Source organism: Paenibacillus baimaensis (genome assembly GCF_025567575.1).
Map to the genome: position 1 here is coordinate 403,700 of NZ_JAOQIO010000084.1, position 230,686 is coordinate 634,385.

The 230,686-nt window shown below is 45.4% G+C and carries 221 protein-coding genes, 1 tRNA gene, 1 other RNA gene, 1 pseudogene and 1 riboswitch (1 of these 225 only partly in view); of the genes and pseudogenes, 142 read left to right on the plus strand and 82 right to left on the minus strand.

Annotated elements, in window-relative coordinates; all coding sequences use genetic code 11:
* On the minus strand, positions 1-34 hold the beginning of the coding sequence (locus tag OB236_RS20930) for an alpha/beta-type small acid-soluble spore protein (protein WP_076229044.1). Its footprint begins 191 nt before the window's first position; only the first 34 of its 225 coding nucleotides appear in the window; the start codon lies at positions 32-34; its stop codon lies beyond the left edge, outside the window.
* 123 nt (positions 35-157) lie between these two features.
* Between OB236_RS20930 and nrdR the strand changes: the two genes are divergently transcribed.
* The 5 genes from nrdR to OB236_RS20950 all read left to right on the plus strand — a co-directional run bounded on the left by nrdR (position 158) and on the right by OB236_RS20950 (position 4,654).
* On the plus strand, positions 158-634 hold the full coding sequence (gene nrdR, locus OB236_RS20935) for a transcriptional regulator NrdR (RefSeq protein WP_076229045.1): 477 nt from the start codon (positions 158-160) through the stop codon (positions 632-634).
* Positions 635-812: 178 nt separating this feature from the next.
* Positions 813-888: transfer RNA gene (locus tag OB236_RS20940), tRNA-Ala, on the plus strand.
* Between the two features lie 103 nt (positions 889-991).
* A complete protein-coding gene (locus OB236_RS39835) occupies positions 992-2,047 on the plus strand; it encodes an NACHT domain-containing protein (RefSeq protein WP_317259362.1) in 1,056 nt (351 codons plus the stop codon).
* Between the two features lie 416 nt (positions 2,048-2,463).
* Positions 2,464-3,669, plus strand: a complete 1,206-nt coding sequence (locus OB236_RS39840) for a LuxR C-terminal-related transcriptional regulator (protein ID WP_317259367.1) — start codon at positions 2,464-2,466, stop codon at positions 3,667-3,669.
* Between the two features lie 76 nt (positions 3,670-3,745).
* Positions 3,746-4,654, plus strand: a complete 909-nt coding sequence (locus OB236_RS20950) for an NAD(P)-dependent alcohol dehydrogenase (protein WP_262685740.1) — start codon at positions 3,746-3,748, stop codon at positions 4,652-4,654.
* Between the two features lie 116 nt (positions 4,655-4,770).
* On the opposite strand, the pseudogene OB236_RS40335 reads toward OB236_RS20950, so the two are convergent.
* The 3 genes and pseudogenes from OB236_RS40335 to OB236_RS20965 form a co-directional block, all read right to left on the minus strand.
* Positions 4,771-5,297 (minus strand): annotated as a pseudogene (locus tag OB236_RS40335) (Rpn family recombination-promoting nuclease/putative transposase).
* Between the two features lie 107 nt (positions 5,298-5,404).
* Entirely contained in the window at positions 5,405-6,343 is a 939-nt protein-coding gene (locus OB236_RS20960; RefSeq protein ID WP_262685925.1) for a DsbA family oxidoreductase, read from the minus strand.
* 16 nt (positions 6,344-6,359) lie between these two features.
* Positions 6,360-6,674, minus strand: a complete 315-nt coding sequence (locus OB236_RS20965; protein WP_262685926.1) for a winged helix-turn-helix transcriptional regulator — start codon at positions 6,672-6,674, stop codon at positions 6,360-6,362.
* A 154-nt stretch (positions 6,675-6,828) separates the two neighbouring features.
* Between OB236_RS20965 and OB236_RS20970 the strand changes: the two genes are divergently transcribed.
* The 10 genes from OB236_RS20970 to OB236_RS21015 all read left to right on the plus strand — a co-directional run bounded on the left by OB236_RS20970 (position 6,829) and on the right by OB236_RS21015 (position 14,883).
* Positions 6,829-7,122, plus strand: a complete 294-nt coding sequence (locus OB236_RS20970) for an alpha/beta hydrolase (protein ID WP_262685741.1) — start codon at positions 6,829-6,831, stop codon at positions 7,120-7,122.
* A gap of 84 nt (positions 7,123-7,206) precedes the next feature.
* Positions 7,207-7,686: a VOC family protein gene (locus OB236_RS20975; RefSeq protein WP_262685742.1), complete on the plus strand. Its 480-nt coding sequence runs from the start codon at positions 7,207-7,209 to the stop codon at positions 7,684-7,686.
* 169 nt (positions 7,687-7,855) lie between these two features.
* Positions 7,856-8,440: a TetR/AcrR family transcriptional regulator gene (locus OB236_RS20980; RefSeq protein WP_262685743.1), complete on the plus strand. Its 585-nt coding sequence runs from the start codon at positions 7,856-7,858 to the stop codon at positions 8,438-8,440.
* 162 nt (positions 8,441-8,602) lie between these two features.
* Entirely contained in the window at positions 8,603-10,036 is a 1,434-nt protein-coding gene (locus tag OB236_RS20985; RefSeq protein WP_262685744.1) for an MFS transporter, read from the plus strand.
* A 172-nt stretch (positions 10,037-10,208) separates the two neighbouring features.
* The gene (locus OB236_RS20990; RefSeq protein ID WP_262685745.1) at positions 10,209-11,102 is read left to right on the plus strand and encodes a LysR family transcriptional regulator; all 894 of its coding nucleotides are present in this window, start codon (positions 10,209-10,211) and stop codon (positions 11,100-11,102) included.
* 112 nt (positions 11,103-11,214) lie between these two features.
* Positions 11,215-12,393, plus strand: coding sequence for an MFS transporter (locus OB236_RS20995; protein WP_262685746.1), 1,179 nt, complete (start codon positions 11,215-11,217; stop codon positions 12,391-12,393).
* 166 nt (positions 12,394-12,559) lie between these two features.
* Entirely contained in the window at positions 12,560-12,895 is a 336-nt protein-coding gene (locus OB236_RS21000; protein ID WP_262685747.1) for a hypothetical protein, read from the plus strand.
* Between the two features lie 20 nt (positions 12,896-12,915).
* Positions 12,916-13,116: a hypothetical protein gene (locus OB236_RS21005; protein WP_076229055.1), complete on the plus strand. Its 201-nt coding sequence runs from the start codon at positions 12,916-12,918 to the stop codon at positions 13,114-13,116.
* A 64-nt stretch (positions 13,117-13,180) separates the two neighbouring features.
* Entirely contained in the window at positions 13,181-13,645 is a 465-nt protein-coding gene (locus tag OB236_RS21010; protein WP_262685748.1) for a DUF1801 domain-containing protein, read from the plus strand.
* 497 nt (positions 13,646-14,142) lie between these two features.
* Positions 14,143-14,883, plus strand: coding sequence for a class I SAM-dependent methyltransferase (locus OB236_RS21015; protein ID WP_262685749.1), 741 nt, complete (start codon positions 14,143-14,145; stop codon positions 14,881-14,883).
* Between the two features lie 51 nt (positions 14,884-14,934).
* On the opposite strand, the gene OB236_RS21020 is transcribed toward OB236_RS21015, so the two are convergent.
* Positions 14,935-15,669 carry a WecB/TagA/CpsF family glycosyltransferase gene (locus tag OB236_RS21020; RefSeq protein ID WP_262685750.1) on the minus strand — a complete coding sequence of 245 codons (735 nt, stop codon included), beginning with the start codon at positions 15,667-15,669 and terminating at the stop codon, positions 14,935-14,937.
* 280 nt (positions 15,670-15,949) lie between these two features.
* Between OB236_RS21020 and OB236_RS21025 the strand changes: the two genes are divergently transcribed.
* From OB236_RS21025 to OB236_RS21045, 5 genes are all read left to right on the plus strand, one after another.
* Complete coding sequence (locus OB236_RS21025; RefSeq protein WP_262685751.1) at positions 15,950-17,239, plus strand: Gfo/Idh/MocA family protein; 1,290 nt, start codon at positions 15,950-15,952, stop codon at positions 17,237-17,239.
* Between the two features lie 339 nt (positions 17,240-17,578).
* Positions 17,579-19,435 (plus strand): assimilatory sulfite reductase (NADPH) flavoprotein subunit, encoded by a 1,857-nt coding sequence (locus OB236_RS21030; RefSeq protein WP_262685752.1) that lies wholly within the window; start codon positions 17,579-17,581, stop codon positions 19,433-19,435.
* Positions 19,436-19,471: 36 nt separating this feature from the next.
* Complete coding sequence (cysI, locus tag OB236_RS21035; protein WP_262685753.1) at positions 19,472-21,196, plus strand: assimilatory sulfite reductase (NADPH) hemoprotein subunit; 1,725 nt, start codon at positions 19,472-19,474, stop codon at positions 21,194-21,196.
* Between the two features lie 605 nt (positions 21,197-21,801).
* The gene (gene htpG, locus OB236_RS21040; protein ID WP_262685754.1) at positions 21,802-23,682 is read left to right on the plus strand and encodes a molecular chaperone HtpG; all 1,881 of its coding nucleotides are present in this window, start codon (positions 21,802-21,804) and stop codon (positions 23,680-23,682) included.
* 124 nt (positions 23,683-23,806) lie between these two features.
* Positions 23,807-25,144, plus strand: coding sequence for a cytochrome P450 (locus tag OB236_RS21045; RefSeq protein WP_262685755.1), 1,338 nt, complete (start codon positions 23,807-23,809; stop codon positions 25,142-25,144).
* Position 25,145: 1 nt separating this feature from the next.
* Here the strand turns inward: OB236_RS21045 and OB236_RS21050 are convergent, their stop codons facing one another.
* Positions 25,146-25,973: an SDR family oxidoreductase gene (locus tag OB236_RS21050; protein ID WP_262685756.1), complete on the minus strand. Its 828-nt coding sequence runs from the start codon at positions 25,971-25,973 to the stop codon at positions 25,146-25,148.
* 187 nt (positions 25,974-26,160) lie between these two features.
* On the opposite strand from OB236_RS21050, the gene OB236_RS21055 reads away from it, so the two are divergent.
* Together OB236_RS21055 and OB236_RS21060 are read left to right on the plus strand one after the other, a co-directional pair.
* Complete coding sequence (locus tag OB236_RS21055) at positions 26,161-26,769, plus strand: TetR/AcrR family transcriptional regulator (protein ID WP_262685757.1); 609 nt, start codon at positions 26,161-26,163, stop codon at positions 26,767-26,769.
* Between the two features lie 98 nt (positions 26,770-26,867).
* Positions 26,868-27,827 (plus strand): dihydrodipicolinate synthase family protein, encoded by a 960-nt coding sequence (locus OB236_RS21060; RefSeq protein ID WP_262685758.1) that lies wholly within the window; start codon positions 26,868-26,870, stop codon positions 27,825-27,827.
* Between the two features lie 143 nt (positions 27,828-27,970).
* Here the strand turns inward: OB236_RS21060 and OB236_RS21065 are convergent, their stop codons facing one another.
* A complete protein-coding gene (locus tag OB236_RS21065) occupies positions 27,971-29,005 on the minus strand; it encodes a LacI family DNA-binding transcriptional regulator (protein ID WP_262685759.1) in 1,035 nt (344 codons plus the stop codon).
* A gap of 117 nt (positions 29,006-29,122) precedes the next feature.
* On the opposite strand from OB236_RS21065, the gene OB236_RS21070 reads away from it, so the two are divergent.
* From OB236_RS21070 to OB236_RS21085, 4 genes are all read left to right on the plus strand, one after another.
* Positions 29,123-29,485 (plus strand): DUF2294 domain-containing protein, encoded by a 363-nt coding sequence (locus OB236_RS21070; RefSeq protein WP_076229072.1) that lies wholly within the window; start codon positions 29,123-29,125, stop codon positions 29,483-29,485.
* Positions 29,486-29,672: 187 nt separating this feature from the next.
* Entirely contained in the window at positions 29,673-32,024 is a 2,352-nt protein-coding gene (locus tag OB236_RS21075; protein WP_262685760.1) for an FdhF/YdeP family oxidoreductase, read from the plus strand.
* A 6-nt stretch (positions 32,025-32,030) separates the two neighbouring features.
* Positions 32,031-32,867: a formate dehydrogenase accessory sulfurtransferase FdhD gene (gene fdhD / locus OB236_RS21080; RefSeq protein WP_262685761.1), complete on the plus strand. Its 837-nt coding sequence runs from the start codon at positions 32,031-32,033 to the stop codon at positions 32,865-32,867.
* A 202-nt stretch (positions 32,868-33,069) separates the two neighbouring features.
* Complete coding sequence (locus tag OB236_RS21085) at positions 33,070-33,837, plus strand: sugar phosphate isomerase/epimerase family protein (RefSeq protein ID WP_262685762.1); 768 nt, start codon at positions 33,070-33,072, stop codon at positions 33,835-33,837.
* 85 nt (positions 33,838-33,922) lie between these two features.
* Here the strand turns inward: OB236_RS21085 and OB236_RS21090 are convergent, their stop codons facing one another.
* Positions 33,923-36,685, minus strand: coding sequence for a CHASE3 domain-containing protein (locus OB236_RS21090; protein ID WP_262685763.1), 2,763 nt, complete (start codon positions 36,683-36,685; stop codon positions 33,923-33,925).
* A gap of 139 nt (positions 36,686-36,824) precedes the next feature.
* Positions 36,825-37,043, minus strand: a complete 219-nt coding sequence (locus OB236_RS21095) for a hypothetical protein (RefSeq protein ID WP_076229075.1) — start codon at positions 37,041-37,043, stop codon at positions 36,825-36,827.
* Between the two features lie 180 nt (positions 37,044-37,223).
* Here OB236_RS21095 and OB236_RS21100 point away from each other — a divergent pair, with 180 nt between their 5' ends.
* A complete protein-coding gene (locus tag OB236_RS21100) occupies positions 37,224-37,505 on the plus strand; it encodes a hypothetical protein (RefSeq protein WP_076229076.1) in 282 nt (93 codons plus the stop codon).
* A 106-nt stretch (positions 37,506-37,611) separates the two neighbouring features.
* On the opposite strand, the gene OB236_RS21105 is transcribed toward OB236_RS21100, so the two are convergent.
* The 4 genes from OB236_RS21105 to OB236_RS21120 form a co-directional block, all read right to left on the minus strand.
* Entirely contained in the window at positions 37,612-38,238 is a 627-nt protein-coding gene (locus tag OB236_RS21105) for an FMN-dependent NADH-azoreductase (protein ID WP_262685764.1), read from the minus strand.
* A 270-nt stretch (positions 38,239-38,508) separates the two neighbouring features.
* Positions 38,509-38,790 (minus strand): hypothetical protein, encoded by a 282-nt coding sequence (locus tag OB236_RS21110; protein ID WP_256711184.1) that lies wholly within the window; start codon positions 38,788-38,790, stop codon positions 38,509-38,511.
* A gap of 114 nt (positions 38,791-38,904) precedes the next feature.
* Positions 38,905-40,014, minus strand: coding sequence for a glycine oxidase ThiO (gene thiO, locus OB236_RS21115; RefSeq protein WP_262685765.1), 1,110 nt, complete (start codon positions 40,012-40,014; stop codon positions 38,905-38,907).
* 2 nt (positions 40,015-40,016) lie between these two features.
* Entirely contained in the window at positions 40,017-40,688 is a 672-nt protein-coding gene (locus OB236_RS21120) for a thiamine phosphate synthase (RefSeq protein ID WP_262685766.1), read from the minus strand.
* 192 nt (positions 40,689-40,880) lie between these two features.
* Between OB236_RS21120 and thiD the strand changes: the two genes are divergently transcribed.
* From thiD to OB236_RS21135, 3 genes are all read left to right on the plus strand, one after another.
* Positions 40,881-41,723 (plus strand): bifunctional hydroxymethylpyrimidine kinase/phosphomethylpyrimidine kinase, encoded by an 843-nt coding sequence (gene thiD, locus OB236_RS21125; protein WP_262685767.1) that lies wholly within the window; start codon positions 40,881-40,883, stop codon positions 41,721-41,723.
* Between the two features lie 109 nt (positions 41,724-41,832).
* Positions 41,833-42,270 carry a DUF86 domain-containing protein gene (locus OB236_RS21130; protein WP_262685768.1) on the plus strand — a complete coding sequence of 146 codons (438 nt, stop codon included), beginning with the start codon at positions 41,833-41,835 and terminating at the stop codon, positions 42,268-42,270.
* Between the two features lie 160 nt (positions 42,271-42,430).
* Entirely contained in the window at positions 42,431-43,060 is a 630-nt protein-coding gene (locus OB236_RS21135; RefSeq protein WP_076229082.1) for a helix-turn-helix transcriptional regulator, read from the plus strand.
* Between the two features lie 66 nt (positions 43,061-43,126).
* Here the strand turns inward: OB236_RS21135 and OB236_RS21140 are convergent, their stop codons facing one another.
* Positions 43,127-43,765, minus strand: coding sequence for a bifunctional 4-hydroxy-2-oxoglutarate aldolase/2-dehydro-3-deoxy-phosphogluconate aldolase (locus OB236_RS21140; RefSeq protein WP_076229083.1), 639 nt, complete (start codon positions 43,763-43,765; stop codon positions 43,127-43,129).
* Positions 43,766-43,943: 178 nt separating this feature from the next.
* On the opposite strand from OB236_RS21140, the gene OB236_RS21145 reads away from it, so the two are divergent.
* Positions 43,944-44,405, plus strand: a complete 462-nt coding sequence (locus OB236_RS21145; protein ID WP_262685769.1) for a DUF948 domain-containing protein — start codon at positions 43,944-43,946, stop codon at positions 44,403-44,405.
* A 14-nt stretch (positions 44,406-44,419) separates the two neighbouring features.
* Positions 44,420-44,803: a YtxH domain-containing protein gene (locus OB236_RS21150; protein WP_262685770.1), complete on the plus strand. Its 384-nt coding sequence runs from the start codon at positions 44,420-44,422 to the stop codon at positions 44,801-44,803.
* A gap of 119 nt (positions 44,804-44,922) precedes the next feature.
* Here the strand turns inward: OB236_RS21150 and OB236_RS21155 are convergent, their stop codons facing one another.
* The 10 genes from OB236_RS21155 to OB236_RS21200 form a co-directional block, all read right to left on the minus strand.
* Positions 44,923-46,032, minus strand: coding sequence for a phosphodiester glycosidase family protein (locus OB236_RS21155; RefSeq protein WP_076229086.1), 1,110 nt, complete (start codon positions 46,030-46,032; stop codon positions 44,923-44,925).
* A 101-nt stretch (positions 46,033-46,133) separates the two neighbouring features.
* A complete protein-coding gene (locus OB236_RS21160) occupies positions 46,134-47,942 on the minus strand; it encodes an EAL domain-containing protein (protein WP_262685771.1) in 1,809 nt (602 codons plus the stop codon).
* 84 nt (positions 47,943-48,026) lie between these two features.
* The gene (locus OB236_RS21165) at positions 48,027-48,149 is read right to left on the minus strand and encodes an AgrD family cyclic lactone autoinducer peptide (RefSeq protein ID WP_262685772.1); all 123 of its coding nucleotides are present in this window, start codon (positions 48,147-48,149) and stop codon (positions 48,027-48,029) included.
* Position 48,150: 1 nt separating this feature from the next.
* Complete coding sequence (locus OB236_RS21170; RefSeq protein WP_262685773.1) at positions 48,151-48,705, minus strand: accessory gene regulator B family protein; 555 nt, start codon at positions 48,703-48,705, stop codon at positions 48,151-48,153.
* Positions 48,702-49,241: a hypothetical protein gene (locus OB236_RS21175; protein WP_262685774.1), complete on the minus strand. Its 540-nt coding sequence runs from the start codon at positions 49,239-49,241 to the stop codon at positions 48,702-48,704. Before OB236_RS21175 ends, OB236_RS21170 begins: the two co-directional genes overlap by 4 nt.
* A 398-nt stretch (positions 49,242-49,639) precedes the next feature.
* Positions 49,640-50,419, minus strand: a complete 780-nt coding sequence (locus OB236_RS21180) for a hypothetical protein (RefSeq protein ID WP_262685775.1) — start codon at positions 50,417-50,419, stop codon at positions 49,640-49,642.
* 71 nt (positions 50,420-50,490) lie between these two features.
* Positions 50,491-51,147, minus strand: coding sequence for a hypothetical protein (locus OB236_RS21185; RefSeq protein ID WP_262685776.1), 657 nt, complete (start codon positions 51,145-51,147; stop codon positions 50,491-50,493).
* Between the two features lie 71 nt (positions 51,148-51,218).
* Positions 51,219-51,878 (minus strand): hypothetical protein, encoded by a 660-nt coding sequence (locus OB236_RS21190; RefSeq protein WP_262685777.1) that lies wholly within the window; start codon positions 51,876-51,878, stop codon positions 51,219-51,221.
* 39 nt (positions 51,879-51,917) lie between these two features.
* On the minus strand, positions 51,918-52,565 hold the full coding sequence (locus OB236_RS21195) for a hypothetical protein (protein ID WP_076229094.1): 648 nt from the start codon (positions 52,563-52,565) through the stop codon (positions 51,918-51,920).
* A gap of 5 nt (positions 52,566-52,570) precedes the next feature.
* Positions 52,571-53,239 (minus strand): helix-turn-helix domain-containing protein, encoded by a 669-nt coding sequence (locus tag OB236_RS21200; protein ID WP_076229095.1) that lies wholly within the window; start codon positions 53,237-53,239, stop codon positions 52,571-52,573.
* 191 nt (positions 53,240-53,430) lie between these two features.
* Here OB236_RS21200 and OB236_RS21205 point away from each other — a divergent pair, with 191 nt between their 5' ends.
* On the plus strand, positions 53,431-53,868 hold the full coding sequence (locus OB236_RS21205) for a hypothetical protein (protein ID WP_262685778.1): 438 nt from the start codon (positions 53,431-53,433) through the stop codon (positions 53,866-53,868).
* A gap of 36 nt (positions 53,869-53,904) precedes the next feature.
* Here the strand turns inward: OB236_RS21205 and OB236_RS21210 are convergent, their stop codons facing one another.
* Positions 53,905-54,765, minus strand: coding sequence for an AraC family transcriptional regulator (locus OB236_RS21210; RefSeq protein WP_262685779.1), 861 nt, complete (start codon positions 54,763-54,765; stop codon positions 53,905-53,907).
* Positions 54,766-54,841: 76 nt separating this feature from the next.
* Between OB236_RS21210 and OB236_RS21215 the strand changes: the two genes are divergently transcribed.
* From OB236_RS21215 to OB236_RS21245, 7 genes are all read left to right on the plus strand, one after another.
* Complete coding sequence (locus tag OB236_RS21215; protein ID WP_262685780.1) at positions 54,842-55,273, plus strand: disulfide oxidoreductase; 432 nt, start codon at positions 54,842-54,844, stop codon at positions 55,271-55,273.
* Between the two features lie 121 nt (positions 55,274-55,394).
* The gene (gene melA, locus OB236_RS21220) at positions 55,395-56,693 is read left to right on the plus strand and encodes an alpha-glucosidase/alpha-galactosidase (protein WP_076229099.1); all 1,299 of its coding nucleotides are present in this window, start codon (positions 55,395-55,397) and stop codon (positions 56,691-56,693) included.
* A gap of 794 nt (positions 56,694-57,487) precedes the next feature.
* On the plus strand, positions 57,488-58,576 hold the full coding sequence (locus OB236_RS21225; protein WP_262685781.1) for a delta-lactam-biosynthetic de-N-acetylase: 1,089 nt from the start codon (positions 57,488-57,490) through the stop codon (positions 58,574-58,576).
* A 103-nt stretch (positions 58,577-58,679) separates the two neighbouring features.
* Entirely contained in the window at positions 58,680-59,489 is an 810-nt protein-coding gene (gene racE, locus OB236_RS21230; protein ID WP_317259363.1) for a glutamate racemase, read from the plus strand.
* A gap of 59 nt (positions 59,490-59,548) precedes the next feature.
* Entirely contained in the window at positions 59,549-60,430 is an 882-nt protein-coding gene (locus OB236_RS21235) for a M14 family metallopeptidase (RefSeq protein WP_262685782.1), read from the plus strand.
* Positions 60,431-60,535: 105 nt separating this feature from the next.
* Positions 60,536-60,772 (plus strand): hypothetical protein, encoded by a 237-nt coding sequence (locus tag OB236_RS21240; protein ID WP_076229102.1) that lies wholly within the window; start codon positions 60,536-60,538, stop codon positions 60,770-60,772.
* A 77-nt stretch (positions 60,773-60,849) separates the two neighbouring features.
* Entirely contained in the window at positions 60,850-61,689 is an 840-nt protein-coding gene (locus OB236_RS21245; protein WP_262685783.1) for an MBL fold metallo-hydrolase, read from the plus strand.
* Positions 61,690-61,747: 58 nt separating this feature from the next.
* Here OB236_RS21245 and ytvI read toward each other — a convergent pair whose 3' ends face one another.
* Both ytvI and OB236_RS21255 read right to left on the minus strand, forming a co-directional pair.
* Complete coding sequence (gene ytvI, locus OB236_RS21250) at positions 61,748-62,827, minus strand: sporulation integral membrane protein YtvI (RefSeq protein WP_076229104.1); 1,080 nt, start codon at positions 62,825-62,827, stop codon at positions 61,748-61,750.
* Positions 62,828-62,860: 33 nt separating this feature from the next.
* Positions 62,861-63,232 carry a winged helix-turn-helix transcriptional regulator gene (locus OB236_RS21255; RefSeq protein WP_262685784.1) on the minus strand — a complete coding sequence of 124 codons (372 nt, stop codon included), beginning with the start codon at positions 63,230-63,232 and terminating at the stop codon, positions 62,861-62,863.
* Between the two features lie 174 nt (positions 63,233-63,406).
* Here OB236_RS21255 and OB236_RS21260 point away from each other — a divergent pair, with 174 nt between their 5' ends.
* The 14 genes from OB236_RS21260 (at position 63,407) to OB236_RS40145 (ending at position 81,559) form a co-directional block, all read left to right on the plus strand.
* Entirely contained in the window at positions 63,407-64,279 is an 873-nt protein-coding gene (locus OB236_RS21260) for an NAD-dependent epimerase/dehydratase family protein (protein WP_262685785.1), read from the plus strand.
* A gap of 142 nt (positions 64,280-64,421) precedes the next feature.
* A complete protein-coding gene (locus OB236_RS21265) occupies positions 64,422-65,348 on the plus strand; it encodes an LLM class flavin-dependent oxidoreductase (protein WP_262685928.1) in 927 nt (308 codons plus the stop codon).
* Positions 65,349-65,480: 132 nt separating this feature from the next.
* On the plus strand, positions 65,481-67,298 hold the full coding sequence (locus OB236_RS21270; protein WP_262685786.1) for a sensor histidine kinase: 1,818 nt from the start codon (positions 65,481-65,483) through the stop codon (positions 67,296-67,298).
* Positions 67,291-68,877 carry a response regulator transcription factor gene (locus OB236_RS21275; RefSeq protein WP_262685787.1) on the plus strand — a complete coding sequence of 529 codons (1,587 nt, stop codon included), beginning with the start codon at positions 67,291-67,293 and terminating at the stop codon, positions 68,875-68,877. The genes OB236_RS21270 and OB236_RS21275 overlap by 8 nt, the downstream gene beginning before the upstream one ends.
* A 219-nt stretch (positions 68,878-69,096) precedes the next feature.
* Positions 69,097-70,164 (plus strand): ABC transporter substrate-binding protein, encoded by a 1,068-nt coding sequence (locus OB236_RS21280; RefSeq protein ID WP_076229110.1) that lies wholly within the window; start codon positions 69,097-69,099, stop codon positions 70,162-70,164.
* Between the two features lie 215 nt (positions 70,165-70,379).
* Positions 70,380-71,441: an extracellular solute-binding protein gene (locus OB236_RS21285; protein WP_076229111.1), complete on the plus strand. Its 1,062-nt coding sequence runs from the start codon at positions 70,380-70,382 to the stop codon at positions 71,439-71,441.
* Between the two features lie 75 nt (positions 71,442-71,516).
* A complete protein-coding gene (locus tag OB236_RS21290; protein WP_262685788.1) occupies positions 71,517-72,617 on the plus strand; it encodes an ABC transporter ATP-binding protein in 1,101 nt (366 codons plus the stop codon).
* Positions 72,604-74,271 (plus strand): ABC transporter permease, encoded by a 1,668-nt coding sequence (locus tag OB236_RS21295; RefSeq protein ID WP_262685789.1) that lies wholly within the window; start codon positions 72,604-72,606, stop codon positions 74,269-74,271. The genes OB236_RS21290 and OB236_RS21295 overlap by 14 nt, the downstream gene beginning before the upstream one ends.
* Positions 74,272-74,409: 138 nt before the next feature.
* Positions 74,410-75,660, plus strand: coding sequence for an extracellular solute-binding protein (locus OB236_RS21300; protein ID WP_262685790.1), 1,251 nt, complete (start codon positions 74,410-74,412; stop codon positions 75,658-75,660).
* Positions 75,661-75,715: 55 nt separating this feature from the next.
* Positions 75,716-76,573 carry a protein phosphatase 2C domain-containing protein gene (locus OB236_RS21305; protein WP_262685792.1) on the plus strand — a complete coding sequence of 286 codons (858 nt, stop codon included), beginning with the start codon at positions 75,716-75,718 and terminating at the stop codon, positions 76,571-76,573.
* 282 nt (positions 76,574-76,855) lie between these two features.
* Positions 76,856-77,851 (plus strand): glycoside hydrolase family 130 protein, encoded by a 996-nt coding sequence (locus OB236_RS21310; RefSeq protein ID WP_317259364.1) that lies wholly within the window; start codon positions 76,856-76,858, stop codon positions 77,849-77,851.
* Between the two features lie 125 nt (positions 77,852-77,976).
* Entirely contained in the window at positions 77,977-79,818 is a 1,842-nt protein-coding gene (locus OB236_RS21315; RefSeq protein WP_262685794.1) for a sensor histidine kinase, read from the plus strand.
* Positions 79,796-81,331: a response regulator transcription factor gene (locus OB236_RS21320; RefSeq protein ID WP_262685795.1), complete on the plus strand. Its 1,536-nt coding sequence runs from the start codon at positions 79,796-79,798 to the stop codon at positions 81,329-81,331. Before OB236_RS21315 ends, OB236_RS21320 begins: the two co-directional genes overlap by 23 nt.
* A 102-nt stretch (positions 81,332-81,433) precedes the next feature.
* The gene (locus tag OB236_RS40145; RefSeq protein ID WP_408638501.1) at positions 81,434-81,559 is read left to right on the plus strand and encodes a transposase; all 126 of its coding nucleotides are present in this window, start codon (positions 81,434-81,436) and stop codon (positions 81,557-81,559) included.
* Positions 81,560-81,718: 159 nt separating this feature from the next.
* Here the strand turns inward: OB236_RS40145 and OB236_RS21325 are convergent, their stop codons facing one another.
* From OB236_RS21325 to OB236_RS21340, 4 genes are read right to left on the minus strand one after another with little or no spacing between them, the layout of a single operon-like run.
* Positions 81,719-82,309, minus strand: a complete 591-nt coding sequence (locus tag OB236_RS21325) for a class I SAM-dependent methyltransferase (protein WP_262685796.1) — start codon at positions 82,307-82,309, stop codon at positions 81,719-81,721.
* Positions 82,306-82,980: an ABC-2 transporter permease gene (locus tag OB236_RS21330; RefSeq protein ID WP_262685797.1), complete on the minus strand. Its 675-nt coding sequence runs from the start codon at positions 82,978-82,980 to the stop codon at positions 82,306-82,308. Before OB236_RS21330 ends, OB236_RS21325 begins: the two co-directional genes overlap by 4 nt.
* Complete coding sequence (locus tag OB236_RS21335; RefSeq protein ID WP_262685798.1) at positions 82,967-83,668, minus strand: ABC transporter ATP-binding protein; 702 nt, start codon at positions 83,666-83,668, stop codon at positions 82,967-82,969. Before OB236_RS21335 ends, OB236_RS21330 begins: the two co-directional genes overlap by 14 nt.
* A complete protein-coding gene (locus tag OB236_RS21340; RefSeq protein ID WP_262685799.1) occupies positions 83,665-84,033 on the minus strand; it encodes a GntR family transcriptional regulator in 369 nt (122 codons plus the stop codon). Before OB236_RS21340 ends, OB236_RS21335 begins: the two co-directional genes overlap by 4 nt.
* A 327-nt stretch (positions 84,034-84,360) precedes the next feature.
* Between OB236_RS21340 and OB236_RS21345 the strand changes: the two genes are divergently transcribed.
* The 13 genes from OB236_RS21345 to OB236_RS21405 all read left to right on the plus strand — a co-directional run bounded on the left by OB236_RS21345 (position 84,361) and on the right by OB236_RS21405 (position 102,218).
* On the plus strand, positions 84,361-86,028 hold the full coding sequence (locus OB236_RS21345) for an extracellular solute-binding protein (RefSeq protein WP_262685800.1): 1,668 nt from the start codon (positions 84,361-84,363) through the stop codon (positions 86,026-86,028).
* Positions 86,029-86,065: 37 nt separating this feature from the next.
* A complete protein-coding gene (locus tag OB236_RS21350) occupies positions 86,066-86,995 on the plus strand; it encodes an ABC transporter permease (protein ID WP_262685801.1) in 930 nt (309 codons plus the stop codon).
* Positions 86,996-87,011: 16 nt separating this feature from the next.
* Positions 87,012-87,884 (plus strand): carbohydrate ABC transporter permease, encoded by an 873-nt coding sequence (locus OB236_RS21355; protein WP_262685803.1) that lies wholly within the window; start codon positions 87,012-87,014, stop codon positions 87,882-87,884.
* 87 nt (positions 87,885-87,971) lie between these two features.
* Positions 87,972-89,558, plus strand: coding sequence for an extracellular solute-binding protein (locus tag OB236_RS21360; RefSeq protein WP_262685804.1), 1,587 nt, complete (start codon positions 87,972-87,974; stop codon positions 89,556-89,558).
* Positions 89,559-89,646: 88 nt separating this feature from the next.
* Positions 89,647-93,195 (plus strand): GH36 C-terminal domain-containing protein, encoded by a 3,549-nt coding sequence (locus OB236_RS21365; protein ID WP_262685805.1) that lies wholly within the window; start codon positions 89,647-89,649, stop codon positions 93,193-93,195.
* A 211-nt stretch (positions 93,196-93,406) separates the two neighbouring features.
* Complete coding sequence (locus tag OB236_RS21370) at positions 93,407-94,735, plus strand: ABC transporter substrate-binding protein (protein WP_240419137.1); 1,329 nt, start codon at positions 93,407-93,409, stop codon at positions 94,733-94,735.
* Between the two features lie 72 nt (positions 94,736-94,807).
* The gene (locus tag OB236_RS21375; RefSeq protein WP_262685806.1) at positions 94,808-95,746 is read left to right on the plus strand and encodes a carbohydrate ABC transporter permease; all 939 of its coding nucleotides are present in this window, start codon (positions 94,808-94,810) and stop codon (positions 95,744-95,746) included.
* Entirely contained in the window at positions 95,746-96,588 is an 843-nt protein-coding gene (locus OB236_RS21380) for a carbohydrate ABC transporter permease (RefSeq protein ID WP_262685807.1), read from the plus strand. The genes OB236_RS21375 and OB236_RS21380 overlap by 1 nt, the downstream gene beginning before the upstream one ends.
* Positions 96,589-96,673: 85 nt before the next feature.
* On the plus strand, positions 96,674-98,443 hold the full coding sequence (locus tag OB236_RS21385) for a cache domain-containing sensor histidine kinase (RefSeq protein ID WP_262685808.1): 1,770 nt from the start codon (positions 96,674-96,676) through the stop codon (positions 98,441-98,443).
* A complete protein-coding gene (locus OB236_RS21390; protein ID WP_262685809.1) occupies positions 98,440-99,813 on the plus strand; it encodes an ABC transporter substrate-binding protein in 1,374 nt (457 codons plus the stop codon). Before OB236_RS21385 ends, OB236_RS21390 begins: the two co-directional genes overlap by 4 nt.
* Before the next feature lie 37 nt (positions 99,814-99,850).
* Complete coding sequence (locus OB236_RS21395) at positions 99,851-101,494, plus strand: response regulator (RefSeq protein ID WP_262685810.1); 1,644 nt, start codon at positions 99,851-99,853, stop codon at positions 101,492-101,494.
* A gap of 140 nt (positions 101,495-101,634) precedes the next feature.
* Complete coding sequence (locus OB236_RS21400; protein ID WP_262685811.1) at positions 101,635-101,934, plus strand: helix-turn-helix transcriptional regulator; 300 nt, start codon at positions 101,635-101,637, stop codon at positions 101,932-101,934.
* A gap of 104 nt (positions 101,935-102,038) precedes the next feature.
* Positions 102,039-102,218, plus strand: a complete 180-nt coding sequence (locus tag OB236_RS21405; protein WP_262685812.1) for a WYL domain-containing protein — start codon at positions 102,039-102,041, stop codon at positions 102,216-102,218.
* A gap of 9 nt (positions 102,219-102,227) precedes the next feature.
* Here OB236_RS21405 and OB236_RS21410 read toward each other — a convergent pair whose 3' ends face one another.
* On the minus strand, positions 102,228-102,728 hold the full coding sequence (locus OB236_RS21410) for a GNAT family N-acetyltransferase (RefSeq protein ID WP_076229133.1): 501 nt from the start codon (positions 102,726-102,728) through the stop codon (positions 102,228-102,230).
* Positions 102,729-103,048: 320 nt separating this feature from the next.
* Between OB236_RS21410 and OB236_RS21415 the strand changes: the two genes are divergently transcribed.
* The gene (locus OB236_RS21415) at positions 103,049-103,477 is read left to right on the plus strand and encodes a DinB family protein (protein ID WP_262685813.1); all 429 of its coding nucleotides are present in this window, start codon (positions 103,049-103,051) and stop codon (positions 103,475-103,477) included.
* 19 nt (positions 103,478-103,496) lie between these two features.
* Here OB236_RS21415 and OB236_RS21420 read toward each other — a convergent pair whose 3' ends face one another.
* From OB236_RS21420 to cysK, 3 genes are all read right to left on the minus strand, one after another.
* Complete coding sequence (locus OB236_RS21420) at positions 103,497-104,048, minus strand: GNAT family N-acetyltransferase (RefSeq protein ID WP_262685814.1); 552 nt, start codon at positions 104,046-104,048, stop codon at positions 103,497-103,499.
* A gap of 156 nt (positions 104,049-104,204) precedes the next feature.
* On the minus strand, positions 104,205-104,354 hold the full coding sequence (locus OB236_RS21425) for a hypothetical protein (protein WP_262685815.1): 150 nt from the start codon (positions 104,352-104,354) through the stop codon (positions 104,205-104,207).
* A gap of 98 nt (positions 104,355-104,452) precedes the next feature.
* Entirely contained in the window at positions 104,453-105,388 is a 936-nt protein-coding gene (gene cysK, locus OB236_RS21430; RefSeq protein ID WP_262685816.1) for a cysteine synthase A, read from the minus strand.
* Positions 105,389-105,603: 215 nt separating this feature from the next.
* Between cysK and OB236_RS21435 the strand changes: the two genes are divergently transcribed.
* From OB236_RS21435 to OB236_RS21465, 7 genes are all read left to right on the plus strand, one after another.
* The gene (locus OB236_RS21435; protein WP_262685817.1) at positions 105,604-106,551 is read left to right on the plus strand and encodes an alpha/beta hydrolase; all 948 of its coding nucleotides are present in this window, start codon (positions 105,604-105,606) and stop codon (positions 106,549-106,551) included.
* A gap of 185 nt (positions 106,552-106,736) precedes the next feature.
* Positions 106,737-108,065, plus strand: a complete 1,329-nt coding sequence (locus OB236_RS21440; RefSeq protein WP_262685818.1) for an extracellular solute-binding protein — start codon at positions 106,737-106,739, stop codon at positions 108,063-108,065.
* A gap of 123 nt (positions 108,066-108,188) precedes the next feature.
* Complete coding sequence (locus OB236_RS21445; RefSeq protein ID WP_076229138.1) at positions 108,189-109,067, plus strand: carbohydrate ABC transporter permease; 879 nt, start codon at positions 108,189-108,191, stop codon at positions 109,065-109,067.
* A gap of 17 nt (positions 109,068-109,084) precedes the next feature.
* Positions 109,085-109,963, plus strand: a complete 879-nt coding sequence (locus tag OB236_RS21450) for a carbohydrate ABC transporter permease (protein ID WP_076229139.1) — start codon at positions 109,085-109,087, stop codon at positions 109,961-109,963.
* Between the two features lie 49 nt (positions 109,964-110,012).
* Entirely contained in the window at positions 110,013-111,791 is a 1,779-nt protein-coding gene (locus OB236_RS21455) for a sensor histidine kinase (RefSeq protein ID WP_317259365.1), read from the plus strand.
* On the plus strand, positions 111,769-113,334 hold the full coding sequence (locus tag OB236_RS21460; RefSeq protein WP_262685819.1) for a helix-turn-helix domain-containing protein: 1,566 nt from the start codon (positions 111,769-111,771) through the stop codon (positions 113,332-113,334). The genes OB236_RS21455 and OB236_RS21460 overlap by 23 nt, the downstream gene beginning before the upstream one ends.
* Before the next feature lie 20 nt (positions 113,335-113,354).
* The gene (locus tag OB236_RS21465; protein WP_262685820.1) at positions 113,355-115,862 is read left to right on the plus strand and encodes a beta-mannosidase; all 2,508 of its coding nucleotides are present in this window, start codon (positions 113,355-113,357) and stop codon (positions 115,860-115,862) included.
* A gap of 148 nt (positions 115,863-116,010) precedes the next feature.
* Here OB236_RS21465 and OB236_RS21470 read toward each other — a convergent pair whose 3' ends face one another.
* Positions 116,011-116,829, minus strand: coding sequence for a helix-turn-helix transcriptional regulator (locus OB236_RS21470; protein ID WP_262685821.1), 819 nt, complete (start codon positions 116,827-116,829; stop codon positions 116,011-116,013).
* 136 nt (positions 116,830-116,965) lie between these two features.
* Between OB236_RS21470 and OB236_RS21475 the strand changes: the two genes are divergently transcribed.
* The 7 genes from OB236_RS21475 to OB236_RS21505 all read left to right on the plus strand — a co-directional run bounded on the left by OB236_RS21475 (position 116,966) and on the right by OB236_RS21505 (position 125,807).
* Positions 116,966-118,237, plus strand: coding sequence for an alpha-L-fucosidase (locus OB236_RS21475; protein ID WP_262685822.1), 1,272 nt, complete (start codon positions 116,966-116,968; stop codon positions 118,235-118,237).
* Between the two features lie 95 nt (positions 118,238-118,332).
* On the plus strand, positions 118,333-119,019 hold the full coding sequence (locus OB236_RS21480; protein ID WP_262685823.1) for a PIG-L deacetylase family protein: 687 nt from the start codon (positions 118,333-118,335) through the stop codon (positions 119,017-119,019).
* Positions 119,020-119,143: 124 nt separating this feature from the next.
* On the plus strand, positions 119,144-119,557 hold the full coding sequence (locus OB236_RS21485; RefSeq protein WP_262685824.1) for a hypothetical protein: 414 nt from the start codon (positions 119,144-119,146) through the stop codon (positions 119,555-119,557).
* A 375-nt stretch (positions 119,558-119,932) separates the two neighbouring features.
* The gene (locus OB236_RS21490; protein WP_262685930.1) at positions 119,933-120,787 is read left to right on the plus strand and encodes an ABC transporter permease; all 855 of its coding nucleotides are present in this window, start codon (positions 119,933-119,935) and stop codon (positions 120,785-120,787) included.
* A 12-nt stretch (positions 120,788-120,799) separates the two neighbouring features.
* Entirely contained in the window at positions 120,800-121,675 is an 876-nt protein-coding gene (locus OB236_RS21495; RefSeq protein ID WP_076229146.1) for a carbohydrate ABC transporter permease, read from the plus strand.
* A 36-nt stretch (positions 121,676-121,711) separates the two neighbouring features.
* Entirely contained in the window at positions 121,712-123,349 is a 1,638-nt protein-coding gene (locus tag OB236_RS21500; RefSeq protein WP_262685825.1) for an extracellular solute-binding protein, read from the plus strand.
* Positions 123,350-123,587: 238 nt separating this feature from the next.
* Positions 123,588-125,807, plus strand: coding sequence for a helix-turn-helix domain-containing protein (locus tag OB236_RS21505; protein WP_262685826.1), 2,220 nt, complete (start codon positions 123,588-123,590; stop codon positions 125,805-125,807).
* A gap of 17 nt (positions 125,808-125,824) precedes the next feature.
* Here OB236_RS21505 and OB236_RS21510 read toward each other — a convergent pair whose 3' ends face one another.
* Complete coding sequence (locus OB236_RS21510; RefSeq protein WP_262685827.1) at positions 125,825-126,712, minus strand: LysR family transcriptional regulator; 888 nt, start codon at positions 126,710-126,712, stop codon at positions 125,825-125,827.
* A gap of 166 nt (positions 126,713-126,878) precedes the next feature.
* Here OB236_RS21510 and thrC point away from each other — a divergent pair, with 166 nt between their 5' ends.
* The 5 genes from thrC (at position 126,879) to OB236_RS21535 (ending at position 130,663) form a co-directional block, all read left to right on the plus strand.
* Positions 126,879-128,162 carry a threonine synthase gene (gene thrC / locus OB236_RS21515; protein ID WP_262685828.1) on the plus strand — a complete coding sequence of 428 codons (1,284 nt, stop codon included), beginning with the start codon at positions 126,879-126,881 and terminating at the stop codon, positions 128,160-128,162.
* An 89-nt stretch (positions 128,163-128,251) separates the two neighbouring features.
* Positions 128,252-128,554 (plus strand): heme biosynthesis protein HemY, encoded by a 303-nt coding sequence (locus OB236_RS21520; protein WP_076229151.1) that lies wholly within the window; start codon positions 128,252-128,254, stop codon positions 128,552-128,554.
* Between the two features lie 37 nt (positions 128,555-128,591).
* Positions 128,592-128,813: a DUF1450 domain-containing protein gene (locus OB236_RS21525; protein WP_076229152.1), complete on the plus strand. Its 222-nt coding sequence runs from the start codon at positions 128,592-128,594 to the stop codon at positions 128,811-128,813.
* Between the two features lie 253 nt (positions 128,814-129,066).
* Positions 129,067-129,159: riboswitch (cyclic di-GMP riboswitch) on the plus strand.
* A gap of 85 nt (positions 129,160-129,244) precedes the next feature.
* Entirely contained in the window at positions 129,245-129,541 is a 297-nt protein-coding gene (locus OB236_RS21530) for a hypothetical protein (protein WP_262685830.1), read from the plus strand.
* 207 nt (positions 129,542-129,748) lie between these two features.
* Positions 129,749-130,663 (plus strand): DHH family phosphoesterase, encoded by a 915-nt coding sequence (locus OB236_RS21535; protein ID WP_076229154.1) that lies wholly within the window; start codon positions 129,749-129,751, stop codon positions 130,661-130,663.
* A 98-nt stretch (positions 130,664-130,761) separates the two neighbouring features.
* Here the strand turns inward: OB236_RS21535 and OB236_RS21540 are convergent, their stop codons facing one another.
* Positions 130,762-132,111 (minus strand): TrkH family potassium uptake protein, encoded by a 1,350-nt coding sequence (locus OB236_RS21540; protein ID WP_262685931.1) that lies wholly within the window; start codon positions 132,109-132,111, stop codon positions 130,762-130,764.
* Positions 132,112-132,159: 48 nt separating this feature from the next.
* Entirely contained in the window at positions 132,160-133,311 is a 1,152-nt protein-coding gene (locus OB236_RS21545; RefSeq protein ID WP_262685831.1) for a THUMP domain-containing class I SAM-dependent RNA methyltransferase, read from the minus strand.
* Between the two features lie 244 nt (positions 133,312-133,555).
* Between OB236_RS21545 and OB236_RS21550 the strand changes: the two genes are divergently transcribed.
* From OB236_RS21550 to OB236_RS21595, 10 genes are all read left to right on the plus strand, one after another.
* Positions 133,556-134,191: an O-methyltransferase gene (locus tag OB236_RS21550; protein ID WP_262685832.1), complete on the plus strand. Its 636-nt coding sequence runs from the start codon at positions 133,556-133,558 to the stop codon at positions 134,189-134,191.
* Positions 134,192-134,450: 259 nt separating this feature from the next.
* A complete protein-coding gene (locus tag OB236_RS21555) occupies positions 134,451-135,374 on the plus strand; it encodes a hypothetical protein (protein ID WP_262685833.1) in 924 nt (307 codons plus the stop codon).
* A 234-nt stretch (positions 135,375-135,608) separates the two neighbouring features.
* Positions 135,609-136,124, plus strand: coding sequence for a VanZ family protein (locus OB236_RS21560; RefSeq protein WP_262685834.1), 516 nt, complete (start codon positions 135,609-135,611; stop codon positions 136,122-136,124).
* 12 nt (positions 136,125-136,136) lie between these two features.
* A complete protein-coding gene (locus tag OB236_RS21565) occupies positions 136,137-137,246 on the plus strand; it encodes a sensor histidine kinase (protein WP_262685932.1) in 1,110 nt (369 codons plus the stop codon).
* Between the two features lie 102 nt (positions 137,247-137,348).
* Positions 137,349-138,260 carry a carbohydrate ABC transporter permease gene (locus OB236_RS21570; RefSeq protein WP_262685835.1) on the plus strand — a complete coding sequence of 304 codons (912 nt, stop codon included), beginning with the start codon at positions 137,349-137,351 and terminating at the stop codon, positions 138,258-138,260.
* A gap of 59 nt (positions 138,261-138,319) precedes the next feature.
* Positions 138,320-139,150, plus strand: a complete 831-nt coding sequence (locus tag OB236_RS21575) for a carbohydrate ABC transporter permease (protein WP_408638506.1) — start codon at positions 138,320-138,322, stop codon at positions 139,148-139,150.
* Positions 139,151-139,260: 110 nt separating this feature from the next.
* The gene (locus OB236_RS21580) at positions 139,261-140,427 is read left to right on the plus strand and encodes an efflux RND transporter periplasmic adaptor subunit (RefSeq protein ID WP_262685837.1); all 1,167 of its coding nucleotides are present in this window, start codon (positions 139,261-139,263) and stop codon (positions 140,425-140,427) included.
* Positions 140,428-140,454: 27 nt separating this feature from the next.
* Positions 140,455-141,765 (plus strand): ABC transporter substrate-binding protein, encoded by a 1,311-nt coding sequence (locus OB236_RS21585; protein ID WP_262685838.1) that lies wholly within the window; start codon positions 140,455-140,457, stop codon positions 141,763-141,765.
* Between the two features lie 368 nt (positions 141,766-142,133).
* Positions 142,134-142,685 (plus strand): hypothetical protein, encoded by a 552-nt coding sequence (locus tag OB236_RS21590; protein ID WP_262685839.1) that lies wholly within the window; start codon positions 142,134-142,136, stop codon positions 142,683-142,685.
* Between the two features lie 322 nt (positions 142,686-143,007).
* Positions 143,008-144,252: an MFS transporter gene (locus OB236_RS21595; RefSeq protein WP_262685933.1), complete on the plus strand. Its 1,245-nt coding sequence runs from the start codon at positions 143,008-143,010 to the stop codon at positions 144,250-144,252.
* Between the two features lie 141 nt (positions 144,253-144,393).
* Here the strand turns inward: OB236_RS21595 and OB236_RS21600 are convergent, their stop codons facing one another.
* From OB236_RS21600 to OB236_RS21620, 5 genes are all read right to left on the minus strand, one after another.
* Positions 144,394-144,579, minus strand: coding sequence for a hypothetical protein (locus OB236_RS21600; RefSeq protein WP_076229163.1), 186 nt, complete (start codon positions 144,577-144,579; stop codon positions 144,394-144,396).
* 163 nt (positions 144,580-144,742) lie between these two features.
* Entirely contained in the window at positions 144,743-145,990 is a 1,248-nt protein-coding gene (locus OB236_RS21605; protein WP_076229164.1) for an MFS transporter, read from the minus strand.
* 125 nt (positions 145,991-146,115) lie between these two features.
* Positions 146,116-147,084 carry an ABC transporter ATP-binding protein gene (locus tag OB236_RS21610; RefSeq protein WP_262685840.1) on the minus strand — a complete coding sequence of 323 codons (969 nt, stop codon included), beginning with the start codon at positions 147,082-147,084 and terminating at the stop codon, positions 146,116-146,118.
* A gap of 39 nt (positions 147,085-147,123) precedes the next feature.
* Positions 147,124-147,915 (minus strand): ABC transporter permease, encoded by a 792-nt coding sequence (locus OB236_RS21615; RefSeq protein ID WP_262685841.1) that lies wholly within the window; start codon positions 147,913-147,915, stop codon positions 147,124-147,126.
* Positions 147,912-148,688, minus strand: a complete 777-nt coding sequence (locus OB236_RS21620; protein WP_262685842.1) for an ABC transporter permease — start codon at positions 148,686-148,688, stop codon at positions 147,912-147,914. Before OB236_RS21620 ends, OB236_RS21615 begins: the two co-directional genes overlap by 4 nt.
* Before the next feature lie 416 nt (positions 148,689-149,104).
* Here OB236_RS21620 and OB236_RS21625 point away from each other — a divergent pair, with 416 nt between their 5' ends.
* Positions 149,105-150,502 (plus strand): CapA family protein, encoded by a 1,398-nt coding sequence (locus tag OB236_RS21625; RefSeq protein ID WP_262685843.1) that lies wholly within the window; start codon positions 149,105-149,107, stop codon positions 150,500-150,502.
* 15 nt (positions 150,503-150,517) lie between these two features.
* On the opposite strand, the gene OB236_RS21630 is transcribed toward OB236_RS21625, so the two are convergent.
* The gene (locus OB236_RS21630; RefSeq protein ID WP_262685844.1) at positions 150,518-151,525 is read right to left on the minus strand and encodes an LLM class flavin-dependent oxidoreductase; all 1,008 of its coding nucleotides are present in this window, start codon (positions 151,523-151,525) and stop codon (positions 150,518-150,520) included.
* Between the two features lie 54 nt (positions 151,526-151,579).
* Positions 151,580-153,763: a glycoside hydrolase family 78 protein gene (locus OB236_RS21635; protein WP_262685845.1), complete on the minus strand. Its 2,184-nt coding sequence runs from the start codon at positions 153,761-153,763 to the stop codon at positions 151,580-151,582.
* A gap of 279 nt (positions 153,764-154,042) precedes the next feature.
* On the opposite strand from OB236_RS21635, the gene OB236_RS21640 reads away from it, so the two are divergent.
* Entirely contained in the window at positions 154,043-154,948 is a 906-nt protein-coding gene (locus OB236_RS21640; protein WP_076229170.1) for an AraC family transcriptional regulator, read from the plus strand.
* Here the strand turns inward: OB236_RS21640 and OB236_RS21645 are convergent.
* Positions 154,942-155,865, minus strand: a complete 924-nt coding sequence (locus tag OB236_RS21645; RefSeq protein ID WP_262685846.1) for an AEC family transporter — start codon at positions 155,863-155,865, stop codon at positions 154,942-154,944. The genes OB236_RS21640 and OB236_RS21645 overlap by 7 nt on opposite strands.
* A 202-nt stretch (positions 155,866-156,067) precedes the next feature.
* On the opposite strand from OB236_RS21645, the gene OB236_RS21650 reads away from it, so the two are divergent.
* Positions 156,068-156,694 (plus strand): fumarylacetoacetate hydrolase family protein, encoded by a 627-nt coding sequence (locus OB236_RS21650; protein ID WP_262685847.1) that lies wholly within the window; start codon positions 156,068-156,070, stop codon positions 156,692-156,694.
* Between the two features lie 26 nt (positions 156,695-156,720).
* Here OB236_RS21650 and OB236_RS21655 read toward each other — a convergent pair whose 3' ends face one another.
* A complete protein-coding gene (locus OB236_RS21655) occupies positions 156,721-157,917 on the minus strand; it encodes an HD domain-containing phosphohydrolase (RefSeq protein ID WP_262685848.1) in 1,197 nt (398 codons plus the stop codon).
* 115 nt (positions 157,918-158,032) lie between these two features.
* Here OB236_RS21655 and OB236_RS21660 point away from each other — a divergent pair, with 115 nt between their 5' ends.
* On the plus strand, positions 158,033-158,890 hold the full coding sequence (locus OB236_RS21660; RefSeq protein ID WP_262685849.1) for a DUF92 domain-containing protein: 858 nt from the start codon (positions 158,033-158,035) through the stop codon (positions 158,888-158,890).
* Between the two features lie 91 nt (positions 158,891-158,981).
* On the opposite strand, the gene OB236_RS21665 is transcribed toward OB236_RS21660, so the two are convergent.
* The 6 genes from OB236_RS21665 to OB236_RS21690 all read right to left on the minus strand — a co-directional run bounded on the left by OB236_RS21665 (position 158,982) and on the right by OB236_RS21690 (position 165,789).
* Positions 158,982-161,531, minus strand: a complete 2,550-nt coding sequence (locus tag OB236_RS21665; RefSeq protein ID WP_262685851.1) for a beta-propeller domain-containing protein — start codon at positions 161,529-161,531, stop codon at positions 158,982-158,984.
* A gap of 175 nt (positions 161,532-161,706) precedes the next feature.
* Positions 161,707-162,051, minus strand: a complete 345-nt coding sequence (locus tag OB236_RS21670) for a LapA family protein (protein WP_262685852.1) — start codon at positions 162,049-162,051, stop codon at positions 161,707-161,709.
* A gap of 79 nt (positions 162,052-162,130) precedes the next feature.
* Positions 162,131-163,921, minus strand: coding sequence for an oligoendopeptidase F (gene pepF / locus OB236_RS21675; protein WP_262685853.1), 1,791 nt, complete (start codon positions 163,919-163,921; stop codon positions 162,131-162,133).
* Between the two features lie 338 nt (positions 163,922-164,259).
* Positions 164,260-164,439 carry a hypothetical protein gene (locus tag OB236_RS21680; RefSeq protein WP_076229178.1) on the minus strand — a complete coding sequence of 60 codons (180 nt, stop codon included), beginning with the start codon at positions 164,437-164,439 and terminating at the stop codon, positions 164,260-164,262.
* A gap of 102 nt (positions 164,440-164,541) precedes the next feature.
* Positions 164,542-165,414 (minus strand): TerC family protein, encoded by an 873-nt coding sequence (locus OB236_RS21685; RefSeq protein ID WP_317259366.1) that lies wholly within the window; start codon positions 165,412-165,414, stop codon positions 164,542-164,544.
* A 183-nt stretch (positions 165,415-165,597) separates the two neighbouring features.
* Positions 165,598-165,789 (minus strand): hypothetical protein, encoded by a 192-nt coding sequence (locus tag OB236_RS21690; RefSeq protein ID WP_076229299.1) that lies wholly within the window; start codon positions 165,787-165,789, stop codon positions 165,598-165,600.
* 404 nt (positions 165,790-166,193) lie between these two features.
* On the opposite strand from OB236_RS21690, the gene OB236_RS21695 reads away from it, so the two are divergent.
* The 4 genes from OB236_RS21695 to OB236_RS21710 all read left to right on the plus strand — a co-directional run bounded on the left by OB236_RS21695 (position 166,194) and on the right by OB236_RS21710 (position 168,614).
* A complete protein-coding gene (locus OB236_RS21695) occupies positions 166,194-166,547 on the plus strand; it encodes a YmaF family protein (protein ID WP_076229180.1) in 354 nt (117 codons plus the stop codon).
* 169 nt (positions 166,548-166,716) lie between these two features.
* Positions 166,717-167,418 (plus strand): class I SAM-dependent methyltransferase, encoded by a 702-nt coding sequence (locus OB236_RS21700; RefSeq protein WP_262685854.1) that lies wholly within the window; start codon positions 166,717-166,719, stop codon positions 167,416-167,418.
* A 109-nt stretch (positions 167,419-167,527) separates the two neighbouring features.
* Positions 167,528-167,725 carry a cold shock domain-containing protein gene (locus tag OB236_RS21705; RefSeq protein WP_076229182.1) on the plus strand — a complete coding sequence of 66 codons (198 nt, stop codon included), beginning with the start codon at positions 167,528-167,530 and terminating at the stop codon, positions 167,723-167,725.
* Between the two features lie 148 nt (positions 167,726-167,873).
* Positions 167,874-168,614, plus strand: coding sequence for a YebC/PmpR family DNA-binding transcriptional regulator (locus OB236_RS21710; protein WP_262685855.1), 741 nt, complete (start codon positions 167,874-167,876; stop codon positions 168,612-168,614).
* A 154-nt stretch (positions 168,615-168,768) separates the two neighbouring features.
* Here OB236_RS21710 and OB236_RS21715 read toward each other — a convergent pair whose 3' ends face one another.
* From OB236_RS21715 to OB236_RS21740, 6 genes are all read right to left on the minus strand, one after another.
* Positions 168,769-169,416, minus strand: coding sequence for a nitroreductase family protein (locus OB236_RS21715; RefSeq protein WP_262685856.1), 648 nt, complete (start codon positions 169,414-169,416; stop codon positions 168,769-168,771).
* Positions 169,417-169,543: 127 nt separating this feature from the next.
* Positions 169,544-170,638 (minus strand): efflux RND transporter periplasmic adaptor subunit, encoded by a 1,095-nt coding sequence (locus tag OB236_RS21720; protein ID WP_262685857.1) that lies wholly within the window; start codon positions 170,636-170,638, stop codon positions 169,544-169,546.
* Between the two features lie 12 nt (positions 170,639-170,650).
* Complete coding sequence (locus OB236_RS21725; RefSeq protein ID WP_262685858.1) at positions 170,651-172,048, minus strand: ABC transporter permease; 1,398 nt, start codon at positions 172,046-172,048, stop codon at positions 170,651-170,653.
* Positions 172,045-172,737, minus strand: coding sequence for an ABC transporter ATP-binding protein (locus OB236_RS21730; protein WP_262685859.1), 693 nt, complete (start codon positions 172,735-172,737; stop codon positions 172,045-172,047). The genes OB236_RS21725 and OB236_RS21730 overlap by 4 nt, the downstream gene beginning before the upstream one ends.
* A gap of 162 nt (positions 172,738-172,899) precedes the next feature.
* Positions 172,900-174,069, minus strand: coding sequence for an MFS transporter (locus tag OB236_RS21735; RefSeq protein WP_262685860.1), 1,170 nt, complete (start codon positions 174,067-174,069; stop codon positions 172,900-172,902).
* 5 nt (positions 174,070-174,074) lie between these two features.
* Positions 174,075-175,418: a multi antimicrobial extrusion protein MatE gene (locus tag OB236_RS21740; RefSeq protein WP_262685861.1), complete on the minus strand. Its 1,344-nt coding sequence runs from the start codon at positions 175,416-175,418 to the stop codon at positions 174,075-174,077.
* Between the two features lie 170 nt (positions 175,419-175,588).
* Here OB236_RS21740 and OB236_RS21745 point away from each other — a divergent pair, with 170 nt between their 5' ends.
* The 4 genes from OB236_RS21745 to pfkA all read left to right on the plus strand — a co-directional run bounded on the left by OB236_RS21745 (position 175,589) and on the right by pfkA (position 178,699).
* Positions 175,589-175,906 carry a hypothetical protein gene (locus OB236_RS21745; protein WP_240419058.1) on the plus strand — a complete coding sequence of 106 codons (318 nt, stop codon included), beginning with the start codon at positions 175,589-175,591 and terminating at the stop codon, positions 175,904-175,906.
* A 123-nt stretch (positions 175,907-176,029) separates the two neighbouring features.
* Complete coding sequence (locus OB236_RS21750) at positions 176,030-176,632, plus strand: hypothetical protein (RefSeq protein WP_262685862.1); 603 nt, start codon at positions 176,030-176,032, stop codon at positions 176,630-176,632.
* Positions 176,633-176,675: 43 nt separating this feature from the next.
* Positions 176,676-177,701 (plus strand): tetraprenyl-beta-curcumene synthase family protein, encoded by a 1,026-nt coding sequence (locus tag OB236_RS21755; RefSeq protein WP_262685935.1) that lies wholly within the window; start codon positions 176,676-176,678, stop codon positions 177,699-177,701.
* A 29-nt stretch (positions 177,702-177,730) separates the two neighbouring features.
* A complete protein-coding gene (gene pfkA / locus OB236_RS21760) occupies positions 177,731-178,699 on the plus strand; it encodes a 6-phosphofructokinase (protein WP_076229191.1) in 969 nt (322 codons plus the stop codon).
* Positions 178,700-178,778: 79 nt separating this feature from the next.
* Here the strand turns inward: pfkA and OB236_RS21765 are convergent, their stop codons facing one another.
* Complete coding sequence (locus OB236_RS21765; RefSeq protein ID WP_262685863.1) at positions 178,779-179,222, minus strand: peroxiredoxin; 444 nt, start codon at positions 179,220-179,222, stop codon at positions 178,779-178,781.
* Positions 179,223-179,378: 156 nt separating this feature from the next.
* On the opposite strand from OB236_RS21765, the gene OB236_RS21770 reads away from it, so the two are divergent.
* Both OB236_RS21770 and OB236_RS21775 read left to right on the plus strand, forming a co-directional pair.
* Positions 179,379-179,924, plus strand: coding sequence for an NADPH-dependent FMN reductase (locus tag OB236_RS21770; protein WP_076229193.1), 546 nt, complete (start codon positions 179,379-179,381; stop codon positions 179,922-179,924).
* A 25-nt stretch (positions 179,925-179,949) separates the two neighbouring features.
* Positions 179,950-180,624 carry a uracil-DNA glycosylase gene (locus OB236_RS21775; protein ID WP_262685864.1) on the plus strand — a complete coding sequence of 225 codons (675 nt, stop codon included), beginning with the start codon at positions 179,950-179,952 and terminating at the stop codon, positions 180,622-180,624.
* A 308-nt stretch (positions 180,625-180,932) separates the two neighbouring features.
* Here OB236_RS21775 and OB236_RS21780 read toward each other — a convergent pair whose 3' ends face one another.
* A complete protein-coding gene (locus OB236_RS21780) occupies positions 180,933-182,126 on the minus strand; it encodes a putative glycoside hydrolase (RefSeq protein ID WP_262685865.1) in 1,194 nt (397 codons plus the stop codon).
* 131 nt (positions 182,127-182,257) lie between these two features.
* On the opposite strand from OB236_RS21780, the gene OB236_RS21785 reads away from it, so the two are divergent.
* Positions 182,258-183,415 carry an MFS transporter gene (locus tag OB236_RS21785; RefSeq protein WP_262685866.1) on the plus strand — a complete coding sequence of 386 codons (1,158 nt, stop codon included), beginning with the start codon at positions 182,258-182,260 and terminating at the stop codon, positions 183,413-183,415.
* A gap of 72 nt (positions 183,416-183,487) precedes the next feature.
* Here OB236_RS21785 and tatA read toward each other — a convergent pair whose 3' ends face one another.
* From tatA to OB236_RS21805, 4 genes are all read right to left on the minus strand, one after another.
* On the minus strand, positions 183,488-183,712 hold the full coding sequence (tatA, locus tag OB236_RS21790) for a twin-arginine translocase TatA/TatE family subunit (protein ID WP_076229198.1): 225 nt from the start codon (positions 183,710-183,712) through the stop codon (positions 183,488-183,490).
* A 302-nt stretch (positions 183,713-184,014) separates the two neighbouring features.
* Complete coding sequence (locus OB236_RS21795; RefSeq protein WP_076229199.1) at positions 184,015-184,209, minus strand: hypothetical protein; 195 nt, start codon at positions 184,207-184,209, stop codon at positions 184,015-184,017.
* Positions 184,210-184,333: 124 nt separating this feature from the next.
* Positions 184,334-185,209, minus strand: coding sequence for a DUF4247 domain-containing protein (locus tag OB236_RS21800; protein ID WP_262685867.1), 876 nt, complete (start codon positions 185,207-185,209; stop codon positions 184,334-184,336).
* A 46-nt stretch (positions 185,210-185,255) separates the two neighbouring features.
* Positions 185,256-185,789 carry a DUF4178 domain-containing protein gene (locus tag OB236_RS21805; RefSeq protein ID WP_076229200.1) on the minus strand — a complete coding sequence of 178 codons (534 nt, stop codon included), beginning with the start codon at positions 185,787-185,789 and terminating at the stop codon, positions 185,256-185,258.
* A gap of 293 nt (positions 185,790-186,082) precedes the next feature.
* Here OB236_RS21805 and OB236_RS21810 point away from each other — a divergent pair, with 293 nt between their 5' ends.
* From OB236_RS21810 to ssrS, 3 genes are all read left to right on the plus strand, one after another.
* Positions 186,083-187,708 carry a DEAD/DEAH box helicase gene (locus OB236_RS21810; RefSeq protein WP_076229201.1) on the plus strand — a complete coding sequence of 542 codons (1,626 nt, stop codon included), beginning with the start codon at positions 186,083-186,085 and terminating at the stop codon, positions 187,706-187,708.
* A gap of 127 nt (positions 187,709-187,835) precedes the next feature.
* Positions 187,836-188,699, plus strand: coding sequence for a YesL family protein (locus OB236_RS21815; RefSeq protein WP_262685868.1), 864 nt, complete (start codon positions 187,836-187,838; stop codon positions 188,697-188,699).
* Positions 188,700-188,777: 78 nt separating this feature from the next.
* A non-coding RNA gene (gene ssrS, locus OB236_RS21820) (6S RNA) lies at positions 188,778-188,958 on the plus strand.
* Between the two features lie 209 nt (positions 188,959-189,167).
* Here ssrS and xylB read toward each other — a convergent pair.
* Positions 189,168-190,700: a xylulokinase gene (xylB, locus tag OB236_RS21825; RefSeq protein ID WP_262685869.1), complete on the minus strand. Its 1,533-nt coding sequence runs from the start codon at positions 190,698-190,700 to the stop codon at positions 189,168-189,170.
* Between the two features lie 266 nt (positions 190,701-190,966).
* On the opposite strand from xylB, the gene OB236_RS21830 reads away from it, so the two are divergent.
* Positions 190,967-191,353, plus strand: coding sequence for a DUF1499 domain-containing protein (locus OB236_RS21830; RefSeq protein ID WP_076229203.1), 387 nt, complete (start codon positions 190,967-190,969; stop codon positions 191,351-191,353).
* Positions 191,354-191,486: 133 nt separating this feature from the next.
* Here OB236_RS21830 and tpx read toward each other — a convergent pair whose 3' ends face one another.
* Positions 191,487-192,005: a thiol peroxidase gene (gene tpx, locus OB236_RS21835; RefSeq protein ID WP_262685870.1), complete on the minus strand. Its 519-nt coding sequence runs from the start codon at positions 192,003-192,005 to the stop codon at positions 191,487-191,489.
* A gap of 105 nt (positions 192,006-192,110) precedes the next feature.
* On the opposite strand from tpx, the gene OB236_RS21840 reads away from it, so the two are divergent.
* Positions 192,111-193,001, plus strand: coding sequence for a LysR family transcriptional regulator (locus OB236_RS21840; protein WP_076229205.1), 891 nt, complete (start codon positions 192,111-192,113; stop codon positions 192,999-193,001).
* A gap of 55 nt (positions 193,002-193,056) precedes the next feature.
* On the opposite strand, the gene OB236_RS21845 is transcribed toward OB236_RS21840, so the two are convergent.
* Both OB236_RS21845 and OB236_RS21850 read right to left on the minus strand, forming a co-directional pair.
* Positions 193,057-193,740, minus strand: coding sequence for a zinc metallopeptidase (locus OB236_RS21845; protein WP_076229206.1), 684 nt, complete (start codon positions 193,738-193,740; stop codon positions 193,057-193,059).
* 21 nt (positions 193,741-193,761) lie between these two features.
* Positions 193,762-194,193, minus strand: a complete 432-nt coding sequence (locus OB236_RS21850; protein WP_076229302.1) for a MerR family transcriptional regulator — start codon at positions 194,191-194,193, stop codon at positions 193,762-193,764.
* A gap of 438 nt (positions 194,194-194,631) precedes the next feature.
* On the opposite strand from OB236_RS21850, the gene OB236_RS21855 reads away from it, so the two are divergent.
* Genes OB236_RS21855 through OB236_RS21865 form a run of 3 tightly spaced genes read left to right on the plus strand, consistent with a single transcriptional unit; the run spans position 194,632 to position 197,899 of the window.
* Positions 194,632-196,020 (plus strand): ammonium transporter, encoded by a 1,389-nt coding sequence (locus OB236_RS21855; RefSeq protein ID WP_076229207.1) that lies wholly within the window; start codon positions 194,632-194,634, stop codon positions 196,018-196,020.
* 55 nt (positions 196,021-196,075) lie between these two features.
* Entirely contained in the window at positions 196,076-197,152 is a 1,077-nt protein-coding gene (locus OB236_RS21860) for a DUF294 nucleotidyltransferase-like domain-containing protein (protein WP_262685871.1), read from the plus strand.
* A gap of 12 nt (positions 197,153-197,164) precedes the next feature.
* Positions 197,165-197,899, plus strand: a complete 735-nt coding sequence (locus OB236_RS21865; protein WP_262685873.1) for an exonuclease domain-containing protein — start codon at positions 197,165-197,167, stop codon at positions 197,897-197,899.
* 63 nt (positions 197,900-197,962) lie between these two features.
* On the opposite strand, the gene OB236_RS21870 is transcribed toward OB236_RS21865, so the two are convergent.
* Both OB236_RS21870 and OB236_RS21875 read right to left on the minus strand, forming a co-directional pair.
* Entirely contained in the window at positions 197,963-198,442 is a 480-nt protein-coding gene (locus OB236_RS21870; RefSeq protein WP_262685874.1) for a M67 family metallopeptidase, read from the minus strand.
* Positions 198,443-198,516: 74 nt separating this feature from the next.
* Complete coding sequence (locus OB236_RS21875; RefSeq protein ID WP_076229211.1) at positions 198,517-199,782, minus strand: MFS transporter; 1,266 nt, start codon at positions 199,780-199,782, stop codon at positions 198,517-198,519.
* Between the two features lie 121 nt (positions 199,783-199,903).
* Here OB236_RS21875 and OB236_RS21880 point away from each other — a divergent pair, with 121 nt between their 5' ends.
* Positions 199,904-200,458, plus strand: coding sequence for a TlpA disulfide reductase family protein (locus OB236_RS21880; RefSeq protein WP_262685875.1), 555 nt, complete (start codon positions 199,904-199,906; stop codon positions 200,456-200,458).
* Positions 200,459-200,508: 50 nt separating this feature from the next.
* Here the strand turns inward: OB236_RS21880 and cimA are convergent, their stop codons facing one another.
* The gene (gene cimA, locus OB236_RS21885; RefSeq protein WP_262685876.1) at positions 200,509-202,128 is read right to left on the minus strand and encodes a citramalate synthase; all 1,620 of its coding nucleotides are present in this window, start codon (positions 202,126-202,128) and stop codon (positions 200,509-200,511) included.
* Between the two features lie 288 nt (positions 202,129-202,416).
* Here cimA and OB236_RS21890 point away from each other — a divergent pair, with 288 nt between their 5' ends.
* From OB236_RS21890 to OB236_RS21940, 11 genes are all read left to right on the plus strand, one after another.
* The gene (locus OB236_RS21890) at positions 202,417-203,712 is read left to right on the plus strand and encodes a DNA polymerase IV (protein WP_262685877.1); all 1,296 of its coding nucleotides are present in this window, start codon (positions 202,417-202,419) and stop codon (positions 203,710-203,712) included.
* Positions 203,713-203,714: 2 nt separating this feature from the next.
* Positions 203,715-204,209 (plus strand): molybdopterin-guanine dinucleotide biosynthesis protein B, encoded by a 495-nt coding sequence (gene mobB, locus OB236_RS21895; RefSeq protein WP_262685878.1) that lies wholly within the window; start codon positions 203,715-203,717, stop codon positions 204,207-204,209.
* Between the two features lie 84 nt (positions 204,210-204,293).
* A complete protein-coding gene (locus OB236_RS21900; RefSeq protein WP_076229215.1) occupies positions 204,294-204,527 on the plus strand; it encodes a ferredoxin in 234 nt (77 codons plus the stop codon).
* Between the two features lie 180 nt (positions 204,528-204,707).
* Entirely contained in the window at positions 204,708-206,540 is a 1,833-nt protein-coding gene (locus OB236_RS21905) for a CHASE2 domain-containing protein (RefSeq protein WP_262685879.1), read from the plus strand.
* 128 nt (positions 206,541-206,668) lie between these two features.
* Positions 206,669-208,828: a FecR family protein gene (locus OB236_RS21910; protein WP_262685880.1), complete on the plus strand. Its 2,160-nt coding sequence runs from the start codon at positions 206,669-206,671 to the stop codon at positions 208,826-208,828.
* A 25-nt stretch (positions 208,829-208,853) separates the two neighbouring features.
* A complete protein-coding gene (locus tag OB236_RS21915) occupies positions 208,854-210,473 on the plus strand; it encodes a stalk domain-containing protein (protein ID WP_262685881.1) in 1,620 nt (539 codons plus the stop codon).
* Between the two features lie 109 nt (positions 210,474-210,582).
* The gene (locus OB236_RS21920) at positions 210,583-211,314 is read left to right on the plus strand and encodes an HD-GYP domain-containing protein (RefSeq protein WP_262685883.1); all 732 of its coding nucleotides are present in this window, start codon (positions 210,583-210,585) and stop codon (positions 211,312-211,314) included.
* A 218-nt stretch (positions 211,315-211,532) separates the two neighbouring features.
* Positions 211,533-212,996, plus strand: coding sequence for a L,D-transpeptidase (locus OB236_RS21925; protein ID WP_262685884.1), 1,464 nt, complete (start codon positions 211,533-211,535; stop codon positions 212,994-212,996).
* Positions 212,997-213,323: 327 nt separating this feature from the next.
* Entirely contained in the window at positions 213,324-214,427 is a 1,104-nt protein-coding gene (locus tag OB236_RS21930; protein WP_262685885.1) for a quinone-dependent dihydroorotate dehydrogenase, read from the plus strand.
* 15 nt (positions 214,428-214,442) lie between these two features.
* Positions 214,443-215,237, plus strand: a complete 795-nt coding sequence (locus OB236_RS21935; protein ID WP_076229221.1) for a GTP pyrophosphokinase — start codon at positions 214,443-214,445, stop codon at positions 215,235-215,237.
* A gap of 29 nt (positions 215,238-215,266) precedes the next feature.
* Positions 215,267-215,704: a DUF309 domain-containing protein gene (locus tag OB236_RS21940; RefSeq protein WP_256711198.1), complete on the plus strand. Its 438-nt coding sequence runs from the start codon at positions 215,267-215,269 to the stop codon at positions 215,702-215,704.
* Between the two features lie 68 nt (positions 215,705-215,772).
* Here the strand turns inward: OB236_RS21940 and OB236_RS21945 are convergent, their stop codons facing one another.
* Positions 215,773-216,282, minus strand: a complete 510-nt coding sequence (locus tag OB236_RS21945) for a thioredoxin family protein (RefSeq protein WP_262685886.1) — start codon at positions 216,280-216,282, stop codon at positions 215,773-215,775.
* Positions 216,283-216,501: 219 nt separating this feature from the next.
* Between OB236_RS21945 and OB236_RS21950 the strand changes: the two genes are divergently transcribed.
* Both OB236_RS21950 and OB236_RS21955 read left to right on the plus strand, forming a co-directional pair.
* Positions 216,502-218,043: an RsmF rRNA methyltransferase first C-terminal domain-containing protein gene (locus OB236_RS21950; protein WP_262685887.1), complete on the plus strand. Its 1,542-nt coding sequence runs from the start codon at positions 216,502-216,504 to the stop codon at positions 218,041-218,043.
* A complete protein-coding gene (locus OB236_RS21955) occupies positions 218,044-218,787 on the plus strand; it encodes a pseudouridine synthase (protein ID WP_262685888.1) in 744 nt (247 codons plus the stop codon). It begins immediately after the preceding gene.
* A 58-nt stretch (positions 218,788-218,845) separates the two neighbouring features.
* Here OB236_RS21955 and OB236_RS21960 read toward each other — a convergent pair whose 3' ends face one another.
* A complete protein-coding gene (locus OB236_RS21960) occupies positions 218,846-218,938 on the minus strand; it encodes a sporulation protein YjcZ (RefSeq protein WP_083689114.1) in 93 nt (30 codons plus the stop codon).
* 258 nt (positions 218,939-219,196) lie between these two features.
* On the opposite strand from OB236_RS21960, the gene OB236_RS21965 reads away from it, so the two are divergent.
* A complete protein-coding gene (locus OB236_RS21965) occupies positions 219,197-219,982 on the plus strand; it encodes a hypothetical protein (protein WP_262685890.1) in 786 nt (261 codons plus the stop codon).
* Positions 219,983-220,089: 107 nt separating this feature from the next.
* Here OB236_RS21965 and OB236_RS21970 read toward each other — a convergent pair whose 3' ends face one another.
* Complete coding sequence (locus tag OB236_RS21970) at positions 220,090-220,488, minus strand: helix-turn-helix domain-containing protein (protein WP_076229226.1); 399 nt, start codon at positions 220,486-220,488, stop codon at positions 220,090-220,092.
* 177 nt (positions 220,489-220,665) lie between these two features.
* Here OB236_RS21970 and OB236_RS21975 point away from each other — a divergent pair, with 177 nt between their 5' ends.
* Positions 220,666-220,878, plus strand: a complete 213-nt coding sequence (locus OB236_RS21975) for a helix-turn-helix domain-containing protein (RefSeq protein ID WP_076229227.1) — start codon at positions 220,666-220,668, stop codon at positions 220,876-220,878.
* 140 nt (positions 220,879-221,018) lie between these two features.
* The gene (locus tag OB236_RS21980) at positions 221,019-221,501 is read left to right on the plus strand and encodes a hypothetical protein (protein WP_262685892.1); all 483 of its coding nucleotides are present in this window, start codon (positions 221,019-221,021) and stop codon (positions 221,499-221,501) included.
* Positions 221,502-221,561: 60 nt separating this feature from the next.
* Here the strand turns inward: OB236_RS21980 and OB236_RS21985 are convergent, their stop codons facing one another.
* Positions 221,562-222,731, minus strand: a complete 1,170-nt coding sequence (locus tag OB236_RS21985; protein ID WP_076229229.1) for a GGDEF domain-containing protein — start codon at positions 222,729-222,731, stop codon at positions 221,562-221,564.
* Positions 222,732-222,891: 160 nt separating this feature from the next.
* Between OB236_RS21985 and OB236_RS21990 the strand changes: the two genes are divergently transcribed.
* Positions 222,892-224,022, plus strand: a complete 1,131-nt coding sequence (locus OB236_RS21990; RefSeq protein ID WP_262685894.1) for a glycosyltransferase family 4 protein — start codon at positions 222,892-222,894, stop codon at positions 224,020-224,022.
* A gap of 107 nt (positions 224,023-224,129) precedes the next feature.
* Here the strand turns inward: OB236_RS21990 and OB236_RS21995 are convergent, their stop codons facing one another.
* The gene (locus tag OB236_RS21995; RefSeq protein ID WP_262685896.1) at positions 224,130-225,080 is read right to left on the minus strand and encodes a DMT family transporter; all 951 of its coding nucleotides are present in this window, start codon (positions 225,078-225,080) and stop codon (positions 224,130-224,132) included.
* A gap of 743 nt (positions 225,081-225,823) precedes the next feature.
* Positions 225,824-226,870, minus strand: coding sequence for a YkvI family membrane protein (locus OB236_RS22000; protein WP_262685897.1), 1,047 nt, complete (start codon positions 226,868-226,870; stop codon positions 225,824-225,826).
* A 77-nt stretch (positions 226,871-226,947) separates the two neighbouring features.
* Here OB236_RS22000 and OB236_RS22005 point away from each other — a divergent pair, with 77 nt between their 5' ends.
* Positions 226,948-227,664, plus strand: coding sequence for a DedA family protein (locus OB236_RS22005; RefSeq protein ID WP_305954284.1), 717 nt, complete (start codon positions 226,948-226,950; stop codon positions 227,662-227,664).
* 52 nt (positions 227,665-227,716) lie between these two features.
* On the opposite strand, the gene OB236_RS22010 is transcribed toward OB236_RS22005, so the two are convergent.
* Positions 227,717-228,445, minus strand: coding sequence for a DUF4309 domain-containing protein (locus OB236_RS22010; protein ID WP_262685899.1), 729 nt, complete (start codon positions 228,443-228,445; stop codon positions 227,717-227,719).
* Between the two features lie 257 nt (positions 228,446-228,702).
* Between OB236_RS22010 and OB236_RS22015 the strand changes: the two genes are divergently transcribed.
* Positions 228,703-229,275: a xanthine phosphoribosyltransferase gene (locus tag OB236_RS22015; protein WP_262685900.1), complete on the plus strand. Its 573-nt coding sequence runs from the start codon at positions 228,703-228,705 to the stop codon at positions 229,273-229,275.
* Positions 229,276-229,375: 100 nt separating this feature from the next.
* Positions 229,376-229,699 carry a hypothetical protein gene (locus OB236_RS22020; RefSeq protein WP_076229236.1) on the plus strand — a complete coding sequence of 108 codons (324 nt, stop codon included), beginning with the start codon at positions 229,376-229,378 and terminating at the stop codon, positions 229,697-229,699.
* Positions 229,700-229,778: 79 nt separating this feature from the next.
* Here OB236_RS22020 and OB236_RS22025 read toward each other — a convergent pair whose 3' ends face one another.
* The gene (locus tag OB236_RS22025) at positions 229,779-230,096 is read right to left on the minus strand and encodes a hypothetical protein (protein ID WP_262685901.1); all 318 of its coding nucleotides are present in this window, start codon (positions 230,094-230,096) and stop codon (positions 229,779-229,781) included.
* Positions 230,097-230,201: 105 nt separating this feature from the next.
* Between OB236_RS22025 and OB236_RS22030 the strand changes: the two genes are divergently transcribed.
* Positions 230,202-230,417: a hypothetical protein gene (locus OB236_RS22030; RefSeq protein ID WP_262685902.1), complete on the plus strand. Its 216-nt coding sequence runs from the start codon at positions 230,202-230,204 to the stop codon at positions 230,415-230,417.
* Positions 230,418-230,454: 37 nt separating this feature from the next.
* On the opposite strand, the gene OB236_RS22035 is transcribed toward OB236_RS22030, so the two are convergent.
* Entirely contained in the window at positions 230,455-230,676 is a 222-nt protein-coding gene (locus tag OB236_RS22035; protein WP_262685903.1) for a hypothetical protein, read from the minus strand.
* Between the last annotated feature and the right edge of the window lie 10 nt (positions 230,677-230,686).

Sequence of the window (230,686 nt, forward strand, 5' to 3'; positions counted from 1 at the left end):
GAACGTTGCTGCTACGAGATTGTCCTGCGCCCATGTGTGTTTCACCTCCTTGTAGTTGGTAAACCTATTATGTGCGTTTCTGCGAACTTCATTACAGGTATTCGTTGCCAATTACATCCTAGCTTTTAATTCCGTTTAACAAGAGGAGCGTTACCCGATGAAATGTCCTTATTGTGACTACCATGGTACCAAAGTGCTCGACTCCCGAGCCGCCAATGAAAATAAATCGATACGACGTCGCAGAGAATGCGAAAAATGCACAAAGCGCTTTACAACCTTCGAAATGATCGAGGAAACGCCGCTTATTGTGATCAAAAAGGATGGCAGTCGCGAAGAGTTCAGCCGTGAAAAGCTGTTGAGAGGATTGATTCGGGCCTGTGAAAAGCGACCTGTATCGATTGAGCAGCTCGATATGATTGTATCCGAGGTGGAGAAGCAAATCCGCAATACCGCCCACGCGGAGGTCAATAGCCGCGATATCGGAGAGATCATGATGGAACAGCTCTATCCAGTCGATGAGGTCGCTTATATTCGATTTGCGTCAGTGTACCGCCAATTTAAAGATATCAATATGTTTATGAGAGAGCTCACCGAAATTTTGTCTAAAAATCATGTCGGTGATGATACTAAATAGATACTACCATAAGTTGAGAAAAGACTGTTGACAAGCGGAAAGTACCTATGGTATGATCATTTTTGTCGCCAAACGTACTGGGGTTTTAGATCATCCAGAAAGCAAAAGCAGCTCGTGGATTCTAACCCAAGAACAGACAAATGCAAATGACTTATCTTTTCCGAAGTATTATCAACTTGGGGTCATAGCTCAGCTGGGAGAGCGCTTCGCTGGCAGCGAAGAGGTCAGGGGTTCGATCCCCCTTGATTCCACCAAAACATGTAAACTCAAACGACAGAGATGTCGTTTTTTTGTTTTGATCCCACGTATGTCGACTCTTTGTTGACTGAGCAGGACTGAGATCATTATAATTTAGGTATGACTATTCCAATCCTATCAACTAAACTATATATGCCTCCAATTCGGTCGAAAGTTGTTATCCGTCCTCGTCTGATCGAGCGGTTGAACGAGGGCCTTTATCGTAGACTGACCGTTATATCTGCCTCTGCAGGCTTTGGTAAAACGACGCTGGTCAGCGCGTGGCTAGCCAATTGCGATCGACCTGTAGCCTGGTTATCGATAGACGAAGCGGATAACGACCCTACATGTTTTCTTATGTACCTCTTCACGGCTTTGCAGACGATTGCAAAGAATATTGGAGAAGGTTTGTTTGGTTTGCTACATTCCCCTCAGCTGCAACCAATCGATTTCATTCTTACGACGCTGCTTAATGAAATCACGGCTATCCCGCACCCTTTTGTTCTCGTCCTTGATGATTACCACGTTATTAAGTCTGGCCCCATTGACAATGTTATCTCGTTATTGCTTGAGCGCATGCCACCACAGATGCATTTGGTCATAGCCACCCGTGAGGATCCACGTCTACCTCTGGCCCGGTTACGTGCACGGGACCAATTAACTGAAGTGCGCACCACGGATTTGCGTTTCAACCACTCTGAAGCGGCGGAATTTTTAGATCAGGTGATGAGTTTAGACCTTTCATCTGAAGATATCTCTCTGCTTGAAACCCGCACGGAAGGCTGGATTGCTGGTTTGCAATTAGCTGCTCTTTCCATGAAGGGAAATAATGACCCCTCCAGCTTCATCCAATCTTTCAAAGGCAGCCACCATTTTATAGTTGATTATTTGGTTGAAGAAGTTTTGCAACAGCAATCCGTGAGCATTCAAGCCTTCTTGCTGCGCACATCAATCCTCGACCGATTGTGTGGGCCTCTTTGCGATGCCATTCTTCGCAGGGGGGGGCGGAGAACCAAAGTCCCATTTTTTCCGGGCAAGAAACCTTGGAATATCTCGAACGAGCCAACCTATTCCTCGTCCCGCTGGACAACGAGCGGCGTTGGTATCGTTATCACCATCTCTTTGCTGATTTGCTGCGCAAAAAGCTGCACCAGAGTATCACCACGAATCATCTAGGGGAAGATAAGACGGATGTAGCTGAATTACATATACGCGCCAGCATATGGTATGAGGTCGATGGACTTGTGATTGAAGCTTTTCACCATGCCGCTGCTGCCAACGATACTGAGCGTGCAGCTCGTCTGATGGAGGGTGAGGGTATGCCTTTGCTTTTTCTTGGAGTGGTGGCCCCTGTAATGAATTGGTTGGGCTCATTACCAAATGAGGAACTGGATGCAAAGCCCTCATTGTGGGTAATGTATGCCTCTGCCTTGTTGATGGTTGGCCAAATGGCCAGCGTTGAACAGAAGCTGCAAGCTGCTGAAAAAGCCCTGCAAGGTGCTGAGCAGGACGGTAAGAACCAAGATCTTATCGGACATATTGCCTCCATACGTGCCACTGTGGCTGTCAGCAAGCACGATGCAGAAACCATCATGACCGAGTCGCATCGTGCTTTGAAATATTTGAAACCAGACAACCTGCCTGTTCGCACAGCTACTACCTGGGCGTTGGGGTATGCTTACCAGCTACAGGGGAATCGTGCCGCGGCCAGCAAGGCTTATTCCGAAGCTTTATCGATCAGTCAGAGGATCGGACATATGATGATCACTATTATGGCTACGCTCGGCCTTGGGAACATACATGAGGTAGAAAACAAGCTTCATGTGGCGGCTGAGACCTATCAGCGTGTACTGGACATGACAGGCGATCCACCGCTGCCGATTGCTTGTGAAGCGCACCTTGGCCTAGCTCGAATATATTATGAATGGAACGACTTGGATACCGCTATGGTGCATGGTCAACAGACAGTCCAACTCGCTAAGCAGTTTGAACAAACGGACAGAGTCGTTGCAGGTTGGGTGTTTCTTTCACGACTGAAGCTTGCGCGTGGTGAGGTGAACGAAGCGGCCACTATTATAGCTAAGGCTGATTATGACGCTCTTCAGCATCATTTCGTAAATCAGATAACCGATATTGTTACCGCACATGTGCTTGTGCAGCTTCATCAAGGTAATCTGACGGCAGCTTCACAGCTGGCGCAGAAACACGAGCATCACATTAGCCAGGCTCGGGTATACATGGCACAGGGAGACACGTCCGCAGCACTGATGATACTTGAACCCTTACGAGGGCAGGGAGAGGCGAAGGGGCTGAAGGATGATCAGCTCAAGGTAATGGTATTACTGGCGGTTGCTCTACACGAGCATGGTGAAAAGCTCAAGGCTAAGCAGCTACTTTTAGACGCTCTGACGATGGCCGAAACCGGGGGTTTTATCCGGATATTTGTCGACGAAGGTATGCCGATGTATAAATTATTATGTGAAGCAGCTTCTCATGAAATAATGCCGATCTATGTCGGTAAGCTGCTGGCTGAATTTGAAGCTGTGGAACTGAAAAGTGAAGTCCAAGCTGATCAACGATTAATCCAGTCTATGAAGTCCCTTATCGAGCCACTGAGTGAACGTGAGCTAGAGGTTCTGCGTCTCATTGCTCAAGGATTATCGAATCGACAGATTAGCGAGCGGCTTTTTCTCGCACTCAGTACGATCAAAGGACATAACCGGATTATTTTTGATAAACTGCAGGTGACACGGCGTACCGAAGCTGTTGCACAAGCGCGCAAGTTGGGTTTGTTATAAAACAATACTTTAGTATCTATATATCCATACCGTGTTGCAGATATACTAATTGCATATTGTGGTTAGGAGGAAGCCCATGAAAGCAATAGTATGCACAAAATACGGATCACCGGATGTTTTGGAGCTCACTGAGGCAGAAAAACCTATTCCCAAGAACAATGAAGTACGAATAAAAATTCATGCGACAACCGTATCATCGGGGGACTGTAGAGTTCGAGGTTTCAAAAGCCCTTTCTTGTATTGGCTCCCGATGCGACTATTTTTAGGCCTCAGAAAACCAAGAAAACCGATACTCGGGACGGAGTTAGCCGGAAAAATTGAAGCCATAGGCAAAGATGTGAAACGATTTAAAAAAGGTGATCAGGTTTATGCATTTACCGGTATGGGATTTGGTGCCTATGCCGAGTACACCTGTCTGCCTGAAGACGGCTTGGTGGTAATAAAACCTACCAATATGACCTATGAGGAAGCCGCTGCCGTTCTTTTTGGAGGAACTACAGCACTGCATTTTCTAAGAAAAGCCAATATCCAGAAAGGTCGTAAAATTCTTATCTATGGAGCTTCTGGAGCAACAGGAACTTCCGCGGTGCAGCTTGCCAAATACTTTGGTGCAGAAGTTACGGGGGTATGCAGCTCCACAAATATAGATTTGGTGAGATCTCTGGGAGCCGATACTATCATTGATTACACGAAAGAGGATTTTACGAAAAGAGAAGAGCTCTATGATATCATCTTTGACGCAGTTGGGAAAAACACGAAATCAAATTGCAAGAAAGCATTGACGCCGAACGGGACATACGTGACAGTTGAAGGGCAGGGGGTTGCAAAGGTGCGTACGGAAGATTTAAGATTCCTCAAAGAGCTTATAGAGATAGGGAAGATTAAATCCGTCATAGATAGATGCTATCCGCTGGAACAAATTCCTGAAGCTCATCGATATGTAGAAAAAGGACACAAAAAGGGAAATGTAGTCATAAGGGTCTAATGAAGCATTGATTCTATCACTAAAATAAAAAATGATCGTCTTACCCTTATTCATGGGGCAGGACGAACATTTTTACTTTGGTGCAATACTAAGTTGAAAGGAAGTCAGTTGATTAATCATAGAATAGGCTTTAGCGAATCAACTTCGGCTTCGGATAGTCCACTTGCTTTGACAATGACTGAAACTGCGATTCCCATCGAGAGCATATTTTTAGCAATCTCAATGGCTTTCTTTTGTTCTCCTTGAGCCATGCCCTGAGCCATACCTTTTTCGGTAGCCCATTCAATCATGGAAGCTTCGTCATGCAAATACTTCTGCCGTTCCTCATACAAGCGGCGAGCTTCCCGATCCTGGCTTAGAAACTCCAGCGTATCCATCGCTTTCTTCAAAGTCGGCTCATTCATCCTCAGCACCTCCCAATTCGATTTGTCAGCACCTTTCAATAACAATGTTGAAAATGGGCTGCTTATCTAGGGGCATCTTTATCGGTGTATGGGTTCAGAAGAACGATCTCTGTCAGTGGCGGCTCACCCGACTCGGCAAACGTTCGATTCAAGAAAGCGAGCAGCACATCTTTATTGTCTTCACTGCCAAAAATTCGTTTGAACACGAAATCATTCTTGGGGTCAAGCAAATCCGGCATCTGACAATCAACTCCATTTCTTTTTATTATACCATGGTTTGGCTTGGGGATAACATTTTGGTTGTTATGGACTTGAAAAACTCCATATAAACAAACAACCGATCCTGCTAGGGTCGGCTGTTTGCTCTGGAGCTACCTTCAATATATTGTTCACCCAGAATTTCGTGGATTGTGTACGCTTCGGGTGGAAGGTGTTCTTGTATAAAGGAGTCAAATTGATTGCGCTCAAGATCATACATAACCTCAACCTCTTTTGCGAACAAACGAGTTTCTTTTTCAAGAAGTTGGGCAAGCTCCGGCAACGGTTTGGCTTGAAGTGATTCTGACGGTAGAATTTGTTCCAGTCCTTTTACATAGTATTCCAGTTGGCGTGCACCGACGATTTTGACGCCTTGATTACCCTCGTTGGTCATAATGATCGTAGGGAACCCGCGTACGCCGAGCGATCTGGCAAGGTCAAAGTCCTGTTCTAACAATTGCTGAGCGGCCGGAAGCTCTGCATGATCCACGATTGCTTCCCCATCAAGACCCATTTGATTTACAATATCAATCAGCACCAGGCTTTCCCCGATATTCTGATTATGTGCAAAAACAGCTTCTTTCGCCCGGCGCAGAAAAACAGTAGCCAGATGCTCATTTTGTTGTTGGATCACTTTAAACACTCGGGAAGGAGGATATGAAGAAAGAATTGGATTATGAAGCCATAATGAGCCGTCAATCGGCATACGGGAATGTGAGCCAACTTCTTTCCAGTGACCAGCTACATCGGCTGGACTGCCAATGCCATTCTTGACGTCAGCAAATCCGTCCCAACCTTCCAATAAACCACCCATCACTGTATGGAAATTGACATAATGTCCGTACTGCTCCCCAAAACGCCGTAATACGGGCTCAAGCGCCCAACAATGGGAACAGATCGGGTCAGTGATATAGTAAAGGTCAGCCTTTTTCTTGGACGGCTTAAGATCAATAAATTGTATGGACTCTTCATCTGCAGTACCGCATACGCCTGTTTCTAAATCGCAAATCATCTTATTGTTAGGGATTCGAATCGCCTCTTCCTTACAGATTCTTAAATTCTTGCGCCCATTTCTGGACGGATTGGAGTGCAGTTGTGAGAGATCGTCCTTTTTCCGTTAATTCATACGAAATGATCACATTGGAGCCATTCGTTACTTTTTTCTCGATTAAGGCATGCTCGACAAGTTCAGTCAGTTTCAATGAAAGTGCTCTTGGAGTAATATCCGCAAGATCCCTTTTAATTTCAGAAAAATGTGCCGCTCCATTCGGACAAAGGGAAAGGTAATGTATGATTAGGCCGTTCCATCTCTTACCCAATATCTGAAACGAATATTCTAAATACGGACAAATGTCGATAACAATCACCACCTTGATATATATAGTATACTAGATATAATAAATATATCAAGATCGATAATTTAGTTGGGCGTATACGTACATATTGACATATAGTTAAGTTAGATTATGCTAATTAGCATCAAGAAAAGGAAACGGAACTCCAGCTTAAAGTTTGTACCACCATACGGCTTATCTAGGCAACGTATCGGAGGAAGTCTCCTTGTTATCGCCATTGAGGATGGATTTGAGCGGGTTACCTGATATATTCATCCAAGTTGGTGATCATGAAGTTTTGTTAAGTGATTCTATACGGTTTGCGGATCGTGCCCGAGCTGCAGGTGTCATTGTACATCTGGAGATATGGGATCATATGTGGAGTGTATTTCATTTTTTGGCCTACATGCTGCCAGAGGCACAGCAGGCTATTGCTCAGATTGGTCAATATGTTCAAACGAGGTTGAAGTAAGCAATCCATAAGAAATCGCCGCTCGATTTTATGTTACTATTTACTTGTGGAAAGTAAATATGATGTGAAAAGGAGCATACCAACATGCAAAAAATTAACCCGTTCTTGTGGTTTGATGGCACTGCCGAAGACGCGATGAACTTTTATGTCTCGATCTTTAAAAACTCCAAAATTGAAAGTGTTACTCGCTATGGAGAAGAAGGACCAGGACCGAAGGGTTCGGCAATGTCTTGTACATTCCAACTGGACGGTCAACATTTTATGGCATTAAACGGTGGCCCACACTTCACGTTCTCACCAGCCATATCGTTCTTTGTGAACTGCGAGACCCAACAAGAAGTAGACGAGCTGTGGGAGAAACTATCTGAAGGCGGGGAGAAGCAACGATGCGGCTGGCTGAAAGACAAATATAATTTGTCATGGCAGATCATTCCCACTGCATTAGGCCAAATGCTTCAGGACAAAGATGCAGAGAAATCGTCAAGGGTGATGCAGGCCATGCTGCAAATGGACAAGATTGATATTGAAATTCTAAAGCAGGCATATGACGGACAAGCACTTTAAATCAAATGTTACCAAGTAGCTCGAACGGCAGAGATGCCGTTTTTTTATTTTGCTAAATAATCGTTTCATACGAGACAATTTGCTCTTAACAAGAACTCAAAATACTTTCTTGACTAATCAGTCCGAAAAAGATAAGATAGATTTCAGCAGGGAGGTAATCAAAAAAAATATGGGCAGAAGTAAGGAATTCGATACTACGCTTGTGCTGCACAAGGCGATGGAAGTATTTGGCCATTATGGATATGAGGGCACCTCATTGCAAAATTTACTTGATGGGTTAGGCATAGCCCGTCAGAGCCTCTACGACACTTATGGCACCAAAAGGGATTTATTTATTTTGGCAGTGAAGCATTATGTGAATGAGAAATCCGCGGCTGTCATTTCATATTTGAAGCGCCCAGGTTCGGTGAAGGAAGCCATTGCCGCTATCTTCAGTGAAGCCGTAGCTGTGCTGAAGGATGAACATCGACGTAAGGAATGTTTCATCATGCACAGTGCCATTGATCAGGTTCCTCATGACCCGGAGATCGCAGATTTATTCAAACAAGATATGGCACGTTTGGAGCAAGCTTTTTATGAAGCATTAGTTCTTGCTCGCAAACAGGGTGAATTGAGTGATCGTCAAGATGACCTGCTGGCTCTTGCCAGATATTTGAATCATGCGAGATATTCGTTGACTCAGGCGGCCAAATTAACCAAGGACCCTCGGATTCTGGACGATATTGCAGCCGTTACCCTATCCACGCTTGATTAATTATGGAGCGTATTTGACGCTTCATTATTTTTTGAATATATTGGACTGAACGATCTGGAAAAGAGGTGTTTAACTTGTTAAAATGATGCGTTTTGGAAGTGGGTTAAATTTTTTTGATAATTCCAGACTATTTAGTCTAAAAAAGAAAGGGTGCATATGCTCATGAATCAGAACAAACCAAAAGGCTTGGCATTAATACTCCTAGCAGTACCGCAGTTAATTTTGGCCCTTGATTACACGATTATTTTTGTTGCATTACCTTCTCTAGCAGCTGACTTAGGCTTTACAGCCAACCATTTGCAATGGGTAGTTAGTGCTTATTCCTTAGCGTATGGCGGATTCTTACTCATCGGAGGAAGATTGTCGGATTTGTTAGGGCGGCGGAGAATGTTTATGATTGCAATAGGCCTCTTCGGTGTAGGTTCTCTACTGGGCGGTTTGGCTGATTCTCAGCTGCTCCTTATCTTGGCCAGGGGACTACAAGGTCTTGGTGGAGCGCTTCTGTCGCCTGCAACCTTGTCTCTTATTATGTCTAATTTTGAAGAAGGCAAGGAACGTAACCGTGCACTGGGGATTTGGGCTGCTATGGGTGGAGTCGGTTTATCTCTTGGATTATTGCTTGGCGGAGTGCTGACCAGCTACGTTGGATGGGAATCCACTTTCTTCGTGAATGTCCCGATTGCTTTTCTTGTCATGATTCTTGCTCCTTTCGCCCTTGTGGAAAGCAGGACCACTTCCGCAACACGTCAGTATGATCTGGCAGGTACGATTTCGGTAACGGCGGGGATGATTTTAATCGTCTATTATCTCATCCAATCCCCGATTGAAGGCTGGCTGCACGTAAATACGATCATCCCTGGTCTATTAGGGATTGTCTTGCTTCTGTTATTTGTAGTCATTGAGAATCGTACGCAGGAGCCTCTGATTCCCTTTAGATTGTTCCGTTTACGCAGCTTAACCGGAGCTGCTTTTACCGCCTTTTTATTTTCGGCATCGTTCGGAACTTTATATTATTTCCTGACTCTGTACACTCAAGAGGTATTGCATTACTCAGCTATTCAATCGGGATTCAGCTTTTTGCCGCTGACTCTAAGTGCACTCTTAGGTGCAAAGCTTATTAACAGGATGATAGCGAAGCTTGGCATAGCTGGCACCATTGCATCCGGTATGGGACTTGGTGCAGTCGGTTTTATGCTGCTCACTGGGCTTTCTGAAACAGGGACAGCGTGGGGATTCATTCCAGGTACAGTCATCATAGGTCTGGGTCAGGCGTTCGTATTTACAACGATGTATATTGCCGGCGGTACAGGTATTGATATGAAGGAACAAGGTATCGCATCCGCTATTGTTTCCACAGGACAGCAAATTGGCGGAGCTATTGGATTGGCTGTAACGATGGCGATCATCTCTGCAAGCCTGGGTACTAGCGCTGCTATGGAATCGATGAATCCTGTACAATTGAATGGCGCGATACAGACCGCTTTTGTGATTAACGCTTGTATTGCTCTCATTGGCATCGTCATAGCTTTAATTGCACTTAAACCCAAAAAGTCTTCCACCGTTGATAGTAAGTATGGAGATGTTACGGCGAAGTGAACCGTCTAACTGCAGCGCAGGAAACAAGCCTGAGCCAGGATCTTTTGATCTTGTCCGGGCTTTTCTGCTGACTGCTGTACGTATTGATTTGCGTAGGTGGGTATGAGACCATAGACTTGTCTTGTAGTCGCTGTCTAATTCTCACTAATAATAGAAAGATCAGGTGTTGAGAGTGGATTTACTTCAGCTTAAGTATTTTCAAACTGTAGCCAAATATGAGCATTTATCCAGAGCAGCGGAGGAATTAAGAATTGCTCAGCCGTCATTGAGCCAAACGATTTCACGTCTGGAAAAGAGTCTGGGATATCAATTGTTTACGCGCAATGGGCGAAAAATTGAATTAAATGAATGCGGCAAAGCCTATCTCCGAAGAATCGAAAATGTATTTATGGAGTTAAATGAAGGGCTTAGAGAAATGGAAGAAATTAGCCGGAAAAACAATGAGAAAATCGCAATCGCAGTAACCATTCCGAGCATCCTGCCGGATTTAATAGTCGGATTCAAAAATTTGTATCCTCAGGTCAGATTCAGACAGTATCAGTCATCGTCAGCACTGATGGGTAAGCAGCTGGAAAGTGCCGAGATTGATTTGGGTATTTCAACGGTAGAGCTGATCAGTGAGAATTTGCAATGGATTCCGCTGCTGCGAGAGGAAGTATTGCTGACGGTTCCACCAGGGCATAGTTTGGCGGATCGCACAAGCATCCGATTAAATGAAGTTAAATCCGAGCCATTCATAGCTATGCCTGCGGGTCACGGGTTCAGAGACATCACTGAGGATTTTTGCAGGGAAGCTGGCTTCACACCTTTTACCGCATTTGAAGGCGACGAGGCAGGCATTACCCAAAAATTAGTAGCCAGAGGACTCGGGGTTGCTTTTTATCCATCGATTACGTCCTTTAATTCAGCATCTTCAGATACCGTCAAATTGCGGATTGAAGAGCCTTCTTGTTTCAGAACCATCGGGCTATTATTGAATAAGAAGCATTACCTTACCTCCACCGTGCACAATTTTATCGATTTTGTTATTGACCATTTTGAACAAATCAAAATCAATCATCCATGACTCACGTTTCATATAGTTCTAAACCTATGAATATATACAATTAAATGTATTTATTATTATAAGTGGGATTCGTTATAATTTAGCTTATCATGAGTAAAGAGAGATGAGCTGATTGAATAGCAACCGGATATGGACCAAAGATTTTATGGTTATATGCATGAGCAGTTTTTTTATTTTTCTAAATTTCTATATGCTTGCTGCCGCGCTGCCGTTATTCGTGAAAGAGGTGCTGAATGGCAGCAAGCAGCAAATGGGATTGGTCATTACTCTATGGTCTCTGGGCTGCGTACTGATGCGCCTGTTCTCAGGGAGATGGGTTGATCGCTTCGGCATGAAAAAGCTGTCTGTAATATCATTATCCATTTTCGTGATTGCATCTTTTGTGTATTTTGGGGTATCCGGTATTTTATTATTATTGGTCATTCGTGCCATTCATGGAGGAAGCTTCGGAGTTGCGGCTACTTCCACGAGCGCATTGGCGACAGACATTATTCCGGAATCCCGCAAAGGAGAAGGCATTGGTTATTTTAGCATGTTTATGAGCATCGCCATGGTTGTTGGTCCGGCACTTGGGATCATGTTATGGAATCAATTCGACAGTGAAGCTGTATTGTTCTCCATCAGCGCGGGTATTTCGTGTCTGGCTCTGGTATTCACCATGCTGGTCAAAAAGGATAATAAGCGCGAATCCATTCCACAGGCAGCAGAAAAAATGTCATGGCGGAATTTGATCGAGAAAAAAGCGCTGCCGATCGCGTTTTCTGGAATGGTGCTTGCGTTCTCCTACAGCTCCTTAACTTCATTCATTACGGCTTATAGTATAGAGCTCCATCAAGACAATGCGGCAGGGCTGTTTTTTATCGTATTTGCCGTGATGATCATTATTTCCAGACCGCTTGTTGGTAAAATATTCGACAGGTACGGTGGGAACTATCTGGCTTATCCGGGTGTCCTTTGCTTCGCGATAGGTATGTTGATACTGAGTCAAGCGGATTCGAGCTTTGTACTGCTGCTTTCCGGTGCTATCATTGGACTGGGTCATGGAGCTTTGGTTCCCTCCTTTCAGACACTCGCCATCCAATCGGTTTCCAGTGAGCGGCGCGGTGCTGCTACGGCAACGTTCTTTTTATTGTTTGATTTTGGTTATGGGCTGGGTTCGTTTGTTCTTGGTCTGATTGCTGGCGCTGCGAACTACCGCATCATGTTTCTTGTTGCATGCGTTGTAGTGCTGTTATCGGCTTTCATTTATTACTTCATGGTTCACCGTCGAACCGCTCGTATGGTCAATTAAATGGAAGAAATGTCTACTATTAAAGCGACAGAAATGTCGTTTTTTTGTTGCATTTGAATGGGACGCGGCCGCACGGGTGGTGTGATCATATACTAATTTGGTCAATATTGGTATGATAAATGAAAGGATCTGATAACTTTTACTTCTACAAAGGGAGCTGTTAAGGTTGAATAGTTTTGTACAAACGGTTGTCATTTATTTTCCAATTGTATTTTGGTTAGCTGTTATTGTGGGTGTCATTACTCTTTTCAGAAGAAGAAATTTCCGATTCTCAAAAAAAGTTCGTGAATTTGATTTTGAATTATCCCAAAGAGGAACAGGATGGATAAAAATTCAGCCGTTAGAGGCCGTTCATATTGAAGAAGTGACGCAATGGGACGCGAGGAAGCAAATCATAAGCTTGAAGGATGGAACGCAAAAGAAAGTGCATAAGGTTCGTGCGGTTGGTATGGATAAGGAATTGGAATTTGTAAGAAATCAATTGGGGATCAAATCATCTTGAATTTAAGGGGAAGCTACGGAATGGAAGAAGAAGAATTGGCAAGAGAAGAGCTGAGGGTCCGATTAATTGAGGCTGAAATTGCTTTAAAAGAAGCTGAGGAAGCCTATGCGCTGTATGTCCAACAAATCGATCATTACAAGAGGACTATACGAAAGCAAAAGGTTGTGATTTTAGGAATCAAATCGAGTCTGGCCCATCATTTGCATGGAGACATCAATTAGGGCAGTGTAATAGTGGGTATATTAGTATTAGCACTCATGAGATTGTGAGGAGTTGACCGATACAATGAAGTACGAGGCAAATAGTCCAGAAACCTATATCAGCCAACTACCTGAAGACAGAAAGCAAGCGATGGACAAGCTGAGAAATACGATCAAGGAGAATCTTCCAACAGGCTTTCTAGAAACCATATCCTATGGAATGATTGGTTATGTCGTACCCCATAGTATTTATCCGTCTGGGTATCATGTTAATCCTGAGGAGCCTCTACCCTTTATAAGCATAGCTTCCCAGAAGAACTATGTGGCGCTTTATCATATGGGAATTTATACATTTCCAGAGGTTTTAGCCTGGTTACAGCAGGAATATCCTAAGCATGTTCATACAAAGCTTGATATGGGAAAGTCATGCATACGTTTTAAGAAGATGGAGAGCATTCCTTATGACTTGATAGCAGAGCTGTGCAAGAAGATAACCTTAGAGGATTACCTTAAGAAGTATGAGATTGAAGTGAAACGAATAACAAAGTAATACTTTGGCATGAGTGTGACGGTTACTTTCATTTATGCGAAAAGAATAATAGGCGGGAAAACAATTTATGTTTTCTTCGTCTTTTTTTGGATCTTGGGATAAACAGAGGACCCTCTTCTGACTTGTCTGAAATATCTTTGGATAGTAGCAACGTCAATTCTTCATTGGTTATTCCTTGAGAATTCATCTGTACACACCCTTTGAAGTAGTCTCGATTAGCTTATCATATTATTGAATAAAATAATGTATCAGATATCACGTTTTGATCGAAAGACACACTTATCGTCACGAAGGAGCTTAAATGATTGAAATGGGAGCTTTCCATAATTAGTGTGCCTTTTGTAAGCGGATTTAAACATAAGCCTATCAACATACACAGCAGATTTGTACAATATCGTTAATAACGAATTAATCCGTTGTATGATCGGAAATCATATACTACACTTTACATATTCGAATACAAGGGAGCGATGCAGTATGAAAAGAGGTATAAAAAATTGAGCGCAAATAACTGGGAAGCTTTTTTTGATACGCATGCTCCTTTTTATATGAATAATGGTTTTACTAAAAATACGGCTGCCGAAGTTGATTTTGTTCTTGACGAATTGCAACTTCCCTTTGGTAGCTTCATTCTCGATGTGGGGTGTGGGACAGGAAGACATTCTATTGAGCTTGCACAGCGTGGATATCAGGTTACAGGTATCGATATATCGTCCGGTATGCTGGAAGAAGCTATGACAGCAGCCAAAGCAGCAAAGGTTCATGTCGAGTGGGTTCATCGTGATGCAGTAAAATTCTCCCGAAGCGAATCTTATGACGCTGCAATTTGTCTGTGTGAAGGTGCCTTTGGTTTAGTGGGTCAAGATGATGATCCCATTGAGCATGATATGGCAATCCTCAACAATGTGAGTCAGGCGCTTAAACCGAAGGCCCGCTTTATTCTGACCACTTTAAATGCCTATTCAAAAATCAGGAGATTTACTCAAGAAGAGGTCGAACACGGTATTTTTAATCCGGTAACGATGATTGAGCAAAGTGTCGTTGAATGGGATTTGCCGGAGGGGAAAAAAGAAATACAGATGAAGGAACGCAGATATTTTCCAACAGAGCTTCAACAGATGTTTGACAACGCAGGATTTCACGTTGATAGCATCTGGGGTGGTACAGCAGGACGATGGGGGAAAAGAAAGATCAACCTCGATGAAGTGGAGATTATGGTAGTGGCGACCAAAAAATAATACAAAAACAGGGATTGCTGATGTTCAGGCGATCCCTGTTTCCATTGTAAACTAATGCTCTCTAAACATTAATGCCTTTATGGCGAATCGAGGTAAAATCAGCTGTCTACGCCACCTCGACGGTTGTTTAATTAATCGATACAACCATTCTGCATGTAATTTCTGCCAAACCTCAGGTGCCCGTTTGACCTTACCTGCGATAACATCAAGACTGCCTCCGACACCGATAGCAATTTTGGCATTCAGCTTTGATTTATACTTATGAATCCATCGTTCAGCGTATGGAGCCCCAAGTGCTACGATTAAGAAGTCAGGTGCCAAGGACTGAATTTCTTGAACAATCCTTGCATCATCCTCTTGTTTAAAAAAGCCATGGTGCCTGCCCAGTATGGATACATTCGGATAGGTTTGACTAATCACTTCCGCTGCTCTTTTACTTGTAGCATCGTCTGCGCCGAGAAAGTAAAATGACCATTTTTTGTGATTTCCAGCCTCCAGCAGTTTGAAGAGCAGGTCACATCCGGTAACCCTTTCTGGAAGATGCCCACCTTTCAAACGGGAAACCATGACGATGCCAATACCGTCAGCCGTAACGAGACCGGCCTCATCAACAATGGAACGCAGCGATTGATCGTGTTGGCAGGACATTACGATTTCCGGGTTCCCCGTAACGACATGGAAAAGCTCTGATTTATGTTGATCTATGACCTCGTCAAGTACTTGTACGGTTTGGTCCATTGTCATTTTGGGAAAAGGAATGCCCATAATTTTGGCGACATTATCCATTGAAGAAATTCCACCTTCGTTTCAGATATCCCTATATATTAACACGATTTAAGCTAAGGGGCTATACTGCTGTCCAAGAAGCATACGAATGAATCTGCCGATGCGCAACCGGGTACACGATGACAACAAACCGCAGGAAAAGGTGAAATTAGGGACTGGTTACTTTTCGAATTCACGTTATAATCAAGGTGATACGGAGATTGCCATATCAGCTCGTCACAAAGTGTCAGACTTGTCATGAATCCGTTTGAATGCTGAAGATGGTAGAGGAGGAGTCAAAATGAGTTCAAATGCAAGTAAACCTGTAAGCGTAATCATTGTAGGTGCGGGACAACGCAGTCTCGTCTATGCATCCTACGCAGAACGTTATCCCGACCAATTACAGATTGAAGGTGTGGCGGAGCCGGACCCGGAGCGCAGACAATTGGCTGCGGAGCGTTTTGGAATTTCCGCTCACAACACGTTTACCTCCGTAGAGGAATTGTTAGGCCATGCTCAACTGGCTGATGCAGTTATTAATGGTACGATGGACGAGCTTCATGTCTCAACAACCCTGCCCTTGCTTGAACACGGGTATCATGTGCTGCTGGAAAAGCCGATTGGTGTGACGGAGGAGGAGACGCTGGAGCTGGAAGTTGCTGCGCTCAAATATAACCGGATTGTGATGATATGCCATGTGCTTCGTTACGCGCCCTTTTACAAGAAAGTGAAGCAGTTGGTGTCTGACGGCGAAATCGGCGAAATCTTGACGATGCATACCTCGGAGCATGTGAGCTATCATCATATGGCGGTATCCTTTGTCCGCGGCAAATGGAGCTCCGAAGCCCAATGCGGGTCCTCGATGCTGATGGCCAAATGCTGCCATGATCTGGATTTGGTATCCTGGCTGATGGGGGAGGCCCGGCCTCATAAAGTAAGCAGCTTCGGCAGTCGTATGCAATTCCGACCGGAGAAAGCACCTGTGGGAGCTGGTAGCCGCTGTCTGACCGATTGCAGCATTGAAGAATCCTGTATGTACTCAGCGCGTAAGCATTATTTGAATATGGAGCGCTGGGGCTTTTATGTGTGGAATAACTATCACCTGGGTATGCGGATGAGTGAGGAGGATAAGCTGGAATCGTTGCGTACGGATAATCCTTACGGCCGCTGTGTATGGCATTGTGATAACGATGTTGTAGACCACCAGTCTGTCATTATTGAATTTGATAATTTGGCAACAGCATCCCACAATATGGTAGGTACCGCTTCAAGATCCTGTCGCATCCTGCATATCATCGGTACGCATGGGGAGATTCAAGGGGTTCTTGAGGACGGCTATTTCTATCTGCGTCAGCCGGACCCGGTTAAAGGGCGGGAATACAAGGAGCTCAAGATTGCCGTAGATGTTGCCGACGATAGTCACGGCGGGGGTGATCTTCTATTAGTAGAAGATTTCGTACGTGCCTTGCGCGGAGAACAGCCCTCTATCTCCTCTACTACACTTGAACAATCGGTAGATGGTCACCGGATCGGCTTTGCAGCGGAACGATCCAGACGTCTTAACCAACTGGTAACACTCGAATTGAAATAGAGCTCTTCAAGTGGGATTTGCCTACTGCGATTGGACCGCCCGGTGAAAGCCTGAGCGGTTTTTCTATGATATAGCTGTTTTTACAGTTCATATTGCGAAAAGACTATATCATTTTTTCTAATGAAAACTATCATTTTTAATAATGAAAAGGGGTAAATCAGGGCAAATCACCCCGATTTCTATGTCTTTTTGTTTAAAATGGATATTAATGTAATAAAATCATTTATCAGGATGAAATGTCTCCGTTGATCGTTTTGTTGTAATATGTTAGGTTAGTATTTGATGAAATGTCGATTTGGATAGAAAAAAAGATTTTATGTTTATGAGAGGTGGATATTGTTGCAACTTCAGGTAACGAACAGTCCTTTTAATCAGGAGCAAGTCGAGCTTCTTAATCGCCTTCTGCCAACCTTAACAGATTCACAGCAGGTATGGATCAGCGGGTATTTGTCCGCCCTACAAAGAACAGCAGCATCGGCACCGATCGTCGCTGATCAGCAAGCAAGAGCGGTCGCGGTTGTGGAAGCACTTCCTACAGTCAGTCAACCTGTTATTTCCCGTGAAGTGACGATTCTTTTTGGTTCCCAAACCGGTAATTGTCAACGTCTGGCTGGCAGTTTGTCCCGTAAGCTCGAAGAGCAAGGGTTTCAGGTAACCCTGTCTTCCATGAACAACTTCAAATCGAATGGCTTGAAGAAGGTCGAGAATTTGTTGGTACTGGTAAGTACCCATGGTGAAGGTGAGCCGCCGGATAATGCCCGATCCTTCCACGAATTCCTTTATAGCAAAAGAGCCCCTCAATTGGAAAACCTGCGTTTTTCCGTGCTTGCCTTGGGAGATACTTCATATGAGTTTTTCTGCCAAACCGGCAAGGATTTCGATACTCGTCTGGAGGAGCTTGGCGGTCAACGATTGACTCCGCGAGTTGATTGTGATCTGGATTATGACGAGCCGGTTGCGGAATGGTTTGAGCATGTTCTAAGTTCTTTAAGTGGAAGCCAACATACATCTGCAGCGGCATCGAATGCTGCCCAAGTATCGGTTAGCACCATCGGGCAAGAGCAGTCTGAATATTCCCGTACGAACCCTTTTAAAGCCGAGGTTCTGGAAAATTTGAATCTGAATGGCCGCGGCTCGGATCGGGAAACCCGTCATCTTGAGCTGTCGCTTGAGGGCTCCAATTTGCAGTTTGAGCCTGGCGATTGCGTAGGGATTTATCCGGAAAATCACCCGGAATTAGTAGATTCACTGATTAAGGCTATGAACTGGAATCCTGAGGAGTCAGTTCCGGTGAACAAGAAGGGTGAAGAGCATCCTTTACGTGAAGCGCTGCTGTATCATCTTGAAATTACGGTGCTGACAAAGCCATTATTGGAGCAGGCTGCGCAGTTGTTCTCCAACCCTAAGCTGAGCGAGCTGTTGGCACCAGGACATGAGCAGGAGCTTAAGGCGTATCTGGATGGCCGCGATTTGCTGGATTTGGTTGAGGATTTTTCACCGGGTCAAGTTTCAGCTCGCAGCTTTACAGCTATTTTGCGGAAACTGCCTGCACGTCTCTATTCGATTGCCAGCAGCCTTAAGGCTAACCCGGATGAGGTGCATGTTACGATCAGGGCAGTTCGTTATGAAGCCCATGGCCGGGAACGTTATGGCGTATGCTCCGTTCATTGTGCAGAGCGTTTAGAGAATGGCAGCACCTTGCCAATTTATATTCAGCATAATCCGAATTTCAAGCTTCCAACGAACCCTGATGTCCCTGTTATTATGATTGGGCCAGGTACGGGAGTCGCTCCATTCCGGTCTTTTCTGGAGGAACGCGAGGAGCTTGGTGCACAAGGAAAAACGTGGCTGTTCTACGGCGATCGGCATTTTGTTACCGACTTTCTGTATCAGACCGATTGGCAGCGTATGCTTAAAGAGGGCGTGCTGACACGTCTGGATGTTGCGTTTTCTCGCGACACGGAAGAAAAGGTCTACGTACAGCATCGTTTGCTGGAAAAAAGTAGCGATGTCTTTGGATGGCTTCAAGAAGGTGCACACATCTATGTTTGCGGCGACGAGAAGCATATGGCACATGACGTCCATGCTGCGTTGGTCACTATCCTCCAGCAGGAGGGCAACATGAGTCCTGAAGAAGCTGTCGCTTATCTCGACGATTTGCAGCAGCAGCAGCGTTACCAGCGCGACGTGTATTAATAGAAGATGGATTGAGTGCGAGAGGAGATAGCAACTATGGCGAATGATCAATTGGTGAAGCCTGTAGGCGGACCACCAAGCGAAGTTGAGCATATTAAGAGCGAGAGCAATTACCTGCGTGGAGCGCTCGTAGAAACGATAGGAAACCCGATAACCGGCGGTTTGCCTGAGGATGATAATCGGCTGTTAAAATTTCATGGGAGCTACATGCAGGATGATAGAGACTTGCGTAACGAGCGTGAAAAGCAGAAGCTGGAGCCTTCTTACCAGTTCATGCTTCGCGTAGTGGCGCCAGGCGGCGTAGCTACACCCACCCAATGGCTGACCATGGACGGCTTGGCTCAAAAATATGGTAATGGAACGCTGCGCGTAACAACACGTCAAGCTTTTCAAATGCATGGGGTTCTCAAATGGAACTTGAAAAAGACGATTCGCACCATTAACGACACGCTGATGACTACATTAGCTGCCTGTGGTGATGTAAACCGTAATGTAATGAGCAATCCGAATCCTTACCAATCTGAGGTTCATGCTGAGGTTTACGATTGGGCACGCAAGATTAGCGATCACTTGTCCCCTCGGACACCCGCTTATCACGAAATATGGCTGGATGGCGAAAAGGTGCTAGACAGCACAGAAGGCCAGGCAGAAGTAGAGCCGATTTATGGTCCTGTGTATTTGCCGCGTAAATTTAAAATCGGTATGGCCGTTCCACCTTCCAATGACGTAGATGTGTTTTCTCAGGATCTGGGCTACATTGCCGTTGTTGAAAATGGGAAGCTGCTTGGGTTTAACGTTACGGTTGGCGGCGGAATGGGCATGACTCATGGCGATACAAGCACTTACCCGCAACTGGGTCGTGTTATTGGCTTCTGCACACCGGAGCAAGTGATTGATGTAGCAGAGAAGACGGTTACGATCCAGCGCGATTACGGAAACCGTTCGGTCCGCAAAAATGCTCGTTTCAAATACACGATCGACCGCCATGGTCTGGAGTGGTTTGTAACCGAGCTGCATAACAGATTGGGCTGGCAGCTGGAAGCAGCGCGTGCGTATCATTTTGATCATAACGGCGACCGCTATGGTTGGGTGAAGGGCAGCAACGGCAGATGGAACTTGACGCTTTACGTTCAAAGTGGACGGATTCAAGATCAAGAGGGCTACCTTCTGATGACGGCACTGCGCGAAATCGCCAAGATTCATACGGGTGACTTCCGGTTGACACCGAATCAGAACGTGATCATTGCCAACGTAACTACGCCGAAGAAGCGTAAAGTCATGGAGCTTGTCGAGCAGTATGGACTGTCTGATGGTGCTCACCAATCTGCATTGCGCAGAAGCTCCTTGTCCTGTGTGGCCTTGCCAACCTGTGGGCTGGCCATGGCTGAGGCCGAACGTTATTTGCCAGTCTTGATGGGTAAGCTGGAGCTGATCCTTGATGAAGTTGGTTTGCGCGAGGAAGAGATTGTGATTCGGATGACTGGCTGCCCTAACGGGTGCGCAAGACCTGGATTGGGTGAAATCTCGTTCATTGGTAAGGCGCCAGGCAAATATAATATGTATATGGGCGCTGGTTTTACCGGAGACAGGCTGAACAAGCTGTATCGGGAAAATATCGGTGAGGCGGAAATTTTGGATACGCTCAAGCCTATTTTCCATCGATATGCAATAGAACGGACGCAAGGCGAGCATTTTGGAGATTTTGTTATCCGTACCGGTTATGTAAAAGCAGTGACTTCAGGATTGAATTTTCACGATTAATTGGGTGTCATTCATAATGTAAGCTCAAAAAGACCAGAGACATTCGACTCTGGTCTTCTTGGTATATTTACAATATTAAAGCATTAAAAGTCCGGTGAATAAGGAGCGGAGTGGTCAAATAATCCTGCAGAAGCGTAGTGGTCGCCTTTGTTTCCGTATATGTACAGCTAAATGTCTTATAGGATCAGAAAAATACGGAAACAACAGCGATTGGAAGGATATTTGACCGCGCAGCGGAAGCTTTTTCACCGGACTATTAAAGCAAGCATCACCAAGCTCAGAGTAGAACAAGTGAGGGAACGACTGTGGGGTGGAGAAGCGGCAGCGTCCGCCTTTGAAGCTCGTGTTCCAACCGCTGCAAGCTTGAATTCATGGAACACGGGCTTCGACAGCGGTCGGAATCCCATAGTCGCTTCCCTCCCCACGCACCAAAGTAAATTGTACACCAATGACGCCTTAAGGTGTGTGTTTGACAATTTACGATTATACATAACTTCTATGCTATATTGACATTAAAAGCGAGTAATGATATAAAAATAGAGAATAGCACTCAAAGGCTGAGAGTGCTAATCTATTTTTGTTCGATACTCAAAGGAGAGATTCAAATGGAAAAAAAGCAGTTTCAGGCAGAATCCAAGCGATTATTGGAAATGATGATCAATTCCATTTACACACAAAAAGAGATATTTCTCAGAGAGTTGATTTCCAACGCGAGTGATGCCATCGACAAGATTTATTACAAAGCATTAACAGACGATAAACTGGTCTTCGACAAAGACAGCTACTATATCAAGGTTACGGCCGACAAAACGAGCAGAACACTAACGATCCGCGATACCGGAATTGGCATGACCAAAGAAGATCTGGAAAATAATCTTGGAATCATTGCCAAGAGCGGTTCCCTTGCTTTCAAAAAGGAAAACCAGTCCAAAGACGGTCATGATATTATCGGCCAGTTTGGCGTTGGATTTTATTCCGCTTTTATGGTGGCGGATGTAGTTACCGTCATCAGTAAGTCTTTATATGAAGACAGCGCTTATAAGTGGGAATCGACTGGTGCAGAGGGCTATACAATTGAAGCGTGTGAGAAGGATTCCGTGGGTACGGAGGTCATCCTGAAAATCAAAGACAATACAGAGGATGAGAGCTTCGACGAATACTTAGAAGAATACCGCTTAAAAGCAATTATCAAAAAGTACTCCGATTTCATTCGCTACCCGATCAAGATGGACGTGAGTGGCAAAAGGCTGAAAGAAGGAAGCGAAAGCGAGTTCGAGGACTACCAGGAAGAGCAGCATGTGAACAGCATGGTTCCGATCTGGAGAAAAAACAAAAGCGAGCTGACACCTGAGGATTACGACAAGTTTTATGCGGAAAAGCATTACGGCTTCGATAAGCCGCTCAAGCATATTCATATCAGTGCGGATGGAGCGGTGGTGTACCAGGCTATTTTGTTTATTCCCGAGAGCACGCCTTTTGACTTCTACTCCAAGGAATACGAAAAAGGACTGGAGCTGTATTCCAATGGCGTGCTGATCATGAACAAATGCGCCGATTTGCTTCCAGATTATTTTAGCTTTGTCAAAGGGATGGTTGATTCCGAAAGCTTGTCGCTTAACATTTCCAGAGAAATGCTGCAGCATGACCGCCAGTTAAAGCTGATTGCCAAGAACATTTCGAGCAAAATCAAGAGCCAACTGCAAAGCTTGCTGAAGGACGAAAGAGAGAAGTATGAACAATTCTACAAATCGTTCGGCAGACAGCTCAAATACGGGATTTACAGCGATTATGGCAGCCACAAGGACGTATTGCAGGATTTAGTTATGTTCTACTCGTCGAAAGAGAAAAAGCTGGTAACCCTGGATGAATACGTAGCAAGAATGCCGGAGGAGCAAAAATACATTTATTATGCATCCGGTGAATCGAATGAAAGAATTGAAAAGCTTCCACAGACAGAGCTTGTGTCCGATAAAGGCTATGAAATCTTGTATTTCACTGACGATATCGATGAATTTGCCATTAAAATGATTATGAAATATAAAGACAAGGAATTCAAATCCGTATCCAGCGGCGATCTGGGTATTGAAGTGGATGAGAACGAAAAGGATACAGATGCCGAGAAGAACGACAATCAAGCTTTGTTTGAGCATATGACAAGCTTGTTGAACGGTAAAGTAACCCATGTCAGAGCGTCCAAAAGACTCAGAACACATCCGGTTTGCTTGTCTACAGAAGGCGAACTCACGATTGAGATGGAAAAAATATTACAAGCGATGCCGAACAATCCTAATGTAAAAGCAGATAAAGTGTTGGAAATAAATGTAAACCATGCCGTGTTTGAATCCTTGAAGGACTCCTATGAGAAAGATAAGGAGAAGCTGAACCTGTATACGGCGTTATTATACAATCAAGCCTTGCTTATCGAAGGACTACCGATTCAGGATCCGGTGGAGTTCACAAACGATATTTGCAAAATTATGGTTTAATAGGTGTGGAACAATGAAACGGCAGAAATGCCGTTTTTTTGTATCCATATTCGGTGGAATAGTATAATCAAAGAAGGAAAGGTTATACATATAAGGAATCAGGACCAGCGAAAGGCGTGATTACATGTTCAGCAACCATACAGTTTCGGGATTTAACATCAAGAATCTGCTGAAATTCAGAAACAGTCCCTTACATTTTTTAACCGAAATTCGCGAACTGGGTGATATTGTTGAGATTGGTCACAGAGCTAATCGTAAAATGTTTGTTTTGAATCATCCGGATTTGATCAAAGAGGTTCTGGTTAACAAAACTTCGAGCTTTCGTAAAGGAAAAGGTCTGCAGATTGCTGGCAAATTTTTGGGCCAAGGATTATTAACAAGTGAAGGTGACACCCATAAACGCCAGCGGCGGTTGATGCAGCCTCAGTTTCATGCCAAGCATATATCTTCTTTTGCAGGTGTGATGGTCGAGCATACGGAACAAATGCTGGATACCTGGGTCAACCAGGAAGATAGAAATATACATCGGGATATGACGGAATTAGCTCTGGAAATCATAAATAAAACGATGTTTGGTCATAATCTGACTGAAGATGTCGATCAAATAGGGGAAATCATCGAGGCGGGAAGCCGAAGAAATATTCAACAAGCCAAAAGTGTGATCAATGTGCCAAAGTTTTTTACCAAAAAAGCAGACAATAGACTGCAGGAATCACAAGGTTATCTGAATCGAATTATTTATTCAATGATAGAAGCAAGGCGCAAACAACCGGATGAAGAGCATCAGGATCTGTTATCTCTGCTTCTCGCAGCCAAGGATGAAGACGGTACCCGGATGACAGACCAGGAAATTCGCGACCAGCTCATTACGATCTACATAGCAGGGCATGAAACAACGGCGAACACGTTGTCCTGGACCTGGTTTTTGCTAGCTCAGAACGATGCCGTCGAAAAGAAGCTTTGGGCTGAACTGGATGAAGTATTAGGAGGCAACTCACCCCGTTTATCCGATATTCCCAAACTCAAGTACACGAACCAAATCATTCAAGAATCGATGCGACTGTATCCGGCCGCGTGGATGATTGGGCGGGAAGCCACAGAACCCGTGGTGATAGGCGGGATGGATATTGCTCAAGGCGATACGATTTTTATGAGCCAGTATGCGATGCACAGGACCCCCAAATATTTTGCCAATCCAGATCAATTCATCCCTGAACGCTTTGATCATGATTTTCTGAAAACCATCCCAACATACGCTTATTTTCCTTTTGGAGGAGGTCCAAGGGTTTGTATAGGAAATAACTTTGCACTCATGGAAGCGGCAATTATTGTGGCTGTAGTAGGTCAAAGATACAAATTACAGCTGTTGGACTCCCATTCGGTTAAACCCGAGCCCTTAATTACTTTGCGAGTACAAGGCGGCTTACCGATGAAGGTTATTGAAAGAACTCCACGTGTTTAAACTACATGGAAAACTCCTTTCCTAAATAAACGTCAGGTGCAGTCAGATAGACTTCGCGCACAACCACATTTTGAGGTTGATTGAGGACATAGAGGACTGCTTTGGCGATATCGTCTGCACTCAAAAATATTTGACCCATGGCAGCATGAATACGTTCGAGCAGTGCATCAGGTAGATGCTCGTCTTTCTTGATTTCCACATCGATACCAAGCTTGCCAGCAAGCTCTTGAATCCGCACCGGGTCAACGCTTCGCCCAAAATTTGTCGCAACAGCGCCTGGCATAATATTGCTTACTCGGATTGGTTCGTCCGCCAACTCGTGTGTCAATGCTTCACAAAGGGCATTTACCATATGTTTGGTAGCGCTATAAAAATCTTTGCCTGGTTCTTTGGCATTGCCTGAGGAGATATTGATGATGTGTCCGACAGCGGTATCAGGATGCTGACGCATTGCACGAATAGCTGCTTGTGATCCCGCCAGCAGGGCCATAATATTGACATCGATCATCTCACGCCAAATATCGGGATCAGCTTCAGCGATTTCCCCATGTAGGTGCAAACCTGCATTGTTGACCATAACGTCCAATCTTCCTGTTTGCTGTGCAGCTTGCTGAACAAAATGCTGAAGCTTCTTGATATCGCGAATATCAAAAGCGCTGATACTTGCGCGGCCCCCCGTTTTTTCGATTTGATCACGTATAAGCTCCAGCTTTTCCTCGTTCCTTCCTGTCATGTAGACATGCATTCCCGCTTGAGCCAGATGAATTGCTATAGCACGTCCAATTCCGCTTGAGGCACCTGTGACGATGGCTGTTTTTATATTTGACAAGTGGATCACTCCTTTTTGGTATATAAATAATAATCAACACATTGTTGATTTACTTGATTGATGTTTATTATAATGTAAGTAATTTTGACTTACAATAATCACAATTACGCTGAATGTTTCATAATAGACAGGAACTCCGGTTCTGTTTATTAACGGCGTACATGACTTGGAAGGATTGTGTTTACACATGGAAAAAGCCAATGATCTGAGAGTTATACGAACCAAAAAGCTGATCGAAGATGCCTTTCTGACCATTATGGAAGAGCAAGGGTCCGAGGGAGTGACAGTCAGGAGCTTATCGCAAAAGGCGGGGATCAATAGAGGAACCTTTTATTTGCACTATCAGGATATTTACGATTTGATGGAAAAGCTAGAGGATAGCCTGATCGAGGGAATGAATAGCCTTTCCCATCAAGAAGATCCAAGAGATCTCATGAGTCTTGACACTGATAATGAACCTTTCCCCATGATCATGTCCTTCTTTGATTATTTGAACGTCAACCCACGCATGTTCAAACTCGTGTTTGATCCCCAAGTGCCGAGTTTCGGCCGTAAGCTGACTTCCTTGCTGCATGACCGGATGTATGCCAAGATCCCGCAGGAGCTGATTGATTCCCATACACAAACGATGCCGCCTGATTATCTTATTGCTTATTTTAGCTCTGCCTATTTCGGAATTATTCACCATTGGTTTGCATCGGGAATGGAACTTCCCCCACGGGAAATGGCATTGATGATAACTCGGTTAATTCGACATGGCCCCTTGGTAACGGCGCTGAAGGGGTTTGAGAAGTAGAGAACACGATACTTTTGAATTGACAGTTTACTGATTTGAAAATATAATCAATAATAGGAATAACGTTTTAGCAAACTATTAGAAAGAAGGATACTTATATGGAGCAGCCTGCAAATCTTATCGTTGACGGTGTATGGCCGACTATGGTTACCCCTTTTACGGAGTCAAATGAAATCGATTTCAAAGCGTTGGAAAAGCTTGTTGAATGGTATATTGCCAAAGGGGTTGACGGCTTATTCGCCGTATGTCAGTCGAGTGAAATGTTCAAGCTCTCTCTGGAGGAGAGAGTGCAGCTAGCCGGATTCGTCAAGAAGCAGGCAGCTGGCAGAGTGCCGGTGATCGCTTCCGGTCACGTATCCGATTCCATTCAGGATCAGATCGAGGAAATAAAAGCGATCTCCGCGGTGGGAATCGATGCTTTCGTAATGGTGAGCAACCGACTGGCAGCACAGGATGAGTCGGATGACGTATGGAAGCGTAATGCGGAGATTATATTGGCGGCTGTGCCTGATGTAGCGTTTGGCATTTACGAATGTCCGTTTCCTTACAAAAGATTGATGTCGCCCGAATTGCTTGCCTGGTGCGCATCAACTGGGAGATTTTTGTTCCTGAAGGATACCTGCTGCGACGTGGAGCAAATTCAAGCTAAATTAGATGCAGTTAAAGGAAGTCAGCTCAAAATTTTCAATGCGAATTCAGCAACTTTGCTGGAAACTCTAAAGATCGGCGCAGCAGGTTTTAGCGGGATTATGGCGAATTTTCATCCGGATCTGTATGCATGGTTGTTTAACAATTGGAACAAGGACTCGGACAAAGCGGCTCTGGTTCAAAGCTATCTGGGAGTTTCCTCGATGATTGAGCATCAGTTGTATCCGTTGAATGCCAAATACTATTTGCAGCAGCAGGGGTTGGGCTTTACGCTTCAATGCCGTGCGAGGAATCAGGAAGATTTTATAACGAAAGAACGACTTGTTATGGACCAGATGAAGCAGTTGGATCAGTGGTTAGGCTTATTCGTGAATGGGCAGGCTGCTGTTGCGAATTCTATAGCGAAGTAGGCTGAGTAGGGCAGCAATCATTCTTAATCCAAGGAAATCCCATAATCGAAAAAAGCAAACAGCAGAACCGTTGATGACGGAACTGCTGTTTTTGTCTTGTAACTATCTATCAGGAACATTTGGCAAGTTGCTTGAGCAGTTGTCTAACGGCTGTTAAATTCTCCACAGGATTGCCTGATGACCAGATGTGGCTCGAACATACGTGCGGCGGGTGGAACAACCTGATGATGCAGGACATCGACAATCATCTGAAAGCAAGCCTTGGCCATCTCCTCGACCGGAAAATGAATCGTGGTTAATGGAGGAACGGTGAAGCGGGCGATTTCATTGTCATCGTGTCCAACAAGCTCTATATCCTCAGGAACTCTTACTCCTGCTTCTCGCAGGGCTGCAAGTACACCTACAGCCATTTGATCACTAAGTACGAATAAAGCTGTAGGTCGATCTTCAGAAGCATGCAGCAGTGCTTGTGCCGCCTGATAGCCGCCTTCCTCCGAGAACTCCCCCTCCGTAATGTGGACAGGGTTAATCGAAAGTCCAAGAGCCGCTGCCTTATCTATGAACCCCTGCTTACGGTACTGGATGGCTCTGGATGATACTCTCGGAACGATGACACCTGCATGAGTGTGACCTCTGCTTGTAAACAAACGGGCAACCTCCTGCCCTGTATGCTCATTATCTACATTAATCGTACAAAATTTATCGGAATACCGCTGATACAGCACAACAGGAACCAGAAGCGGTGTCGTTTGCAGAAAGGCCTCATCCTCATCCGTAGCATTCGCAATAATCGCTCCATTGAAGCGGGTACCGGTGACAAGGCTTTTGACGTCTTGAATCCGGCCTCCGACATAAGGTTGAACTAACAGCTCATACTCGGTTTCCTGCGCGTGCAGACTCTCCTGAATCCCTTTTAAATATCGACCGATCAGTGAAGCGCGGGTATCCATCGTCCAAAATAACGCAATGATCGGAGCGACCGTTTCTCCACCACTGCGCAGACGACGAGCCGAAATATTAGGACTGTAGTTAAGAGCCCGGGCTGCTTCCAAAATCCGTTGTTGGGTTGCTGCCGAGATCCGAAGTGCGGTTCCCTTTCCATTCAAAACAAGTGAAGCCGTGCCTTGGGAAACCTGTGCAAGCTTGGCTATATCTTTAATACTGGACAGTGTGCTCACCTCTATTCACTGTAATACTTATTATTCGTATTATAGCTTAATTTGCTTAGGGATTGAACTCTGTACAGTACCATGATAAAATTTGCTTCATAGACCCGAAAATGAGGGATCCTCGGTATGAATAAGAAGGAAGCAGAATTCAGCAATTTAGTGAAAGCGTTTCGAAAAAGACATATGGGCAAGGGACCGCGGGAAATCCGGACCACCTTTTGCAAGCAGTGGGCAATTTGTGAGATGGAAGGCAACTTGTCCCCGGTGGAAAAGTTCATCGCCACAGGAACGGATGGTAAGCAGGTATTGCGCACAGCGCGTACCGAAATGGTGAAAGATATTTATCGCAATCACCCGCCGATAGAAATGGAACAACTGCTAGGGGCCAAATTTGTCGAGCTGTTCGTTGATATCGATCTGGAAAAGGATTTTGGGATGTCGATATTTGTGTTCGATCAGGATATTGAAAGCAAGTTTTCATTAAAATAAATAGTTGAAATCGTCATAATTGCATACATGTGCCGTTGGCACTTGGCAGCGATCCTGCTCAAGACTAACAGCCGCATCAGAACCTTTATTTTTTGTACCAACAAAAAACGGAGGGACTGCTGCGGCTTTTTTTGTGAATGTATGGGCTCTGCTGATCATTCTGAATGAAATCAAGGAGGTAATCAGGTTGGGTAAAACACAACATACGGGACCCATTAAGCTCCCCAAACGACTGGATCCGAAGCTGTGGGTGAGTAAAGCTCCCTTCGGATTAGGGCAAGTCAAACCACATCATATTAAAGAATCATTGAAGATTGCCTGGGAGAATAAAGATCAACTGCCATATGCCTATCGAATATTGACACAAGGTGTGTGTGATGGCTGTGCACTCGGTGTATCCGGACTGTATGACAGGACGCTTGCAGGGCCGCATGTATGCACGACCCGACTTAACGTTCTGCGTCTTAATACGATGCCGGAGATCAAACCGGAGGTACTCCACCAGGATATTGCAGAGCTGCGGACTATGGACAGTGCAGCCCTACGCAAGCTGGGGCGAATTCCGTATCCGCTGATACGCAGGCCTGGGGAGAACAGATTTTCTAGACTTCCATGGGATGAGGCTCTAGAGATGATCGCCACAAAAATTCGAGCTATCGATCCTAAGCAGCTTGCTTTTTATTTGACAGGACGAGGCATCACTAATGAGTCCTATTACGCTGCAGGCAAGGTTGCACGCTTGCTGGGAACGAATCATATAGACAACGCCTCCAGAATCTGCCACTCACCTTCCAAAACAGCGCTCAAGCGTTCCGTCGGAATCGGGGCTTCCAGCTGTAATTATAAGGATTGGATTGGTACCGATGTGCTCGTGTTCTGGGGCAGTGTAGCCGCTAACAATCAACCAGTATCGACCAAATATATGTACGCGGCCAAGCGCAAAGGCACCCGGATTATCGTCATTAACCCATATCATGAGCCGTCGATGGATCAATATTGGATCCCTTCTATCCCAGAGTCTGCGTTATTTGGTACCAAGCTGACCGATGACTTTTATCAGGTTCATATTGGTGGGGATATCGCTTTTATGAACGGTGTGATGAGACACTGGTTTGAGATGGAAGAAGCGAGTCCAGGCTCTGCGGTAGATCATGCCTTCATTCAAGCGCATACGAACGGTTATGAACAGCTGAAGGCTCATGTCAGGGAGCAGGATTGGGAGCTGCTGGAACGCTCATCAGGACTGAGCCGTGAACGCATGCTGGAATTTGCCCGTTTGCTGGCTACGTCGAAATCAGCTGTATTCGTCTGGAGCATGGGGCTGACGCAGCATCGTTTCGGTACGGACAACATTTCACAGGTGGCGAATTTGGCCTTGCTGCGAGGATTTCTGGGCCGTGAGTTTTGCGGGTTGATGCCCATCCGCGGACACAGCGGGGTACAGGGATCAGGAGAAATGGGTGCAGATCCGTTCAGCCTGCCCGGCGGCGAATTCAGTGCGGATGGTATTGCGCGCATGGAACGGGTATGGGGCTTCGAGCTGCCCAAATGGCAGGGGGATATTGTCGGAGTCTCGTTGGAGAATTCGATGCTTCCTGATGACCACGAGCGTAAGCTGAAGCTCTTCTATACGTCAGGAGGAAATTTTCTGGAAACGATGCCTGACCCCGATTTCGTTCGCGAATGTTTGGAAAATGTCGATATTCGGGTGCATCAGGACATTGTGTTGAATACGTCTACGCTTGCTGAAGCGAGGGAGGCCGTGATCGTAATGCCTGCGATGACTCGCTATGAGCAGCCTGGAGGTGGAACCTCGACATCCACAGAGCGGATGGTCTATTATTCACCGGAAATCAAAGGGCCCAGAGTCAGTGAGGCACGTGCGGAGTGGGCCATCTATGCCGAGCTTGCAGCCAAAGTAAATCCAGAGTATGAACGATTGGTCGCTTTTCGCAATGCAGAGGATATTCGACGTGAAATTGCTGCTGCCGCTACGTATTATGATGGTATTCAGCATTTATCCGAGCGTGGCGATGTATTTCAATGGGGCGGCGCCTGGCTTTGCGAGGATGGAGTGTGCCCGACGGCCGATGGCCGCGGCAATCTGATCCCCATCGAACAACCTGAGCTTCGTAAACCGGAAGGGCATTTCCGTGTCACGACTCGCCGCGGCAAGCAGTTTAATTCCATGATCTATAGTGCCACCGATCCTTTTAATGGAGCTGACCGTTACGATGTGCTGATCAATCCGCAGGATGCCGAGGCGCTGCAGCTTAAAGCGGGTGATGCTATCGTAGTATATAACCAATACGGATTGCTTCATGGGCGGGCGAAGCCGGTTCCGATTCAACAAGGTAATATTGAGGTTCATTGGCCTGAAGGCAACAGCCTGATCCCCAAAGGTGTCTATGAAGCTCACGCAGGTATACCTGAGTATAATACGGCTGCGGTGGTGGAAAAGGCGGAAACGTTTCATGCCCTTAAAGACACCAAATACGTGGAAAAACGAGTGCTGGAGCTGGAAACGGAAATGGGGTGAAGCCGAATGGGAATGGACTTTATGGATGATTTTCCAATAGAACAGCCAGTAACGGCCACATGGCGTATATTGAAGTATTCCGGTGGTCAATTTAATGAGCAGGAAGACGTAGTGGCTTCTGAATATCCGCTTACCGTTCGAATAGACGGGGAGGAGTTTGCCACCATCGTATGCAGTCCTTCAGATCTGGAGGATATGGCGATTGGCTTTCTTGCCTCTGAGGGGGTTATTCGCGTCATCGAGGACATCCGTACCTTAAAGCTGAATGTGGAGCGCGGTTTTGTCGATGTTGAGCTCACTGTTAAGCAAAACACCAGCAAGGATTCGTATAACAAGCGATTCATTGGCTCTTGCTGCGGGAAGAGCCGGCAGTTTTATTTTCATAATGATGCGAGAACAGCCAAAACGATTCCATTACGGACCCGTATTAGTGCTGTACGCTGTCTGGAACTGATGAACCAGCTTCAGCAAGCTTCCGCTGAATTTCATCATACCGGAGGCGTGCATAATGCGGCTCTATGCAGTGCTGACAGCACTGGAGCGCCTGTCTCACTCGTCCGTTCAGATATAGGCAGACATAATGCACTTGATAAAATTTTTGGACAATGCATCAGACATCGCATCCCACTTCAGGGGAAGGTTATTGTATTTAGTGGAAGAGTTTCATCCGAGGTGCTGCTCAAGGTAGCCAAGATTGGTGTAGGTATAGTGCTGTCCAAATCGGCACCGACAGGGTTGGCGCTTGAGCTTGCTCATGACCTTGGTATTGCGGTAATCGGTTTTATTCGTGGACATTCCTTTAATGTGTATACCCATTCGGAACGGTTGGAAATCGATATTTGAATTTCCTTAAGCGAAAAAAATGAGGTGTTCGGTGTCAAGGTCAAGATATGTTGATTAATTGAAAAAATCGACAAGAAATGTCCTGAAACGATTATATATTTACTGTAAAATTAAACGTAGGCGATGAGAGTTAACCGGATCCTGCATTCTCGGGGGTTCCTTCCGTCTTCTTGTGATAAACATACCCTAAGGAGGTATTGTAATGACCGCATTTGGTTGGTGCATGCAGATCGAGCATGCTGAGGAGCTTCAAAGATATGGATATGATTATATTGAATGTTCGATTGCTCCCTTGTTGAGTCAGGATGATGAGGCTTTCAAGAAAGCGTTACCTTTGTATATCAATAGCCCACTTCCGGTCAAAGCCTGGAATGTGTTATTTCCCGGAGATATTAAAGTAGTAGGTCCAGAAGCTAATGAAACCATTATCACGAATTATTTGGCCAGAGCCGTAGATACGATGTCTCAAGCAGGATCGTCCATTTTTGTATTTGGAAGTGGAAGATCACGCAGCATTCCAGAGGGTTGGGAGCATGCGCGTGCGGAGGAGCAGTTATTAAGGCTGCTAAGGATCATTGCAGAGCAGGTTAAGGGAACTAATCTTACGTTGGCAATCGAGCCTCTAAACACCAAAGAATCGAATGTGATCACGAGTGTAGCTGAAGGTGTGTATTATGCCAAGCAAATTAATGATCCTGCTATTCGAGTACTAGCTGATTTTTATCATATGGATGAAGAGTCTGAGCCATTGGAAACCATTGTCGCCCATAAGGATTGGCTGTCCCATATTCATATTGCCGACACGGGACGTCTGTCTCCCGGAACAGGTCAATATCCGTATGAACGCTTTGTGGCGCAATTGAAGGCTGCAGGCTATAACGGCATGGTGTCGGCAGAATGTACGGTAAAGGATCGCGCACAAGAGCTGCCGGCTTCCCTAAGCTTTATGAAAGAGCAGTGGTCGAAGTAAACGAATCCGAATTTCCATACGACATGTACAAAAAAGAAGTCATCGTTGTGATCAACGGTGGCTTCTTTTTGTACTCTATTTGATTTTAGGATTTACTAAACCAAACGCGCATAACAGAAAATAATTGCTCTAAATTGATCGGTTTACTAATATAGTCGGAGGCGCCAGCTTCCAGACATTTTTCACGATCATATTTCATGGCTTTGGCTGTGAGTGCTATAATAGGCATCTCATTCAGCTGTGGATCCCGACGAATATGTCTCATCGTCTGGTACCCATCCATCTCCGGCATCATAATGTCCATCAAGACAATGTCAATCTCCTTATGGAGATCCAGCATATCCAGACACTGCCTTCCATTATGAGCCGTGAGTACACGCATACCCTGCATTTCGAGGGCCTTGGTCAAAGCGAATATATTTCTGACGTCATCGTCCACGACCAGTACCTGCTTACCGCCAAAAATCGATTGATGGATCACGGCAGGCTTGGTCTCAGGAATGATCAGGTTATCGATAGCCGGAGCTTCAGAAGGAGCCTCAGACAGCTCCAAGGCGCTAACGGCAGTAGCCGAGGATTCAGCATACATCGTAACCATCTCCATCGATGAAGGATTGTGCAGGCAAGGTATATAGAGTGTAAATGTACTTCCTTTACCTTCTTCACTTTCCAAAGCGATACGGCCACCAAGTAAATTTGCAAATTCACGGGATATCGACAAGCCGAGTCCGGTTCCCCCATATTTGCGTTCTGTTTTCCCGTCAACCTGCTGGAACGCTTCAAAAATCAGAATACGTTTGTTAACAGGAATACCGATGCCTGTATCCGATACCGAAAAGGCAATGACATTGGCTGTGCTTGCATCCGGCAGCGCAATATTGGCTTCTAGCGGATCTGCCTTTCGAATGGACAAAGTGACAGCTCCACTTTCGGTAAATTTGAAGGCATTTGATAACAAATTTTTCAGTATTTGCTGCAGCCGCTGTTCATCCGAGAAAATCAAAGAAGGAAGTCCAGGATGTTGAATAATACGGAATTGAAGGTTGCGCTGCTTGGCAATTGGTGTGAAATTGCGCTCCATAACATGAGGAAGCTCTGTCAGATTGACAGCTGCAATCTCGATCTCGAGCTTTCCAGCCTCAACCTTGGATAGATCAAGAATATCATTAATCAATGACAAGAGATCATTCCCTGAGGAATTAATAATTCTTGCATATTCCTGTTCATCGGTATTTAGCGTACCATTTGCATTTTCAACTAAAAATTGGGACAAAATAAGCAGACTGTTGAGCGGTGTACGCAGTTCATGAGACATATTAGCCAAAAATTCCGATTTATATTGAGAGCTTTGCTGCAACTGCTCGGCATACAGCTCGAGTTCTTTCCTGGCCTGCTCCACCTCAAACGATTTTTGTTCGGCAAACAGGTTCTGTTCTTCCAGATGCTCATTAGTGGAACGCAGCTCCTCTGTTTGCACCTGTAATTCTTCTGCTTGTGTCTGCAGCTCTTCCGTCTGTGCCTGTAACTCCTCGGCCATGGTCTGAGACTCACTGTATAAATTTTCGATTTCCGTACGACTGGCCGCATTGTGCAGTGTGACTCCAAAAGGCTCGGCAATTTGTTCAAGAAGCTCTCGTTGAAGCTTGGTAAATTCGTTCAAGCTGGCCAGTTCCATGACAGCAAGCACATTTTTTTCGAAAATAATCGGTGCCACTATAATTTGTTTCGGTGCTGTATGGCCCAAGCCTGACGTGACTTTAATATAATCGTCCGGTAATTGATTCAATATCAGAATTCGATTTTCCGATGCGCTTTGACCAACTAGACCCTCACCCATTCGGAAGCTTTCCACACCTACACCATCTGCTTGCCCAGCATAAGAGGCGAATCGGATCAACAGATCTTTTTTATCCGCAATCTTACGTAAATACAAGACTCCGTAGTGGGCTTCGACTAAACCGGCGATTCTATTGATGAAGGATTGAGTTAGCAATTTCATTTCGGTCACACCTTGAAAAGTTGTTGCCATGTCCGTTATTTGGGTGTTGATCCAATTTTGTTCTTCAAGCTTGGACAACAGTTCGTTCGTAATCTCGGCGAGATCGCCAACCTCATCCTTTGTTTTCACTTCAACCCGCATGGATAAGTCACCCTTGGAGGTCGCAATATGTTTGATCGAGCCTGTGACTTGCTTGATCGTATTAACGATGGAACTGGATGTGATTAGAGCGATTAGCACAGCGATAGCGGATACTACAATCCATATGGTGTTTAATATCGAAAGAAGTACTTCATTATCACGGATGAGTTGTTGACTCCGCGCCTCGGTAAAGGAGAGCTCGGTGCTTCGAAAGGCTGCAAGCTGGGAGCGCAGCTGATCCGTATATTTTTTACCGATATCTAATTTGTAAAATTCAATGATTCCCGAGTTATTGTTATCCTTTTTCATCGATAATACAGGATCTCCCGCTTCAGCGATCCAAAGCTCAATGTTGGTTTTTATCTTTTCCAGATTTTGCACCTGTCTGGGATTATCCATAATCAACTGACGAAGCTTATTATAGTTTTCCTTCCAACTGCTATATCCATTATTATAGGGGATCAAATACTTGGCATCTCCGGTTATGACATAACCGCGCTGGCTATCTTCCATATCCAGTAAGTTTTTTTCAATATCATTGCTAAGATTATGAACCTGAAAATCGTGTCCCGTGATATATTCTCTATCTACTTTCATCGACATAACACGATCATTAATTAAAATTATGGATATGCTAAGGCCAATAAGTACGATAAGATAGCCCAGTATAATTTTTGTTCTTAAATTGAATCTTACTTTGCTGAACAACTTTAAATACCTCCCCTTGAAGCCATCGAACTGAACAACATATTTAAACCGTTTAATAGTTAGAATTCCAAGCTTAACTCTATCATAAAAGCGATGGGTATAAAAGCTGAATTTCAAAGTTTCTAATGGCAGGATATAATCAAATACTCCGATATAATAAGTAAATGGAACCATCTCTGCTGTCCAGGGAATGGTTCCATTTATGTTTGCGCTGTAACTTTTCTTTATGTTCTCTCAGAGTTGGTGTTATACGTGCTGCAGGGTCAAGTCCATTCCAGCTTAAGCGATTAAGCTCGGGATTGTATTTCCCTTCGCGTGCCTGCTTTTGACGAATTTTTTTGGCTTTACTAAGTGCCATTATGGCACCTCCTTCATTAAGAATGATTCTTCTACTAGTATACTAAATTTGAAGATATTTTGTAACGAAAGAGTTTGACATTTTTGCAACGTTACGGTGAATCGGTTGTGTTCGACAATTCGTTTTGGTAATCTAATGAAAGATTACTGCAAATAATAGACCCATTCGGGAGTGAGTACGTTGTCCTACGATTTTTACTATTGGCTGATTATGGGTATCGGATTTATTATTCCAAATTTGGCAGGGGTGGGGCTGATGTGGAAGACACAGAAGCTGCTCATGTCTTCAGTGGTTTCACTAGCTATCAATTTGATTATATTCGCAGCAGCTAGTTTATGGTGGGCTTCTTTATTTGTCGGATTTCCACGTACTTTTGGATTGGCAGGCTATGGTATTGCATTTGTGAACATTGAAGTGCTGCTGTTGTTCACTTTGATTATTATGAGAAAGAAAAGTACTTGAGTCGTCTTTGCATCTGTTAAAAGTAAACGAAAAACTCCCACATCCCTAACTAAATAGGTATGTGGGAGTTTTTAGATTCATGATATGTTGATTATTCGTTAAGCTCTTAGAAAGAAGCGGCAGCAGCTTTAGCTTTTTCCAGACCTTCTTCAATAATGGCTTGACCACGATCCGGGAACTGGTTATGTCCTTCGACAACAACAGTAGTAGAATTTTGAACTCCGAAGAAATTAAAGATCGTTTTAACATAGTTCAGGGACATTTCGATTGCAGCGGCAGGACCTTCGCTGTAAACTCCGCCACGTGCGTTCAGCAATGCAACTTTTTTGTCGCTAATCAAGCCTTTAGGGCCTTCAGCTGTGTAGGCAAATGTTTTGCCTGCTTGTGCAACATACGTCAAATACGTCAATAATTGTGCAGGAACCGTGAAGTTCCATAGTGGGAAGGCAACAACGATTTTGTCAGCTGCAAGGAACTGCTCCAAATATTTATTAACATTGTCGGCTTTTTCCTGCTCGGTTCCTGTTAATTCGTAACCCTTGCCAAGCTTGAAGAGGCCAGTCAATGTATCTACATCGTAGTATGGCAATGTTTCATTAAAAAGATCCAGTTCTTCAATATCGTCATTGGGGTTAGCTGCTTTGTAGCTTTCCAAAAATGCATAATATAATTTGACGCTTACTGCTTGATCAACCGGACGTCCATTAGCTTTAATAAATAATACTTTTGACATAAGTATGATGCCTCCTGAAATTTAATTAACTTACTTTACTTTAGTATGATATTAAATTAGCTTACGTTTGTCAAGTGACTAATAATTAATAATTTGCGAAGGAATTTCGAAATTTTCATTTGGAAACAATAAAAAAAGCTCCTAATCGGAGCCTATTCGACGAAGATACATCCGTGTTTTACATGCAGCTTTTCTTGCGAGATAAGAATCGTTCAGCTTCGCTGAAAACATATAAATTCTGGTGTAACTCTAAAAAAAGAGCTGATCGGATTACTCCGAAGCTCCTTTTTTGGTCAGGTAAGACTTGAATTTTCTTTCACGGGCCTCCCAGCGCAGCACGGATATAAAAAATCCGATTGAAGCAAACACGATTAGCCGAATGTATAACCAGGACATTTGAAAGGTATGCTGTGTCAGCCATTCCATTCCTGTAATTATGGCAGTTACTGCGATTCCCCAGGTTAATATACCAAAATACATGACATACTTGCCTTTGCCCATGGTTCTTCTTTTGCGCCACTGAGTGGCTTGTTGTTCGTTCATTTCATTCATGAAGCTGCTCCTCCTGAGTCGGTCTCGATCCATTCATTTCGTTACTTGGAGTTATTCGCTATTGAGCGCTCGAAGTCCTCCTGCATGTAAGTTGTTCACAGCGGTTGGTCTGCGTTAGACAGCTCTCGCGCGGTCGGGTGAAAATGGGGTCAGATCGATTGTGGTTTGCTCTCCCAGAATCAGTTGTTTAATTAGCTTGCCTGTAGCAGGGGCTAATAAGATCCCATTGCGGTAGTGTCCCATTGCAACCGTTAAGCCAGGAGCTTGAGTAGATGTTCCCATAAACGGCAGTCCATCTCTTGTACCCGGACGCAGACCTGCCCAGGTGCTGACAAGCTCAGCTTGTCCTAACGACGGCAGGAGCTTGACTGCTTTGCCGAATAAATCACTTACCACATTCACATGACAGCATTTGTTAAAGCCTGCTTCTTCCTGGGTAGCTCCAATAATCATGCTTCCATCGAGCTTCGGTACGATATAACAGCCTTGTGTAAATACGGTGCCTTGTAGGACAGGCGCTTCGGTTCTCACCGATATACACTGCCCTTTAACTGGAAATATCGGAAGCTCCAGGCCAAGTGGATCAGTTAGAGATGATCCCCAGGCTCCCGCGCATATAATGACATGATCGGCGTAGAAGGAGCCCTCGGCTGTTCGCACACCTTCGATGCGACCCTGACGTTCTATCAGGCCAAGTACAGGTGTCCATTCACGAATTTCGCAGCCAAGCTTGTGAAGGCCTGCTTGCAGAGCTTTGGCGAGCTGTACGGGATGAATTTGATGGTCCTGAGCAAAGCGAAGGCCACCCAGAATGTGCGGGGAAATACCTGGTTCCATAGCAAGCATCTCCGATGTGCTTAACCACTCCGCATTCTGAATCCATGGGAGGCGGCTTTTCAATTCCTGCTCGTCGTCGGTGTGAAGTGCGGCACGCAAAATTCCTTGAGCTATGTACTGTGGCGAAATCGCGCTGATTTGATGAATTTCCTCGCTCCAATCACGATATAATTGTTGGCTCAGACGGCACAGCTCGTAGAAGGCACCAGGATGATGTGTCTCTACCTGTGCTCCCAGCATGCCTGCGGCAGCTGTTGAGGCTTCCTGATTCAATGCCCCTTTATCCACTAGGGTACAGCGTATTCCGCTGCGGGCAAGTTCCCATGCTATCGTGCAACCTATAATACCGCCGCCGATAATGATTGCGGATGTAGACCTGGTGTTCAATATTAACCTCTCCTTGGGCTGTATTGGGAAACATTCAATGCTTCTCGATAACGGATGATTTGTTGAGCGGGCTCGGGATGCAGCAGGATGGATGACAGCAGGGCAATACCACTGCATCCTGTCGACAGCACTTCCTCAACTCGGGACACCTCAATGCCGCCAATTGCAATAACAGGGATCGGACTGGCAGCAACAACAGCAGCCAGGGTGGCAACACCACGGGGTGCGAGTCCGGCCTTGGAGTTCGATTCATAGACATGGCCATAGAACACATAGTCGGCTCCATGCTTGGCTGCGTGTATCGCCTCCTCGGCTGAATGGACAGAGCAGCCTATACGGACGGCCGCGGGCATTATCTGGCGGCTTTGCTGAATGGTCAGACTATTATATCCAAGCTGGACGCCAGGTGCTTGTACGGCGAGAGCCGCATCCAGCCGATCATTAATATAAATGGCAGATTGGGCGAATAACGGCTTAAGAGTTGTGTACCATACTGTCAGCTCGTAAGCGCTGCGTTGTTTTTCCCGTAAATGAAACATATCAATAAGCTCAGTCGGGCACCTGGAAGCAATGGCTGCTACTTCGTCAAGTTCCTGCTGAGCTGTAGTCAGGACATGAAGCTCATGCTTTCTTATGGGAAGCACTTCCTTTGGCGGCAATCGATTTAGGAACATCATAACGCAGCCTATGCAGACCGTCAAAGCGTTTGAGAAAGTTGTCATAAAATGCTCAATAAGCTGCTGACTTGACGATGGGAAAACAGACCTATACACTTTATGATAAGAGTAAGACATGTTAACCTGTAATAGAAGTTATTGGTTGTGAAAACAGACCTTATGAGCACGCACTAGAAGGAGAGAATAAATGTGGACCAAGTCTTTAAAGCACTAACCATTGCAGGCTCGGACAGCGGTGGTGGAGCGGGCATTCAGGCTGATTTGAAAACTTTTCAAATGCTTGAGGTTTATGGAATGTCAGCGATTACAGCTGTAACCGCACAAAATACACTCGGAGTTCATGGTATTTATGATATTCCTATTGAAGGTATAGCGAAGCAAATTGAGTCGGTTATATCGGATATAGGCGTTGATGCGCTCAAGACCGGCATGCTGTCGCAGCCTGAAGTCATTGAACTGGTCGCGGATCTGGTAACCAAGCATAAGCTGAGTAAGCTCGTTGTTGATCCGGTGATGATTGCCAAGGGTGGTGCTGCGCTGTTGGCTGAGCATGCACAGGATGCGATGCGCAAGCGATTACTGCCTTTAGCGGCGCTGGTGACGCCGAACATTCCGGAGGCAGAGGTCATTATCGGGATGGAGATATCCTCATTGGATACCATGAAGGAAGCAGCGGTTCGAATTGTTGAACAATTTGGTTCAGCAGCTGCGATTATTAAAGGAGGCCATCGAATTGGCGATCCTACCGATGTCTTATATGACGGAGAGCAGTTTCATTTTTTCACCGCAGAACGTTATGAGACACGCCATACCCATGGAACAGGCTGTACATTCTCAGCTGCGATTACGGCTGAGCTTGCCAAAGGCAAGACCTTGACTGAATCGGTACAAACAGCCAAAACCTTCATCACACTGGCAATTCGACACGAGCTTGGTATTGGTGGCGGACACGGACCTACGAATCATTGGGCTTATTGGCGTGAAGCACAGACTCATTCGGATTTGCAGGCAAAGGAGCAAGGGAAATCATGAGCTATGAATATTTGATGCAGGCAGCCATGTTAATCATTCTGATGCTGGCCAGTTTTCCGGCTATCATGCTGTGGTCCAAATGGAGAAATAAGAAACGGAGATAAAACCCATGTATTATGTCAATCATGAACAAATTGATTTGCGACTGAAGTTTATTCCCACACTGATCGCGGCATGTGAGCAGCTGGAGAAAGTCTGGGAGCTGACACCATCATCCGAAAGGCTGCTGCTGCATCTGGCCCAGGAACGTATTCTGCATTTATCGATTGAGACCATTACCGACGTCGGCAGCTTGTTAATTGATGCGTTCATGATGCGGGATGCCAGCAGCTACGAGGATATTATTGAGATTCTAAGGGATGAGCGTGTTTTTGAAGCAGATACAGCCGTTGTTTTTCGCGAGTTGGTACAGCTTCGGAAGTCGCTAGCGCAGGAGTATGCCAGCTATCCCCGAGAAACTCTTCACCCACTGATCGGTGCGCTCCCATCTGCACTTGCCATTTTTGAAGCTGTGGTTCCCGCGTTTATTAGCCGTGAACTGGTGTAAGAATCCTTAGGAACTGCTGCCGCTGATCTTGTGAGAAAACTGGAAAGTTATGATACTTTTTAGTATAATAATTTACTTATAGCTGATTTTCATATACAATCAATTTATGAGCAGGATTGTCAGGTGAACACGACAGTAAACATTAAGGCGGTGAGACTAAGTGACCCAGGAATTTGATATGTCGACACGTAGAGTCGTACTGACCATGTTGAAAACCAAAGGACCTTTGGCTGTCAGCGAAATAGCCAAGCAGCTCGGAATTACGGAAATGGCTGTACGCCGGCATTTGAATACACTGGAGCGCGATGGTCTGATCGAATCGAAGCTGGTACGCCAAGCGATGGGAAGACCGACGAATTTATATTCGCTAACGGAAAGTGCAGATGAATTATTTCCGAAGAATTACTATAATTTGACATTGGATCTGTTAGGTGAGCTTGTGGAAGAAGCAGGCGAGGCCAAGGTACAGCTGTTATTTGAACGTCGTAAGGAAAAGATGATTGATCGCTATGAAGAGCAAATGCAAGGCAAAGAGCTCGGGGATCGGGTTAAGGCGCTGGCGGAAATTCAGAATGCAAATGGCTACATGGTAAATTGGTCTGCTGACGAGGATGGTACCTTTGTCATCAATGAGCACAATTGTCCGATTTCTCAGGTAGCCAATCAGTATAATCATGCTTGCCATTGTGAACTGATGATGTTTGAGACTTTGCTTGGTGCCGATGTCAAGCGTACGGAATGTTTGGTCAAAGGCGGACTCAAATGCTCGTATTCGATACAAGCCAAATAGGAACGATCTCCCGCACATAATTAGCGCAGGAGATCGTTTTTATTTTAAGGTATGATGACGGTCTGGTTACTTCACCCACACATTAGCTGTCAGCGCTGCTGCTTTGTCACGAATCCATGAGAAATTACCAGCGGCAATTTCCTGCAAATTGATCAAAGACCCGCCAATTCCCAGACCATAGCAGCCCGCTTGTATAAATTGCCCAATGTTGGCCTCATTAACCCCGCCTACGGCTACCATCGGGATGTGATTAAGTGGTCCTTGAAGCTCTTTGATATAGGCTAATCCAAGGCTCGCTCCCGGGAATATTTTCACTGCGGTTGCGCCTGCTTTCCATGCCTTGACGATTTCAGTTGGCGTCATGGCTCCCGGGAAAATTGGAACCCCTTGCTCTACAGCATAACGAATAACATCCTCATCCGTGTTTGGGGTGACTATGTAGGAGGCACCTGCCTCAATCGCTTGCTTCGCGTCTTCCATATCGAGTACGGTTCCCGCACCTATGTACATGTGATCGCCGAACTGCGCTTGCAGCTTGGTAATCATCGATAAGGCCCCAGACGTATTCAATGTTATTTCCATAGCTCGGATCCCGCCATCCAGCAGCGCTTGAGACAGATCGTTAATATGACGTTCCTCAACCCCACGAACTATCGCTATAATCCGCGTTTTTTCAATCCATTGTAATCCTTGTTCACGATTCATGTTACCATCCACCTCATCCACAAGTTATGAGTCTATTATGCCACCTTTTGCACGAACAGGCTATTGCTCCACTAAACAAATTTGAGAAATGTGTGTCAAATCGCTGGGCTGCTACCTATAATGTAGTATTCCATAGGCATTCGTCCTGGGAAGTTGCTTGGAAGGGAGGTCCGGATACATGGATTGGCCATTAATCGTTAGCTTAGCAGTGCTCACAGGCGTGATGGTGATTGGAATTGCCCTTCTCTTATGGATTGAAGTTCGTCGAGCCATCCGCAGGTCGTTAGCGATGATGGAGCGGATGGAGGCACAGATGAAGGGTACGCTGGAAGACACCCAACAGCTGATCCAAACCACGCAAAGCCTGACAGTTGATATCCAACGCCGCTTACATGCAGCAGATGGAATTATGCAGGCCATACAGAGCACGGGTGAAGCCTCTGCGAGTCTATCCAAGTCTATTAAGGGGATATCGGGGGTATTGTCCAATTCGATAACAGAGGCCCGTGCTACTCTTCAAAATGAGCAAGATACGGTGCGTAATCTTATCGCCATGACGACTATGGGTGTGGAGCTGTGGCACAAATGGCAGTCTCGGAAACCTTCCAAACCAAGCTCACCTGCGAATGAACAACAGTGAAGGAGATGATCAGTTTGACAACCAATAACAGAAACAAGGATTTGTTGATCGGAGCGGTAGTAGGTACTGTATTGGGAGCTGTGACTGCACTGCTCTTTGCTCCCAAATCAGGCAAGGAGTTGAGAACGGATATTGCGGATGGTGTGCAGCAGGTTTCTACCAAGACCCAGCAGGCTGCAGAGTCGATTGCCGATAAAACGAAGCAGCTGGCTGGTACCTTAAATGAAAAAACACAGCTAGCCGCGCAAACAGTGAGCCGCCATACATCGGAATGGTCCGAAAAAGCAAAGGAAACGGCATTGTCCTGGAAAAATAAAGCTGCATTGTCCATCACGGAAGGGACAACGGAATCCACGGAGAACGAGTTAACGACTCAGGACGAGTCTAAAGTAAGCTAGGTACACAAACCCGTTAGCAAAGGCTGGAAAGCCTGGTTGGCCCCCACAACAAAAAGACATGGTTCCAGCAGCGCCACTTCGTTGCCGTATCCGTGTCTTTTTATTGTTAGGCTCTAATATCACCATTTGGAGGCATCAATCTTGCTAGGGTCTAGACCTTCCCAAATATTACGTATTGGGGCCGAATTGGGGTTATCGAAAACGAGCCATGCCGTAGGCAAATACCGTTCGCCATATTCACTGGAAGGACGGTTTACAATCTTATTGTCATGAACAAGAACTGTAGAGGAGCCACCATCCAGATTAGCCGCTGTCACCGCACCTTTTTCCAGAAATATTTGTTGAATATCATAGAGCGTGGCACCGATACTGTAGCCGGGCTGTCTGCCATCAATAATGGCAAACATGATCGTGCCATCTGCTTTTTGTGCCATCGCGGTCCGTGGTGCAACGCCCCAGCCGTCCGCCTGACTCTTGATCTGGCCCACACCGTTAACGATAAACCGCGGTGCAAACGTCACCGCCTCCTGAACGCCCATTTGCAGCAGCTCACTTGGCTTGTATTTACCAGCAATCATCCGACCTTCCTTATCGATCGCCACGATATGATTCGCTGTATTCATGTCGCCATCGTTATAAAAAATCTTACCGCCTGAAATGACAATCCCGGTTGGCTGAAAGCCATTTCCTTTCCATTCTGGATCGACGAAGCCGCCTGCATTCACACCAGCAACCGCACCGAGACGCTGGACCATGGAAGATACCTTCTCGCCTTTGCCTGCTTTACCGGGAACACCTATTCTAAGCTTTTTGGCGTCGTTGACAATCAACAGCTTGCCTTTGAAATTTTTCCCTTCGATCGGTTCGATTTGGACAAGCGGCTTTTTTTCGACAACTTTGGTTTCCACGGGTTTGTTCACCTGGACAAGCTTTTGATCCTTGATTTCGGCAAATTTATCAAATTGCTTCCAATAACTGTCGACACGTTTGTTAAGCTCTTCCTGACCAATCAAATAGACGGCCCAATGCCGATGCTGAGTAGAAATTAGTGTGTCAGCCATCATATAACGAAGATTGGAGCCCGATTCTGTCAAAAAGAACCATAAGCTGAACATCATCCCAAACATCATTAGCACGATAGAGGTATACAAGGTTAATGTGAGGATAACAGAGTTGCTTTTCTTTTTTACCTTCTTTTTGACGCCCCTTAATGCAGTTGTTGCTGCCATGTTCGATTCCTTTCCTTATCTCTATACTATGATCACTAATTAGTAGACGAAAAAAAATAGAAAAAAGTTTCAGTACAAGACCGCACACTTTTTTCTATGATTCAGATGATAGACAGTTGTTTATTTTCTCTAAGCAAAATTTCAAATTCATCAGCCGAAATCGGCTTACTGAACACATAGCCCTGAATTTCATCACAGCCTCGCATAATTAAAAAATCGAGCTGTTCCTTTGTTTCGACACCCTCTGCAAGGGATTTGATTTTTAATTGCTGAGCCATGGCAATAAGTGCCGTAACGATAGCGGCATTTTCCTCATCAAAGGTCACATCTCGGATGAACGATTGATCGATTTTGAGCGTATGTACTCGAAATCGCTTCAGATAGCTGAATGATGAGTAGCCGGTGCCAAAATCATCGATAGAAATAAAGACACCCATGGATCGCAGCTTTTGCATCGTTTCAATAATATAAGGGACGTTCGTCATAGCGACATTTTCTGTAATTTCCAGGCAGAGCAATGATGGATCAAGGCCCGTTTCCTCCAGAGTGTCCTCAATGATTTGAACAAACTGAGGCTGATGGAATTGTATGGCTGAAATGTTGACAGAAACACGAAGCGGGTGGTTACCAAGCGATTGCCACTTTTTATTTTGAATGCAAGCTTGCCTCAGCACCCAATTGCCTATCGGAATAATAAGACCGGTTTCCTCGGCCAGCGGTATAAATTCAGCAGGAGAGACCATTCCCCATTCCGGATGAAACCAGCGGATGAGCGCCTCCATACCGAATATTTCACCATGGCTCAAATCGACAAAGGGCTGGTAATATACGTGGAACTCGTTACGCTCCAGTGCTTTACGCAAATTAATTTCCAGACTCAATCTGTGCATAGAGCGTTTGTTCATTTCCGGATGATAGTAATGGTATGAATTCCCACCTTTCTCTTTGGAACGATACATCGCAATATCCGCATTTTTCAATAAGGTTTCTGCATCCGTACCGTCGTTCGGATAAAGACTGATTCCGATGCTGGCTGTTACAAACAGTTCCTGCTCTTCGAAAATAAAAGGTTCCTTGAGCAGCTCCGGAATCCCTTTGGCAAATTGAGCGGCTTCATCCATGCTGGCAATATTAGATAATAATACAATAAACTCGTCTCCGCCGAAGCGTGCAACAAGATCTTTATCCAGAACATAATCTTTAAGCTTATTGGATAAAGCATGAAGGAGCCGATCGCCAACATGGTGCCCAAGTGTATCGTTAATCACTTTGAAACGGTCCAAATCGAAGAAAATAATAGCCATTTTACCGTTGGTTCGTTCTGCTTCGGCGAAGCTCCTTTTAAGTCGCTGATCAAAATGCAATCGGTTTGGTAAATTGGTGAGAGCGTCGTGGTAAGCCATATGTACGATCTTTTCTTCTGCACGCTTGCGTTCGTTCACGGCACGGATCGTTGCATAAGAACGAAGCAGTTGACCATCCTGAGTCTCGCTGATGATTTTTTCAAACAATTGATCATGTTTTTTGGGATTGTGTTCAGCAGAGCTCGGATCCGATGTACGAATGAGCTGAATCACATTCTCCACATGTTCGCGGTGAATACGGGCCGTAGAAGCTACTTTGTACTTATTACGGTCCTGCTTGTTGAGATAGACGATGCCTTTCTTATTGTCATATTCCGCCACATGATTCATATTGACGATATTGGCATTATCCAATAATCGAAAGCCATCCTCAAACAGCCATTCCTCCAAATTGTCGAATGAGAAGTCAAGGTAATACTGATGTTCTTGGGTATGAATAATAATTTCACGATCACGAATTTTGTCGATTTTGACAACTTCGCTGGAATCAATAATCAGTATTTCTGACCCTCTCTTGCCATCTCGCGTGACGGGAATTTTCTGCATAAAGACTCAGCTCCATAAGAGAAGGATTTGATAGCACAATAGGGGCCGCGGCAAAGCGCAGCCCCTACATGTTACAATAACACATTATTTTTTCAAAAGCTCTTGTGGAGTTTCAGGACGGTGACCGAGGACAGAATTTGTAGTTACAAAAATCGTTGCAAGAACCATTAGAGCACTGTTCGCAATAATAGCAAATTTGTTCTTCATACTATAGACACCTCCTTTCTAGTATATCTCTAGCTTTATAAGCAATAGGTGTAGTTAAAAAGGCTTGTATAATAAAGGAAGCAGTTAAAACCGTGGAGTGAATAATAAAATTACTAGATACAATTAATACAGCAATAAGTTTTAATAAAGGATAATATTTACTATCAAGGCTGCTAAAACCTTGTATGTCATTAGGTACGGTTATGAGGAAAATAACGATGGAAATTGAATCAAGAGCCAAAAATACTTTGTCATAATTAAAATCAGTTAGAGAGGCTATTACAAATATAGTTGCTGTCATGATACAACAAGTCAGAGAAGAAGACATATGCATACCGCCAGTTACAAAACGAATCATAATAAAAGATATGAAAGCGATCAGGAACTGATATAAATGACCTGTAAAAGTACAAAATAAAAATGCTACCATTATAGCTGTAAGAGTATTAATCACAAGATTTAATGAATATTTCAGAACAGCTTCAGATCCTGCTTTATCATAATTCCTTCGAATACTTTTGGCAATGGATTCAGCAGATCGATCTATGAAATTCATTGCTTGGACAACCTTTCTCGCCTGTTTTTCCATAGTTTTTTGTTATGTAAATAAGCAAGATAAACGGCGGTTAATAAAATTAAGCCTAAGATGATTGGAATTACTACGTGGATCGTAGAGAGTTTGACAAGTGCAACCTGCATCGTAAAGATTGCTATGATTAAAATAGCAGATAACCAAAAATTATAAGCTTTTAACGCATCATTACTTGTTGTGTGAAAACCAAGTTTATACCTCTGTATGGGGTACATGACTAAAAGTAAAATAGCCGCATTGACCAATTCGAATATACTGAATTGTATTATAGAGGTTTTGAGAATTTGTTCAGTAAAAACATCGTAATAAGAGCCCAGATAGATCACAAGTCCTTCAAATGTTGCAGTTGCAAGTAAACCGAGTACGCACACTAAAAATGAAAAAATAATGGGAAGTTGGAAGAGTATCGTAATCATAACAACGCCGGTTACAAGAACAGGTATTAATGAAAAATCAGTTAATTCCAAGTAATCTCTTATATAGACTGAAATTGATGCCATAACTACAGCGATCCCAACTACCTTATACAGAGAATAACGAAAATAAATTCGAAACAGAGAAAGACAAAAAAGGAGCATTGCAGTGAACTCGATAACTGTGAAAAATGTTCTTGTGAGAAGTATCATAACATGCTCCTTTTGCATTAGTATCAAGTTAAATTAGCAAATTATAGTATATGGATATATTAATACACTATCGATGACATAACAAGTAGAATTTTGTCGAATAGAGCGTTTTCATAATACTATAAACCTTAAATCATCACTGAATACAGACAATTTATTTAAAACGGTATGTAGAAGCGATCTTTTAAAAGTTGTATACTCATCTATTGATTTATTAAACTATTCCACAAATCTTTCGGGTCACGACAAAAATAATTCAGCAGCAGGTGAAACTAATCAAGAAATTCTCTCTTATAACTATAATGAAGAACAAAAGCAAGAATTGTAGACGTAGATGTAAATATGAACAAAAACATGTCTTTCCACAAATAAACAGATAAACTGATCATGCTAAATGAAGCAAGGAAAATTAAAACACTTAAGTAAAGCTTGTTTTGTATGATCATGGCACTTGAATGAATTTTACTGTTTCTAGTTGATATAAAAGTAAATCCCCACCTACTTCGTATAATCAAGTAGGTTGTCATGTAATTGATAAACGACACCCAAAAGCCTTGCATGATATATTCATCTTGCAATATATTCAAAAAATATTGGTAGTTGAATTGAGCTACAATCATATTGTAAGCAAACTCTGCAGATATAGAGTAAACAAATACCAAACCGATCATCATAATGCTGTGGAAAAATTTGAAACGAAACACAACCATCAGGCAAAATAAAAAAGCTAACGGCTGAATGATTGTTAATAGGTAAATTATTTCCGAAGACTGCAGCAAAGCAGCAACAGGCGTCATTATGCAGGTGCTTACAATAATCGGTATCACATACTGCTTTAATCGCATACGGAATATTGCGAGGGCCAGTACAAAAAAGGAAGGCCAAACCAGAAAATAAATTAAATATTCCAGTATTTGTTGATTAGCAAGCATAAAGTTTCCACCCCCTGTGGCGATAGTTTTCAGCTTGACAGCCATACCTCGACTAGACAAGAAGCTTTCTTTTATAGCTATAAACGAATAATAATACTCTGGTACTTGTTCAATAGCCAACATTAGGTTCCTTATTATGAATAATTTTGGATTTCACTTTGTTAGCAAGAAAGAAGTACCGAGTTTCCGGACTAATCAAGCAACTCTCTTTTATAGCAGTAATGCAAAACAATAGCGATCAAAAGAGAAGCAACAGAAAGCACTACCAAAAACATTTCTTTCCACAAAAAAATGCATAAACCAATCATGCTAAAAGGAAAAATAAAAATCATAGCACTTACATACAGCTTGCTTTGAATAATCAATGTTTCTGAACGGATTTTACTGCTTCGAGGAGAAATAAATGTGAATCCCCATCTTGATTTCGTTAAAATGTAGACGGTTAAACAATTGATGAAGGTTACCCAAAAGCCTTGCATGATATATTCATTTTGAGTTATAAGCATAAACTGCTCGTAGTTAAATTGGGCTACCACAATATTATAGCCGTATTCTACGAATGCATCATAAATAAATACTAAACCTATCATAATGATGCTATGAATAAATTTGAAGTGAAATACAGTCATAAGACAGAATAAAAAAACCAATGGTTGAATAATGGTTATCAAATAAATCAATTCTGAAGATTGCAATAAGGCGGCAGTAGGTGCCATGATACAGGTCGACACAATAATTGGTATCACATACTGCTTTAATCGTATACGGAATAATGCAAGGGCTAACATAAAAAAGGTAGGCCAAGCCAGAAAATGGATGAAATAGTCCGGTATTTGTTCAATAGCCAATATTCGGATCCCCCGTATGAATAATTTTTGGTTTCATTTTGTTAGCAAGAATGAAGTACCGAGCTTCTGGACTAATCAAGGAGTTCTCTCTTATAACTAAAATGTATAACAATGGCGAGTATTATAGAAGTAGCAGAAAGTACTACTACAAGCAGTTCGCTCCACAAATAAAGGCTTAAACCAATCATGCTAAGAGGAAAAATAATGACTATCGCACTTAAATACAGCTTATTTTGAATATTCAATGTCCCAGAACGGATTTTACTGATTCGTGGGGAAATAAAAGTAAACCCCCATCGAGCTTTTATTATGATATAGATGGTCAAATAATTGATAATGGCCATGAAAACACCCTGCATAATGTATTCATCTTTGGATATTTGTAGAAACTTTTCGTAATCGAATTGAGCTACGACAACATTGTAGCTGACTTCTAAGAAAATATTGTAGATGTATACAAGACCAAGCATAATGATGCTGTGAAAAAACTTGAAACGAAATACGACCATCAGGCACAATAAAAAAACCAATGGTTGAATAATGGTTATTAAATAAATCAATTTTGAAGCCTGCAGCAAGGCGGTAGTAGGGGCCAAAATACAAGTAGACACTACAATTGGCAATACATATTGCTGTAATCTTATACGGAATAATGCAAGGGCTAACATAAAAAAGGTAGGCCAGACCAGAAAATGGACAAGGTACTCCAGCGCTTGTTCAATAGGAAACATATAGATCCCCCGACTCATTATTTTGGACCTCATAGCCATCTATTCCATAGCTTCCCTACGATAAGCCTCCCTGATCACGACAAACCACAAAATAATAACCACTATTTGCAGAGTCATAGCGATGTGGGTATTGAAATAAAAGAGAGAAAAGCTGGACAGCATCAGGATGACAAGTGTAACGAAAAAGGTCGGCATCATCCGTTTGTTTTTTCGTACAAAAGCTTCTGGTTTGATCGAGTGGCGCGGAATAAACGTAAAGCCCAACCGATATTTGATGACCATCCAACAAAGGAACAGGTCAATAAAAATGATCAGAATGGCCAATGCAATATCTGTACTCTGTATAGCGACTAAAAAATCGATCGATTGCAGCCTGGCTGAGGCAAAATTCAAGACAGCCTCAAGGCTGAAATTGATTAAATAGGAGGTTATGGTAATGATGATTGCATAGAACCAATGAAGTCTGAATATAAGCCAGTAGCACAATATAGCGCTAATGGGCTGCACCGTTGTAATTAAATATATTTTATGATGAATTTGCAAGAGGACTGATATGTAATCCAACAGTATGGATGATGTAATAATTTGCGCCCAATAGGACCGCAGCTTTAAACGAAATAATACCAAGCCAAGAGCCAGCAGGGATGCCCAGCCGAAGAAGAAAAAGATTGCCAGCTCAACAATCATTATGCTTAGCCTTTATTACGGGCAGGAGAGATCGATGCTTCTTTGCCGCTTGTTTTGCCAAATGAGAATTCAAGGCTGGACTGATTGTTGTTGGCTACATGCCGTACAATAAGATCGTGGTATTTGCGCTGACGGGTAGCTGATATCGTGACACAAACACCTTCACCTGAGGCATCAAAATATAAGAAACCGTTGCGTTCGTCGTATTTGCGGATATTATGAAAATTCACATAGAGATCAGAATCAATCTTTTTGAATCCACTCTCTTCCAAGGTATCCAGGAAATCGCTAAAGTCTCTTAATGAATCAATGCTTTTCTTTAATCGGGCTTGCTGATCCGCATATATAATATCTCTCATACCAATTTCGATGTAGTAGACATGGCTCAGATCGACCTCAATATCAGGGGTAGCCGCGTCAGGCATCAAATCGTGCTCCTCAAGATGCCCGGCTTTAATCATCAGTTCCTTATAGGGGTAGCCGTATGCGTTGGATAGCTTTTGTAAGGTATCGGGGGATGGCGTTATTTTTTCATTGGTGGAACGGTTTTTTTCTAATTCCAAATCACGTATATACGCATGCGATAATCCGCTTTTTTTGGCTGCCTCTCTCAGGGAGATGGAACCGCGCAAACTTTCAAGAAATTTGCCAAAATTAGGGATAGCTTGTCCCATTAAAATCACCTCTTAATCGTTATTGTAAGGGAGCCTGTATAGAAATGAAATAGGTTGATGCGAAAATGTCGGAAGTTATTTTTATTTTCTCACATACTGCCAGTAAATTAAAGTAAACCTTGACGTAATGTAGTATAAATACTACATTTATCACAGGGGGAGCAATACCTGAATCGGGAGGGGGATACATATTGAAAGACAAAAGCATGAAGCGTTGGAGCACCTATGAGCCCTTTTTTATTGAGTTTAACGGATACAAAATTGCTGATATTGTCGTTACCAGTCATGCCCTGTCCCGATGGTCGGAACGAGTGGATAGCGACCAAGGCAATATCGACTATATATGCACCTTCTTATGGGAGGTATTGAAAAACAATCGAATCCAGCCCTATTACGAAAATGAAAAGGAAGTATATTTGATCGATGATGATTTGGCCGTGGTATCCGAATTTATGGTGCTCAAGGATGAAACGGATATCACGGGCAAACCTTTGCATAAAATGATTATTGTTACCTTCTTGGGACGTTTGTCGGAAGATATTCAGCTTCGCGATTTGAAAGCGTATTATTCCTGGCTGCGGCATTCACGGCGAATGACACTGGTGAAGCATGGCAGGAAACGCAAATGAACGTACAGGGTTGTATGATCTCGGAATGCCAAACGGTTACTCATTGCAATCATAAGGGTTGGTGGTTTGGTCCTGCCGGTATTCAGACGGTGAGCGGCCAAACCACTTTTTAAATTGCTTGGAAAAGTACAGTGCATCTCCGAAGCCGACGGATGAAGCGACCTGCTCTACAGTCAATGTATCCTGCAGCAGCAGTCGTGCACGCTCCATCCGTATTTTCAGCAGGAAATTCATGGGTGACATTCCTGTGTGCTGCTTGAACATTTTTGATAAATGAGTGCGGTGATACCCAAGGCTTTGTGCCATTTGTTCGATGGAAATCGGCTGATTGTGCTGCAGGGTCAGCCAACGGATCGCCTGTTCAATTTGCTGCTGAATCCCCGACGCCTCTTCCTTCGGAACATTGGTCTCATGATGGGATTGAGCGTATTCGGCAAGGATCAGCCGCAGATAGCCTTGGGATTGCAAATCACTATTGGGAAGCCGCGCCTGCAGCTTGTGATCCAATTGATGAAATAAAGCATTGAGCTTTCGGTGCTGCTTTGTCATATTCACGGGTCGGTGCTGTGAAAGACCCAGCATGTGCAAATATTCATCTGCTCGATTGCCCTTGAAGCCTACCCAACGATAGCTCCACGGGTTCAATTCATCCGACTCATAGCTGACCAATTCCCCGGGAAATATAAAAAAGCTACCCCCACGCTCCAGATGATAATCCTGCCCCATACAGCGAAAGGTTCCTTCACCCGATACCACATAATGCACCAAGTAGTAGTCAAGCACCTGTGGCCCTACCTTGTGCAGCGGATTCGTCTGGGCATGCCCGCTAAAAAGCACGGATAATTCCCCTTTACTGGGATGCGGATTGAATGAGACGTGATGATGATGTGAACTCATGTGGAACACCTCGATTGATTTTGATATGATGAAGTGTACATACCTATATTAGAAGGAAAACAAGGAGCGCTGAGCCATGGGTTGGAATCGGTTTATTAAAGAAAATGGACTACATATGTCTTGGATTGTTGCTGTAATGGCTATGTTTGGAAGCTTGTATTTTTCAGAGATTCTGAACTATCTGCCCTGCAAGCTGTGCTGGTATCAACGAATATTGATGTACCCATTGGCGATTATACTTGGGATTGCTGCTGTTCGCAAGGATACGAAGCAGTTTATCTATGTACTTCCATTAAGTATATGGGGGATGGGGATTTCGCTGTATCATATCTTGATGCAAAAGACTTCCTGGTTCAAGGAAGCAGCGTCTACGTGTGGGCCTGTTCCGTGTGATGTTGACTATATTAATTGGCTTGGTTTTATTACAATTCCTGTGCTGGCTTTTATGGCTTTTACATTAATTACAATTATTCAACTTGCTCTATGGTCTGCAGTTCGTAAAGGCTAACGACAAACGTACTACATTTATCCATGTAAAAATGGTTTGTCTCCATATGCATTCCCGGTTTCTTGACGTATAGTTCTAGTTAAGGTTATGAACTTATTCAATGAACTGGGAGGCTGTTACGATGTCCAAGATTACATTTTTAGGTGCAGGTAGTACCGTATTTGCCAAAAACGTGTTGGGTGACTGTATGATGACCCCTGCTTTGCAAGGCTTCGAATTGGCTTTATTCGATATTGATGCCGAGCGTCTGAAGGATTCCGAGAACATGCTGAATAATTTGAAGCAATCGATCGGTAGCACATGCAACGTGAAAGCGTATTCGGATCGCAAGGAAGCGCTGCGCGGAGCCAAATATGTAGTTAATGCAATCCAGGTTGGCGGCTACGATCCTTGCACAATTACAGATTTTGAAATTCCGAAGAAATATGGTCTGCGTCAGACGATAGCAGATACGCTGGGAATAGGCGGGATTTTCCGTAATCTGCGGACATTACCCGTGATGCTGGATTTTGCCAAGGACATTCAGGAGGTTTGCCCGGATGCCTGGTTCTTAAATTATACGAACCCGATGGCAGTTCTGACGAACGGGATGAATACGTATGGCGGTGTCAAAACCGTAGGTTTGTGTCACAGTGTTCAGGCGTGTATGCCGCATTTGTTCAAGACGCTTGAGATCGATACGGAAGGCGTGCAAACCAAAATCGCCGGAATCAACCATATGGCCTGGCTTTTGGAGGTGACCAAGGACGGTAAGGATCTGTATCCGGAAATTAAACGCCGTGCCAAAGAAAAACAAAAAGAGCAGCATACGGATATGGTGCGTTATGAGCTAATGTTCCGTTTTGGCTATTATGTAACTGAATCCTCCGAGCATAATGCCGAATACCACCCTTATTTTATTAAGAAAAATTATCCGGAGCTGATCGAACGCTTCAATATTCCACTCGATGAGTATCCACGTCGTTGTATCCGTCAAATCGAAAAATGGAAAACGATGCGTGAAGAGCTCGTTAACAACAAAAATTTGGAGCATAATCGTTCCAAAGAATACGCTTCTTTTATGCTGGAGGCCATGGAAACCAACAATCCGTTCAAAATTGGCGGTAATGTGATGAACACGGGCTTAATCACGAATTTACCTCGTGAGGCTTGCGTTGAGGTACCTTGTCTGGTCGATTCAAGTGGTGTAACTCCGACTTATGTAGGCGATCTGCCTCCACAGCTGGCTGCCTTGAACCGTACGAACATCAACACTCAATTGTTGACATTGGAAGCGGCGATTACCGGTAAAAAAGAGCATATTTATCATGCGGCTATGCTGGACCCGCATACGGCTGCCGAGTTGTCGATGGATGATATCGTAGCGATGTGTGACGATCTGATTGAAGCGCATGGTAATTGGTTGCCGAAATTCGTGTGAAGAGATGAAGTGCGGTGAATATGTGGGGCGCTGCGCGGCCGTGCTCAAAAAGGAAGTTCGCTGCAGAGAAAGGGGATGCCTCCGGTCGCTGTTGAAATCGTGAATTTTGAATTTAGGGTTACGGTATATTCACGATTTCAAAGGCGAACGCTGCGCTCCTACAGCATACCCCTTTCTCTTCCGCTATCCTTTTTGAACACGGTTTTAGAGGTGATACGGCCGCTCCGCTGTTATTCACCGCCCTTCGGGTGAGGGGTAGGAAGAGAAAAGATTAACAACGAAAAGGACCCTCCGAGAGAAATCGGAAGGTCCTTTTGGCACATTAAAGGGCATGACAAAAGAGCAGAAAACGACTTGCTATCGCAGAAAAATGAAAGCAGCTATCACAACTATAACGAGGCAGACGATCAAAATAATCAACTTGCTTTTTTGAGGCTTGGTCGTGCTGTCCTTGACTAAAGCATTTCCTTCAGTACGACTGGCGAACGTTCCGCAATACTTGCAAGGAAGGTGTTCCTCAACGATCTTCTCATTACATTTTGAACAAAATAGCGCCTCCATTTGCATCACTCGCAATCTGATGGGATTTTGTTAAATGACATTAGTCCTCTATATGTATGGAGCCTCATTTGATTTAATAAATACTAAGAACGGATCAGTTGAGTTGAAACATATACCGAATTTCGATGGAACGGGTACCTGTTAGCTGTCTTTCCTAACATTTTCTTTATGCCTCACTCTTGGAATGTTATGATAAGTGAAAGAGAATAACCTACGAAATGGAGCGAACCTACATGATGAAGATACGAAGCCGCGCAGGCGCTGCAGCTTTGACGGTTATCCTGTGCGGTACCTTGCTTGCAGCTTGCACAGGGACAAGCGGTTCGAATGAGTCGTCACAGCAGCATGCGGAAACCGGCAAGCCAATACCTTCCGGGGCTGAAGCGATTAAAGATACGAAGCCTACGCCTGCCCCGGAGCCGGTACAAGCTCCCGTGGAGCCGTCACCTATACAGCCACCGGTGGAATCGCCTGCTGCTCCAGTTGAGGCACCTGCGCAGCCGCCGCTCAAGCAGCCGAGTAATCCGGCAGCCGCCATTGTAGGCAATGGGGCAGACAGCGGGTATGGAGCCTCCGGCAGCAGCACTGTAGCTGCGAATACATATAAACCGCGGCAGCCAATCACGAATGATCGTAAGGATTATTCATGGTACTATATGAAGCAGCCGAAGGGGAAGGTTCCGAATTTTCCTAATGAAATCAATCAGTACACGGATAACATGAAGGCATTATGGGTCGGAACCGGTAAGAAAGTATACTTAACGATTGATACGGGCGGTCCGATGGGCGATACAGAGCTCTTGATCAAATCGCTGAAAGATAATAATGCCAAAGCCAACTTTTTCATTGCTGGATATAACGTCAAAAAAGATCCGGATTTCGTCCGTAGACTGGTCGAGGATGGACATCTGGTTGCCAACCATACGATGACGCACACGGATATGAATTTACAGACAGACGAGCAGGTCAAGAAGGAAATTCATGATTATGAAAAGCTGTATAAAGAAGTGACGGGCCAAGAGATCCAGCCGTACTTCCGTTTTCCTTACGGTCGCTATAATATGCATTTATTAAGTATGGTGTCGGATATGGGCTATACCTCAGTATTCTGGTCAACGGCAATGAAGGACTGGGTACCGCGTGCTAATGGAGCAGATGATCCATATAATGATATTATGGGAAATCTCCATGATGGCAATATTGTGTTGATTCATCAAGGCTCCCCTGAAAATATTGAAGCGTTGGATCGGATTATTAAAGGGATACGTAAAGCTGGCTACGAGCTTGCCTTATTGACCGATATTCAGCCCCCAGGTAGATAATTGGAGCGGACAGTGTCATCCTTGCGGTACGTTTTGACTTCCTGCAACATACTTTATTTAGAGGTATGCGGTATATATTCATATACAAAGGAAGCGAATATTCGTGCAGCAAGCGATAGCCATACTGGATTCCGGAGTGGGTGGGCTTACCGTAGCCAGAGAAGTAATGCGTCAGCTCCCCAAAGAGCGAATCTGCTATTTTGGCGATACCGCCCGCACACCTTATGGACCCAGATCTTCAGCGGAAGTTATTCAGTTTACACATCAGATTGTCGATTATCTTATGCTCTTTAATCCGAAAATGGTCGTAATCGCATGCAATACAGCGACAGCCGTAGCATTGGACGAAATCCGTTCCCGCCTACCGATTCCCGTAGTGGGCGTTATTCATCCCGGTGCCCGTGCTGCAATCAAAAACACGAAAAGCGGTAAGATCGGCGTTATTGGAACTGAAGGCACGATTAAAAGTAAAGCCTATGAGCTGGCTCTGCGCCAACTATCACCGCATATTCAGGTGTCGAGCCAAGCCTGTCCCTTGTTTGTGCCTTTAGTGGAAAAGGGATTGTTCGAGGCCGAGCAGACGGCAGCTGTAGTTAAAAGCTCTTTGCAGGAGCTAAGTACTGTACCGATGGATTGTCTGATTCTGGGCTGTACGCACTACCCCTTTTTGATTAAACCGATCTCGGAAGCGATGGGGCCACGGGTGGCACTTATCAGCTCCGCAGATGAAACGGCGAGGGAGATCAGCGCGATTTTGTACCATAAAGGGATGTTGGCGACGACAGAAGAAATGCCAGTACATCAATTTTTTTGCAGTGGAGATCCATGGATGTTCAAAAAAATAGCACAAATTTGGTTGAATGATCAAATTGGAGTCATGCCCGTCATTTGGCGATCTCCAACAATTTTATGAGACAGCGATTCGGGAGCCAAAAGCTTTCGGATCGTTTCTTAATGAGAGGGTGCATATGGATGAACGAATTTGGTAAAGGTCTTGATTATGCGGGGATGGTTATGGACATTCTACAGCTGAAAGAGCACTATCCTTTTCTCGAGGTCGGATCGATCGGCCGTAGTGTCGAAGACAGGGACATCCCGGTACTAAGAATCGGCTGCGGTACCAGGCACATTCATTTTAATGGGGCCTTTCATGCGAATGAATGGATTACTACATCGCTGCTCATTCGGTTTATTCGTGAATATGCAGAAGCTTATACGCATGGTAATTCGGTACAGGGAGTTGATGCCAAGCAAATGTTTGAGCAAACCTCATTATGGGTCGTGCCGATGGTTAATCCAGATGGGGTGGAGCTTGTCTTGACCAAGCCGGAGGATCAGCAGCGACACGAATTGTTGGAATGGAACGGCGGGTCTACCGATTTCTCAGGCTGGAAGGCCAATATTCATGGCGTTGATCTGAATGATCAGTTTCCTGCTAACTGGGAGTTGGAACGGACGCGTCGCCAAGTAGCCAATCCGGCATCCCGGGACTATAGTGGGAGCTCTCCCTTATCCGAGCCGGAAGCGAGAGCTATCGAGGCATTTACAAGAGAACGGGACTTTGCGATGGTGATAGCCTTTCATACGCAAGGCGAGGAAATTTACTGGAATTACAATGATTATGAGCCTGTTGAATCGGAAGCTATCGCTGAGCGTTTTGCCCAGGTAAGCGGTTATAGGGCAGTGAAGCTGACGGGCAGTGACGCCGGGTATAAGGATTGGTTCATTCAGGAATTTCGCAGGCCGGGCTTCACGGTAGAAACGGGCCTCGGAATCAACCCACTGCCTTACTCGCAATTGGACGATATGTACGGGAAAGCTTCAAAAATTATGGTAGAGGCACTCAAACTGTAATTCCTGCAACCCCGATTCGGCTGCTGCGTATATGAAGTATACAGGCTGACAAGCCTACGGTAGTTGAAGCCAGCAGCCTGGATCATATCAAAGGGGGACCATACCATGTGGAGACGTTTGCTTTCATTTCGAAATTGGGGTCATGTATTCCAGAGAATCATACCACTCCTATTTTCCAGTAAAGTACCGCTGAGAGAAAAGCTGCTCTTTGTCATACCCGCTGTCGTATACTGGGTTGCCCCTGATTTGCTTCCTTTCCTGCCGGTTGATGATATTGCAGTTTCCTTGCTGCTGATGAATTTTTTCACGGATCGCGTTGAACGTAAGTACGCTGTGAAGTAGCTTGTAGTATAATGGAATAAGCTAATGCAGGCGTTATCGCCTTAGTGATTCACAGCCAATAGGGAGGATTTAAAGCTATGAATGAGAAAATCGTCATCCGCAAAACGGGCAAACAATTATTAGAGCAAATGGATACAACTGAGGTTCCACAGGATGGAATCGCGATATGGCAGTTAGGACAGGAAAGCCTGGTTATAAAAAAATCGGGATTCATCATCTACTTTGATCCCTATCTGTCAGCTTCACCTGCGCGATCCTTTGCACCTCCAATCCAGCCGGAGGAGATTTACAACGCGGATTATGTCATTATCACTCATCATCATTCGGATCATTTGGATCCGTTAACCTTAAAAGACCTTGCGATCCGCTCCCCGCAGGCGATGTTTATTTGTCCGGCACCTCATATGGAGCGAGTTGTGGACGCGGGTATTGGCCGTGAACGGATTATACCGGCACAAGCAGGAATCAAGTTCGAATTGGCTTCCGGCATCACCGTTACACCTGTAGCTTGCAAGCACGAGCAGTACATAACCGACGCTGATGGCAACCATTTCTTTTTGGGGTATGTGATTGATTTTAATGGACTTGTATTTTATCATGCAGGGGATGCAATTGCGGATCAGGAACTGGAGGATGCGCTGAAGCCGCATCAGATCGAAATCGCTTGTATGCCCATCAACGGCCATGACTGGCGGCGTCTGCGCAATCATATTTACGGTAATATGACGTTTCGTGAAGCAGCAGATATGGCGGCTGAGATCGGAGCGGAGATGATCATTCCGATGCATTATGATATGTTCGCCAGCAACACGGAAAACCCGGCTTATTTTGTCGATTACCTGCTGCGTTATTATCCGATGTTAAAATTCAAGATGCTGGCCCCGGGTGAGCGGATGCTGTATTTGACAGAGCGGTAAGAAATGGATATACGAAGAGCCCAGCGATTTATGCTCACTGGGCTCTTTATTTATTGATTTATTCACCTTCAGGCCAGCGAATCCAGCGCTGCAGATATCCCTGCTCGTACAAAGCTTTGATGGTGATGATGAGGATAGGAGAAAGTATCAGGCCGGATATGCCAAACAAGGAGAGAGAAATGATCATGAAGGACAGCATCGTAAAGGCAGATACACCAAGCGAGTCTCCTGTGATTTTGGGCTCCATAATTTGTCTGACCATGATGACGACACCAAGTATGATGCATAACCAGATCGCAAGCGTCGTCTGTCCGACAATGAACAAATAAATGATCCACGGGATGAACAGGGTAGACACGCCGAGCAGCGGCAGCACATCAAATACGGCCGACAGCAGAGCGATCGAAAAGGCATTGTCTACTCCGAGCAGCAGCAGCGAAACAAAAATAACGATAAACGTTAAGCTGATAAGCTTGCTCTGAGCTTTCAGGTAGCCGATGATTCCGAGCAGTACGTTTTCACGCAAAAAGGTGAACGCGGCTTTGAATGTTTTAGGTGTTTTATCACGGGCCATTCTTTTCCAGGTTTCAATCTCGATGCTTAAAAAGTAAGCCAATATAATCGCAATCACGAAATTGACGACAAAGGTAGAAAAGCTGGTCAGCATGGAGAACGTACTGGTGAGTAATTGCCCTGCCAGTTGAGAAGCCTTATCTGCAATCTCTGTCGAGTACTGCGTTATTTTATGTATCACATCATCCGGGAGTGCGTCCATCCTGTTGCGCAGAAATTCTGTTTTCAGGATCAGCTGCTTTTGCATAATAGCTGAATATTCGGGCAAGCTGGCTTTAAGGCTCAGAATTTGGCTCGTAAAAATAACTCCGACACCAGCGATAACACCAAGAATGACGAGAATAAACAATCCCGTTGAAATGGCGGAGGCAATACTTTTGCTTAAACCACGTCTATGTAAAAAGCGAGCCAAAGGCTCAATAATCAGGTAAATGACAAGAGCAAGAAAAATCGGTGTGGCAATCTGATACAAATAACTGAACAGCAGCATGAACAAATAAATGGTTATGAGCAGCAATGCAATATCAAACACGGTTTTCCAATATTTTTGGTAAAACGCTATCATCCGGTCACCTCGTCATACAGGGGAATAGGGGGACTAAGTCCATTTGGCGGACCAAAGCTTCATTTCTTTCAAAATCTGGTGGAGATCGTGGCCTTTCGGTGTCAAGGTGTATTCTACAGTGACAGGTACAGTAGGGTAAGCGGTTCTTTCCAACACGCCTTGCTCCTCCAGATGACGCAAGGTTTCGGTTAGCGATTTGGGGCTGACGCCATTGATTTTCTTTTGGAGTACGCCAAAGCGTTTGGTTCCGCCGAACAATTCGCGCAGCACGAGAAAGGACCATTTGCCACCGATGGCATCCAAGGTTCTTTCAATGGAGCAATCAATGTACACGGGTTGTTTAGGGACATAATTACTTCCAGTTTCTGCGAGTTTATTATTGGTTTCATTTTCTAAGAGAGACATATGTACCATCCTTCCTGTTATTAAGGGATTACCTCAAGGTTACTAGGTATATTTCCTGTAATAATATGAATAAAAATTCACTACTTCCCATTTTAAAGAACTATGGATAAAATAGCAATAGCAGCCAGGTTCCTATGGATCCGAATCTGTAAACTATCAAAGGAGTGTCACATTGTGAGCAAAAAAACGATTATTATTACCGGAGGCAGCGGCAAAGCTGGCGTTTGGCTGGTAAAGCATTTTATAGAGCAGGGCTATGAGGTTATCAATCTGGACTGGAAGCTTCCTGATGAGCCTTTGTGCCGTACGATTATTACAGATTTGAATGATTTGGGTCAGGTTCATAATGCACTGGCACCATTCAGTGGCACCAACCGCAGTCAAGTCGAAGGTATTGTCCATTTTGCAGCTATTCCACAGGCTTATACGCATACGAATGATGTTTGTTTCCGCAATAACGTCATGAATACGTATAATGTGCTGGAAGCAGCAGCGAACCTCGGCATTCAGAAGGTTGTACTTGCCTCAAGCGAGTCTTCTTACGGTATGGTATTTGCCAGTGAATATTTTGCGCCGCAGTATTTGCCTGTTGATGAAGCGCATCCACAGCTTCCTGAGGACAGCTACGGCTTGTCCAAAGTTGTGAATGAGGTAACGGCCGAAGCTTTCCATCGCCGTACAGGTATGCAAGTAATTTCGTTTCGCTTGGGCAATATTCTTATTCCTGAAAGCTATGCAACGATTCAGGCCAAATTCGCGGATACGGAAGGCAGAAAACGGATTTTGTGGTCGTATATTGATGCCCGTGATGTCGCCAGTGCTTGTCGCCTTGCGATAGAAAAAGACGGACTTGGCGTGCAAGCGCTTATCCTGGCTGCTGACGATACCTCTTCGGATCGGGGTACACAGGAGCTGGTAGCCGCGCATCTGGCACAGGTTACGGATATTCGTGTTCCTTTGGAGGGTCGTATAAGCTTGCTGTCCAATGCCAAAATCAAGCAAGTGCTCGGCTGGGAGCAGCAGATTTATTTTATGGATCAGTTGTAAAAGGAACTGCTGCAGTATCTCCATTGGAGCAGAAATCTGGTCCATTTGCAAGTTAAACGGTGAACACAATCAGATGAAGGGTCTTCCCAATAGGGTGGCCCTTTTGCTGATCTGATCAGATACGAAAGGAGAAGTGGATGACATCAAGCTGAGTGTGTTGGATCTTGTTCCAGTAATTGGTGAGGTCAGTGCGTCCTTTGCTCTGCAGAAGGCGCTGCAGCTGGCTCAAACCGCTGAACGATTGGGCTACCATCGCTATTGGGTGGCTGAGCATCACGATATGGTCGGCTTGGCCTGTACATCCCCGGAGGTGCTGCTTGCTCATATTGGTGCATTGACGAAGCGAATCCGGCTTGGATCAGGTGCTCTGCTGCTGCCGCATTACAAGCCAATTAAGGTGGCAGAGAGCTTTCATCTGTTGGCAGCCTTGTATCCCGAACGCATTGATTTGGGGATTGGGCGGGCACCTGGGGGTTCTGCACATGTGACCATGGCTTTAAGCGGCAATTTTTTGGACAATCTTAGACAGCTGCCTGACTCGCTGCAAGCCTTAATGGAGCTGCTGACCCACACCTATCGGCAAGACGGTGAACCCGTATTGGCACGGCCAATTCCAACAGAAACTCCCGAGGTATGGATGCTCGGTACGAACCATAAGAGTGCCACTTACGCAGCACAATATGGTACGGGATATGTATTCGGGCAGTTTATGAGCGACAATGATGGGGTCGAGATGCTCTCAGGCTATCGTCAGCAATATGTGCCATCCGCTCTTTCTTCGAGACCACGTGCAATTGTTGCCGTAGGCGTAATCTGTGCAGAGACCGAAGAACAGGCCGGACAGCTCGCCCTTAAGTCGGCCAAAGCTTTCAATCAGGCCGAGCAGAGTGCGGAAGTGAGTACTGCATCCAAGCGCAAGCTGTTGGTCGGCACTCCGCAGCAGATCAAAGCCGAGCTGGACCAGCTTGGACAAATATACGGTGTGGACGAGTTTCTGGTCGTTACCCCTATACCTGACTATCAACATCGGCTGCGTTCTTTTGAGCTGCTGGCCGAAGCTATGCTATAGATGAACAATCATTTTATGAATTGACGCTGTTAGACTCTCCGCATTACAATAGTTACAATTCATGCTCGGGCAGCTGTTAATGGGAACCTGCATCGGGCATGATGTGTAATAAGAAGCGAGAGAGGGTGCGAGATGGCGCAAGTGCTGAACCGGATACAGAACTACCTGCTCGGAACAAGTCTCCAACAGAAGCTGATTCTGCTGATACTTCCGCTTTCCATAATCCCGTTATCCATTCTGGGAACCTTCTCTTACTATAAATCCTCGCAGGTCGTTCAAAAGCAAGTGTGCCAGACGATTTTGGAAAGCTTATCCCAAGTCAATTACAGCCTTAACTATTTTGTCAAAGATATCGAGCAGCTTACGATGTACATCTACAGCAACCGTGAAATTCAGGACGTGCTCTCCAAAGACGGTGGGCGCTCGTTGGTGGAAAAGCACCAGGACGAGAAACGGATCAATGATATTCTGGACACGTTCCTGGGCTTTAAAAGCTGGAATATTGCGATATATTTGCTTGGCTCCAATGGAGACCGCTATTTTACCGGCAAGCTATTGCCGAACCAATATGATGATTACAATGTAAATTGGGGATTGTTTCGCAAGATGCGGCTGGCGGGCGGCAATATCATTTGGGACACGCACTATAGTATGAAAAAGCTCGAGGATTTCGGTATTGTACTCAGCAGCGGCAGACTGTTAAAAAAGATCGAGACGAGCCAGCCGCTTGGTTACATGGTCGTCGATATTATGGAAGACGCCCTAGCGGACAAATACAATAAGGCTCAACTCCAGCCCGGTGGACAAATGCTGCTGCTGGATCGCAACGGCTACGTAATTTCCAGCAGTCCATCCAAGCATATCGTTGGGACGAAGCTGAACGAGCCTTATTTGGAAAATGTGCTTGCCGGAAATAAAGGTTTTTTTGAGCTGGACAGCAAGAATGCTCCTGCGACGATGGTCATTTATGATACCTCGGAAATTACCGGATTCAAGATGGTTAGTGTCGTTCCTGTAGCTGTATTGACCAAGGAGAGCAGCAGCATCCGTAATCTGACGTATTTTATAGTCATTATGCTTGGTGTTGTCTCATGCTGGCTCGCTTATGTGCTATCCGTCACAATTACCCATCCGCTCCGGAAGCTGAGATCCCTGATGTATCTGGTGGAGAACGGCAACATGGAGGTGTCCTTTCGGTCCAGGTACAGAGATGAAGTCGGACAGCTCGGAATCAGCTTTAACAAAATGGTGCAGCGGATCAAACAGCTGATCGATGAGGTGTATAACAAGCAGCTCATGGTGCAGGAGGCTGAAATCAAGGCGATTCAGGCTCAATTTAACCCGCATTTTTTGTATAATGCGCTGGATTCGATTAATTGGATGGCCCGTATTCACAAGATCAACGATATTAGTCAGACCGTGGTTTCACTTGGTGAGCTGCTGCGGTTCAGTATACGCAAGGGACAGCCCTTTATTCAGGTACAAGAGGATATGCAGCAGATTCGTAATTATTTGGTCATTCAAAAAATGCGCTACGGTGAAAAGCTGGAAGCGGAATTAATTATCGATCAAGACATTGAAGCGCTCTATACCCTGAAGCTGCTCATTCAGCCGCTGGTGGAGAATGCGATTACCCATGGGCTTGAGCTTAGGCCGGGCAAGGGGCATCTTCGGATTCATGGTTCACGTGTGGGAGAGCGTGTTCGTTTTGAAGTGAGCGACGATGGAGTAGGTATACCACCGGAAACGGTGGAGCTGCTTCTACACGGCAAGTTCGAATCCAATGATGAGCATAATACGGGAATCGGACTTCATAATCTGAAGCGACGGCTGGAGCTTTATTTCCATTCCAACTATCGTTTTGACATCGAAAGTAAGGCGTTGCAGGGGACCAAGGTCATTATTGAAATTCCTGTAATGCGCACAGCAGGGGAGGATCGTCATGTATAAAGTGGTCATTGTCGAGGATGAATGGCTTGTTCTGCAAGGGTTGAAGCTGACGATTCCATGGGAGGACATGCATTGCTCGATCATCGGTGAGGCAAGTGACGGGGTGACGGGTCTGGAGGTTATACAGCAGGAGCAGCCCGATATATTATTAACGGACATTCGGATGCCAGCGATGGACGGGATTCAGTTAGCTGAAAAAGCAGCCCTGCTGTGGCCAAAAATGAAAATCGTGTTTCTTACGGGATTCGATGATTTTACTTATGCCCAAAAAGCAGTAAAGCTGGGAGCCGCTGACTTCGTGCTTAAACCAACCAATGCAGATGAACTGATTCGTGTCATCGGACGCATCACCTCCAAGCTGGATGAGGAGAAGCAGCGGCAATCGCTGCAGGAACGTATGGAGCTGCGCTACAGCTGGGAGCATCCGCTGATTTTGGAGAAAATGCTCTATGATATGCTGCTTGATTATGCCGGAACGATGGAGAAGGAGTGGCTGTTGGAGTACGGGGGATCCTCATCGGAGGAATTTTCCTCCTATCGGGTATTGCTGCTGCAGCTTGATGGTTTGCATACGAGCGGGGCGGCTGGAGAACAGCTGAAGCAGGGGATTAAAGAGCAAATGGCCGTGTTGTCGACCTTGCCTGCGGTGAGAATACACGAAAACCGTTATGCCTTAGTCGTTAACCGAATTATAGACCGAGCTCCGCTAACCGAAAAGCTGGATCAGTTGTCTCCGCTCCTGCCCATTATTGCAGAAAGCCATGTACTGGGTGCAAGCGAACCCTGTATCAATATCGAGCAGCTTCCGACTGCTTATCAACAGGCGATGAGCGCCTTATATCAAACGGTATTTGTCGGTCAGGAGCGCATGATCTGGTTTGAGGATATGGATCGGCAGCAGGATCCTCTTCGTACCAATTATACGAGACTGGAGGAACTGATCGATCTGGTCAAATGGGGAAATCCTGCATCCATCAAGGAAATGACAGAGATCTGGTACAGCCAGCTTATTCATCGTCATACGGATGGCTTGGAAGCCAGAAGGCGTTTTTTTGAATATACGGTGACACTGTATTCGCTGCTGCTGCGAGATTCAGAGCTTCGTGGCATCGTACTGGACAGCAGCTTTTCGCTGGCTTCGGCTGAGCGGGTGGAGGAGACGCTGGAATTGTCACTGAAACGGCTGAATACTTCATTATTCGAATGGAATCGCAAATATACCGAGCAGTCGGACACTCATAAGAAAAGCGGATTCGAGGAAATTGAAGCTTTCATTCAAGCTCATTATGCCGAAGATATTACCCTTCAGAGCATCGCAGAACGCCATCATATGAGTGAAAGCTATTTTAGCCGATTGTTTAAAAAACAGGTGGGTACCAGTTTTCTTGAATATATAACGCAGATTCGGATGCGGCATGCGAAGGAGCTGTTAACGAATCCGAGATTGAAAATATACGAGGTTTCCGTTCAGGTAGGCTACCAGGATTCACGTTACTTCAGTCAAATTTTCCGTAAATATACCGGAGAAACACCGACAGAGTTCCGCAAGCGGCTTGGGATTGAGAGTTTACCGTTGTAATAACCGGCTATATAGGCTATGTCCGGCCCTTGGGCCGGTTTTTTGCGTTTTATTGTGTTTTATAAGGGGAACGCTAGACGGAAAGAGTGGATTTACTGCGAATGAAGTGGGCAAAAATTTCAACAACTGAGCAATTTCATCACATTGAAAGCACTTTCATCAGTGGATATAGTAGTACTAGAAGTAAAACGCTTTCAAACTAATAGGGGGTCATACACAATGAGAAAAATGGTAACCAGTATTTTGGCATCACTGCTTTTGGTCGGTTCATTAGCGGGCTGTGGCACAACGGAAACACCAAGCGCCAAACCGGCTGAGGGGGCAGCGCCTCAACCTGCCGCACAGCAGCCAGCTGCCAAAACAGGCGGTAAGCTGACGCTGTATTCACCCAATGCAGCAGAGGTTAACAACCCGATCGTAAAGGAATTTCAGGACCGTACGGGGATTGAAGTGCAGCTGATTGCTGGAGGCACGGGAGATTTGCTGAAACGCGTTCAGGCAGAAGCGGCTAATCCACTCGGGGATGTATTCTGGGCAGGCGGTGCTGATTCGCTGGAAGCCTACAAGAAATATTTTGAACCGTACAAAACGAAGGAATTCGATAATTTATCTCCGCAATATGTGGATAAAACGAATGTGTGGACACCGTTTGCAGCCTTGCCGATGATCATTATGTACAACAAGGAACTGGTGAAAGCGGGCGAGGAACCGAAGGGCTGGACGGATCTGACTGATCCGAAATGGAAGGGCAAAATTGCATTTGCCGATCCGGCCAAATCCGGCTCCTCCTACACACAGCTTATTACGATGCTTACAGCAAACGGGAAAGACAACGGCTGGGGCTTTATTAAGAAATTTGTGACCAACCTGGATGGAAAAGTGTTATCCGGCTCCGGTCTTGTGTACAAAGGTGTAGCGGATAAGGAGTTTGCACTCGGCGTGACTCTGGAGGAAGCGGCGCTGCGGTATGTTGAAGGTGGAGCCAAGGTCGGAATCATTTATCCGGTTGAAGGCACCTCGTCAGTACCTGATGGTGCAGCGGTGATCAAAGGCGCCAAAAATATGGAGCAAGCCAAGCAATTTATCGACTTTCTGGTAGGCAAGGATGTACAGGCGCTGATTCAAAAAGAATTTAAACGCCGTTCTGTCCGTAAAGATGCAGAAGCTGTGAAGGGAATTGCTGAGGCAAAAGATATCAAGCTCGTCGATTATGATTTTGACTGGGCGGCAACCAAGAAAGACGACAACATTAAACGTTTTGGTAAAATTGTTACTGGACAGGAATGACAGTTATTATAATTAACATATATATAACATTAAATGAAACTTTATTTTAAAAAACTAACGAATCATGACCATTAAAGGTCGAAACGTCTATATTCATGGACGTTTCGACAATAATTTAAACAATTTAGAAATTTTATCTCATTTAAAGTTAGTATATCTGACATTATAGTATGAAGTAGAAATCAAATCTGCTTTTACTAACTGGAGGATACACAATGAGAAAAATGTTTACAAGTGTTCTTGCCTCACTGTTGCTTGTAGGAACTTTGGCGGGCTGTGGAACGTCGGAAACCCCGAAATCGAAGGAGGGAGCTGCGCCTCAGCCTGCGTCTCCATCGACAGCTTCCAAGGCGGGCGGCAAGCTGAATCTGTATTCTCCAAATGGAGCCGAGGTGAACAACCCGATTCTAAAAGAGTTTCAGGATCGTACGGGCATTGAGGTACAGCTGATTTCAGGAGGTACAGGAGACTTGCTGAAGCGTGTGCAGGCTGAAGCAGCTAATCCGCTTGGTGATGTATTCTGGGCTGGAGGTGCTGATTCCTTGGAGGCCTACAATAAATACTTCGAGCCTTACCAAACAAAAGAGTTCGACAATCTCGCTCCGCAATATTTGAATAAAAGCAATGTCTGGACACCGTTTGCGGCCTTGCCGATGATTTTTATGTATAACAAAGAGCTGGTGAAGGTCGGGGAAGAGCCGAAGAGCTGGAACGATCTGCTGGATCCGAAGTGGAAAGGCAAAATTGCTTACGCTGATCCGGCCAAATCCGGCTCTTCCTATACACAGCTGGTCACGATGCTAACAGTGAACGGCAAAGATAACGGATGGGATTACGTTAAAAAGTTTGTTAAAAACCTCGATGGCAAAGTATTGTCTGGCTCGGCTTTAGTATATAAAGGTGTGGCGGATAAGGAATTTCCAATCGGTGTTACGCTGGAAGATGCAGCTCTCCGTTATGTCGAGGGTGGTGCACAGGTAGGCATTATTTATCCTACGGATGGAACCTCGGCTGTTCCTGATGCCGCCGCAGTAATCAAAGGCGCCAAAAATATGGAGCAGGCGAAGCAGTTTATTGATTTTCTGGTAGGTAAGGATGTACAGTCGTTGATCCAAAAGGAATTCAAGCGTCGATCCGTCCGTAAGGATGCTGAAGTGGTGAAGGGCATTGCAGAAGCGAAGGATATCAAGCTGGTTGACTACGATTTTGACTGGGCAGCTACCAAGAAAGACGACAATATCAGACATTTTGGAAGAATCGTAACTGGGCAGGAATAAGACATTTTGAAAATTAACGGTGCCTTGCTTGAACGGTGGAGGCACCTTTCTTTTAGATAATGGAGGGTTATAGCTATGCAAAAAATTGTATTCGATCATGTGACCAAATATTTTGGGGACACCAAGGCAGTCAATGACGCTCATCTGACCATCCGGGAAGGGGAATTTTTTACCTTGCTTGGTCCGAGTGGATGCGGGAAAACGACCCTGCTGCGCACGATAGCCGGTTTTTATCGTCAGGAAGAAGGGGATATTTACTTCGGTGAGCGCAAAATCAATGATATTCCTACGCATGAGCGAAACATTGGGATGGTATTTCAAAATTACGCGATTTTCCCTCATATGACGGTTTTTGAGAACGTCGCCTATGGGCTGAAAGCACGTAAAGTGAACAAGAAAGAAACGGAACAGCGTGTCATGGAAGCATTGGAGATGGTACAGCTTCAGCATTTGCGTGATCGTGTTCCTTCCGATATGAGCGGCGGTCAGCAGCAGCGGATTGCATTGGCTCGGGCCATTGTCATTCGTCCTGGTTTACTGCTGATGGATGAGCCGTTGTCCAACCTGGATGCCAAACTACGAATTAAGATGAGATCGGATATCCGCATGCTGCAAAAGGAATTGAATATCACGACGATTTACGTAACCCATGATCAGGAGGAGGCACTGGCCGTATCCGATCGAATTGCAGTTATGAGTGAAGGAAAAATACAGCAAATCGCTCCTCCAGAAGATATATACGCTTATCCCGCGAATCAGTTCGTAGCCAATTTCATCGGAACCTCCAATTTTATCGAAGCTCATTGTCATGGAGGTATGGATAGCTCAGGGCTCGCAAAGATCGATTTACTCGGTGCCTCGTATCAACTGCCGCTTGCTAAATCGTATGAAGGCAAGGTTGTTATGTCGCTGCGTCCGGAGCGCGTCCGCTTGGAAACAGCGGGTCATGGACTATCTCTAATACCGGGAACGATAGAAAATGTCACGTATTTGGGGGAAAAGGTAAGCTACCTTGTCCGCCTTCAGAACGGGCCCGTGATCGATGTGCAGGAGCATGCGGTAGAGCCTCATCAATTACGTAAGGTGAAGCAAGCCGTACAGGTGAATTTGCAGCTGGAAAAATCTACGATGTTCGACAAAGGCGGCAAGGAGGTAGTTTATCGTGCAACCTACTAAGAAGGGCCGACTATTTTCATTTAAAAAATGGGACTTCTGGTCCTGGGTCACCTTGATTGTCTATGTATTCCTGTTTGCCTTTATTGTGTATCCCTTATTTACCTTGCTGTTCAACAGCTTTTATAACGATGAGGGAAGCCTTACGCTGGACAATTATGCGAACTTCGTGAAGCTGAAATACTTTTACGGAGCATTATGGAACAGCTTGAAGGTATCCGCCTTTGCCACATTGTTTTCCATTCTGCTCGGTGTTCCACTTGCTTATGTGACGGCACGCTATAATGTGAAATGTAAAGGACTTATTCAAATTCTGGTCATTATGTCCTTGCTTTCCCCTCCCTTTATTGGTGCGTATTCCTGGATTCTGATGCTCGGAAACAACGGTTTTTTGACCCGTTTTCTGCATGACCTTGGCATTCCGTTCTCTTCAGTTTACGGTTGGAAGGGAATTGTCTTCGTCTTTACCCTTCAGTTCTATCCGCATATCTATTTGTATGTATCGGGTGCGCTCAAAACGATCGATACTTCACTGGAGGAGGCTGCGGAAAGTCTGGGACGCTCCAGCTTTCACCGGCTTCGCACGGTTACACTGCCACTGATATTTCCAACTTTATCGGCTGGTGCTCTGATGGTCTTCATGGCATCCTTTGCCGACTTCGGTACACCTATGCTGCTGGGGCAAGGCTTTAAAGTATTGCCTATTCTGGCCTACGAGCAATTTATTAGTGAAATGGGCGGCAATCCGGCTATGGCGAGTACGCTCAGCGTTATCCTGATCATATGCTCGACAAGTATTTTGTTCCTGCAGCGTTTCTTTGTCGCCCGTAAAAATTACACCATGACGGGGATGCGCACACCGAAGATTCAGACGCTAAGGCCGCTTGCCAAATGGTTGTTAACTGCTGGAGCTTTGCTGGTGGCTTGTGTATCGATTATTCCGCAAGCGACGGTTATTGTCACTTCCTTTATTAAAACGAAGGGGCCTGTATTTCATCCAGGCTTCAGCTTGAACAGCTACAAGGAGATATTGTTCCGTGTGCCCAAAGCTATTTTGAATACGTACAGCTTTTCATTGATCTCGATAGTGATCATGGTTGTGATGGGAATGCTGATTGCTTACGTGCTCGTCCGTAGAAAATCGAAGCTGACCGCGATGCTGGACGGGTTGATCATGATTCCTTATGTTATGCCGGGTACGGTGCTCGGGATCAGTATGATCATTGCGTTCAATAAACCGCCGGTCGTGCTGACAGGCACGTGGGTTATTCTTGTCATTGCTTATGTGGTGCGCAAGCTGCCCTATACCATTCGTTCCAGCACAGCGATTTTATATCAATTGGATCGCAGTGTGGAGGAGGCTTCTATCAGTCTTGGAGTACCACCGATGAAAACCTTTTTCAAAACAACAGGGCGCCTGATGGGTCCCGGTGTGCTGTCCGGTGCGATTCTAAGCTGGATTACGACCATTAATGAGTTAAGCTCCACCATTGTCCTCTACTACGGCTCTACAGCGACAATCTCGGTTACGATATACAGCGAAGTATTTACGGCCAACTACGGTACGGGCGCAGCACTTGCTTCCATTTTGTCGATTACCACGCTGATCTCTTTGATAGTTGCCAACAAGCTGAGTAAAAAGGGACTGCAGCTGTAACAGCTTAAGGAGGATGCTTGATAAGTCCCTCTCTTAATCTCGGTCGGCTGCCGCGCCACTCTGCTATATAGGAAAAGCCTTGCTGCAATGTTAGTATAGGAATATAGATATGGCGAGGCAGACCTGTCGGGAGGATATATGGGCTTAAAGCAATGGACATTATGGGGCATAGCCGCTCTGTTAATATTTACGGTTGGGGCTTTTTATAGCATGAATATGAATCAAGCCAGCGGTGTGAACAGCGAGTCTGATCGTACAACAGCGATCTCGATCTGGCTGTACAGCGAAGGCTGGGAAACGTATGTAAATGAATTCAAACAGCTTCATCCTAATATAGATGTAGATGTACGCAACTTTCGTTCAAGCGAGCAGTTATTTACGGAACTGACAGCCTCTATTTCTGCCAACGCGGCACCGCAAATAGCCGAGCTGCACAGCTATTATGGCCTGTCACAGCTCGTGGATACCAAAGCTGTTATTCCCGTTGAACACGCCCTGATAGAGGGTGGGAACCAACTGCATCCAACATTCACTGCTCCCTTTCATTACGAAGGTAACGACTGGGCTGTTCCGTTCGGCGGCGGATTACCGCTGATTTATTACCGTCAGGAGCTGTTAAAGCATCCGCAGGAAAAGGCCTTTACCAGCTGGGATCAGATCGTTCAAGCGGCCCAACAACCGTTATCCGAAGGCTCCGAGCTCGGTGGCAATGGACACTGGGGTCTGGCTATTGATAATGAGCTGCCCTGGTTTGTCGATAATCTTTCATTCACATCTGACTCTGCTGGTGAAAAGGATTCCTCTGTTAAAAGCAGCCGCGTATATTCAGCATTGTCTGCATGGAGTGACTGGATTCATCTCTCAGGGATTATGAAGCCACTTGTTCACCGCAGGGCTGCCAGTGATTTCATTAATGGAAAAATCGGCGTATTCCTCAGCTCCTCCGAAATGCTGCCTACTGTGGAAAGATATATAGGAGGCAAGTTTCAATTTGATGCAGGACGCATACCGACCCTCGTACAGCAGGGGATCGTTCCCGAAATTCATGGCATGGTTCTTATGCAAGCAGCTCCGGCCAAGGTGCAGGCTGCCCAAAGCTTTATAGCTTATTTGCTTCTTGAGCAGACACAAGCATCATTATGGCGCAGCAAAGGTCTCATTCCGTCACGATCTGATGTGCTGGTTAAGCTGCAGGAAGAGGATGTATGGAGTCAACGGCAAAAAATGATTCTGGATTCGGCCCGTATGCTGGCAGTGAAGCCACCTTCAGCAGATGATTATGAACGATGGGTAAGCATGACAACCCTTGTTGAACAATTGGAGCAAAATAAGGACGTTAATCTGAATAAGAAAATAGAGGAGATTTATGGAAGCCATAACGGAAAATAAAGCAGGATACGTGCCGTATATAGATGCAGATGAGTTGACAAGGAGGAAGGGAAACATGAAGTTGGAGATGTTATCGCGGCAGGGGACTACGGAGTGGAATGAGGATGCACTGATTATCAATGAGCCTTTACAGCTATTCGGAGTTTTGGACGGAGCTACCTCCTTGCATCCTTACCGTGGTCCAAATAACGAAACCGGAGGTTATCTGGCCTCACAAATTATTAAACAATATTTTGAATCATTGGCAGAGGAGGATGTCAGAGACACTAATTTGAAGCAGTTGGTCATTCAGGCGAATATTCGATTGCGTGACAAAATGGTTGAGGCCGGAATTCAGCTTTCAGACAAGACGGCATTATGGACCAGTGCATTGGCTCTCATTCGTATTACAGACCATTATGTGGACTACGCCCAGGTAGGAGACTGCATGATCGCAGCTGTGTATAAGGATGATACGATCCGTACCGTTTCCCGTGATCAGGTGGCTCATATCGATCAGCAATCCAAGGCGATCTGGGAAGAGGCCATTGGCCGCGGAATCTCCAAACGCGAGGAGCTATGGGAGCTTGTGAAGCCGGTGATTTTGGGTAATAAATCCAAAATGAACACGATGGAAGGCTACTCGATTTTGAGCGGTGAACCGGAGCTGGCTGATTTTATTGAGTATGGTAGGATAAACCGAATCCAATTAAAGTCGCTGCTGCTTGTCACGGACGGATTGTTCCCGCATACGGAGAGCGGCAGAGAACCAGAGGATATGATTCATCAGCTAACTGCGCGGATTCAAAGTGATTCTTTAACCGCCTATGCGGATTGGCTGTTTAAACTGGAGTCGGAGGATAAGGACTGCCAAAGGTATCCGCGTTTTAAAATATCCGATGACAAGACAGGGATATCGATTCATTTTGAATAAGCGTTCCCTACATGAATAATGACACTGTATTCGCTGCTGCTGCAGGATACGGAGCTGTGAGGCTTCGTTTCTTGACAGCAGTTTTTTGCGTTAATTTGCCGCGCAGTGAGACTGATTTACCGGACTTCTAAAAATTGTATCTGTTTTTCAATGATTTATAGATGTTGGATAAGTACGGATGGTTTACACTGGCTGTGTGAGGATTCGAGCCGCTCGCTGCTGAGTGATTAAAAAATGGAGCGAAAAGGTTGGAAATATTGTATATTATGGAGGAAATCTTCGATGTCAATGAGTGGAATTCTTAAATCCAGTCCAATAATTACGCGTCACCCGAATAATCCGGTTCTGACTGCAAGCGATGTGCCTTATAAGCCTGCTCTTGTTTTTAATGCGGGTGTTACTAAATATGAAGGACAGTATGTCATGATGTTCCGCAACGATTATGGCGACATCGAGAATGAAACGCTGCTGCCTATTCATACGACGAATTTGGGGCTTGCGTACAGTCAGGATGGCATTCATTGGAATGTGCAGGATAAGCCCTGCTTTGGCATGGAGAGCGAGGAGATTATTCGCACCTACGACCCGCGGCTGACCGTCATTGATGGACGCTGTTATGTTTGTTTTGCTGTTGATACAAAGCATGGCGTAAGGGGCGGTGTAGCCGTTACGGACGATTTCTCAAGCTTCGAGGTTCTAAGCATGTCCGCACCGGATAATCGCAATATGGTGTTATTCCCTGAACGAATCGGAGGTAAATATATTCGGTTGGAGCGGCCTTTTCCCGTCTACGGTAAAGGGGGCAAAGACAGCTTTGATATTTGGATTTCTGATTCTCCTGATTTGAAATATTGGGGGAATACGGAATTGCTGTTGGGTTTGGAGCAGGTACCATACGCCAATGATAAGCTTGGACCGGCAGCGCCTCCGATAAAAACCTCCAAGGGTTGGCTGACTCTGTTTCATGCGGTAGATATAGATCCTTCCCGTGGTCGAAACGGATGGGAGCCGTATTGGAAGAAGCGTTATTCAGCCGGGATCATGCTGTTGGATTTGGATAATCCGTACAAGATCATCGGTATGTGTCAAGAGCCCTTGCTGGCTCCGGAAGTGAGCTACGAAACGGATGGCGGCTTCCGTAACGATGTCATTTTCCCCGGGGGAATGATATTGGAGGACGATGGTGAGGTGAAAATCTATTATGGGGCGGCAGATACGGTGGAATGTTTGGCGACTGCTCATGTTGACGATTTAATTCAGTTGTGCTTAAACAAGTAACTATAGGAATTCATTGTTTACGTACGATTCGTATGGTGTAGGGAGGCTCTGTGTAACAGCAGCTTCTCTACTTTATTTGTATTTACTTATAGTGGCAGCCTTGAATGCAGAAGGAGTTCATCGCGATGAAGCATAGACATGTTCTCCAATACATCAATCAACATTTTAAAGTGAAATTAATATTGATCCTTTCCGTGATCATCATTGTGTGTTCCATGGTTACCGGCTATGTTTCCTACAGAATTTATTTGAATCTGTTTGAGAGCGAAATCAGCAAGCAGTACCTCAATACGAGCGAACAAACGATTGAGCAAATTGGCTTCAAAATTCAGGATATGTACCGGATCACTGACTTTATTTTTTTTCATCCGCTTGTAGAGCAAATCGTCCAAAACATGCATGCCGAGCCTGCGGAAGGAGAAAGCACGGAGTATCGCAGTTTTATACTGGAGAGGGATTTGGCAGATATATTGCTTCCTGTAAAAAATGAAACACCGCAAATTCGCGCCTTGTATATCGTTGATTTGCAGGGTACTAACAACTACTTCAGTCATATGAGCCCTTCGCTGCAGATCGAATTTCCGGAATTTTATAATAGGGTCAAAGGTAGTTTGAAAAGCGAGTCCGCTGAGCTGGTGTGGCAGCGGATGCTTATTCAGGATTCTTCGGATCCTTCTGGTGAGAAGAGCCATCTTGTAGCCGCGAGGCTGCTGAAATCAACCAAACAGCAAACGGTATATGGCATGATTATTATGATCATTGACGAATCGTTTCTGGCTACCACTCTCGAATCGTTGATGGCAGGTCGAACTACAGGGGCCTATCTCTACGATCAATATAACCGCATCCTTTATAGCCGGGAGCCAGAAGGCAGTATCGGATTCGTACCGGATTGGGAAAAGAAAAAGGGGATTTTTACCCAGCGTACGGAGGACGGCAATGATTATTTATTTGTCAAAAGTGTCTTTGAGCCGCGATCGTTCACCCTGGTAAGCGGCATTTCACTGGTGGATATCGAGGCAAAAGGACGGCGTGTTTACCAGGTAGCCTTAATTTCCGGTCTGGTCAGTGTGATGCTTATGGCGGTTTGTGTTTCCTTCTTCAGCGGCAGACTGCTTCAGCCACTGCAAGGATTGGTAGCGGCTATGCAGCAGCTACGAAAGGGAAATTTGCGTGTGACAATCACCAAAACGTCGAATGATGAATTTGCTTTTCTGGCGGAGAGCTTCAATACGATGGCAGCCGATATTCAATCCTTGATTCAGGAAGTGTATGTAAGCAAGCTGAGTGAGAAGGAAGCTGAATTAAAGGCGCTTCAGGCGCAGCTGAATCCCCACTTCTTGCATAATGCGCTTAACTCTATTTATTGGAAAATCATGCTGCTTTACGAGGATGAGGAAACGGCTTCTCTCGTAACCAGCTTGTCGGAGCTGCTCCGGTATTCCTTGGCACCCGTGTCGACCCCAAGCACCTTACAGGATGAGCTGGCGCAAATCCGGAATTATATTACGATACAGGAAGCACGGCATGGCGAAGATCTGCATGTCAGTATTGAAGCCGAGGAGGAACTGAGAGGCTGTGGCATGCAAAGGCTGCTGCTGCAGCCTTTGGTTGAAAACGTATTTGTTCATGCGTTTCGCGACCAGACAGCTAATAAGCGCCTGTCCATTCGAGCTTTTCGACAGCATACGGAAATGCATATTGAAATCGAGGATAACGGGTGCGGGATGGATGCAGATACGATCCGTCACATTATGAAGGATCGCTCCGTCCACGATCAGCATGGAGAACGGGAGAGCCTCGGTGTTCGCAACGTTACACGACGTATTTACCTGGTGCATGGTGAGCCGTACAGGCTGGATATCCAGCGGCTGCAGCAGGGAACGATGATGCGTTTAATTTTGCCGTGTGAAGCTTACCGGCCTATGAAAGGAGGTGCAGCAGATGAATCGGCTGCTTCTGGTTGAGGATGAACCTTTATTCAGGAAAGGTCTTGCGAAAATGATTACCGGTTCCACGACCAACTGGAGCGTATGTGGGGAAGCGGAGAATGGACAAGAGGCGGAGAGCTTGATAGCGGAACTGCTGCCTGACCTCGTGATCACGGATATTCGAATGCCGTTATTGAATGGCCTTGAGCTGTTGAAGCGTGTTAAAAGCAGGTTCCCGGATATTGAGTTTATCGTTATAACGGGCTTTCAGGACTTCCAATATGCTCAGACTGCACTTCGTTATGGTGCACTCGATTTGCTTATCAAGCCCTGCAGTAAACAGGATGTATATGACGCGCTGGATAAAGTGAATGAGCTTGTTCTGGACAAACAGGCCAGGCTCAGAAAAGAGGAAACAGAGCATCAACTGCTGCTGGAAAATACATTAAGGGCGATTTTTCTGAGGTTTCCTTATCATACGGAGGCAGTAGCAGAACTGGAGCAAGGACTACATGGGTGCAAGCTGATCTTGTTCCGAATTACCGATTATTATCCTGCTCATAAGCAATATACGAGGAGAGATGTTCCGTTACTGCAGTTTGCCGTTTTAAACATTATTAGTGAATTGCTGGATACACACGGGATAGCAGGCAAGCTGCTGCTTATTGAATACGGCCGGTATGCTCTGCTCGTGGATGATGCTGCCGAGGTACAGGCTCTATGTGTTGCGGTATGTGAAACGGTTCCTCGCCTGCTGGGCTTATCGGTTTCAACGCATCATGCCGGCCTGGCCCACAGCCTGACGCAGCTCGCCGATCTCTATGAAACCGGTATGGAAGGAGCAAGAATAGCTGAGCGTACGGATAAAGGGACGGAAACGGAGGGCACGCTGCCGATGAATCGGGCGCGTCAGCAGCTGATCAGTGCGCAGACGGTCGCTTTTATCGTATCTGGCCAGATGGAAGCTTTGAAGCAGTATCTGGAGCATTTCATGAAAGAAGCTAGCGGAATGTCTCTGGAAAACGGGAAAATGGAGGCATTATCGCTGAGCTTTGCGCTTCAGGATACGGCTCGTAAACAGTTTGAGCAGATATATGAGCCTCAAACCTTGACGGATCGAATCAGCAAGCTGCATGAATGCAGCTGCAAGGACGAGATCTATAGCTGGATGCAGACGGAAAAGGAGCGTTTTTTCCATAACTTCACGAAATGGCAGGAAAAATACAGCGAGAATGCGATTTTAAAGGCGGCACGCTACATGGAGGAGCATTACTCCGAGCCGCTGCCGTTACAGCAGGTAGCCTCGCAGGTGCATTTGAATGCGGCCTATTTCAGCCATTTGTTCAAGAAAGAAACCGGACGCAGCTTTATCGATTATTTAATCGAGCTGCGTATGGAGAAAGCCAAGCAGCTGCTGTGCAATACGGATATGAAAATTACGGAGGTATCCGGCACAATCGGCTACGATTTACCGAATTACTTTGCCAAGCTGTTCAAGCAATCCACAGGTCTATCCCCTAAAGATTACCGCAAGCTTTATCAGAGCTGATTGTACGACAGCAGCAGGCTCCATTTTGTGATGCTAGACTAGAAACTGGATACCGAGAAACGAGAATGCGACAATAAACTCAACAAAGTCGTGGTGTCCTAGATGAGAAAGAAATATGATAAAGAATTCAAAAGAGAAACGGTGAAAATGATTCAGGAACAGGGAAAGTCGGTGGCGCAGGTAGCGAGGGAGCTAAGTTGTCCGACAATACTTTGTGCCGGTGGATGAGCGAATTCAAGCAGGATTCGGGTAATGCGTTTCCTGGTAGCGGCAACTTAAAGGTCGAAGACAAGAACGTGCGTTATACACGTCTCCTTTCAGCACTGTTAGCCACTTGGTTAAAGTTGTTAAAGCAGCAGAGCCAGCATATGGACACAGAGATTACTGTTATGACTCAATCGGATCTTTATCAGATTGGTCATACTTTCCCCTCACTTTTTTGCATTTAAACACCCAAGCTGGCGGTACGTTCATCCATGTATGCCCCGTTTCAATAGATGGGAAGTGAGTCTGAAAGTCTTTTTTGAGCAGCAGTGTATATTGGAACGCAATAAACGTTCCATTGCTTGCCAATGCGTTCTCAATCGATAGAAATAGTCTTTCTTTCAGTTCGGAAGAAAAATTAGCAAAAGGAAGACCCGAAACGATCAAGTCGAACGGTCTGCCCGTTTCTTTAACGATTTCCCCCAATCTCAATGCATCGTTCAGAATGGGGAGACCAGGGAATTGAATATTCAAATTTTCCCGAAAAGATTCATTTTGTTCGAACAAAAATAACCGGCTTCGAGGATCCATATGTTGTTTGATATACCGGGTAAATACACCGGTGCCGGGGCCCAACTCCGCGATTTGGGCCATCTTGTGCCATGGCAAGGAGGGCGGAAGCATTTTGCGGGTTAAAAAACCCGAGCTGGGAACCAAACTGCCTACCTGACCCGAATGGCGTATAAACTGTCCGAAAATCGACGGCTGTTTCATTCGATTCCTACTTTCTTATCCAGCAAATAGCAGCTTGCTGAAAAATATGCCAGACAAAAGATGAGCAATGTGAGAAAGGACGGGAAATTGGCAAAGGCTACGATCCAAACGAGCAGTCCCGCAGTAAAGCTTAAAAAAGTGATCAGCATAGAATGACTACGGCTGCATTTTCCAAGAAATATGCTCGTAAAACATAGAAATATAAGCCCAGTCGCAGAGAAAAGCCATTTCACGATGAGCAATACTTTCGACCAATCGAATAAAAGCAAAGGTTCGACTCGGAACAATTGTCCGTTGCTCATCCCCAGTTGTACCCACATACCCACAATCATAACCACCGTTATCAACAGTGCCTCCAATAAAATCACAATATATTTGGACATCAGCATATAAGTTCTAGGTACCGGAAGGGATAACAAATGGGTAATCGCCTGTTGCTTCCACTCCTCTTGCCATGTAGAGAAGCAGTGAAGAAACGTCATCAACAGCAGGCCGGCAAAAATTATGACATCAAGCATCGTAATCAGACCAAGTCCTTCCTGAGGCAGGTGCAAATAAAAGATGAGGATGGAAAGCGCCGCATTCAAAAGAACGGTTGTTGCCAATGTAGCGAGCAGCGTATTCCTTCGATTTCGCAGATCGGTCAAGAATAAGCGCCTAAACGCGTGCATGATCATACACCTCTTTCAACATTTCCATCAACGATTGGTTTCGTTCCAGTTTTAGCATCTCGACATTACCAGCCAGCAGAAGCTTTCCCTCGTGAATAAAACGTATCTCATCCAGCATCACTTCGACCTCCGATATTTCATGCGTCGTAACGAGGATCGTCTGACCTTCTTCCATGAAATCTTCTACGATCGCTTGGGCAATCTGCTGTCTTGCGAAAGGATCTATGCCGGAAAAAGGTTCGTCCAGCAGCATATACTTTGCCTGCCGGCTTAGAGCGAGCAGTAATTTCATCTTGGCCCGCGTTCCTTTCGATGCCTGATGAATCAACGAATCTGCCGATAATTCGAAAAAATCGAGCAAATGCCGTGCTTTATTATCGTCCCAGTCCCAGTACATGTCTTTCATATACCTCATGCTGTCGGATAGTTTCATCCAAGGGTACCAAACGTTCACATCAGGAAGGAAGGTCATCATCCCCCTGGTCGATAGGCATGGCGATTTCCCGTCAATCATGATTTGGCCGCCATCCAATCGTAAAAGACCTGCTATCGCCTTAAGGACCGTCGACTTCCCTGCGCCGTTCGTTCCCAACACTCCGATAATTTGTCCCTCATCTGCAGTAAACGTAATATCGTCCAACGCCTTTTTCCGGCCAAACGTTTTTACGGCATGCTCCACATTGATCATGGCGTTTTTCCCCTTTCCAAATACTTTTTCACCGTGTCCAAAATGTCTTGGTCGGATTTACCGAAAGACCGCAGCAATTCTACACTTTGCCCGACTGTCTCGTTCAACGCCTCTTTCCGAATCGACTCCAGCATAGCCCTATCGCTTGTCATAAAGCTTCCCTGACCCCTGACGGTAATAATCAAATTCATGTCCTCCATTTCCCTGTATGCCCGTTGAATGGTATTGGGATTGACTCCCAATGTTTTGGCAAGCTCACGCCGCGAAGGGATTTCTTGCCCCAGTGTATAGGTGCCTTGGATGAATTTCATGCGGAATTCGTCGATAATTTGGGAGTAAATCGGTTCTTTCTGATTAAATTCCATCGCTTCCTCCATCGACCACAATCTGTGTTGCTGTATTATTTAATTAATACAGTAACACATAGAAAAGCTTCATGTCAATGATGTACACAAAAATGGGCTGAGCAGCAAGTTATGATTGTCCAACCTGGTATTGGCGTTTTTGCGGTGGTTCGCTCATTTATTGATTTCCATTTGATCTAAAAATTTTATCTTTTTCCCCATAAATCGTAGATGTTGCCCTCTCCCAATTTCCCTACAATTAGGTATATAGACAAACAACAAGATATGGAAGGTGCGGTGAGATGAAGATGGTATGATAGACATTGTAAATGAACAGGGGGAACAACAATGTCTAATCCAATAAAAAGAATAATACTTCCGATGCTGGCTTCTGCAGCATGGATCGTCGTGATAACAGGCTGTACGACCGTGATCGACGGGAATGGTGATAGTGGTGTGTCAAAGACCGATCAGCGGAGGATGATTACGGCAACCATCTATGACCGTGGCAATATTCCATCCAGTGAAGGCACGATTGAAAACAATAAAATCACCAAATGGATTAACGAAACAGGTCCTGTACAAGTCAAATTCATAGCTGTACCCCGGACACAATCAGAGCAAAAGCTGAGCACGTTATTCGCAGGCGGGGGAGCACCAGACCTGATTCTGGAATATGCGCCGCAGATCAAAAATCCGTTGATCGACCAAAAGCAGCTTCGTCCGATTGACGACATGATCGACAAGTACAGTACGGAATATAAAGCGCTTTTGCAGAAATACCCATCGCTCAGGAAAGCGGGAACAGGAACCGATGGCAAGCTGTATCAGTTCGGGCGTATCAATGAAACGATTCCGCAGCGCGGCTTGTTTATCCGTACCGATTGGCTGGAAAAACTGAACCTGAACATCCCGAAAACGACTGAGGAGCTGTATCAAGTAGCCAAAGCCTTCACGGAGCAGGACCCGGACGGAAACGGCAGGAAGGACACTTACGGTATCGCGATGTCCTATAGCTCCGGAGCTATTCTGGATGAAATGTTTGGTGTCACCTACCCGGGCTTTATTGTGCAGAACAACGAGCTTATCCATGGCTGGGATCACATTAAGGCGGTTACGGCGTTTAAAAAAAGGCTTTACAGTGAAGGTCTGGTCGATAAGGACTACTTGAACGACAAGAATGGCTCAAAAGCAAAGCAGGATTTCCTGAAAGGTAAAATCGGGATATACATGGAGCAGTTTAACGTTCCGATTGTTTTTTATACCGATTATTATGTGTATTTGAAAAAAAATGTTCCGAGTGCCGAAATTACGGTCATTCCATATCCGGTAACTCCTGTGGGACAGTTTAACCCGATCTTTGTTAATCCGATCCAGATGACGGCTGTTGTCAACGCTCAAGTCAAAGATCCGGAAGCGGTGATGAAATACGTTGATTTTGCCGCATCCGATACTTTTATGAAAACGATGTATTACGGCTTTGAAGGCGTGCACAGCAAGTCGGAGCCGGGTACATGTCCGCAGGTAATCAATCTGGATAAATGGAAAACCGAATTTAATTTCGGTTCCGGCGATTTTGCTATGCTGGCTTCCCCGACATTAGCGGGTAAATGCTATTTTGGTACGGAAAAGCTTGATGCCCGGGATGTCCTTCAAAATCAGGTGAAAAAGATGTTTGAAGCGAATTCGTCCTTTATTCGTTTTGATCTGCCGGTAGCGGGACCGACTCATTCTGAACAGATGCCTCAGCTGCCGAAGGAGCTTCAGCAAATTCTGACCAACACGACGAAGCAGGTCGGTGTCGGCGAGGGCGATATCTGGATAAAGTCGATATTGACACCTGGCTATAGCCCGGAGATGGCCAAACAGGATGCTATCGCTGCATGGCAAAAAGCCGGAGGCAAGCAGGTCGACGATTGGTACAGGAACTTCTATGCCAATGATAAGGACAAAATGATTTGGACTAAGGATATTTACGATATTTTCAAAGAGCAGCGTGCTCTTCAAACCAAATAAGAGTCACGAATTTGATGATCAGGTGGTGAATAATCGAATGGGGACCGTACGGGCCAAAACTACAAAGGATGCCTTGCGCTATTTGAACAAGAAAAAATATTTGTATATCTTGTTAATCCCTTGTGTGATCTATTTTTTAATATTTAATTATTTTCCGATGTATGGCGTCATCATAGCTTTTAAGGATTTTAATTTTGCCAAAGGTATTGTAGGGAGTCCCTGGATCGGTTTAGACAATTTCAGATACATGTTTGGGCTAAGTGATTTCTACACAGTTTTCTGGAACTCGCTTTACCTAAGTATGTTAAGGCTGGTTTTCGGATTTCCTTTTCCGATCCTGTTGGCCCTGCTTTTAAATGAAATGCGAAACCGCACATACCAAAGGGTAACGCAGACCATTATCTACCTGCCCCACTTTATATCCTGGGTTGTCATCGGAGGTATTCTGGTCAACTTCCTGTCCCCTTCCTGGGGAATTGTAAATATATTCCTGAAGCAGATCGGGATGGACCCTATTTTCTTTCTCGCAGACAATGATTATTTCCGACCCTTGGTCATTATTAGCAGTATCTGGAAGGAGTCTGGTTGGGAAAGCATTCTTTACCTGGCCGCCATGGTTAGCATCAATACCGAATTATATGAGGCTGCCAGTATCGACGGTGCCAACCGATTGCAGAAAATGCGCTACGTGACGATGCCTGGTATCAAATCAACGATCGTGATTTTACTTATTTTGCGGCTCGGTCAAATTATGGGCAACGGCTTTGAACAAATTTTTGTGCTCCAGAATCCTTTGAATCTGGGTGTTTCCGAGGTGTTTGAAACCTACGTATACCGTGTCGGTTTAATTGGTGGCCGGTTTTCCTTCGGAACTACGGTTGGTCTGTTCACCTCGGTTATCGGATTGATTTTCCTGCTGGCAAGCAACCAGATTGCCAAATGGTTGAAAGAAGACGGGATATGGTAAAGGGAGGCGGCAGAGCTTGAGTATCAGATCATTCGGAGATAAATTGTTTGACTTTTTTAATTATACAGTCGTCACCTTGTTCGCACTAGCTTGTTTATTCCCGTTTTTTTATGTGGCATCCTTTTCTGTGACCCCTTATTCGGAATATTTGCAAAATCCATTGAAGCTCATCCCGAGTCAAATCGAGCTGTCTGCCTATAAGCAGATTCTTCAGATGCCGTTGATGTGGACCGGATATAAAAATACGATCATCATCACGATTGTCGGAGTTGCAATAAACATCTTTTTGCTGATCATTTCCGCTTATCCACTATCCAAGAAGGATTTAAAGGGCAGAAATGTGATCATGGTACTAATCACGTTCACGATGTTTTTCAACGGCGGTTTAATACCAAATTTTTATCTCATCAAAACCCTGGATATTTATAACACGCTGTGGGCGATGATTTTACCTGGTGCCCTTGGCGCTTATAACCTGATCCTGATGAAAAACTTTGTCAGCGCGATACCCGAAAGTCTGGAAGAATCGGCTTTTATCGATGGTGCCAATGAAATCAAGGTGCTGTTTCGGATCATCGTTCCCCTGTGTAAGCCGGCGATAGCCACCTTTGTCATCTTTCATGCGGTAACCCAATGGAATACGTTCTTTTCGGCCATTATCTACACGTCGAGAAGAAGTCTCTGGCCGCTTATGCTGATTTTACGCGAAATGGTTGTTGATGATGGAGGTATTACCAAGGATGCGATGGACATGAACAATACGGGAGTTACCGTGTTTACAATTAAAATGGCGATCATCATTTTTGCAACATTACCTATTCTGCTTGTCTACCCTTTCTTGCAAAAATATTTTATGAAGGGTGTGCTGGTAGGCTCAATCAAGGGATAAAAGGGCTTCTCATGCTTCATCCGTACGATTAAAATCTGCAGTTGTTTGCAGTTTTAATAAATGGTAATTAAAAAGGAGATGTTTATATTGAAAGGGTCCGTCAAAACTCTGGTTAGTTCCTCAGTGAGCATTGTGCTGCTTTCCTCTATCGTGGTGGCCTGCAGTCCGAATACTGACAACAAAGAAGCAGCCGACACCAAGCCAACCCCCGGTACCATGGCGCCAGCCCCAGCCAAAGCAGCACCTGCTGCAATCAAAATGTTTAACAGGGTCAATGCAGCGGTCGTTGTAGAAAATAATCCTGTCATAGCGGAGGTTGAAAAGCTGGCCAATGTCAAGCTATCGGTTGAAGCTCCTCCGATCAATAACTATGTAGATAAGCTCCAGGTACTTATGGCGTCAGGAGACCTGCCAGACCTTATCTACAACTGGGGTGGTGCAGATGCCAATATGGAGAAATGGGCGCAGAACGAGCTTCTTGCCCCATTGGACGACAAAATTAAAAATTACCCGAATCTGACAAAAAATATTACGAAAGAAATGTGGGATGGGGTCAAATCTGTTAATGATGGAAAGACCTATATCATTCCAAGAACGAATGTAGTCAACCACTGGGGCTATATGATCAACCAGCAATGGCTGAACAAGCTTAATCTCAAAGCGCCTACAACCCTGGACGAGTTCACGAATGTATGCAAAGCCTTTACCAATAACGATCCTGACGGAAACGGAAAGCCGGATACGTATTGCCTAAGCTTATCCAATCCGACGCTGGGTGCCAATACAATCTGGAATGCCTCCAATTTTCTTGCCTCCGCATTTGATCTTCCTATCGTAAATGGAGCCAAGGATACAGACGGAACGTATAAAATAAGAGAAAAAATGTCGGGCTATATTCCCTACTTGACCTATCTGAAGCAGTTAAATGATGAGAAGCTGATTGATCCCGAGTTCCTGATTAACAAGATCTATGTAGATCAGGAAAAAATGAACCAGAACCGGATCGGTATCATCTACGCACATCAATATGCGGTTATGGCCAATCTGGCAAAGGATAAGGAATCAGATAAAAAGTACACCTATCAGGCTGTGTTAAAGAACAACAAGGGCGTTGCCTCTGATTGGGTCACACCTGCCACGTGGGGCGGCTGGATGATAGCCAAAAATTCAAAAAATATCGACAGCGTGCTGAAATTTCTGGATTGGGGCAATACGACGGAAGCGAATACCTTGTTCCAGCTTGGCATCAAGGGCGTGACTTACGACAATTATGATCCGGCTACGAAAAATATAACCCGAACTGCCGATCAGGCTACCAAGCTTGCAGCTGTGACAAGCACATACATGACGCTTGCTAACGCGATAGATGGAAACGCTGCCATCATTGAAGGTGCAGATACCCTGGACAGACTTAACGCTTACAAGTCACAGCTGGATGGCGCATTAAAGCAGATGACCGTTATCAATGTTCCTGCTGTCAGGTCTCCCAAAATTCTGAATCTGAACAGTACGATTCCCGATATGGTCAAGAAAAAGGACGACCAGGAATTGAAGTTTATTCTGGGCAGCATTACCCTGCAGCAGTTCAAGGACTTCCTGGAGAAGGAATGGAATCCGGCTACAGCCGATGCCGAAAAGGAATATGTAGACTACATGAATAAGGCAGGTAAATAAAACCGGATAAGTGAAGGGTGTAGAGGTGATATGGGAATTTTCCGAATATCACCTTTTTACATACATATTTAAAGGATGGTGATTAATAATGGGTAAAGGTAAAGCTCGCAGTATGGCTCGGGGGATCGTGTGTTTCGTCCTCGTACTCGGTATGTTGTTTTCAAGCATTCCGTTTATTCCAACAAGTGGCATTCAGACAGCGTATGCGGCTAATTCGAGCGTAGTCAGAAGTGGTGATGTGTGGACACTGGAAAATGATGTGATGAAGTCAGTCGTGTCCTTTGCAAGTGGAAGTATTCAAATGACAAGCTATTACAACAAAGAGGCCGGAAAGGAGTATCTCACCGGGAGTGGAAGCCAATATTTGTTTTACTATAACTATGGTGGAAGCGACCTCTATGCGAATGATGGCGGCTGGACGCTGGGTACTGCCACGATTACCGACATTACCAAATTCGGCACCAATTGGGGTAAGCAGCTTACCATCCCGGTGACCCGAACTTCCCCGCAAAATGTAACTATTAATCTGAAATTTGAAATTTATAACGGGAAATCCGGATTGAAGTATAGCAACTCCATTAAAAATAATACGGCTGCCCAGAAGACGATTACGAACTCGGACATCATCTCGCTGAACCTGCCCAATGATGCACATACGCTGTATTATGTGCCGAATATGGCCTGGTACAGTACCTCGGGCTCGCTGGCTCCGAATGCAGGGAAAAATGCGATAACGGTCTATAATACGGGTGATGGATGGGGCCTGCAGCCGGAAATGAACTGGAAGACCGAGGGAACCTCTGGCATGCTGCCGCCCTTTGCCAGCATTAATGCCTGGAGCGGTATCACGAATGTCAAAGTATCCACCAATACCGATGCACTGCAATTGGTGTTGTTTCCTAATGAGGAATTCGAGTATATTTCAGTGAATATGACGGTATTCAAGGGGGATATCATTGATGGAAAAATGGCAGTCGAGGAGCATTTTAGAAAGCGCTTCAAATATCATGACGTGACTTCCCTGTTTCTTACCAACGACTGGGACTATATAGGGAAACGCACGGATGCATTTTTCAGAAATACAGTCGTGCCGAAGGCTGTACAGGCAGGTCTGGATATGGTGATGATCGACGATTTATGGAATACGACCCGAGATACCACGACTGCGAAGACCAGCTTTACAAGTAATCTGGCATCCCTGACCGATTATATTGTAGGGCAAGGTCTGCGCTTCGGATTATGGTTCAGCATGACAGGCGACAACCATAATGTAGGAAGGGATTTGGCTGATCCTGCCAACATTGAGTTCAAAAGAAGTCAGGTTGAGGATACGATGATTCCTCAATATCATTTATCGCATCAAATGATTGATTTGACCGAATTTTGGCCCAATACGGCGGCGACCTCAACCTCGCATCCAAGCGACAGCGTCTATCGAAAAAACGTATTGGTGAAAAACTATATGAACGATCTGACGTCACGACACCCGGACTTCATTGGCAAGCTGACCAGCGAAGTGGATATATATCCTACTCAGGGTGACAGAAACAACGGACTACTGCATATCTCTGATAACGGATTTCTATCCGCTAACGGCGGAGTGGGCACCAGCATGAAAATCGGCATGGACAGCTTTGGCTATTTGCCTATGAATTCCGTTTATTACGGCGGTAACCCGTCAGGCAAAGTCGAGGACTACTATTCCTATATGCTGGCAAGAGTGATCAAATTCAATACAGACCCTTCCGGTTGGACGAATGCTGGTATGGATTCTCTGAAAAAATTCAACAACTGGCGGAAGAGTCCGAGAATCAAGGCATTAACGGAGCAAACGACAAGGCCGCTTTATGCCGGTCCGGATTTTGATACGTCAGGCTCCTACGCATGGATGTATGCGTCTGAAGATAAAAGCAAGGCGCTGGTCATTGCCACAGCTGCGAATGTAACGGCTGTTCCAGACGATCTGACCCTCAATCTCAGGTGGCTCGACAGCAGCAAGACTTACCTGGTTGAGGATATTACGATGAACGATAGCGGTGTCAGCTCCTACAGCTATAAAGGCAAATTCACAGGCAGCCAGCTGAAATCGCCAGGACTTCCTGTGAACCTGGCCGATAACACATCCAAGGGCAAGGCGTTCTGGATTCAGGAGGATAATGCGGCAGCCATGCAGGTGCTGTATGCAGATGAGAAGATTGCATCCTTCACGCAAACTTCCGGCACATCGAGCCTGACGGTCAATGTTACCGGAACTGCAGGAACCACAGGTAAGGTGGTTGTATTTGACCGGACCGCCAATAAAACCATTACCAGCGACATCGTCATTGGCACAGGCGGTACAGGAAGCGTTACGCTCGGCTCCGGCATTTTGCTTGAAGCAGAGAGTCTGACAGCAGCGGCATCGTCAGGGTCTAACGTTGCGAATGGAGCCGACACAGCAGCCAGCAATGGTTCACTCAGCTATGGGAATCTGAATGGAGTGGGCGACTGGGTCCAATACACGGCAAACGTGGCAAGCCCGGGCACCTATAATGTAAAGGTTCAGGTTAAGAAGCACCCAAGCAGAGGTACGGCACAACTGTATATAGACGGCGTAGCACAAGGTTCGCCTATTGACGAGTATCAGAGTGCTCAAGGTTATGTCGAGGTCGATCTTGGCAATATCGCTTTTACAACAGCTGGAAATAAACTATTCAAATTCCAGATCACAGGTAAAAACGCCAGCAGCAGCTCTTATATCTTGGCTACAGATACGATAAGGCTAACCTATAAATCACCTGATGTCATCCTTCCGCCAGCGGTACCGGAAGCAGTCAAATATGAAGCAGAGAGCTTGACCACGACGGCATCAACCGGTGCAACGGTTACTTATGGAGCAGATTCGGCAGCCAGCAATGGCGGATTGAGCTATGCGAATGCCAATGCAGTGGGAGGCTGGGTACAGTATACGGTGAATGTTCCGGCATCGGGAACTTACCGGTTGAGAGTACAAGTCAAAAAACATCCCGACAGGGGTACAGCACAGCTGTACATCGACGGCACCGCACAAGGTACGCCGATCGATGAATACCAAAGCGCACAAGGCTACGTCGCAGTGGATCTCGGCAATGTGACGTTCAGCTCAGCAGGAAACAAGCAATTCAAATTTCAGGTCACAGGCAAGAACGCCAGCAGTGCCAGCTATACCCTGGCAACCGACTATATTTCGCTTACCAAGGAACCGCTTAATTATGAATTCGAGAGCTTGACCACAACCGTATCAGCAGGAGATACCACGGCAATTGGCAGCGATTCCGCCGCCAGCGGGGGTGCATTAAGCTACGGAAACTTTAACGCAGTGGGAGACTGGGTGGAATACACGGTCAATGTTCCAACAGCTGGAACCTACACAGTTAGTGCGCGGGTTAAAAAGCATCCCGACCGCGGCACCGCGCAATTGTATATCGATGGTGCTGTTCAGGGGAATCCTGTAGATCAGTATCAAAGTGTTCCGGGCTATTCGGTCGTTGGATTAGGCAATGTGACGTTCAGCTCAGCAGGAAACAAGCAGTTTAAATTTCAAATTACAGGTAAAGATCCAAGCAGCGGTAATTATACTTTGGCTAATGATAAAATCATGCTAACCAGAGTCAATTGATTATGTATTTCTGACGTTAAGCTATCAAGGACCAGTGTTTCCCTTTTATTGAGGTGGAATGCTGGTTCTTTTTAATGCGATGTCCGAATCCCTATTTCCCATCATCTTAATTTCAACCTAAGATCGAAGGATTGCCACCTCGGCAAATAATCGCGCATCCCTTACGATAAAGAGGTCAAGATGATCACTAGATTGAAAGGGGAATATTCGAATGAAATTAGCAACAAAAATGTCAACAGCAGGGGTAGCGCTGCTTCTTGCCGCTTCGATGGCCGCCTGCAGCAGCGGTGTTACGCCTGCCGCCGAGCCAGCCAAATCCACAGGTGCCACAGATGCCAAGACCGAAGCCAAAACAGACAAACCTGTGGAGCTTACATTTTGGTCTTTGGGCACTAACGGCTACGAGAAGCTGGCTGAGGAGTATAAGGCCGTTAAGCCTAACGTCACGATCAAAATTCAAAACACAGCCGACCAAACGGCTCATCACAATAATATGTTAACAGCGCTGTCTGCGAATAAGGGTGCACCCGATATTTTCATGGTCGAAATTGCTTTCCTGGAAAAATTCATGGAGGCGAAGGATAAGTTCAATAATTTGAATGATCTTGGCGCAAGCAGCCTGAAAGGAAATTATCTGGATTGGAAATGGAAGCAGGCTTCCTCCACGGACGGTAAATTCCAGCTTGGTTTGCCAACGGACGTAGGTCCAACTGTCGTTTATTATCGCACCGACTTGCTGGAGCAAGCCGGTATTGCGAGCAAACCGGAAGAATTTTATAAAGAAATTGCAACCTGGGACAAATTCGCCGAAACTGCAAACAAGTTTAAGCAAAAAACAGGAAAAACGTTTGTAGATATACCTGGATTGCTGTTTAATGGTCTGCGGGATCAAGGCAACGAAATCTTTTACAACAATAATGATGAATTCATTGGCGATAAAAACCCGCAAGTGAAAAAAGCCTATGACTTTACGGTAAAAGGGATTAAAGAAGGCTGGGTTGGCAAAAACGTGCTCTGGACACCGGAATGGGCGAAAGAAACGAATGATGGTGGATTTGCTGTCATGCTGGCTCCGGCATGGATGAGTGGCGTTATTAAAGGAAATGCCAAGGATGCAACGGGTAAATGGATGATTACGCAAATGCCTGAAGGCGCTGGCAACTGGGGCGGTTCGTTCCTGAGTATTCCCAAGGAATCGAAAAATGCCAAGGAAGCCTATGAATTCATATCATGGATGGACAGTAAGGATGGACAGCTTAAATCGTATATCTCGAATGGTCTGATGCCATCGATTCCTGCAGTTTATGAAGAGGCCAAGTTTAAAGAGCTTAAAGATTCCTTCTACAACAATCAAGCAATTTCCGTTGAATTTGCCAAAGCTACGAAAAGTGTCAAACCGATCCGCTATGGCAAGCTGCATGATGCAACAGACAGCATTTTCAAAGAAAGTCTGAGCAATGTCCAGCAAAAAGGCAGCGATCCGCAAGCAGAGTGGGATAGTGCAATTAAGAAGATCAAAGAACTGAATAAACGCAGTTAATTGCTGGACGAATATCTGGAGGGTGCAGGTTCATCGTGTATGGTGAATTTGCTCCCTTATAGGAGTGATCAAATGAACATCCATGCTGTTGCACCCACCGCCGGAGCTGCGGCGCGTCCTTGGCTCACCGAGCGGCGAAGAAGCCGATTGGCGGCTTATCTGTTTATATCACCATTTTTTGTGCTGTTCGCTATATTTGGGATTTATCCGATCTTTTTTACTTTTTATTTGTCGATGTACAAATGGAACGGTATGGGGGATATGAAGTTTGTCGGCTTGAAAAATTTTGAGCTTGTTTTGACCGACCCGACCTTTTGGACCTCAGTCGGCAATACGTTTATTATGGGTGGCATGGGTACGATTCCACAGCTCATTCTGGCACTCATTCTTGCTGTGGCCTTGAATTCCGCTTTTATTAAAGGAACGAAGCTGCTGAGAGCTATTTATTTTTTACCAAATGTGACTTCCATTGTTGCGGTTACGATGATTTTTAGCGCAGCATTTGCCAATAAAGGCATGGCCAATTATTTGGTTTCTTTTCTGGAAATGGGACCTTATGCATGGAATATTCAGAACTGGCCGCTTAAGACGGCGATCGCGACGATGGTCATATGGCGCTGGACCGGCTATAACGCAATTATATTTCTAGCGGGCCTGCAAAGCATCCCCGGCGATTTATACGAAGCCGCACGTATCGATGGAGCCAACCGTCGTCAACTGTTTACACATATCACAGTCCCGCTGCTCAAACCGTTTATTTTATTTACCGTGCTGATTTCAACGATTGGCAGTATTCAGCTATTCACCGAGCCCTATGTGTTCTTAAGTCAGGGAGGCTCAGGATCTACCCGCTCGGAGGGCATTACGATGGTGATTTATTTGTATACAGAAGCATTCCGTAATTCGTTCTTTGGCACTGCCGCTGCAACGGCTGTCATCTTATTCATGTTCACCGTGATTTTTTCATTGCTGAACACTTGGCTGTCCAAAAGAATGGGAGGGGAAGCGTAATGCCGGTAGGAGAAAAACAAAACGTCATTTCACGAATCATTATTTATATCCTGCTGGCTGCAGGAGCGTTCGCTTCGGCCTATCCCTTTTATTGGATGCTGGTGATCTCAACCCGGACGAGAGATGCAGTGTACCAAATCCCGCCCGCTATTATACCCGGACCGGAGCTTATCGCCAATTTCACACATGCGCTGGAGCGGATTATATTTTTCAGGGCGCTCTGGAACTCGTTTATCGTATCAGGTGCGACTACCGTTTCCGTACTGTTCTTTTGTTCACTGGCGGGCTTTGCATTTGCCAAATTTGAATTTCCAGGTAAAAAGCTGCTGTTTGTGCTCGTCCTTGGGACTCTGCTCGTCCCTCAGCAGCTGAGTGTGCTGCCGAACTATATTTTGATGGCGAAGCTGTCGTGGATTGATTCGTATAAAGCAATTATTGTGCCAAGTATGGTTTCAGCATTTGGTATTTTCTGGATGCGACAATATATTATATCGAGTATTCACACGGAGCTTCTGGAAGCAAGCCGGATCGATGGCAGCGGATATATCAATACGTATTGGCGGATCGTGCTGCCGATCATCGTACCCGCATTGGCGACACTTGGTATTTTCACTTTTTTAAATACGTGGAATGACTTTTTCTGGCCGTTGGTTGTGCTCAAGAACAATGAGAATTTTACGATTCAGATTGCGCTGCAGCAGCTGTTCAGCCGCAACGATTCGATCGACTATGGCATGATTATGTCAGCTACGTTCTTTGCAACACTTCCTTTATTAATCGTATTTGCGCTATTTAGCCGCTGGTTTATATCGGGGTTAACTTCAGGAGCTGTAAAAAGCTGAAATGTTCACAAGCGGCGCAGCAGGATAATCCCCCCTCCGGTGAGAATGTGTAAGTACGGTATGCTACAACTCTGGAGGACTCGTTATGTCGCTGCGCCATAAAATTATGCTGGGTGTTATATTGCTTGTATTTATTCCGATTGTGTTGATGGGCAGCATTACCTACAAGCTGTTTAACGGTGCTATCGAAAAGCAAACGGAGAATTTTTACGCTAACAGCCTGCTGGAAACGGACCGCAAAATCCAGTATGCGCTGAACGAAATGAATGTGATCTCGGACTTGAGTATTACCCAACCGGTTATTCAGCAATTTTTGAAGCGCAAGTATACGGGAGAGCTTCGGGAGAGTGAAGGAGCTGCCAGTCGTCAATTGCTTACTGAGTTGAACAATCTGCTTTTATCCCATCCGAAAATAACGTCTTTGACCTTATATAATCAAAATGAGCTGGTTCACAGCTCCAGAGCGGCTCCGGCGGCAACCTATGAGATGCTGAAGCAGCAGCCGTGGTATGGGCAGATGAGAGCTTTGAATGGACGGCCTTTATGGCTCGGTCCTTTTGAAAATTCAACAGCCTCCGATCAGCAGCTTACCCATGTACGTACGATTAAGGATTATTATTCACTCGATGACATCGGAACCCTCGTATTGACGGTGAAGACCGATGCAGTCGATCATGTTTTCTGGGAAGCGGGGACGATTAAGGAAGGCGAGATGATGGTTGTGAACCATCAGGGGTTGGTGCTGTTCAGTAAGTCGGGTCAGCATCTGGGGAAACAGATTTCTTTTCCATTTCTACAGTCTCATGAGGAGCGCCATGCTTATGTGGACACTTATGAAGGAGAGCAAACCTTTATCACCTATTATCCCTCACAAATTTCCGGGTGGTATTTGGTTGCGCTGACACCACTTAATCAAATGTACGCGGAAACCGCTGGGATCCGTAATTTGGCGCTCGGTCTGCTCGTCTTTGCCCTGCTCAGTGTGATATTGTTTGATGTCCTGTTCATTCGCAAGCTGGTGCATTCGATAATTTCAGTTGTGAAAGCGCTGCGATTGGCAGAATCGGGCAAATTTACGGAGGTCAGGCAAGGCAGTGAGGTGTACCGTGACGAATCAGGGTTATTGGTGCGGGGCTTTAACCGGATGAGCGGTCAAATTCAGGAGCTGATCCGGCGGGTCGAAGTAGAGCAGGAGAGGAAGAAGGAAGCGGAGATGCAAGCGCTTGTGGCACAGATCAATCCGCATTTTATATATAATTCGCTGGAAACGATCAATTCAATGGCCGTGCTTCAAGGTAATAAGGAAATCAGCAGACTGGTGATTTCACTCGGCAAGCTGCTGCGGATCAGTATCAGTGAAACCCAGGAGCTGGTTCCGATTGCTACCGAGCTGGAGCATGTCAAGCATTACTTGTTTATCCAGATGTGTCGCTTTGGCGATAAGCTGAATTATGAAATGGAGCTGCCAGACACATGGAAAAGACACCTGACGCTGAAGCTGATCGTCCAGCCCATTGTGGAAAATGCGCTCTATCACGGAATCGAACCGATGCAGGAACAAGGGCTTATTCGTATCCGTGTCATGGAGGTGGGAACCGATCTTGTTGTGGAAGTGGCGGATAACGGACACGGGATTGAACCCAGCAGGCTGGAGGAGCTGTTTGCCGGACGGCAGCAGAGCACGGACAAGACGAGGCATCGCGGAGTAGGCATGAAAAATGTGCATGATCGACTGCGAATTCGTTTTGGCGGCAGCTATGGGATTATGGTCTGCTCGACTCGTGGTGAAGGCACGATTGTACGTATTCGGATGCCACGGATTTTAGCGGACAGCCAGGGAGGTGCAGGCCAATGAACAAGTCCATTGACAACAAGCGTTGTGGGCTGTGGAACGGCTCTTTTATGAGAGGACGGACGCGCTCGCTGCTGGCTGGAATACTAATTAGCATACTGGTCGTTCTAGGTGCGGGCTGTTCCTCTGAATCACAGCCTCAGGCGACAGAGAAGATCAAGCTGAGCTTTCGTCATGTCTGGATTCAGGAGCACAACGCCCAGATGTTAAAGATCGTATCTGAAGTCATTAAGCAATTCGAGCTGGACCATCCGAACGTGCGTGTTGACTTTGAAGGATTGGATCAAACGGTTCACCGCGAGCAGCGCTTGAAGAGTGAGATGGTGACAGGCAACCCACCGGATATTTTCGTGTTGTTCAGCGGCGCTGAAATCGAACCTTACGCACGTGCAGGGCGGCTGCTGGATTTGTCAGGTTTTCTGAAAGAGAATAGCATGGACGATGGCTTTTACGATCTGAGCCTTTGGAAGTTCGGCAGTGGGGTGTACGGCCTCCCGATCGAAGGTTTTGTTGAGCCGGTTTATTATAACAAGCAGTTGTTTGCCGAGCTTGGCCTGTCTGTTCCCACCAATTGGGACCAGCTCGTGCAGGTGATCACCAAGCTCAAAGCAGCAGGGTTGGTTCCATTCTCGTTAGGAAATCAGGAGCGCTGGCCGGGGGCCATGCATTATCATTATTTCCTGCAGCGGTTTGCAGGGTCTGCAGTGATAGATCAGATTGTAAAAGGAAAAGGCAGCTTCATGAATGCCGATTATGAGCAGGCGACAGAGCGTTTTCTTGAGTTCGCCAAGCTGAGTCCATTCCCGACGATGTCGGATACACGCAGTATTGCTTATGCCGAGAATCTGTTTTTGGATGGCAAGGCCGGAATGTTCCTGAGCGGTAGCTGGGAGCTTAATTTATTTCAGGGCGAAAATTCCACACCAGGGTTTGCCGACAAGGTAGGGGTATTCAATTTCCCTGTACTGTCGGGACCGAAGGAGGCATCGGTTGGTCTGGCCAGAGGCTACACCTTCGGTCTGGGCTTGTCGGCCAATCTTGAGGGTGAACGGCGCCGAGCTGCGCTCGATTTGGTTAAGGCCATTTATGCTCCGGATGTGCAGAGGCGAATTGTATATGAAAGCTTCCGGCTGCCAGCTATGAAAATAGCGGTTGATTATCGCCGGACAGGACCGGTATTCAAACAAATTGTCGATTTGCTGGAGGCATCGCCTACAGCCTTTGTTCCATATGATAATGCGCTGCCACCTGCTTTGCAGGAGCCGTTCTTTCAGGTCGCCGAGCAGCTGATTGCAGGCAATGTATCGGCACGGGAAGCGCTGCAAAGTCTGGAAGCCCATCTGCAGCAGTACTATGAGCTGATTGGCAAATAACCCGTAACAAGAGTGTGTCCAAAGGAGGTGTTTTCCATTGTCCAGCATTTATAAGGTAGTTCTTGTCGATGACGAGCCGATTATTCTGCGCAGCTTGAAGGTAGCTTTACCTTGGGAGGAAATGCAGATGCAAATCGTGGGAGAAGCAGCAAATGGTGAGCAGGGATTGCAGCTGATTCAAGCTCACAAGCCGGACGTTGTGATCAGCGACATTCGAATGCCAGTTATGGATGGGATTTCGATGATGAAAGAAGCATTGCATCAGCAGCCCTCATTAGTTTTCGTCCTGCTTAGTGGATATGGGGAATTCGAATATGCCAGAGAAGCGCTTCGATATGGTGCATCAGATTATTTGCTTAAGCCTGTCGATCATGAAGAGCTTGAGACCGTCATGCGTGAGGCAAGGAGCAGGCTGGAGCAGGAGGCTGAACGCCAATCGGAGAAAGATTACTTGACCCGCTCTGCACAGGCTTTATCCAGCTTGCTCAGGGAACGGCTGATCAGCAGCATGCTGGAGGGAAATAACAAGCCGTACAATCCGACTTATTGGCTGCAGGGCTGGGATTTGGAGCATCCTTATGTGATGCTAGTTGTTGGCTTTGATGATACGCTGGAAGTGAACCGCTGGAGCCAGGAGGACCGCAGACTGTGGTTTTTTGCGGTTGGCAATGTGCTGAGCGAATACGGAGGCAAGCGTGGTGCCTTGACCGTATTTCCTTTTCGAAGCGGGGAATGGGTCCTGCTGCTGCAAAACAGCAATATGCAGGAAACTGAGCAAACCGCGGGAGAAATCATCACGCTGGTGAAAATATGCACAAAGTTGTCCTGCTCGGTTGGAATCAGCAGACAGCATTCGGGACTGGATGCGTTGTTTGCTTGTTATCGCAGCGCACAGCAGGCGCTGTTAGCCCGATTTACCGGAGGCAGGGAGCGGGTGTATGTGGACGCCGACACGGCATCGGCCTCCGCATGGTTACAGGAAGCGGAGGCCGGGGGTGCCTCTGCTGATCGGTCAGCTTCCGCTGCGTTATTGCATTGGGAGCAGCGTTTGACCGAAGCGGTTGCCGGCTTTGATCGCAGCAGAATTTCCATTCTGCTGGAGGAGCTGATTAACGAGCTTCGTAATAAGAGCAAAGGCCAGGAGGATGCCGCAGCGATGATGATAGAGCTAGTTGTTGGCATCTCCCGGCGATTGAGCGATTTGAGCGAGGAGCCCTTGATGAGTATCAAGGAATTGATTTCACATATTCCTCTTTGTGGGACACTCGATGAATTGGAGCTGCTGCTCAGACAATCATTGCTGGAGCATACGGGCCGAACCCTGAGGGTGTCCGCTCGTGAGGATGAAGTTCGTACTATCCAGAAAGCCATCGAATATATATCCGGACGGTTTCATCATGATCTGAGTATCGATGAGGTTTCTGAGTTCATCGGACTCAGCTGCAGCCACTTTTGCGTTTTATTTAAGAAGGAGAGTGGGGTGACGTTTCTCGAATATGTGACCAAGCTGCGAATCGAACGGGCCTGCTCGATACTGCGCAATACGGATGTCAAGGTATACCAGATAGCGCCACTGGTAGGTTATCAGGATGCCAAATATTTTACACAGGTGTTCCGTAAAATGATTGGTATGACGCCATCTGAATATCGTACGACGATCCAGGTGGAGGCCGAGCATTAAGAAAAATTAACTACACTGCTTATTTCAGTGAAGGGAATATCGATTCATGTCCTAATCTGATCATATGCTGTCCATTTTGTGGATGCTCAAAGCAGGCAATTGCCAAGCTCAAGCTGTATACCAATGAAGATCAATTACGCATGATTACTCGTCACGAAAATGGCTTTGACGTCATTGCCTCGATCTCTGATCCCGCCTTGAAGCCAGTTCTGCAAGAGCTTGAGGTGTCCGTTGCCCATGAATATCGACTGCTAATGGACTATCGTACAGGGAATAATACCTCCTCCCAGTCGCGTCAGCTTGATCCGTACGGACTTGTGTACTGGTTAGGCAAATGGTATATCGTCGGGTACTGTCATCTGAGGACAGAGGTCCGCTGTTTTCGGGTGGATCGCATCCAGATCTCGACTCGCACAACAGCCGTATTTAAAAGGCCATAGCAGTTCTCAGCCAGCCAGTACAAAAGGACAAGCTCATTTCGGTAAGAATCCATGGAACGCCACAGGCCATTAACGATGTATGTGCACATTGGCTGCTTGGACATATGCTTGTCGAGCGTTCCGACAATCTGGTACATCTGAAGCTTCATGAGCAGGCGATATTAACGTATGCGGCCCACTTTTTGCTTCCTTTCGGGAAATCGTTACAGGTACTGCAGCACCCGATTCTTAAAGAAAGATTGGCGGCGATCGCAGCGGATTTGCTGAACTATTATCAAAGCTAGCATAGCTGGTTACAAATTCAACATTTTTTGGAGTACAACAATATCCAATTTTCTGTCAAATTTAATGCCCACCTCTTTGAAATAGGCAGCCTGAGTATACCCATGCTTGTTAAATAAGCCTGCGCTGCTGACATTCTCGGAGCAGATAGTAGCGACCAAGCTGTGAAACCGTTCGGTACGTGCAATCTCTTCAATAAAATACAGCGCTTTACTGCCAATGCCTTGACCTACAAATGCCGGATTCAAATAAATCGTAACTTCACCGGTTATATCATAGGCTTGCTTGCTTTTGTGCTGGGTGATGAGCACATAGCCTTTGACAAGCTGATCCTCCAAAATGGCAAAGGAGCGAAAACGCGGGTTGGAGTGGACTACCGCAGCTCTCATTTGATCGAGTGTCTGCAGCTCCGTATGGAAGGAGACGGTCGTATTGGCGACAAAATGATTGTAAATTTCCATGATTTCCTGCAAATGCTCTTCGGCAATCGGTGTGAATATGAGTTCTTGCATGATGGGCGCTCCTCCAGATTCTGTAATCCTTCTTGGGTATGCCAGCAGGCAGCTGAATTGGTTTTTATATGGAATAATCCTGACTTCACTGACCGTAAATGTCAGTCAAGATCGGGTATACTTGTCATAAGAAGCATTGAAAATGGTAGCTGATAGGGAGACTGCTGTAAATTCGAATAGAGGTCAATGATTCAAACGAATGATGAGAGGGTGCTAACAAATGACACTGACACATCATGCCATACAATTATATGACTATCATGTTTGGGCGAATACATTCGTAATAAACCATCTGCAAAGTCTACCAGATGAGGTGTACAGTGTACAACACCGTAGTACAAAGTGTATTTCCTTCGATCTCTGAAGTGATCGGCCATATTTATTTGATGGATACAACCTGGCTGGGCGTTATTCGCAATGACAGCTTTGAGGAAATCGTGGGTGTTATCACCTCGCTCCGGGAAGCCATCAAGAACAGAAGCATCAAGGATATGGAAACTATGTACCTCAATATGGCTGAACAATACCGTGCTTTTTTTGCCGGGCAGAAGGATTTGGACAAGCTGATTTCCTGTGAGCATCCTGCATACGGTAAGCTGAATGTCCCGCTTGTAGAGCTGGTTCAGCATGTTGTCAATCATGGAACGTATCATCGTGGCAATATAACGGCGATGCTGCGCCAGTTAGGTCACAAGGGCGTGCCCACTGACTATATTTTTTACTTGTATGCTGATCAAATGAACAAGTAATTTGGGCACAAGAGCTGCCTTATTTCTTGGCATAGGCCCTATTGTGAAAAAGTGAGATATGCTCGAATAGTATCTCTCCGTCTTGGGGAATCTGGCTGTCTGGCTGCCAAATCAGGTACAAGGCCTGATATTTCTCCGGAACCCAAATGTAGGTGTGAACATAGCTGGTTAGTGTAAACCCGTATTGCTGCCAGAAGTGAAGACGTTGTAAATTGGTAGCATTATCTTCGGACTCGATTTCAATAACAGCGCCTGTACTTTGCAGCGCAGACCTGGACCACCCGATGATATAGTCCAAAAACATTTTGCCTATACCCTGGCCTCGCGAATCCTCACGAACGGCCATATAATCGATAAGCAGTCCGTTGATGCCTTCCAGCTTACCCGTTAACGCCATGGCGATGATATCAGACTGATTGCTGGCGATATGCAGCTGGCACAGCTTTCTCTCAATGGAGCGGCGAATAATTGTTGTCGGTTTGCTGTTGTCGGGGTCAAAGCCTTGTCTGTAAATCGGTGCCGCCTGATTCCAAATTTGTTCGTCCCAATAATCGATTGTTTGATATTCCATCCGTATGTCGACCTCCGATTTCTATCATATCAGAAATACGGGAGGGAACCCAAATCCGAAAGGCTAGCATTGGCGAATAAACTGCATGTAGTTCAGCATATAAATGGCTGTCTTTAGTCTGAGCGAGACTAGAAGACAGCCATTCTATAATCACCGCTAAGGACGAACTCTGACCACATTAACGGCATTACTTGCCAGAACGTTACCTTGTACAGAACTTGCCGTCGCCGTTTGATGAATGTGAATGACAAGAAAATGGTTTTTTCCAACACGGTAGCGGTATGATTTCACATCGGACCGATTCACTTGTAGACCTCCTTATGGCTTAAACGAATCTACCATCACAGTATTAGGGACGCTGACAGGTTGTCTCGGCGAATGGTGGAGAGGTGAGACAAGTCTTACTATTTTTCTTGAAATAAACTTGTGGATAAATAGCGCTCTCCGGAATCCGGGAGTAAGGTTACAATCGTTTTGCCTGTATGCTCAGGACGTCTGGCAATCTGGGTAGCCGCGTAAACCGCAGCTCCGGAGGAAATTCCGACAACGAGTCCTTCCGCTTTGGCCAATAAACGTGCTGTTTGGAAGGCATCTTCACTTTTGATTGTCATGATCTCATCAATGACCGATGGATTGTAGATCGAAGGGATAAAACCAGCTCCAAGCCCTTGGAGATTATGCGCGCCTTTGGTACCGCCAGATAGAACAGGGGAATCAAAAGGCTCGACTGCGATGATTTGCACGGATGGCTTTTTGGATTTCAGCACCTCGCCAACACCTGTAATCGTACCTCCTGTCCCCACCCCACAGACAAAAATATCTACAGAGCCTTCGGTATCCCGCCAAATTTCCTCTGCTGTTGTGACACGATGAATTTGTGGATTAGCCGGATTATCAAATTGCTGAGGCATGAAGGAATCCGGTATTTGGTCAGCCAATTCTGCAGCTTTTCGCATCGCTCCTGGCATACCCTCCGATCCTGAAGTCAACACGAGTTCCGCACCCAGTGCCGTCAATAGCTTCCTTCGCTCCAGACTGAACGTTTCCGGCAAAGCAATAATTAACCTGTATCCCTTGGCGGCAGCTACGAAGGCGAGTGCAATTCCCGCATTGCCGCTGGTTGCTTCGATGATGACTGAATTTTTATTTAGAAGGCCTTGCTCCTCTGCAGCCTGAATCATCGCATAGCCGATCCGGTCTTTGACACTGCCTGCTGGATTGAGATACTCCAACTTGGCTATAAGTTTCGCCTCAAGCTGTTGATGTTTGTTATAATTCGACAGCTCAAGCAAAGGGGTGTTACCGATCAAGTCCGTTAAGTTTTTAGCAATTCGAGACATAGCTAGACTTCCTCCTTGTATATATTCCTTATTTTCCACTGTGCATAGTAGGATAATATTATTAAACCTTATCATTAGCATTACCTGTCTGACAAATCAGTTATTTTGATGTGAATAACGATTTCTTTTAATAGGATAAGGCAAATATAAGTACGTTCCTTTATAATGAACTTAATCGAACAGCAGCAGCTGAAGTAAGAGCGGGGGCATGATTTGTGCACACGGAAACTTTCACTTTTAAGGATATCGATCAGTTGGAGATATTCGTCTATCATTGGAGCCTTGAAGATCGACAAGAGCCCCGGGCCATTATTCAAATTGCTCATGGCATGGCGGAGACGGCAGCACGTTACGAGAGATTTGCTCGATCATTAGTGCAAGCGGGCTACGAAGTATATGCCAATGATCATAGGGGACATGGACTTACAGCGGGACATCCGAATCAGGTGGGCATTACGGGTGCCGAGGGATTTGCCAGAATGACGGAGGCGATGGCGCAGCTGACTGACATTATTGCAAAAAGGCATCCAGGTGTGCCTGTCTATTTGTTTGGTCACAGTATGGGTTCGTTCCTGGCACAGCAATATATGTATACATACAGCGATAAGGTTAGGGGGGTTATCCTGTCAGGGACAAACGGCAAGCATCCACCAACCCTTAGAGTAGGGATCATGCTTGCACAATTGCTGGCTTCCCTGCAAGGCAGTGACCACCGCAGTCCACTTTTGATGAAGCTGTCGCTGGGGAGCTATAACAAGCCATTTCGCCCCAACCGGACGGGTTGCGATTGGCTGAGCCGCGATGATGCGGAGGTTGATCGTTATATAGCAGATCCTTATTGTGGAGGTATATTTACCGCAGGATTTTTCAGGGACTTCTTCCGTGGATTAGTTGATATTCACCTTCTGAGCAACATGGAACGCATCCCCAAGCAGCTGCCAATTTACATATTTGCCGGTGATCGGGATCCGGTTGGAGGTATGGGCAAAGGAATTCCTCAACTGATGGGGATGTATGACCAACTTGGCATCGAGCAGGTTACCTGCAAGCTGTATCCGGATGGCAGACATGAAATGCTGAATGAAATTAACCGTGAAGAGGTTACCCGCGATGTGCTGATGTGGCTGGAGCAGCAGCCGTCTTTAGTCGCTCAAGTGGAATGAATTCCAGCCGGACAGGCCATTCTATATAAATACAGGGTGAGGCTCTCGGGCCTCATCCTATTTTTTGTTCAGGGTCACGTATGACCAACCTGATATTATTCTACCCCTGTGCTTATGATATTCCCCTTACCGAATGAGAATGGAGCTTGTAGAATGAACAATAGAACGAGAGGGGAGAATTACAAATGAAAAAAATAACCAAGATTGCTCTAACTACAATGGTTTCAGCGTCCATGCTTGCCGGATGTGCAGGGGGACAAACTACTGAAGATAAAGGTGCGGCGGCCGGTGGGGCTAATAAAGAAAAAGTGAAGCTGTCGATTTGGCATAACTGGACAGGCCAGGACGCCAAAGGTATTGCCATGCGTAAAATCCTCGATGATTTCAAAACGCAGCATCCCGAGATTGAGCTCGAAGCAGAGGGATTGCCGACAGATGGCTTGAAAACCCGTTTGCGTACAGTAGCGGCTGCTGATGAAATGCCGGACTTGTTCGTAATGTGGCCGGATGCGATGACCAAGGAATTCGTGAATGGCAAGCTGCTGCAGCCTATTGATGAATTTTTGAACAGCAAACCGGAATGGAAAAATAACTTTATCCCGAATGCTCTCGATGGATACACGATAGACAACAAAGTATACTCTGTACCGATGAACCTCGCTCTGAGCTCATTTATTTACTACAATCAAGCTATTTTCGACAAATATAACGTGAAGGTACCGAAGACCTGGGATGAATTTAAAACAGCCATTGACACCTTCAACAAAAACAATATCATTCCAGTCGCACTGGGCAACAAAGCCAACTGGGTAGCGCAATCCACGATATTTAGCACGATTGGTGATCGTGTAACCGGTACGGACTGGTTCTTGAAGGCTTCTGCTCAAGATGGCGCCAAATTTACTGATCCTGAATTTATCAAAGCGTTGACAGTTCTTCAGGATTTGGGCAAATCCAAAGCGTTCCAGGATGGCTTTAATGGTATCGACGAGAATCAAATGATGCAGCTGTTCTTCCAGGGAAAAGCCGCGATGTTCATGGATGGCGGTTGGGCAACAGCGAATCTGGTAAACAATGCACCGAAGGAAGTTTTGGATACAACACACATTACAATCATTCCTGCAATTGATGGAGGCAAAGGCGATCCACAATCCACAGCAGGTGTAGTTGGAACAGGCTTAGGCGTTAGTAAGAAGCTGACAGGCGCGAGAAAAGATGCAGCGATGGAATTATTTTATGCATTGTCCGGTCCCGAAGGTCAAAAAGCGACGCTGGGCAGCAGCACACTGGTCAGCTATAAGATTGATGTAGATAAAAGCAAAGCACATCCCTTGTTCGTGGAGCTTAGCGAATTTTCGAAAAATGTAAAAATCAGCCCGGTTTACGATTCCAAATTAAGCTCTGCAGCAGTTGAAGTGATCAACAACGGGCTTCAGGAATTGTTGATGGGTACAAGTCCAGAGGTTGTCGCCAAAAAAGTGCAGGATGCGCAAGCAGGCGCTCTTGGCAAATAAGGACAATAAGTTCAATTAGACAATACGTTTATTAAACCAATCAGATATTTGAGCACAACGAACATCGGTACGAATCAGCCCTCCCTGGTGGAGGGCTGATTATTTGGAAAGGAAGTGAGAGAGATGAAGACACTAAACATGCGTAGATTTATCGTTATGGGCTTACTGCCATCCATACTTATTTATACCTTATTCGTATTTGTACCTGTGATTTGGTCTGCCTATTACGGTTTCTTTGAATGGAAGGGCATTGGCGAAGCCAAATTTATCGGCTTGAAAAACTACGTGGAAGTTATTCACGATACTATATTTTGGCGTGCACTCAAGAACAATATTATATTTGTACTTGCCTCGGTATTCGGTCAGCTGCCGCTCGCTTTGATTTTGGCGATTGTGCTGTTCAAAAACAATGCGCTGCAGCGGTTCTTACGATCCGCCGTGTTTATGCCCATGGTCATGTCCTCGGTCGTTATCGGGATGATCTGGCAATATATTTATCACCCGCAAATCGGTATTCTTAACTTCCTGCTCGATTATTTGGGATTAAGCAGTTGGAAGATGCAGTGGCTTTCCGACAGCAATATTGCGATCTACGCGTTAATTCCTCCGCTGACCTGGAGCTTTGTCGGTTTATACTTAATTATTTTCATTTCGGCTTTGCAAAATATACCCGGTGAAATTCATGACGCAGCCCTCATAGACGGTGCCACAGGCGCTCGCAAAATGATTTCCGTTACGCTGCCAATGGTTTGGACAACTATACAGGTTGCCATCGTGCTATGTATTTCAGGAAGCCTGAAGTCGTTTGACCTTGTGTATGTGATGACCAAAGGCGGACCGGCACATGCCACGGAGCTGCTGGCTACTTATATGTATAACTCGACCTTTTCCTCCTATCGTTATGGATACGGAAGTGCAATCTCTACCTCGATTATTATTCTGAGTCTGCTCTTTATCGGAACCAGCCAATGGCTGACAAGCAGAAAGTCAAAGAACGCATAGAAAGGAGGTCCATTCATATGAACAAAACTATGGCTCCATACTCACAAGCAGCTCCAGCCAAGTCCGGATTTTCCGCGAAAAAATGGAGGCCCGCTATTTTTTGGACTCTCATGACGGTTTATGGTATTTTAACGTTGTACCCTTTATTTTGGCTGTTCATCAGTGCCTTCAAAACGAACGCCGAGTTTCTGAACCGTCCTTTTAGCTTGCCGTTAACGTGGCAGATCGATAACTTTGTCAAAGCCTGGAGTACGTCCAAGATGGGTACGGCTTTTGTGAATTCGGTGATCGTATCCTTGGCTTCATTGGCCATTACCTTATTCGTATCTGCTTTGTCCTCCTTCGTATTGGCCAGATTGCAGTTCAGGTTCAAGGGCTGGATACTGGGCTTCTTCGTAGTTGGCATGCTCATTCCGATTCATAGCACCTTGGTGCCGTTATTTATTTTAATGAAGCAGCTTTCCTTATTAAATACGTACTGGGCACTTATTTTGCCTTACACGGCATTTGCTCTGCCTACAGCTATATTCGTATTGGTTGCTTATTTATCTTCGGTACCCAAGGAAATAGAGGAAGCGGCTTTTATTGATGGAACAGGGCTTTGGGGTGTATTTCTGAAAATTATGCTGCCCATCTCGACACCAGCTCTGTCGACTGTAACGATTTTAAGCTTTTTGCACTTCTGGAACGATTTTTCCTTTGCTCTCGTGTTCATAAGCAAATCCACACTCAAAACCTTGCCGCTCAGTATCGCTACCTTCGCGGACGGCTTTCAAACGGATTATAGTCTGACGCTGGCTGCCATGACGATCGCTGTAGTTCCCACGATCCTCGTATATTTGGTGTTTCAGGAGCAGGTAATGAAGGGCATGACGGCCGGTGCGGTCAAAGGCTAAGCCGTTTCTCGCCAGTGTTCATAGGACGATGCAGCAGGGGGTGTGATCAATGCCGGTGTGGCGATGGATGGGAAATTCTTTAGGGCGCAAGCTGACTGTTATTATGCTCATAACCACACTGATTCCCCTTATGCTGCTAGGGGGATTTGCCTATGTCATTTCATCGAAAATTACGGAAGAAAAAACCGAACAGGCGGGCATTGATACCCTTCGTCAGATGGATGGGAATTTGCGCTTTATTATTAAGGACGTGGAGAACATGTCCATTTTTTTGATTGGTCAGAGCAATGTTCAGCAGTATGTTAACAGCCTGGATGATGATGTAGGGTCTCAGACACGTATTCGCAGCTTTATGACCAATCTAATCAGCTCCAAGGAATACATTTCGAATGTTGAGATTATTCCGGCCAATTCCAATCCGCCGTTGTCTACGACCAACCTGTATCAATCTGATCTGGACCGTCTTGTTAATGTGCGTGAGGTGACAGGCAAGATGTGGACCACCTTGTATAATGTGCAGAATTATGCCGGCAACCAGAGAGTGATCTCTTTCATTCGTCCTTTGCGCAGCATTGATAATTATCGGAATCTCGGCTGGCTGACGATTTCATTGGATGAGAAGGTAATCTCCAGGTATTGGTCAGAGCCTAACCTTGGTGATGGGAAGGGGAGCGTCGCGCTTCTTAACGAACAGGGTATCGTTCTATCAGCCACGGATAAAAGCTGGCTTTCCCAGTCCTTGGATGTGCTGATGCCTGGTCTGTTGACTGAATTAAATCCGGCTTTGTATGGTGTCGTGAATCATGGCGAAGGTCGGGCCAAAAAGACGATCCTGTATTTCCGCGAACCGCTAGTCGGATGGGTGCTTGTAGGCGTGATTCCGTTTGATCTGTACAGTGCGCAGAACCGATATATTTTACAGCTTACCGGTGTCGCGGTCGCACTCTCCATTGTGGCTACAGCAGGTCTGATTCTGTTCCTCATTCAACGGATCACGAATCCGCTGCGTGTGTTGACCCGGTTAATCGCCAAGGTCAATCCGGAAGAACCGCTGCCGCTGTATTCAGTTGCTTCATCAGACGAGATTGGCAAGCTCGCGGAGAGCTATAACATGCTGGGCAAGCATATCGAGAAGCTGAAGAAACAAGTGATTCGCAACGAAGCGCATAAGAAGGAAGCGGATATGAGGGCGCTCCAGGCCCAGATTAATCCGCATTTTCTGTATAATACCCTCTCCTCGATTCATTGGATTGCACTGATGAATGAGGAGAAACGGATTGCGGATATGGTTGGGGCCTTGAGCGATTTCTTGCGATTCAGTCTGAATAAAGGCAAGGAATTTTGCCCGGTCCATCAGGAGCTTGCCCATATCAAAAACTATGCGCAGGTTCAATCGATTCGTTATCCGGACAAATTTGATATGGATATCGTGGTAGATCCTGAGCTGCAGGACCGTTATATGCTCAAGCTGCTGCTGCAGCCGCTGGTCGAGAACGCAATGCTTCATGGTATCCAAAAAAAAGAGGGAAAGGGGATGATATCGGTGTACGTAGAGCACAAGGCCAATCGGATGAGCTTTCTGGTGCTTGATGACGGAGTAGGCATGACTGAGGAGCAATTGGAGTTGATCACAAACAATCTGAATCCACCGGAAGGGGAGCTATATCCCGATGTAAGCTACGGATTAAGAAACGTGAATGAACGGCTGCAGCTTCATTATGGGCTGGATGCAGGTCTGATTATTGAAAGTCGACTGAACGCGGGTACACGCATTTCATTCTCTATCCCGGTTTTGGAGGGACAACATGAAAATAATGATCGTCGATGACGAGGTTATCATCAGAACCGGACTGGCTAAAGTGATTAAATGGGACGAGCTTGGTATGGAGCTGCTGGAGCCTGCATCCTCTGCGGAGGAAGCACTTGAACGAATCCCGCTTGAGCGTCCCAATGTGCTGCTGACTGATATCCGGATGACGGGCAAGACAGGGCTCCAGCTTGCTGAAGAAGCGATTCAGATCATCCCGGATCTGGAAGTCATTGTGCTCTCGGGGTACGACGATTTTGCCTATACGCAGCAGGCCATCCGGCAAGGCGTAAGCGATTATTTGTTGAAAACGAGCAGGCCGGAGGAAATCATCAAGACCGTGTTAAAGGCCAGACAACGAATTGAAGATAAATGGGCTGCGCATAGTCAGGATCATTACAAGAATAAGGAAGCGCGTAATCGTACCTTTGAACGGTGGATTAGGAGTGGGGAAGCGGGACCGATTGACCGTCATTTACTCCATACCTACTTACCCGGACTGTTCGGTGATAGTGATACGCCCGGAAGCGAGCTTCAGGTGTTCATTGTAACGGCAGAGGGCTGGGAGGATTCACCTTCATCAGCGTCTCTGCTTTTGTTTGCAGTTGACAATATGCTGCAGGATTTGTTGAACTGCGAGTCACTGCTGGAGAAAAAAAAGGTGATTGCAGCGATCCGTTTGGGTAATGGCAGTGATAACGGGATGCAGCACCTCCGGTTTATTTTTCAAAAGATAGAGCGGCTGTTGAAATGCAAGCTGTATGCGGCTTTTGGTACCCCCGTTCAGCAGCCTGAGCATATGCATGAATCGTATACAACGGCTAGCGATGCTTTTAACTATAAAACTTTAATTAATGAGAGCATTTGGCTGTACGAGGATATTGTCAAACGCAAGGGTGGTAAAACGGTCTGTACTCACGATGAGGAGCTGGAGCTGTCTTCTATTTTGCTGGAAGATGATTCGGTGGCCCTGAAGGGCTGGGTGCAGCGGTTTATTCAGGTACAGCTGGAGGATCCGCAGGTGACGCTCGAATCGCTGGAGGCTCTGGTTCATTCGGTTGCGATTTCGGCTCATCGCTGGCTGGAGCGGGTTATGACGGCAACCGGACGCGAGAGTACAATGGAGGAGAGCCCGAAGCATTTTCAGCTTAAGCTTAGTGTTACGCCAAAGGACACGCTGTTTCAATATTTGAATTCCGTGATGAAGCTGTATCACAACCGTCTGGGTGAGGGACAAGCGACGCATGCGCAGAAGGCAATGGCTTATATAGAGGAGCATCTGGGCAGTGATGTGGGATTGCAGCAGGTTGCGAGGCACGTGCATTTGCATCCGAACCACCTGAGCGAGGTATTTAAGAAAGAGACCGGAATTACCTTCGGCGATTACGTGACCAGGCAAAAGATACAACGGGCGATGGAAATATTAACGATTTCACCAGCCAAAATCAGCGAGGTTGCGGCTCGGGTCGGTTACGAGGATGTTAAGTATTTTAGCCAAATTTTCAAAAAGTACACGGGCAAAACACCGAGCGAATTTCGTGAGACAGCTGTCAATAATGGATAGAGGAAAAGAGGAACCAAGTCATGGAAATAAAGGGCGTATGGAGAATTCAGCATTTTGATGTGGGGCAGAAGAGACCGATGGAGATGGCTTCGCCTAATCTGGACGATCGGTTCTGGATTACGGCTCAAGTGCCGGGCGACGTGCATTCGGCATTAATTGAAAGAAATATTATCGATAATCCTTATTTCGGACATAACGACGCCAAGAGCTTGTGGATTGAGCAAAAGGAATGGTGGTACCGCACGCAGTTCGATTATGTGAAGCAAGCAAACAGCGATGAACGGCACCAATTGATATTTGAAGGCTTGGATACTTTTGCAACGGTTTATGTGAATGGGCTTGAGATTGGTACGACGGACAATATGCTGATGGCGCATACGTTTGATGTCACGAAAATATTACGTGATGGAAGAAACAGCATTGCCGTTAAGTTCGATCCGCTCTATTTGCACAATCGGGACAAAGAGCAGTTTCAATGGTCATCCTATACGAAGGAACGCCCATGGCTTCGCAAAGCAGCGATGAATTTCGGCTGGGATTGGGGTCCGCGAATGGTGACGGTCGGAATCTGGGGCAAGGTACGACTGGAGAGCAATCGCATGGCGAAGCTGGAAAGTGTATATGCGCGTACGATATCCGTTGATGAGGGAGAAGCCATCATTCGTATTGATGCGGAAGTGACGCCTTATGCGAAGGACCAGGACTTGTTGTGTGAAGTGAAGCTGTTGACGAAGGATGGGCATACGGTGGTATCCGAGCAGCTTGAAATTAAGCAAAATAAGGGCTCTGTGGAGCTGGTTGTCTTATCTCCAGAGCTATGGTGGACGCATGACTTGGGCGAGCCTTATTTGTACGAGCTGGAGGTTGTTCTGATTGCCAATGATGAGCGGGTAGACCGTTATCGCAAGCCTTTCGGTATTCGTACCATTGAGCTGCAGCTGAAGGATGAAGCCGATCAGCATGCTTTTGCTTTTATCATCAATGGAGTCAAGCTGTTCGCCAAAGGCTCGAACTGGATTCCAGCGGATAATTTCATCGGTGCGATTCCGGATCAGCGCTATCGTGACCTGATCGCTCTTTCTGTGGATTCGAATATGAATATGCTGCGTGTTTGGGCTGGCGGTATTTATGAAAAAGATGTGTTCTATGAGGAATGTGACCGCCGCGGCGTGCTGGTGTGGCAGGATTTTGCTTTTGCCAATGCGCTGTTCCCTGAATTCAACAAGAACTTTATGAATAACGTACGCGAAGAAGTCATTTATAATGTCAAAAGGCTTCGTAATCACGCATCGCTTGCACTCTGGTGCGGTAACAATGAAATTGACTGGCTGTACGATATGAAGTCCGCTGCAGGTGACATTACCAGCCCGTTCTACGGCGAAAAGATTTATCATGAGCTGATTCCTGAGGTGCTGGAAGCTTTGGATGACAACCGCCCTTATTGGCCGTCCTCGCCCTATGGTGGCAATGATGCCAATGATCCTGATGTTGGAGATCGGCACAACTGGCAGGTATGGCATGGCTCGGTGTATCCGCGTAAATTCGGAGATGTTCCAATACTTGATTACAGCATCGAAGGTGTTACGTTTAAGAACTACAAAAAGGATTTCACCTTATTCAGCAGTGAATTTGGTATGCATGCGTCAGCCAACCGTTATACATTGGAGAAAAATATCCCGGATGGGCAGTTCTACTGGGGCAGCGTGGAAATGGCATACCGCAACAAGGATACGAATCATCAAAAAGGCATTCTGCTGATGGAAGGCTATACAGGCATTCCGCAAAATATTGAGGAATATATGAATTTCTCGATGCTCACGCAGGCCGAAGGCTTGAAATACGGAATCGAGCATTATCGCCGCAACAAGAAGCGGATCAGCGGTTCGCTCGTCTGGCAGCACAACGACAGCTGGCCGGGTACAAGCTGGTCGCTGATCGATTATGAATTGCTTCCCAAGGCATCCTTCTATTATGCGAAGAAATTTTATCATCCATTACTGCTCTCGGTTGATCATGAGCCTGGACAATCGTTGCATATATGGGTTGTTAATGACCGTGTTGAAGATTATACAGGACAAGTTCGGGTAGCAGTCTATGATTTCAGCGGTAGTGAAGTGTACAGCACCTTATTACAAGCTGATGTGCCAAGTAACGGGGCTGTTCAATTGGGAAGTTTGACCGAGGCTGAGATATTGAACGGCAGAGCCGCGGCAGACGTTGTTGTTAAGCTTACGGCAGTAGGCTTCGAAGCACCTGACAATCTGCACTATCTGCGTGACCAAAAGGATCTGAACCTGCCTGCCTCAGAGCTCAAGGTAGAAGTGAACGCTACTGAGCAGATAGTGAAGATTACAGCCGAAGGCTCACTGGCACGTATGGTGAAGCTCGATCTGCCGCAGGGCAACGTCCGCTTCAGCGACAATTTCTTTGACCTGCTGCCTGGTGAGCAGGCAACGGTTCATATTAGTGATCCACGAGGTGACAAGGTGTCACTAGATGCTTTAAAGGTATCGGCGATAAACGTTTAACGCCAGTTGTTGTAGGGAATATGTCAACCACTAATTTGAGGTTGGGCCTAAAATTCATTCTGAAGAAGGACATGGAATTTGTTCCATGTCCTCTTTTTGCGTTGTGTGTAAATTCCCGTATGGATGATTCCACAGTTCCCGACAGCATCTATCGCATGAGCATTTGTCTGAAGTCTCTGGGTGAAAAGCCGGTGTAGCTTTTGAACATCGTCGAAAAGTTATGCTGCTCGATACCTACTGCACGGGCAATGCTTCCAATGGTCATATCGGTAGAAAGCATTTGTCTGGCCTTGTCAAGCCTCATCCGGTTGATGTATTGGATGGGAGAGCAGCCCATTACAGAATGAAATGCCCGGATGAAATAATTCGGATGATAATGGACCAAGCTGGCAAGCTGCTCGATCGTTATTTTATGTTCCAGATTTTGTTCGATAAATTGAAACACGCGGCTCAACTTTTGCGTGGTGGATGAGGGAATTGCCGTTTGTTCAAAGCCATGATCGATGAACAAACCTATTAATTGAAGCATTGAAGCCTGGATATTAAGAATAGAAGAGGGCGTCTGTTTCTTCATTTCGCTGATCATTCGGCTGAACCAGTTCTCAACCTCGGAGCTTGAGAGGACGTCGATGCACACTGGAAAACGGTACATCTCCAATAAATCCCTGCTGCCTACACGCGCTGTGAAATGGCACCAATATTTATGAAACGGATGATCATTGATAGTCGAATAGGACTGCAAAACATGGCAAGGCATAATAACAAGCTGGCCAGGCTTAGGGTAATAGACAATACCATCGACCTCAATCCGGCCCTCCCCTTCGATAATGAAATACAATCGGTTAAAACTGTGCACATAGTTTTCTCGCTTCCAGTCCATACCTACCGTTTGGACATTTGCGATAATGACATCTACCTGGAGGTTGGATAGTAAAGTCCGCAGGGAATCATTCGCTGAATTATACATGGCTTGTACCTACCTTTAGTGAAATCATAGTTACTATTTACTACAAACAGGTTAACAAACTGGATGTTTACTGTAAATGGGAACGATTATGATAAAGGTGAACGGAGCTACTATTTCGATTTCAGGAGGATGGACTATGATTCCAAGATTTAAGGATGCACGCGACAGATTTTTCGATATGCGCTTTGGTTTATTCGTTCACTGGGGCTTGTATGCTATTCCAGCCTGGCACGAACAAATATTGTGGAGAGGTAATGTGAAGCGGAACGATTATGAAAAGCTGATTCATGAATTCAACCCAATCGAGTTTGATCCAGAGGCATGGCTTGATCTGGCCCAAGAGGCAGGGATGCAATACCTGTGCTTTACCACCAAGCATCATGATGGCTTCTGCATGTGGGACACCTCACATACGGATTATAAGATTACCCATACACCTTATGGTAAGGATGTATTAGCGATACTGGCAGAAGCCTGCCGAAAACGTAATTTTCCGTTGAGTCTTTACTATTCTTGCCCGGACTGGCATCATCCCAATTATCCGAATATGGGCAGACATCACGAGATGTTCGGTCCCCGCCCGGGAGATGAGCCCGATATCAATCGATATTACGAATATGTGACCAAGCAATTACGGGAGCTTTTAACGAACTATGGGCCTATATACCAGCTGTTCTGGGACGTTAACGTCGCTGAATACCATGATCCTTCACTGAATGAGCTGGTTCGATCTCTACAGCCGGGTATTTTGATTAATAACCGCGGTCCTGATGAAGGCGATTACAGTACTCCTGAGCGTCATGTTCCCGAAGGAGGTTCTTTCCTTACTCCTACCGAAGCTTGCCAATCGATTGGACGAGAAAGCTGGGGTTATCGCGAGAACGAGGACTATTATTCTGACAAATTTCTGATACAGAGTGTTGACAAAATTTTGGCTATGGGAGGCAATTATTTACTGAACGTGGGACCCAGGCCAGACGGTACGATCACTAGTGAGAACGCAAACACGCTTCGACGAATCGGGCGATGGTACAAGAAGATTCGGGAATCCTTTGAGGGAACTATACCGGCTTCGTACATGGGAGGCAAGGATGAAATCGAGTCAGCTAACGAAGTGAAGAACCGTGTGTTCCGGGATCATGTCTTGTTGACGCGCAAGGGCAATACCGTTTATGTTCATGCTTATCGCGATCTTCAGAGCAATACGGTGATCTTGAAGCCACTCGATGTGCTTCCTAAGCGGGCTATACTGCTCAATAATGGTCAAGAACTCGAGTCGAGCGTGGAACTGCTACCATGGTATTGGCAGGAACGTGCTTATTTACGTATCCGTAATCTGCCAATTAACGAGATCACAGATGAAGTGCTGGTTATCAAGCTGGAATTCGGTGAGGATGTGACTGAATAAAGGACGAATCCGACCCTCTGGCAAGTCGATCCAAAGATTGATATACTGGGTCTGCATTTGTTTGATCAATTTACAACAGTAAAGGGAGCAGATGTATGAGAGAAGGGAAGATGTCTATGGAATCATGGCACAAGGTCGGTTTTATATATGCACACCCGGATGATGAAACTTTTTTGAGTGCTTGTCTAATCCGAGAGCTGGCAGATCGTGGAGAGGAGCCTGTACTGCTGCTGGCAACCAAAGGGGATGCTGGTAAGAAAAATGGGGCTTTCGCACATTCTACGAATGAAGAGCTTGCGGAAGTAAGAACGCAGGAAATGGAGCGTGCCGCACAAATTCTTGGGTTGGCTGTTGTCGAGCATTTGGGTTATCCGGATGGGAAGCTAAAGGAAGTGGAGACCGCTCCATTCGTTGATGCGGTTGTTGATTTTATTAACAAGCATCAGCTAAAGGTCGTTGTCAGCTTTCCTGAGGACGGTGGTAACTACCACCCGGATCATGTCGCTATTTCCCAAATAACGACTGCGGCAGTATTAAGCGGAAGATGTCCTTCTGTGGAACAGCTGTATTACTACTTTACCGCAAAATTGGCTGAGGATGGCTATAAGCCTTCTTTGATTATCGATACTTTGCCTCATTGGGCAATGAAGGCTGAAGCGCTGCGGGCGCATCAATCACAAATTCTAGCTATACATCGGCATTTTGGCGATTTGATCGTTTGTCCTGAGTCACGAAGATACGAATCGTTTGTGCTGGCTTATGATCAAGGGGCGCTCTTGTAGCTTAACGGCAAACTCTCATTGCATATTCAGTCCACATTCAGAGGGCTTTCAGTTAAGGAAGCTATGATTATACACAAGAGATGGAAAGTTTACTTTCATCGAAATGTATAAAGGAGTGCGGGAGATGAGCAATCCTATCGCCTACAAACTGAAGACAACCCTGTCTGCACAATCACTGCTATTCATCGGCCTGAGTTTATGTTCAATTTGGAGTTATTATAACGATAGTCTATGGGGAGAGACAGGACGACATTCGTCCTCCTACACGATACCCTTTGCTGTGCTGGCTGTTCTATTGTATGGGTTTGGTTCTGCAGCTTATTACAGATTTGTTCGTAAGCCAGCTGAGATTACTGAAGCCAATCAAGTTCTGCTCGTTTGGCTCATGTTGGGTGAAGGCTTACTCTTGCAGATCGCAGCGGCTCCATGGCTCGTAGGACACCCTTTTGACAGCCATCTGTTCCACAGCTGGGCAGGTGTTGCCGCGAATAGAGTGTCAGGGTTTTATGTGTATAGCACGGATGATTATTCGTCATAACAAGGTGCACGTGATACATAAAGCCTTTACTTACAGCCGTATAACTTGATAATAAGCTTGCTCTCAGAGGGTACATGACAGGGTACTCTCTTTTTGTTATGCCCTCTAAGCAAGAAACGTGTGGTGTGCAAAATAGGTGATTATGCGCTCCATAAGGCTTCAGTAAAGATATGTGTGGCATATGGAAAATGGTGAATTGAATAAATGAAGCTGTTCCGCTAACTTGAAGATAGGCTGCAGCCGATTCAACACGATCCCACAGGAAGGAGTGTGGAAGTCATCCAATCACAAGTACAATCAGAATCCATCAAAGTGCGTTCCAGCTCAAGGAAATGGGATAAAAAGAGATTCCGGCAAAATATACCGATCCTGCTTATGTTTGCACCGGTTGTCCTTTATTTTCTCATCTTTCGATATGCACCTATGGCAGGGCTTGTCATAGCCTTCAAGAACTATAACTTTCATGATGGCATTTGGGGAAGCCCCTGGGTAGGACTGGATAACTTCCGACTGTTATTTACCCAACCGAAGATGATTGAGATCATTCGCAATACATTTGTATTAAGCTTTCTGCAGGTGATTGTCGGATTTCCGTTTCCGATCCTGCTCGCTATTTTTCTGAATGAAGCCAGAAAGATGTGGTTCAAACGTATCGTTCAAACGGTTGTGTATTTACCTCATTTTTTGCATTGGGTTATTATCGGGGGCTTGATTATCCTTATTTTTTCACAGGAAAAAGGGATTGTGAATCACTGGCTTGCGCCGCTGCTTGGAAGTGCATTTCCATTTCTGTATAACCCAACTTCATGGATCGCGATCTTTGTAGGTTCAGGTATTTGGAAAAGCGCAGGCTGGAACGCAATCATTTATTTAGCTGCTCTAGCTGCAATTGATCCGGCGCTATACGAATCGGCTTCTATGGATGGAGCAGGGAAAATGCGAAAGATATGGCATATTACGCTTCCATCAATCCGACCGACCATTATCATTATGTTTATTCTATCTGTAGGTCATGTCATGGAGGTTGGGTTTGACCAAGTGTATGTGCTGCAAAATTCAGTGGTTTCCAATGTGTCCGAGGTTATTTCCACATGGAATTTCAAGGTCGGCATCAATGGTGGACGTTTCAGCTTAGCTGCGGCGATGGGTTTTTTTGAATCCTTTGTAGGCTTGTTCCTCGTGGTTATGGCCAACCGTATTGCTAGACGATTCGATCAAGGACTGTGGTAAAGGGGTGGTATCGTGAAGGATACTTTAGGTGAAAAGTGGTTTTACGCGTTTAACTATGTCATTTTGTCTATAATCGGGTTAAGCTGCTTGCTGCCTTTGGTGCACTTGTTCGCATTATCGCTCAGCAACAACGCGGCTATTGTGTCCGGCAGTGTGACGCTTTGGCCCATTGGCTGGAACATTGAATCTTATGATAAGCTTTTTTTCGGTACCCGGATCTTGAGCGGCTTTCAGAACAGCTTGGTTATCACCATTGTCGGTACGGTACTCAACATGATTTTTACGATTTGCTGTGCTTATCCGTTGTCCAGAAAATTTATGTATGGCCGCAAGTTTTTCACGCTGGCGATCATCTTCACGATGCTGTTTAGTGGAGGCTTGATTCCTTCATATCTGGTCGTTAAATCGCTGGGGTTAATTGATACCTACGGGGCGCTCTGGCTTCCGGCACTGGTCAGTGTGTACAATATGCTCGTTATGCGTTCGTTTTTTATGGGCTTGCCGGAGGAAATTGAGGAAGCGGCGCGGATGGATGGCTGCAGCGAGGTGGGCCTGCTGCTGCGGATTATTTTGCCATTATCGATGCCGGTCATGGCAGCGTTAGTCTTATTTTATGCGGTATCGCACTGGAATTCGTTCTTTAACGTGATGATTTATATTAATTCGACCGCCAAATACAACGTTGCCGTATTGGTGCAGCAAATGATACAAAGCCAGACGGTGCTTCAGGATGTAGCGAATCAATCGCCTGAGGATTTGAATTCGGTTACAGAAGAATCGATCAAAGCGGCCGGTGTATTCGTAATGACCGTACCCATGTTAATTGTGTATCCGTTTTTACAAAAATATTTTGTTAAAGGGGTTTTGATCGGATCGGTGAAAGGGTAGATCACAGGCATCAGAAAAATGAGGAGGCAACTATTCATGAACAAAAAAACTATCTATGTCGCTTCGATTATCAGCTTATCTCTGACTACGGCGTTAGCCGGCTGTTCCGAGAGCAAGCCATCAGCGGGTACGGCAAGCGGAGACGCGTCCAAAGCCAAAAAAACCGTCAGCCTGTCCATGTATGATCGTGGTAATATACCACCTGATGTGGGAACGATTGAAAATAACCTGTGGACCAAATGGATACAGGAAAAAACGAACATGAACATTACGTTCTCGCCCGTGCCGCGGGGGGAATCCGTGCAAAAATTTAATACGCTGTTTGCATCGGGCTCCGCTCCGAATCTGATTCAGGAGTATGATGGTGTGTTCCGAAATCAGCTCTATAATCAAAAGCAAATTATGCCGATCGATGATATGATCAATAAATACAGCACGGTGTACAAGGAACAATTGACCAAGTTTCCGCTGCTCAAAAAATTGGGCATGAAGGAAGACGGAAAGCTGTATGAATTCGGCCGCGTGCTAGGTTATGTACCTTATCATTATGTGCTTGTACGCGAGGATTGGCTGAAAAAACTGAATTTGAAGGCGCCAGAAACGACCGAGGATCTGTATCAAATCGCCAAAGCATTCGCTAATCAGGACCCGGACGGCAACGGCAAGAAAGATACATACGGCTTGAACTTGAGCACAACGAATCCCGGCAATGATCTGTGGGTTGATTATATATTCCAGAATACAACATGGATTTTGCAGGATGGCAAATGGGTCAAGGATTGGGACCGTCTCAAGGAAGCAACCGAGTTTAAGAAAAAGCTTTTCGATGAGGGGATCATTGACAAAGACTTTTTAACCGATAAAAACGGCAAAAAGGCACAACAGGACTTTGTACAAGGTAAAACAGGCATCTATGGCACCGGTGGAGGTATTCGTGGCTTTTACAGCAGTGCTTACGAAACGTTGAAAAAAAATGTGCCTGACGCGAAGCTGATCGTCATTCCGCTCCCGAAAAGCTCATTTGGCCAATTCACTCCGCCGTTTAATCCTCCCGTGCAAATGACCTCGGTCGTCAACACCGATACGAAGGATCAGGAGGGTGTGATGAAGCTGGTTGATTTCCTGAGTTCGCCTGAGATGATTAAGGCTTCTTATTTTGGTCAGGAGGGTGTGCATTATAAGATTGAGAACGGTAAAGAAACGATCATCAATGCCGATAAAAACAAAAAAGAAGTTGATTGGCTCAGCGATTTGCGGATGCTCGGTGGACAATATTTGTATAACGAGTTTGATACGCAAATCAAATCCTTCGATACAAGCAAGCCTATGGAAAAAGAATTTGTGGATTTGATGAATGACATGTACAAGATTAATATTACTAAAGATCGGCCTCTAGCCAACATCACCTTGGGGAGCTACATGCCGCAGCTGCCTTCCGATATGGATTTCATTAATAAAACGTTAAACGACACAACGAATCCGATTAAAGACTTATACAATAAAGCGATTGTTAGCGGAAGCGGATACAGCGTTGAACAGGCCGATCAGGAAGCCAAATCGCTGTGGAAAAAATCAGATGGCGATAAGCTGGAGAAATGGTATCAGGATTGGTACAGCAAAAATAAAGATCAATTGGTGACGCCAAAGGATTTGCTGGATATGAATTTCAAATAATTCGTTTGGAAAACGCTCTTTAGTTTATTGAAGCGTTACGAAGTCACATGGCTGTCGACAGGATTTACGGTCGGCAGCTTCTGTTCGCTTTTTTCGGTTTTCTACGAAAACAAAGCTTATGCTTACGAAGTAAGTTTTCTACGAAAACCAAGCCTACGCTTACGAAGTAAGTTTTCTTCGAAAACCAAGCCTACGCTTACGAAGTAAGTTTTCTACGAAAACTTTTAGGAGGCACCCCATGAGGACAAAAAATCCTTGGTTTTTTAAGCTGATCACGACTTACCTGCCGATCCTTTATGTGGTTGTGCTCGCACTTAGCTTCCTGTTTTTCATGACGCTTAGCGATCTGTCTAATAAACAAACCGTAAAGTCGAACGAGGCTTTCACGAAGTACGTAACCCAGCGGCTGGATTCCTTACTTGAGAATATTGACCAAATTACGATCACCGAGATCAACAGCGATAAAGAACTGCAAAACTATATGTTTCAAAAGTATGACGATGCGAGTCCGTACTTATTGAATAGCGCGATCTCCAATCGTTTCAGTAAAATCAAAATGAGCTTTCCGATGATTCATTCGATTTATTTTTACCGGATATCTGATCAAAGCATATTAAGTCTCGAATCGATGCATACGCTGGATCGTTTTCCCGATCGCGATTTTATTGTTACGGAACTCGAGAAGCCTTTTTCCAGCTACTGGACAGATAAGAGACAATATAAGGAGTTTGAAACTCAAGCCTCGGCAGTTCCCGTGCTTTCATTGGTCAAAAAGCTGCCCATGTTCACTAATCCTTACGGCATGTTAGTCATTAATATCGATATCAATGCGTTCCAAGCGCTTTTGCAGGATATGTCCAAGCAAACTGTCAGCTACGTGAAGCTGTTTGATAAGCAAGAAAATCTGTTGGCTTCAAGCAATGAGGCAGGGGGAAGAGATTTGTATTCGCTTCGTTCAAGCGTCTCCAATCTGGAGATCCGCAGCGGGTTGAAGGACGGCTACGAATATGGGCTGCTATCTGAGTTGTATTCAAATTGGATCATTGCTGGCATGATTCTCGTGCTGTTGGCGACAATTAGCACCATCTATTTATCCAAAAGATACGCCAGACCGATTGATGCCAGCGTTAACCGAATTTCGGACTTTTTCAGTAAACAGCAAATCGATAATACGAGCCGGGAGCTTTTGCATTTTGTCGATTCCGCTGTGGATCAAATCATCGATTATGCGAATCGCTATCAGAGTCAAAGCGACACTAATCTGCTGTACAGGAAGAAGCATTTTTTCCATGAGTTGTTGGATGGGGATCGGGAAATTGACAAGGTTGAATATCGTGAGGAAATGAAAAGCTTCGGCCTGCAGACGGATGGTGTGGATTTTGCCGTTATCCTGGTGGAAATTGATCGTATGAGCGATTTTTCGCATAACTACTCCTATAGAGACCAGTATTTATTGAAGTTTGTTATTACGAATGTATGGGATGAGCTGGCTGCCGAGCAGGATTTGAAGGTATGGAGTGAATGGATGTCTGCGGAAACGCTGGGAGTCATGTTTAGCTCGGAGAGCCGTTTCGAGGAGGCTCAGTCGGCGCAAATGATCGCGATTGGGGAGCAGCTGAGGGCGTGGGTGGAGACGAATCTGAAATTCACGGTAACGATCGGCGTCGGTACAACGCTTGAGCAGCTGCCGGGTATTCGTAAATCATTTCAGCAGGCGAAGGAGGCGCTGCAGCTTAAGACTTCAATTGGGAACAACCGTGTCATCGTCTATAAAGAAACAGTTCGTCAAACAGAAGCTGAGCTATTTGATCTATTGGAGCTTACGAGGTCCATCACGCAGCTATATAAAAGTGGGAATGAGGATTGGCGCAAGCAGTTCGAGTATTTTTTTACGGTACTGGGCAAAGGCGGACATACCTCGAAGGAAATCATTAATTTAATCAATTATATGTGTTTTACTTTTACGAAGGAGCTTTCCGATTTTCCGGCAGAATATGTGGAGATGTGGAAGCAAACAGCGCTTGGCCCGATGACCGAAGCGCTCCAAATTTATGAAACGGCAGAAGAAATCAAACAAACCTATTTGGCTGTATTGATTCAGGTGGAGGAGAACTGGAAGGGGATTCGTGAGAGCCGCAATAACCGTCATCTTATTTATCAGGTGAGGCAGTATATTGAGGAAAATTATGCCAACTCCGATATGTCATTGCAATTGTTAAGCGAACAATTCGGAATGAACAAAAGCTATGTAAGCCGAATTTTCAAGGATGAATTTGGTGAGAACTTCGTGGATTATTTAGCTGGTATCCGCATTCAGCACGCCAAGCAAATGCTTGAGGATACACAGCTGCCCATTCAGGATATCGCTGTTCAAATTGGCTATGTGCATTATTTTACCTTTATTCGTGCCTTTAAGAAATTGATCGGGATTTCTCCAAGTGATTATCGGAAAAAATAAGAAAGATAAATTGAAATTCAGTTGATGTGTGCATGCACATGCGACAGAAACTGCTCACATGCAGGGGAGAGATCGTCATCAGACCTGCGGTAAACGGCAATCGGATTGGGTGCATGGATACCTTCTACATGTACTCTGGCCAATGCTTGCTGATGGATGTATTCAGCTGCTTCCAGAGCGGATATGAAGCTGGCTCCGTAGCCTGACATAACCGCACGCATCGTTTCGTGTTGGCCATTGAATTGTAAGCCAATCTGTGGGAACTGAACTTGATATTGCCGACAAATTGCGAACAACGTTTCCCGTGAGGAACTGCCTTCCTCGCGCAGCACGAATGGCTGCTGCAGCATCTCAGCCAAAGCAACCGTCTTGCCTGCAAGCGGGTGTTGGCCCGGAACGACGAACCATAGCTCATCCATCAGAAGCTCCTCGCGCAGCAAGCCTGCGGGAGCTTCTTTGCTGCCTCCAATGAAGGCCAAATCCGCCTCATAGTGAAGCAGCTTGTTAAACGCAGCGCGCGAGTTTGATGTGGTTAAGGATAGCTCTATTTGCTCGTGACTGCTCTTGAAAGCTGCCATCCAGGCTGGCAATAAATGATTGGCAGGAAGATAGGTTGCGGCTAATCGCAGCTTACCCAGTGAACCGTCCCGATACGCGGTAAACAGTCGGGTCATTTCCAGCTCTAAAGCAAATAGTTTTGCTGCGTGAGTATATACGAGCTCTCCGGCTTCACTCAAACAAACACCTCTCCCCTGTGGTGATAATAGCGTGAGCGCAAGCTCCTGCTCCAGATTGCGGATTTGTGCAGTTACGGCTGGTTGGCTGATATGCATAGCTTCAGCAGCCTTGGTGACACTGCCTCGGGAAGCAACCTCATAAAAAAGCCTTAACGCATGCAGATTCATCCTCGGTGCGTCCTCCCTTCCTGCTATTCCATGCGAATCATCAATGTAATTGATGTATTCATCAAAATTAGATATTATATTTATGAGTCGTTTTTTTCTATTGTAAGAGATAAGCAGCCGTGCTGCAAGGGCTGGCATCACTTCATAGAAGGGGACGGTGTATCCGATGAAATTTGTTTGTTTGGATTGCGAAAGGGCTTATAGGCTGGAGGAAAGAAGGAACCCTTTTGTATGTGATTGCGGGGGCTTGCTGGAGGTCAGGCAAGATTATCGGGGCTTAGATGGGGAAAGGTTAAAACTGGAGTTCGACAACAGATTGGCCGATCGAATGTCATCATGGGCAAGTGGTGTGTGGAGGTATAAGGAATTGATTGCTCCGGAATTGCCGGATGCTTATATAACGAGCAGATATGAAGGGAATACAGGCCTATACCCGTCAGCGACCTTGGCTGAATTTGCCGGTGTACGCGGGCTGATGTTGAAGGCACAGAGCGAGAATCCGAGCGGCTCGTTTAAGGATAACGGCATGGCGGTTGCGGTTTCCTATGGCCGTTCGTTGGGCTATAGACGGTTTACCTGCACATCAACAGGAAATACGTCGTCCTCACTCGCTATGTACGCTGCATGGGCGGGCTGCTCTTCGTATGTTTTTCTTCCCAAACACCATATTTCGATGAATAAAGTTTTGCAGACGCTCGCCTATGGCGCACAGGTGATATCATTTGAGGGTACTTATGATGATGGAATCCGTTTTAGCGAGCTTCATAGTGAGCAGCTCGGCTTATATGTATGCAATTCGATCAATCCGTTCCGAATCGAAGGTCAGAAGAGCATTGTATTTGAAATTGCCCAGCAGCTGCGTTGGCAAATGCCGGATTGGATCGTAGTTCCGGGAGGTGCATTAAGCAATGCAACTGCATTGGGCAAAGGCTTGTACGAGCTAAAGGAGCTCGGGATGATTGATAAGCTGCCACGCGTTGCCGTTGTTCAGGCGGAGGGGGCCAGTCCGTTTCACCAGATGGTTGCTCAAGGAGATGCCCAGCTTAAGCCTGTAAGGAATCCCTATACACGGGCAACGGCAATGAATATCGGGAATCCGCCCAGCTGGAAGAAGGCACTGCAGTATGCTATCAAGTATACGAAAGGTGTGACCGTATCGGTGACTGACGAGGAAATCATGCTGGCCAAAGATCGAATCGACCGCAGCGGTATCGGCTGTGAGCCTGCATCTGCAGCTTCAGTAGCAGGGCTGAAAAAGCTTGCTGCTGCCGGTATTATCGATAAGGAATGCACAGCGGTGTGTCTGCTTACCGGACATATTTTGAAGGATACGGAGGCGATAGAGGCATTGTATAAAGGCACCTTGGCACCTTCAGAAGCAGCTCCTTCCGTCCTGCATACACCCGATCTGACTCTGGACGAGGTGCGTCGATTTATTACAGAACTGTAATAACCGTCAAATAGCTATATAATGGGTTGATTTCCGAGAGTGGTTTCTTTACAATAAGGAGAAAAGCATACAGGGAGTGGGCAGAGGAAATGAACGTTAAAATTTCACGTAATGCAGCGAAAGTCTTATTGGCTGAGCTGGAAAAAGAAGAAGACAAAGATTTAAAGGTTCGCATCTATATTACGCATAGCCATGGTGACCATGCGCATTATGGTATGGGGATGGACAAGCCGACTGAAGATGACGTTGTAGTTAGCACCGATAAAGGAATTGATGTGGTTTTGAAGAAGGACGAGCCTTTACTGGATGGAATCCGCATCGATTATTTCTACACACCGGAGGAAGGCTTTGCAGTCACCAATCCGGGTAAAGGGAATCACGGCGATCACTAAGCTGTGTATTCATGGGATATGAGAGGATTTGTAAGTTATGGCAAACGATATTCGCGTCTGTGATAAGTGCAAGCATATGAAGATGAAGACGGCCGTATCCAAGCTGCAAAAGCTGGCCCCGGACGCTGACATCAAAGTAGCCTGCAAATCTTATTGCGGTCCCTGCTCACGATTTGCTTTTATATATATTAATGGGCGTTATGTGACTGGGGCTACTGAGGACGAGGCAATTGAAAAGGTTAAGAAATATGTAAAATAATTATATGTGGTTTTACATGAAGGGGGCGAAAGCCCTCTTTTGTGTTAGGAAAATTTATATTTTCATGTTCAGTTACTTCTCAGGATGACATCAAAGGGTACGATAGTGACCTTGTAATATCATAGTGTCATTTATAATTAATGAAAGTTTAGGTAATTAGACTTGTATAATATGATTAATTGGGTCTACAGATTCATTTATAATGAGCTTCTTATCTTATATGCTTAAACTTGTCGAATAATTATAGCTCAATTCTCGATAATGGCAAAGCAAGTGGAAACTTGTGACGCAAAACTATAGGGGCTTACGGTGCAAGCAAGATGCACCCAGCCAGCCAGCTGCCGAAGGTACTGTGATGCGCATATAACTGCGACTCCTGACCAGTGGATCAGGAGTCTTTTTGTTTGAGAGATAAGAGAGGTGGATCATAGATGAACGAAAATAGAAATTTGATGACAAGAACCGGATTTTATACGAAGGTTGGCACCGACATGATCGGCATTTATTTGTCGAATGATGGCCCCAAGATGTTTATTAACCGTGAGATATTTGATTTGCGGAATCCATGGTGGGATGTAGAAATGGTGATGGGGAAAACCGGACATCTGATAACATTCTACTGGCGCGGAGAGGTCAAGCTGTCGATTCGCTGTGATCTGGAAAATGACTTATTTGTTAGCTTATATCACTATTTAAGCTTTCGTACTAATGAGCAGAGTCTCGCCTAAGTAGAGAATGGAAATAATATTGACATGCGATGTAGATAAATAAAATGGAATCTGGTTATATTTAGGAGATTATGCAGGTGTATCTTGGAGCTGACACGGCCAAAGGTATGCTTTTTTCTGCTTCCAGCTATTGTCTCTATTAGGTCCATTGTTTATAATAATAGATAGATTACTATAGTTCAACGGGACTATATAGGAGGAAAGACCATGCGTTTAATTACACGATCCGACTTTGATGGCTTGGTATGTGCAATGCTCTTTAAAAAAATGGGAATGATCGACGAAATGAAATTCGTTCATCCGAAGGATATGCAGGATGGATTGGTTGAAGTCAATGAAAATGATATTTTGGCGAATGTCCCGTATGTACCCGGCTGCGGTTTATGGTTTGACCACCATTCGAGTGAGTTGGAGCGGACAGGCCCAGAAATCGTATATAAAGGCGAGACCCGTGTCGCACCAAGCGCTGCCCGTGTTGTATATGATTACTATGGTGGCAAGGAACGTTTTGGTGATATCGATAACATTATGCAGGGTGTGGATAAAGCGGATTCCGCGCAGTTCTCTGCAGATGATATTTTGAATCCTTCAGGCTGGGATTTATTGTCCTTCATCATGGATGCCCGCACTGGATTAGGACGCTACCGTGATTATAGAATCAGCAATTATCAGCTGATGGAGGATTTGGTCGATCACTGTGCGACGATGACGGTTGACGAGATTATGCAGCTGCCGGATGTTGTAGAGCGGACAAAGCGTTATTTTGAATTGGACGTCGACTATAAAGCGATGTTAAAGCAGCATACATATGCAGACGGCAATGTGATTGTCACCGATCTGCGCAACGTGGAAACGATTTATCCGGGCAATCGATTTATGGTGTACGCCTTGTATCCGGAACAAAATATTTCGATCTGGATCGTCGATGGCCGAAACAAGCAAAATTGTGTGTTTGCCTGCGGTCACAGCATTATCAATCGTACCTCCAACACCGACGTAGGCGCTTTGATGCTTGCAAATGGCGGCGGCGGGCATAAGGCGGCAGGAACGTGCCAAGTCCCTTATGATGATGCCGGCAAGGTGCTGCATGAGCTGGTTGAAACGATGAAGCAGAACGGATAATGTAGTTAGAATTAGCATTAAACGCATAAAGAATCAGGTACCGGAGCTGCGCCGTTTGGTTGCGCTGTTCCGTGAGCCTGATTCTTTTTTTGCTGCGTTTATCCAATTGTGATTTTACCTTCAGGATAGTGGTACAGTTCCTTTTTATTTTTGGGCTGCAAGGCGTATGAGAGCGTGACGGGTCCTAATCTTCCCGCATACATCATCAGAATTATCACTATTTTTCCAGTGAATGTTAAATGCGGAGTGAGTCCCATACTCAGTCCAACCGTTCCAAAAGCAGAGGTGGTTTCAAACAAGATCATTAAAAAAGAATAGTCGTGTGTAGCAAGCAGCAGCATGGTTACAATGAAGATGAGCAGCAGGGAAAGGAAGGTTACGGTAAGAGCACGATGTGTGTACTCTTGCGCCAAACGGTATCGAAACAGCACAACATCTTCTTTTCGCCGGATCATCGTAATCATGGCTCCAATCAGTATGGCAAAGGTAGTTACTTTAATTCCACCGCCCGTTGATCCAGGAGCTGCACCGATAAACATCAGGAGGATCATGAAAAACTGGGTAGCCTGCCTCAAGCTCGTTATGTCTACCGTGTTGGTGCCTGAGGATCTTGTACTGACTGATTGAAAAAAAGCAGCGAGGATCTTATCAAATACAGGTAAGGGACCCAGCGTATGGGTGTTGGAAAATTCAAAAATAAAAATGACAAGCGCTCCAAAAACGACCAAAAAGCCTGAAACGGAAAGCACAATTTTACTATGAAGGGAAAGCTGTCGTGTTTTTGGGTAATCAATGAGTTCGGACATCACGATGAAGCCGATTCCACCCAAAATGACGAGGATCATCGATACCGTATTAATCACAAAATCGTCGACATAAGGCGTCAGGTTCCTGTAACCACCAACGAGCTCGAATCCGGCGTTATTGAACAATGACACAGCGTGGAACACTCCATAGTATATGGCTTTGCCCAAGGGCATTTCAAAGGACCAGCGGATCGCAAAGATGCAGGCGGCTATACTTTCTACAACTAAGGAATAGACCACCACATTTTTGATGAGTCGGACGATGCCTTCGATCGATATTTGGTTCAACGATTCCTTCAGGACAAGTCGTTCCCTCAAGGAGATTCGTTTTCTGACGACGATCGCGAACCAGGTGGTCATGGTCATGAATCCCAATCCGCCCAGCTGCACCATGACTAGCAGGACAATTTGTCCGAAATGAGTGAAATGGGTTGCCGTATCGACCAGAATCAAACCGGTTACACAGGTTGCCGAGGTCGCCATAAATAAGGCATCAATATAGCTGAGCGAACTTCCTTCGACAGAAGCAGCTGGCATCCACAGCAAGAACGAGCCCAGGACGATAATGACCGCAAACCCCAAGGCAAGTGTTTGTTGAGGGCTTAGCTTGATAGGTTTCCAATGGATACGACTCAGATCAATCACCTCATAATAAAACCCTGATGTCAAAGCATCAGGGCGATTGTATTCTTAAGATTCCCGACGTGGACCATACAATCCACCCGGAGCAAAATACTGAAACAAATGGCACTCAATCCGTCCATTATACAGCTTGCGCTTTTTGTCAGCAGGTCGGCTCATGAAGTGCTCAACCTGCTTGTTCGGATTCAAAATAAAGCTGGACCATGTTGGCAGATGAAGGGCGAGCAAGCCAAGGTCACGGAGAACCTTGTCCACTTCTTTCAGATCTCCCAGACGCTCTCCATATGGAGGATTGGTAATGATACAGCCGTAATCGCCTTGTGGTTTGGCTTTGGCCACTGGAAGCACCTGGAATCTTAATTCACGCGCAAGTCCGGCTGACTTGGCCGCGGCGAGTGCGATGTCAATCGCATTCTTATCAATATCCGAGCCGATAATTTCGAGTGGCACATCGTCTTTTACCAGATCATAAGCCTCATCCCTGGCTTGGTCCCATAGTGATGCGGGAATTATCGGCCACGCCTCAGCAGCAAAAGAGCGTCGTTGCCCCGGAGCGATGTTCCAGCCGATCATAGCAGCCTCGATAGGGATGGTTCCCGAGCCGCAGAATGGATCGTACAGTGGACGCTCCACTCGCCAACGGCTGAGCAGTACGATAGCTGCGGCCATCGTTTCTTTTAGCGGCGCTTCAGTTGCGATTTTGCGATAGCCACGCTTGTGTAAGCTTGGACCTGTTGTATCAAGCGTCAGCGTAGCGATATCGTTCAATAGCGAGACTTCCATTACGAAGCGAGCTCCCGTCTCGGGAAACCATTCGGTATGATAGTGCTGCTTCAGGCTTTCGACGACGGCTTTTTTTACGATACCTTGACAGGCAGGAACGCTGGATAGCTGAGACTTGTGAGAGCGTCCTTGCGCAGGGAATTCGGCATCTTCGGGAATCCAGTCTGCCCATGGCAGCGCCTTGGTGCCCTCGAATAGCTCATCGAAGGTGCGGGCTTCAAACTGGCCCATTTTGACAAGCACGCGATCCGCTGTGCGCAGCCATAAATTGGCACGACATATCGCCAGCTCGTCACCTGTGAAGTTAACCCGACCATTTTCGACAGTTGTATTTTCATAGCCCAAATCGCGTATCTCACGAGCTAGAATAGCCTCAAGACCCATAGGACAAGTGGCGATTAATTGAATTTCAGACATCTTACACACTCCAGTTGAACTCTTATTGGAAAAGCCATACAATGTTGTTATAAACACCATCGGTTAAAACATATGCTTCTGATATTATAAGTAAACAAGGATCGAAGTCAATCAAGGATGGGCGACCGCGTTATAAAGGTATGTTTCCTTGAAATATCAGTCCGCTTAACCTCCGGTTAAAACATATGCTTCTGATATTATAGGTGATAAGGTTGGTTTATACAATATAAGGGGGAATTATAGGATGACGCAGTTATCTGCTGAGGAATATGTGGAATCATTGTTGACTCGCGACGAGCAGTTGGAACAAGTGAAGGAAGGGATACGGAGCCGCAGCATGCCGGAGATTTCCATAGCTCCAGGTTATGGCAAGCTGTTGACTTTACTGGTCAAAATGACTGGAGCTCAGCGTATTTTGGAAATTGGTGCTTTGGGCGGCTATAGTGGAATTTGTTTAACTCGCGGCTTGGGTGATCAAGGTAAGCTGATTTCGCTGGAGCTTAAGAAGGAATATGCCGATGTTGCTCAGCAGCATCTCAATGAGGCTGGACTTGGGGACAAGATCGAGTATCGGGTGGGAGAGGCTCTGCATCATTTACAGCAGCTTGCAGATGAAGGGCAGAAATTTGATGTTTTTTTTATCGATGCGGATAAGGGGAACTATCCGAACTACCTGGAATGGGCGATTAAGTTGGCCAACCCAGGAGCCATTATTATGGGGGACAATGCGCTGATGCATGGTCGAGCTATGGATCCTGAGCAGAACGGGAATGCAGTGACCAAGATGCGTCAGTTCAATCAAAGCATGGCAAGTGATCCACGGCTTGAAGGCGTTGTTCTACCGGCATATGACGGATTGGCTATTGCTCGTGTACGCTAGCAAACAGCTCCATTAAAAAAGACCATGTCCTCACAAGCCATCATTATTGGCTGTCGAGAGCATGGTCTTTTTGTTGGGGACTTTAAATGATGTAAGCTATTATTAGGACACTTCTTTAAGCTTATGGATAAGGTGAAGTGAACGATCAGGGCAACAAGATTACTGTGGTGAAAATCGGTAGCCCTTTATTTTGCTGGCAGAAAGGGATAACGAAACAAATGCATTGCTTTTTACGTTTAACATATGGAGTTATTTGTAAATGAGACAGAAAACAGGATGGCAGAATGTTTATATATGTCTACAAGAAGTGAGGGATTACATATTGACGAACACAATCCAGCGTGCAGGCATAATGATGCTGATACTGCTTAGCACTCTCGCGTGCAGTAATGATCAAGTCATGCAATACAACGGTATGTCGACAACAATATCTGAACAAAGTGATCAACATCCGGTCTATAGGCCTGACTTGTTTCCTGAGCATGTAGTTATTCCCTTTGAAGAAAGTTTGGGACAACCCTTAGAGAAGGACACTCCTCCTATCGGGTCGAAGCTTATCCAAAGCTTTGTTCTTCCCGGGTCTGAGGCGGAAGTTCTTGTATATACAAATGAGGATGCCTCCTTAGGTTTAACCGGATATCTCAAGGGTAGGAATTCGGAATGGAAGTTGGGCGACATGTCCAATTTTGATGAAAATCAAGCCTGGATCCATCCTTTAAGCTTTTTGACTGGGGAAGTTTCCGGTGCCGTTATTGAAATCCCTTTTGGCTCGATTGGTGCAAAAAAGGGGCTGCTGACTTATCACCACGATACCGATTCTTGGAATGTAGTTGATTTTCAAGGGCAGACCGCGATTCCGATGGATCTTGACAGCGATGGTGTCCCTGAATGGATCGGCAACCAGACGGACTGGGTGCCTCCCGCTCTGGAGATCCATCGGTGGGTCACAGAGCATGAGCGCTTTGAATCGACCGTTCTGCAATCGAGCAGTCTGTCCCCGGATATGGCTGACGAGACACCTTCTTACTCATCCCTTTTTATTGAGAATGGACAGCACCTGATTCAAATCGGCAATAATGATGCCTACGCTTTTTTCATATATGAACAAGGCGTCTTGAAGCAGTGCCGTCCAGTAGATACTCGGGATCGCGTTCTTGAAATGCAAATGGCCCGACGTCACTAAAGTGATTTTTAATTGTAAAAAGTAATGCGCTAGAATAAAATGACACTTACCACATCATATTTCCATCAATTGAACCTAAATAGATGTAGAAGTTTAAGAAAAATTTTATTTTTAACCCCATTTCTTTTTAAATAGTTTTCTTTATCCTAAAAGTGTACGAATGGTTAGGAGGAAACTAAGGATGAAGAAATGGTTTTTTTTTGGGCTCAGGAGACTCAAGAAGGTGAGATGGGAATGAAACGTAAGAGATCGTTGAATAATTTGAAAATCCATGCACTGTTTGTCTTATATGTGTACGCATTATTCAAAATTATTCTGTTTAAGTTCGGTGCGATTGATATGACATTTCTCAGGCAGCAACTTAAGCAGAGTCTGGGAAACCCGGATGATATCACCAGGCGATTGCAAAAAGGTAATCTGATCCCCTTTAAAGAAATATCCAGATCGATTCATGTTTTATCGATTCATGATCTAATTAACATGATTGGGAATATTGCGATATTCATGCCATTCGGTATTTTTCTTGGTTTCATGCTAAGAAACAAAAAAATATCTTTGATAGGCGCGTTCACACTTTCTTTAGGTTTAAGTCTAATCTTGGAAAGTGCGCAGGCCTTATTCTCTATTGGAAGTTTTGACGTCGATGATCTTATACTAAATTCCAGTGGAGGCTTGATTGGCTTCATCGCTTGCAAAGTATGCGCTAAGTTTATGGCAACTACACTCCAAACAAAAGGGAGGCCCATATGATATATGCTTTCAATGGCTGTAATGACCAGGAGCTTTCGCTTTAAAATGATTCAACTGTTTGGATCAAGTATGCTTTTTTCCGCTGTTATTACCTATATCATCTATAAGATTCTCCAACTCTTTTATTATACGACCATGTTCGAAAATCCATTGACAAAATTTCGTTATTTCGTGAGAGATATTGGGGATGTTAACTTCTTTTTGCTTATTTTCATTCCTCTCTCGATTTTGTTTTTCTTTCTCCTCACCAAAAGATACGTGGGTTATTTTCAAGAAATATCCAGCGGCATTAATCAGCTTGCAAAGGGTGATTTCAACAGTCGTATACGTATTCCATCCAAAGATGAATTCGGGGATATTGCGAGAGACATCAATCTAGCCAGTCAAAAATTGCAGCAAGCTTTGGAGAGAGGAGACCTTGCAGAAAACAGCAAGGAACAATTGGTCCTCAATTTGGCTCACGATTTGCGTACGCCGCTGACTTCGATTTTAGGTTATTTGGATTTCATTCTTCAGGACGATCAGCTGTCTGCCGAACAAATCAAGCACTATACGAGCATTGCTTATACCAAATCTCAACGCTTAGAAAAGCTCATTGATGAGCTATTCGAAATAACACGAATGAACTATGGCAAGCTTACCCTTGAAAAACAACCAATCGATCTGAGCGAGCTTCTCATCCAGTTAAATGAGGAGCTATACCCTGCCTTTGAGAAAAACAACCTAACAACTCGATTGAATGTGAATCCGCATTTGACTATTTGGGGCGACGGAGAGCTATTGGCACGTGTATTTGAAAATCTGCTGACGAATGCCATTCGCTATGGAAAAGATGGTCAGTTTATTGATATTAATTGCAATATTGATGCAGAAGATATGGTGATTCAAGTAGTCAATTATGGGGATTGCATACCTCCGGAAGAGCTACCGCATATCTTCGATATGTTTTTTACCGGCGATCAAGCGCGAATTCATCGTGAGGGGAGCACCGGTCTTGGCTTGTCTATTGCGAAAAACATTGTAGCGGAGCATCAAGGCACAATTTCGGCCCAAAGCAGTTTAATTCGTACGCTTTTTGAAGTCCGTTTCCCGCAAAAAATGGCATCCGAGGCACTCGACTAACTTTTGTGCTAATCATTTAAGGAAAATTTTATATTTACCCCACTTTTTTATTTAACAGCCTGCCCTATTCTAAATGTATGAATGGGGAGGAGGAAACTGTGAATGAACAAGTGGGGTTTTTGGCATGGCTTCATTATGAAAAAGAAAATAAAAAAATGGATTCACAAGGATTCAGCGGCTGCATGGATATTTCTCGCACCAAGCGGTGTTGGATTTGCATTGTTTTACCTTATTCCGTTTGTCATGGGGTTGTTCTACTCCTTCATGGATAGAACGATCGACGGCCAATTCGTTGGCTTGGATAATTATCGCGAACTGCTTGCGAGCAATTCCTTCCGAAAAGCGTCATCCAATACATTTTATTTTAGCGCCGTTTGTGTTCCGCTTTTACTTGCGCTGTCGTTGGGTTTGGCGATGCTATTGCATAAAAATATATATCTGCGCAAATGGCTGCGGACTGCATATGTGCTGCCGCTTGTCGTTCCCGTCGCCTCGATTATTCTGATCTGGCAAATGCTGTTCGATTGGAACGGCTCCTTGAACGCCTGGCTGAACGGCTTCGGAATCGAACGTGTGGATTGGATGAAGACCGATGCGGCCCGAAATGTAATCATTGTCGTTTATGTATGGAAGAACATCGGCTATAACGTAATTTTATTTTTGGCGGGACTACAGCAAATCCCGAAGGATTATTACGAAACCGCCCAAATTGAAGGGGCAGGGCGTTTACGCCAGTTTGGCAGTATTACACTTGTTTATTTAACATCCACGATGTTCTTTGTCGTCATCATGTCGATCATTAATTCGTTTAAAGTTTTTCGGGAAACGTATTTGATCGCAGGCGATTATCCGCATGACAGTATATACATGATGCAGCACTATATGAACAACATGTTCACGTCGCTCAATATTCAGAAGCTGACTGCCGCGGCGACCTTGATGGTCATCTGTATTCTTCTGATTGTCATGGGCTTGTTTGCTCTTGAACGCCGATATCGGCAGTTCATGGAATAGGGGGAAGGAAGAACGTGCAAGTTGCCAAACTATTACAAAAAAGTGCGTTAACGGTCTTCATGGGTGCTATAGGAGTCCTGTTATTATTCCCGATTGCGATCACCTTCACCAATTCGCTCATGACAGAACTAGAAATTGGCATCAATTATGGACCCATTGGACAGATGAACCAAGCGACTGTCGGGAAAGCAAATCCTTTTGTGAATTTAAAATTGCTGCCGGATCAAGTGTCCATGGAGCAGTATGGCAAGGTGTTGGTTGACAATCCGAGATATCTGACGATGTTTTGGAATTCGGTATATATGGTAGTGCCGATCATCGCAGGACAAACCCTCGTAGCAGCACTTGCTGCGTACGCCTTTTCGAAGCTGCAATTTCGCGGCCGGGAACACTTGTTTCTCGTTTATGTCTTGACGATGCTCATGCCATTCCAAGTAACGCTAATTCCGAATTATATTATGTCGGATAAGCTTGGTCTGCTGAATAGTTCCAACGCTATTATATTGCCTGGAATATTCGCAGCGTTCGGTGTGTTTATGCTCAGGCAGTTCATGCTGGATATTCCATATGTCTACATCGAAGCGGCCAAGATGGATGGAGCCGGACATTTACGAATTTTCTACAAGATTATTATTCCGATGATCAAACCGGGTTTGGCTGCACTCGTTATTTTATTGTTCGTCGATTATTGGAACATGGTGGAGCAGCCGCTTATTTTTCTGGACGATCCATTCAAGCAGCCGTTATCCGTTTATTTATCGAAGATCAATGGCGAGCTGGGGATTGCTTTTGCTGCATCCATGCTCTACATGGCTCCGATGGTGCTGCTGTTTCTGTATGCGGAAACGTATTTCATTGAAGGCATTCAATTGTCTGGCATCAAGGGGTAATTTTTGTAAAACCGATGCTTATCATGCAAGTATTTCCAATGTAAAACTCAGACAATGCTTAAGAAGAAAACTTTCCAACGGAAAGTTTCTTAGGAGGAGAAAGACGGAATATGGAGTTAGAAAAAGAACTGGGTGATCGTAGGCGCAAACGGAGCATTCAAGTCGTGTTCATTGTTTTTATGGGATTGTTAATATTTTTCACGTTGTTCAGCAACACGCTGCAGTCACTGACCTTGCCGAAAGTGAGAACAGAAAAGCTGGTTAACGGAAGTCTTTTATTTACGCTTGAAGGCAGCGGTATGGTGCAACCGTTCGCCGAAACGAGATTATCGAACCCTGCTGGCTGGAAGGTCCAAACGATTCTTGTAAAAGAAGGAGATCGTGTGAAGAAGGGGCAAAAGCTAATCATCTATGACAGCAAATCTGCTGAACGAGAATTGGAAGATGAATTAACAAACTTGGACAAGCAGAAAATCGAGCTGCAGAATGTTCAAGATCAGTTCATTCTGTCAACGACGGAAGGGGACGAATTCAAGATTCGGGCTGCAAGCCGCAATATTGAAACACGTAAACTTGATCTCGGCATGCAGGAACGTAAAATTAACGAGCTGAGAGACCGTCTGACAAGCCAACAGGAAATGAACGCTCCGTTCAATGGCATTATTAATAAATTGAATGCCATTGAAGGGGTAATAACAGCGGGGGAACCGGACGTTCTTATCTCGAATAGCAGCCTGGGCTATCGTTTGGATATTTCTGTTGATTCAACGATACTTTCCAGCCTGGGGATTTCGATCGGAGAGAAGATAGAGGTCAAGGTACATACAGTAGCAGAAAGAGACCAACAACAAATCCGTATGATCGACGGCACGATTGATGAAGTGGCGAATACACAACCTCGTACCCAGAGCACATCTGTAGAAGAAGCAGGGCCTACCCAAACGATTGAACAGAAGACACTTCGCATAAAGGTCATTGATTCCGATCTGAGAGGGGGTGAGAAGGCAGAGTTCAAATTGGAGAAACGCTCAAACCAAGAGGGACTAGTCATATCCAATACGACGATTCATCAAGATCGCGACGGCCTGTTCGTTTACAAAATTGACGAGCAGAGGGGGGCATTAGGCAATATCTTTGTTACTCGTAAAGTTCGAATTCAGTCCAGTGAGACGAATGGAAAAGAAACAATGATTAAAGCGGAAAGCCTCTATAAGGACGACCTGATTATTATGGAAAGCAGTGAGCCTTTACAAGAGGGAAATCGTGTTCGTTTTTGACAAAAAACTCCAGGAGGTATTCGTTCGATGAAAAAGTGGCAGTGTATAATGTCTATTGGTATTTTAACAACGTCTATGGCCGCATGCAGTTCTGAAGGCAGCAAGGAACTGACAAATACTGAGAAGCCGGTAATCAATGAAGGGAAAAAGGTCGTTACTTTGGCGATGCAAGTATGGCCTACGGCTATGCAAGAATCGAACGCATTTTTTAAGACGGTAGAGAAAAAGTTTGAAGAAAAGAATCCAGACATCGATCTGCAAATTCAAATTTCAGAGGATTATGAAAAGTACAAAAAAACGATGAATACAGCCTTGCTTTCAGGGAAAGGCCCGGATATCTTCGAAATAAGCAGTTTACCTATCGACGATTATGTGAGCAAAAAGCTTCTCCTGAACATGGATGAGACCATGATGAAAGACAAATCGCTGAATACAAACGATTTGCAAGCGAACATTCTGGATGTTTTGAAGCAGAATGGCGGTTTATATGCTATGCCATTAGGATTCTCCCTCCGTGCGTTCATAGGCGATGGGGACATACTTAAGAACACGAATGTCGACGATAAGAAATGGACCTGGAAGGAGTTTGAAAAGATTTCGAAAAAACTGGGAGAGAGCGGCAAGGAGCGCCGCTACGCTTTAGCGAATGACCCGCCGGAACTCCTCCTTCAAGAATTGGTTGTGGATAAATACGCAGAGTTCGTTGATCATTCAACGAAAAAGGCAAAGTTCGACTCTCCCTTTTTCGTGGGAATGATGCAACAAATTAAGAAAATGTACGATGATAAAGTCATGACTTCAGAACCAGCGGATATAGGCAAGCAGATGTTCTATTCTGCCCTGTTGCAATCACCAGCAGACTTAATTAATGGTCAGCACCAATTTTTCTCAAATCCGAAGTTGCTGCAAAAACCAGAACAAGCAGGAGGAGCGAGGATTATCACTGCTTCCCAGTTCGCCATTCAAGCCAAATCTTCGGTTAAAGAGGAGGCTTGGAAGGTTATTGCCTTCTTGTTATCCGAAGAAGGACAATCCCTGCAAGGAAGGCAAGGATTTTCACTGCTTAAATCTGTGAATGAGAAGCAGTTGAACGACATTCAGAATCAAGTTAAAAGCGGAAAGTACAAACTTCCAGACGGAAAAGCCCCTAAGGTGTCTGACGAAGAATTTACCCAGTTCAAACAGTTCATTAGTACAGCGAATAACTATTCGAACGCGGATGGTAAAGTGATTTCCATAATAGGAGATGAGTCCAGATCATTCTTTAGCGAACAAAAGTCTGCGGAGGAAGTAGCCAAGCTAATTCAGAACAAGGCGACAACCTTTTTAAACGAGTAGGAAACATTGTAAGTGAGGGTTCTTGAGCATATTCGGCCGTTGTGAATGGGAAGGGTTCTAAACATATGGGGGCAACCCTTTACAGTTTTTAGTAATAAAATGTAAAGGGTGTGCTTCATTGTTGAACTGCAAATTTGATTATGTACTTCTTAGTAGATCATCGTATTATTTATAAAATAAGCCGTCTTTAAAGTAAAGATAGCGGGAATACTCGATTCCTCCAATACCCTTGTAATACCATTGTTCAAGATCCCCGATTGTAATATCAATCCGCTGCTGTTCCCCCCAAACTACTTTCATGTCACCAATAGAACATTAATGGAAACCTTTTCTAATATTCGTCCGTCTATAGATTTTGGAGGTGTATGATGAAAAGAATTGTAACTGCCCTGGTATTGGTTACTGCCTTGTTTTTCTTAAGTATTGTTATTTTAAATCATGTTAATGATGATGGAAGCGGCTCGTTTAATGTACACGATATTTCTGCGGACGAATCGGAGATCCAAATCGCCACCGATTTGAGCATAGGCAAGGGGACTAGTGTTTTGAAGACATTGACCCAAGAACAGCAAATCTATACTTTATTTGAAGTGCACCCTTATGAAGGGGAATTTGGGATCGCCACATTTTCACCTATTGCAAAGAAAGATAGGTACAAATTTAATTCAGCTAGCCATTCCAAAAACCTGATTCAAGTGGAAACATTCGTTGGGAACAAGGAGGTTATAGTTGGAGTAAGAAAAGGTTCTCAGATTCATAAGTTGGTTATAAAGAATGCGCAAGAATCTGTAGAAAAGATAGTGGCAGAGGGACAGGATTTCCTTGGAATAGTTAGTTTCAACTCTTCCCTTGCTGCTGATGAAATAACGGTCGTCGGCTACGACAAACTGGGGCAAGAGCAAGCCAGAACAACAAATTGAGGCTGGAAGCCGTGAGATAGTTAATTGGACTAACGAATAAGGTAATGCAAAGCGTTACTTCGGCATCCGGTTTTAGTTCACCTGTGAAGGGGCAGTTATGCGTCACATGTTACCGGATACGCACTGACTGAACACTTAGCTTCGTTGTATAATTGTCTCAATTTGGTACCCGAAAATAGCAATTAAAAAGAATCCATCACATTTGTTATATGCTAGAATAAACACGAAAGAATTCTTAGGCCGGCTGCGATGCATCGCGCCGCTAAATTATACTTGTTGCTATCTTGTTGTAGCATAACAAAAGGAGTGTTAAAAATTGGCTATGCATCAAAACGCCGACAAAGCCCCGAGCCTTTTCGGTAACCGTTTCCTTCAGACTGTACTATTGTCTAACGTTTTGCTGCAAATCGGTATCTGGGTGAGGAATTTTTCCATTCTGCTCTATATCGCGGATAAAACAAATAACAATCCGTATGCCATATCATTGATTAGCGTCGCCGAATTCGCGCCGATTTTCGTGTTCTCGTTTATAGGTGGAACATTCGCCGATCGTTGGCGGCCGAAGCGAACGATGATCTGGTGTGACTTGTTGTCTGCAGTTTCGGTGTTCGTCGTGTTGCTGATGATTCAGTTCGGTTCATGGCAGTCCGTCTTCCTAGTCACTTTCATTTCAGCAATTCTCTCACAGTTCTCACAGCCTTCGAGTATGCGGTTGTTTAAGCAGCATGTTGCAGAAGAACAATTGCAACAGGGGATGGCGCTGTTCCAGTCATTGATGGCGATCTTCATGGTGCTTGGGCCGATGCTTGGTACATTCACTTACAGCACGTTCGGCCTAAAGACCTCAATTGCAGTTATGGGGGTTGCGTTCCTGCTGTCCGCGCTCATACTGGTACGACTGCCCAAGGATAAGGAGGAGCAGCGTCCGGAAGTAACGAAAGGCCAATTTCGTAAGGAGTTCAACGAGGGCTTCCGTTACGTCTGGCAAAGTCCAGTGCTTCGGACACTGGGAGCGGTATTCATTTTGGCAGGACTCGCCGTGGGCATCGCCCAAGCGCTCGGCCTGTTCATCGTAACTGAACGACTCGGCCAGCCGAAGGAATTTCTGCAGTACATCCTCATGGTAAATGGTGCCGCAATGCTGATCGGAGGCGGCATCGTTGCCGTGTTTGCGAAGAAGGTCGCACCGCAATTGTTGCTGGCTGTCGGTATGCTGGTGGGGGCCATATGTACGGTCATCGTTGGTTACTCAACGAATGTACCATTAACGTTGATTGTGCAGTTTGTGAACGGACTCGTGTTCCCGTGCATCCATATCGGGATAAGTACGATGATCCTGAAATGGTCACACCAATCTATCGTGGGCCGGGTCAATGGTGTTCTGTCCCCGATGTTCATTGGCACGATGGTCATCTCCATGTCATTCGCCGGCACACTGAAAGACGCCTACCCGCTCGTAACGATCTATACTGGCGCAGGTATCCTGTTCATTCTCGGAGCGTTTGTAATGATTCCGATCATGAGACAGAAAGAGCCGGATATGTCGGAGGGCATCAGCCAGTCGTAGACACTATATTTTTAAAAAATAACCCTCCTATTATTTCCTATAGGAGGGTTATACCAATAATATGCTCTTTGAATCCATATTAACTATAACGTCAACCTTGAAGTGCTAATCGGGCTTTTTGAACAACCTCTACCAGATGATTTATGATGCTTGTTTTAAGGATACGGCCGGATTGCTTGCAGGTTGGGGTGTCTTCCAATGATAAGCTTCATTATTATGGTACACAATCTCATAGTGCGTATTCCTTACCTCGATCACAGAACGATACCAGAGCAGTAGCTCGGCACAAACGATAATAAACAGGATTTTTTTAATGTCCAGCTTCATGCAGGGCGAGAACCTCCTAATAGCTTGCTGTGGCAAGCTGTTGTTGTAGGTATTGCATAGGTTGGGCTTTTCCGTATGACAGAAAACAGTTTGCTTGTAAGTGTACTAAATCTGCGTTACTTAGTAAGGATATGTCGGAATATACGGAGTCATGCGGACCGTATTAGGTATCGTCTCCAGAGTGAGAGGCGCTTCCGGCTTTTTGGATAGTCTGTTTTGGAAGCTGTGGATCACTCAAAGTGCGACGAACCCACAGTGCGTTGCCGAGCAGCATAATACAGGACATGATGAAAATCCCGCGAATGCTCACCCAGCCGGACAAAGCTCCACCTATAATCGGTCCCATCATGTTACCAAGACTGAGTGCGCTGGAGTTAAAGCCGTAGGAGCGGCTCTCCATACCATTAGGGGTGTAGCTGCGAATTAGTGTTTGGACCGAGGGCAGCATACCGCCCATAAACACACCGAGCATAAACCTCGCGGCAAATAGCTGCCATATGTTCGTTACGAGTGCTTGTGGAATATAGCATAGCCCTGCTCCAATCAAGCAAACCGCCAAGATCTTAACAGATCCGATTCGATCGCTCCATCTGCCGAGCAGTGGAGACGCTATCATATTGGAGAAGCCCGTCACCGATCCAACAAGCCCCGCGTAAAAAGCAAGCAGCTCGCCTTTCCCATGCAGATCCTGGACGAAGAGGGGGATAAGCGGCATGGCAGCAAGCATCGAAAACTGAATAACAAAAGTGACCCCGTACAGCGCTGGCAGCTGCTTCACCTTCATTAATACACGGAAGCCTTCGACAATCGTAATATTCGTTTTCTTCTTGGCCTCGGCCAAATCGAATTTTTCTTTAACGAGAAACAGCGCGACCATCGAGGCACCGAATAACAAAGCACCGGTCACATAAAAAATAGAACGAAATCCGAGCCATTCCGCCATCAAGCCACCAATGAATGGACCGAGAATCGAGCCTGCAACCCCACCCGATTGCAGCATACCCATGGCGAAGCCACTTTTCTCGCGGGGTGTATTGGTTGAGATCAAGGCCACCGCTGCCGGCATGAATCCAGAGATGACACCATTGAGAATCCTGAGCAGCAGCAGCTGTGTCGGATCGTGGGCAAAACCCATTAATGTCATGACGACGGCCATTCCGAATGAGGAGCGAAGCAGCATCACCTTGCGTCCATATCGATCCGACAAACGTCCCCAGAGCGGCTGGAAAAAAAATGAGGTAACAAAATTTCCTGCAAAAATAAATCCTGACCAAAGTGCAATGTGATGAGGATCCGTAACACCCATTTCTTGTATGTATAACGGTAAAAAGGGGGTAATCATCGTCATTCCACTCATTACCAAAAACTGGCCTATACATAATACAGCTAAATTAACCTTCCAACGTGCCACGGCCGTTCTCCTCTTTTCCTGCTATGTACGTTGAAGTATAACATAATCGGACTCGATTGCTCCAACTCATCAAACAGCTTAAAGAGATACTCAGACTCGAGTATCTCCCGTATAGGCATGAATTTCTAATAGATTCGATGAATGACTTCCTCGAAATCGGGCTCCTCCATATGAACATCGGAGATCGTACCCCACTCCTCGATTTGCCTCAATACATCCATTGCCTGAATAGTCCTACGATTGCACTGAACAGTGAGCTCATTATCGGTTTGGCCGACAATCAGAAAAGCACCGCTCCATTCAGGAGGCACGTGGATCGGCTCGGCAAAGCTGATTCTCATTAATGTGGGCAATCCGATTTTCTCTCTCAAACCATCAATGGTTCCGTCATAAGCAAGCTGGCCGTGGTTAATGACCATTACACGTTCACATAGCTGCTCGATATCATCCATATCATGAGTGGTCAGCAGCACCGTTTTGCCAAAATCCCCGTTCATGGCTTTAAGCAGCTTGCGTATCGATTTTTTGGCTACGACATCGAGTCCGATAGTAGGCTCATCGAGAAATAAAATATCCGGGTTATGCAGCATCGATGCAGCCAGATCGGCACGCATACGCTGCCCAAGCGATAGCTTACGTACAGGCGTATCGATAAATTCCTTAAGCTGGAGCAGCTCGCTTAGCTCAGCCAGTGTACGTTCCTTTTGCGTTCTTTCGATGCCGTACATCGCAGCCAATATATCATAGGAATCCTTCACGGGCAGATCCCACCATAGCTGGCTGCGCTGTCCGAACACGACTCCAAGCTTGCGTACGACCTGACGCCTGAATTTGTGTGGGCTGTACCCACCGATTAACACCTCACCTGAGGAGGGGTGCAGAATGCCGGTCAGCATTTTGATCGTGGTCGATTTGCCAGCACCATTCGGGCCGATATAGCCGACAAACTCGCCGCGTTCGACGATAAAACTAATGTCGTTGACCGCGATTTTTTCCTGATGAGCCCCGCTAATATAAGACCGAATCCGCTGCCAGCGTCCTTGACCAACAAGCGGAATCCGAAATGATTTACTTAAACCTGATACCTCAATCATGGAACAGCTCCTTTGATAGATCGTTTATTTATATAGGGTTCAGCTTCCCGTGCTTTGATATCTAGACATACCGAGCTTCCAGAACTGCAGCATAGCGAACAGGAATAAAGCGGCGAACAAGCCGATAGCCGGGATTAGCCAAAACCCGAATTCATGGCGAAGCACATACAGGGCGGGTAAATAATTGGCAGCTCCGACAGGAATCACGGTCAGTAAAATACCTTGAAGCCACTTTGGATATAAACTCATCGGATACTGTACAGCTGTGCGAGCCGCGTCTTCAGTTACATTTTGCAAATCGCTGACTCTTGTAATCCAAAAGCCGAAGGTGGCCGTACCAAGCCCGATTGCGAACAAAATGACGGCTCCGATTATAATAACGACAGCTGTTTGCGGAATGGCCCAAAGCTCAATCTGCCCAGATTGCAACATCTCGTGTACACAAACCGTCAGGATGATGCCGCCTTGAATGTATTCCGCCAGCATAATTCGGAAATTTTGAGTCATGAGCGCCAGCAGCAGCGGGATGGGACGGATAAGCAGCTGGTCGAGATCACCGGAAACCAGGTATTTTTCCAGGTGATGGACATCACTGGCCAATGTTCGGTAAATCGCTTTGGACAGCAGAATAGTGCCATACAAGTATCCCACTTCATATAAATTCCAGCCCTTGATACTACCGAATTTCCATAAAATGATGGAGATTAGCAAAAATTCCATCGTGTTGACCACAAAAGCAAGCACCGTCGAGAACCAAAAATTAAATTTGTACTGCATCTTACTGACGATACTGGCACGGATCAGAAGGGAGTACATACGAAACGCATTCATCCTCCTTGCACCTCCACTTTATGGCGAACGATCGCTGTAGCGGCAAAGCATAGCAAGGTCAGAAATAAGGACCAGATCAGGCTTCCCAGGAGAATGGGTGCACCTTCCATACCGAGATAAAGTTTGGTGGGCACATACTGCATATACGGATAGGGAGTCATTCTCGCTATACCTTGCAGCCAGACGGGCAGCCAGTCATTCGGGATCAGGAAGCCGGATAAAACGGAGGAGAGCGAGATATGCACCCAGAATAGCCATTGCGATTCGGTCGTCCATAACGCAGCTACACCTATCATATAGTTGATGCAAATGCTCATATAGGCGGCCAAAATGAGTGCTGTGATAGTTAAAGCCCATGTGGAAGCGCTGCTCGGAACCGGTAAGTCCAATGTCCACATATAGAGCAGATAGATAGGTAATGATTTATAGAGAAGCTGGTAGGCGATTTGCCCCCATTCCCGGCACATTAAATGATAAAAAAGGTGAACAGGCCGCATGAGATCAAGCGCGATTTGTCCGGTACGTACGGATTGGTCAATACCGAGTCCTTTGGTCATAAAAACTGTAATCCATAAACAGACCTGATTAAATGCTACATAATGAATGACAGTTTCCAGTGTATAACCGCTTGCTCCGCCTGTTGTCCCTACGCCTTTCCAAATAGAGACGTAAATAAGCCCGAAGATCGCACTGGCAACCGTATTGATTGCATGCGAGGCTCGGTACTGCAAGTTGCGGTCATACGCTTTTTTTATTAAAACGGTAAAAAGCATACACACCTCCTGTAATGAAGTTGTCGCACCTGCTGGTAACGGCAGCAAGTACATCGATGATTTTCTGTTTGAAAAGGGTAGTTCTGAGACACGTGCGTAAAGGGTGAGTACAGCTGTTGAAGATACTAACAAGAGGGTTGTTATGTAAGGGTGCAAAGAGGACGGACAATCATAATAGCAAATTTGGGTTGACTTTGGCAACTGTTTTTTTGTGAGTTTTGATTCATGCTCTATGAATGAAAATTTGGTATACTAGCAAGGTGTTTCTGTTTGCAAACTCAATGAACCGGTTACAGAAGGAGAAGATCGTCATAGAAACTCGAGCTGTCAAACATCGCGATGTCAATAAGATCAAGAGAAATACGTGGATAACTCTCGGAATCATAGGTTTAGTAACGATAGCATGTTTTAGTTATTTGTTAATTTGGTTGTTTGGCAAGGATTCTGATAAGGCGCTGCCAGCTCCGCCAGCTGCAACGGCACCTGCAGCGGCATCAGGTGGCACTACAAGTAAAACGGAAGTCGCTAAGCCATCAAATGCTGCAGCGAGTGGTAACGCTGGGAATGGCACAAGCAGCAATGGAACGACGGACAAGCCAAGCGATGGCAGCAATCTCAACGGTCAAGCACCTGGTACCAAGCCTGCGGCTAATTCGAGCGGCAGTACGAGTACGAATCGTTCAAGCGTTAAGCTTACGTTTGTCGGCGATGTGATGTTTGCAGGCAATGTAGAACAATTATTAATCAAGAACGGTTGGGACTATCCTTATCGGTACATGAAGGAATATCTGGAGAAAGCTGATATTACCGTAGCCAATCTGGAAACACCGATCTCGTCACGGGGAACGGCACAAAGCAAGGATTACATATATCGTTCATCACCTGAAGCATTGCCTGCACTAAAAGATGCCGGTATCGATCTCGTCAATACAGCTAACAACCATATTCTTGATTATGGAATGGATGCGCTGTTGGACACAATGGATGCGTTGGACAAAGTGGATATCAAGTGGGTAGGTACGGGGCGCAATATTGACGAAGCCTACAGACCGGTTATTATGGAGCGTAATGGCATCAAGATTGCTTTTCTCGGATTCAGCCGTAATGCGCCTGATGCCGGATGGTATGCAGGCAAGCAGAAACCTGGCGTAGCCGAAACTTATTCAACGAAGCTCCCCTTGGAGGCCATTGCGAATGCTCGCGAGGTGGCTGATCTCGTTGTAGTCATCACTCATTGGGGTATTGAACGCCAGGACGTTGCAGCCAAGGAACAGACCGATCTCGCGCACAAATATATTGATCAGGGTGCCGATTTGGTTGTAGCCAGCCATCCGCATGTGCTTCAGGGCTTTGAGCAGTATAATGGAAAATGGATTGCCTACAGCCTGGGTAACTTCATCTTCACGACCAATGCGGAGCCGATGACCTGGGAGACGATGGTGCTTGATGCGGAATGTACCAAGGATCGCAAGTGCAATTTGCAGATGCTGCCTGTACTGACCAAAGGCGCCCAGCCCGTCCGCATGCCGGAGGCAGAAGGATTAAAGCTGTTTGAACGGATGTCAAGAATATCCTTTAATGCTATTGTCGCGAACGATGGTAAAATTACTGCAGGCCCAACCAAGCAGCCAATATCAGATATTGTGGCTCCAGCCAAACCACCTGCTGCAGATAAACCGGCAGACAAGAAGACAGGAGAGACTAAACCTGTACAGCCGACCAAGCCATCAACACAGCAGCCTTCACAGACTCCCAAACCAAATACCGCTCCAGCAACGACCAAGCCGTCGCAATCCGGAGCGGTGAATCCATAGCCTTAAAACCTGTAACTAACTATACAATCCGAATTCTGTCGCAAGAAGTCGGTAAGATTTTAACCGTGCTTCGAAATCATGAGTTGGAGTGACTACAAGCAATTCATCGGTTTTATACAGCTCACTAATTTCCAGCAGCTTGCTCTTTACCTGCCCTGGAGTGCCTACGATGCGCCGCTGACGACGTATCCGTATGCGCTCCAGATCTGCTTCGGTGTACGGATAATCCATGGCGCTTTCGAAGGAAGGAAAAGTATTGAGCTCTAAACCCAACTCCAGGCGAAGGAAAAACAAGTCTGTACTGGTTGCCAGCATATTGGCTTCTTCCTCGCTATCTGCACATATGGCCAGAACAGCGGCAAGAGTTCGTGGGCGATCGTTTAAGATGGACGGCTGAAAATGCTCATGATAATATTGCATCGCAGACTCACCTCCGGGTACACCAAAAAACTGAGCAAATGCATAAGCAGCACCTTGTCTTGCAGCAATCTTGGCGCTCTCATCACTGGAACCCAGCAGCCATAGCTCGGGTGCGGTCGGAATAGAAGGGGACGCATGCAGTCTGGCAAACGGATGCTCAGGAGGCATTGCTTGATGCAAATAGCCCGTCAAATCTCTAACCTGCTGCGGGTATTGGTTAATATCCACAAATTTATTTTCCTGAAGAGCTCTTGTAGCGAGTGGCATGCCGCCAGGAGCGCGCCCCAAACCCAGATCGATCCGCCCTGGATGCAAAGCTTCGAGCAGTCTGAAATTTTCCGCAACCTTATAGGCGCTGTAATGCGGAAGCATAATGCCACCGGAACCCAGCCGAATCTTTGCCGTTGCTGCAGCAAGATGTGCGATCAGAATTTCCGGGCTTGAATGCGCGAGTGCCTTGGATGCATGATGCTCTGATACCCAGTAACGGGAGTAGCCGAGCTTATCAGCCTCTTGAGCCAGCAGCGTTGTTTCTCTAAGTGCGTCTGAAGCAGTTTTACCTTCACCTATATGGGATTGATCCAAAATACCAAGCTTGATCATTTTCTTCACCTCTAGGTTAAACTGTAACAGAAAATGTTCAGTTGGTCAAAGCATTCAATTTGGTCTCAAGCTAACACCCTCAGGAAGTATAAGCTTCGAATGTCCGAGTTTGTGCTCAAATCGAATCGTACCCGCAGGCACTTCAAACGAAATGCACAGCCATTCAAGCGTATCCGGTATGTGAGGGTTAAAGCTGACTTCCTTCCATCCCGCAGCAGCTGGCTTAATTCCGATAATCTCTTCAATCAGCAGAGGAATAGGTGCACTAGCCCATGGATGGCATAAGCTGGTATTCCATTTCAAATCCTTAGACCATGCCTCGAAGCAGGTTGTGGCGCCTTCTTTGACCATATTGCCCCACGAATGCAGCTCCTCCGAGCGGATCAGGTCATACACAAGCGCATGCTCTCCGGCAGCAGCCAAAGCTTTTAATAAAAAATATGCCATATATACGCCGCAGTTCAAACGCTTGCTCCGCAGTAATTCGACTACAGCCTGATTCTCCTCAGTATCGACCAGACCGAACAATAACGGCAGCGCATTCGCATGCAGGGAAGAATGCTTCGATCCCTCTGCATCCACGAACAGCCTCGTCTGCTCATTCCAGAACACCTGTCGGAACGCCTGTTTGAAGCTGTCTAAATCGTCAGTCTCCTCCACTTGTAGGATACTGCGAATTTGCCTCACGGCAACCCGTGCTCCATAAAAAAATGCATTAACTACATTATGGCAGCCTTCACCAACCGGTCTAGTCAATGGAAAGTCATATTCGTCACGCATACCCTCCGGCCAATCCACCAGATTCCACTTGTCGGTTACATGGGCGAGCAATCCGTCTTCCCGCAGGTAAGCTACAAAATGCCGAAGCATCCCCTCAGCTACAGGATACATTTCACGCAAAAAGGCTTCGTCACCGCTCTGCTTATAATATTCAAGCAGTTGAATCGGCCATTGGAACGAAAAATCGGCTATCTCCTGCATAAAGTGGCCCGGAGCTACAGCCATAATACCCGGACACACATGCGAGGATAATAAGGCAAAATCCATAAGTGATTTTCGGAACAGCCGTAAATCGCCAGATACATAAGTATGGGCGTGAGTAATGACCGTATTGTCACCGAGATATTGTCCCTTTTCCCGGGAAGGACAATCCACATAATTTTCCTGCGAGCCAAATTTCAGACCATTTGTGCAAATCTCCCAAATCGCGTTCAACATGGAATCTGACGATTCAAAAAGACAAGCTTCCTCATCGAGCGGGTAGTGCCTGACAACAGCTGCAAAGCTATCTGTATCAATGTGAACACCGGAGTCGGCGAGTACCTCAACATACCGAAAAGCTTTGTAGTCATACATATCTAACACATCATTACCGCCTGACAAGGTCCAATGCTCCTGATAGGTACAGTTGCATCGCATCTCGTAACGAACACGCTCATTGTCCAGCAGCTCCTCACCACAGCGAAGCTCGATCTGCTGTCCGTCCTTGCCCTGAGCGCGCATCTGGAACTGTCCGGTTAATTCCCCGCCAAAATCCACTACATAACTTTCCTCTGCAAGCGAGGTTATCTTAACTGGCTTGACCGTGTAGACAGCAAGTGGTGGAGTAGGCTGCAGCTGCAGCTGGTGATCATCTGCAGCATGGACAGAAGCGTAAGTCCAGTCCGCCGCCTGATAGTCGAGCTCCTGCCATCCAAAAGGTTGAAGGCGATTATCGATATGCTCCAGGTACTGGGTGTTATAGCCAATAATATCGCCGCTAACGTAAGCTTTATTTCGGGTTACCTTCCAGGTCTCATCGGTTTTCGCTACAAGCTGTCCATCGACCGACACTTCGGCAATTAAGCCTTGACGATAATCCCCGCTGTTATAGGAACGACAGATCAAGCCCTGATAATAGACATGAACGGCAATAACGTTATTACCTTTTCGCAAATAAGGTGTGATATCGAAGCGATTATAATAATAATGAAAATAATTACCTTGAGCAGGGCCCTGTCCTACGAATTGTCCGTTTATATATACCTTATAGTAATCGTCAGCTGTAAGCTCGAGTAAGGCATCGGTGAAATCATCGTCCAGCCTCCAAGTCTTTCTCGCCAGCATATGCAGATTTTTGAGGTCCTCTCGATGATCGGGCAGTTCCTTCGGCTCCATTTCTTTATGAAACAAATCGATCGGCTCCAGACCGATAAAAGCAGCGTCCGAAATCCACTCAGCTTCCCATTGCTTGTTCATACCTTGACTCCTTTGCGTATTCGATTTGTAGAGACTATGACTCCGTATCTCCCCCTATAAGTATAGGGAATTCTAATGAGTATTTCTTGGAATATCTACCTATAAACCCGGATAATTGACCGCTTGTGATCCCTTTTGGCAAAAGGAGGACTTGTTATGCCCAGGCTGCTCGTCTACAATAATGAGCAAAGCGGACAAATAATTTTGTAGAAGCATATCCGGGAACAATGATTAGCCGGATAGCGGACTAATTCGCCGGATTTTTAAGGAGGATCGCACATGCTCTATCCGAAGGAAAAATACCTGGAGAGCGAGGAATTTCCATTCGCAGCATTCCCTTATCCAACCTTGCCAGAGAGAGTGATGAATCCGCACACCCACGATTTTATTGAGCTGGTCTATGTGGCCGATGGCTTTGGCGAGCACTTGTACAAGGGGCATTCCTATCCGATATCAAAAGGGGATATTTTCGTCATACCGCCGGATGTGGAGCATGATTACCGAGTCATCGGAACGGCTCCGCTCAAGGTTTATAATATTTTATTCATCTCGTCGTTTCTTGAGGCTGAGCTGCAGGCTTTGTCGAAGGTCTCCTCGTTTATGAACTTTTTTTATGTGGAGCCCTTCCTCAGGCAAAAGGCCGATTTCGAATCCCATCTGAAATTGTCACTTCCCGAAGCTCAGGAGGTTCAACTGCGTCTGGAGCGGATCATTGAGGAATTTGACCATAAGGCACTGGGCTATCGGATTTCGATAAAAGCGTTGCTGATAGAGCTGTTGGTGTGGCTGAGTCGCTGCTACGAAGAGCGGTTGGTACAGACCTGGTTTCGCCCTGAGCATTCAGGGATTCGCGAGCTTTGTGCATTTCTGGAGCTGCATTATGCGGAGCCGTTTCAATTGGAGGAAATTTGTCAGATGTGCGGAATGAGTAAAACCAGCTTTACTCATAAGTTCAAGCAGACTATAGGCAAAACATTTACCGAATACCGCAATGAGGTTCGCATTCAGGCTTCTTTAAAATGGTTGAGGGAGACGGATGAACCTGTTATTCGCGTGGCCGAGCGGGTAGGGGTGGGTGATGTGAGCTATTATAATAAGTTGTTCAAGCAGCAGATCGGGATGCCGCCAAGGGAGTTTCGCCACAAATATCGAAGTGGTAACCCCAGGGCGGCTGCTCCTTATTGAATCAGAGCAATCACAAAAGGCAATACGAGGAATGAAGCTAATGTAGTCCACAAAATGCAGCGTGCAACGAACTGGGGGGAAGCGTCGAATTGCTCAGCCAGCATAAAAGCATTAACCGCTGCCGGCATCGAAGCCAGGATGAAGAGCACCGAAAATAAAGTTCCGTCGATATGCAGTATGGCCAACACGAGCAGCGCCAGAAGAGGCGAGAGCAGAAGCCGAATCGAGATGCCGGTCCACAGTGCCTTCTGCAGGCCTGGCTTCCAGGCTGCCGAGCGGCTGTTCACCATTTGTGCGCCGAGGACGGTCAGTACGACGGGAGCGTATGCGGTGGATAGCATCATGATCCCTTTATCCAAACCTTCGGGAATACCCATGTGAAGGCTGCGAACGATCACGGCCAGCGCAGCTGCATAGATGGAGGGAAGGGTAAGAATAGACTTCATGGCCTGACGAACGGAAAAGTGGGACCGAGCAGCGAAATAAACACCAATGGTATTCACGATAAAAATTTGCCCGATTACATATACAGAAGCCTTTTCAAGACCAAGCTGACCAAATGCCAGCAGCACCAGCGGCAAGCCATAATTAACACTGTTCGTGAACGTGGAGACCATGGTTAAACCTGCACGTTCTGCTGGCGGAAGCTTGAGCACACGTCCGAGTATACTTGCAATTCCCCATAGCAGCAGCAAGTTGAGGACACTGAAGGCGACTGTTTTGTAGACATCATCAAATGACAGCTGTGCCTTTGTCAGCGTATCGAAGATTAATGCCGGGCTCAGCACATACAAGGAGAGCGTGGATATGGCTTTTGTGTCCAGTCCACGGTAGCGTCTGAGCAGCATACCGCCAATCACAGGTAATGAAATCGGTAGAAATACATGATATATGGTAGAAAAAAATGTTTGCAGCATGATGAAAGCCCCTTCACATACAGACTGTACTTTTTACTTTACGCTACAAGTAAATAACTGTCCAAGAGATAAAGCCTATAATTGCGATAGGTATTTATGAAGAGACGATAGATTATGATATCCATTTGAGTATTGGGGTCGTCTGTTCTATAATTTGAGTCGTGGGTATCCGATTAGATAAGAGCGAAGGAAGTGTTGGATCATGGAGTTGATTCGCAATATTTATTGTGTTGGACGCAATTATGGCTTACATGCTGCGGAGCTTGGGAATGACATCCCTGATGAACCGATGATTTTCACGAAACCCACCCATGCACTTACCCCAATCCATGGGCAGACGATCACGCTTCCCGGGGATAAAGGAGAGGTCCATTTTGAAACCGAGCTGGTTGTGCATATTGGACACAATTACGAGGCTGGTATGTCCATAGACAGCTTGATCGATACGATGGCGCTTGGAATTGATTTTACACTGCGTGATGTACAGTCTGTGATTAAGAAAAAGGGCCAACCATGGCTTCCAGCCAAAGGTTTTTTGAATTCGGCTGCCTTAACGGTATTCCGTCCGTTCAAAGGTTATGAGGAAGTAAGACAAACGGAGTTTTCATTGCGAATTAATGGTACTGAGGCTCAACGGGGTAATGTGAATGATATGATTTTTAATCTTCAGGTCATTGTTGATTATATTGCCGTGAATTATGGTTTAGGTAAAGGAGATATTATTTATACGGGTACTCCTGCTGGTGTCGGTGCTGTCAGCTCTGGTGACAAATTCGAGCTGCTATGGGGATCAGAGGCTATGGGCGAGTTTACAATCGGATTAACGTAATAAGACCAATAAGGAGGATCGCTCTGTTAAGCGATTCCTCCTTTGTCCTTTTCAGCCAAGGCAGCATCCGAATACAGCTCACGTACCTTGAGAATCTCTGGCAGCTGTGCCATAAAAGCATCGACGACCATTGGATCGAAATGCTGGCCTCGTTCTTCCTTGAACAGATTGAGAATACGATCCAACTCCCAAGCCTGCTTATACACCCGCTCACTGCCAAGTGCATCAAATACGTCGGCAATAGCGGTAATACGTCCATAGATATGGATTTCCTCACCTTGGATTCCTTGTGGGTAGCCACGGCCATTCCATTTCTCGTGATGCTGATGAGCGACGATAGCAGCTGTTTTCAAGATGCGGCGACTTGAATTTTTCAATAACCCATACCCGATATTGGTGTGCGCTTTCATGATATCGAATTCTTCATCTGTCAGCTTGCCGGGCTTCTTTAGTACAGAGTCGGGAATGGCGACCTTGCCGATGTCGTGCATAGGCGAAGCGATTTTCAATAACTCGGCTTCCTCGTGGCTCATACCTAGTTGTTTGGCCAGGATGTAAGAGTATTCAGCTACCCGTTTGACATGATTGCCAGTTTCCTTGGAACGGCTCTCGCCGATCTCTCCCATTGTGAAGATGATTTCTTTTTGGGTTTCTTCAATTTCATTGGAGAGCAGGGCGGATTCCAGAGATTTTCCTGCATAGGAGGCGGCCAAGGTGAGATGCTCTAAATCCTTTTTGGAAAATTGCTCCTCGACGGTGAGCTTATTAACAGCCTGATAAGCTCCCATTATTTCGCCCTCATTATTACGGAACGGAATGACCATCAATGCTTTGGTGCGATAACCGGTTTTGAGATCCATGGCAATTGCGCCACTTTCCAATACATCCTTGAACTCGGTATTTACGTAGGCATCCTCTATGAAAATAGGTTGTCCTGTCGTTATTGAGTGCCCGACCAAGCCTGCATCTCGGGGAAGTCTGAGTTGGGGAACGCCATGCGCAACTGTGGAATATAATTCATTGTTTTGTTTATCTATAAGCCATACCGTACATCGATCTGAAACAACCATCTCGCGGCCCATATCAGCCATTAGCATAATCAAATGATCCAGTCGTCGCTCGTTCGCTATTTTGGCTGCATAATCAAAAATAACGAGAAGCATTTCTTCGGGCTCGAGATTTTTCTTTATTTTGAGTGTCCCAAACGGATCAGCTTCATGCACGTTAATACCCTCCCTGGGGTTTTGCGTTTTTTCAACTAAGAAAATCATATTATAATGCAATAGTTCTGTAAATATATATTGTAGAATTTTATCGAATAATGGAGGAAAACAATTCATGTTGGACTGGTTGATCGGTTTGGCGTGCAGTTCATTCATTGCATGGGCAGCCTGGCGCAAACAATCTTTATCTGTCTCTGGAGCTATCGCTGCGGTAATCGTAGGGACCTTGTTGTATGCGCTTGGAGGATTGCCGTGGTATGGGACTCTTATGGTCTTTTTCCTTACCTCCACCATGCTCACGAAGTGGAAGCATAAGCGTAAAGCAGTCGTTGAAAGCAACTATGCAAAGTCTGGCAGGAGGGATGCCGGACAGGTAGTAGCCAACGGAGGCTTGGGAACGCTGCTTTGCTTGGGTAACAGCATATGGCCGCACTCGCTGTGGTGGGCTGCTTTCATGGGCATTATGGCTGCAGTCAATGCAGATACATGGGCAACAGAAATCGGCGGTTTAAGCCGTTCGCTGCCACGTTCCATAGTGAGCGGGCGAAGAGTTCCAACTGGCACCTCCGGCGGAATAACAGCTGCGGGACTTGCGGCATCTTTATCCGGTGGGCTGCTGATCGGTTTGGCGGGCTGGGCTTTCACAAGTACGGGTTGGGGACAGCCTATCAGTGGGGCCGCTGCTGCTTCTTCCATCGTCGTTACTTCGGCTGTAGGTGTTATAGGACTGCTCTTATCAGGTGCTCTTGGCGGTATGGCAGGCTCGCTGTCGGACTCCTGGCTGGGAGCGGTATGGCAGGTCATGTATCGCTGTCCGGTCTGCGGTAAGGAAATAGAAAAAAAACGTCATTGCAACGATACACAGGCAATTCGTATTCGCGGAGCTTCATGGATGACGAATGATACGGTCAATATTATCAGCTCAGGAATTGGCGGTGCTGTAAGTGCAGGATTCATTTACTTGTATATCTGAAAATGGATGAGGCTCCCTAAATGAAAACCGTTCTTCCATCAGCGAATATATGTAATTCGCCAGATGGGAAGAACGGTTTTTTTTGCACCAACTAAGGTAAAGTAATCGACTTTAAGTCATTCATGGAAGAGATATCGGTTGCTTTTAATATTTGCTCTGATGATGTATACAGCGCATCTCCAATATATAGAATCCGTTGGATATTGCGTTTGCCATTGTAAGCGACCTGTCCGGCTTTCAAGTAATCGTCACTGGTTAAATGGGTGATTTTTCCTTTGAGCTTAAAGCCGGCTGCCACATCAACTTGGTATACATAAGCACCTTGAAACGCAAATTCGCCGTAGCTTGGAACCGTATTTATGGCCGCTGCCGGGTTTGAGCTTGAAGATGCATTGCTTTTGGTCTCCATCAGCGTGACGGGGAAAGCGAGCAGGTTCTTCTCCTTGGAGAACAACAGCGCCTTATGGTTACGAAGCAGCTCGGAATCCGTACCGCGGTCTCCGATGTTTTCCGAAAACAGCTCCTTTGGATTAGCCACATCACTTACATCAAACATCGCCATCTTCATTCCCTGATAATAAGCGGTCGTTTGTGTAGAGCCAATAGATCCATTATTGCTTGAGACCTCTACCGCATCTTTACCGAAACCGATCAGATGGGTATCATCGTATGGATGCAGGTAGTTGCTGTAGCCCGGTATCTTGAGCTTGCCAAGAATTTTGGGTGCCTGCGGCTCCTGCAGATCAATGACAAATAAAGGATCAACGGTCTTGAAAGTAACCATATAGGCACGATTGCCTGCATAGCGGACCGAATAAATCTGTTCGCCGGGTGCAATATCATTAATTTGTCCAATCACATTCATCGATTCGTTCAGCACATACATATGATTTTTGGATGTCATATCATCATCACGTCCTGCAAAACCGGTTGTCGTAGCGATTCGGAAGCTGCCATTCATTTCATCCATCGCAAACTGGTTGATGGCCCGCCCTGGAACCTTGCCGCGGCCCGTATATCGGATGGAGCCTTGATCCATAGCAAATTTGTAAATAACGCTGTTTGTTTCTCCCGCTACTATGCGTCGTTTTGCCAGTGGGTCCTCACCTGTATTGGGCTGTACGGCAGCAGGTGTGTATTCATTGGTCGTAACGAACAAATTGGCTTCTGATGCATATACTTGCTGACCGGAGCCGAGATAGCTTGAGACGTTCAGCTTTTGCTCGGGCTGGTTCAGGTTGAAGCCGCCGATTAACAAATAGTTTGGCTGCACCGAGTTGGGAAAGTAACGAACGTCCTCATAGCCAATGCTAATGAAGGCGTCACCCGCAGCAGAGTCCCTGTAAGAAGGAGCTGAGTTTTTCAATGCTACTGCTTTATCAGTCGATGAAACATCGCCGCGCAGCAGCGGATATACATTGAAGCCTTTATTGGAGACGAGATATAGTGAGGAGCCAACCTTGCGCGAAGATACATAATTGCCATCGAGCTCGACCTCACGAAGCTTCTTCACCTGAGTGCGATCCCCTAGTTCGTAAACGATTGCTTTGGTTGTATTTCGTGAAAGATTAACACCAGGTAAGGAGACGATCTTTATATTTTCTGCTGAAACAGGAGCAGGTACAGGTGAAACGGAAAGGGGCGGAGCTGCCGACTTTGAAGAAGAAGACTGCTGGACCGCAGGTCCGGATACGGGCATGGCAGGAGCCGTTTGACCCTCCATAGGTACAACGGGATCGATAGTTCTGTAGAATGTCGTACCGATGACCACCATATGCTTATCATCGATGTAAAGCTCCTTGGCTCTGAAGTTTTGATCTTCAAATGTCAAGGTTTGTGTGACCTTCATTTGGTCAGCAGGGTAAGCTGCAGCAATAATGACACGGTTACGATTAACCTGATAAATATAAGAGCCGTCTGTTTTAATAATATCAGCTTCGTCAACGCCTTCAACCTGAACGTTGGTACCTGAATAATCCGGTTTGGATTCCGCCGCTGCTGCTTGAGGAGCGGGGGCTGCTGCAGGAGCACTGCTCGATGATTTTTCTTTGGAAGTCGATTGTTCCTGTACCACGGCCGTTGTAGCCATATCTGATTTCGTCATCAGGCTCACGCTGCCTCCGTAGCCGCCACCCGCACCTGAATAATCTTTGAACAGCTCCAGCATATGGTCTGCAGAGCCGATAGTAGGAAGGCTTTTATCAGCATCGACAATAGCGACTGACTTATTCAGGCCATCCCAATATACATTAAAGTCGAACGATTCACTAAAAAAACGCAATGGAACGAACAGCTTGCCATTGTGCATACGAGGCGCTGCTTCCAGATTTACGGGTGTTTCCCCGCGAAAGGCTTGTTTGTTATCGATTGTCAATTTAATACTGTGTAATCCCTTAACAGCTGCTGCAGTTTGGGAGCTTTCATCCCATTCTAGCTGCACACCCAGAGATTCAGATAAATCTCGTAAAGGGACCATGAGAGTATTGTCGATCAAAAGCGGCATGGAGCTGAAGGAGACATTGCTCCCGTTTACTTGTAAGCCGATAGCTGTGCCACTTTCTGTAGCTGCAGGTGGTGCAGAGACCCCGAACGAGAAAACTGTAGTTGCCAGAAGGCACGCCAACGTTAATGCTTTTTTCATTTTTTTCCCTCCTCGTAAATGCTTTCATTCCTGTACTTCTTACAAGCTCTAACGTAACCAAGAGGGAATATGTTCCAATGACCATCAATTAAAATTTGCTCAAATCAAAAAAACCGTCCCATGGTAAGGAACGGCTCACGTGACCAGAATTGACGCGACTACTTTAGGCACACATTTATAATTCCGAAGAAGGCAATTTCTCCGGTGCTGCATAGGTTAAAGGAAGAGGGGCAGAGTCAGTGGGAATCGCTGACGATGGAACCGCATGTGCCATTTGTGCCTCATTGAGCTGCTTCTCGAGCTGCTTGATGGTCCGTTTTAATTTGTACTGCTTGCTCATGCCAATCAATCCGAGGATCAATCCGCCGAGTAGTGTTGAGCTGAGAATGATAATAATGAGGGGCAGCTGCATATCAGTAAAAATGAGATGCACATTAACCGGTTCCGTATTGATTGCAGCAAAAATGGCAGTCAGCAATCCAAAAAATAAAATACTGATAAATATCCATTGGGTCTTCATGCTAAGCTATCCTCCTTAGGTGCCAAATAACCAACAAGACTGCGAACATGGTGAACGTTAGCAGCCTTGTTGAGTCTAACTACTTGGTTAATTGCTCCATTTGGTCCAGGAGGCTTTTGAATACATCCATCGCTTGCTTGATAGGTTCCGGTGTCGACATATCTACACCTGCGCGCTGCAATATATTGATCGAATAGTCGCTTCCGCCACTTTTCAGGAAACCAAGATAGCGGTCGACGGCAGGCTGACCTTCTTCAAGAATTTGTTTGGCAAAGCTGGTTGCCGCGGAGAACCCAGTCGCATATTTATAAACATAGAAGCTGTTATAAAAATGTGGAATGCGTGCCCATTCGATTTCGATATCCTGATCCACAACCATATCCTTACCGTAGTACTTCAGGTTCAAATCGTAATAAATTTTGCTGAGCTCCTGAGGAGTGAGTGCTTCGCCTTGTTCTGCTTTTTCATGAGTAATTTTTTCGAATTCGGCGAACATCGTTTGGCGGAACACCGTCGTACGGAACTGATCCATGTAGTAGGTCAACAAATACATTTTTTCCTTAGGATCTGTTGATTTCTTGAGCATGTAGTCCATAAGCAACGCTTCATTCAATGTGGAGGCTACTTCTGCCAGGAAGATCGTATACTGCGCATAGCGATATTCCTGATTTTCATCCGATAAATAGGAATGAATAGCGTGGCCCATCTCGTGAGTGAGGGTGAACATGCTGTTCAAATTATCTTTGTGGTTCAGCAGCACGTAAGGATGTGTTCCATAAGCGCCCCAGCTATAGGCACCGCTCCGTTTGCCTTCATTTTCATAAATGTCAATCCAGTGCTTGTCAAAGCCTTCTTGCAAAATGTTCAAATAATCCTGACCGAGTGGCTTCAAGCTTTCCTTGACCATTCCCTGAGCCTGCTCATACGTAATATCCATCTTGTATTCATCTACAAGCGGAGCGAACAGATCATACATATGAAGCTCATCGACTTTCAGCAGCTTTTTGCGGAGCTCCATATAACGATGCATCAACGGCAATGACTCATGGATCGTATCGATCAGATTGGTATACACTTCTTTATTAATATTGTCCCCATACAGGGATGCTTCCAGGGCTGAAGGATATTTACGAACCTTGGAATAAAAAATATCTTTTGAAATATTAGCAGATAGTGTAGCGCCGATCGTATTTTTATTTTTGGAATAGGTGTCATACATCGTCTTGAATGCATTTTTACGAACTTCCCGGTTACGGCTTTCAAGGAATTGAATATAACGCCCTTGTGTCAGCTCAATTTCTTCACCGTGCTCATTTTTCACCTTGGGGAATTTCAGATCGGCATTGTTCAGCATACTGAAAATTGTACTCGGCGCTTGTGAGAGGTTGCCTACCTGAGCCAGCAGTGCTTCTTCCGATTTGGAAAGGATATGCTGTTTTTCACGAATCATTTCGGTCAAGGTACGCTTATAAAAGCTAAGTTCCGGATGACTCACCAGCTTTTGCAGTTCGTCGTCCGACAGGCTTAAGATTTCCGGGGAAATGAAGGATAAGGCTTCGCCTGATTCCACGCTGAGCTTCTTGGCTTTATCGGACAATGCCTGGTAAGTTGGTTCGGCTGTATCTTCATGATGCTTCATGTTGGCGTATACGTATAGACGTTCCATATGTACAGAAATTTTGTCTTCCAATTCAAAACATTGCTTGATCGCAGCAGGCTTGTTCAGCTTGCCTTGAAATTCGCTGATTTGCTGCAAAGCTTCTTTAACTACCTTGTATTCCGTGTCCCATGCTTGCTGATTAGGAAAAAGATCTTCCAGCTTCCAGCGCTGTTCTACAGGAACATCCGTACGTTTAACAACTTGACTCATGGGAGCCCTCCTCGATAATTTGGATGGTTTGGTATTGCCGTCCGCCGTTACGGGGGATGAAAGAATCGTACCTGTAAGCAGAATACCTGTCATGACTATGGGGAAAAAACGCATTATGCTCACGCTCCCTGCAATTTTCCCCTAGTATGACCCGATTGTAAGTTAATTATAAGAGAAACCTGTATCGAAGTAAAACAAAGGTGAGCGACCGCGTCTCTAAGGTAGGTTCTCTTGCTGATGAACGAAGGCAATTCCGGTAGTTACGCTCTCATCATAAAGAGAATTTATTATCGAAGTAAAACTTGGATGAGCGACCGCGACACTCTCATCACTTCTTCTCACTGCAATGAGAAGAAACTGTACACGATCAAGGTGAAAGCAAAGGCGACCATGACCAGAGCCATAATGGCAAGAGGGCGCTTGACGCCGCTCGGTAACGAATCTTTTTTTAAGATCAGGATCAAGGCGAAACAAAATGCAACAATAATAAAAGTAAGGATGGAAGCGGAATTGCTCACCTAAAAAAACACCTCTTCTTACGATGGAATCGCATGCACCGTCTGTGATATCGGCTAATGCTCTCCTAATGGTTTCGCCGTGCTGTCCCAAACTCCTTGTTTTTAGCTGTTCATTTTGATAAGCACCAGCTTGCCATTTTCATCACGACTAGCTTTGAAGCTATCATCCTGAGCTATCCCAGCTTCCACAACGAGCTCCTGTGGGATGGCTAAATGTCCGCTTTCATTGATGGAAACAAAAGCTCTTTGCATTTTTTTGAACATACCAGCAAGTAGTACGCCACCAGTAATCACAAGGAGAACCGTCCATCTCATGACAGGGTTGTCGGCGAACCATACGCTTACCAACGGATCTCCTGTCAACATTTTACCTGCTGTAAAAGCAAGTACACCTGACCCGATATACATGATCCAAGGAAATTTGTCCATCCAGTAGATGAATAAAGTGCTTCCCCAGACAACAATAGGGATGGAGATCAGGAGTCCCAGGACGACCAGAAGAAAATTACCATGGGAGGCACCGGCTACGGCGATCACATTATCGAATCCCATGACAGCATCAGCAACCACGATGGTTTGGATCGCTGGCCACAGTCGAGATTTAGCCTGGATATTGTGATCTTTTTTATCTGTTAACAGCTTATATGCTATCCACACGAGAACAAGACCACCGAATAATAAAAGAGCAGGTAGCTCCAGCAGCCAAACGACCACTAAGGTAGCAGCGATACGAATGCCTATCGCCCCGACAGTCCCCCAGAGAATAGCCTTCTTTTGATGTTCTTTGGGTAAATTCCTCGCGGCCATTCCAATCACGATTGCATTGTCACCCGCAAGCACCAAATCAATAAGGATAATACTTAGTAGTGCCGTGAAGAAAGCTGCATCCAACCATTCCATTCGAATCATCTCCTCAATAGGTTTGATTACATAAAAAATGACCTCTACCGTAATGGTAAAGGTCATTTCAAACATAAAAGACCTTTACCTAATAGGCAAAGGTCTTGCTAACAACGTTACGTTGCCAATAAAGCCGGGGTTTACACCCGTAATGACGACTTTACTGTGACAGCTACTCCCCTTTGGAGGAAATCCTTATGTAATTGACTTTAGTATAATAGAAGGACAAGCACCAAGTCAAGTCCAGCTTATGGCAGCTTAGATTTCCTTGAAGGCAGCGAGTATCGCTTCCCGTTCTTCTGAACGATCTGCATATTTCTCCTCGGAGAAACGATTCTCGGCCCAATGCATCATCTCAGGTCGGCTTAAAAAGGTATGGCTTTCCTCGCCCCATTGATCGGATATTTCACGCAAAATCAATGTTTTCCCTTGTACCTCAACCGTCATCATGTTCCATTTATCCGTTTTGTATATCGTATGCTTCTTGAATCCGTGGTTAGACAAATCTTTTCCCTCACTTCAATTTTTTTGGGTACGAACTGGGGACAGACGAAACATATCATCGAATGTTTTCACTGCCCCTTGATGGCCAATTCTTTTTTCGTTGTTTTAGTGTATATCAAAGCTTGCTCGATTTCAATTGCCCTTCATCAAAATTAACAGGTTTCCATTCTAAACTGTAAATTCCCTGGTAGCTGACAGAATCCTCAAAGAAGGTATACGCTTAATAGAGCTTCTAATAAGCTGCGTTCTCCTGCTCGTCCAAGGAAAATTCCGGCTCATGCCTAACACAAATTCTTCCCATTTCTACATAGTATACACTGAATTTATAGTCAAGAGGAGGCAAAGCTCGTATGAATAAGCAGAAATCGGTAAAAAGATTAGTGAAAAGGTCGAGACAGACACATGTCCATGAATTTGAAGGAAGTACTAAACTAGCAGAACAAGGTGCGGATAGACATAATCATCGTTTTGCAGGAGTTACGGGGCAAGTGATTCGTGTAGGTAACAGTCATGTTCATGAAATAGATCTCACTCATACCGATTTCTTGAACCATTTTCATAATCTCAAAAGAATCAGAACCGGACTTGCAATTCCTGTTGGCAACGGTAAACATGTTCACTTCGTAAAAGGAATGACTACACTTAACGATGGTCATTTACATCAATTGAATTTCGCTACTCTAATCCAGCAACCTCTTGTTTAAGCATACAACAGAACCATAACGAGCTGAGCCCCATTCCCGAAGGAGTGAGGGCTTGCTGTATAAAATGGTATTGTTTGTATGAATTAGGTGTGTTAAACTCTCCATTAAGCTCGCATAGGCGGGCTGTGGCTTTGAAGCCAAGTCCAGTATAGTTGAGGAGAGTTGAGAAATGAGTATTCAGAGGTATGAACAAATCGGTGTAGCCATGACGTGCCGATCGTTTGCGGAGTATGAGAGCATGTTTGTGCTCAGGCAATTATCCCTGCAGGATGGTCCTGTGCTGGATGTTGCTGGAGGTGCGTCATCCTTCGTTGCAGAGGCGTGCGCGAGGGGCATACATGCGCAGGCCGTAGATCCGCTGTATGATATGAACCCCGAATCAATTTACGAGCACGGAACACAGGAAATTGCAACCTCGACCGAGAAGCTGTCACGCTTGGAAGGCTCCTTTGACTGGACTTATTATGGTAGTCTGGACAATCATAGGATACAGAGGGAGCAATCTCTTCAGAAATTCATAGATGATTATCGCTTGCAGGTAGGGACAGGGCGTTATAACTCGGCGCGACTTCTGCAGCTGCCTTTTGATGATGAGGCATTTTCAGTTGTGCTGTGCAGCCACTTTTTATTTCTATATCACGAACAGTTCGATTACGAATTCCATCTCAGTGCTGTTGAAGAATTGCTGCGTGTTTGCCGTGTTGGCGGACAGGTTCGGATTTATCCGCTTCGTTCGCTGCAATGGGATGTCTACCCGCACCTGGAGCAGTTAAGGGCAGCGCTTGAAAAACAAGGCTTCATGACGGAGCTGATACCCTCTGAGCTTCCGTTCATCCCCGGTTCCTCGGAGCTTTTATGCATAACGAAATAAGCTGTAAAGAGGCGTGGGGAGCTACTTTACAGATTGATTTATGCCATTTACGATGCTATAATTATCCTATTCGCTCTCGAATGGCGATATTTCTAGGAGGTAGTTTTTGATGACAGGTACAGTTAAATGGTTTAACGCAGAAAAGGGTTACGGATTCCTTCAGGTTGATGGCGGCGAAGACGTATTTGTTCATTTTTCCGCAATTCAAGGCGAAGGCTTTAAAACACTTGATGAAGGCCAATCCGTTGAGTTCGAAATCACTCAAGGTAACCGTGGTCCTCAAGCAGCTAACGTCGTTAAATTATAAGATCCAGGCTTTTCTCGATAGCTAGTAAACCTCAAACAGCTGATGAAAACTTCGGTTTTCTCCAGCTGTTTTTATCATTTTCTTTGACCCGTACCCTTGCAAAATGGTAAGATACCTTTGATACTTTTTCCATAGGGAGCGCTATATTATGAAATTTAAGTTATTTAAAGATCGCAAAGGTAAAGCAGACCAAGCGAAAAATAATCAGTTTGTTCGATTAGGACGGGAAATATTCGTGGCGGCTCGTGCAGGTGGTCCGAATCCTGATAGCAATTTTGCTTTGAAGGTAGCCATCGAGAGCGCACGTCGGATCGACATGCCCAAGGACAACATCGAGCGTGCCATCAAGAAGGCGACAGGCGATGGTGACAACGTGGAGTATGAAGTCATCATGTACGAAGGCTACGGACCCGGTGGAGTCGCTATTATGGTGAAATGTCTGACAGATAATCGTAATCGGACTGCTGCTGATGTTCGTGCGGTTTTCAACAAACGTGGTGGTAATATGGGAGAGTCCGGTTGTGTATCGTACATGTTTGACGAGAAGGGGCTGCTTACCATTGACCGCGAGGAGCATTCGCTCGATGAGGACGAGCTGTTAATGCAAGCATTGGAAGCTGGCGCTGAAGATGTGAGGACCGAGGAAGAAAGCTTCGAGATCATAACGCATCCACATGAGTTTGAAAAGGTGAAAACCGAGCTGGAAAAGCAAGGGCTGGCATTCACCGAGGCTTCGGTAAGCTGGACACCACAAAATACGATCAAGGTTGAAGGCGAGAATGCTGAGAAGCTGATCAAAATGATGGATTCGTTCGATGATCTGGATGATGTACAGGATGTGTACTCCAACTACGAAATCGAAGAGGAAGAAATGTCACGCATCGGTTAACCTTATTGGATTTTCAGGCTGGATAGCAGATGCCTATCACACAAGTACAAGCACGAAGCAAAAAGGATGTACGGACAAGCTCAACTCAGGAGCTGCTCCGTACATCCTTTTTATATATGCTTAATTTCACTGACTGCTGATTTGTTATTCCGGTCTAGTCAACAATTCTTAAAATATCGTTAACTTCCTTACGCGCCATCAGTCCTGGTCGATCGACCGGATAGCCCAAGGAAATGACCATATTGATCTGGCACTCCGCAGGGATGTCCAGATAAGTACGCATCTGCTCGGCAGCAAGCAGGACCGGTCCTGTCATCGGACAAGTGGCCAAATCACGCGCATGGGCAGCGAGCATCAAATTTTGTGCAGCGAGACAGCTGCTTTTAATGCCTTCCTCATCCCATACGGAGTCAGGGACAAGCTGGATAGGATCGAAGATTTTATCGCGAAATTTCGATGCATACGGAGTTGCCAAACAGATGATCAACACAGGTGCATCGGCGAATGCGGTAGCGTAAGGACCGAATGACTTTACAAGCATACGGGCTTCACGGCTCAATCCGCGCGTCTCGGCTTCAGCCGCCTTTTTATGCAGCTGGTCCCAGGTCATTTGTTCAATTTCTTTAATTTTTTCGCGATTGACAACGGCAATGAATTGCCATGTTTGCGAATTTGTATCGCTTGGGGCATAACGCGCGCAGTCGATTAATTCCTTGATATCCTGAATAGAGACATCCTGCTCTGTAAAGCGGCGAATGCTTCTTCGTTCCATGAGTATTGTTTTGAAATCTTCATATTGCATGATTGGTTCATCCCCTTAAGCTTTCCTGCATTAATTATGACTTGGTACTAAGATCTACCGATGATTATAACGGTTTTCATGCTGGAAGACAACCAGGAAGAATGGCAAGCATGGCTGTATCTGTAGGTTACTCCAGTACGACGGTATCTCCTTCATTCAACCCGCTTAGAATTTCTGTCTTCTCCGGTGTTTCCAAGCCGATCGTGATGTCTTGCCGAACTGGTGCGCCTTGCCCATTATCCTTCATCACATAATACTTATCCTTGTCGCGTTGAACAGCAAGCGTATGGACTAACAAGGTATTGGGCTTTTTATCCGCATGTATGGTTGCCGTCAGGCTGAGATCGGCTATTAATTGATCATTGGGCTCCAGGGAAATGATAACCTCGAATTGTGCGGATGCGGTACTGCTTGAATTGGAGGTGCTGCTCTTTGCAAATTTGGAAAGCTTTTCGACCTTACCCTGCAGCACGGTATTTCTAAGGGCATCGACCTTGATTTCTGCTGGCATGCCTACTTTAATGCGAAATAGATCGTATTCGCCGACGAGGCAGATTAGTTGCAGCTTGGTGAGGTCAACGATTTTGCCGACACGTTCATTTTCTTTTAATGACTGCGGCTCCTTGGTGCTTTCGAACAAAAAGATGCCATTCTCGGGAGATGTAAATTGTGCAGCTTTGCGCTTTTCCTGTTTTTGAGCTAATTGCGTTTGCATATGCTCCAGATTTAGCCGGTGAATGTCCTCCTGCATTTTTCTGCTTTGAGTTTGCGCATATTTTTGTTTCGCTTCCGTTTCGGAGATACCGGCAGTTTGAAGGTCCACTCCATTCAGGTTCTCCTGTTGAAACTGACTTAAACGGATATCCATCTCGGTTTTCTTTTGATTGGATTCGATCTGTGCGATTTCATCACTTAGTAAGGAATCGTCCAGCTGAAACAAAAGGTCTCCTTTGGCTACCTGCATGCCCTCGTTTACTTTCCATACCTTCACATCGGCTGAAAAGGGCGCATTGACATAGGTTTCCTTTTGATAGGATGATTTCCCTTTGACTTCTACGGAGCTGACCAAATCCTCACGGGTCACTTTAAAGGTCAGGCTGGACATACCTTTTGATCCATTTTGCTGAGTTTGCTTGGGAGTGTGACTCAGGACATACAAGGCAACGCTTATTCCTATTATGAATAATCCGGCTGCTGCGAGCAGCCATGTTTTCTTTTTCATGCTCAGATTCTCCTAGTCTCGTTTGATTGCGGTTAAGGCATCGGTTCGGGATGCTTTGATAGCCGGATAAATGCCTGAAAGCACTCCGGTCATGACGGCAAAAAATAAACCGACAGGTAAAATCCACGTGCTGATAAATAAAATTTCCAGATCGCTGCCTGACTGGGAAGGGGAAAATTGAATGACAGCCAGATTAATGCCCCAGATGACCCAATACGATAGTAAAATGCCGCAGGCACCTCCTAAGAGCCCCAGCATCGCGGATTCTGCAATAAACATATTCCGAATCTGACTGAGGTTGGCTCCGAGCACCTTCATAATCCCGATCTGTCTGCGTCGCTGGTGGGTAGACATGGTCATGGCAACGATAATAGATATCGAGGCCACGAACAGGATGAATAAGCCGACGCCGCCAAATATAAACCGTAAAATAACTAACTGTCCCTGCATTTGCTCTTCATAATGAAGGTTGGTTTGGGACGAGAGCTTCAGCTTCTTGACCCCATCCTCGATATTCTTCACATGGGTACTATCCGTTACTTTAATTTTGACTTCGTTGAACTCAGGTACTGGCTGTTGTTCCTGATTGCTTCCATTAACATTGGTATTAGCTGCATTCGTGATCGCTTCCTGTAGTTTCTTCCCTAAAGACGGGGAGATGAATGCCGTTTTCATATTACTTGCATTTTGGTCAGACATGCCTTCCGGCTTTTTTAATATTCCGATCACGCGAAGTGGAAATTGAATATTAGTTGACGTCATTCCACTTGGACCATAGAGATTAGGCTTCAATATCACCTGTTTTTGATACAGAGGGTAAGCGATTAATCGCGCTTGGATATTTCTGTCGCCACTGCCTCCATCGTAATCCGAATTATTGCGCATGGCCTGCTGATTAGAGCGTGAGAGCTGTTCATCAAAAAGTCCCATCGTCGCTCCATAGCTCAAAATAATTGTGTTTTCTTGATCCGTAGGGCCACCCTGTTGAAATTCGAAGCCGAAGTCGCTCAATGTATCCAGTTCCGTAGCAAATAAGTTGTTAATGTAACCGGATTTGTGATCAACCTCAAATTGCATTGAATTCAGTGTTTGGTAAGTCGCAATGGCTTTGACATTAGGAAAGGTTCGCATGATATCAATTTTGGACTTGGTTATCTCATAAGCCTTGGTTTCATTCGGATCTCTGCTGCTTGTACTTGATGGAGGGTTTCCGCTATGTATAGTGATTTCGTCTGTCTTCATAAACTGGCTCATCTGCACACGGCTGTAATGGTTAATGGACTCGCCGAACGACAGCGCAACGATAATAGAGGCCGATCCGATTGCGATTCCCATCGTACATAACGCCGTAACCACGACCCGCCTTTTCAGCTGGTCCCAGGCGAGTCGCAAATAATCAAATATATTCATTCGTCTTCACCGACCCATGGCTCCCCTTCAACCAAAAAACCATCGCGCAGCTGAATCACTCTTTGTGTGCGTCTGGCCACTTCCAGTTCGTGAGTCACAATGACAAAGGTGATGGACAAGGTTTCATTTAATTCGATCAGCAGATCGATAATTTCCTTTTCGGTTTTCGTATCGAGATTACCGGTCGGTTCATCTGCAAAAACGATAGCGGGGGAGGTGATCAGAGACCGTGCGATACTGACTCGCTGTTGCTGTCCGCCTGATAGCTGGGAGGGAAACATATCGCCTTTTTCTTCCAATCCTACCTTTGTTAATAAAGCGATTGCTTTTTCCTTGCGGATCTTGGCTTTGGTACCTTGAAATATCAAGGGCAGCTCTACATTTTCACGAACAGTGAGATGGGGGATAAGCTCATAGGATTGGAAAATAAAACCGATTTGTGTTCTACGGAACTCGGCGAGCTGATTTTCCGACATTTTCTCGATAGGATGACCATTAATGAGGATGCTTCCTTGGGTAGGCTTCATGAGCCCCGCCATCAGATTGAGTAGGGTAGACTTTCCGGAGCCCGAGCTGCCAAGCAGTGCGACTATTTCTCCTTTATTAATGACAAAATGAATATCGTTGAGTACTGGCGTTTCTTCAGCGCCATTATTGAAACGGTGAGACAGATTTTCTACTGCAAGCACGTGATTCCTCCTAAAAGCTTCCGTAGGAAGCTAACTTCGTAAGCATCGACTAAGCTTCCTATGGAAGCCAATTCCGTTACTATCGACTTTGTATGTACAATAGTAAGACGAACGAATCGGCCATTGTGTTGCAGAAATTGTTGTTTTTTGAAAAAAACAGATTTATTCGACATCCCGGGATCGTAAATGCAGCACGAAAAAGCTCACCATCGCTACGGCTGACAGGCAAGCGCCCACTCCATACATGACATGCGGTCCCCAATCACGAAACAACCAGCCGCCCAAGGCACCGCTGAATAAGCCGGCAAGGCCCGACCAGGTCACCGCGAACAACGCTTGTCCGGTCGCCCGATATTCGTCGGGGATCATACCCTGAATGTAGCGGATAACGGTGAACAGGAAGATGCCGAAGGAAATACTGTGCATAGCTTGAATCGCGATGACCCACAACGGATTTTCCACCTGACTCATGAATAGGAAACGAATCACATAAACAAAGGAGCTAACGACGAGCAGTGGCAGCTCCTTGTAGCGATGCCCATATTTGCTGAGCAGAAAAAATATAGGAACCTCGCTTAACGCCGATACCAACCAGGACCAGCCGATAATGGTTTGATCCGCGCCCAATTGCTGCAGAAACAAAGCCAAAAATCCATCGTTAAAGCGGTGGGCCACTGAGGCGATCAGCACAATAAGCATGAACATCAGGAAACCATTGGAGCGAATGACCTTGGCCAAATCGGCAAATACGAGCTTTTTATGTGATGTTCTTCGACCGTCTGTCAGACCTGTCGATATGATTAGTGACAAGCCAATGGTCCCCAAGCACAAATAAATCGTCAGATCCGCACCATACTGCTTCAACACCATACCGAATGCCAGGGAAGCTACAGCAAAGCCGATAGAGCCCCATACCCGAAAGGATGCGAAGCTTTTGGTAGAGCCCTGAATCGTCAATAGCGTCAAGCTGTCACACAGCGAATTGATTGGGGACTGGAAAAAGAAAAAAACGGCCATGAGCAGCAGCAGCACGCCGAATTGAGTACTTTGAAATACACATAGCGCCATAATCCACTGCCCGATCAGAACGACGATTAATATCTTTTTAACCGTACGGTATTTGTCACTGATCAAGCCCCAGAACAAATTGGAAAAAATGCCGATCATCGGTCCAATTGAGTACAGCAAACCGATCTGCACGGTGGAATAGCCCATGGATTTGAAATACAAAGGAAAGTAAGAGACGATGACCGCCATGGTCATGTAAGAAGAAAAGCTGAAGCCTCGCAGGATGGCATACCTCGGCTGCTGGTGCGGTAAAGCGTTGTTCAAACCTATCACTCGTTTCTCGAATTAAGTTTCATATGGAAGGGAGAGCGGTCTCCCGATTTGCGTATATTTCTCAGTACAAGCCCTACGACGACAGCCTCGGCTACCATGCCTAGCGACTGGGCAAAGGCCCCGATCATTCCGTTCATTCCTGGACTTACAGCAATGCACAAGGTCAACGTGATTAGCGTAATGAGCACATTTGCCGATTGCGACCATACCATGACCTTCGTTTCACCACGCAGCATGATCAGTCCATTACCATAATCGAGCCAAGGAAAGACCAACACCATAATCATAAACATCTTCAATGTATTTAAGCTTGCATGCATCAATCGTTCGTTTACACCCATGACGTGCTCCATAAACCACATGCCAAGAGGGGTGTAGCACAAGATCGTCAGCAGCAGAACGGGTATGCAGGACAACACAATCGTAAATCGAAGGACAGCCTTGGCATCCTTGTTATAGAAGTTCAACACAATCTGGTGAATATACGAGAAAAAGCTCTGTACAAGCTGAGTCAAACCTGCAGCGATCGTAAACGATGCGACAGATAGTTGAAAGTCGGACGTTTTACCCATAAAGGAATTGATCGCCGGGCCAATAATGACCGCAATAATGGAAGAGTAGAGCAAGGGCTTATAAAATTGAAAAATTTGACCTGGACGCTCAATCGTATGCTCAGGAGTTTTCTCGGGAATTTTTTTCAGAAGCACGCGTCCTTCGAGGAAGCTCATCAGCGCTTCAACCATCATACCCGATAAGAAAATAATCGCACCTACCTGCCCGCTGGTTACGCCATTGGTCTTAATGAAATATAAAGAAACCAGATACATCACGAGCAGACGCACGATCATGCCTATGGTCAGCCATTTCGTACGCATGTTAAATATAATGACACCTTGAAATAAACAGCGCAGGCCGGAAAAAATGCTCACAAACATCAATACCCGGTACACATCAATCATCGGTCCAAGCATGTCGTCATCAACACCGAACAAATAGAAAAAAACCCATTTGCCAATAGGCGTATAGGAGATGAGAGCGCCCATGAGCAGGATACTGGAGAAGATATATAGGCTCACGATGGATACGGCCCTGAACGAGACCCGATCCCTGACGAGAGCAGAGCAGGTTTGTCTTAGCAAAATTGCAGGTCGCTCGGTAATAGCCAAAATACTGAAGGGTAGCGCATAGCTGGCAATAATAATTTCAGGATGTGCGGACCTTGCTAGCGTACTGTTAATGATCAAATGAGAGATTGTTATCAAACTTGCGGAAATACCAAGCGGGATAAAAAAAGATAATAGCTGTCGAAAGGACACTTTAGTTTCTGGATCGTTACTCATATAAGGATCTCCTATTTGAACCCATTCTCAAATCATTCCTCCCAGTATAGCACACTTTACGATAACTCAATGCGAAAATTTGTCTATTACCTCTGGCAGAAGGAAAGGGGTTCATGGTACATTAGTGTACATACAAAACATCTCTATTGCATGGAAAGGTGTTGTGCCGTATGGCTTGGAGCTTCGTAACCGATGAACGTCTCGGCATCCCGCTGCCACACTTTGATAACGATTGGGAAGACTATTCGGAAGAAGAACGTTCGATTATTTTACTGCGCTGGGAAGAAATTCGCGGTACGATACCTGATCATATAAAAAAGCTGGAGCAAATCATCATTAAGAAGCAAAATCATCTGAATGTAGAGGATAACTTTAAGCTGTCATGTCAGCTTAACTCCGAAATAGCCGAATTAGCGGGTACGATTAATGAATTAAACCTTTGGTTTAGAGTCAATCAGGACGTTGCACCCTCAGCTGCGCATCACTAAGGCAGGTTAATTGGGATTCATTTTGTCGATTCGGTTTATTTATGGTGGGCATTGCCGATTCTTTATATTATAATGTAGGGTATGGGTTTCGACTGGAATCAAGTTAAGGAAGGTGGAAATGTTTTGTCGTGGACAGAAGGAGTAAGTAGATTGTGGCTTGTGTTGAAAGAGCATCGGCCTTCGCTCTATCCTACGGAGGAGTGGGATGATCTGCTGGATATCAAAATTGCGAAGCTGTTGAAGGAAGGCACGAACACGGATCAATTAACTTACGTACATGCCGTTCAGTCGGGTTTGCACTTGTTGAATGAAAGCTTGGACAAGTCACACACGCTCTCGCAGGATATTCACAATACCACAGGGAGCTATTGGCATGGGATCATGCATCGGATGGAGGGCGACTACAGCAACTCGAAATATTGGTTTCGTCAGGTAGGGGATCACCCTGTATTTACTCTATTACTTCAACAAGTGAAAGAGATTTACCGACAATCCCATGCAGAGTATGAATCCATTAGCAGCGATAACCTGAAGGGCCGACTGGACAAACTCGTTTCGAGCTCGTCATGGGACCCTTACGGTTTCGTCGATCTGGTTCAGCAGCAGGTAACGGTTGCAAGGGATGACAATGCTGAACAGCTTTTACAGCATATTCAATGGATTGAAATCAAGCTCCTGCTGCAATATTGCTATGATAAGAGTGGAGGAACAGCTTTTGATTTTTGAAGCTGGCCGCACACGGCTTACCCCACGCCATCCCATGCAGTTGATGCTGCGTATGTATCGCTATGTGCTTCCGGAGGTTCAGGAGCAGCTTCGGTATTGGCGTAATAAGGCGGAAGCTATGCCAGACCAAGAGTTAAAGAAGCAAGCACTTGACAGCTTGACAAGTAAACAATTTCATTGTCAAGGCGGAGCGGTATATGCGACTGCTAATTTGCCTATGCGTCATGTATTAATTCCGTTGATTATTGCGTTTCAGACGATCAGTGACTATCTGGATAATTTGTGTGATCGAAGCACCTCGCTGGACCCTCAGGATTTTCGCAGGCTCCATCAATCGATGCTTGATGCTATTAATCCGGCTCAGCCACTCCATGACTATTATGCATATCGAACGGAACAAGAAGATGGCGGTTATTTAAATGAGCTTGTCAAAACATGCCAGGCAAGTATTCGCATGCTGCCCTCCTATGCGCTGGTCACGGATTCGGTGCTGAAATGGGTTGGATTGTATTGTGATTTACAGGTGTACAAGCATATTCGGCAGGACCTCAGGGAGCAGGCGCTGGCGGAATGGTGGGGGCAGTATGAGAGCAGCCATAAGGACATTAGCTGGAATGAGTTTGCTGCGGCAACAGGGTCCACTTTAGGTGTGTTTATGATGTTTGTGGCAGCTTCAGAATCATCCTTAACGCTCCGGTTCGTTGACATTATCCAGGAAGTCTATTTTCCTTATATTTGCGGCTTACACATTTTACTTGATTATTTGATTGACCAGCAGGAGGATCAGCTTGGAGGCGATCTGAACTTTTGCAGCTATTATGCGGATATGGAGCAAACCGTAGAACGTATAGCTTCGTTTGTTATTGAAGCCAGAATGAGAACCAAACGGCTGGTCAACCCGGCTTTTCATCAGATGATTATTGAGGGACTGCTCGCGCTCTATTTGTCAGATCCGAAGGTTAGTAAACAGAGACAGGTGAAGGCAATATCGCGAAAATTAATGAAGGGAAGTCCTTGGACGAGGCTCTTCTTCTTTGCAAACAGCATACTGGTTCGTAAAAGATACTAATTGTTCATTTCCTAGGGAGGAAACCATACATGACAGTCAAAAAAATAGCAGTGCTTACAAGCGGTGGAGATTCACAAGGTATGAATGCAGCGGTCCGTGCGGTCGTGCGCAGCGGTCTATATCATGGATTGGAGGTATATGCAGTCCAACGGGGTTATGCCGGCTTGATCAATGATGATATTCGTCAAATGGATCTTAGAAGCGTGGGAGATATTATTCAACGCGGCGGAACAATACTGCAAACGGCTCGATGTAAAGAGTTTATAACACCTGAAGGTCAGCAGATGGGTGCCGACAACCTAATGAAAAGAGGAATTGACGGTCTTGTCGTCATTGGCGGCGATGGCTCTTATCAAGGTGCGAATAAGCTGAGCAAGCTTGGAATTAAAACAATGGGTCTTCCAGGAACGATTGATAACGATATTCCTTTTACCGATTATACAATCGGATTCGATACAGCGGTTAGTATTGTCGTAGATGCGATTAACAAGCTGCGTGATACGATGAGCTCTCATGAACGTTCTTCGATAGTCGAGGTTATGGGACGTTATTGTGGAGATATTGCCTTGTATGCCGGTCTGGCAAGCGGTGCAGAAACGATTCTGGTGCCGGAAGTTCCATTTGATTTGGATGAAATCTCGGATCGGATGGAAACGAACTTCAAATTAGGCAAACGTCACAGTATCATTATTGTTGCCGAAGGCGTATGTAAAGGCGAAGATATTGCTAATGAGATTTCCAGACGCAAGGATTCGATTGAACCGCGTGTAACCGTACTTGGCCATATCCAACGTGGGGGAGCGCCTACGCATAATGACCGTATCCTGGCTAGTAGCCTTGGAGATTTTGCAGTAAGAATGTTAATCGAGGGTGAGTCCGGCAAAGGCTGCGGAATTATCAAGGGTGAGCTTACGATTACTGATATCGAAAAAGTCGTTAATACCAAAAAACAGTTCAACATGGAGCTGTACGAGTTGGCTAAGCGCTTGTCCCAATAATCTATACGTCAAACAGGCAGTTCCCTTCAAAAGAAGAGGACTGCCTGTTTGTTTGATGAACGATATGTCAATTTGTTATCTATTTGGTTTGCTGCAGCTTCAGCGCATTCAAAATTTCCGCTGTCGGCCGATTTCCTTTTTTGGCATACACAATGATTCCATCCTTATCGATTACAAAAACACAGCGCTGCTGGCCAAGAAGAAACATTTTACCGACATCATACAAATGACGCACTTGGTCTCCCTGATCGCTAATTAACGGAAAATCATATCGAAACTTTTGAGAAAATTGTTTGTGCTCAGCTAGTGAACCAGGGTTTACTCCCACTACCAATGCATTGTACTCGGCATACTTGGTTTTGGAATCGCGAACAGCACACAATTGTTTGGTGCAAATCGGTGTCTCATCCTTAGGGTAAAAAATCAGCACGACAGGCTGTTTGCCAAAATAATCGCTCAGGTGCAACGGACCTTGTGTACTCTCAGCGTTAAAAGACGGTGCTTGTTGTCCAATTGCCAGCATGGAGCTTCATCTCCTTTAAGTAGATCTTCTGCTATTGTAACGACAAACAGAAATGACATGCAAGTTTTGAGCCCGAATAAGCATCCAAAGATTGACCTCGTTATTTGAGTGTACTAAAATGTATGAAAACTAGATGATTAAGGGAGATATCATAACATGACAAAAATTGCTATCATTTGCGGAAGTAATCGTAAACAGGCAACAACTGCACAGCTATGCCGACATTTGGAACAAGTGTTGGTGAATAAAGGATGTCAGGTTATTTTTCTGGATTTGTACAGCTTGCCGTTACCGCTCTATTCACCGGATGTCGAATGCGACGACGCGAATCTTGCCATATTCAAAAATGGTCTGAATGAAGCGGATGGCATTATTTTGGCAACACCTGAATACCATGGTGCACCATCCGGTGTGTTAAAAAATGCGTTGGATTATACAGGGTTTGCCCAATTTGACGGGAAAGTGGTGCTATCGGCGAGCTCGACTGGTGGTCCGGTAGGAGTAAGCTCCTTGCAGCAGCTGCAAACGATCGTTCGTAATGTACATGGTATCAACTGCCCGGAATGGATTTCGATTGGTGGAGAGAACCGGATCTTTACGCCTGAAGGTGAACCGGCCAATCAGAAAACGCGTGAACGTGTATTACATACGCTGCAATATTTTGTGAAAATGGTCGAGACTTTCAGTTCGATCAAGCAATAACTCAAGCTTGGGGTGAAATCAGCTAATGACCATATTAAGCAATGACTGGGCCGAGCAGCTTGCAATTGAATTTGAACAACCATATTATCTGGAGCTGCGCCAATTTTTGAAGCAGGAGTACAGCACACGAACGATTTATCCGAATATGCATGATATTTTTAATGCGCTGCACTATACGCCTTATGCGAAAGCCAAGGTAGTTATTCTCGGCCAAGACCCTTACCATGGACCTGGACAGGCTCACGGGCTAAGCTTCTCGGTGAAACCGGGGGTGAGACAGCCGCCGTCGCTGCAAAATATGCTTAAAGAGCTTCGTGACGATATTGGCTGCACAATACCGAACAATGGTTATTTGGTGCCTTGGGCCGAGCAGGGGGTATTGCTGCTTAACACGGTGTTGACTGTACGGGAGGGAGAGGCCAATTCGCATAAAGGCAAAGGCTGGGAACGCTTCACGGATCAAATTATACGCAAGCTTAACGAGCGTGAGCAGCCGCTGGTATTTATCCTGTGGGGCAGTAACGCCCAGCAAAAGACTCAGCTGATAACGAATGAGCGTCATTGCATACTACGTTCTGTACATCCAAGTCCATTGTCCGTGCATAGAGGCTTTTATGGAAGTAAACCTTATTCGCAAACCAATGACTTTCTGCGAAGTATAGGTCAGACAGAGATCGATTGGCAGCTTCCGAACTTATAATTTTATTTAAATATAATCCACCATAACCCACGTTTAGCAAACGAAAAGAGGCCTTGCGTCAGCAAGGCCTTCTCTTGTTTACCTTTCAACCCGAACTCAAGTCCTCGCACCCAAAGTCAAGCTTGTCCCGGAGGGGCCAAAGCGACCCGAGAAAACCAAAGTCCGCGCTCCAGCCATAGCACCCAAAGTCAAGCGTGTCCCGCAGGGACGATAAGCGCCCCGAGAACACAAAACTCCGCGTCCCACCCATGGGAGTCCAGAGGGCAGCGTCCTTTGGGGCCCTCCCTAGCAGGGAGGGTTTGGGAGGGTCATCCCCCGTAGTTGACATCTCCCGTATACGTATTGACTGCATTCCATAATAAATATTCTTCCACGCCGTTATCCTTTAACGCTCTAATTTGCTCATCCAGCTCATGCTTGCCGTATTTTACATAACCTTTCACCCAAGACGCTGTGAAGTCCTGAATCCATGGTCTGACAATAGGCTTTAAATTCAATGACTGGATCGGCTCCAATTTCTTGGTTGTATCCTTCATGGCTCCATTAATCGTTTGGTAAGGTGCAGCATCCGGCACATTGGAGCCGTACCATCCGGTACTGTAATGACTTGGATAAATCATCGGACTTATCACGTCTACATTTTCCGAGATTTTCTCAAAATCCTGACCGATACCTTCAGCGGCTGGAACGGCTGCCGCGTAGCCAAAAATATCAACGGATACTCTCACGCCAAGAGGAGATAGCTGTTCTCTGGCATATTTAACGAATTCGGATACAGCATCGATTCTTGAACGCTCATCCTTATCATACTTTAAGATGTCGGCACGTTTTTCGAAGCCCTCGGGGAAACGTACGTAATCAAATTGAATTTCTTTAAAACCTGCTTTAGCCGCTTCTTTGGCAATGTTAATATTATAATCCCAGACTTCTTTGCTATACGGGTTAACAAAGCTTTCCTTACCATTGCTCCATAGGGTACCGTCAGGGTTTACAAATGAAAGCTCAGGTCGTTTTTTGGCGAGTACTGTGTCCTTGAATACTACGATTCTAGCAATTGGATAGATTTGATGCTCTTGCAGTGTGCTCATGAGCTTCGGCATATCCGCAATAATTTTTTGAGTGGATTCCAAAGCTTCAAGTTCGGGATTTCCTGTCGGATAGGTAATATATCCCCAATCGTCTTTAATATCTATGACCATCGAGTTCAGTTCAGTGTCATCCATCAGCTTCAGAAGTGTGCTCATCCGCGCACCGGCAGCACTATGAGCTGTAACATATACGCCTTTTACCTTCGGGGCTTCCTTTTGCGGGTCTATCTTGTTCACAGGGCGCAAACGGTCAGCTGTCGTGTTTGCATTTGCTGATGCCTGTGGTGAAACTTGCTGCACAACCGCATTTTTCGAGTCTAGTGATGCCTGAACGAGCTGATCAAAGCTTACATCCGGATGATCTGCACCAGTTTGACTCATCATCATTAATAATGAAGCTAGTAATAATTCCATGGTTGCCTAATCTCTCCTTGCCAGAATGATATTTTCTATTATAATAGAGAAGCTTGGTGCATCATAGGGAAAAATAACGGATTGTGTTGAATTTTCGGATATAGTGACATATTACCCAAAGGATAGGTGTTATGAATAAACAAATTTGGACACTGCGCGGCCTTAACTTAACCTACTATGCAACTTCAGCTGTCCTGATGCCTTTTCTCCCTCTTTATTTTGGCTTAAAAGGTTATTCTTCATCACAAATCGGTTTGCTGATGATGGTAGGTCCTTTCGTGGCCATATTCGCGCAGCCGTTGTGGGGTTATTTAAGTGACCGCTATAACACACTCAAATTTATTATTTTCGGGTTATGGGCCTTGACCGTTGCTTCTAGTGTAGGGATTTTTCAGACGGACGCTTATGTTTGGGCGTTTGTTTTTATGTTGATGCTTTATTTCTTTATGCTGTCAGCAGTGCCGCTGCTCGACAGTATTACAATCAAGGGGGCTGCCCAAAGTGGGAAGTCGTACGGATCTGTAAGACTGTGGGGCTCTATTGGCTTTACGGTAGCGGCAGTTATATCCGGCTTTATTCTTGAAGCACTGGGTGGGGTGCAGCATATCGCCTGGCTTTATTGGACTGCCTGGATATTACCTTTGATTTTGCTGTTGTTTTTGAAAGACGACAAAACAAGCGGCAAAAAAATTTCGTTAAAAGAAGTCGGCAGCATCGTGAATAATCGTCCCTTTCTCTGGTTTTTACTGCTGATTTTCATATTGATGGTTCCTCACCGGATGAATGACGGACTATTTGTGCTTTATTTGAAGGATCTTGGGGGGAGCGACTCGATGGCGGGGTGGGGATGGGCTATAGCTGCTGTTGGCGAGATACCCGCATTTGCCCTGCTGAGCAGATATATGAATCGCTATCACGAAATGGCGCTGCTCGGCGTGGTATCCATTCTGTATACCATACGCTGGCTGCTGTACGGCTGGATTACAGATCCAACAGCTCTGATGTTTATGCAGATGATGCATTCCTTTACTTTCGCGATTTTTTGGATCGTGGCGCTGCAGTATGCAGTTCGATTGGTACCGGAAGAGATGCGTTCCACGGGATTAGCCCTTTTTTCAGCAGTTTTTTTAGGATTGGCAGGTATTACGGGAGGTTTCGTAGGTGGTTATATCAAGGATCTGTGGGGTGGACAGTGGATGTATTTACTGGGTGCTTGTATGACAGCATTAGCTGCAGTACTTTTCCTTGGTACTCACATTCTTACGCTGAGAGCAAAAAAAACCAACTGATTCCTTGAAATCAGCTGGTCGTATAAGTCTTCGTTGAACGTTCAACGAAGCTTTTTCTAATTCAATTTGTCATTATTTGGTATGCTGATTGCTGGAATCCTGAGTAACCTCATGCAGCTCTTTTTTCGGGGTTGGTGTCGTTTCATCTGAGGAAGACCCGTTACCGGAAGTTGCCTCTTTGAATTCGCGAAACATTTTTCCGAAGCCGCGACCTAATTCAGGCAATTTATTGGGTCCGAACAGCAGCAGTGCAACAAGTGCGATTAATATGATATGCCATGGAGATAAAGCTCCCACGTAATACACCTCCGATTTTGTTTAACAAACCTATCATAACATGTTTTTATTATATCATAGCAGTCATTTATTACGAAACCATAACAATTTCAAAGGTAGTTCAAAAAGTCCCCATTTGATCACGAAGTCACGCAGGATGATTACTCGGCATCGAATCTTGCATTCAGGCTCGAAGTGCGGTGCTCATTTAGATATTGCCTAAACTCCGCTCCTCCTTCTTCACCTTCTTGCAACCTCCTTGGTGCTGAAATGTTGACTTTTTGAACGCGCACTTTAATTATGATCTAAAATAAAGACGCCCCTTAATGGAGAAAGGCGTCTTTTTGTTGTTCCGAAATACTGTGTTGAATGATTTCCATAGCATCTCCCGCTTCCAACGCTTCAATCCCGTTCCTAAGTACAATCTCAAATTCGAGCTCGGACCTTGTCAGGAAAGGATACAACTCGGGAGTCAATCTCATCACGATCGTCGATAACTTCACTGTTTCCACAAGCAACACCCTTCCTCGTCTTATTTGAGAAGATCAGGTTTGACTTACGATGAACAAAGGTAAAGCTGAAGATATGAATGAGATTACTCTTTTATTATAGCACAAGGAGACTAAATAGAAATGGTTAAAATTACTTCTTTTTAAAAGACCCCGAGCGTGTGCTCGTACTGGGTTTTGAGCTGCTTGAAGATTTGTTGGACGAAGTAGAGCCGTCATTTTTCCTGATATTGCTGGATGAGCTGCTGCTATTCGATGATGTAGACGGTTTTGTTGATGTCGAACCAGATGGCTTCGATGATGATGGGCTTGTAAAGCTGCCCTTGCTATCCGATACAGATGGTGTAGCCGATTTACCCGGTTCAGGCGTTGTTGGCTTCGAGCTGCTGTTCGAGCTATTGTTGGAAGATGGAGCCGGCGTCGCAGGCGTAGTTCCAAAGCTTCCTTTGCGATCTGTCGTCGTCGGTGCAGGTGTCGATTTGGCTGGTGCCTGCGGCTTGGCTGCTGGTTGTTGATATTTGCCATAATCATCATAACGCTGGGTCGTTCGGTAACCCTTGTAATCAGAACCTGAGCGATTTCCGTTAAACCAACTGCTTCCAAGTAATGATTGCAGCACCGAAGCCGCTACGTACCCCTGAAGAAAGGATGAATCATAGTTTTCTTTGGCGTATTCAATGCTGTCGATTTCAACTAAAGTGTTATTTTCTTTGTCAGGATCCTTTTGTACATTGATAATTCTACTATTATAAACAAGGAACATTTGATCTAATGATTCCTTGCTCATTTCCTTTGGTTTTTCATTGGCTGCTATCTCGTTAGATACCGTAGGAACGTCCTTGCCTTCTACGGAATAAACCTTGGCTGTAGTTTTTCCTTGTCCTTGAACATCAACAAGCGAATAATTATCTTTTACATAATTACCCGCATCGCTACAACCTGCAATCATAGAAAATATAAGTACAAAAACGATAGTGACGGCTATCCACGAAACCATTTTTTTATTCAAATTGAATCACCTCCATACGGCATTTAACCGTATTGTGAACTGTATACTAACGGCCGCCTTTCATAAATTTAATTTGGCCTGCAGGTGTCTTGGTGCCTTCCATCGCAACAAATTTACCATCCTGCCATTGCAGGAAGAAATATTGTCCATCCGGACCAAAGTATCGCCAGAGCATAACATCTTCACTGCCGCGGAAATCAGTGTTCCCCTCAATTCGAACCATATCACTGCGCTGGCTTTCCAGAGTGTAAGTAATACCCCCATTAACTTCCAAGGAGGTTGGAACATCATTCGGACTGTCCAGAGCTCCTTCAACGAATTCGCAAATAAAGCATTCATACGTGCGGCCTTTCTCGACCAGCAGGCAGGAAATGGTGTTACCATTTTGCAAATAATAAGCTATCCGATGGGGAGGGAAGCCGCGGTCAAAATAAATTTGCTTTCCTGATACAATATACTCCTCAAGGTCAACATTCACAATGTCACCAACCACAGTGTCCTCCATCGGATTGGATGCCTGCACAGGAGGTTGTTCCTTTTGGCTCTTCAGAATAGAGCCGACTCTTTTCCAAATCGACATGGGCAATTTCTCCTTTATACAACCTTGAATAAATAACGACTTAACAAACATTATAACTAATATATACGACTAAGAGGTAGTGCAGGTTTCAAACGGGTTATTATTATTCATAGTCATCTGAAATTTCTGGAATATTTTTAGAGTTTATGGTACAATACTAAAGATATTCTTAAGTACGGCCTTGCGTATGTAATTACGAATGCTTCGGACGCATTTTATAGATACAAAAAAGGATATAGGAGTCGCACTTAAGGGTATATACAAACAACACCCTAAAAGGAGAATGAAAACATTTGAAAAATTTTAGTGAATTCGGCTTGGACCCAACGGTATTGCGTGCCATTACAGAGATGGGCTTTGAGGAATCGACACCGATTCAAGAAAAAGCTATGCCTATCGCAATGGACAATCGCGATTTAATCGGCCAAGCGCAAACCGGTACAGGGAAAACGGCGGCATTCGGTATTCCATTAGTAAACAAAATCGACGTTAAAGAAGACAGAATCGTCGCTTTGATTATGTGCCCGACTCGTGAGCTGGCCATACAGGTTGCAGAAGAAATCGAAAAGCTCGGCAGATTTAAGGGCATTCGCTCTTTGCCAATCTATGGCGGTCAAGATATCGTGAAGCAAATTCGTGCTTTGAAAAAAAGACCGCAAATCATTATCGGTACACCTGGACGGTTGCTTGATCACATCAACAGAAAAACAATCAAGCTGGATGACGTACAAACGGTTATCCTTGATGAAGCAGACGAAATGCTGGACATGGGTTTCATGGAGGACATCCAGTCCATCCTGAAGCTGGTTCCTTCGGAACGTCAAACGATGCTGTTCTCAGCAACAATGCCAACCAACATCCAAAGATTGGCACAACAATTTTTGCGCAATCCAGAGCATGTATCTGTAATTCCTAAGCAAATGAGTGCACCTTTGATCGATCAATCGTACATTGAATTGCAGGAAAGACAAAAATTCGATACTTTGTGTCGTTTGATTGACATGGACTCACCGGAATTGGCCATCATATTTGGACGTACAAAACGCCGGGTTGACGAATTGGCAGAAGGCTTGCAAAAACGCGGCTATACAGCAGAAGGTTTACACGGTGACTTGTCACAAAATCAGCGCGATAATGTAATGCGTAAATTCCGTGACGGAAGTATTGATGTATTGGTAGCTACCGACGTTGCAGCTCGTGGTCTGGACGTTTCCGGTGTTACTCATGTAATCAACTTCGATTTGCCGCAGGATCCTGAAAGCTATGTTCACCGTATCGGTCGTACAGGCCGTGCAGGTAAAGAAGGCGCAGCTTACACCTTCGTTACACCAAGAGAAATCGATCACCTGAACTTTATTGAGAAGTTGACTCGTCAAAAGATTGCCAAGAAGCCAATGCCAAGTATTGCTGAAGCCATCGAAGGCAAGCAAAAAATGACAGCTGAGCGTATCCTGGATCTGTTGGACAAAGACGATCACAATGAATATAAAGGCCTGGCTATTCAATTGCTGGAGCAGCATGATTCTGTTCACCTGTTGGCTGCAGCATTGAAATTGTTAACTGGCGACAAGAAAGAAGTTAATATTGAATTGACTCCTGAAGAGCCGTTACGTGCCAAGAAGAGAAGACAAGATGTACGCAGCTCCGGACGCAAGCCGACTGGCAGCTACGGCACAGCAGCAGGCGCTCGCAGTGGTGGCAGCGGCAGACCTTATGATCGTTCTTCTGGTTCCAGTAGTGGCGGTTCGAGACCTCCACGCAGTGGCAGCAGCGGCGGTGGAAGCCGTGACTACTCCTCACGTGAAGGTCGCGACAACCGTGGCAGCAGCAATCGCAATGAAGGCCGTGATTACGGTCGGGATCGTGGTTTTAACCGCACCACATCTGCTCGTCCCAATGAAGATCTTGTGAAAAACTAATGCTCTCGAGGTGAAGCTTGCGTTTCAAGCTTCACCTTTTGTTTTGCTACCTTCCAATGCTAAAATAAGCTATAATATACGATATACGAATTTTTCAGTTACGCATATGAACGAGGAGGGCATTGTTTTGGAATTTAGAGGTATCATGGGAGGGTTTTACCGTATATCGGAATGGATTATGCGGTTATCTGTTATTAACGTATTATGGGTAATATGTGCGCTTCCCTTCTTCCTGTTAGGTCTGCTTTTATTGCAAACGGAATCGTTGGATCAGTTGATGTCGACTTTGATTCTAATTGCCATTGTATCGCCATTTACCTTGTTTCCTTCAACCGCTGCGATGTTTGCCGTTGCTCGGAAATGGTTGACTGGTGAAGAGGATGCACCTTTATTAAAAACCTTTTTCAGAGGTTACAAAGAGAACTTCGTACAGAGCATGCTTGGTGGTATTGTGTATGCTTTAATCGCTGTCATCCTGTATACGAACTTTAAATTTTACGGGAGTCAAACAGGAACCTTTGGTGTTTTAAAGTTTTTAGTGTTGACGCTTACAGCTTTAATTGGAGTTTCGTTCTTCCATTTCTTTTCGATCATTAGCCATTTGCACATGAAATTTTTTCAAGTCCTGAAAAATGCGATATTGATTTCGATCGGGCATCCGATTCGTTCCTTGTCGATGATCATTTGTAACGGATTTGTGGTGTATATCAGTTTTACACAATTTACTTTTTTAATTCCATTCTTTATGGGAAGTCTAATCGCGGTTATTTCGTTTTGGCACTTTAATCTCATATTCGGCAAGCTGCAGACCAAGCAGCAGGCCATGGAGGAGAAAGCTGCTGAGGAGGCCGAGGAGGCTGCTCGTAAAGCGAAAGCTGAATCGGGTGATGAAGCACTGGGAACATCAGAGAATGATCAGGATAGCCATTTACTGCCGACGATAAACCTGGACAAAAAAGACTTAGAAGAAAACAAAACGGATAAACCATAACTACCCTGACCTGGATATAATCAATGCGAGCACTGAGGTTTACAATTATGCCTCAAAATCATATAATAAGGGTACAAAAAAATCCTGCGATGTTCGTTACGGTTTTAAGTTGTTTTGAACCAATGACTGTTTCTTGGGAGACCTACATCAAACCATGGCTGACATGCCCTCGAAAAGGGACCTCAAAAGTGGTTTTGCGGACACCCACCTGCGAGAGCGGGTTTGAAGCGCTAAACCGGACGGCATTTGCGGGTTTTTTTGCGTCCTATTAACGGAGATTTATAATTCAGCCATATAGGTTCCAAGTGCATATTATTTCCTCGGAAATTATTGCTGCTTTAAACGCAAGATTCGATATCCTGGTATTTTAAAATGACAGAGCAAACAAAAACCAGTCCAACACTGAATTGTCGTGTTGTGACTGGTTTTTGTTTGTTTGGAAATGGAGTAACAGTAAGATCGTTGAGATTATGAGGAAACGAGATCGTTGAGTTGATGCATCGTGTTTTTTAATGTGGGATACAACGTCTGATAAACCTCATAATATTTCTCATATTGAGCCTGCCGCTGCGGATTTGGATCAACCCGTTCTACGGTTTCGATCCAACGTTCGCAGAGGTCGCTAATCTCTTGTTGAAGCACGCCTGAGGCGGCCATGACAGCAGCGCCATAAGCGGGTCCGTCCGTTGAATTAACTGTGATCACTGGATAACCAAATATATCAGCAATCATCTGTCTCCAAAATAAGCTGCGCGCACCACCGCCGCTTACACGCAGCTCCTTGATCTCAATGCCTGAGGCTTTGATGAGCTCCATAGAATCTCTCAGCCCAAATGTAATGCCTTCGAGCACAGCTCTTGTTAAATGAGCCTTACCATGTCGAAGATTCAGGCCTATGAAGCCTCCACGGGCCTTAGGATCGGGATGAGGTGTGCGCTCTCCCGTCAAATATGGCATAAAGAGCAGTCCCTCGCTGCCCAAAGGAGCACTTTCGGCAAGTGCTGTTAAAAACTCATAAACATCGCGTCCTTCAGCCTCTGCCTGCTGCAGCTCTTCAAATGCAAAATGGTTTTTCCACCATTGAAATGATCCTCCGGCAGCAAGCATGACACCCATCCGATGCCATTTTCCTGGAACCCCATGGCAAAAGGAGTGAAGCCTGCAAGCGGGATCCATCTGATAGCTGTCATCATGAACGAACACAACACCGGAAGTACCGAGAGCTACGGAAGCTATTCCTTCGCGTACAACACCAACACCTACCGCACCGCATGCTTGGTCTCCACCACCTGCCACGACGGGTGTACCGGTCTTGAGCCCTGTCAGCTCGGCAATCTCAGCGAGTAGATAGCCTGCTACTTCATTGCTCTCGAATAAGGGAGGCAGCCACTCCATCGGAATATCGAGACGATTGACGACATCCTCAGACCACTTGCGCTCGGCAACATCCAGCAATAAAGTACCACTGGCATCGGCTACATCCATACCAAGAGCCCCTGTCAGCTGTAAACGTACATAGTCTTTTGGCAGCAATAAATGTTGAGTTTGACGATAGTGCTCAGGCTCATGATTTCGAAGCCAAATCACCTTGGGTGCTGTGAAGCCGGTTAGTGCCTTGTTGCCTGTTAATCGGCCTAACTCAGCCTGACCTCCGACTGCCTGCTCGATGAAGTCGCATTCTGCAGCTGTACGCTGATCGCACCATAATAAGGCAGGACGTACGACCTGCAGCTCGGAATTAAGGAATACGGAGCCATGCATTTGGCCTGATAATCCGATGCCTGCGACCTCTTCGCCCGCAACCGATGCCTTTGCTAGTAAGGCCACTACACTTGCCACTGTACCTTTCCACCAATCCTCGGGGTGCTGCTCGGCCCAGCCGGGTTCAGGCTGCAGAAGTGGATATTCCTCACTATGGCTTGCTTTGACCTTTCCCTGATCATCAACCAAAATACATTTGACTGCTGATGTTCCTAAATCAATACCTAAAAAGTAAGTCAATGGGGTTCACCTCGAAATGTAATATAGGAACTTTGTTTATTTAATAAACAAATGATTCTATACATATATTCGCAATGAATTTATGAAATCCTGCTCCATGTGCCATACAAATCGAATAACTGTCATAAAATTGTAAAGAATTTTAATATGAATCACATAGTTTGTCTAAAGTGTGAAATAATACTTTCTCAACCGAACAAACAATGGTATGATTAAAGATAGTGTTTACAGATTATATTTTGCACTTCTCATGAGGGGGGAAAGCTTTGTTAAAGCGAACCTTAATCGGCCTAATTCGCAGTCACGATGGGACAGGAGAGAAAGCCAAGGATCCGGCATTAAAGACCCGGTATTATAAGCTTTCTATGGATCAAGTTTGGGATGAAGTTACCAATATGTTTAAGAAAATGAATGGGTACAAGCTTCTCCATGAGGTAAGAAATGTAGGGGAAATCGTTGTAGAGAAAAAGACAGTTACAGGTCGGACGCAAGATATTACATTAACCTTATTCGGGATAAACCCACTAAAAACAGCTATCGATATTTATTCGGCTTCTCGAGGGTCGCTCGGGGACCTTGGATCCAATTACCGCACCATCCTGGAAATATACAAACAGCTAGACAAAAGGCTTGCCGCTTACAAAGAGGATTAATTGAAAAAGCAGGCAAGTTGATTGCAAGGTTTGTAAGGCTATCTAATGTAGGTTTACATAAAAACAGCGGGGGAAGCTTGGCTTCTCCCGCTGTTTTTATGTCATGGAAAGTTAGACTTTCCACTAAATTGAATTATACGAGCTTTTTAACAGCTTCGATGGCATTTTCATAATTAGGATGTTCTGTCATTTCGCCTAAGTATTCAACATATTGTACGTTATCGTTCGCATCAAGAACAAAGATAGATCTCATCAATAAATGAATCTCCTTGATCAATACGCCATATGCTAATCCGAAGGAATGGTTTTTGTAATCGGAAAGTGTAATAACTTTATCGATACCGGCTGCTCCGCACCAGCGGGCTTGTGCAAAAGGAAGATCAACGCTGATTGTCAATACGACTACATTATCGCCCAATTTAGCTGCTTCTTCATTGAATCGGCGAGTTTGAGCGTCACAAACGCCTGTGTCAAGAGAAGGAACCACGCTGATCAGCTTGACTTTGCCTGCATAGTCAGCCAGTGTTGCTTGCTCCAACAAATTTTTGTTAACAGTGAAATCTGGAGCTTTGTCGCCTACCTTAACGTCATTGCCAACTAAAGTTATCGGATTGCCTTTCAGGGTTGCTACACCTGTACGCTCTTGTGCCATGTTAATTGGGCCTCCTTATTATCTTATGAGAATGATTGGTATTTCACCAAGTTTTATTATAAACTTTTTAAAAGGAATTTGTCCAATCGAAGGGAGATCAATCGTGTGGAGTTAAGGCAGCTTCAATATTTTGTGAAAGTGGCAAGAAAACAGCATGTAACCAATGCCGCAGAAGAGCTACACGTTGCACAATCAGCGATTAGCCGACAAATTCATCAGCTTGAGGAAGAATTGGGGGTACCTCTGTTTGTTCGTAAAGGACGCAATCTGCAGCTCACTTCAGTGGGTAAGTTGTTTCTTGAACGCATCGAAGTGGTCTTGGCTGATATGGAGCGTGCGGTCAGTGAGGTTAGGGAATTTCTGGACCCTGAGGCGGGGGAGATTCGTATTGGTTTCCCGCATAGCCTGGGGATCTACTTGCTACCGACTGTAGTTGCGAGCTTTCGTCAATCGCATCCCAATGTGAAATTCAGGCTGCGACAGGGAACGTATAACAGTCTCATTCGTGATGTGATGAAGGGAGAGATTGATTTATCTTTTATTTCTCCTTTTCCGGAAAAGCATCTTTATGTAAGCGGCAGACTGCTTTTGCAGGAGGAGTTGTATGCTATATTGCCACAAGGACATAAACTGGCAGACAATGAGACCATCAGGCTTGAGCAGCTCAGGGAAGAATCGTTTGTTATGTTTAGTGATGAGTATTCACTTCGAAATATTGTATTGGAAGCTTGTGCAAAGGCAGGTTTTGTCCCGCGGATCGGTTTTGAGGGCGAAGAGACGGATACGATCCGTGGATTAGTGGCTGCGGGTGTGGGGGTAAGCCTGCTGCCAGAGATGGCATTGACTGAAATTAGCCAGTTGCAGCCAGCCAAGGTGAGAGTTATTGAACCGCTGGTGACTCGTAGTGTAGGGTTAATTCAAAGAACCGGGGACAAGCTGCCGCTTGTTGCTGAAATGTTTCAGCATTTTTTATTTGATCATTTTCAAGAGAACTAGAAAACTGAAAAAGCTGGCCTTCCTGCTCGTTTGAGCGTTGGAGGACCAGCTTTTTTTAATCCCTACGGTTGTTGAAAATCATGATGTACTTGAGAAGCTGAAGTAGAGAAATCAGTGCAGCGGCTACATAAGTAAGTGCAGCAGCGTTGAGTACCTTGGAAACCCCTTTTTTCTCGTCATTACGAATAAAGCCTTGGGAAATCATGAGCTCTTTGGCACGATTGCTTGCATTGAACTCCACCGGAAGCGTTACGAGTTGAAAGGCAACTGCTGCGGAAAAGAAAATGATGCCAATACCGAGCAGGAAATTAAATTGCTGAAAAAACAATCCTGCCATGATGAGAAATGGAGCAATGCCAGATGCGAAGTTAACGGCGGGAAACATAAAGTGCCGGAATGAAAGCATAGGATAGCTCAGTTTGTGCTGAATGGCATGACCGACCTCGTGACAAGCGACCGATATGGCTGAAATGGACGTTTCGTAATACACCGGCTCCGATAAACGCACGACACGATGGCTTGGATCGTAGTGGTCGGTAAGACTGCCTTGAACGGGCTCGACAGGTATATCATACAAACCGTTGGCATCGAGCATGCGGCGGGCTGCTTCGGCTCCTGTGAGCCCTGCAGATGCATGAACCTGAGACCATTTATTGAAAGTTCCTTTTACTCGAAATTGGGCCCATAAGGAAAGGATGAAAGCAACGATGATCAAATAATCCAAAGGGTGAAAAAACATGCTGCTAGACCTCCAGTATCTTTAAGATAGGGGACTTTTACCCAGAAGTAAGAGCAAGGCTTCGATGCAGGCCACCGTGTGAGGAGTGAGTACCTTGTTCATTTTTTTCATCTGCGCAGGTTTCATCTTATCTATAATAGGACGAATCTCTTGAACTTCCCGCTGCAGCTGTTGGAGATGAACCTGGATAGAAGTTAGCTTATCCGTTACAAGCTCATTGTGGCTCACCTTGGTCCAGGATAATAAGCTTGCCTTGATTTCTTCCAAAGTATATTTGTCCTTTTTCATAATTTCAATACGTTTAAGACGCATTAACGTTTCATCGCTATACAAGCGATAGTTGGTATCGGATCTCGTCTCCGGATCGATCAACCCGATTTTGGTGTAATAGTCGATTGTTCTGGGGCTGACTTCAGATAAGCGTGCCAGCTCACCGATTCTATACAATTTCATATCCCCATTCACATCACCCCTAATGAAATTCAATAACGGCAAGCCCCTCTATAATAAGAAGGACTTACATTAAAGTATGTAATCATGTCGTTCTTTAGTATTTATGATACCTGAAAGCAAACCATACAGTCAAACGTTATGCTATTTTGGAAAAAGAAAGAGCTGATGATGAACAAACCTGACATCAAGTGAGCTAAACAAATACAAAATATCCGATAAATTAATGGGTTCGTGTCATATATAAAGCTGATTTTGCTTGGAATTTGCTATCATATTACTAGAAAAACCGAATTATGCTTAATTCATGTCAGGTTATTTTTCGTTTTTAACTATTTATTCAATAAAATCCTATTGTCAAATCCAACAAAGCTGGTTATAATGGCAATAAGAGTTGCAGAACATGTTATATAAACTAACATTAAAAAGGAAGTGTCGACCATGTTAAAGAAGTTAATATTCTCCACTGGCGCCATGTCGCTGCTAGTACCCACCCTCGCTTTTGCTGCAGATGATAAAACACCTGCACAGCTAGCGGCTGCGATTGACTCCGTTTGGGTCATGTTAGGTGCCATACTGGTTATCTTCATGCAAGCAGGTTTTGCATTGCTGGAAGCAGGTTCGACACGAATGAAAAATGCTGGTCATGTCGCCGGTAAAACAATTTTAACCTTCGGTCTTTGTGCGATCGCCTTCTGGGCGGTAGGGTTCGGTTTAGCTTTCGGAGATGGTAACGCCTTTGTAGGTACTGGCGGGTTCTTCCTGGATGGAACGGCCGAGCAAACAGCAGCTTCAATCAGTGTGTTTGCTGGATCTCCGATTCCAATCAGTATTCTGTTCTTGTTCCAATTAGCTTTTGCTGGAGTGTCACTTGCAATTGCTTGGGGTGGCTTTGCAGAACGTGGTAAGCTTCCTGTTTACTTCATCTTCGGTATATTGTTCACTGTGCTGATTTATCCTGTGGTTGCTCACTGGGTATGGGGCGGCGGCTGGCTTGGTGCGTTGGGTATGCAGGACTTTGCAGGCTCGACAGTTGTTCACTTACAAGGCGCTACAGCAGCATTGGTAGCCACTATCCTGCTTAAACCGCGGATTGGCAAGTATAATAAAGATAAAACGCCTAATCTGATTCCCGGACATAACCAAGTATTATCGGTCCTTGGTGTTATTATTCTCTGGATCGGCTGGTTTGGATTTAACGCTGGCTCTACGCTAAGTGCAACTGGCGATGGTTTCTTCGGTTATGTAGCTTTGACGACGAACCTTGCAGCAGCAGCTGGTGCAGTAGCAGCGCTGGTGGTATCATGGATGTACTTTGGTAAAGCGGACATTCCTAGCATGTTGAACGGTGTACTTGCCGCGCTTGTGGCGATTACAGCAGCTTGCGCATTCGTAACTCCTCGTGATGCTATCATCATCGGTGCGATTTCCGGTATTATTACATTCTTTACGGCTCAATGGTTTGAAAAGATGGGTGTTGATGATCCGATCTATGCTTTCTCGGTTCATGGTATCGCAGGGATTTGGGGAACATTGTCAACAGGAATTTTTGCTACACCACAATTGGCGGAATCAGTTGGTGTAGGTGGAGCTGGATTGTTGTACGGCGGTGGATTCCACCAATTAGGTATTCAAGCTCTCGGCGTATTCGGTGCTTTCTTGTTCGTACTTGTACTTTCCTTCATTATTCTTGGTATTTTGAAAGCAACTATCGGCTTGCGAGTTACTGAAGAAGAAGAAATTATTGGTCTGGATCTTTCCGAGCATGGGACTTATGGCTATCCGGAACAAATGAAAAAAGCGGTTCAAGCGGGTACAACGTCTGCATAAAGCTTGAATTTGTGAAACACTTAATTAAATAACTTGTGGATTGAAGGAGACGCGCATGAAACCTCTCTCATTGGATATGATTCGTATTGAAATCGAGAAAGCTGGCGATATGGAGCAGCTTCGACATTTACGGGATCAGCTGCATGAGGAATTCGAGCAACGTCTCCTTCTTTCTCATTCACTGGATTGGAACCGTGAATTGAATCAAGTCCATGACTGGTTGATCCATCATACGATTGGGCTTGCACAAGCTGTTGTTCATGCTGAGCATGGCGCTTCTCCGGAGCTTTATGCCTTTGTGCTTTTTGGCAGTGGAGGCCGACGTGAGCAGACGTTGTGGAGTGATCAGGATAATGGTTTGATCTATGCAGAGCCTGCAGACGAAACAGCCTCAAAGCGGGCGGATTTATATTTTAAAATATTGACGCAGCGCATTAGCAGCATGCTGATTGAGTTGGGTTATCCTCCTTGCTCGGGCGATGTGATCTGTACAAATGATCGATGGAGAAATACCTACAGCGGCTATCAATCGATGCTTCATGAATGGCTGCAGGATCCCCATTGGGAAAATGTTCGTTACTTGCTTATTTTGGCGGACATGCGATTTATTTATGGAAATGAAGGTTTGGTTAATGATCTCATGGATGAGTTGTTTGCTTATATCGACAAGCATCCTATTATGCTGGAACACATGCTGCACAACACGCTTCATCATAAGATTTCACTTGGTTTGTTCGGACAATTGATTAAAGAGAGATATGGTGAGGATGCAGGAGGCGTGGATATCAAGTACGGTGCTTATATCCCTATTGTTAATGGAGTCCGTCTATTAGCTATTCAGGCTGATGTGAATGAATCTTCAACTGAGCAAAGAATTTTAAAGCTGCAGCAGTATGGGCATGTAGAAGAGGAAATAGCCTGCGATTGGCTTGAGGCATTATCGATTGCTTTGAAGCTGCGTTCTTTAACTCCTTTTCAATTAGAGGAAAACCAATACACGTCCAGAGGCAAGCTGACCGCGGAAGGACTTACCAAACAACGGATTAATGAATTAAAGCTGTGCTTGCGAATTGGCAATGATTTGCAAAAATATGTAAAAAAGATGATATCCAAAGAGCTGGATAAAGGTTAGGTGAACCTCACTATGAAGGATATGAGACCTGCAGGCAGGATGTGGCATTTATATAAAATGGGGGGGATTACACCTGCCCTTACTTCAATGTTTGATGTCCAGAGTGCTCAACAGATGGCTTTCATGCGGTCGATGATGAAGGAACAGAGGAAAAATTCACTTTATGATATCCCTCTGGATACGGTAGAATTGGTCGTGTTTGATCTGGAAACGACTGGATTTTCGCCTTACAATGGTGATGAGATTATCTCTGTAGGTGCAGTGGCCGTCAACGGTGACGCCATAATGGAGGATCAGAGCTTTTATAGTCTTGTCAATCCGAAACGGTTGATTCCCGAACAGGTGATCGAGCTGACAGGAATTACGAACGAGATGGTTGATCAAGCGCCAGATTTGTACCAGGGACTGAGAGCTTTTCTGGAATTTGTACAGCAGAAGGTGTTGGTAGCTCATGGAACGGGTCATGATAAACATTTCTTAAACTCGGCATTATGGAAGACATCAAAGGTAAGTCTGTCTCACCGGATGATTGATACGATGATGATCGGTAAGTGGTTGAATCCGAAGCTGGGCAAATATGATTTGGATACGTTGCTGCAATTATACGGTATTGATATTTCGCTGCGTCACCATGCTCTAGAGGATGCTTTAATGACCGCTAAACTATGGAGCAGCTACATGAATGAGATCAGGTCCAGAGACATTCATTCACTGGGTGATTTATATACGCATCTTGGTAACCATTAAACATCTTCCACGGGTCTTGTATAGACCGGATGGGGGGTGTTTTATTGCTTGGAACGCAGCTCGTCATTCATCTTCTATTAAAATGATCGGGATAGGATAATATTGAGCCTGCTTCTTGGGGAATTTGGTAGTTTGTGTTTCTGTAAAGCTATTTGGGCTTTGATAATTGTGTGTGTACTGGTAAGCGGCGATTTCGATCGTCGGCTGCTGCAGCGATACGATCCAATGAGACGGGATATCATACCAGGTTGTTGACAGATCCTCTGAAGAGGGAGTGGCCGCGGCGTTTGGATGGGAATGAAGAATCCCCACAATAGTGAAGGTATTATTTAATACAACGGGGATCATATCCGAAGCGTTCATGGAAAATTGTCTCTCAGGATTCCTGGAAGCATTAGCAACAGGTACAAAAGAGGTAATACGGATCTGAGTGACTTCGATACATCCCAATAGAAAGCCGCATGCTTCCATCGGCTTATTTGCTATGCAATGACTGATGAATGTCTCCCGGACGGAGCTAGTTAATTGGATTGATGTATACATGAGAGTCAACATCCTTAGGCAGTGACGTATGACTCTCAGTATAACTGAATGGGTTAAGGTTAGAAAGAAAACTGTTAGCTAATGGTGCCTTCGGGCTTAACAAGAAAAAAGACAAAGGCTAGAGCTATCAGGCATAGTGAGGTCACAGATATAAATATAATTCGGTGTGAAATATCCATCATCCAGCTGAACAAGGGCGGTCCCATAGCGACTCCAAGAAAACGCAAGCTGCTATAGATCGATGTGATCATACCGCGCTGCTCACGCTCGACAGAGCCGGTAATCATGGTGTTCAGACAAGGCAGTAAAAGGCCGGTACCAACACTGCTGAGGGTAAGCAATCCGATCAGGAGCGGTAAGTTTTTATCGTGCAGCAGAATGCAGGCACCAAGTGAAAGGGTCATTAAGGAAAGGCCGATGTTCATCAGCCATCGCATGAGGGTTCCGTTTTTCTTGATCAACGTTCCTGTTGTATAGGAAGTAATGACCAGACCCAATAAAGGAATGGCTAAAACGAAGCCTTTTTTGACGCCATCGATCAGATAGGGTGGTTTCTCAAGCAAGTCTGATAAATAAAAAAGCACGCCAAATAAGACGAACAAGGCAAGTGATCCTGCAAAAAATGAAGTGATGAGCCATCGTCCCTTTTCGTGTAAAATAGCGCCGATGCTTTTCAGATAAGGCTTGAGCTTTGGTGGCTGCTTTTCTTTGGCCGGTTCCTTCAAGAAAAAAATAACAGCCAGCAAGGACAGCAAGCAAAATACCGGAAAAGCAAAAAAAGCTGCATACCAAACAATAAGAGCTAACAGTGAGCCGAGAATAGGGCTAACCACTTTACCAAATCCATTGGAAGCTTCGGTTAAGCCAAGTACTTTGCTTTCTGTGGCTCCTTTGAATAAATCACCTGCCAAGGCCATGGCTATGGGGGCTGTCCCCGCAGCTCCCAAACCCTGAATTGCTCTTGCTATAATGAGAATGCTGTAAGAGTTCCAGACGGCTCCCAAACCTGCCAAGACACCAGCGGCGCCGTATATAATCAAAGATGGGATCATAATCGCTTTCCTGGAGAAACGATCCGATAAATATCCCGAGATCGGGATGATGAGTCCAGCCGTTACCGAAAATAAGGAAATCACAAGACTGCTTTGAAATTGACTCACCCCAAGCTTTTCCTGTAAATCAGGTAAAATAGGAACGAGCATGGAGTTGCCAAGTACGAGCACTATAGGAACACTTGCAATGGCTGTAAACTCTCGGCCGTGTCCTTTGGAGCTTTGGGAGTCAGGCGTCTTGCTGTTTTCGAAGGATATGCCAAGCTTTCTTTTTTTTGTTTGTTCCATCCGTCAATCTCCCTTATAAGGTTTGATACCACTAAAGTACCCCATTACCTATAAAGTCATTCTTTTCGCGGTTTTGGGCCATAATAACGGCATAAACTGATTTCGGAAAGGGAGTAGGGTAGTGAAGCTAACAACAATAGCGGTGATGATTGTTTTGATGCTGATGGGGGAAATGGTGAGTTTGGACAAGCTGAATACCCACAAATCTTTGGCCGCAGCAAGGTTCGGTCCGGCCGCAGCACGTAATCAGCCAGCCCCCGAATTTGATTTACAAGGCTTGGACGGTAAGAGTTATCATGTAGGAGGGTCAAGGGATAAGCCGCTTATAATCAATTTCTGGGCTTCATGGTGCGGTCCTTGTCATGAAGAGGCACCAGATCTAAATCGTATGTATGAAGCCTATAAGGATGAATTGGATATTTATGCGGTTAATGTGACGAAGGGAGATCGTTTACAGGATGTACAAGGTTTTGTGAAGCAATACGGGCTGACTTTTCCAGTGCTATTGGACTCGAAGGGACTTACAGCAGAACGCTATCGGCTACAGGTTGTGCCTACGAGCTTTCTAATAAATAAAGAGGGTGTTCTGGTCGATGTCATTCATGTACTACCAGCAAAAGCATTAGAGGCCAAAATCAGACTGCTGCTCGATAAAGACCAAAAACCGCCCTTGTGATGAAGCGCATCACAAGGGCGGTTTTTTGAATACATATGAATGGCTGCAACTTAGTGATTAACGAGCCCCAAACGTTCTTTTTGTTCCTCTGGCTGTACTTGTGTTCTTGGTTTACCGATTAATGCGTAACGAATACTGTCGGTTAATGCCTGCCAGCTGGCTTCGATAATATTGGCAGAAACACCGATCGTGCTCCAGGTGTTGTCAAAGTCAGAAGATTCTATCAGGACGCGGACTTTACCCGCTGTATTATCTTTTTCATCCAGAACGCGAACCTTGTAGTCGCTTAGATGGATATTCTCCAGAGCAGGATAATATTGCAACAAACATTTGCGCAATGCGTTATCCAGAGCGTTCACGGGACCATTGCCCTCTGCGGCATTATAGACGGACTCGCCATTGACCTTCAGCTTCACGATAGCTTCAGTCACAACCGGCTGGTTGATCGTCTTCACAACCATAATCTTGAACGATTCGAGCACAAAAACTTCCTCGGAATTTCCGTAGGCATCACGAATCAGAAGCTCGAGAGAAGCATCGGCACCTTCGAATTGGTAGCCTTGATGCTCCATTTCTTTGATTTGCTCAATAAGCTGACGAGACTCCTGATTGCTGCTGTTAAAGTCAATGCCAAGCTCTTGTGCCTTGAACACCAGATTACTCTGACCTGCCAATTCGGATACAAGAACACGCTGTTTGTTTCCGACGAGCTCAGGTGTGATGTGTTCATAGGTGCTTGCGTTCCGCATAATCGCCGAGACGTGAATACCGCCTTTATGGGCAAAAGCTGCAGAGCCGATATAAGCTTGATTGACAGGCAAATGCATGTTAGCAATCTCACTGACATATTTGGCTACGCTTGTCAGGCTTTCAAGCTGTGAAGCGCTGATACAGGAATAGTTCAGCTTTAACTGCAGATTGGGAATGATCGAGCACAAATTAGCGTTGCCGCAGCGCTCGCCAAAGCCATTGATTGTACCTTGTACTTGCGTTGCTCCTGCCATCACAGCAGCCAGGCTGTTGGCTACGCCAACCTCACAATCATTATGGGCATGAATTCCGATTGGGATTGAAAGAGCTTTTCTGACCTCTGTGACAATTTCCGTGACCTCATGGGGCAGTGAGCCGCCGTTGGTATCGCACAATACAATCCAATCAGCTCCGGCTTTCTCAGCCTGCTTGATGGTTTGTAGCGCGTATTCGGTATTATTTTTATAGCCGTCAAAGAAGTGCTCGGCGTCATAGATGACTTCAAGGCCTTTGCTTTTTAAATAGTGAACGGAATCGTAAATCATCGCAAGATTTTCTTCAAGTGTCGTTTGGATAGCGTGATGAACATGGAAGTCCCATGATTTCCCGAAAATCGTCGCGACAGGAACACCGACCTCTAGAATTCTATTCAGGTTCACATCATCCTCGGGAAGGATACCTTTACGGCGTGTGCTTCCGAATGCGGTGATTTTTGCATTTTTTAATTCAAGCTCATGCACGCGCATAAAAAACTCAATGTCCTTGTTGTTGCTGCCTGGCCATCCACCCTCTATATAGTGAACACCGAGCGAGTCCAGTTTACGGGCGATTTTCATCTTGTCCTCGACCGATAAGCTAATCCCTTCACCTTGGGTGCCATCTCTTAAAGTAGTATCAAAAATTTTCACGAAATTAGCCATAACTAGTCCTCCTGATCCTGGAACGCTTTCACGAAATATAATGTAGTATTATACCACAACAAATATCGATAAGGTATTGTTTTCACAAAATAGACGGTTTGGGCAGTTGACCTCATACCCATGGAAAGGTATGCTTGTGAGTGAAACGCTTTTTAATTTTAAGTAAGTAAGGCTAACTCATGGGGGTGCATGACTGTTGTCTACTCAAGCAACCAGAGCTATCACATTTAAATATATGCCTGGCTCGTCCCTTTTAGAATTTAATTTGTCGAACGATTTGTACCGAATATGATTAAGGCAAATCATGAAGCTTACCCGGTAAACGGGAGAGTTATTTTGCATATCGATATGAACGCTTTCTATTGCTCAGTGCACGAGGCTGTAGACCCTGAGCTTTATCGCAATAAGCCTACAGCGGTTGCCGGGAGTGTAGAGCTTCGAAAAGGTATTGTCGTAACCTGCTCCTATGCTGCTCGTGCCAAAGGTGTCAAGACTGGTATGCAGGTAGGGCAAGCACTTAAGCAATGTCCTGACCTGATACTTATTCGTCCTGACTTTGATCTGTACCGTGAATTTTCCAGACGTTTTATGAAAATGGCTTATGACTATTCCCCTCTGATTGAGGCGATGTCCATTGATGAGTGCTATATCGATATTACCGGCTCCAAGCAATTTGGGACTCCGATTGAAATTGCAGAGCAGCTCCAGTCCCGGATTCGTAGGGAATTATTACTACCTTGTTCAATAGGAATAGCACCCAACAAACTGCTGGCCAAGATGGCCTCGGATATGAAGAAGCCCAATGGAATCACGATTTTGCGTAAAAGGGATGTTTCCAAAGTATTGTGGGACAAGCCCTGCAATCAGCTTTACGGGATTGGAAGTAAAACTGCGGACAAGCTGAGGCAGTTGAATATTCAGACTTTAGGCCAGCTCGCCAAGGCTGATGATCACTTGCTTTCTGAGCACTTTGGTATTATGGGAGCTATATTGAAGAACGCTGCCAATGGAGAGGATGCTTCAGAGGTTCACTCAGAGCGAGAACAGAGCAAATCCATAGGACATACAACGACATTACCGACTAATTTTACGGACCGAACGGCGATTTTTAGAGTATTTCTTAATTTGGCGGATCAGGTGGGACGTCGATTGCGCAGACAGCAGCTGCTGTCTCAAACGATTTCAATCACGATTCGTGATCCCGATATGCGAACGATAACAAGGGCGGCCACACTGTCAACCCCTACCGAAATCCGTGAAGATATATACAGGACAGCGTGCAAGCTGTTCGATGAGCATTGGCATCAAGGTAAGCCGATTCGCTTACTGGGCATTACCCTTCAAAACTTGCTGGACAAAAAAGAAGCTGCTGTACAATTGGATTTGTTCGACTACCAGAAGCAGCCAATGAAGGATAAGCTGGTCCAAACCCTGGATGCTCTGCGTGACAAGTTCGGAGAAAATGCAGTTTTAACTGCGGGTATGCTGGGTGACGATCCATCCACTTTAATTCGCAACCACAAGCTGAGAGGGACTTCCTTGCAGATGGATCACTTAAAGCAGCGACGTTTCGAGGAGGAATAGGCATGGCAGCTGTGATTGGCTTCGCAGGTTTTTCCAACAGCGGCAAAACAAGTCTGATATCCAGACTCGTTAGCTACTATACACACATGAACATACGATGTGCAGTAGTGAAGCATGATGCTCATGGACATTATACAGAAGCGTCTGGAGCCGACTCCGCCCAATTTGTAGAGGCTGGTGCAGCAGCAGTGGCAATTATTTCCCCTGATTCTTACGTTAGGATTCAAAGAGAGTCCATCACGCTGGAGGTCATGCTGACTAGGCTGCAAGCGGAAGGATTTGACCTGATCCTAATAGAAGGGTTCAAAAAGGGGAATCATGATCAAGTCGCATTGTTTCGCGATAAGGAGCAGGCAGATATTCTCACTGAATTGAATCATGTGCCTATTGCTGTTGTAGCTCCTGAGGTTCTTAAAGCATATAGTATTGAAGGAGTGCCTTTTTTTGATCCTGATGATTTGGCTTCCATAGCAGGTTGGATTCAAGGTCGTATGTAAGCTTAATTTACTTTTTTAATTGAACTTTTGCTTGTTTTATATTATATTCTAGGATGAGCTTACAATTTAGGAGGGAAACTAGCAATGGCAAAATATACGTGGGTAGAAAAAGACACCTGTATCGCCTGTGGCGCTTGTGGTGCTACAGCACCAGACATTTATGATTACGATGATGAAGGATTGGCGGAAGTCATTTTCGACAATGATGGCAACAAAGGTGTAACCGAAATTCCGGATGATTTGTACGATGATTTGCAGGATGCTCAAGATGGCTGCCCTACAGATTCAATCAAAGTTGCAGATACACCATTCAACTAAGTAGAACGTGTTCAAGAGAGATTTTTGAACATCTCATATTAGTTTTTACCAAAGCCTTTTTCTACAGGGAGCTAAGCCCTGGGAGAAAGGTCTTTTTTTTGTGAAGTTATGCGAAATTTATGTGTTTAGGGAAAAAAGTATGGTAATATTAGAGCGAATCTTTGGGTAGGGGGGCTAAAAATGAAAAAAGGTGTCAGCAAATCTGCCGTCATAATTATAGGTAATGCACTTGTTGTATTTATTTGTCTGGTTTTTCTCGTATTCGGACTGTGGAAGGTACTGTCTGACCAAGTTTTCGACATCAATATGAAACAATCGATGTCCGGGGCTCCACATGAAGATATTCTGGTAATCGGGATCGACACCACCTCTATTAAAGAAGTCGGCCCATATCCGTGGGATCGTAAAGTGTATGCTCAGTTGATCAGTCGGCTTGAAGCGGCTGGTGCCAAAGCGATCGGCTTTGATATTGAGCTCTATACCGAGAGCAACTTCCCGGAAAGCGATAAGCTGCTTGCAGATGAGCTGACCAAGCACAAAAATATTATTTTTCCTTCCCACGCCGATTTGGAGGGTGACTTTGACCGATCAAGCAAGGTTAAGGAAGGCGAGCTGATTATGGCCCGCAAAACAGATCAACCGATTCCGATGATTCAAAAATCAGTCAACAAGGCACACATCAATGCGGCCTTTGACACGGACGGAGTTATTCGCACTAACTGGATGCAAATCAATACACCTGATGGCATTTTTCCGACGCTCGGTCTGGCATTGGCACAGGTGGCTGGAGTTGATGTATCGAAGTATTTGAACCTCCCCGTGCTTCAAAATCGCCCCAAGTCGGAAATGCTGATCAAATGGGAAGGAAAGGAGTTTGATTTTGAGACCATTCCATTCGCCAAGGTACTGAAGGGGGAAATTCCTCCACAGGTATTCAAGGATCGTATTATTCTGGTTGGGTATACGGCACCTGGTTCCGATGAAGGGATCACGCCTATTGAACGTCACATGCATCTGGTTTATGCGCATGCGAACATCCTGAATCAAGTTTTGAATCAAAAGGTCATTGTTCCTGTCAGCGGTGCGATTACGTTGGCGATGTCCGCTCTGATGATCTTGCTGTTCGGTTTCCTCACATGGAGACTTAAACCGATTACAAGCATCGTATTGGTGTTTGGTGTATCCTTGGGTCTTTTGGCACTGCAATACATAACTTTCACATACAACGATCAATATCTGGACACTATTGGAGCTGTTTTAAGCGGATTAATTTCCTACATTGGCAATATCGCGATGAAAACCTATTTTGAGACGAAGCAAAAAAATTACATCACCAAGCAATTTGGACGCTATATTTCGCCTGATCTGGTTAAAGAAATTGCTAAAAGTGACTCGGAAATTCAGCTTGGCGGTATCAAAAGGGAATTGTCCTTGTTGTTTCTGGATGTCAGCGGGTTTACACCGCTATCAGAGAAGCTGAAGCCGGAAGAGGTCGTCGACTTTCTGAATATGATGTTTAACCTGATTACCGAGGTTACCCTGCAGAACCGTGGGACGATTGACAAGTTTATCGGTGATGCTGCAATGATCCTGTACAATGCACCGTTGGATGTGCCCGATCATGCTTACTACGCAGTCAAAACCGGCTTTGAAATACAGGAGGGGATGGAGCAGATCCGCAGAGATGTTGAAGCCAAATATGGTGTAACCTTGAGCATTCGGATCGGGATCAATACCGGTGATGTTGTTGTTGGCAATATCGGTTCTTATCTTCGTGTGGACTACACGGCCATCGGAGACAATGTAAATACAGCCGCGAGAATTGAATCCAATGCGCGTCCAAACAAGGTTTGGGTTTCTGAATCTACCTACGATTTAACGAAGGATTATTTCGAATATGAATTCGCTGGGGAGAAGCTGATGAAGGGGAAAAGTGCTCCACTCAAACTGTTTGAAGTAGTCCGTATAACAGGGGCTCCTGTAGAGGGGAAAAAGCAGGACAAGGTCTCATAATGTGTCAAATTTTGCATTGCCATTTGAAGTCTCTCAAATTACAATTGGAAGAGAGAGTCAGATTATTCAAACATAGTCAGATAGAAGATGAGAGGAGATTCATTGTGGGATATTGGAACAGGATAAGGATGGGTAGCAGCAAATCATTTTTGTCTTTATTTGTAGCATTTAGTATGATATTTTCCCTGCTGTCTGTCGTATTATCTGAGCCCATCCAGGCCAAGAGCACACGGACGGCTATAATTGTTAATGTTAAAGGTAATGTAACCGTTAAAAAATCAGGGGGCTCCAAGTCTTACACGGCCTATGGTGACATGACTTTGAATCAAGGGGATGTTATTTCTACGGGAGCAAGCTCTTCAGCTGTTGTAAGAATAGCTGACCATGATGATGAAATTACTATTGGAGATAATGCCGAGGTGAGTGTTACTGACTTGGCTAACGAGGGCAACGGCAAGCAGTCCAAGGTATCCTCTTGGGCGGGTTCCATGTGGGTAAAGGTTAAATCATTGGTTGGTGCAGAGGATGAGTTCGAAGTTGAGACACCTACGGCAACGATGGGGGTCAAAGGTACGCAATTTTACACAGGTGTTAATCCAGTAACGGGTGAGACTTTTGTCGTGGTTGGAGCGGGTGCCGTTCTGACGACAACAACTACGTACCAACAACCGGATACCAGCAATCCGCAGAATACCAATACGACATTGCTATTGCCTACACAGCAAATCAACTTAACAGGTCGTGACGAAATAACAGATGTGGCTACGAAGACGGAGATTATTGATATTTTTCAATTGGTAGAAAGATCCTCTCCTGAATTATTGGAAGCTATCATCAAGAACAAAGCGGAAATCGATAAAGAAAACGCGGAGTTTATTGAAAAGAAAAAAGCTGAAATTGCTGAAAAAAATAAAGCGGACACAGGCAATTCGGCATTGACGATCAACGATATTGAGACTTTGAACAAGATTAGCAAAAACTTGGATAACATTATTGGCAACATTGTCAAGACAGCGTTAGATCAAAAGAAAATCGATCCAGATAAAATGAATCAAATCGTGGCTGATGCTAATGTCAAGATTATTGATATTGACAAAAAGATCGATTTGAATAAAGTTGAACCTCTTGACCGCACTGCAGGCTTGGATCCGGAAAAAGAAAAACAAAAACAGGCCGAGTTAGAACAGTTGAAAGCAGAAAAAGAGCGTAAGCTTGCTGAACAGAAAAGGCTTGAACAGGAGAAGCTCGATAAATATAAAGCGATTCTGGACGCGTTAGCCAAAGAGAAGCAACGTTTGCAAGAAGCTAACAAAAAAGCAGAAGAAGAGGCTGCAAAGCTCGCGGAAGCAGAATACCTCAAGCAGTTGTCTGCTGCTGAGAGGGCAGCGTACGAACAGAACAAATCAAACAATACGTCTACCACACCTCCACAAACAGGAAGCGGAACAAGTGGAAATACAGGAGGGGGCACAGGCGGAAGTACCGGAGGAAGCACGGGTGGAAGTAGCAACAATAACAACAGCAACTCGGTTCCGCAGGTCCCTGCACTGATCAGTCCTACGCAGCTAATAACAAGTGCGAATGGCAATATCGAGCTGAAATTGAGGGCTGCCACGACATCAACGATTCAAATCATGAATGGTACTACCCTACTTGCAAGTGCACCTGGACAAGGGGAAACGGATGTCGTTTTCAATATTACTTTAGCAAAAGGGATATACAACTTAACGGCTCAAACTGAGCGTGCAGGTAAAGTTAGTATGGCAGTACCGATTCCACAAATTACAGTTAGCAGCAGTCCTGCTAGTCCTGCTAATATCACGATTTCTCAGGCAGGTGGACCGAGCGGCAATATCATCAATCTTAACCTGAATTTAAATGACTTTGTGGATGCCAGCCAATTTTATGCGGTGGAAGCACATCTGGTTTATAACAATTCCTTGAGCTATACGGGTACATCGGCTATAGCTGACGTTCAAGGCACCGTTTTCGATGGTTCGAATATGGCAGAAACGTTAACACAGCATGCAGGTTCCACACAAAACGAACTCATTTATGCAGCTTCACAATTCGAAACGACTGCAACGACCGGGACCATCAATAATCTTTCTGTAAGCGGACAGAAGCTGCTAGTAACGATTCCGTTGACCGTAAACAGCACTGCTTCCAATACCGCTGTGGTAGATCTGGTTTATGTGAAAATTGTTAATAAAACAGGAGCTACGGTGTATGAATTGGGATCAAGCTTGCCGAACGTACCCAAATCTATAAGTGTTACTACAAGGTAAGGAATGATCCGGGAAGGGGAAAACTATGAAAAAAGTTAGCAAAATCGTTGCCACGGCATTTATATCATCCTTATTGATGGGCACATCGACTGTATGGGGCGCTTCATTCTCGGTGGATAGCTTAAAAGGAAGCAACGATCAAATATTAACCGATGTTACATCCTTGGCCGGTATCGGTGATTTCGGAAATGAGAATGGAGCCTCGGCTTCAACCTCATTTCGAAACCCGTCCGGCGTGATTGCTTTGTCGGATGGATCGATCCTTATCTCTGATACTCGTAATCATGTCATTAGGAAGCTGAAAGACGGACAGGTTACTACATTTGCCGGACTGAATCTTCTCAAAGACGCAAAGGGTTTTCCGGTCGGCGGACGTTATGATGGAAAGACAGATGCTTCCTTTTTTCAAGAACCGATGGGACTTTCCTTGGACAGCAAAGGAAACCTCCTTATAGCAGATGCAGGAAATCATGCGATACGGAAAATAGACAGCGAAGGTAACGTGACTACAATTGCTGGTAACGGTGAGGTTGGAATGAAGGACGGAACGGGTAGCACTGCTACCTTCAATCGTCCGTCAGATGTCGTAGCTGCTGCAGATGGAACCCTGTATGTAGCGGATACGCTTAATCATCTGATTCGGAGTATCAGCCCAAACGGCGAGGTCAAGTCATTGAATGCTTTATCAGGACGTTTAATTGAAGTGACACCTGGTCAGGTCGTTCAAGCAGGCGATTATTTGGATGGAGCCCTGCAAATGGCAAAGTTCAACGAGCCAACAGGACTGGCCCTGGACAGCAAGGGGAACTTATATGTAAGTGACACAGGGAACCAAAGAATTCGTTATATTGACCTCAAACAGAACACGGTAACAACGGTTGCAGGTAGCAGTACGATCGATGATAAAGGCACTGTATATTCGAAAACGGCACTTTACGCGCCTGGTGATTATGCGGATGGTCCGGCCAATAAAGCTCTATTCAATTCTCCAAGAGGACTTGCTGTTACTGCAGATGGCGGGTTGGTCATTGCAGATTCGTTGAATCACTCCATCCGTTATTTGGATAAAGGCCAAGTCACAACACTAGCTGGGGCTGCCAGTTTACGCGGTGGTGAAACTGACGGTGTTGAACGCAGTGCTGCATTCAAAAACCCTGTTGATGTTGCGATCACATCCGATGGCAATATCATCGTCGCAGATGCCTACAACAATAAAATACGTAAAATAAGCGCCTACCAGCTCCCAGCTAATTTACCCAAGGATGCTAACGTAAAAGTAGTGTATGGACCTCAGTGGATTCAGTTCGATGTACAACCGGAAATTGACAACGGAAGAACGATGGTACCGGTTCGTGCCATAACGGAAGCACTTGGTTATACTGTTACCTTTAACGATGCGAACCGAAGTGTACAATTGGCCAAAGATGGTGTTACCATCGAATTGTACATTGATAAGACAGGCGTTAAACGTATCGTGCAGGGTAAGGATTCGGCTGTAAAGGAAACGGATGTCGCACCTTACATCAAAGAAGATCACACATATGTTCCAGTTCGTTTTTTTGCAGAGGAAATTGGTTTGGATGTTCAGTGGAATGATGCAGCCCGAACAGCGATTTTAAGAACTAAATCAACGATTACCCGTTAAAAGCTTCATTCCAAAGACCTATTGTGTGCAGAGAAGATGCATTCTTCACTTCACATAGTAGGTCTTTTCGATTATGATGAGAAAAAGCGATTCAGTTGGAGGCATAACCGTGTCCGATATTCAGCAGCTCAAAGACAAACTGGAACAGTTGGAACAACGTAATCGAGATCTTACCCTGTTGCTGGAGTCGGCATTAGAATTAAAAAGCGGTTTGACATCGATGGACCACCCTTTTCCGATAAGTGTGATACATTCATTGGTTTTTGCCTTGGATTCCAGAGATCCCTACACGTCGGGACATTCATCGCGTGTAGCCCTTTATTCTTTGTGGATTGCAAGGGAGCTTGGAATATCCGAAGAAGAATGCAAACATTTTTATCGTTCTGCCTTGATGCATGATATTGGCAAGATTGGCGTGCCAGATCGGGTGTTATTGAAAGCAGAAAGTCTGAATGACGAAGAGTTTCAAAGTATGATTTCTCATACCCTGATAGGTGCACGTATTCTGTCGAAGGTAGAACCTGTGGAACGGATGATTCAAGCGACGGAGGTTGCGAAGTACCATCATGAAAAAATGGATGGAAGCGGCTATCCGGAAGGACTGAGGGGTGAAAGTATCCCCTTTTATGCGCGTATTGTCGCAGTTGCCGATGCTTTTGATGCAATGACTACCGATCGTCCTTATTCCAAAGGAATCAGCTGCCAGGAAGGTGTGGAAGAAATTGTGCGCTGCAAGGGCTCGCATTTTGACCCTGTGGTCGTTGAGGCTTTTAAAAATGTGATGCAAGCGCGGAATTACTTAAAGGGCGGGGAGATCGATCCCCCTTATATATTTGAATAACAATCACAAGCACCTCACTTCAACTATGGAGCGGAGGTGTTTTTTTCAAAATATAAGAATTTATATGATTCACTCTATAAAATGCATATATTTCTGGGTAAACGCACTCGTCCATGAAGGACGGCGTAGCCGTTTATCCTCGACTCTTTACAAAATGAAGGATGGTGCCGATATTACAATGAGAAGGTTGCAGTAAGTAGGTTGAAAGAAGGGATACCGTGAAACCAAAGGATCATGAGGAACAGCTGAGGCAATTTTTCAATAACAATACCTTGGACGATCAGATGCGACTGAAAAAATATGTGCGTGAGCATCCTACTAATAAAATGGCCTGGTACTTGTTGGGAAGGGAATATGATAGTCTGGGCAAACGTGGAAAAGCCTTGTACTGTTATGGACAAGCCGGTGAGATTTATGAAGCCTTTGAAAACCAAACGATTACAGTATCTCTTGAATCCCAGGAGGCGCTGGAGCAGCTGGATCGACGGGGCAAACGGAAACGCTGGCTGAGTCGTGCGCGGCTGGCAGTTTTGCTGGCCATGATTGTATTCGGGATCGCATACCTTCCTGCGTTTGCCCCTGCACCTGAGCCCGAGACGCAGACTGCTCTTCCGGCATTACCGAAGGATGTAAGTCTCGAACAGGTACAGCAAACCAAGGTGTATTACATAGCGGGTGCGAAAACGAAGGAGCGTGTAGGGGCGGCTTTACAGGAGATGCTGATTAAGGAGCGGATAAACAGCTACGCTATATTGGCATCGGGTAAACTGACAGAAGACGGCAAATGGATATCCTGGCTGCAGCCTCCCGACATTCTGCTTTCCGTCGAAGGCAAGCAGGATGCTGCCCAGCAGCAAATCCAATATCACGACGCAGAAAGCTGTCAATGCGTGCCGACAGAGGATTCGAAGCCCAAATCTATCTATCAGTCCTGGATGGGGCAGCGTGAGCAGGAAGTCGTGCTTCGTTCAGCTATAGATGCATACCGTCGTATGAATGGGAAGCTTCCTGAGAATCTGCAAGCTTTGAACCAGCCGCATCCGCAAAATATACTTCCCGGGGTTACTCCCTTCATGGAGCAGCTATATGAGCAGGATAAAGCCCAATTAACGGACACGGTTACTCCTCAGGGGAGCCCATCAGCATCAGGAACGCCAACAACGGTACCGCCAAGTCAAGGTTCTGGCTCTTCCGGGAATGGTCAAGAGGCGTCAGCGTCTGGACTTCAGAAGCCTCTTAAAGATCCACTGCGGATTATTGTGGATAAGACTAACCATCGACTGGCTTTGGTTAGTGGAACGATTATCGTCAGGAGCTATCCCGTTGGTTTGGGTGCAGATCGTACCCCTGAGGGAACTTTTGAAATAGCGGAGAAAGTAAGAAATCCGAATGGAAAATCGAACGGTGATTTTGGCAGCAGAGGCATGGGGCTTTCCAACCCTTTATACGCTATTCACGGAACGAATAAACCTAATAGCATAGGCAAGGATGAGTCATTAGGCTGCGTACGTATGTTGAAGGAAGATATCGAGGAATTGTTCGATATGGCACCGATCGGGACACCGGTTACGATTGGCAAGGGCTTGCTGCCCTCAGAGATAAAGCGTGGGGAGCCCGTCTTTACACTTCCCCTGACCAGCAATGAAACCAATCCGGGGAAAGTGTACAAATGGCTTGATTAGCTTGATGTAGATAAAAATAAAACGCTTTCCTAACGCAATAGAAGTAATAGAGCCATGGCAATGATCAGGGCAGCAAAAACGGAGCATACTATTATGATTCGTTTTTTGTTGACGGTATCCTGAGGTTTACGTTGTCGTAAATAAGTTGGTTTTTTTCGTTGCATAGGAGTCGCCCTGCCTTTTTGATGGATTTATGAATATTTTATCATACTGTAGCAGCGAACAAACAACATTTTGTATAGCCTCTGCTCTTTATTTTTCTTGCATAAAACGATAAACTGTTCAAAGAGAATAAGTTATCGTTTGTTTAAGGGAGAGACAATAGGAATGTTATACAGAAATATGTTAAAACCGCTGCTTTTTCGAATGGATGCGGAGAAGGCACATCATCTTACTATAGATGGGCTTCATACGGCTTCGACGATTCCAGGAGTTAATAGCTTGCTTGAAGGATTGTATGGGGTCAAGCAAACGGCAGCATTGGAATCAACGTTATGGGGAATTCATTTTGCCAATCCGATAGGACTGGCCGCAGGGCTCGACAAGAATGCGAAAGCAGTCGCCGGGTTTTCTAATCTTGGTTTTGGATTTATGGAAGTTGGCACCGTTACACCCAAACCTCAGGCTGGGAATGAGCTGCCGCGGTTGTTCAGACTTCCTGAGGACACCGCATTAATTAACCGCATGGGGTTTAATAATGTAGGCATTGATGTGATGGCCAAGCATTTGGAGCAGACTGCCAAACGTACAATCCCGGTTGCAGTGAATATCGGCAAAAATAAGCTGACACCAAACGAACACGCGGAAGACGACTATCGTGCTTGTATTACCAGATTGTATACGTACGGAGATTTTTTTGTAGTGAATATCAGTTCGCCCAATACACCGGATTTGCGCAGCCTTCAGCATGGTGACGATTTATCTCGATTGCTGGCTGCCGTTCAAGACGAGATGAAACTCCAGCATCAAAAGCATGGAGGAGCCGCGAAGCCGGTTTTGGTCAAAATAGCACCGGATCTTGGGACTGATGAAATTACTTATATGGTGCAAACGATTGTAGCAAGCGGGGTATCCGGGATCATTGCCTCGAACACGACGATTTCCAGAGAAGGTCTGACCCATCGTCATAAGGGAGAAGCTGGTGGACTCAGCGGTAAGCCGTTAACCGAACGTTCCACACAGCTTATTCATACTTTATATGAGCTTACGGAAGGCAAAATGCCGATTATTGGCTCTGGTGGTGTATTTACAGCCCAACATGCGTATGACAAAATATGTGCGGGAGCCAGTCTGGTAGAAATCTATACGGCTTTGATTTATGAGGGCCCCTCACTGGTAAGGCGATTGAATGAGGGTTTGCAACAATTGCTGCATAAGGACGGATTTGCTAACATTACGGAAGCAGTCGGTTCAGCACATCGGCATCGGTAAAATGGAGGGGTATGGATGGATGGACGCGATTGGAAAAAGTTTCTCATGCCTTATGACCAGGCTGTTGAAGAATTAAAGGTCAAATTCAAAACGTTACGCGGGGAATTGAAAAGCCGTGATGAATATTCACCAATCGAATTTGTGACCGGCAGAGTCAAGAAAATATCAAGCATCCTTGATAAGGCCAAGCGATTGAATGTTCCTATGGAGCAGTTGGAAACCGGGATTGAAGACATTGCCGGCATTCGCATCATGTGCCAGTTTGTGGAGGATATCGAGCGGCTGGCTAATTTGATTCGCGTCCGGCAGGATATGACGTTATTGTATGAAAAGGATTATGTACTGAACAAGAAACCAAGCGGCTATCGCAGCTACCATATGATATTGGAATATCCCGTACAAACGGCGCTTGGGATGAAAAGGGTGCTGGCTGAGGTTCAGATCCGTACATTGGCTATGAATTTCTGGGCCACTATCGAGCATTCTCTGAACTATAAATACCGGGAGAGTTTGCCACCGGAGGTTATCAAACGACTCAGTAAAGCTGCCGAGGCAGCCTATTTGCTGGATCAGGAGATGAGCAGCATCCGTGATGAGATTATGGAAGCGCAGCAGCTGTTCGAGGATAATTCGAATATTGTATCGCGAATACTCAACGGGATACAGGAGCTGTATTTTTACCATCGGGTTCGTGAAGCCGTACAATTTCAATTTCGGTTTAACGAGCATTGGGAGACTGAGGATATCAGATATTTGAGGGAGCTGTCCATGGAGATTGATGATGCTATCACTCGTGCCAAAAAAGGATAGCGGCTTCATAAGAAATGGAGGTGCTTCCATTGACTGCGAGGCCGGAATATGACCGATTGTACGTGAAATTCATCTATTATTTTAATGTGGAACGCGATTATTTTGAGTGCCATGAGGTGATGGAAGAGCTCTGGCTTGAGGAAGGAAGGGCTCCTTTATACCAAGGACTGCTTCAGGTAGCCGTTGGTTTGTATCATCATCGGAATGGAAATGTGAGTGGAGCGATCAAGCTATTCACAGCGGCACTGGAGAAGCTGGCGGGTCGCCAAGCGGAGGTAATGGGGATCGACCTGGCTCTGTTGGTCGCGGATAGTCAGCGTTACTTGCAGCAGCTGGAACGAATGGCTGAACAGCCGTTCACATTCTATGACTTGAACATTAGGGTCATCGATCCGAATTTGGACGAAGCGGTAGGGGTTCTTATAGCCAATCCGCCAATACCTGGTGTTGAGGAAGAAGAGCATTGATGCTGTCCATAGCGTACTGTCCAGACCTAATTATAAAAAAATAGAGCAGGAGCTTTCGCTCATCTGCTCTATTTGGCTTTGTACTTTTGCAAAAATTGTTTGAAGGAGTCCGAATTGTAACCCTGCTGACCGGCTTCAGCGATACCGCCAACCATCCGCTCCACTTCTTTACCTGCTTTATAATAGATCAGAGTAGGTGTGGATTGAATATTGTATTTGCTCCAGCCATCTTTGAATTCTTCAAGATTAAACTGTTTGACATCGATTCCCAATTCCTTGCTCAGCGGGGCCAGAACCGGAGTTGTTCTTTTGCAGTGCGGGCAGGTAGAGGCAAAGTAATATACAAAAAAGTCTTCTTTGGCGTTCAGCTTTTTATCTAGCTCTGCCGGCAAAATGATATTCTGATAATTGGGATCATCAAGCTGCTTGACGGTTTCAGGATTCATTTTGTCGGGTGCCATGCCGTATACATTGTTGGCGAATTTGCTATTCTTGGCTTTGTCCGATTGTTGGTTCACGACATATAACCCTGCGAAAAGTACAACAATGATGGATAAGTAAATCGCAATCTTTTTCATTCAGGTATAATCCTCTCTACTTGTGAATTCTATCATTATATGATAAATCATTTGGCTATCCAAGGATTTCGATAAAAGGATCGTGATTTCCTGCTGCTGTTTCCTTCAAAAATGAATGAATTATGACATGTTGCAGCATCCAGCTATAAGAAATATAATAGGTACAGTTCACGAGCTCGGCTGCATTCATCTATGATACTAAGGAAAGTTGGACACCTATTGACAGAAAGTGATGGAATACAAGGCAGGTATTTACCTGCGGAATTTGTGGCTAGAATGAGCTCGCTGTTGGGAGAGCAGTACCCGGCGTTCATTGCTTCCTATGACAAACCCAGAGTGTATGGACTCAGGATTAATACCTTAAAGTGTACTACGGAGCTGTTCTTAAAGCTGACCTTATTACAGCTAAGATCAATTTCGTGGGCATCCAGTGGTTTTTATTATGAAGAGGACAGCAGACCGGGCAAGCATCTCCACTACCACACCGGTTTATATTATATTCAGGAACCCAGTGCAATGGCGCCAGTAGAGCTTCTGGACGTTCAGCCTGGTGAACGGGTACTTGATTTATGTGCAGCGCCTGGAGGGAAGTCTACACAAATCGCAACTAAGCTTGCGGGTCAAGGTATGCTGGTGACGAACGATATTCATTCCGATCGTGTGAAGGCACTGGTCAAAAATATTGAGCTGTCAGGAGTACGGAACGCCGTCGTATTGAACGAGCAGCCAGAAAAGCTTAAGCATAACTTTGCGCATTTTTTTGATAAAATATTAATTGATGCACCCTGCTCTGGTGAGGGGATGTTCCGTAAGGAAGCGGATATGGCCAAAGCCTGGGAGCCTGATTGGGTAGAACGTTACGCCGTTATGCAGAGAGAGCTGTTGGACCAAGCGGCTTCTATGCTACGATCGGGAGGTCGTATGGTCTATTCTACCTGTACGTTTTCATTGGAAGAAAATGAGGCGATGATCGCTGAATTTCTGGATAAGCACCCCGAATTCATGGTAGTGCCTGTGGCGGCTGTGGATGGATTATCTCAGGGATATGACACAGAACTATCCGGACAGCTTAATAGCTTCTCAGATCGTGCGAGAGAGGCTGTAAAAGGGACGGTAAGACTGTGGCCTCATCAGCTGGAAGGCGAAGGGCATTTTGTGGCTGTACTGCTGCATAATGGAATTGCCAGCGCCGCTGCTCAACCAGAAGCGAATCTTCAGTCCGCGGCAGCTCGTCCGACCATGAAACCGAACAAGTCTGCCAGGTCGTTAAAGGGCAAGCATTCTCCTAGCTTACAGTCAGCTGGTAAGCAGCAGTCTGAGGTTGATTTGCAGCTGTTGTATCGTTTCATGACTGAACATGCTCCGGAAGTAGGGATTTCACAAGTAACGCTGCATGGCGAGCATGTTTATGCATCACCGATCGGATTACCAGATCTAAGTGGCATTCGCATCATTCGTCCTGGATGGTACATCGGTACATTAAAAAAACAGCGATTTGAACCCTCCCATGCGATGGCTATGGGGCTCAGTAAAGAGGATGCCGTTCGTACGATTGAACTGGAAGCCACATCTGCTGCCGCAGCCCGATATTTGAGGGGAGAGACGCTGGAGGTGGCCGAATCTGCCATTCAGAGGCGTAATCATGACATTGCATTCAAAGGTTATTGCCTCGTTCTTATCGATGGTTTTCCTGTAGGCTGGGGCAAATGGCAGGATGGTATATTGAAGAATGAATATCCCCCGGGTTGGAGGTGGACATAATTGAAGCAAACAATGCGTCTGGAAAAGCTGTTGGCTCATGCTGGCCATGGCACACGAAGTGAAATCAAACGAATGGTCAAGAATGGTCTTATTCAAGTCAATGACCGTCCGATCAAGGATGGAGGGATGCAGGTTCATCCGGAGCAGGATCGGATCACTGTGGACGGACAAATCGTACGTTACCGTGAGTTTATGTATCTGATGCTGAACAAGCCGCAAGGCGTCATTTCAGCGACAGAGGATAGCCGTGAGCGAACCGTACTGGATCTGCTGGATGAATCGTATGCCCATTATGAGTTATTTCCTGTTGGGCGTCTGGACAAGGATACAGAGGGCTTGCTGCTGCTGACCAATGATGGTAAGCTTGCGCATAATTTACTTTCACCCCGCAAGCATGTGGCCAAAATGTATTTTGCCGAGGTGGATGGTTTGGTAACGGTGAAGGACCAGGAGATTTTCCAAAGCGGAGTGACTCTGGATGACGGATACCTCACCATGCCGGCCCAGTTGAATATTTTGGAAGCCGGTGATCCTGATAAAGGTGTCGTTGCCAAAATCGAGCTGACGATTCAGGAAGGTAAATTTCATCAAGTGAAACGGATGTTTGAAGCTGTTGGCAAACGGGTCGTGTTTCTCAAAAGAATTTCCATGGGAACGCTGCTGCTAGATGAGTACTTGGCGCCCGGCGCTTATCGCGAACTGACGGAGATCGAGCTTGCCCAATTACAGCTTGCCCACGTATAAAGGCAAAAAGACCGAATGACTGTGATTGCACAGCATATCGGTCTTTTTTTGAGCGGGCTTACAACCAACCAGCGCTGAGAATGATGACTAACAAGATGTATAATACAAGAATAGCACCAGTACTCGTGTGCAAACCTCCGATTGCAGACATGCTGATTCCTCCCATACTCCATATTGAACAGTCAACAATTGGGTAGAACGAGTACGCTTCACAAGGGTGGTCAAATACGTACGTTGGAATTACTTGCCCTACCTTTCAATGGTCTACATCTTAATATGACAAAGATCATGCTTGGCATGGACATTTATCCTGATGATTCATATTTTGGGCGGGATGGGACACGCTAATCATTGATGGTTTCTGACATCTGGCAACCACACATATCAAGTCCATTGGAGGCGAGCTTGGATGACCGATGTTTGGCTTAGAACCGATTTGAAGACAGCGAGTGGAGAAGTAAACGACATTATGTGGAAACATCAATGTATCGGAATTATGACGCTCGTTTATCGTGAGGCAGACCGGATTACCGGGGCCGTCCAATTGGAGCAAGCGGTATATCCCGAACATGCCAGACAGCAGGTAATTACCTTTGTACAAGCGCACCTGGAGTCCTTAACCTATGCATTAGGTGCCCGAACTTGTGAGGTAACTGTATCTTACAGCGAGCTTGATCCACTCTTTTTTGCAAGCATGGAGAAATCAGACTGGGTCGACGTTGAGGAAGATTATGACTACGACTATGACTGGATGGAATACGAACGCTTTGAGGATGAAAATGCCGAAGAACAAAATGAATATGTGATGGGCTTAGAAGGTTCAATTCATGACGAAGAAGCTGCTGTTGAACGATATTCGGCACCTTCGGCTTCGGCAGCGTTAGTCGATGAGGATGAACGAGATTATACGGTGGTTCGTACCAAAGGCAATGGCGATACGTATATCTTCGAAATTTACCAGCAGTCACACGGGGGGTTGCCAATCGGGAGAGCTACGATTGATGCCAGCTATCGTCAGCTGCAAGGATTTATCGATTTTCGTGAGCCGGGAGATTCCGTGGATCGCGAGTCGATTGCGAAGCTGATGATGCAGGAAATGGACAAGGAAAAAGATTTTGAATCCTTCAATCTCATTATGCTGTATCAAAATCAACCATTTGAAGAAATCAATTACGAAGCAGATTGGGTTCACTAGTTTGCAAAATTACAACCAGCCCGAGGGTTCGGATTAAGGACTGTAAGAGCCTTAATCTGCGCCTTCGGGCTGGTTTGTTTAATTGTTAATTAAAGCGGAACGACTGCTTAGACTTCAGTTTTCTCATCTTTCTTTTTGTCTTTCCAAAACAAGACGGTCAACATCCGTTCTATCCATTCCTTATCCTGCTCGGTGAGTTCAACACCATCAAAGCTCAATTCATTATCACGTAAAAATCGTCTCAGGTTCACACGAGGTTTTACATAATCCTTGCTGCGCTCACTATCTTGGGGCTGCTCCAGATAACCGGCGATCTCCATCAAGTTGGAGTAGGGGGTATTCAAACCCTCTGATAGCTTCATCAATACATCCGGAGAAGGCACTCCACGATTGCCATTTTCCATTTGGGAAATGTAGGCTGAAGACACGCCGGAGCGATCCGCCAATTCGCGAATAGTAAAACCTTTCAATTTGCGCATATCGCGCAGCTGCTCATAAAAATTCATAAGGGACACCTGCATTTTCATAAGTAAACAATGGTTAACATTGATATAATATCAGTAAACTTCTGTAATTTCAACGCTCACACAAATGTATTCAAAAGTAAATAAAATATTTCCAAAAGTAAAATATAATGATAATATGGGAAATAGAAGGAAAAGAGGGGGAGTGACTACTTACAGATGAAAAGAATTCGTACCAATACCAATGCTTTTGTGAGAGCCCGAGTATTCAAAGGCTTGTCCCAACGAGAGCTGGCCAAGCAGTCGGGTCTGAGTCCTTCTTATATCAGCCTTTTGGAGCGTTCTGTGAAGTCAGTTGGTCCCGGCACGGCCAAGAAGCTCAGTGAGCTTCTGGAGCAGCCACTCGATGCATTGTTTGTCATTGAACAGTAAATCAATAAGCTGGCATAGTGAAGCGGCTGGTGGAATTCGCATCCCTAATCATATTGCGTTATAATAGGTACGAGGTTTGAAAAATATAACCTCTGGGAATCATATTCCTGACAACTTAGAAGAAAGGGAGGAGATATTCTTTGCGCCAACTTATTATACTAGTCGCTGCTTTGACCATCATCCTTTCCGGATGCACGAAAGACACGACACCAGCAGCAAAACCAGGAGAGGTTACGACACCTACTACACCAGTGCCCGCACCGACACCGGCTCCTACAACGACGACACCAGCACCAAGCACAGCAACGCCACCTGCGGCAGGTACAACGACACCTCCGGCTACAACTCCACCAACTGGAACTACGCCAGCGGCACCTGAGGTTCCAAGACCAGATGGGGCAAAGGAGCAGCCCACTGCTACATTGAGTCAATTAGAAAAAGTCGAATTTGGAATGACATATGATGAGGCAGCTAAAGTCATGGGTCAAATGGGGAAATTGATTAGCGAATCGCAGGACGATGGCGGCGTTAACAAAATACAAACCTATGAGTATAAGACTAAAGAAGGAACTTCTATTAAAGTAACGTTCCGTAACGGCAAGGTATCCAGTACATCCGGATAATTGTAAATAAACAAAAGGGCGAAGGTGCATGACCATGCATCCTCGCCCTTTTGTTTGTTGTCATGCGTAAGCGATGACTTTGTTTTTACCGGTCGTTTTGGCTTTATACATCGCCTCATCCGCTTGCTTGATGAGCTCGTCAGCACCGATGCCCTTACTGTAACAGCTAAAGCCTACACTCACGGTTACGATCGTCTCAGCTTCCACCCGCGCCCGAATTTTTTCAGCGATTTCAGACGTTTCATCTTTGTCGCCAATAACCATCACCACAATTTCTTCACCGCCATAACGGCCGCAAATTCCATCGGGTTCAGCAACCTCCTTGGCGATCTGAGCCACCTGCTTGAGCACCTGATCGCCCATATGGTGCCCCTTGGTATCATTAAGCTTTTTGAAGTTATCGATATCACTGAAAATGACGGATACCTTAATATGCTGCGCTAGATGCTGGTTCACACGATTGTAATAAAATTTGCGATTATAAAGTCCCGTCAATCCATCACGGATCGAAGAATTATAAATCGCCTGCATCATTTCAATAATACGTTCGAAAATAAACAGGAACAGCACAATATGAAAGGCCATGGGAAACAATTGTTCAAGCTTGGTGAGAACCCCCTGGGTCCCGTTAAACAAATACTTGTTCGTCATGTAAATCATATGTGAGCAAAAGTAAAGAGTCAGCATAAGCTGGAACTTGCCATTTTGCCCTATTCGTGGATTAACGAGCATGAAGCTGACAAAAATGATCACGAACATGAATAGTTCCAGACCGAGCGGCTGAAGCTGTTTAATCTGCTCTGGACTGCCCTCAAAGCTGCCAGGAATATACCAGTAAGTAGCTGCAACGAGCGCCATGATGCCACAGATGACTCCAATGATGATTCCATCTTTGGCCTTTGTAGGATTGTAAAGCTGAAAAATACCGATATTGACCAATAAAAAAGCCGATGCTTTCAAAATGAGTGCAATGAATACCGCCGTCTCATTCGGGGTCGGATACAATTGAAACTGAATCAACTGCCCATACTGTGCGATCAGAATAACTAATGACAACATCATGGAAAGATAACCGATCTTTCTGCGATTGACCAGCAACCGAAAGGAAACGAGCAGGGTCAGCAGCAGAATAACGACAATAATCGTGTAAGAAATAATGGTTCCCAAAGTCCCGATCCACAAATCTGATAAATTTAGCGCATTCATTAGTGATATAAGCCTCGCATTCATGGAGAGATATCCTTTATTATAGAAACGTACATTCGTTTTGGTCAACATTCTTCTTTTCGCGAATACGCTTGTAGTGGTCATACATACCTGATACGATATCATTGATGCAGGCATATGTCATAAAATTTAAAATTAAGATGTGATACTACGGAGGGCACTCATGAATATATTACAAGCATTATTTTTTCCGCCAGAGCAGCCGGGTGGCGTATCTTCCATGATTCCTTTCATTCTGGACCGGTTTAACAAGCGTGGTTGGGAGATGGAGCTCTTTTCACTTCCGAAACGGGTACGAGGCAAGGGAACTGAGCCGGTAAAATTTGCAACCTTCGATTGGGAAATGTACGCGGGCAATCCGATTGTCGATAAATATATTCAAACCTATAAGGATTATGTATGGTGGACGAAGCTTCGGATTACCAAATCCTATGATGTGATTCATGCTCACCATCCTATTGTAGGACTCGTGATGAAGCAGCTGTATCCGGACACTCCGGTCATTATGACGGTGCATTCCAGTTATGAGAAGGAGCTTATCCTTAATGGTAAAATAGAGCCAAATGGAGTTGAGCATGCATTCCTGACCTCGATCTACTGTGAGCTGGAAGATAAGGTGGATCAACTGCTCACCGTGTCGAATTCCTTCAAGCAATATTTGGGTGAATTTGTACAGGAACCCGAGCGCATAGGTGTCATACCTAACGGATTTGACGAAAAACGGTTTCGTCCGGTTCCTCATGAAAACAAAATCCCCCAGCTGATTACGGTATGCCGTTTAGTTCCGGCCAAAGGCATAGATATATTGCTGCTTGCCTGTGCAGAACTGAAAAAGAGCGGGCAAGCTTTTGTTCTGCATCTCATTGGCGATGGACCGATTCGACCTGAGCTTGAACAGATGGCCATTGAACTGAATATTTACGAGGAAATTATTTTTTATGGCTATATGCTGCATCCCGAGGACTTTATGCCGTTTTTTGACGTGTTCGTCCTGCCCTCCCGTGCGGAGTCCTTCGGTTCGGTTTTTGCCGAGGCTGCGTTGTGCGGGCTTGCCTTAATCGGGACCGATGTTGGCGGTATTCCTGAGCAAATCATTCACGGGCAAAATGGTCTGCTTGTACCTGTCGACGATGTGGCTGCATTAACGAATGCTCTGGAAAAGGTGACAGGTGATCCAACCTATCGCTACAATCTAAGCCGTATCGCATGGGATAAAGCCAAAAATACGTATTCCATGTCTCGTGTGGTTCAACAGCTGAAGACGGTTTACAGGAGCTACCGAAAAGAAGAATAGTTGTTTACTATCGACATGACAAATAAACTGCCATCACCAGGATGCAGTTTATTTGTCGTGTCGATAACGTTAGCCCTGGATAAATGAATTCACTGTCTCTTGTGCCGTTAGCCAGCCAAACGGAGCACGATAATGCCGATCAGAGCAAGAGATAGACCAGATGTCTCCAACGGACTAAAACGTTCCTTAAGTCCAAATCGAGCGTATAACAATACGAGAATGACGTTCATCGCAATTACTGCAGATACAAGTCCGGTTACCCCCAGCTTAAAGGCAGGCATGACCAGCATCATGCCGGATATATTGGTCAGGCCAATGACAAGGCCCCACAATAAGGTCTTGGCTGTGCTCCACAAGACTGGAGTGTTAAGCTCCGCTGCTGCTTGACTGAAATGTGAGGCCTCAGCCGGGTCCTTACCTGAAGGATTCGCTTCAACAGCCGCCGCCGTTTCTCTCTGGATAACCGACAGCCTTCGCTTGTTAAGCAGCCATGCAATACCGAACAGGATTGTGCCTGTTATATACATGGCGGTCAGGGTGGGCAGAATTTCTGCGCCGAGCAGGGTAGCTTGCTTGGAGGATAAATCGGTTAACCCGAAGCCAAGCATGGCTAGAGCTCCCCAGCCAGCACCTTTGAGATTTCTCCACGATATATCATTGGAATAACGGATTAATAACAGACCCAAAACGATAATAACAAAGGAGAGCGATTGCCAAAGACTCAGCTTTTCCCCCCATATCAGGTAGGCTGCTATCACGACTACAACGGGGGGGAGTCCGGTAAACATGGCCACCAATGATGCTTTGCCTACAGCAAAGCCGCGGTACATGGAGGCATTGGATATAAAGGAGAACAAGCCCATAAGGACGCCTATCCAAGCTCCTAACGACCCAGGCTGCCCTACGATCAGGTTAGCGGTGAATGCGATGATTGATCCAGACAAATAAACGCCCAGCAGCAGTAAATTACGGTCAATGGGACGCTGCGATGTCCATTGATACAAGATGCCTCTTAAACCGAAGCAGACCGCTGAAGCGGCTGCAAACACAAACCACATGACACAACGCTCCTCGTAAATTGAAAACTTTCTCATAAACTGATTGCTTTTTTGGGTGTAACTAAATACTATAGTATATAGGAATTCGAACGGGGGCGCAATGATGGAGCCGAAGCAGCACAGAGAAAGGGAAATCACCTACCACATTGGCTGGAAACGGGGAGTTATTACTTCGTATACAAGGCAAACGGCTGAGCCAGCAGCGGAAATCCCGTGGGTGCACCGCTTTAATAGAGCATTTGTGTGGGGGCACGCCGGCACATACCCTATGGGTATCATGCTGGCGCTATTATGGATATTTCCAATTTTAACTTTTACTTGCACCTTATGGCTTATACATGTATTATCTATGCAGTCACAGTGAATGAAGATAGAGAGGTGTTTAGGAAATGAACCAGACATTGGCCATAATAGCCGGGTTGATTGGGCTATTGGTAACCGGATCTGCGGTGCTGATGGCTTGGCTCACCATGAATCAGCTTCAGGAAAGACGCAAGCAAGAGACGGTGAATGGCAAACTTCTGGATGGCAGCTTTCGGCATTTACTGAGGTGGACTTATTTTGATTACGCTTTAATTGGTGTTTTTACGATTGGAAGCTTGTTTCTTTTAGCTGATGTGCTGGCCGTGATTCGTGATGCCCAGAGCTACCCTTTGTACCATTACGGATATCTGGTATGCGGCTTTGTATTCATGCTTTTTGGGATGCTGTTTATGGTGCTGAGGTTATCCCTTGTCCTCTCATTAGTTCGTGTGGAATCCACGCTTTCTGGGCCAGATAAGCATGAACATCCAGGCAAGGCTGAACAGCCCGAAGAGCGGATACAAGGTGGCGAGGAGCGATTTAAACCCAAACTGACTGATTATATAGGTAAATAATAATAGAGAAAGCACGATCCATACGCGTGAAATTTGGAGATGCTGCTCCATTTGTCTGGATATTCCAAACAAATCAGCAATATAGGTAGTGAAGATTTCACCGTAGATGACGCATGCAAAAAGCAGCTGCCATACCCACCCTATACTGGAAATGAGCTGTCCCATCGGTATATCGAATTGAGCAATGCCAGGCATTTGAGCTGATAAGGCGAAGTGTCCAGCCAAGAGCATCAGTCCGATGATCAGTCCTCCCGTTACTCCGCCCCAATATAGCGTATGACGATCCTGAATTTGGCCGCCGAGAGGGACGAGCACTCCCTGTGCCATCGATAGATTAAAAGCAGCGTACAGCAGGGGAGAAAGACCGGTTTGTCCGAGGCTGAAGTCAGAGGTAAGCTCCAGCCAGTTACCAGAGCCGGGCAAGCTCCAAGTGTGCCAAACCACCATTCCGATAAAACAGAGCATGAGCGGTACGACAACAGAGTTCACGGCCATAATGGCTTGCATACCTTTAGTCAAAATCAAATAGGATAAGCACAACGTAATGAACAATCCCCACTGATAAGGCAAATGGAACTGTTCTTCAAACACCGATCCGGCACCCGCAAGCATGACAGAGGAGACGCCCAGCATCGTAAAAAGTGTAAACAGATTGGTCCACCTGCCGATAGAACGCCCGAATAAGAAAGTATTCATATCCTCATAGGAACGGGCTTTAAGATCATGAGCAAGCAGCATCAGCTTGATCCCGAGCGAAACAAACAATAAAGTAGACAGGCAGATACTTAGGGTAGCAGGCCAACCGTATCTGGTGAAAAACTGCAATATTTCCTGACCCGTTGCAAACCCGGCACCCACAACTGTACCGGCGTAAGTAAAACCAACTTGTATGATGCGTCCAAGCTTTCTCATGCAATGATGTCCACCCTTCATACAGCTTGTTCTATGCAGAACAGTACAAGGTATGAATGACTGGATGATATCATGACATGAATTTGGGTAATTGGCGCACTTCTGTTAAAATAGATGATGTCCACTTGATTATGAATGCCAATTTATTCGTTATACCATATCTTATGCTGGAGCGTGTCCTGGTGCTGGATGAAATCTTACTACTAATTGAAAGTTATGGGTATATCGCTCTATTTGGTTTACTGGCTGTTGGGATTGTGGGTATACCTATTCCTGATGAAATTCTTATGACGACTGTGGGTTCTTTGACTACGATTGACGGGCCGCTTTCTTTTGGGAAATCACTTTTGGCCAGCTTTGCGGGTACGATGGTTGGAATGATAGTCAGCTACTACTTGGGAAATACAGTTGGCAAGCCCTTTTTATATAAATACGGAAAATGGGTGAAGTTAACGCCTGAGAGGCTGGATCTTGTCGAAAGCTGGTTTAAAAAATACGGTCTGTGGACGGTTGTGTTCGGTTACTATATACCGGGTATAAGGCACTTTACTTGCTATTGGGCAGGTGTAAGTGGTGTGAAATTATGGCGTTATCTGTTGTTTGCAGGATGCGGAGCGCTCATATGGTGTATGACATTTTTGACCTTGGGGCATTTTATTGGAGTGAACGCGCCGAGAATTATGGGGGTCGTTCATCATTATTTGGGGATAACCGGTATTATCATTGCTGTAGTAGTCGTTGTGGGGCTAATTATTTATTGGCGTGTCCGGAAAACCAAATCTCTCACCAAGTAACATAAAGAAAAAGCCAAGACCGGAGAAATCCGATTAAGGCTTTTTCTTTGTGTTACTCCTGAAGGGTGAACAACTTGATCGAGTTCACTTTATCGGTTTTGGGATCGATATCAAGCTTGAGGACGGCACCTGTCGATTTGTAGGTTAAGACAAAGCTAGTATTGGTATCGGGCTTGCCTAACGCTTCATAGACCTGGCTTGTCGATTGCCCTAATTTCAGCCCATTCAATCCAGGATTGATTTCGGCGCTACGAATGTCGATGAAGGTTAGTTGATTCTTTTTGTTAAATCCGACTAGAAAGTCCTTGTAATCAAGTACAGTTATCGGATCCGTATCCTCATCCATCACGAATTGCTCAGAGGGTTTGCCATAACGAGTCGTGACGCCTTCCTTCGAGCTATTCAAGGTTAATCCGAGCAGCGTTGGCTTTGCCTGATTGTAGGGGTCACGAATGTCGATCTTAGGCTTAGCAGGTGCAGGTTTGACCTCGCTAACCGATGGTTCCGACTTGACCGCAGGCTCCACGCTTGCCAAGGATACTTTGTCACTGGCGTTGGACGCTGCAGGAGGCGTAGCAGGTGCTGGTTCGTCAATAGCCGCAGGCGACGATGGAGAAGTAGGTGTAGGCTCTGCAAGTGTTAAGGGCTGAGGTGTCATATCCTGCGTACCGGGTTGATGCTGATGTGCGGACTCGGATGTCGGATAGGTGCAGCCTGATAATAGTAAGATGAGGACGATAGTAGCTGGCGACAAGGTATGTAATTTGGATTTCGTTGTCATCTGCATCCTGCCTTCCATTAAGATGTGAAACCAATCTAATCATACTCTGTACAGGGGACCAGAACAAAGCGTAAATTTGACCAATTCCAGACAATTTGGAAAAAAACTGCTGTTTTGTGGCACTATATACTGTATCTGACGTATTACCCCCTCAGAAAGTTTCGAAACTTACAAAAGTTTATTGATGTGGGACTTGAAACGCGGAATATCATTATGATAAGTTAACGAGTAAGGATTTTTCGGATGGAGGATATGAGATGGAATTATTAAAGCAGCGTATACGAGAGGTTGGCCAAGTTCTTTCCAATGAAGTGATCAAGCTGGATGCCATATTGAATCATGCGGTGGACCCTGTGCTCACAACAGCGATGGGTAAGGAATTTGCCACTATATTTGCCGAAGAGGGTGTAACGAAAATATTGACGATTGAATCGTCAGGGATTCCCATTGCTTTTGCGGCAGCACAGATTTTGAATGTACCTATGGTGTTTGCCCGTCGTAAAAAACCGGTCAGCTCAGACACGACCGAAATTTACAGTGAGCGTGTTCCGTCTTTTACCAAAGGCTTTGTTACCGATATTATGGTAGCTCGCGAGTTTTTATCTGCAGAGGATCGTATCCTGTTGATCGATGATTTTATTGCGAATGGAGACGCGGCGAGAGGGCTGATCCGTATTATTCGCAGATCAGGAGCCCATTTGGTAGGGGTAGGTATTGCTGTTGAGAAAACGTTCCAGGCTGGCGGACGAACAATCAGGGAGTCGGGAATCAGAGTTGAATCGCTGGTAAGCATCGCTTCAATGGAGCATGGAAACATTATTTTCGAATAATTTTCGTGTTGGGATGAATAATTTTCAAAGTTGGAAAGCCTTCCATCTGAACGCATTTTCATTTATAATACTATTATGCATAAGAGAGGAGGCATTTGCTATGGGGAATGAAATTCCAAACGATTTTTTCATGACCAAGTTAAGCGAAGCGAAAATTCACTTTGAACGTGCCCTCGATTGTAAACATACAGAATTTGATGATCTGTATCCCTATATGATTGAACATCCTCAATTTTTTTGGTACAAAAGATATGTGGCATGGTCCGAGCTGTTGACCATCGTGAAGTTGTGCAATGAGCTTGGGGTAGAGTGGCAGCAGAATTTTTCCGAACAGCAAGTTGATTACATCAGCAAGCGCGTAATGTCGAGCAAGGTATTGGATTACTGGTTTGAAACCAATGATTCCAAAGAACATGTCAGCTAATCGTATTTGGGTACGATCCATAGTAGGGAAACCTATTCTCCTTGGTGGGAATAGGTTTTTTGTTGTATCAGCATACTGGTTATTGTAGAGGCAGAATGTTCATGTTCTTGATATGGGCTTTGGTTTCATCTGTACCGAGCTCATACAGCTTGCTGTAGATCTGAGAGAGATAATAATCAGCCACGTCATTTTCTTTGTCATTATGGTACAACCGGATAGGGATGTGTGCCCTGAAAAAAGTATCGTCTTGTGCGTCCTCGGATTCTTCGAATAGCTCTTGCAATTGGTCGATCTCCTCTTCGGTGGCCAATATCTCAAAATCAAAATTACCGATGGTTTCTTGTGGTTCTAGTATCTCGCTGGAGCCAACGGTCACATAATATTTTTTTTTGTCCAAGTCAACATTCTCCTTTGATGGGTTCATGTAGCGTGTCCTGTTTATTGTGTGCTCGGATTGGTGTATTCTATACTTAATGACGGATGTAAGGGAGGCGTACAAATCATGATTAGTGAAGAGCAGTTGGATCAATACCGCATAGACGGCACAAAGCTTCGCGTGGTCAGGGATGCTGATCCGAAGAATGATGTTCGGGGGATCGTGGTCGCCTGGGATGACGATACAGTGGCCATCCGTAAGCAGAATCGTAATGTCGTGAAGCTGAACCGTAAATATCATTATCAGCCCTACACGGAGGAGCGCTATAACGAATGGCTATAGATACGTCGTCTAATCTGAGTCATAACGATCCGATGCTCTAATTCTTAAAGGACCCGATAATAAACAGCACACCTAGCGCGGCCAGCATGCCGATGAAAATGAGCAAAATTCCGCTAATGAAGGCAAAAGCGCCGGGTATTAGCAAGCTAACTACCAAAGTAATACCGATGACACATAACAAGCTGTGAAATGACATCCGAATAAAGCCCCATATAAATAAAGCAGCAGTAATGCCGATCATCAACTGAAGCAGTACCATATATATTCGC

What these genes read in the sequence shown, in the direction of transcription:
- nrdR (WP_076229045.1), top strand. Translation starts at nt 158, where the DNA reads ATGAAATGTCCTTATTGTGACTACCATGGTACCAAAGTGCTCGACTCC.
- OB236_RS39835 (WP_317259362.1), top strand. Translation starts at nt 992, where the DNA reads ATGACTATTCCAATCCTATCAACTAAACTATATATGCCTCCAATTCGG.
- OB236_RS39840 (WP_317259367.1), top strand. Translation starts at nt 2,464, where the DNA reads ATGACCGAGTCGCATCGTGCTTTGAAATATTTGAAACCAGACAACCTG.
- OB236_RS20950 (WP_262685740.1), top strand. Translation starts at nt 3,746, where the DNA reads ATGAAAGCAATAGTATGCACAAAATACGGATCACCGGATGTTTTGGAG.
- OB236_RS20975 (WP_262685742.1), top strand. Translation starts at nt 7,207, where the DNA reads ATGCAAAAAATTAACCCGTTCTTGTGGTTTGATGGCACTGCCGAAGAC.
- OB236_RS20980 (WP_262685743.1), top strand. Translation starts at nt 7,856, where the DNA reads ATGGGCAGAAGTAAGGAATTCGATACTACGCTTGTGCTGCACAAGGCG.
- OB236_RS20985 (WP_262685744.1), top strand. Translation starts at nt 8,603, where the DNA reads ATGAATCAGAACAAACCAAAAGGCTTGGCATTAATACTCCTAGCAGTA.
- OB236_RS21005 (WP_076229055.1), top strand. Translation starts at nt 12,916, where the DNA reads ATGGAAGAAGAAGAATTGGCAAGAGAAGAGCTGAGGGTCCGATTAATT.
- OB236_RS21010 (WP_262685748.1), top strand. Translation starts at nt 13,181, where the DNA reads ATGAAGTACGAGGCAAATAGTCCAGAAACCTATATCAGCCAACTACCT.
- OB236_RS21020 (WP_262685750.1), bottom strand. Translation starts at nt 15,669, where the DNA reads ATGGATAATGTCGCCAAAATTATGGGCATTCCTTTTCCCAAAATGACA.
- OB236_RS21025 (WP_262685751.1), top strand. Translation starts at nt 15,950, where the DNA reads ATGAGTTCAAATGCAAGTAAACCTGTAAGCGTAATCATTGTAGGTGCG.
- cysI (WP_262685753.1), top strand. Translation starts at nt 19,472, where the DNA reads ATGGCGAATGATCAATTGGTGAAGCCTGTAGGCGGACCACCAAGCGAA.
- htpG (WP_262685754.1), top strand. Translation starts at nt 21,802, where the DNA reads ATGGAAAAAAAGCAGTTTCAGGCAGAATCCAAGCGATTATTGGAAATG.
- OB236_RS21045 (WP_262685755.1), top strand. Translation starts at nt 23,807, where the DNA reads ATGTTCAGCAACCATACAGTTTCGGGATTTAACATCAAGAATCTGCTG.
- OB236_RS21055 (WP_262685757.1), top strand. Translation starts at nt 26,161, where the DNA reads ATGGAAAAAGCCAATGATCTGAGAGTTATACGAACCAAAAAGCTGATC.
- OB236_RS21060 (WP_262685758.1), top strand. Translation starts at nt 26,868, where the DNA reads ATGGAGCAGCCTGCAAATCTTATCGTTGACGGTGTATGGCCGACTATG.
- OB236_RS21070 (WP_076229072.1), top strand. Translation starts at nt 29,123, where the DNA reads ATGAATAAGAAGGAAGCAGAATTCAGCAATTTAGTGAAAGCGTTTCGA.
- fdhD (WP_262685761.1), top strand. Translation starts at nt 32,031, where the DNA reads ATGGGAATGGACTTTATGGATGATTTTCCAATAGAACAGCCAGTAACG.
- OB236_RS21085 (WP_262685762.1), top strand. Translation starts at nt 33,070, where the DNA reads ATGACCGCATTTGGTTGGTGCATGCAGATCGAGCATGCTGAGGAGCTT.
- OB236_RS21095 (WP_076229075.1), bottom strand. Translation starts at nt 37,043, where the DNA reads ATGGCACTTAGTAAAGCCAAAAAAATTCGTCAAAAGCAGGCACGCGAA.
- OB236_RS21105 (WP_262685764.1), bottom strand. Translation starts at nt 38,238, where the DNA reads ATGTCAAAAGTATTATTTATTAAAGCTAATGGACGTCCGGTTGATCAA.
- OB236_RS21110 (WP_256711184.1), bottom strand. Translation starts at nt 38,790, where the DNA reads ATGAATGAAATGAACGAACAACAAGCCACTCAGTGGCGCAAAAGAAGA.
- OB236_RS21120 (WP_262685766.1), bottom strand. Translation starts at nt 40,688, where the DNA reads ATGTTCCTAAATCGATTGCCGCCAAAGGAAGTGCTTCCCATAAGAAAG.
- OB236_RS21130 (WP_262685768.1), top strand. Translation starts at nt 41,833, where the DNA reads ATGTATTATGTCAATCATGAACAAATTGATTTGCGACTGAAGTTTATT.
- OB236_RS21140 (WP_076229083.1), bottom strand. Translation starts at nt 43,765, where the DNA reads ATGAATCGTGAACAAGGATTACAATGGATTGAAAAAACGCGGATTATA.
- OB236_RS21145 (WP_262685769.1), top strand. Translation starts at nt 43,944, where the DNA reads ATGGATTGGCCATTAATCGTTAGCTTAGCAGTGCTCACAGGCGTGATG.
- OB236_RS21155 (WP_076229086.1), bottom strand. Translation starts at nt 46,032, where the DNA reads ATGGCAGCAACAACTGCATTAAGGGGCGTCAAAAAGAAGGTAAAAAAG.
- OB236_RS21160 (WP_262685771.1), bottom strand. Translation starts at nt 47,942, where the DNA reads ATGCAGAAAATTCCCGTCACGCGAGATGGCAAGAGAGGGTCAGAAATA.
- OB236_RS21165 (WP_262685772.1), bottom strand. Translation starts at nt 48,149, where the DNA reads ATGAAGAACAAATTTGCTATTATTGCGAACAGTGCTCTAATGGTTCTT.
- OB236_RS21170 (WP_262685773.1), bottom strand. Translation starts at nt 48,705, where the DNA reads ATGAATTTCATAGATCGATCTGCTGAATCCATTGCCAAAAGTATTCGA.
- OB236_RS21175 (WP_262685774.1), bottom strand. Translation starts at nt 49,241, where the DNA reads ATGGCATCAATTTCAGTCTATATAAGAGATTACTTGGAATTAACTGAT.
- OB236_RS21190 (WP_262685777.1), bottom strand. Translation starts at nt 51,878, where the DNA reads ATGTTTCCTATTGAACAAGCGCTGGAGTACCTTGTCCATTTTCTGGTC.
- OB236_RS21195 (WP_076229094.1), bottom strand. Translation starts at nt 52,565, where the DNA reads ATGATTGTTGAGCTGGCAATCTTTTTCTTCTTCGGCTGGGCATCCCTG.
- OB236_RS21200 (WP_076229095.1), bottom strand. Translation starts at nt 53,239, where the DNA reads ATGGGACAAGCTATCCCTAATTTTGGCAAATTTCTTGAAAGTTTGCGC.
- OB236_RS21210 (WP_262685779.1), bottom strand. Translation starts at nt 54,765, where the DNA reads ATGAGTTCACATCATCATCACGTCTCATTCAATCCGCATCCCAGTAAA.
- OB236_RS21215 (WP_262685780.1), top strand. Translation starts at nt 54,842, where the DNA reads ATGGGTTGGAATCGGTTTATTAAAGAAAATGGACTACATATGTCTTGG.
- melA (WP_076229099.1), top strand. Translation starts at nt 55,395, where the DNA reads ATGTCCAAGATTACATTTTTAGGTGCAGGTAGTACCGTATTTGCCAAA.
- OB236_RS21225 (WP_262685781.1), top strand. Translation starts at nt 57,488, where the DNA reads ATGATGAAGATACGAAGCCGCGCAGGCGCTGCAGCTTTGACGGTTATC.
- OB236_RS21235 (WP_262685782.1), top strand. Translation starts at nt 59,549, where the DNA reads ATGAACGAATTTGGTAAAGGTCTTGATTATGCGGGGATGGTTATGGAC.
- OB236_RS21240 (WP_076229102.1), top strand. Translation starts at nt 60,536, where the DNA reads ATGTGGAGACGTTTGCTTTCATTTCGAAATTGGGGTCATGTATTCCAG.
- OB236_RS21245 (WP_262685783.1), top strand. Translation starts at nt 60,850, where the DNA reads ATGAATGAGAAAATCGTCATCCGCAAAACGGGCAAACAATTATTAGAG.
- ytvI (WP_076229104.1), bottom strand. Translation starts at nt 62,827, where the DNA reads ATGATAGCGTTTTACCAAAAATATTGGAAAACCGTGTTTGATATTGCA.
- OB236_RS21255 (WP_262685784.1), bottom strand. Translation starts at nt 63,232, where the DNA reads ATGTCTCTCTTAGAAAATGAAACCAATAATAAACTCGCAGAAACTGGA.
- OB236_RS21270 (WP_262685786.1), top strand. Translation starts at nt 65,481, where the DNA reads ATGGCGCAAGTGCTGAACCGGATACAGAACTACCTGCTCGGAACAAGT.
- OB236_RS21275 (WP_262685787.1), top strand. Translation starts at nt 67,291, where the DNA reads ATGTATAAAGTGGTCATTGTCGAGGATGAATGGCTTGTTCTGCAAGGG.
- OB236_RS21280 (WP_076229110.1), top strand. Translation starts at nt 69,097, where the DNA reads ATGAGAAAAATGGTAACCAGTATTTTGGCATCACTGCTTTTGGTCGGT.
- OB236_RS21285 (WP_076229111.1), top strand. Translation starts at nt 70,380, where the DNA reads ATGAGAAAAATGTTTACAAGTGTTCTTGCCTCACTGTTGCTTGTAGGA.
- OB236_RS21290 (WP_262685788.1), top strand. Translation starts at nt 71,517, where the DNA reads ATGCAAAAAATTGTATTCGATCATGTGACCAAATATTTTGGGGACACC.
- OB236_RS21300 (WP_262685790.1), top strand. Translation starts at nt 74,410, where the DNA reads ATGGGCTTAAAGCAATGGACATTATGGGGCATAGCCGCTCTGTTAATA.
- OB236_RS21305 (WP_262685792.1), top strand. Translation starts at nt 75,716, where the DNA reads ATGAAGTTGGAGATGTTATCGCGGCAGGGGACTACGGAGTGGAATGAG.
- OB236_RS21310 (WP_317259364.1), top strand. Translation starts at nt 76,856, where the DNA reads ATGTCAATGAGTGGAATTCTTAAATCCAGTCCAATAATTACGCGTCAC.
- OB236_RS21315 (WP_262685794.1), top strand. Translation starts at nt 77,977, where the DNA reads ATGAAGCATAGACATGTTCTCCAATACATCAATCAACATTTTAAAGTG.
- OB236_RS21320 (WP_262685795.1), top strand. Translation starts at nt 79,796, where the DNA reads ATGAATCGGCTGCTTCTGGTTGAGGATGAACCTTTATTCAGGAAAGGT.
- OB236_RS40145 (WP_408638501.1), top strand. Translation starts at nt 81,434, where the DNA reads ATGAGAAAGAAATATGATAAAGAATTCAAAAGAGAAACGGTGAAAATG.
- OB236_RS21325 (WP_262685796.1), bottom strand. Translation starts at nt 82,309, where the DNA reads ATGAAACAGCCGTCGATTTTCGGACAGTTTATACGCCATTCGGGTCAG.
- OB236_RS21330 (WP_262685797.1), bottom strand. Translation starts at nt 82,980, where the DNA reads ATGCACGCGTTTAGGCGCTTATTCTTGACCGATCTGCGAAATCGAAGG.
- OB236_RS21335 (WP_262685798.1), bottom strand. Translation starts at nt 83,668, where the DNA reads ATGATCAATGTGGAGCATGCCGTAAAAACGTTTGGCCGGAAAAAGGCG.
- OB236_RS21340 (WP_262685799.1), bottom strand. Translation starts at nt 84,033, where the DNA reads ATGGAATTTAATCAGAAAGAACCGATTTACTCCCAAATTATCGACGAA.
- OB236_RS21345 (WP_262685800.1), top strand. Translation starts at nt 84,361, where the DNA reads ATGTCTAATCCAATAAAAAGAATAATACTTCCGATGCTGGCTTCTGCA.
- OB236_RS21350 (WP_262685801.1), top strand. Translation starts at nt 86,066, where the DNA reads ATGGGGACCGTACGGGCCAAAACTACAAAGGATGCCTTGCGCTATTTG.
- OB236_RS21365 (WP_262685805.1), top strand. Translation starts at nt 89,647, where the DNA reads ATGGGTAAAGGTAAAGCTCGCAGTATGGCTCGGGGGATCGTGTGTTTC.
- OB236_RS21370 (WP_240419137.1), top strand. Translation starts at nt 93,407, where the DNA reads ATGAAATTAGCAACAAAAATGTCAACAGCAGGGGTAGCGCTGCTTCTT.
- OB236_RS21375 (WP_262685806.1), top strand. Translation starts at nt 94,808, where the DNA reads ATGAACATCCATGCTGTTGCACCCACCGCCGGAGCTGCGGCGCGTCCT.
- OB236_RS21380 (WP_262685807.1), top strand. Translation starts at nt 95,746, where the DNA reads ATGCCGGTAGGAGAAAAACAAAACGTCATTTCACGAATCATTATTTAT.
- OB236_RS21385 (WP_262685808.1), top strand. Translation starts at nt 96,674, where the DNA reads ATGTCGCTGCGCCATAAAATTATGCTGGGTGTTATATTGCTTGTATTT.
- OB236_RS21390 (WP_262685809.1), top strand. Translation starts at nt 98,440, where the DNA reads ATGAACAAGTCCATTGACAACAAGCGTTGTGGGCTGTGGAACGGCTCT.
- OB236_RS21400 (WP_262685811.1), top strand. Translation starts at nt 101,635, where the DNA reads ATGATTACTCGTCACGAAAATGGCTTTGACGTCATTGCCTCGATCTCT.
- OB236_RS21405 (WP_262685812.1), top strand. Translation starts at nt 102,039, where the DNA reads ATGCTTGTCGAGCGTTCCGACAATCTGGTACATCTGAAGCTTCATGAG.
- OB236_RS21410 (WP_076229133.1), bottom strand. Translation starts at nt 102,728, where the DNA reads ATGCAAGAACTCATATTCACACCGATTGCCGAAGAGCATTTGCAGGAA.
- OB236_RS21420 (WP_262685814.1), bottom strand. Translation starts at nt 104,048, where the DNA reads ATGGAATATCAAACAATCGATTATTGGGACGAACAAATTTGGAATCAG.
- cysK (WP_262685816.1), bottom strand. Translation starts at nt 105,388, where the DNA reads ATGTCTCGAATTGCTAAAAACTTAACGGACTTGATCGGTAACACCCCT.
- OB236_RS21440 (WP_262685818.1), top strand. Translation starts at nt 106,737, where the DNA reads ATGAAAAAAATAACCAAGATTGCTCTAACTACAATGGTTTCAGCGTCC.
- OB236_RS21445 (WP_076229138.1), top strand. Translation starts at nt 108,189, where the DNA reads ATGAAGACACTAAACATGCGTAGATTTATCGTTATGGGCTTACTGCCA.
- OB236_RS21450 (WP_076229139.1), top strand. Translation starts at nt 109,085, where the DNA reads ATGAACAAAACTATGGCTCCATACTCACAAGCAGCTCCAGCCAAGTCC.
- OB236_RS21455 (WP_317259365.1), top strand. Translation starts at nt 110,013, where the DNA reads ATGCCGGTGTGGCGATGGATGGGAAATTCTTTAGGGCGCAAGCTGACT.
- OB236_RS21460 (WP_262685819.1), top strand. Translation starts at nt 111,769, where the DNA reads ATGAAAATAATGATCGTCGATGACGAGGTTATCATCAGAACCGGACTG.
- OB236_RS21465 (WP_262685820.1), top strand. Translation starts at nt 113,355, where the DNA reads ATGGAAATAAAGGGCGTATGGAGAATTCAGCATTTTGATGTGGGGCAG.
- OB236_RS21470 (WP_262685821.1), bottom strand. Translation starts at nt 116,829, where the DNA reads ATGTATAATTCAGCGAATGATTCCCTGCGGACTTTACTATCCAACCTC.
- OB236_RS21475 (WP_262685822.1), top strand. Translation starts at nt 116,966, where the DNA reads ATGATTCCAAGATTTAAGGATGCACGCGACAGATTTTTCGATATGCGC.
- OB236_RS21480 (WP_262685823.1), top strand. Translation starts at nt 118,333, where the DNA reads ATGAGAGAAGGGAAGATGTCTATGGAATCATGGCACAAGGTCGGTTTT.
- OB236_RS21485 (WP_262685824.1), top strand. Translation starts at nt 119,144, where the DNA reads ATGAGCAATCCTATCGCCTACAAACTGAAGACAACCCTGTCTGCACAA.
- OB236_RS21490 (WP_262685930.1), top strand. Translation starts at nt 119,933, where the DNA reads ATGTTTGCACCGGTTGTCCTTTATTTTCTCATCTTTCGATATGCACCT.
- OB236_RS21500 (WP_262685825.1), top strand. Translation starts at nt 121,712, where the DNA reads ATGAACAAAAAAACTATCTATGTCGCTTCGATTATCAGCTTATCTCTG.
- OB236_RS21505 (WP_262685826.1), top strand. Translation starts at nt 123,588, where the DNA reads ATGAGGACAAAAAATCCTTGGTTTTTTAAGCTGATCACGACTTACCTG.
- OB236_RS21510 (WP_262685827.1), bottom strand. Translation starts at nt 126,712, where the DNA reads ATGAATCTGCATGCGTTAAGGCTTTTTTATGAGGTTGCTTCCCGAGGC.
- thrC (WP_262685828.1), top strand. Translation starts at nt 126,879, where the DNA reads ATGAAATTTGTTTGTTTGGATTGCGAAAGGGCTTATAGGCTGGAGGAA.
- OB236_RS21520 (WP_076229151.1), top strand. Translation starts at nt 128,252, where the DNA reads ATGAACGTTAAAATTTCACGTAATGCAGCGAAAGTCTTATTGGCTGAG.
- OB236_RS21525 (WP_076229152.1), top strand. Translation starts at nt 128,592, where the DNA reads ATGGCAAACGATATTCGCGTCTGTGATAAGTGCAAGCATATGAAGATG.
- OB236_RS21530 (WP_262685830.1), top strand. Translation starts at nt 129,245, where the DNA reads ATGAACGAAAATAGAAATTTGATGACAAGAACCGGATTTTATACGAAG.
- OB236_RS21535 (WP_076229154.1), top strand. Translation starts at nt 129,749, where the DNA reads ATGCGTTTAATTACACGATCCGACTTTGATGGCTTGGTATGTGCAATG.
- OB236_RS21545 (WP_262685831.1), bottom strand. Translation starts at nt 133,311, where the DNA reads ATGTCTGAAATTCAATTAATCGCCACTTGTCCTATGGGTCTTGAGGCT.
- OB236_RS21550 (WP_262685832.1), top strand. Translation starts at nt 133,556, where the DNA reads ATGACGCAGTTATCTGCTGAGGAATATGTGGAATCATTGTTGACTCGC.
- OB236_RS21555 (WP_262685833.1), top strand. Translation starts at nt 134,451, where the DNA reads ATGAGACAGAAAACAGGATGGCAGAATGTTTATATATGTCTACAAGAA.
- OB236_RS21560 (WP_262685834.1), top strand. Translation starts at nt 135,609, where the DNA reads ATGAAACGTAAGAGATCGTTGAATAATTTGAAAATCCATGCACTGTTT.
- OB236_RS21565 (WP_262685932.1), top strand. Translation starts at nt 136,137, where the DNA reads ATGGCTGTAATGACCAGGAGCTTTCGCTTTAAAATGATTCAACTGTTT.
- OB236_RS21570 (WP_262685835.1), top strand. Translation starts at nt 137,349, where the DNA reads ATGAACAAGTGGGGTTTTTGGCATGGCTTCATTATGAAAAAGAAAATA.
- OB236_RS21575 (WP_408638506.1), top strand. Translation starts at nt 138,320, where the DNA reads ATGGGTGCTATAGGAGTCCTGTTATTATTCCCGATTGCGATCACCTTC.
- OB236_RS21580 (WP_262685837.1), top strand. Translation starts at nt 139,261, where the DNA reads ATGGAGTTAGAAAAAGAACTGGGTGATCGTAGGCGCAAACGGAGCATT.
- OB236_RS21585 (WP_262685838.1), top strand. Translation starts at nt 140,455, where the DNA reads ATGAAAAAGTGGCAGTGTATAATGTCTATTGGTATTTTAACAACGTCT.
- OB236_RS21590 (WP_262685839.1), top strand. Translation starts at nt 142,134, where the DNA reads ATGAAAAGAATTGTAACTGCCCTGGTATTGGTTACTGCCTTGTTTTTC.
- OB236_RS21595 (WP_262685933.1), top strand. Translation starts at nt 143,008, where the DNA reads ATGCATCAAAACGCCGACAAAGCCCCGAGCCTTTTCGGTAACCGTTTC.
- OB236_RS21600 (WP_076229163.1), bottom strand. Translation starts at nt 144,579, where the DNA reads ATGAAGCTGGACATTAAAAAAATCCTGTTTATTATCGTTTGTGCCGAG.
- OB236_RS21610 (WP_262685840.1), bottom strand. Translation starts at nt 147,084, where the DNA reads ATGATTGAGGTATCAGGTTTAAGTAAATCATTTCGGATTCCGCTTGTT.
- OB236_RS21615 (WP_262685841.1), bottom strand. Translation starts at nt 147,915, where the DNA reads ATGAATGCGTTTCGTATGTACTCCCTTCTGATCCGTGCCAGTATCGTC.
- OB236_RS21620 (WP_262685842.1), bottom strand. Translation starts at nt 148,688, where the DNA reads ATGCTTTTTACCGTTTTAATAAAAAAAGCGTATGACCGCAACTTGCAG.
- OB236_RS21630 (WP_262685844.1), bottom strand. Translation starts at nt 151,525, where the DNA reads ATGATCAAGCTTGGTATTTTGGATCAATCCCATATAGGTGAAGGTAAA.
- OB236_RS21635 (WP_262685845.1), bottom strand. Translation starts at nt 153,763, where the DNA reads ATGAACAAGCAATGGGAAGCTGAGTGGATTTCGGACGCTGCTTTTATC.
- OB236_RS21640 (WP_076229170.1), top strand. Translation starts at nt 154,043, where the DNA reads ATGCTCTATCCGAAGGAAAAATACCTGGAGAGCGAGGAATTTCCATTC.
- OB236_RS21645 (WP_262685846.1), bottom strand. Translation starts at nt 155,865, where the DNA reads ATGCTGCAAACATTTTTTTCTACCATATATCATGTATTTCTACCGATT.
- OB236_RS21650 (WP_262685847.1), top strand. Translation starts at nt 156,068, where the DNA reads ATGGAGTTGATTCGCAATATTTATTGTGTTGGACGCAATTATGGCTTA.
- OB236_RS21660 (WP_262685849.1), top strand. Translation starts at nt 158,033, where the DNA reads ATGTTGGACTGGTTGATCGGTTTGGCGTGCAGTTCATTCATTGCATGG.
- OB236_RS21665 (WP_262685851.1), bottom strand. Translation starts at nt 161,531, where the DNA reads ATGAAAAAAGCATTAACGTTGGCGTGCCTTCTGGCAACTACAGTTTTC.
- OB236_RS21670 (WP_262685852.1), bottom strand. Translation starts at nt 162,051, where the DNA reads ATGAAGACCCAATGGATATTTATCAGTATTTTATTTTTTGGATTGCTG.
- pepF (WP_262685853.1), bottom strand. Translation starts at nt 163,921, where the DNA reads ATGAGTCAAGTTGTTAAACGTACGGATGTTCCTGTAGAACAGCGCTGG.
- OB236_RS21685 (WP_317259366.1), bottom strand. Translation starts at nt 165,414, where the DNA reads ATGTTTGAAATGACCTTTACCATTACGGTAGAGGTCATTTTTTATGTA.
- OB236_RS21690 (WP_076229299.1), bottom strand. Translation starts at nt 165,789, where the DNA reads ATGATGACGGTTGAGGTACAAGGGAAAACATTGATTTTGCGTGAAATA.
- OB236_RS21695 (WP_076229180.1), top strand. Translation starts at nt 166,194, where the DNA reads ATGAATAAGCAGAAATCGGTAAAAAGATTAGTGAAAAGGTCGAGACAG.
- OB236_RS21700 (WP_262685854.1), top strand. Translation starts at nt 166,717, where the DNA reads ATGAGTATTCAGAGGTATGAACAAATCGGTGTAGCCATGACGTGCCGA.
- OB236_RS21705 (WP_076229182.1), top strand. Translation starts at nt 167,528, where the DNA reads ATGACAGGTACAGTTAAATGGTTTAACGCAGAAAAGGGTTACGGATTC.
- OB236_RS21710 (WP_262685855.1), top strand. Translation starts at nt 167,874, where the DNA reads ATGAAATTTAAGTTATTTAAAGATCGCAAAGGTAAAGCAGACCAAGCG.
- OB236_RS21715 (WP_262685856.1), bottom strand. Translation starts at nt 169,416, where the DNA reads ATGCAATATGAAGATTTCAAAACAATACTCATGGAACGAAGAAGCATT.
- OB236_RS21720 (WP_262685857.1), bottom strand. Translation starts at nt 170,638, where the DNA reads ATGAAAAAGAAAACATGGCTGCTCGCAGCAGCCGGATTATTCATAATA.
- OB236_RS21725 (WP_262685858.1), bottom strand. Translation starts at nt 172,048, where the DNA reads ATGAATATATTTGATTATTTGCGACTCGCCTGGGACCAGCTGAAAAGG.
- OB236_RS21740 (WP_262685861.1), bottom strand. Translation starts at nt 175,418, where the DNA reads ATGAGTAACGATCCAGAAACTAAAGTGTCCTTTCGACAGCTATTATCT.
- OB236_RS21745 (WP_240419058.1), top strand. Translation starts at nt 175,589, where the DNA reads ATGGCTTGGAGCTTCGTAACCGATGAACGTCTCGGCATCCCGCTGCCA.
- OB236_RS21755 (WP_262685935.1), top strand. Translation starts at nt 176,676, where the DNA reads ATGCTGCGTATGTATCGCTATGTGCTTCCGGAGGTTCAGGAGCAGCTT.
- pfkA (WP_076229191.1), top strand. Translation starts at nt 177,731, where the DNA reads ATGACAGTCAAAAAAATAGCAGTGCTTACAAGCGGTGGAGATTCACAA.
- OB236_RS21765 (WP_262685863.1), bottom strand. Translation starts at nt 179,222, where the DNA reads ATGCTGGCAATTGGACAACAAGCACCGTCTTTTAACGCTGAGAGTACA.
- OB236_RS21770 (WP_076229193.1), top strand. Translation starts at nt 179,379, where the DNA reads ATGACAAAAATTGCTATCATTTGCGGAAGTAATCGTAAACAGGCAACA.
- OB236_RS21775 (WP_262685864.1), top strand. Translation starts at nt 179,950, where the DNA reads ATGACCATATTAAGCAATGACTGGGCCGAGCAGCTTGCAATTGAATTT.
- OB236_RS21780 (WP_262685865.1), bottom strand. Translation starts at nt 182,126, where the DNA reads ATGGAATTATTACTAGCTTCATTATTAATGATGATGAGTCAAACTGGT.
- OB236_RS21785 (WP_262685866.1), top strand. Translation starts at nt 182,258, where the DNA reads ATGAATAAACAAATTTGGACACTGCGCGGCCTTAACTTAACCTACTAT.
- OB236_RS21805 (WP_076229200.1), bottom strand. Translation starts at nt 185,789, where the DNA reads ATGTCGATTTGGAAAAGAGTCGGCTCTATTCTGAAGAGCCAAAAGGAA.
- tpx (WP_262685870.1), bottom strand. Translation starts at nt 192,005, where the DNA reads ATGGCACAAGAGCGTACAGGTGTAGCAACCCTGAAAGGCAATCCGATA.
- OB236_RS21845 (WP_076229206.1), bottom strand. Translation starts at nt 193,740, where the DNA reads ATGTTTTTTCACCCTTTGGATTATTTGATCATCGTTGCTTTCATCCTT.
- OB236_RS21850 (WP_076229302.1), bottom strand. Translation starts at nt 194,193, where the DNA reads ATGAAATTGTATAGAATCGGTGAGCTGGCACGCTTATCTGAAGTCAGC.
- OB236_RS21855 (WP_076229207.1), top strand. Translation starts at nt 194,632, where the DNA reads ATGTTAAAGAAGTTAATATTCTCCACTGGCGCCATGTCGCTGCTAGTA.
- OB236_RS21860 (WP_262685871.1), top strand. Translation starts at nt 196,076, where the DNA reads ATGAAACCTCTCTCATTGGATATGATTCGTATTGAAATCGAGAAAGCT.
- OB236_RS21865 (WP_262685873.1), top strand. Translation starts at nt 197,165, where the DNA reads ATGAAGGATATGAGACCTGCAGGCAGGATGTGGCATTTATATAAAATG.
- OB236_RS21870 (WP_262685874.1), bottom strand. Translation starts at nt 198,442, where the DNA reads ATGTATACATCAATCCAATTAACTAGCTCCGTCCGGGAGACATTCATC.
- OB236_RS21875 (WP_076229211.1), bottom strand. Translation starts at nt 199,782, where the DNA reads ATGGAACAAACAAAAAAAAGAAAGCTTGGCATATCCTTCGAAAACAGC.
- cimA (WP_262685876.1), bottom strand. Translation starts at nt 202,128, where the DNA reads ATGGCTAATTTCGTGAAAATTTTTGATACTACTTTAAGAGATGGCACC.
- OB236_RS21890 (WP_262685877.1), top strand. Translation starts at nt 202,417, where the DNA reads ATGATTAAGGCAAATCATGAAGCTTACCCGGTAAACGGGAGAGTTATT.
- mobB (WP_262685878.1), top strand. Translation starts at nt 203,715, where the DNA reads ATGGCAGCTGTGATTGGCTTCGCAGGTTTTTCCAACAGCGGCAAAACA.
- OB236_RS21900 (WP_076229215.1), top strand. Translation starts at nt 204,294, where the DNA reads ATGGCAAAATATACGTGGGTAGAAAAAGACACCTGTATCGCCTGTGGC.
- OB236_RS21905 (WP_262685879.1), top strand. Translation starts at nt 204,708, where the DNA reads ATGAAAAAAGGTGTCAGCAAATCTGCCGTCATAATTATAGGTAATGCA.
- OB236_RS21910 (WP_262685880.1), top strand. Translation starts at nt 206,669, where the DNA reads ATGGGTAGCAGCAAATCATTTTTGTCTTTATTTGTAGCATTTAGTATG.
- OB236_RS21915 (WP_262685881.1), top strand. Translation starts at nt 208,854, where the DNA reads ATGAAAAAAGTTAGCAAAATCGTTGCCACGGCATTTATATCATCCTTA.
- OB236_RS21930 (WP_262685885.1), top strand. Translation starts at nt 213,324, where the DNA reads ATGTTATACAGAAATATGTTAAAACCGCTGCTTTTTCGAATGGATGCG.
- OB236_RS21935 (WP_076229221.1), top strand. Translation starts at nt 214,443, where the DNA reads ATGGATGGACGCGATTGGAAAAAGTTTCTCATGCCTTATGACCAGGCT.
- OB236_RS21945 (WP_262685886.1), bottom strand. Translation starts at nt 216,282, where the DNA reads ATGAAAAAGATTGCGATTTACTTATCCATCATTGTTGTACTTTTCGCA.
- OB236_RS21960 (WP_083689114.1), bottom strand. Translation starts at nt 218,938, where the DNA reads ATGTCTGCAATCGGAGGTTTGCACACGAGTACTGGTGCTATTCTTGTA.
- OB236_RS21965 (WP_262685890.1), top strand. Translation starts at nt 219,197, where the DNA reads ATGACCGATGTTTGGCTTAGAACCGATTTGAAGACAGCGAGTGGAGAA.
- OB236_RS21970 (WP_076229226.1), bottom strand. Translation starts at nt 220,488, where the DNA reads ATGAATTTTTATGAGCAGCTGCGCGATATGCGCAAATTGAAAGGTTTT.
- OB236_RS21975 (WP_076229227.1), top strand. Translation starts at nt 220,666, where the DNA reads ATGAAAAGAATTCGTACCAATACCAATGCTTTTGTGAGAGCCCGAGTA.
- OB236_RS21985 (WP_076229229.1), bottom strand. Translation starts at nt 222,731, where the DNA reads ATGAATGCGAGGCTTATATCACTAATGAATGCGCTAAATTTATCAGAT.
- OB236_RS21990 (WP_262685894.1), top strand. Translation starts at nt 222,892, where the DNA reads ATGAATATATTACAAGCATTATTTTTTCCGCCAGAGCAGCCGGGTGGC.
- OB236_RS21995 (WP_262685896.1), bottom strand. Translation starts at nt 225,080, where the DNA reads ATGTGGTTTGTGTTTGCAGCCGCTTCAGCGGTCTGCTTCGGTTTAAGA.
- OB236_RS22000 (WP_262685897.1), bottom strand. Translation starts at nt 226,870, where the DNA reads ATGAGAAAGCTTGGACGCATCATACAAGTTGGTTTTACTTACGCCGGT.
- OB236_RS22005 (WP_305954284.1), top strand. Translation starts at nt 226,948, where the DNA reads ATGAATTTGGGTAATTGGCGCACTTCTGTTAAAATAGATGATGTCCAC.
- OB236_RS22010 (WP_262685899.1), bottom strand. Translation starts at nt 228,445, where the DNA reads ATGACAACGAAATCCAAATTACATACCTTGTCGCCAGCTACTATCGTC.
- OB236_RS22015 (WP_262685900.1), top strand. Translation starts at nt 228,703, where the DNA reads ATGGAATTATTAAAGCAGCGTATACGAGAGGTTGGCCAAGTTCTTTCC.
- OB236_RS22020 (WP_076229236.1), top strand. Translation starts at nt 229,376, where the DNA reads ATGGGGAATGAAATTCCAAACGATTTTTTCATGACCAAGTTAAGCGAA.
- OB236_RS22030 (WP_262685902.1), top strand. Translation starts at nt 230,202, where the DNA reads ATGATTAGTGAAGAGCAGTTGGATCAATACCGCATAGACGGCACAAAG.
- OB236_RS22035 (WP_262685903.1), bottom strand. Translation starts at nt 230,676, where the DNA reads ATGGTACTGCTTCAGTTGATGATCGGCATTACTGCTGCTTTATTTATA.